This is a genomic window from Nocardioides alkalitolerans, assembly GCA_038184435.1.
GTDB classification, from domain to species: Bacteria; Actinomycetota; Actinomycetes; order Propionibacteriales; family Nocardioidaceae; genus Nocardioides; species Nocardioides alkalitolerans_A.
Window position 1 is genome coordinate 3,466,163 of the sequence record CP116227.1, and the last position, 226,879, is coordinate 3,693,041.

Annotated in this window: 212 protein-coding genes, 3 tRNA genes and 1 pseudogene (2 of these 216 cut by a window edge); 112 read left to right on the forward strand and 104 right to left on the reverse strand. The window is 73.8% G+C overall.

Annotation, left to right across the window (positions count from 1 at the left end):
- From sigM to PIR53_16530, 4 genes are all read right to left on the reverse strand, one after another.
- On the reverse strand, positions 1-303 hold the start of the coding sequence (sigM, locus tag PIR53_16515) for an RNA polymerase sigma factor SigM (GenBank protein ID WZH51610.1). It extends 426 nt beyond the left edge of the window; the window shows 303 of its 729 coding nt (coding positions 1-303); the start codon lies at positions 301-303; the stop codon falls past the left edge of the window.
- Positions 300-2,393 carry a protein kinase family protein gene (locus PIR53_16520; protein WZH51611.1) on the reverse strand — a complete coding sequence of 698 codons (2,094 nt, stop codon included), beginning with the start codon at positions 2,391-2,393 and terminating at the stop codon, positions 300-302. Before PIR53_16520 ends, sigM begins: the two co-directional genes overlap by 4 nt.
- A 93-nt stretch (positions 2,394-2,486) precedes the next feature.
- The gene (murJ, locus tag PIR53_16525; GenBank protein ID WZH51612.1) at positions 2,487-4,424 is read right to left on the reverse strand and encodes a murein biosynthesis integral membrane protein MurJ; all 1,938 of its coding nucleotides are present in this window, start codon (positions 4,422-4,424) and stop codon (positions 2,487-2,489) included.
- Complete coding sequence (locus PIR53_16530; GenBank protein ID WZH51613.1) at positions 4,421-6,793, reverse strand: DUF6049 family protein; 2,373 nt, start codon at positions 6,791-6,793, stop codon at positions 4,421-4,423. Before PIR53_16530 ends, murJ begins: the two co-directional genes overlap by 4 nt.
- Positions 6,794-6,961: 168 nt before the next feature.
- On the opposite strand from PIR53_16530, the gene PIR53_16535 reads away from it, so the two are divergent.
- The 3 genes from PIR53_16535 to PIR53_16545 all read left to right on the forward strand — a co-directional run bounded on the left by PIR53_16535 (position 6,962) and on the right by PIR53_16545 (position 9,636).
- Positions 6,962-8,398, forward strand: coding sequence for a CCA tRNA nucleotidyltransferase (locus tag PIR53_16535; protein ID WZH54471.1), 1,437 nt, complete (start codon positions 6,962-6,964; stop codon positions 8,396-8,398).
- Positions 8,399-8,474: 76 nt separating this feature from the next.
- Positions 8,475-8,939 (forward strand): SRPBCC family protein, encoded by a 465-nt coding sequence (locus PIR53_16540; GenBank protein ID WZH51614.1) that lies wholly within the window; start codon positions 8,475-8,477, stop codon positions 8,937-8,939.
- A 31-nt stretch (positions 8,940-8,970) separates the two neighbouring features.
- Positions 8,971-9,636 (forward strand): AIM24 family protein, encoded by a 666-nt coding sequence (locus PIR53_16545; GenBank protein WZH51615.1) that lies wholly within the window; start codon positions 8,971-8,973, stop codon positions 9,634-9,636.
- A gap of 109 nt (positions 9,637-9,745) precedes the next feature.
- Here the strand turns inward: PIR53_16545 and PIR53_16550 are convergent, their stop codons facing one another.
- Together PIR53_16550 and PIR53_16555 are read right to left on the reverse strand one after the other, a co-directional pair.
- Positions 9,746-10,831, reverse strand: coding sequence for an inositol-3-phosphate synthase (locus tag PIR53_16550; protein WZH51616.1), 1,086 nt, complete (start codon positions 10,829-10,831; stop codon positions 9,746-9,748).
- 79 nt (positions 10,832-10,910) lie between these two features.
- The gene (locus tag PIR53_16555; protein ID WZH51617.1) at positions 10,911-11,522 is read right to left on the reverse strand and encodes a PadR family transcriptional regulator; all 612 of its coding nucleotides are present in this window, start codon (positions 11,520-11,522) and stop codon (positions 10,911-10,913) included.
- Between the two features lie 154 nt (positions 11,523-11,676).
- Between PIR53_16555 and PIR53_16560 the strand changes: the two genes are divergently transcribed.
- Entirely contained in the window at positions 11,677-13,965 is a 2,289-nt protein-coding gene (locus tag PIR53_16560; protein WZH51618.1) for a transglycosylase domain-containing protein, read from the forward strand.
- Between the two features lie 3 nt (positions 13,966-13,968).
- Positions 13,969-15,426 (forward strand): hypothetical protein, encoded by a 1,458-nt coding sequence (locus PIR53_16565; protein ID WZH51619.1) that lies wholly within the window; start codon positions 13,969-13,971, stop codon positions 15,424-15,426.
- Here PIR53_16565 and PIR53_16570 read toward each other — a convergent pair.
- The 3 genes from PIR53_16570 to PIR53_16580 all read right to left on the reverse strand — a co-directional run bounded on the left by PIR53_16570 (position 15,387) and on the right by PIR53_16580 (position 18,501).
- Positions 15,387-16,454 (reverse strand): alanine racemase, encoded by a 1,068-nt coding sequence (locus PIR53_16570; GenBank protein WZH51620.1) that lies wholly within the window; start codon positions 16,452-16,454, stop codon positions 15,387-15,389. The genes PIR53_16565 and PIR53_16570 overlap by 40 nt on opposite strands.
- A gap of 13 nt (positions 16,455-16,467) precedes the next feature.
- Entirely contained in the window at positions 16,468-17,637 is a 1,170-nt protein-coding gene (locus PIR53_16575) for a peptidoglycan bridge formation glycyltransferase FemA/FemB family protein (GenBank protein ID WZH51621.1), read from the reverse strand.
- Between the two features lie 66 nt (positions 17,638-17,703).
- Positions 17,704-18,501, reverse strand: a complete 798-nt coding sequence (locus PIR53_16580) for a deoxyribonuclease IV (GenBank protein ID WZH51622.1) — start codon at positions 18,499-18,501, stop codon at positions 17,704-17,706.
- Between the two features lie 239 nt (positions 18,502-18,740).
- On the opposite strand from PIR53_16580, the gene rpsF reads away from it, so the two are divergent.
- From rpsF to rplI, 4 genes are all read left to right on the forward strand, one after another.
- Positions 18,741-19,034, forward strand: a complete 294-nt coding sequence (gene rpsF / locus PIR53_16585; protein WZH51623.1) for a 30S ribosomal protein S6 — start codon at positions 18,741-18,743, stop codon at positions 19,032-19,034.
- A 130-nt stretch (positions 19,035-19,164) separates the two neighbouring features.
- The gene (locus tag PIR53_16590) at positions 19,165-19,773 is read left to right on the forward strand and encodes a single-stranded DNA-binding protein (GenBank protein WZH51624.1); all 609 of its coding nucleotides are present in this window, start codon (positions 19,165-19,167) and stop codon (positions 19,771-19,773) included.
- A gap of 123 nt (positions 19,774-19,896) precedes the next feature.
- Positions 19,897-20,133, forward strand: coding sequence for a 30S ribosomal protein S18 (gene rpsR / locus PIR53_16595; GenBank protein ID WZH51625.1), 237 nt, complete (start codon positions 19,897-19,899; stop codon positions 20,131-20,133).
- Between the two features lie 19 nt (positions 20,134-20,152).
- Complete coding sequence (gene rplI, locus PIR53_16600) at positions 20,153-20,599, forward strand: 50S ribosomal protein L9 (GenBank protein ID WZH51626.1); 447 nt, start codon at positions 20,153-20,155, stop codon at positions 20,597-20,599.
- A 165-nt stretch (positions 20,600-20,764) separates the two neighbouring features.
- On the opposite strand, the gene PIR53_16605 is transcribed toward rplI, so the two are convergent.
- Entirely contained in the window at positions 20,765-22,108 is a 1,344-nt protein-coding gene (locus PIR53_16605; GenBank protein ID WZH51627.1) for an MATE family efflux transporter, read from the reverse strand.
- A gap of 490 nt (positions 22,109-22,598) precedes the next feature.
- On the opposite strand from PIR53_16605, the gene dnaB reads away from it, so the two are divergent.
- The 3 genes from dnaB to PIR53_16620 are packed head-to-tail and all read left to right on the forward strand — an operon-like array spanning position 22,599 to position 27,233.
- On the forward strand, positions 22,599-25,148 hold the full coding sequence (gene dnaB / locus PIR53_16610) for a replicative DNA helicase (protein WZH51628.1): 2,550 nt from the start codon (positions 22,599-22,601) through the stop codon (positions 25,146-25,148).
- Positions 25,145-25,993, forward strand: coding sequence for a tryptophan 2,3-dioxygenase family protein (locus tag PIR53_16615; protein ID WZH51629.1), 849 nt, complete (start codon positions 25,145-25,147; stop codon positions 25,991-25,993). The genes dnaB and PIR53_16615 overlap by 4 nt, the downstream gene beginning before the upstream one ends.
- A complete protein-coding gene (locus PIR53_16620; GenBank protein ID WZH51630.1) occupies positions 25,986-27,233 on the forward strand; it encodes an aminotransferase class V-fold PLP-dependent enzyme in 1,248 nt (415 codons plus the stop codon). Before PIR53_16615 ends, PIR53_16620 begins: the two co-directional genes overlap by 8 nt.
- 12 nt (positions 27,234-27,245) lie before the next feature.
- On the opposite strand, the gene PIR53_16625 is transcribed toward PIR53_16620, so the two are convergent.
- The gene (locus PIR53_16625; protein ID WZH51631.1) at positions 27,246-27,698 is read right to left on the reverse strand and encodes an Lrp/AsnC family transcriptional regulator; all 453 of its coding nucleotides are present in this window, start codon (positions 27,696-27,698) and stop codon (positions 27,246-27,248) included.
- A gap of 124 nt (positions 27,699-27,822) precedes the next feature.
- On the opposite strand from PIR53_16625, the gene PIR53_16630 reads away from it, so the two are divergent.
- A complete protein-coding gene (locus PIR53_16630) occupies positions 27,823-28,482 on the forward strand; it encodes a LysE family transporter (protein ID WZH51632.1) in 660 nt (219 codons plus the stop codon).
- Here the strand turns inward: PIR53_16630 and PIR53_16635 are convergent, their stop codons facing one another.
- On the reverse strand, positions 28,483-29,655 hold the full coding sequence (locus tag PIR53_16635; protein ID WZH51633.1) for a hypothetical protein: 1,173 nt from the start codon (positions 29,653-29,655) through the stop codon (positions 28,483-28,485).
- 41 nt (positions 29,656-29,696) lie between these two features.
- Between PIR53_16635 and PIR53_16640 the strand changes: the two genes are divergently transcribed.
- The 3 genes from PIR53_16640 to PIR53_16650 all read left to right on the forward strand — a co-directional run bounded on the left by PIR53_16640 (position 29,697) and on the right by PIR53_16650 (position 31,481).
- A complete protein-coding gene (locus tag PIR53_16640) occupies positions 29,697-30,269 on the forward strand; it encodes a hypothetical protein (GenBank protein ID WZH51634.1) in 573 nt (190 codons plus the stop codon).
- A gap of 62 nt (positions 30,270-30,331) precedes the next feature.
- Positions 30,332-30,844 carry a hypothetical protein gene (locus PIR53_16645; protein ID WZH51635.1) on the forward strand — a complete coding sequence of 171 codons (513 nt, stop codon included), beginning with the start codon at positions 30,332-30,334 and terminating at the stop codon, positions 30,842-30,844.
- A 46-nt stretch (positions 30,845-30,890) separates the two neighbouring features.
- A complete protein-coding gene (locus PIR53_16650) occupies positions 30,891-31,481 on the forward strand; it encodes a flavin reductase family protein (protein WZH51636.1) in 591 nt (196 codons plus the stop codon).
- Positions 31,482-31,484: 3 nt separating this feature from the next.
- Here PIR53_16650 and PIR53_16655 read toward each other — a convergent pair whose 3' ends face one another.
- On the reverse strand, positions 31,485-33,851 hold the full coding sequence (locus PIR53_16655; GenBank protein ID WZH51637.1) for an excinuclease ABC subunit UvrA: 2,367 nt from the start codon (positions 33,849-33,851) through the stop codon (positions 31,485-31,487).
- A gap of 261 nt (positions 33,852-34,112) precedes the next feature.
- Between PIR53_16655 and PIR53_16660 the strand changes: the two genes are divergently transcribed.
- Complete coding sequence (locus tag PIR53_16660; protein ID WZH51638.1) at positions 34,113-34,640, forward strand: hypothetical protein; 528 nt, start codon at positions 34,113-34,115, stop codon at positions 34,638-34,640.
- A 452-nt stretch (positions 34,641-35,092) separates the two neighbouring features.
- Here the strand turns inward: PIR53_16660 and PIR53_16665 are convergent, their stop codons facing one another.
- From PIR53_16665 to PIR53_16690, 6 genes are all read right to left on the reverse strand, one after another.
- Positions 35,093-38,623 carry an SbcC/MukB-like Walker B domain-containing protein gene (locus PIR53_16665; GenBank protein ID WZH51639.1) on the reverse strand — a complete coding sequence of 1,177 codons (3,531 nt, stop codon included), beginning with the start codon at positions 38,621-38,623 and terminating at the stop codon, positions 35,093-35,095.
- Entirely contained in the window at positions 38,620-39,330 is a 711-nt protein-coding gene (locus PIR53_16670; protein ID WZH51640.1) for a DUF4194 domain-containing protein, read from the reverse strand. The genes PIR53_16665 and PIR53_16670 overlap by 4 nt, the downstream gene beginning before the upstream one ends.
- Positions 39,327-40,838, reverse strand: coding sequence for a DUF3375 domain-containing protein (locus PIR53_16675; protein WZH51641.1), 1,512 nt, complete (start codon positions 40,836-40,838; stop codon positions 39,327-39,329). The genes PIR53_16670 and PIR53_16675 overlap by 4 nt, the downstream gene beginning before the upstream one ends.
- Before the next feature lie 59 nt (positions 40,839-40,897).
- Entirely contained in the window at positions 40,898-41,248 is a 351-nt protein-coding gene (locus PIR53_16680) for a pyridoxamine 5'-phosphate oxidase family protein (protein WZH51642.1), read from the reverse strand.
- Between the two features lie 146 nt (positions 41,249-41,394).
- On the reverse strand, positions 41,395-43,017 hold the full coding sequence (locus tag PIR53_16685; protein ID WZH51643.1) for a M20/M25/M40 family metallo-hydrolase: 1,623 nt from the start codon (positions 43,015-43,017) through the stop codon (positions 41,395-41,397).
- Between the two features lie 177 nt (positions 43,018-43,194).
- Positions 43,195-43,566 (reverse strand): TraR/DksA C4-type zinc finger protein, encoded by a 372-nt coding sequence (locus tag PIR53_16690; GenBank protein WZH51644.1) that lies wholly within the window; start codon positions 43,564-43,566, stop codon positions 43,195-43,197.
- Positions 43,567-43,613: 47 nt separating this feature from the next.
- Between PIR53_16690 and PIR53_16695 the strand changes: the two genes are divergently transcribed.
- Complete coding sequence (locus PIR53_16695; GenBank protein ID WZH51645.1) at positions 43,614-44,357, forward strand: class I SAM-dependent methyltransferase; 744 nt, start codon at positions 43,614-43,616, stop codon at positions 44,355-44,357.
- A gap of 16 nt (positions 44,358-44,373) precedes the next feature.
- On the opposite strand, the gene PIR53_16700 is transcribed toward PIR53_16695, so the two are convergent.
- Positions 44,374-45,537 (reverse strand): hypothetical protein, encoded by a 1,164-nt coding sequence (locus PIR53_16700; GenBank protein WZH51646.1) that lies wholly within the window; start codon positions 45,535-45,537, stop codon positions 44,374-44,376.
- Between the two features lie 17 nt (positions 45,538-45,554).
- On the opposite strand from PIR53_16700, the gene PIR53_16705 reads away from it, so the two are divergent.
- Positions 45,555-46,115, forward strand: a complete 561-nt coding sequence (locus tag PIR53_16705) for a YbaK/EbsC family protein (protein ID WZH51647.1) — start codon at positions 45,555-45,557, stop codon at positions 46,113-46,115.
- Positions 46,116-46,125: 10 nt separating this feature from the next.
- Here PIR53_16705 and PIR53_16710 read toward each other — a convergent pair whose 3' ends face one another.
- Positions 46,126-46,689: a dihydrofolate reductase family protein gene (locus PIR53_16710; GenBank protein WZH51648.1), complete on the reverse strand. Its 564-nt coding sequence runs from the start codon at positions 46,687-46,689 to the stop codon at positions 46,126-46,128.
- Positions 46,690-46,808: 119 nt separating this feature from the next.
- Between PIR53_16710 and PIR53_16715 the strand changes: the two genes are divergently transcribed.
- Positions 46,809-47,102, forward strand: coding sequence for a DUF1905 domain-containing protein (locus PIR53_16715; GenBank protein ID WZH51649.1), 294 nt, complete (start codon positions 46,809-46,811; stop codon positions 47,100-47,102).
- 28 nt (positions 47,103-47,130) lie between these two features.
- Here the strand turns inward: PIR53_16715 and PIR53_16720 are convergent, their stop codons facing one another.
- On the reverse strand, positions 47,131-47,475 hold the full coding sequence (locus PIR53_16720) for a TfoX/Sxy family protein (GenBank protein WZH51650.1): 345 nt from the start codon (positions 47,473-47,475) through the stop codon (positions 47,131-47,133).
- 13 nt (positions 47,476-47,488) lie between these two features.
- Positions 47,489-47,776: a hypothetical protein gene (locus PIR53_16725; protein ID WZH51651.1), complete on the reverse strand. Its 288-nt coding sequence runs from the start codon at positions 47,774-47,776 to the stop codon at positions 47,489-47,491.
- A 251-nt stretch (positions 47,777-48,027) separates the two neighbouring features.
- On the opposite strand from PIR53_16725, the gene PIR53_16730 reads away from it, so the two are divergent.
- Entirely contained in the window at positions 48,028-49,068 is a 1,041-nt protein-coding gene (locus PIR53_16730) for an LLM class flavin-dependent oxidoreductase (protein ID WZH51652.1), read from the forward strand.
- A 107-nt stretch (positions 49,069-49,175) separates the two neighbouring features.
- On the opposite strand, the gene PIR53_16735 is transcribed toward PIR53_16730, so the two are convergent.
- Together PIR53_16735 and trxA are read right to left on the reverse strand one after the other, a co-directional pair.
- The gene (locus PIR53_16735; GenBank protein WZH51653.1) at positions 49,176-50,147 is read right to left on the reverse strand and encodes a hypothetical protein; all 972 of its coding nucleotides are present in this window, start codon (positions 50,145-50,147) and stop codon (positions 49,176-49,178) included.
- Positions 50,148-50,333: 186 nt separating this feature from the next.
- A complete protein-coding gene (gene trxA, locus PIR53_16740) occupies positions 50,334-50,735 on the reverse strand; it encodes a thioredoxin (GenBank protein ID WZH51654.1) in 402 nt (133 codons plus the stop codon).
- A 133-nt stretch (positions 50,736-50,868) separates the two neighbouring features.
- Here trxA and PIR53_16745 point away from each other — a divergent pair, with 133 nt between their 5' ends.
- Together PIR53_16745 and PIR53_16750 are read left to right on the forward strand one after the other, a co-directional pair.
- A complete protein-coding gene (locus tag PIR53_16745) occupies positions 50,869-51,357 on the forward strand; it encodes a ribonuclease HI (protein ID WZH51655.1) in 489 nt (162 codons plus the stop codon).
- Positions 51,358-51,412: 55 nt separating this feature from the next.
- Positions 51,413-52,630, forward strand: a complete 1,218-nt coding sequence (locus tag PIR53_16750) for a pyridoxal phosphate-dependent aminotransferase (protein ID WZH51656.1) — start codon at positions 51,413-51,415, stop codon at positions 52,628-52,630.
- A gap of 76 nt (positions 52,631-52,706) precedes the next feature.
- Here the strand turns inward: PIR53_16750 and PIR53_16755 are convergent, their stop codons facing one another.
- On the reverse strand, positions 52,707-54,785 hold the full coding sequence (locus tag PIR53_16755; protein WZH51657.1) for an NADPH-dependent 2,4-dienoyl-CoA reductase: 2,079 nt from the start codon (positions 54,783-54,785) through the stop codon (positions 52,707-52,709).
- Positions 54,782-55,378, reverse strand: a complete 597-nt coding sequence (locus tag PIR53_16760) for a PadR family transcriptional regulator (GenBank protein WZH51658.1) — start codon at positions 55,376-55,378, stop codon at positions 54,782-54,784. The genes PIR53_16755 and PIR53_16760 overlap by 4 nt, the downstream gene beginning before the upstream one ends.
- Positions 55,379-55,556: 178 nt before the next feature.
- Between PIR53_16760 and PIR53_16765 the strand changes: the two genes are divergently transcribed.
- The 3 genes from PIR53_16765 to PIR53_16775 all read left to right on the forward strand — a co-directional run bounded on the left by PIR53_16765 (position 55,557) and on the right by PIR53_16775 (position 58,425).
- Complete coding sequence (locus PIR53_16765; GenBank protein WZH51659.1) at positions 55,557-55,871, forward strand: multidrug efflux SMR transporter; 315 nt, start codon at positions 55,557-55,559, stop codon at positions 55,869-55,871.
- 69 nt (positions 55,872-55,940) lie between these two features.
- A complete protein-coding gene (locus PIR53_16770) occupies positions 55,941-57,104 on the forward strand; it encodes a CaiB/BaiF CoA-transferase family protein (protein WZH51660.1) in 1,164 nt (387 codons plus the stop codon).
- A gap of 58 nt (positions 57,105-57,162) precedes the next feature.
- Positions 57,163-58,425, forward strand: a complete 1,263-nt coding sequence (locus tag PIR53_16775) for an ArsB/NhaD family transporter (GenBank protein WZH54472.1) — start codon at positions 57,163-57,165, stop codon at positions 58,423-58,425.
- 102 nt (positions 58,426-58,527) lie between these two features.
- Here PIR53_16775 and PIR53_16780 read toward each other — a convergent pair whose 3' ends face one another.
- Together PIR53_16780 and PIR53_16785 are read right to left on the reverse strand one after the other, a co-directional pair.
- The gene (locus PIR53_16780; protein WZH51661.1) at positions 58,528-59,817 is read right to left on the reverse strand and encodes an AAA family ATPase; all 1,290 of its coding nucleotides are present in this window, start codon (positions 59,815-59,817) and stop codon (positions 58,528-58,530) included.
- Positions 59,818-59,920: 103 nt separating this feature from the next.
- On the reverse strand, positions 59,921-60,502 hold the full coding sequence (locus PIR53_16785) for a TetR/AcrR family transcriptional regulator (GenBank protein ID WZH51662.1): 582 nt from the start codon (positions 60,500-60,502) through the stop codon (positions 59,921-59,923).
- A gap of 72 nt (positions 60,503-60,574) precedes the next feature.
- Between PIR53_16785 and PIR53_16790 the strand changes: the two genes are divergently transcribed.
- The 3 genes from PIR53_16790 to manA all read left to right on the forward strand — a co-directional run bounded on the left by PIR53_16790 (position 60,575) and on the right by manA (position 64,173).
- Positions 60,575-61,753, forward strand: coding sequence for an MFS transporter (locus PIR53_16790; GenBank protein WZH51663.1), 1,179 nt, complete (start codon positions 60,575-60,577; stop codon positions 61,751-61,753).
- A gap of 9 nt (positions 61,754-61,762) precedes the next feature.
- Positions 61,763-62,914 carry an acyl-CoA dehydrogenase family protein gene (locus PIR53_16795; GenBank protein ID WZH51664.1) on the forward strand — a complete coding sequence of 384 codons (1,152 nt, stop codon included), beginning with the start codon at positions 61,763-61,765 and terminating at the stop codon, positions 62,912-62,914.
- 68 nt (positions 62,915-62,982) lie between these two features.
- Positions 62,983-64,173: a mannose-6-phosphate isomerase, class I gene (gene manA / locus PIR53_16800; protein WZH51665.1), complete on the forward strand. Its 1,191-nt coding sequence runs from the start codon at positions 62,983-62,985 to the stop codon at positions 64,171-64,173.
- 39 nt (positions 64,174-64,212) lie between these two features.
- Here manA and PIR53_16805 read toward each other — a convergent pair whose 3' ends face one another.
- Together PIR53_16805 and PIR53_16810 are read right to left on the reverse strand one after the other, a co-directional pair.
- Positions 64,213-64,635 (reverse strand): S-adenosylmethionine decarboxylase, encoded by a 423-nt coding sequence (locus tag PIR53_16805; protein ID WZH51666.1) that lies wholly within the window; start codon positions 64,633-64,635, stop codon positions 64,213-64,215.
- Positions 64,636-64,666: 31 nt separating this feature from the next.
- A complete protein-coding gene (locus PIR53_16810) occupies positions 64,667-65,923 on the reverse strand; it encodes an AI-2E family transporter (GenBank protein ID WZH51667.1) in 1,257 nt (418 codons plus the stop codon).
- Positions 65,924-66,120: 197 nt separating this feature from the next.
- Between PIR53_16810 and PIR53_16815 the strand changes: the two genes are divergently transcribed.
- From PIR53_16815 to PIR53_16830, 4 genes are all read left to right on the forward strand, one after another.
- Complete coding sequence (locus tag PIR53_16815) at positions 66,121-67,332, forward strand: acetyl-CoA C-acetyltransferase (protein WZH51668.1); 1,212 nt, start codon at positions 66,121-66,123, stop codon at positions 67,330-67,332.
- A gap of 29 nt (positions 67,333-67,361) precedes the next feature.
- The gene (locus PIR53_16820) at positions 67,362-69,560 is read left to right on the forward strand and encodes a 3-hydroxyacyl-CoA dehydrogenase NAD-binding domain-containing protein (GenBank protein WZH51669.1); all 2,199 of its coding nucleotides are present in this window, start codon (positions 67,362-67,364) and stop codon (positions 69,558-69,560) included.
- A 142-nt stretch (positions 69,561-69,702) separates the two neighbouring features.
- Positions 69,703-69,876 (forward strand): CsbD family protein, encoded by a 174-nt coding sequence (locus PIR53_16825; protein WZH51670.1) that lies wholly within the window; start codon positions 69,703-69,705, stop codon positions 69,874-69,876.
- Positions 69,877-70,009: 133 nt separating this feature from the next.
- Positions 70,010-70,483 carry a glutathione peroxidase gene (locus PIR53_16830; GenBank protein ID WZH54473.1) on the forward strand — a complete coding sequence of 158 codons (474 nt, stop codon included), beginning with the start codon at positions 70,010-70,012 and terminating at the stop codon, positions 70,481-70,483.
- Positions 70,484-70,487: 4 nt separating this feature from the next.
- Here the strand turns inward: PIR53_16830 and PIR53_16835 are convergent, their stop codons facing one another.
- A complete protein-coding gene (locus PIR53_16835) occupies positions 70,488-71,483 on the reverse strand; it encodes a glycoside hydrolase family 6 protein (GenBank protein WZH51671.1) in 996 nt (331 codons plus the stop codon).
- 126 nt (positions 71,484-71,609) lie between these two features.
- Between PIR53_16835 and PIR53_16840 the strand changes: the two genes are divergently transcribed.
- Both PIR53_16840 and PIR53_16845 read left to right on the forward strand, forming a co-directional pair.
- Positions 71,610-72,338 (forward strand): PadR family transcriptional regulator, encoded by a 729-nt coding sequence (locus PIR53_16840; GenBank protein WZH51672.1) that lies wholly within the window; start codon positions 71,610-71,612, stop codon positions 72,336-72,338.
- A complete protein-coding gene (locus tag PIR53_16845) occupies positions 72,335-72,757 on the forward strand; it encodes a DUF1707 domain-containing protein (protein WZH51673.1) in 423 nt (140 codons plus the stop codon). Before PIR53_16840 ends, PIR53_16845 begins: the two co-directional genes overlap by 4 nt.
- Before the next feature lie 88 nt (positions 72,758-72,845).
- On the opposite strand, the gene PIR53_16850 is transcribed toward PIR53_16845, so the two are convergent.
- A complete protein-coding gene (locus PIR53_16850; protein ID WZH51674.1) occupies positions 72,846-73,451 on the reverse strand; it encodes a YceI family protein in 606 nt (201 codons plus the stop codon).
- Positions 73,452-73,630: 179 nt separating this feature from the next.
- On the reverse strand, positions 73,631-73,768 hold the full coding sequence (locus tag PIR53_16855) for a hypothetical protein (GenBank protein ID WZH51675.1): 138 nt from the start codon (positions 73,766-73,768) through the stop codon (positions 73,631-73,633).
- A 343-nt stretch (positions 73,769-74,111) separates the two neighbouring features.
- Between PIR53_16855 and PIR53_16860 the strand changes: the two genes are divergently transcribed.
- On the forward strand, positions 74,112-75,218 hold the full coding sequence (locus PIR53_16860) for an SGNH/GDSL hydrolase family protein (GenBank protein WZH51676.1): 1,107 nt from the start codon (positions 74,112-74,114) through the stop codon (positions 75,216-75,218).
- 126 nt (positions 75,219-75,344) lie between these two features.
- Positions 75,345-76,547 (forward strand): TerC family protein, encoded by a 1,203-nt coding sequence (locus PIR53_16865; protein WZH51677.1) that lies wholly within the window; start codon positions 75,345-75,347, stop codon positions 76,545-76,547.
- A 144-nt stretch (positions 76,548-76,691) separates the two neighbouring features.
- Here the strand turns inward: PIR53_16865 and PIR53_16870 are convergent, their stop codons facing one another.
- Genes PIR53_16870 through PIR53_16885 form a run of 4 tightly spaced genes read right to left on the reverse strand, consistent with a single transcriptional unit; the run spans position 76,692 to position 80,192 of the window.
- On the reverse strand, positions 76,692-77,318 hold the full coding sequence (locus PIR53_16870) for a response regulator transcription factor (GenBank protein WZH54474.1): 627 nt from the start codon (positions 77,316-77,318) through the stop codon (positions 76,692-76,694).
- Complete coding sequence (locus tag PIR53_16875) at positions 77,312-78,427, reverse strand: sensor histidine kinase (GenBank protein ID WZH51678.1); 1,116 nt, start codon at positions 78,425-78,427, stop codon at positions 77,312-77,314. The genes PIR53_16870 and PIR53_16875 overlap by 7 nt, the downstream gene beginning before the upstream one ends.
- Positions 78,424-79,185, reverse strand: coding sequence for an ABC transporter permease (locus PIR53_16880; GenBank protein WZH51679.1), 762 nt, complete (start codon positions 79,183-79,185; stop codon positions 78,424-78,426). Before PIR53_16880 ends, PIR53_16875 begins: the two co-directional genes overlap by 4 nt.
- Positions 79,182-80,192 (reverse strand): ABC transporter ATP-binding protein, encoded by a 1,011-nt coding sequence (locus PIR53_16885; GenBank protein ID WZH51680.1) that lies wholly within the window; start codon positions 80,190-80,192, stop codon positions 79,182-79,184. Before PIR53_16885 ends, PIR53_16880 begins: the two co-directional genes overlap by 4 nt.
- 106 nt (positions 80,193-80,298) lie before the next feature.
- On the opposite strand from PIR53_16885, the gene PIR53_16890 reads away from it, so the two are divergent.
- On the forward strand, positions 80,299-81,756 hold the full coding sequence (locus tag PIR53_16890; protein ID WZH51681.1) for an NAD-dependent succinate-semialdehyde dehydrogenase: 1,458 nt from the start codon (positions 80,299-80,301) through the stop codon (positions 81,754-81,756).
- Between the two features lie 106 nt (positions 81,757-81,862).
- Here the strand turns inward: PIR53_16890 and PIR53_16895 are convergent, their stop codons facing one another.
- The 3 genes from PIR53_16895 to PIR53_16905 all read right to left on the reverse strand — a co-directional run bounded on the left by PIR53_16895 (position 81,863) and on the right by PIR53_16905 (position 83,890).
- Positions 81,863-82,888: an MCE family protein gene (locus PIR53_16895; GenBank protein ID WZH51682.1), complete on the reverse strand. Its 1,026-nt coding sequence runs from the start codon at positions 82,886-82,888 to the stop codon at positions 81,863-81,865.
- Positions 82,885-83,142 (reverse strand): FAD-dependent monooxygenase, encoded by a 258-nt coding sequence (locus tag PIR53_16900; GenBank protein ID WZH51683.1) that lies wholly within the window; start codon positions 83,140-83,142, stop codon positions 82,885-82,887. The genes PIR53_16895 and PIR53_16900 overlap by 4 nt, the downstream gene beginning before the upstream one ends.
- A 109-nt stretch (positions 83,143-83,251) precedes the next feature.
- Positions 83,252-83,890, reverse strand: a complete 639-nt coding sequence (locus PIR53_16905; protein WZH51684.1) for a TetR/AcrR family transcriptional regulator — start codon at positions 83,888-83,890, stop codon at positions 83,252-83,254.
- A 97-nt stretch (positions 83,891-83,987) separates the two neighbouring features.
- On the opposite strand from PIR53_16905, the gene PIR53_16910 reads away from it, so the two are divergent.
- The 7 genes from PIR53_16910 to PIR53_16940 are packed head-to-tail and all read left to right on the forward strand — an operon-like array spanning position 83,988 to position 92,066.
- Positions 83,988-85,118, forward strand: coding sequence for a VOC family protein (locus PIR53_16910; GenBank protein WZH51685.1), 1,131 nt, complete (start codon positions 83,988-83,990; stop codon positions 85,116-85,118).
- Positions 85,115-86,056 (forward strand): fumarylacetoacetate hydrolase family protein, encoded by a 942-nt coding sequence (locus PIR53_16915; protein ID WZH51686.1) that lies wholly within the window; start codon positions 85,115-85,117, stop codon positions 86,054-86,056. Before PIR53_16910 ends, PIR53_16915 begins: the two co-directional genes overlap by 4 nt.
- Positions 86,053-87,969, forward strand: a complete 1,917-nt coding sequence (locus PIR53_16920; protein WZH51687.1) for an acyl-CoA synthetase — start codon at positions 86,053-86,055, stop codon at positions 87,967-87,969. The genes PIR53_16915 and PIR53_16920 overlap by 4 nt, the downstream gene beginning before the upstream one ends.
- Positions 87,966-89,492: a bifunctional 3-(3-hydroxy-phenyl)propionate/3-hydroxycinnamic acid hydroxylase gene (locus tag PIR53_16925; GenBank protein ID WZH51688.1), complete on the forward strand. Its 1,527-nt coding sequence runs from the start codon at positions 87,966-87,968 to the stop codon at positions 89,490-89,492. Before PIR53_16920 ends, PIR53_16925 begins: the two co-directional genes overlap by 4 nt.
- Positions 89,489-90,679 (forward strand): cytochrome P450, encoded by a 1,191-nt coding sequence (locus tag PIR53_16930; protein WZH51689.1) that lies wholly within the window; start codon positions 89,489-89,491, stop codon positions 90,677-90,679. Before PIR53_16925 ends, PIR53_16930 begins: the two co-directional genes overlap by 4 nt.
- A complete protein-coding gene (locus PIR53_16935) occupies positions 90,676-90,867 on the forward strand; it encodes a ferredoxin (GenBank protein WZH51690.1) in 192 nt (63 codons plus the stop codon). The genes PIR53_16930 and PIR53_16935 overlap by 4 nt, the downstream gene beginning before the upstream one ends.
- Entirely contained in the window at positions 90,837-92,066 is a 1,230-nt protein-coding gene (locus PIR53_16940) for an FAD-dependent oxidoreductase (protein WZH51691.1), read from the forward strand. The genes PIR53_16935 and PIR53_16940 overlap by 31 nt, the downstream gene beginning before the upstream one ends.
- 48 nt (positions 92,067-92,114) lie before the next feature.
- Here PIR53_16940 and PIR53_16945 read toward each other — a convergent pair whose 3' ends face one another.
- Positions 92,115-93,047 (reverse strand): NAD(P)/FAD-dependent oxidoreductase, encoded by a 933-nt coding sequence (locus PIR53_16945; protein WZH51692.1) that lies wholly within the window; start codon positions 93,045-93,047, stop codon positions 92,115-92,117.
- 63 nt (positions 93,048-93,110) lie between these two features.
- Here PIR53_16945 and PIR53_16950 point away from each other — a divergent pair, with 63 nt between their 5' ends.
- The gene (locus PIR53_16950) at positions 93,111-93,578 is read left to right on the forward strand and encodes a MerR family transcriptional regulator (GenBank protein ID WZH51693.1); all 468 of its coding nucleotides are present in this window, start codon (positions 93,111-93,113) and stop codon (positions 93,576-93,578) included.
- 68 nt (positions 93,579-93,646) lie between these two features.
- On the opposite strand, the gene PIR53_16955 is transcribed toward PIR53_16950, so the two are convergent.
- Together PIR53_16955 and PIR53_16960 are read right to left on the reverse strand one after the other, a co-directional pair.
- Positions 93,647-95,182 carry an SPFH domain-containing protein gene (locus tag PIR53_16955; GenBank protein WZH51694.1) on the reverse strand — a complete coding sequence of 512 codons (1,536 nt, stop codon included), beginning with the start codon at positions 95,180-95,182 and terminating at the stop codon, positions 93,647-93,649.
- Positions 95,183-95,225: 43 nt separating this feature from the next.
- Complete coding sequence (locus PIR53_16960; protein WZH51695.1) at positions 95,226-95,723, reverse strand: hypothetical protein; 498 nt, start codon at positions 95,721-95,723, stop codon at positions 95,226-95,228.
- Between the two features lie 151 nt (positions 95,724-95,874).
- Here PIR53_16960 and zwf point away from each other — a divergent pair, with 151 nt between their 5' ends.
- The 7 genes from zwf (at position 95,875) to PIR53_16995 (ending at position 110,263) form a co-directional block, all read left to right on the forward strand.
- Positions 95,875-97,335 (forward strand): glucose-6-phosphate dehydrogenase, encoded by a 1,461-nt coding sequence (gene zwf, locus PIR53_16965; GenBank protein ID WZH51696.1) that lies wholly within the window; start codon positions 95,875-95,877, stop codon positions 97,333-97,335.
- 79 nt (positions 97,336-97,414) lie between these two features.
- On the forward strand, positions 97,415-100,672 hold the full coding sequence (locus PIR53_16970) for a DUF4132 domain-containing protein (GenBank protein WZH51697.1): 3,258 nt from the start codon (positions 97,415-97,417) through the stop codon (positions 100,670-100,672).
- Complete coding sequence (locus tag PIR53_16975; protein WZH51698.1) at positions 100,669-101,790, forward strand: AAA family ATPase; 1,122 nt, start codon at positions 100,669-100,671, stop codon at positions 101,788-101,790. The genes PIR53_16970 and PIR53_16975 overlap by 4 nt, the downstream gene beginning before the upstream one ends.
- Positions 101,783-104,224, forward strand: coding sequence for a DUF5682 family protein (locus tag PIR53_16980; protein WZH51699.1), 2,442 nt, complete (start codon positions 101,783-101,785; stop codon positions 104,222-104,224). The genes PIR53_16975 and PIR53_16980 overlap by 8 nt, the downstream gene beginning before the upstream one ends.
- A complete protein-coding gene (locus tag PIR53_16985) occupies positions 104,221-105,426 on the forward strand; it encodes a VWA domain-containing protein (GenBank protein ID WZH51700.1) in 1,206 nt (401 codons plus the stop codon). The genes PIR53_16980 and PIR53_16985 overlap by 4 nt, the downstream gene beginning before the upstream one ends.
- Positions 105,423-107,330, forward strand: a complete 1,908-nt coding sequence (locus tag PIR53_16990; protein WZH51701.1) for a hypothetical protein — start codon at positions 105,423-105,425, stop codon at positions 107,328-107,330. Before PIR53_16985 ends, PIR53_16990 begins: the two co-directional genes overlap by 4 nt.
- 92 nt (positions 107,331-107,422) lie before the next feature.
- Positions 107,423-110,263, forward strand: coding sequence for a DUF4132 domain-containing protein (locus tag PIR53_16995; protein ID WZH51702.1), 2,841 nt, complete (start codon positions 107,423-107,425; stop codon positions 110,261-110,263).
- Between the two features lie 83 nt (positions 110,264-110,346).
- Here the strand turns inward: PIR53_16995 and PIR53_17000 are convergent, their stop codons facing one another.
- From PIR53_17000 to PIR53_17010, 3 genes are read right to left on the reverse strand one after another with little or no spacing between them, the layout of a single operon-like run.
- Positions 110,347-111,408 (reverse strand): class I SAM-dependent methyltransferase, encoded by a 1,062-nt coding sequence (locus PIR53_17000; GenBank protein WZH51703.1) that lies wholly within the window; start codon positions 111,406-111,408, stop codon positions 110,347-110,349.
- Positions 111,409-111,455: 47 nt separating this feature from the next.
- The gene (folP, locus tag PIR53_17005) at positions 111,456-112,319 is read right to left on the reverse strand and encodes a dihydropteroate synthase (protein ID WZH51704.1); all 864 of its coding nucleotides are present in this window, start codon (positions 112,317-112,319) and stop codon (positions 111,456-111,458) included.
- Entirely contained in the window at positions 112,316-113,281 is a 966-nt protein-coding gene (locus PIR53_17010; protein WZH51705.1) for a glucosyl-3-phosphoglycerate synthase, read from the reverse strand. The genes folP and PIR53_17010 overlap by 4 nt, the downstream gene beginning before the upstream one ends.
- A gap of 92 nt (positions 113,282-113,373) precedes the next feature.
- Between PIR53_17010 and PIR53_17015 the strand changes: the two genes are divergently transcribed.
- Positions 113,374-113,976 carry a rhomboid family intramembrane serine protease gene (locus PIR53_17015; protein WZH51706.1) on the forward strand — a complete coding sequence of 201 codons (603 nt, stop codon included), beginning with the start codon at positions 113,374-113,376 and terminating at the stop codon, positions 113,974-113,976.
- Entirely contained in the window at positions 113,973-114,461 is a 489-nt protein-coding gene (locus PIR53_17020; protein ID WZH51707.1) for an SRPBCC family protein, read from the forward strand. The genes PIR53_17015 and PIR53_17020 overlap by 4 nt, the downstream gene beginning before the upstream one ends.
- 88 nt (positions 114,462-114,549) lie before the next feature.
- On the opposite strand, the gene PIR53_17025 is transcribed toward PIR53_17020, so the two are convergent.
- Complete coding sequence (locus PIR53_17025; protein WZH51708.1) at positions 114,550-115,407, reverse strand: aldo/keto reductase; 858 nt, start codon at positions 115,405-115,407, stop codon at positions 114,550-114,552.
- A 50-nt stretch (positions 115,408-115,457) separates the two neighbouring features.
- A complete protein-coding gene (gene ald / locus PIR53_17030; protein ID WZH51709.1) occupies positions 115,458-116,606 on the reverse strand; it encodes an alanine dehydrogenase in 1,149 nt (382 codons plus the stop codon).
- A gap of 148 nt (positions 116,607-116,754) precedes the next feature.
- On the opposite strand from ald, the gene PIR53_17035 reads away from it, so the two are divergent.
- Positions 116,755-118,215 carry a trypsin-like peptidase domain-containing protein gene (locus PIR53_17035; protein ID WZH51710.1) on the forward strand — a complete coding sequence of 487 codons (1,461 nt, stop codon included), beginning with the start codon at positions 116,755-116,757 and terminating at the stop codon, positions 118,213-118,215.
- Positions 118,216-119,037: 822 nt separating this feature from the next.
- On the opposite strand, the gene PIR53_17040 is transcribed toward PIR53_17035, so the two are convergent.
- Together PIR53_17040 and PIR53_17045 are read right to left on the reverse strand one after the other, a co-directional pair.
- On the reverse strand, positions 119,038-121,314 hold the full coding sequence (locus PIR53_17040) for an MMPL family transporter (protein WZH51711.1): 2,277 nt from the start codon (positions 121,312-121,314) through the stop codon (positions 119,038-119,040).
- A gap of 73 nt (positions 121,315-121,387) precedes the next feature.
- Complete coding sequence (locus PIR53_17045) at positions 121,388-121,987, reverse strand: TetR/AcrR family transcriptional regulator (protein WZH51712.1); 600 nt, start codon at positions 121,985-121,987, stop codon at positions 121,388-121,390.
- 113 nt (positions 121,988-122,100) lie between these two features.
- Here PIR53_17045 and PIR53_17050 point away from each other — a divergent pair, with 113 nt between their 5' ends.
- Entirely contained in the window at positions 122,101-122,733 is a 633-nt protein-coding gene (locus tag PIR53_17050; GenBank protein WZH51713.1) for a nitroreductase family protein, read from the forward strand.
- Here the strand turns inward: PIR53_17050 and PIR53_17055 are convergent, their stop codons facing one another.
- The 4 genes from PIR53_17055 to PIR53_17070 are packed head-to-tail and all read right to left on the reverse strand — an operon-like array spanning position 122,734 to position 124,506.
- Entirely contained in the window at positions 122,734-122,916 is a 183-nt protein-coding gene (locus tag PIR53_17055) for a hypothetical protein (GenBank protein ID WZH51714.1), read from the reverse strand.
- Complete coding sequence (locus PIR53_17060; GenBank protein WZH51715.1) at positions 122,916-123,176, reverse strand: hypothetical protein; 261 nt, start codon at positions 123,174-123,176, stop codon at positions 122,916-122,918. The genes PIR53_17055 and PIR53_17060 overlap by 1 nt, the downstream gene beginning before the upstream one ends.
- Positions 123,173-123,625, reverse strand: coding sequence for a hypothetical protein (locus tag PIR53_17065; GenBank protein ID WZH51716.1), 453 nt, complete (start codon positions 123,623-123,625; stop codon positions 123,173-123,175). The genes PIR53_17060 and PIR53_17065 overlap by 4 nt, the downstream gene beginning before the upstream one ends.
- On the reverse strand, positions 123,622-124,506 hold the full coding sequence (locus PIR53_17070) for a DUF692 family protein (protein WZH51717.1): 885 nt from the start codon (positions 124,504-124,506) through the stop codon (positions 123,622-123,624). Before PIR53_17070 ends, PIR53_17065 begins: the two co-directional genes overlap by 4 nt.
- Positions 124,507-124,591: 85 nt before the next feature.
- Here PIR53_17070 and PIR53_17075 point away from each other — a divergent pair, with 85 nt between their 5' ends.
- Positions 124,592-125,248: a pentapeptide repeat-containing protein gene (locus tag PIR53_17075; protein ID WZH51718.1), complete on the forward strand. Its 657-nt coding sequence runs from the start codon at positions 124,592-124,594 to the stop codon at positions 125,246-125,248.
- A 13-nt stretch (positions 125,249-125,261) separates the two neighbouring features.
- Here PIR53_17075 and PIR53_17080 read toward each other — a convergent pair whose 3' ends face one another.
- Positions 125,262-125,774, reverse strand: coding sequence for an SRPBCC family protein (locus PIR53_17080; GenBank protein WZH51719.1), 513 nt, complete (start codon positions 125,772-125,774; stop codon positions 125,262-125,264).
- Positions 125,775-125,777: 3 nt separating this feature from the next.
- Complete coding sequence (locus tag PIR53_17085; GenBank protein WZH51720.1) at positions 125,778-126,092, reverse strand: GNAT family N-acetyltransferase; 315 nt, start codon at positions 126,090-126,092, stop codon at positions 125,778-125,780.
- Between the two features lie 120 nt (positions 126,093-126,212).
- Between PIR53_17085 and PIR53_17090 the strand changes: the two genes are divergently transcribed.
- From PIR53_17090 to PIR53_17100, 3 genes are all read left to right on the forward strand, one after another.
- A complete protein-coding gene (locus tag PIR53_17090) occupies positions 126,213-127,619 on the forward strand; it encodes an NAD-dependent malic enzyme (protein ID WZH51721.1) in 1,407 nt (468 codons plus the stop codon).
- 157 nt (positions 127,620-127,776) lie between these two features.
- Complete coding sequence (locus PIR53_17095; GenBank protein WZH51722.1) at positions 127,777-129,228, forward strand: amino acid permease; 1,452 nt, start codon at positions 127,777-127,779, stop codon at positions 129,226-129,228.
- A gap of 1 nt (position 129,229) precedes the next feature.
- Positions 129,230-130,126, forward strand: coding sequence for a universal stress protein (locus tag PIR53_17100; protein WZH51723.1), 897 nt, complete (start codon positions 129,230-129,232; stop codon positions 130,124-130,126).
- Between the two features lie 109 nt (positions 130,127-130,235).
- Here PIR53_17100 and PIR53_17105 read toward each other — a convergent pair whose 3' ends face one another.
- Positions 130,236-132,257 (reverse strand): MMPL family transporter, encoded by a 2,022-nt coding sequence (locus PIR53_17105; protein WZH51724.1) that lies wholly within the window; start codon positions 132,255-132,257, stop codon positions 130,236-130,238.
- A 122-nt stretch (positions 132,258-132,379) separates the two neighbouring features.
- On the opposite strand from PIR53_17105, the gene PIR53_17110 reads away from it, so the two are divergent.
- Positions 132,380-132,796, forward strand: a complete 417-nt coding sequence (locus tag PIR53_17110; GenBank protein ID WZH51725.1) for a MarR family transcriptional regulator — start codon at positions 132,380-132,382, stop codon at positions 132,794-132,796.
- Positions 132,797-132,884: 88 nt separating this feature from the next.
- Here PIR53_17110 and PIR53_17115 read toward each other — a convergent pair whose 3' ends face one another.
- A complete protein-coding gene (locus PIR53_17115) occupies positions 132,885-133,658 on the reverse strand; it encodes an ROK family protein (protein ID WZH51726.1) in 774 nt (257 codons plus the stop codon).
- A 139-nt stretch (positions 133,659-133,797) separates the two neighbouring features.
- Between PIR53_17115 and PIR53_17120 the strand changes: the two genes are divergently transcribed.
- A complete protein-coding gene (locus tag PIR53_17120) occupies positions 133,798-134,811 on the forward strand; it encodes an ATP-binding cassette domain-containing protein (GenBank protein WZH51727.1) in 1,014 nt (337 codons plus the stop codon).
- Entirely contained in the window at positions 134,808-135,632 is an 825-nt protein-coding gene (locus tag PIR53_17125; GenBank protein WZH51728.1) for an ABC transporter permease, read from the forward strand. Before PIR53_17120 ends, PIR53_17125 begins: the two co-directional genes overlap by 4 nt.
- A gap of 135 nt (positions 135,633-135,767) precedes the next feature.
- On the opposite strand, the gene PIR53_17130 is transcribed toward PIR53_17125, so the two are convergent.
- Together PIR53_17130 and PIR53_17135 are read right to left on the reverse strand one after the other, a co-directional pair.
- Complete coding sequence (locus PIR53_17130) at positions 135,768-136,685, reverse strand: asparaginase (GenBank protein WZH51729.1); 918 nt, start codon at positions 136,683-136,685, stop codon at positions 135,768-135,770.
- Entirely contained in the window at positions 136,682-138,142 is a 1,461-nt protein-coding gene (locus tag PIR53_17135; GenBank protein WZH51730.1) for an amino acid permease, read from the reverse strand. The genes PIR53_17130 and PIR53_17135 overlap by 4 nt, the downstream gene beginning before the upstream one ends.
- Positions 138,143-138,369: 227 nt before the next feature.
- Here PIR53_17135 and PIR53_17140 point away from each other — a divergent pair.
- Positions 138,370-139,816: pseudogene (locus PIR53_17140) on the forward strand (aspartate ammonia-lyase).
- Here PIR53_17140 and PIR53_17145 read toward each other — a convergent pair.
- Positions 139,788-140,495 (reverse strand): FadR/GntR family transcriptional regulator, encoded by a 708-nt coding sequence (locus PIR53_17145; protein WZH51731.1) that lies wholly within the window; start codon positions 140,493-140,495, stop codon positions 139,788-139,790. The pseudogene PIR53_17140 and the gene PIR53_17145 overlap by 29 nt on opposite strands.
- 33 nt (positions 140,496-140,528) lie before the next feature.
- Positions 140,529-141,044 (reverse strand): DUF4188 domain-containing protein, encoded by a 516-nt coding sequence (locus tag PIR53_17150; protein ID WZH51732.1) that lies wholly within the window; start codon positions 141,042-141,044, stop codon positions 140,529-140,531.
- A gap of 152 nt (positions 141,045-141,196) precedes the next feature.
- On the opposite strand from PIR53_17150, the gene PIR53_17155 reads away from it, so the two are divergent.
- From PIR53_17155 to PIR53_17165, 3 genes are read left to right on the forward strand one after another with little or no spacing between them, the layout of a single operon-like run.
- Positions 141,197-142,702 (forward strand): fatty acid desaturase, encoded by a 1,506-nt coding sequence (locus PIR53_17155; protein WZH51733.1) that lies wholly within the window; start codon positions 141,197-141,199, stop codon positions 142,700-142,702.
- On the forward strand, positions 142,699-142,890 hold the full coding sequence (locus tag PIR53_17160) for a ferredoxin (GenBank protein WZH51734.1): 192 nt from the start codon (positions 142,699-142,701) through the stop codon (positions 142,888-142,890). The genes PIR53_17155 and PIR53_17160 overlap by 4 nt, the downstream gene beginning before the upstream one ends.
- A 10-nt stretch (positions 142,891-142,900) precedes the next feature.
- Positions 142,901-144,178, forward strand: coding sequence for an FAD-dependent oxidoreductase (locus tag PIR53_17165; protein ID WZH51735.1), 1,278 nt, complete (start codon positions 142,901-142,903; stop codon positions 144,176-144,178).
- Here PIR53_17165 and PIR53_17170 read toward each other — a convergent pair.
- Positions 144,087-145,433: an SGNH hydrolase domain-containing protein gene (locus PIR53_17170; GenBank protein ID WZH51736.1), complete on the reverse strand. Its 1,347-nt coding sequence runs from the start codon at positions 145,431-145,433 to the stop codon at positions 144,087-144,089. The genes PIR53_17165 and PIR53_17170 overlap by 92 nt on opposite strands.
- 49 nt (positions 145,434-145,482) lie before the next feature.
- Between PIR53_17170 and PIR53_17175 the strand changes: the two genes are divergently transcribed.
- The 6 genes from PIR53_17175 to PIR53_17200 all read left to right on the forward strand — a co-directional run bounded on the left by PIR53_17175 (position 145,483) and on the right by PIR53_17200 (position 152,016).
- Complete coding sequence (locus tag PIR53_17175; GenBank protein ID WZH51737.1) at positions 145,483-146,289, forward strand: hypothetical protein; 807 nt, start codon at positions 145,483-145,485, stop codon at positions 146,287-146,289.
- Between the two features lie 9 nt (positions 146,290-146,298).
- Positions 146,299-146,904, forward strand: a complete 606-nt coding sequence (locus tag PIR53_17180) for a TetR family transcriptional regulator (GenBank protein ID WZH51738.1) — start codon at positions 146,299-146,301, stop codon at positions 146,902-146,904.
- Entirely contained in the window at positions 146,901-147,512 is a 612-nt protein-coding gene (locus PIR53_17185; GenBank protein WZH51739.1) for a hypothetical protein, read from the forward strand. The genes PIR53_17180 and PIR53_17185 overlap by 4 nt, the downstream gene beginning before the upstream one ends.
- Before the next feature lie 196 nt (positions 147,513-147,708).
- Complete coding sequence (locus tag PIR53_17190) at positions 147,709-148,929, forward strand: M15 family metallopeptidase (protein WZH51740.1); 1,221 nt, start codon at positions 147,709-147,711, stop codon at positions 148,927-148,929.
- 45 nt (positions 148,930-148,974) lie between these two features.
- On the forward strand, positions 148,975-149,946 hold the full coding sequence (locus PIR53_17195; GenBank protein WZH51741.1) for an NADPH:quinone oxidoreductase family protein: 972 nt from the start codon (positions 148,975-148,977) through the stop codon (positions 149,944-149,946).
- 87 nt (positions 149,947-150,033) lie between these two features.
- On the forward strand, positions 150,034-152,016 hold the full coding sequence (locus tag PIR53_17200; GenBank protein ID WZH54475.1) for a peptidase M13: 1,983 nt from the start codon (positions 150,034-150,036) through the stop codon (positions 152,014-152,016).
- A gap of 3 nt (positions 152,017-152,019) precedes the next feature.
- On the opposite strand, the gene PIR53_17205 is transcribed toward PIR53_17200, so the two are convergent.
- Complete coding sequence (locus tag PIR53_17205) at positions 152,020-152,901, reverse strand: alpha/beta hydrolase fold domain-containing protein (protein WZH51742.1); 882 nt, start codon at positions 152,899-152,901, stop codon at positions 152,020-152,022.
- Between the two features lie 64 nt (positions 152,902-152,965).
- Complete coding sequence (locus PIR53_17210; GenBank protein WZH51743.1) at positions 152,966-153,517, reverse strand: hypothetical protein; 552 nt, start codon at positions 153,515-153,517, stop codon at positions 152,966-152,968.
- Positions 153,518-153,677: 160 nt separating this feature from the next.
- Between PIR53_17210 and PIR53_17215 the strand changes: the two genes are divergently transcribed.
- Both PIR53_17215 and PIR53_17220 read left to right on the forward strand, forming a co-directional pair.
- Positions 153,678-154,229, forward strand: a complete 552-nt coding sequence (locus PIR53_17215) for a DNA starvation/stationary phase protection protein (GenBank protein WZH51744.1) — start codon at positions 153,678-153,680, stop codon at positions 154,227-154,229.
- Between the two features lie 6 nt (positions 154,230-154,235).
- Positions 154,236-154,667 (forward strand): SRPBCC family protein, encoded by a 432-nt coding sequence (locus PIR53_17220; protein WZH51745.1) that lies wholly within the window; start codon positions 154,236-154,238, stop codon positions 154,665-154,667.
- Between the two features lie 125 nt (positions 154,668-154,792).
- Here the strand turns inward: PIR53_17220 and PIR53_17225 are convergent, their stop codons facing one another.
- The 5 genes from PIR53_17225 to PIR53_17245 form a co-directional block, all read right to left on the reverse strand.
- Entirely contained in the window at positions 154,793-156,841 is a 2,049-nt protein-coding gene (locus PIR53_17225; GenBank protein WZH51746.1) for a cytochrome c oxidase assembly protein, read from the reverse strand.
- Positions 156,838-157,434 (reverse strand): copper resistance protein CopC, encoded by a 597-nt coding sequence (locus PIR53_17230; GenBank protein ID WZH51747.1) that lies wholly within the window; start codon positions 157,432-157,434, stop codon positions 156,838-156,840. Before PIR53_17230 ends, PIR53_17225 begins: the two co-directional genes overlap by 4 nt.
- A complete protein-coding gene (locus tag PIR53_17235; GenBank protein ID WZH51748.1) occupies positions 157,431-158,669 on the reverse strand; it encodes a Dyp-type peroxidase in 1,239 nt (412 codons plus the stop codon). Before PIR53_17235 ends, PIR53_17230 begins: the two co-directional genes overlap by 4 nt.
- Positions 158,666-159,313 carry a copper chaperone PCu(A)C gene (locus PIR53_17240; GenBank protein WZH51749.1) on the reverse strand — a complete coding sequence of 216 codons (648 nt, stop codon included), beginning with the start codon at positions 159,311-159,313 and terminating at the stop codon, positions 158,666-158,668. Before PIR53_17240 ends, PIR53_17235 begins: the two co-directional genes overlap by 4 nt.
- A gap of 74 nt (positions 159,314-159,387) precedes the next feature.
- Positions 159,388-159,912, reverse strand: a complete 525-nt coding sequence (locus tag PIR53_17245; GenBank protein WZH51750.1) for a hypothetical protein — start codon at positions 159,910-159,912, stop codon at positions 159,388-159,390.
- Between the two features lie 282 nt (positions 159,913-160,194).
- Here PIR53_17245 and PIR53_17250 point away from each other — a divergent pair, with 282 nt between their 5' ends.
- The 3 genes from PIR53_17250 (at position 160,195) to PIR53_17260 (ending at position 163,423) form a co-directional block, all read left to right on the forward strand.
- Complete coding sequence (locus tag PIR53_17250; protein WZH51751.1) at positions 160,195-161,031, forward strand: hypothetical protein; 837 nt, start codon at positions 160,195-160,197, stop codon at positions 161,029-161,031.
- 17 nt (positions 161,032-161,048) lie between these two features.
- On the forward strand, positions 161,049-161,210 hold the full coding sequence (locus PIR53_17255; GenBank protein ID WZH51752.1) for a hypothetical protein: 162 nt from the start codon (positions 161,049-161,051) through the stop codon (positions 161,208-161,210).
- 80 nt (positions 161,211-161,290) lie between these two features.
- Positions 161,291-163,423 (forward strand): RecQ family ATP-dependent DNA helicase, encoded by a 2,133-nt coding sequence (locus tag PIR53_17260; protein ID WZH51753.1) that lies wholly within the window; start codon positions 161,291-161,293, stop codon positions 163,421-163,423.
- Positions 163,424-163,441: 18 nt separating this feature from the next.
- On the opposite strand, the gene PIR53_17265 is transcribed toward PIR53_17260, so the two are convergent.
- From PIR53_17265 to PIR53_17275, 3 genes are all read right to left on the reverse strand, one after another.
- Positions 163,442-164,845 (reverse strand): acyltransferase, encoded by a 1,404-nt coding sequence (locus PIR53_17265; GenBank protein WZH51754.1) that lies wholly within the window; start codon positions 164,843-164,845, stop codon positions 163,442-163,444.
- On the reverse strand, positions 164,842-166,824 hold the full coding sequence (locus PIR53_17270; GenBank protein WZH51755.1) for a glycosyltransferase family 2 protein: 1,983 nt from the start codon (positions 166,822-166,824) through the stop codon (positions 164,842-164,844). Before PIR53_17270 ends, PIR53_17265 begins: the two co-directional genes overlap by 4 nt.
- Positions 166,825-167,059: 235 nt before the next feature.
- The gene (locus PIR53_17275; GenBank protein ID WZH51756.1) at positions 167,060-167,566 is read right to left on the reverse strand and encodes a glutathione peroxidase; all 507 of its coding nucleotides are present in this window, start codon (positions 167,564-167,566) and stop codon (positions 167,060-167,062) included.
- A 73-nt stretch (positions 167,567-167,639) separates the two neighbouring features.
- Between PIR53_17275 and PIR53_17280 the strand changes: the two genes are divergently transcribed.
- The 5 genes from PIR53_17280 to PIR53_17300 all read left to right on the forward strand — a co-directional run bounded on the left by PIR53_17280 (position 167,640) and on the right by PIR53_17300 (position 173,647).
- Positions 167,640-168,206 carry a chromate resistance protein ChrB gene (locus PIR53_17280; GenBank protein ID WZH51757.1) on the forward strand — a complete coding sequence of 189 codons (567 nt, stop codon included), beginning with the start codon at positions 167,640-167,642 and terminating at the stop codon, positions 168,204-168,206.
- The gene (locus PIR53_17285) at positions 168,199-169,398 is read left to right on the forward strand and encodes an MFS transporter (GenBank protein WZH51758.1); all 1,200 of its coding nucleotides are present in this window, start codon (positions 168,199-168,201) and stop codon (positions 169,396-169,398) included. The genes PIR53_17280 and PIR53_17285 overlap by 8 nt, the downstream gene beginning before the upstream one ends.
- A 70-nt stretch (positions 169,399-169,468) precedes the next feature.
- Positions 169,469-169,957 carry a hypothetical protein gene (locus PIR53_17290; protein ID WZH51759.1) on the forward strand — a complete coding sequence of 163 codons (489 nt, stop codon included), beginning with the start codon at positions 169,469-169,471 and terminating at the stop codon, positions 169,955-169,957.
- An 89-nt stretch (positions 169,958-170,046) separates the two neighbouring features.
- On the forward strand, positions 170,047-172,914 hold the full coding sequence (locus PIR53_17295) for a DEAD/DEAH box helicase (GenBank protein WZH51760.1): 2,868 nt from the start codon (positions 170,047-170,049) through the stop codon (positions 172,912-172,914).
- Between the two features lies 1 nt (position 172,915).
- Positions 172,916-173,647, forward strand: a complete 732-nt coding sequence (locus PIR53_17300; protein ID WZH51761.1) for an SWIM zinc finger family protein — start codon at positions 172,916-172,918, stop codon at positions 173,645-173,647.
- A gap of 19 nt (positions 173,648-173,666) precedes the next feature.
- Here the strand turns inward: PIR53_17300 and PIR53_17305 are convergent, their stop codons facing one another.
- Together PIR53_17305 and PIR53_17310 are read right to left on the reverse strand one after the other, a co-directional pair.
- Positions 173,667-174,317, reverse strand: a complete 651-nt coding sequence (locus tag PIR53_17305; protein ID WZH51762.1) for a LysE family translocator — start codon at positions 174,315-174,317, stop codon at positions 173,667-173,669.
- A gap of 57 nt (positions 174,318-174,374) precedes the next feature.
- On the reverse strand, positions 174,375-174,932 hold the full coding sequence (locus tag PIR53_17310; GenBank protein ID WZH51763.1) for a TetR/AcrR family transcriptional regulator: 558 nt from the start codon (positions 174,930-174,932) through the stop codon (positions 174,375-174,377).
- 142 nt (positions 174,933-175,074) lie between these two features.
- On the opposite strand from PIR53_17310, the gene PIR53_17315 reads away from it, so the two are divergent.
- Positions 175,075-176,565, forward strand: coding sequence for a zinc ribbon domain-containing protein (locus PIR53_17315; protein ID WZH51764.1), 1,491 nt, complete (start codon positions 175,075-175,077; stop codon positions 176,563-176,565).
- 99 nt (positions 176,566-176,664) lie between these two features.
- On the opposite strand, the gene PIR53_17320 is transcribed toward PIR53_17315, so the two are convergent.
- A complete protein-coding gene (locus tag PIR53_17320) occupies positions 176,665-177,354 on the reverse strand; it encodes an EcsC family protein (protein ID WZH51765.1) in 690 nt (229 codons plus the stop codon).
- A 99-nt stretch (positions 177,355-177,453) separates the two neighbouring features.
- Here PIR53_17320 and aat point away from each other — a divergent pair, with 99 nt between their 5' ends.
- The 6 genes from aat to PIR53_17350 all read left to right on the forward strand — a co-directional run bounded on the left by aat (position 177,454) and on the right by PIR53_17350 (position 180,878).
- Positions 177,454-178,083, forward strand: coding sequence for a leucyl/phenylalanyl-tRNA--protein transferase (aat, locus tag PIR53_17325; GenBank protein WZH54476.1), 630 nt, complete (start codon positions 177,454-177,456; stop codon positions 178,081-178,083).
- Between the two features lie 111 nt (positions 178,084-178,194).
- Positions 178,195-178,596, forward strand: a complete 402-nt coding sequence (locus tag PIR53_17330) for a hypothetical protein (protein WZH51766.1) — start codon at positions 178,195-178,197, stop codon at positions 178,594-178,596.
- A gap of 76 nt (positions 178,597-178,672) precedes the next feature.
- Positions 178,673-179,044, forward strand: coding sequence for a hypothetical protein (locus tag PIR53_17335; protein WZH51767.1), 372 nt, complete (start codon positions 178,673-178,675; stop codon positions 179,042-179,044).
- 96 nt (positions 179,045-179,140) lie between these two features.
- Complete coding sequence (locus tag PIR53_17340) at positions 179,141-179,836, forward strand: DUF2510 domain-containing protein (protein ID WZH51768.1); 696 nt, start codon at positions 179,141-179,143, stop codon at positions 179,834-179,836.
- 2 nt (positions 179,837-179,838) lie between these two features.
- Complete coding sequence (locus PIR53_17345; GenBank protein ID WZH51769.1) at positions 179,839-180,381, forward strand: hypothetical protein; 543 nt, start codon at positions 179,839-179,841, stop codon at positions 180,379-180,381.
- A gap of 20 nt (positions 180,382-180,401) precedes the next feature.
- On the forward strand, positions 180,402-180,878 hold the full coding sequence (locus PIR53_17350) for a hypothetical protein (protein ID WZH51770.1): 477 nt from the start codon (positions 180,402-180,404) through the stop codon (positions 180,876-180,878).
- 3 nt (positions 180,879-180,881) lie between these two features.
- Here PIR53_17350 and PIR53_17355 read toward each other — a convergent pair whose 3' ends face one another.
- The 4 genes from PIR53_17355 to PIR53_17370 form a co-directional block, all read right to left on the reverse strand.
- The gene (locus tag PIR53_17355) at positions 180,882-181,217 is read right to left on the reverse strand and encodes a rhodanese-like domain-containing protein (GenBank protein ID WZH51771.1); all 336 of its coding nucleotides are present in this window, start codon (positions 181,215-181,217) and stop codon (positions 180,882-180,884) included.
- 547 nt (positions 181,218-181,764) lie between these two features.
- The gene (locus tag PIR53_17360; GenBank protein WZH51772.1) at positions 181,765-182,631 is read right to left on the reverse strand and encodes an Fpg/Nei family DNA glycosylase; all 867 of its coding nucleotides are present in this window, start codon (positions 182,629-182,631) and stop codon (positions 181,765-181,767) included.
- Between the two features lie 95 nt (positions 182,632-182,726).
- Positions 182,727-184,163: a DUF222 domain-containing protein gene (locus PIR53_17365; GenBank protein WZH51773.1), complete on the reverse strand. Its 1,437-nt coding sequence runs from the start codon at positions 184,161-184,163 to the stop codon at positions 182,727-182,729.
- 106 nt (positions 184,164-184,269) lie between these two features.
- A complete protein-coding gene (locus PIR53_17370) occupies positions 184,270-184,728 on the reverse strand; it encodes a hypothetical protein (GenBank protein ID WZH51774.1) in 459 nt (152 codons plus the stop codon).
- 192 nt (positions 184,729-184,920) lie between these two features.
- Here PIR53_17370 and PIR53_17375 point away from each other — a divergent pair, with 192 nt between their 5' ends.
- Together PIR53_17375 and PIR53_17380 are read left to right on the forward strand one after the other, a co-directional pair.
- Positions 184,921-185,721: a glycerophosphodiester phosphodiesterase family protein gene (locus PIR53_17375; protein WZH51775.1), complete on the forward strand. Its 801-nt coding sequence runs from the start codon at positions 184,921-184,923 to the stop codon at positions 185,719-185,721.
- Between the two features lie 23 nt (positions 185,722-185,744).
- Complete coding sequence (locus PIR53_17380) at positions 185,745-186,689, forward strand: DUF5926 family protein (protein ID WZH51776.1); 945 nt, start codon at positions 185,745-185,747, stop codon at positions 186,687-186,689.
- Positions 186,690-186,946: 257 nt separating this feature from the next.
- Here PIR53_17380 and PIR53_17385 read toward each other — a convergent pair whose 3' ends face one another.
- The 7 genes from PIR53_17385 to PIR53_17415 all read right to left on the reverse strand — a co-directional run bounded on the left by PIR53_17385 (position 186,947) and on the right by PIR53_17415 (position 192,654).
- The gene (locus PIR53_17385; GenBank protein ID WZH51777.1) at positions 186,947-187,522 is read right to left on the reverse strand and encodes a TerD family protein; all 576 of its coding nucleotides are present in this window, start codon (positions 187,520-187,522) and stop codon (positions 186,947-186,949) included.
- Positions 187,523-187,663: 141 nt separating this feature from the next.
- A complete protein-coding gene (locus PIR53_17390; protein WZH51778.1) occupies positions 187,664-188,419 on the reverse strand; it encodes an AIM24 family protein in 756 nt (251 codons plus the stop codon).
- Positions 188,419-189,060 carry an AIM24 family protein gene (locus tag PIR53_17395; protein WZH51779.1) on the reverse strand — a complete coding sequence of 214 codons (642 nt, stop codon included), beginning with the start codon at positions 189,058-189,060 and terminating at the stop codon, positions 188,419-188,421. The genes PIR53_17390 and PIR53_17395 overlap by 1 nt, the downstream gene beginning before the upstream one ends.
- Before the next feature lie 10 nt (positions 189,061-189,070).
- Positions 189,071-189,688, reverse strand: coding sequence for an AIM24 family protein (locus tag PIR53_17400; protein ID WZH51780.1), 618 nt, complete (start codon positions 189,686-189,688; stop codon positions 189,071-189,073).
- Positions 189,689-189,741: 53 nt separating this feature from the next.
- A complete protein-coding gene (locus PIR53_17405) occupies positions 189,742-190,896 on the reverse strand; it encodes an adenylate/guanylate cyclase domain-containing protein (protein ID WZH51781.1) in 1,155 nt (384 codons plus the stop codon).
- Positions 190,883-191,254, reverse strand: coding sequence for a cyclic nucleotide-binding domain-containing protein (locus PIR53_17410; protein ID WZH51782.1), 372 nt, complete (start codon positions 191,252-191,254; stop codon positions 190,883-190,885). The genes PIR53_17405 and PIR53_17410 overlap by 14 nt, the downstream gene beginning before the upstream one ends.
- Before the next feature lie 164 nt (positions 191,255-191,418).
- A complete protein-coding gene (locus PIR53_17415) occupies positions 191,419-192,654 on the reverse strand; it encodes an arginine deiminase (GenBank protein ID WZH51783.1) in 1,236 nt (411 codons plus the stop codon).
- Positions 192,655-192,794: 140 nt separating this feature from the next.
- Between PIR53_17415 and PIR53_17420 the strand changes: the two genes are divergently transcribed.
- The 5 genes from PIR53_17420 (at position 192,795) to PIR53_17440 (ending at position 197,588) form a co-directional block, all read left to right on the forward strand.
- Positions 192,795-193,256, forward strand: coding sequence for a hypothetical protein (locus PIR53_17420; GenBank protein ID WZH51784.1), 462 nt, complete (start codon positions 192,795-192,797; stop codon positions 193,254-193,256).
- On the forward strand, positions 193,253-195,610 hold the full coding sequence (locus tag PIR53_17425) for a hypothetical protein (GenBank protein WZH51785.1): 2,358 nt from the start codon (positions 193,253-193,255) through the stop codon (positions 195,608-195,610). Before PIR53_17420 ends, PIR53_17425 begins: the two co-directional genes overlap by 4 nt.
- Before the next feature lie 42 nt (positions 195,611-195,652).
- Positions 195,653-196,042 carry a DUF4446 family protein gene (locus PIR53_17430; protein WZH51786.1) on the forward strand — a complete coding sequence of 130 codons (390 nt, stop codon included), beginning with the start codon at positions 195,653-195,655 and terminating at the stop codon, positions 196,040-196,042.
- 49 nt (positions 196,043-196,091) lie between these two features.
- On the forward strand, positions 196,092-196,775 hold the full coding sequence (locus PIR53_17435) for a GAF and ANTAR domain-containing protein (protein WZH51787.1): 684 nt from the start codon (positions 196,092-196,094) through the stop codon (positions 196,773-196,775).
- A gap of 105 nt (positions 196,776-196,880) precedes the next feature.
- Complete coding sequence (locus tag PIR53_17440) at positions 196,881-197,588, forward strand: GAF and ANTAR domain-containing protein (protein WZH51788.1); 708 nt, start codon at positions 196,881-196,883, stop codon at positions 197,586-197,588.
- Between the two features lie 25 nt (positions 197,589-197,613).
- On the opposite strand, the gene PIR53_17445 is transcribed toward PIR53_17440, so the two are convergent.
- Entirely contained in the window at positions 197,614-199,185 is a 1,572-nt protein-coding gene (locus tag PIR53_17445; GenBank protein ID WZH51789.1) for a YegS/Rv2252/BmrU family lipid kinase, read from the reverse strand.
- 151 nt (positions 199,186-199,336) lie between these two features.
- Here PIR53_17445 and PIR53_17450 point away from each other — a divergent pair, with 151 nt between their 5' ends.
- From PIR53_17450 to PIR53_17470, 5 genes are read left to right on the forward strand one after another with little or no spacing between them, the layout of a single operon-like run.
- Positions 199,337-200,452, forward strand: a complete 1,116-nt coding sequence (locus PIR53_17450) for a mannose-1-phosphate guanylyltransferase (protein ID WZH51790.1) — start codon at positions 199,337-199,339, stop codon at positions 200,450-200,452.
- A 23-nt stretch (positions 200,453-200,475) separates the two neighbouring features.
- Positions 200,476-201,753, forward strand: coding sequence for a serine--tRNA ligase (serS, locus tag PIR53_17455; GenBank protein ID WZH51791.1), 1,278 nt, complete (start codon positions 200,476-200,478; stop codon positions 201,751-201,753).
- A 47-nt stretch (positions 201,754-201,800) separates the two neighbouring features.
- A complete protein-coding gene (locus PIR53_17460; GenBank protein WZH54477.1) occupies positions 201,801-202,604 on the forward strand; it encodes an HAD family hydrolase in 804 nt (267 codons plus the stop codon).
- Between the two features lie 10 nt (positions 202,605-202,614).
- Positions 202,615-203,484: an HAD family hydrolase gene (locus PIR53_17465; GenBank protein WZH51792.1), complete on the forward strand. Its 870-nt coding sequence runs from the start codon at positions 202,615-202,617 to the stop codon at positions 203,482-203,484.
- Positions 203,481-204,155, forward strand: a complete 675-nt coding sequence (locus PIR53_17470; protein ID WZH51793.1) for a hypothetical protein — start codon at positions 203,481-203,483, stop codon at positions 204,153-204,155. The genes PIR53_17465 and PIR53_17470 overlap by 4 nt, the downstream gene beginning before the upstream one ends.
- A gap of 42 nt (positions 204,156-204,197) precedes the next feature.
- Here the strand turns inward: PIR53_17470 and PIR53_17475 are convergent, their stop codons facing one another.
- On the reverse strand, positions 204,198-204,827 hold the full coding sequence (locus PIR53_17475; protein WZH51794.1) for a bacterial proteasome activator family protein: 630 nt from the start codon (positions 204,825-204,827) through the stop codon (positions 204,198-204,200).
- A gap of 10 nt (positions 204,828-204,837) precedes the next feature.
- Positions 204,838-205,818, reverse strand: coding sequence for an NAD(P)H-quinone oxidoreductase (locus PIR53_17480; GenBank protein WZH51795.1), 981 nt, complete (start codon positions 205,816-205,818; stop codon positions 204,838-204,840).
- 33 nt (positions 205,819-205,851) lie between these two features.
- On the opposite strand from PIR53_17480, the gene PIR53_17485 reads away from it, so the two are divergent.
- Genes PIR53_17485 through PIR53_17495 form a run of 3 tightly spaced genes read left to right on the forward strand, consistent with a single transcriptional unit; the run spans position 205,852 to position 207,892 of the window.
- A complete protein-coding gene (locus tag PIR53_17485; GenBank protein WZH51796.1) occupies positions 205,852-206,625 on the forward strand; it encodes a carbon-nitrogen hydrolase family protein in 774 nt (257 codons plus the stop codon).
- A gap of 11 nt (positions 206,626-206,636) precedes the next feature.
- Entirely contained in the window at positions 206,637-207,620 is a 984-nt protein-coding gene (locus PIR53_17490; GenBank protein WZH51797.1) for a hypothetical protein, read from the forward strand.
- A 38-nt stretch (positions 207,621-207,658) separates the two neighbouring features.
- Complete coding sequence (locus PIR53_17495; GenBank protein WZH51798.1) at positions 207,659-207,892, forward strand: biotin/lipoyl-binding carrier protein; 234 nt, start codon at positions 207,659-207,661, stop codon at positions 207,890-207,892.
- 22 nt (positions 207,893-207,914) lie between these two features.
- Here PIR53_17495 and PIR53_17500 read toward each other — a convergent pair.
- Positions 207,915-207,999: transfer RNA gene (locus PIR53_17500), tRNA-Ser, on the reverse strand.
- A 54-nt stretch (positions 208,000-208,053) separates the two neighbouring features.
- Positions 208,054-208,419, reverse strand: a complete 366-nt coding sequence (locus PIR53_17505; GenBank protein ID WZH51799.1) for a hypothetical protein — start codon at positions 208,417-208,419, stop codon at positions 208,054-208,056.
- A 95-nt stretch (positions 208,420-208,514) separates the two neighbouring features.
- On the opposite strand from PIR53_17505, the gene PIR53_17510 reads away from it, so the two are divergent.
- The 3 genes from PIR53_17510 (at position 208,515) to PIR53_17520 (ending at position 209,479) form a co-directional block, all read left to right on the forward strand.
- A complete protein-coding gene (locus tag PIR53_17510; GenBank protein WZH51800.1) occupies positions 208,515-208,964 on the forward strand; it encodes a hypothetical protein in 450 nt (149 codons plus the stop codon).
- Positions 208,965-209,020: 56 nt separating this feature from the next.
- Positions 209,021-209,111: transfer RNA gene (locus PIR53_17515), tRNA-Ser, on the forward strand.
- Between the two features lie 185 nt (positions 209,112-209,296).
- Positions 209,297-209,479, forward strand: a complete 183-nt coding sequence (locus PIR53_17520) for a hypothetical protein (GenBank protein WZH51801.1) — start codon at positions 209,297-209,299, stop codon at positions 209,477-209,479.
- A 126-nt stretch (positions 209,480-209,605) separates the two neighbouring features.
- Here the strand turns inward: PIR53_17520 and PIR53_17525 are convergent, their stop codons facing one another.
- The 10 genes from PIR53_17525 to PIR53_17570 all read right to left on the reverse strand — a co-directional run bounded on the left by PIR53_17525 (position 209,606) and on the right by PIR53_17570 (position 223,637).
- A complete protein-coding gene (locus tag PIR53_17525; GenBank protein ID WZH51802.1) occupies positions 209,606-210,607 on the reverse strand; it encodes a LuxR family transcriptional regulator in 1,002 nt (333 codons plus the stop codon).
- Between the two features lie 117 nt (positions 210,608-210,724).
- Positions 210,725-212,572: a phosphoenolpyruvate carboxykinase (GTP) gene (locus tag PIR53_17530; protein ID WZH51803.1), complete on the reverse strand. Its 1,848-nt coding sequence runs from the start codon at positions 212,570-212,572 to the stop codon at positions 210,725-210,727.
- Between the two features lie 288 nt (positions 212,573-212,860).
- The gene (locus tag PIR53_17535; GenBank protein WZH51804.1) at positions 212,861-213,661 is read right to left on the reverse strand and encodes a hypothetical protein; all 801 of its coding nucleotides are present in this window, start codon (positions 213,659-213,661) and stop codon (positions 212,861-212,863) included.
- A 14-nt stretch (positions 213,662-213,675) separates the two neighbouring features.
- Positions 213,676-214,374: a CbiX/SirB N-terminal domain-containing protein gene (locus PIR53_17540; protein WZH51805.1), complete on the reverse strand. Its 699-nt coding sequence runs from the start codon at positions 214,372-214,374 to the stop codon at positions 213,676-213,678.
- Between the two features lie 10 nt (positions 214,375-214,384).
- On the reverse strand, positions 214,385-215,509 hold the full coding sequence (locus PIR53_17545; protein ID WZH51806.1) for a uroporphyrinogen-III synthase: 1,125 nt from the start codon (positions 215,507-215,509) through the stop codon (positions 214,385-214,387).
- Positions 215,506-215,874, reverse strand: coding sequence for a nitrite reductase small subunit NirD (nirD, locus tag PIR53_17550; GenBank protein WZH51807.1), 369 nt, complete (start codon positions 215,872-215,874; stop codon positions 215,506-215,508). The genes PIR53_17545 and nirD overlap by 4 nt, the downstream gene beginning before the upstream one ends.
- Positions 215,871-218,474, reverse strand: coding sequence for a nitrite reductase large subunit NirB (gene nirB / locus PIR53_17555; GenBank protein WZH51808.1), 2,604 nt, complete (start codon positions 218,472-218,474; stop codon positions 215,871-215,873). Before nirB ends, nirD begins: the two co-directional genes overlap by 4 nt.
- Positions 218,471-219,985: an FAD-dependent oxidoreductase gene (locus tag PIR53_17560; protein ID WZH51809.1), complete on the reverse strand. Its 1,515-nt coding sequence runs from the start codon at positions 219,983-219,985 to the stop codon at positions 218,471-218,473. Before PIR53_17560 ends, nirB begins: the two co-directional genes overlap by 4 nt.
- Positions 219,982-222,084, reverse strand: a complete 2,103-nt coding sequence (locus PIR53_17565) for a molybdopterin oxidoreductase family protein (protein WZH51810.1) — start codon at positions 222,082-222,084, stop codon at positions 219,982-219,984. The genes PIR53_17560 and PIR53_17565 overlap by 4 nt, the downstream gene beginning before the upstream one ends.
- Positions 222,085-222,131: 47 nt before the next feature.
- Positions 222,132-223,637 carry a NarK/NasA family nitrate transporter gene (locus PIR53_17570; GenBank protein WZH51811.1) on the reverse strand — a complete coding sequence of 502 codons (1,506 nt, stop codon included), beginning with the start codon at positions 223,635-223,637 and terminating at the stop codon, positions 222,132-222,134.
- Positions 223,638-223,802: 165 nt separating this feature from the next.
- Here PIR53_17570 and PIR53_17575 point away from each other — a divergent pair.
- A tRNA-Arg gene (locus PIR53_17575) sits at positions 223,803-223,875 on the forward strand.
- A gap of 43 nt (positions 223,876-223,918) precedes the next feature.
- Here the strand turns inward: PIR53_17575 and xylB are convergent.
- Positions 223,919-225,319 (reverse strand): xylulokinase, encoded by a 1,401-nt coding sequence (gene xylB / locus PIR53_17580; GenBank protein WZH51812.1) that lies wholly within the window; start codon positions 225,317-225,319, stop codon positions 223,919-223,921.
- Positions 225,320-225,438: 119 nt separating this feature from the next.
- Here xylB and PIR53_17585 point away from each other — a divergent pair, with 119 nt between their 5' ends.
- A complete protein-coding gene (locus PIR53_17585) occupies positions 225,439-226,710 on the forward strand; it encodes an ROK family transcriptional regulator (GenBank protein WZH51813.1) in 1,272 nt (423 codons plus the stop codon).
- Positions 226,707-226,879, forward strand: the start of a protein-coding gene (locus PIR53_17590; protein ID WZH51814.1) for a sugar ABC transporter ATP-binding protein. Its footprint extends 1,366 nt past the window's final position; only the first 173 of its 1,539 coding nucleotides appear in the window; its start codon is at positions 226,707-226,709; the stop codon falls past the right edge of the window. The genes PIR53_17585 and PIR53_17590 overlap by 4 nt, the downstream gene beginning before the upstream one ends.

Consider the following 226,879-nt stretch of genomic DNA (forward strand, 5'->3'; position numbering starts at 1 on the left):
CACCTTCGCCGCGCGGATCCGGTCGAGGCACGCGTTGACGACCACCCGGTGCAGCCACGTGGTCACAGCGCTGTCGCCGCGGAACGAGCCAGCCCGGCGGTACGCCGCCACCATCCCGTCCTGCAGGCCGTCGGCCGCGTCGTCCGGGTTGCCGCTCGTGCGCAGCGCCACGGCCCACAACCGGTCCCGGTGGCGGGCGAAGAGCACGCCGAACGCGTCGGGGTCACCGGCGACGTGGGCGGCCAGCAGGGCGCGGTCGTCCGTGTCGTACCCCGTCGGCTCCCCCGAGACCGGCGTGCTCACCCGAGGACCCGCACCTCGGCGATCTCGCCCCGGAAGCCGCCGGAGACGCTGGGCAGGGAGGTGAGCCAGACGGTGACGTACTGCCCGGTCGTGCCCTCGGCGAGGTCGACGGTGCCCTCCTCGCCCGTGATCTCGGCACTGCCGGCGGCCTCCAGGCCGTCGACGGAGGTGACGGGCTCGGCCGTCACGTAGATCGACACCGACGTCGGCGAGCCGCCGAGGTCGAGCTGCACTTGGCGGAGGTTCTGCGCCGTGCCCAGGTCGAGCTGCAGACCGACGCCGCTCTTGAGGCCGCTGGGGCCGAGCTGCTGGCGGTAGGTCAGCGTGTTCCAGGACGTGGCGGGGTCGCCGTCGAGCGCGTTCGGGACCGCGTCGTCGTTCTCCTCGCCGTTCCCGTCCGGCGGCGGGTCGAACGGCACGGCCGTGATGCCGGTGATCGGCGTCGGCGCCGACGAGGGCAGGGGTGACGAGGGCGAGTCCGAGGACGCCGTGCCCCCCGAGCCGCCGTCGTCGTCGGACGAGCCGAGGATCTGGTAGGCCAGCGCGACCACGATGAGCAGCGCGACGAGGGCGCCCAGGAATCCTGCGAGCTGGAGCCAGGTGCGCCCCGGCTTCTCGGTGCGCCGGGCGCCGGGCTCCCGCACGGGGTGCGGGATGACGGCACCGGTCGTGTGCCCGGTGGCCCAGGGCCAGTAGTCGTCCCCACCGGCGCCGCCTCCCGGGGCTGCCGTCGGCGACGTGGTCGCGGCGGACTCGACGGCCGCGCGCCGGCGACGGGCCTCGATCTCCTCGGGCGTCTCCGGAGCGAACAGCGGACGCTCGGGCGGCGGCTCGAAGTCGGGCGGGGGCGGCGGCGGCTCGGCGCGCTTCGCCAGCCAGGAGACCTCGTCGGCCTCCTCGTCGAAGATGGGCACGCCGGCCTGGGTCGGTACGTCGCCGGTCGAGGCGGCCCGCGCTCGGGCGGGGGCCGGGGTCGGCTCGGCGCCCTCGGGGGCCTCGGGGGCCTCGGGGGCCTCGGCGCTCCCCGTGCCCTCAGCGGCGGCCGATGCAGCCGTACCCGCCGCCGTACCCGCAGCCGCAGCAGCCGGGAGCACGGGACGCACGGCGGTGCCGCCATCGAGCGGGTCGTCCTTCGGTGGCGTCGTGGTCGTGCCCTCGACGGCCATCGCGGCGACCGGCGCCACGGGGGTGGCCTGGGTGGCCTGGGTGGCCGGTCGCGCGTCGTGCGGGAGCACCGGCGGCAGGGGGTCGAGCAGCTCCGGCGGCAGGGCCGGCAGCCCGCTCGTCGCGGTCGACCCGCGCTCCGCCTCGGCCGCGGCCATGCTGGCCGGGTCGCCCACGTACTCCCGCAGGTAGTCCGCGATCCCGCGCGCCGTCGTGAGGTCGTATGGCGCGCGCGGGGGCGCGTCGGCGTTGAGGACGTCGTCGCACAGCTCGTCGAGCACGCGGGGGATGCCCGCCCGCACCTGGCGGGGCCGCAGCACGGAGCCGTTCTCCAGGGGCGCGGCCGGCATCTCCGAGGGCGAGCGGCCGGGCCAGCGACCGGTGAGGCCCGCGTAGAGCAGGCTGACCAGCTCGTGGACGTCCCCCCGCTTGTCGGTGGTCGGCAGGCCCTTGAGGGCGGCGTCGACCTGGGCGCCGACGATCCGCACCGTGCCGGAGAGGTCGACGATGATGTTCTCGGGCACGAGACGGCCGTGGCACACCCCCGCCGCGTGGGCCGCGGCCATGGCGCCGGCGACCTCGCCGACGAGCCAGGCGGCGCGGCGGGGCGCCAGGGGGGCGTGCTGGAGCATGAGCTGGAGGCTGGTGCCGGTGCCCCACTCCGTCACCACGTAGGTGACGCCGTTCTTGACCTCGGCGTCGAGCACGCGGAGGAAGCGGCGGTCGGTGAGGCGCGCGCAGCCCCGGGCGGCGTCGAGGAGCACCTCGGCCCGCGGCGTGCCGGACGGCATCACGTGGACGGAGACGTGGCGGCCGAGCACGCGGTCGTGGGCCCGCCAGAAGCGGCCGTCACCGGTCTCGCTGAGCAGGTCGATCAGCAGGTAACGGTTGGCCAGCACGTCACCCGGCCGGATCGTCGTCGGCATGCCACCCCCTCCGGTGCTGGGCCTGTGCTCGGCCCGGGTCGGGCCACGCGTCCGCTCGTGGGCACATGGTAGGCCGCCGCCGTCAATCGTGGGTCAGCGGCGTCGAGCCGGTCGCACGCGCCGCACGACGGCGTCGACCACCTCGTTGACCTCGCCGATGCGCAGGAGCCGGGCGAGGAGCACGACGGTCCCGCCGAGCACCGCCGCCAGCAGGCCGAGCGTCACGATCGCCTCGAGCTTCGCGGAGCCCAGGGCGAGGTGGTCCTCCAGCAGCAGGCGCAGCCCCCACGCGAGCCCCGACGCGACACCGACGGCCACGAGCAGGCGCACGCCGAACCCGAGGGTGCGTGCGGTGCCGAGGCCTCCGACGGTGCGGGAGAGCACGGAGTACGAGACGAGCGCACCCGCGCCGTACGCGACGCCGTAGGCGACGACGAGCGCAGGTGCGGTGTTCTCGGCACTCGCCTGGCCGACCAGGAGGAGCGCGACGCTGACGTTGACCACCGCGATGACGCACTGGACCCAGAAGACCCGTCGCGTCTGCTCGAGGGCGTAGAACCCGCGCAGCATCATGTAGTGCACGGTGAACAGCACGATCGCGGGGGCGAACAGCACCAGGGACGGGACGAAGACCGAGAAGTTCTCCCGCGCTGCGCCGTAGCCCCAGATGACGTTGGCGAGGCTGGGAGCGGCGACGGCGACGATGGCCGCGGCCGGTACGACGAACGCGAGGGTCGTGCGCAGCGTCGCCGCCAGCGTGGTGGCCAGGCCGCCCAGGTCGCGGTCCGCGGCGGCGGCCGAGAGGCGGGGCAGGATCGCCGTCGTCAGGGAGACCGTCACCACGGAGTGCGGCACCATCATGATGAGCAGCGCGTTCGAGTAGACGAAGTAACCCGTGCCGGGGTCCCCGGTCGTGTTGCCGCTCGAGGCGAGGCGCACGACGACGGTGTAGGCCGCCTGGTTGACGATGACGAAGCCGATCGTCCAGATCGCCAGCTTGAAGGTGTGGCCCAGACCGGTGCCGACGAAGTCGAAGCGGGGCCGGATGCTGACCCCCGCCTTGCGCAGGTAGGGCACCAGGATGGCGAACTGGGCCACGATCCCCAGCGTCGAGCCGGTGCCGAGCAACAGCTCCTGGTTCGTCGAGAAGGCCGAGTCGAGCGCGTCGGGGGCGACGGGGCCGAAGACGAACAGGTAGACGACGAGCACCGCCACCGAGATGACGTTGTTGGCGATGGGCGCCCACATCATCGGGCCGAAACGACCGCGGGAGTTCAGGATCTGACCGACGAGCACGAACATGCCGTAGAAGAAGACCTGCGGCAGGCAGTAGCGGGCGAACGCGACGGCCGAGTCCCGTTGCGCCGCCAGCTCGGGCTGGTCGAAGGAGCCGTCCAGGTAGACCGACATGACCCACGGCGCCGCCACCACCAGCAGGACCGTCACCGCGCCGAGGAAGAGGGCGGCGAGGGTGACGATGCGGTTGACGTACGCCGCACCCCCGTCCGGGTCGTTCTTGAGCGCCCGCACGAGCTGGGGCACCAGCACGGCGTTGAACACGCCGCCTGCCAGCAGGATGTAGACCATGTTCGGGATCGTGTTGGCGATCGCGAAGATGTCGGCGTGCAGCTCGGTGCCGAGCGCGGCGGCCAGGAGGATGCCCCGCACGTAGCCGCTGAGCCGCGACACGATGGTGCCGGCGGCCATGATCGCGCTCGACCCGAGCACGGCCGAGCTCGTGCCGGTGGTGCTCTCCTGCTCCTCGTCCGACGAGGTCCCCGTCCGCCCGCCGCCGACGGCCGCGGCGACGGCATCGGCGTGCTTCGGGTGCCGTGCGGTGCCGTCGGGGGTCAGCACCGGGAACGTGGTGGTCCCGTCGGGCGCGGTGTCGAACGTCGTGCCCTGACCGCCCGTCGGGATCGTGTCGTAGAGCGGGTTCAGCACCGGCTGCGGCAGCGGGTCGGGCGTCGCGTCCGCGGGCCCGGGGGCGCGGTGCCGGGCGCCGGAGCCCAGGGGGTCGTCGTGGCTCACGCGCGTTCCTCGCTGCCGGTGGGCGCGTCCGCGGTCTCCTCGACGTTTCCGTCGTCGTCGTCCGGCCGGGAGACCGCAGCGACCGAGGCGGGCGTGGAGATGCGCCGGCGGGGGCGGCCGCGGTACCACCACAGCGTCGCGCCGACGAGCAGCACCGTCGCCCCGATGATGATCGCCCAGATGATGTCGCTGACGGCCGCCGAGCGCACGGGTACGGCGACGGTGCCGCCCAGCGCCGTACCGGTCGAGTCCACCACCCGCACGTCGACGTCGTAGACGCCGAGGCGGTGCATCGTCACCGTCATCCGCACGCTGGCGCTGCCGCTCGCGGGGACCTCCACGGGACCGGTGGGCGTGACCGTCACCCGTCGGCTCTCGTCGCCGCGGAGCTCGACCACGACGGGCTGGTCGAGGCCGTTGACGACCCGGACGTTGAAGTCGCCGTCGTCGCCGGAGAGCGTGACCGTGGGCGGGGCCTCGACCGTGACGCTGGCGAGGAGGCCCTGCACCTGCTCGACCTGGTCCCGCACCCCCGAGCGCACGCGCGCGAGGTCGCCGCGGTGCTCGTAGGACAGCACGGTCGCGGCCGCCCGCTCGGTCTGGCTCCGCACCGCGTCGGTCTCCGGGAGGATCGAGTCGAGGCGCGAACCGCGGGTCACCAGCGACCGCGACAGCACGAACAGGTCGTCGGGGAGGGCCTGCGCGGCGTCGACCTCGCCGGCCAGGTCGGCGAGGTCGGTGGCGACCGGTTCGGCGTCGACCGCGGAGGCGAGGTCCGTCAGCGGCACGGAGCGCAGCCACCCGGTCGTGAGCCCCCGCGTCGGGCTGCCGCCGTCGCCGGGGTTCCACAGGGCCGGCAGGAGCACGGCGCGCTCCTGCGTCGCGCCCGCCTCGTCGGCGAGAGCGCCCACCACCATCGTGGCCGCGAGCCGTTGGCGGAGCATCACGCCGGAGGTGCGGTCGCCCGGGGCGGGCCCGCCCTCGGCGACGGCGTCGTCGACGACGACCACCCGGCGTCCGTCCGCGTCGGCGTGGGGCGCGGCGGCCGTCAGGTCCTCGGGAGCGTCCGCGCCGAGCAGGTCGTCGCCCACGAGCACGACGGCGTCGTCCTCGACCTCGTCGGTGATGCCCTCCGGCAGGCCCTCGCCCCGGGGCGCGACCGCCGGGGTGCCCTCGAGGCCGTAGCGCTCGAGGGCGTCGTCGGCCAGCAGCCGCGCGCGGCCGTAGGCCACCGGGTCGTGGAGCGAGGCAGCGCCGAGGTCGACGTCGCCGTAGGGCAGCACGAGCAGGTCGCCCGCGGACGCGGCGGCCAGCACGTCGTCGAGCCAGGAGGCGGCGGCCGCGGCGAGCGGACCGTCGGCGACCTGCAGGTCACCCGTGTCGCCCCCGACGGACCCGGCACCGGCCGGGTCGTCGCTCGGCTCCTCCGTCGCGTCGGTGCTCGTCGAGCCCGGGTCGGCAGGCTCCTCCTCGGGGTCCGACGTCGGGGCGAGGGACCGCGGCGGGTTGCCCTCCGCGAGGCGCCGCACGACGTCGAGGAGCGCGGGGTCCAGCAGGATCGACGTCGGACCCGCCCCGGCGTCCGGGTCGACCAGGTCCACGATCCGGCGCAACCGCCCGCCGTCGCCGAGCTGGACCGCCCAGGCCTCGGGGTCGGCGATGCTGCCGTCCTCGGCGTACCGGATCGGGGCGCGGAGCGGGACGACGACGCTGGCGCGGGCGGCGGAGCCCGCCGTCCGGCCACGGTCGAGGAGCGGCAGGAAGGTGCGGGCGCGCCCGACGGCGTTGCCGCTGCGCGTGCCGTCGCCGTCGGCGCCGAGGGCGTGCACGCCCAGCCAGTAGACCCCGGGTTCGCCGCTGATCTGCAGCTGCTCGATCGGGAGGTCGAGCCGGTAGGAGCGGGTCTCGCCCGGCGCGAGGCGGGTGATCGACTCGTCGAAGAGACGGTCCACGAGCAGGCGCTCGCCGATGAAGGAGAGCGGGTCGGAGGCCACCGCGGACTCCAGCTCGGCCTCGGTGGTCAGCGGAGCGCTCGAGGTGACCGGGAAGATCTGCAGGTCCGTCCACGTCTCGTCGGAGGCGTTGGTGACGTCGCCCGTCACCGTCACCACGGTGCCGGGGGCGAGGACGCCCACGTCGGGGGTGACCCCGTCGATCGTCACGGTGAGCGGGGTGCCGGTCTCCTCGTCGTCCAGCGCGAGGCCCGGCACGAGGCCCGGGGCCGCGCTCGCGGGAGCCGCCGCGGCGGCGCTCGCGGGACCCGCGCCCAGCGCCAGCAGCGGGGCCACCAGCACGGCGAGCACGAGCAGCAGCGCGGCGAGCCGCGGGGGCGTCGTCGCGCGGAGCGGCGACGCGTCCCGATCGAGCATGGACCGATGCTAGGGCAGCGGCGCTCCCGGCCGGGATTCCGTCGCGCCCGCGCGGCGGGGCCGGACCGCGCCCATGGCATAGGGTGATCGGTCGTGTCGCCCGATGGTCTCGAGTCCTCCCCGGCCGTCCCCGCGACGACGCCGGACGCCCCCGCACCGGCCCTCTCCATGGTCGAGGTGCAGCAGCGCGTCAGCACCGAGCTGGCCCGGATCGGTGTGGTCGTCGACGAGCTCGGCGAGCGCTTCGAGGCTGCCGGCCACTCGCTCCACCTCGTCGGCGGACCCGTGCGGGACGCCATGCTCGGGCGGCTCCAGAACGACCTCGACTTCACGACGTCGGCCCACCCCGACGCCGTCGAACGCCTGCTCAAGGGTTGGGCGGAGGCGGTCTGGGACATCGGGCGCGCGTTCGGCACGATCGGGTGCCGCAAGGGCGACTGGACGATCGAGATCACCACCTTCCGCTCCGAGGCCTACAGCGCGGACTCCCGCAAGCCGGAGGTCGCCTACGGCACCGACCTCGCCGGCGACCTCGGCCGCCGCGACTTCACCGTCAACGCGATGGCCGTCTCCGTGCCCGGCCGCGTCTTCGAGGACCCCTTCGGCGGCATCGGCGACCTCGCCCACCGCGTGCTGCGCACGCCCGGCCGTCCGGAGGACTCGTTCTCCGACGACCCGCTGCGGATGATGCGGGCCGCCCGCTTCGCGGCACAGCTCGGCTTCGACGTGGCCCCCGAGGTGGTGGCCGCCATGACGGCGATGGCCGAGCGCATCGACGTCATCTCCGCCGAGCGGGTGCGCGACGAGCTCGTGAAGCTCGTGTGCGCGCCGTACCCCCGCCGTGGCCTGGCGCTCCTCGTCGAGACCGGCCTCGCCGCCCGCGTGCTCCCCGAGCTGCCCGCCCTGCAGCTCGAGCGCGACGAGCACCACCGCCACAAGGACGTCTACGAGCACTCGCTGACCGTGCTCGAGCAGGCGATGGACCTCGAGGAGCGCCTCGCGGGCCCCGACGGCCCCGGCACGCCCGACTTCATCGTGCGGTTCGCCGCGCTCGTGCACGACATCGGCAAGCCGCGCACGCGGCGGTTCCTCGAGGACGGCTCCGTCACCTTCCACCACCACGACGTGGTCGGCGCCAAGCTCGTGCGCAAGCGCATGAAGGCCCTCCGGTTCTCCGGTGAGCAGATCGACGCGGTCAGCAAGCTGGTGGAGCTCCACCTGCGCTTCCACGGGTACGGCGACGGGGGCTGGACCGACAGCGCCGTCCGCCGCTATGTGCGGGACGCGGGCGACGAGCTCCAGCGCCTCCACATCCTCACGCGCGCCGACTGCACGACGCGGAACCGGCGGAAGGCCGAGCGCCTGCGGCGCACGTACGACGACCTCGAGCGCCGGATCGCCGAGCTGGCCGAGCAGGAGGAGCTCGACTCGATGCGGCCCGACCTCGACGGCAACCAGATCATGGAGATCCTCGGGATCGGCCCCGGTCGCGAGGTGGGCGAGGCGTACAAGTTCCTCCTCGAGCAGCGCATGGACCACGGCCCGCAGGACCCGGCGACCGCCGAGGCCGCGCTGCGGTCGTGGTGGGCCGAGCGCCAGGGCTGACCCCCGACCCTTGCCTTGTTGACGCGCGTTCATTAGCGTCGGGGGGTCCCTCCCCCCGACCGCGACGGAGCCCGCCGTGACCACTGCCCCCACCTCGACCGAGCTCGAGGCCACCATCGACATCGACGCGTCCCCCGCCCAGGTGTGGGCGCTGGTCTCCGACCTGCCCCGCCAGGCCGAGTTCAGCGACCAGGTCGTGCGCACGTTCGTGCCCGGCGGGGTGCGGCTCGGCGCGACGATGGTCAACCTCAACCGGCAGGGCTGGAAGTTCTGGCCCACCACCGCGAAGGTCGTGCGCTTCGACCCGCAGCGCGAGATCGCGTTCCGCGTGCGGGAGAACCGCACCATCTGGTCCTACCGCCTCGTCCCCTCCGACGGGGGCACGACGCTGGTGCACCGCCGCGAGACCCCCGACGGCATCTCCAACCTGTCGCTCAACCTCACGAAGCACGTGCTCGGGGGAGTGCCGGGCTTCACCCGCGAGCTGCAGCAGGGCATGCAGCAGACCATCGCGCGGATCAAGCGGGTCGCGGAGGCCTGATCGTCGTGCTGCTGGGGTAGGAATCTCCTTCATGAGAAGCGAACTCTTCGCCAAGGAGAACCTGCCCCAGCAGAGCGGTGACCGCTACCTGCTCCAGAACCCCCAGACGCTGCGCGTCGGCCTCGGCCCCGACGTGCTCGCGGCGAAGGGCTCGATGATCGCCTACCGCGGCAACGTCACCTTCGACCACGAGGGCGCCGGCAGCATCGGCAAGCTCGCCAAGAAGGTCTTCACCAGCGAGAACCTCGCTCTCATGCGGGTGCGCGGCCAGGGTGAGGTCTACTTCGCGGAGTCGGCGGGCTACGTCAACCTGCTGCACCTCGAGAACGAGGGCATCTCGATCAACTCCCGCAACCTGCTGGCGTTCGACGCCGACCTGCAGTGGGACATCAACCGCACCAAGGGCGCGGGCATGATGGGTGCCGGCCTGTTCAACACCACGATCGGTGGCACCGGCACGGTCGCGATCGTCGCCGTCGGCCTCGTCACCGTGCTCGACGCCTCGCAGGGCCCGGTCTACGTCGACTCCGACGCCGCCGTCTGCTGGTCGGCCAACCTCTCCCCGGGCGTCCACAACTCGATGAACGCGAAGTCGCTGCTGCGCGGCGGCACGGGCGAGGCGCTGCAGTACGTCTTCCACGGCCCGGGCTTCGTCGTCATCCAGGCCTACGAGTGGGCGCCGGTGCCGACGTCCTGACCTGCTCCGTCTCCCGCTCGGCTCCGGCCGGGCTCCGGTACGACGAACGCCCCGTGACCTCGGTGAGGTCACGGGGCGTTCGTGCTGGTCGTTCAGGCGTGCGGGAGGGTCACTCCTCGCCGCGGATGAACGCCTCCACGCGACGACGACCCTCGTCGTCCGGCAGCTGCACCGGCGGGGACTTCATCAGGTAGGACGACGCGGAGATGATCGGGCCACCGATGCCGCGGTCCTTGGCGATCTTCGCGGCGCGGATGGCGTCGATGATGATGCCGGCCGAGTTCGGGGAGTCCCACACCTCGAGCTTGTACTCCAGGTTGATGGGCGCGTCGCCGAACGCGCGGCCCTCGAGGCGCACGTAGGCCCACTTGCGGTCGTCGAGCCACGCCACGTAGTCCGAGGGACCGATGTGGACGTTCTTGTCGTGGACCTTGCCCGCCAGGGTGCCGGTGAGGTTCGACGTGACGGCCTGCGTCTTCGAGACCTTCTTGGACTCCAGGCGCTCGCGCTCGAGCATGTTCTTGAAGTCCATGTTGCCGCCGACGTTGAGCTGGTAGGTGCGGTCCAGCGTGACGCCGCGGTCCTCGAACAGCTTCGCCATCACGCGGTGCGTGATGGTGGCGCCGACCTGGCTCTTGATGTCGTCGCCGACGATCGGGACTCCCGCGGCGCGGAACTTCTCGGCCCACTCCGGGTCGGAGGCGATGAAGACGGGGAGCGCGTTGACGAACGCGACACCGGCGTCGATGGCCGCCTGCGCGTAGAACTTGTCCGCCTCCTCGGAGCCCACCGGGAGGTACGACACCATGACGTCGGCCTTCGTGTCCTTGAGCACCTGGACGACGTCGACCGGCTCGGCGTCGGAGACGTCGATGGTCTCGCCGTAGTACTTGCCGATGCCGTCGAGCGTCGGGCCGCGCTGCACCGTGATGCCGGTCGGCGGCACGTCGCAGATCTTGATGGTGTTGTTCTCGCTGGCCTGCGTCGCCTCGGCCAGGTCGAAGCCGACCTTCTTGGCGTCGACGTCGAAGGCGGCGACGAACTCGACGTCGGAGACGTGGTAGTCACCGAAGACGACGTGCATGAGCCCCGGGACGGTGCCTGCGGGATCGGCGTCCTTGTAGTACTCGACGCCCTGGATCAGGGAGGTGGCGCAGTTGCCGACTCCCACGATCGCTACTCGAACCGAACCCATGGGGCTCTCCTCACTTGCTCTTCCTGGTTGGACAGGTCTGGATGTGTCGCTGCTGGCGGTGCGTGCTGCGGTGCCCGGCTCAGGTGCCCGCTGCCGGGGCGGCGGCGGGCGGCGTGTCGGGGGGATGACCGTCGCCGGGCGCCCGGTCGGCGGGCCGACCACGCTCGGCGTCGATCAGGTCCGAGAGCCACCGGACCTCACGCTCGACGGACTCGACGCCGTGGCGCTGCAGCTCCGCGGCGTACTGGTCCACCTCCTGCTGGGTGCGCCGGAGGTCGGACTGCACACGGTCGAGCCGCTCCTGCAGTCGCGTGCGCCGCCCCTCGAGGACCCGCAGGCGGATCTCCATGTCGGTGCGGCTGAAGAAGGCGAAGCGGATGTCGAAGGTGTCGTCCTCCCAGGCGGCAGGACCCACCTCCGACATGAGGCGCTTGAACTCCAGCTTGCCGTCCTCGGTCACCTCGTAGACGATGCGCGGTCGCCGCGTCACGGGGGTGGTGGAGACCGTGGTCTCCGTGATGAGCCCGGTGCGCAGCATCCGCTTCAGCGCCGGGTAGAGCGAGCCGTAGGACAGCAGCCGCCCCCACCCGAGCATCAGGTTCAGCCGCTTGCGCAGCTCGTAGCCGTGCATGGGTGCCTCGTGCAGCAGTCCGAGGACTGCTAGCTCGATGGTCTCTCCACGACGTGCCATGCGATCTATCGTAGCGATATATCCGCAACCGTGAACCACGGGTGAGCGCGCGTCGTCCGTCACGTGTCCGGGACGGTCCCTCAGCGAAGGTGCGTACTCTGTCCGGGTTTGGCCGCCCCCGCGGTACCCGCACAGCAGGAGGAACCCCCGCCCCATGTCTGGAAAGCGACGCGCCGACGGACCCCCGCCGAAGGGGCGCAAGGCCGCGAAGGGCTCGAAGGGCTCGAAGGGCCCGAAGCGGGCGCTCTGGAAGCGCCTGCTCCTGTGGTTCACCGTGCTCTTCCTGTCCCTGTCGCTCGTGGCGGTCGGGAGCTTCATCGTGCTCTACCAGAGCATCGACATCCCCGATCCCAACTCGGACTTCCAGACGCAGACCACGAAGATCTACTACAGCGGGGGCGACGCGGAGATCGGGTCGTTCGCCACCCAGAACCGCGAGTCGATCACCTTCGACGAGATGCCGGAGACTGCCCGCGACGCCGTCGTCGCCGCCGAGGACCGCAGCTTCTGGACCAACCGGGGCATCGACCCCAAGGGCATCCTGCGCGCGGCCTTCTCCAACGCCTCGGGCGGCTCCACGCAGGGTGCGTCGACGATCACCCAGCAGTACGTGAAGATCCTCTACCTGACGCAGGAGCGCACGCTGACGCGCAAGGCGAAGGAGGCGATCCTCTCGCTGAAGATCCAGCGTCAGCTCAGCAAGGAGCAGGTGCTGGAGGGCTACCTCAACACCATCTACTTCGGTCGCGGCGCCTACGGCCTCCAGGCCGCCGCTCAGGCGTACTTCGGCGTGCCCGCCAAGGACCTCACGCTGTCGCAGTCGGCCGTGCTCGCGTCGGTCATCAACAACCCGACCCGCTTCGACCCCGCCAACGGTCCCGACGCCGAGCAGCGGCTCCTCGGGCGCTACCAGTACGTGCTCGACGGCATGGTCGAGGCGGGCGACGTCTCCGCCTCCGACGCCGACGCGGTGCGCAACGCCCTGCCGGAGTTCCCCGTCATCGAGCAGAACGACACGTACGGCGGGCAGAACGGCCACATGCTGACCCTGGTGCGCGAGGAGCTGTCCGACCTCGGGTTCAGCGCCTCCGAGATCGACGGCGGCGGCCTGCGCGTGGAGACCACCTTCAGCGAGCAGGCGATGCAGGCGGCGGCCGACGGCGTCGCGGAGGAGTTCCCCGAGGGCTTCGCGAACTACTACGAGGACCCCGAGCAGAACCAGGCGGAGGCGCTGCACGTCGGCGTGGCCATGGTCGAGCCCAACACGGGGGCGCTCAAGGGCTTCTACGGCGGCCAGGACTACCTCGACTCCCAGCTCAACTGGGCGGCGCAGCTCGTGCAGCCGGGATCGACCTTCAAGGCGTTCGCCGTCGCGGCGGCGCTGACCGACGGCTACTCGCTGCGCGACCGGTTCAACGGCAACTCGCCGTACCGGACCGACGACGGCAGCGAGATCGAGAACCAGGGCAACCGCTCCTACGGGCAGGTCAGCCTGGAGACCGCCACCGAGGACTCGATCAACACGGCGTTCATCGAGCTCACCGAGGACATGGAGGACGGCCCGCAGCAGATCCTGACCACGGCCAACCGCCTCGGCATCCCGGGCAACGACGGCGGCGACTTCGGCATCCCGACCGAGTCCCGCGGCCTCGACACCAACCTCGGCGTCTCGCTCGGCTCGGGCGACGTCAGCCCCATCAACATGGCGGCGGCCTACGGTGCGATCGCCAACGACGGCGTCTACAACCCCGTCCACGTCGTGCAGCGGGTGACCGACCGCTTCGGCGCCGTCAAGTACGAGCACGAGAAGGCGCCCGAGCGGGCCATCTCCTCCGACGTCGCCGCCGACACGTCGTACGCGCTGCAGCAGGTCGTGGAGCAGGGCTCCGGCACGCGGGCGGGCGAGATCGGCCGCCCCGCGGCCGGCAAGACCGGCACCGCGACCAACGACGACGGCGAGGTCTCCTCGTCGTGGTTCGTCGGCTACACCCCGCAGCTCGCCACCGCGGTCACCTACGTGCGCGGCACCGGTCGGATGCAGCTGCAGGGCTGGCTGCCGGAGTACTTCGGCGGTCGGTTCCCCGCCCAGACCTGGGCCGAGGTGATGGAGCGCGCGCTCGAGGGCACCGAGGAGATGGACTTCCCGGACCCGGTGTTCCTCGACGGCGACAGCGGTCGCCCGCAGGCGCCGGAGGGCGGCGGCAGCGGCGGTGGCTCGGACGACGAGCCGTCGCAGGCGCCGTCGACGACCGCGCCGCCGACCACGACGGCCCCCCCGACGAGCGAGCCGACGGCACCGCCGACCACCGAGGAGCCGCCGCCGGTCGAGACCGAGGAGCCGGAGCCGACCCAGCCGCCGGAGCCGACCCAGCCGACCGGTCCGCCGACGGGCGAGCCCACCGGGATCCTGCCGGGCGGCGGCAGCCAGGGCCGCCAGGACTAGCCGGTGCGCCCCTCACCGCCGTCGCCGACGCTGGAGGACCCGGCGGTCGCGCGGCTGAGCGAGGTGCTCGGCGGTCCGGGCGGGCTCCACGCCCGAGGCCGCTGGTGGACGCCGCTGCTCGTCGGCTGCCTCCTCGCCGGGCTGCTCGTCGTGCTGGGCGCGGGCCTGCGGGCCGGCTGCTCGACCGACGGCTGGACGGCCGACTCCCCGGACTTCGCGCCCGGCTGCTTCTCCGCGCTCCCGCACGCGTACGTCGCACAGGGCGGCGCCGAGGGGGTGTGGCCGTACGGCGAGCGCGTCGGCGACCCGTCGGCGACGCCCCCGGCGGGCGAGGCCCCCGCGCGCTACCGCGTCGAGGGCACGCAGGCGCTGGCGGGCGCGACGTACCTGCACGCGGCGCTGGCCTCCCTCGTCGCCCCCGCGGCCGACGTGCGCGAGGAACGGGCGGGGCTGCCGGTCGCGGACCTCTACCGCGACCACGACGTGCGGGCCGAGGCCGCCGCCACGATCCTCTGGGCCGCGGTGCTCGTCGGTCTCGCGGCGATGCTGGTGGCGCTCGTCGTCGCCCGGGTCCGGCCGCTGCGGGCCTGGGACGGCGTGCTCGTCGCCGCGTCGCCGCTGCTCGCCGTCGCGGCGCTCGTCGACGTGGGGCTCGTCGGTGTGGCTCTCGCGGTCGGGGCGCTCCTGGCGGTACGGCGCGGGAAGGCCCTTGCCGCCGGACTCATGCTCGGTGCCGCCGTGACCCTCACCTGGGCCGCGTGGCTCGTGCTCGCCGGCCTCCTCGTCGCCCTGGCGGCCCGGGCCCTCGCCCGGGACGTCGCCGCGCGCACGCCGGGCGCCGACCCCCTCGTCCTCGTCCTGGCCACGGCGCTCACCTGGGTCGCCGTGTCGCTGCCGGCCCTCGTCACGGGTGCGGGCGTCTGGCAGGCCGGCTGGCGTGCCGCCCTCGACGAGGCCGCCGGCACCGGGTCCGTCCGGTGGGTCGGCACGGCCGCCGGCGGGGGCGGGCTCCCGGCGTACCCGCTCGTCGCCCTCGTCGTGCTCGCCCTGTGGATCGCCGCGGTCGCGGTGCTCGCGTTCCGGGCCCCGCGGCCGCCGCGGCCCGAGCAGGTGATGCTCCTCGTGGTGGCGGTCGGCGCCGTCCTCTTCGCCGCCGGGCCGGCCGACGTGCTCGTGGTGCTGCCGTTCGCCGTGCTGGCGCGGCCGCGGCTGGAGCCGCTGCTGGCCTGGCAGGCCGTCGAGCTGGCCCACGCCGCCGTGCTCTGGTGGACGACCACCGGGGCGCTGGCGTCGGGCAGCTCGACCAACGACGCGCCCCTCGCCGCGCTCACCGTGCTGCGGGTGGTGGCGCTCCTCGCGCTCGCCGGCTGGGTCGTGCGCGACGTCGCGATGCCCTCACGCGACCCCGTCGGCGGCGAGCGTCAGCTCACCTCGGTGCGGTCGAACGACGTCGCGGTGTAGCGCACCCGCACGTCGACCACGTCGCCGACCGCCGGCACGCGGGAGCCGGCCGGGAGGAAGAGCATCGACGCCTGCATGTGGGGCGGCTCCGCGAAGAGCCGCTGCTTGCCGTCGATGGAGAACGGCGAGCGCACGAAGCCCACGGCGTCGAGGCCGCCCCGCGCCAGCGTCGCGGCGCGGGCCTTGAGGGACAGGTCGCCGGCGGGCGCCTCGAGGCCGATGCCGTGGGCCGTGCCCCCGGAGACGACGAGGATCGTGCCGGCCTTGGGCGCCGAGCGCCCGCGGTAGCCGAACACGTCGCCCCGCTCCACCGGGTGCGTGTCGAGCACGGTGGCGGTCACGCGCGTCGCTCCGCGGGCTCCCAGCCACAGGCCCGTGCCGGCGCGCGGGCGGAAGGTGTAGTCGGGGTACGCCGCGGCGAGCGTTGCGAGCTCCGCGTCGGACAGGTGGCTCACCCAGATGGTCGTGGTGCGCAGGCCCGCCGCGACCACGTCCGTCATCAGCCGCCGCACCTCGCCCACGTGCGAGCCCTGCGCGAGCGGGAGGTGGAGCGCCACGCCCTGCAGCTGGGACGCGAGCCCGCCGCGGGCCTCCAGGAGCGCCCCGGCCTCGCGGAGCTCGCGGGCCGACAGCCCGTGGCGCAGCATCGACGTGGTGCGCTCCAGCACGAACCGGGCGGAGGGGTCGTGGGCGAGCAGCGCCTCCACGTCCTCGAGGCGGCTGACGGTGTGGATGACGCGGCGGGTCAGGGGGCTGCCCGGTGCGAGCTCGAGCGCGGCGCCGAACGGCCGCCACGGGGTGAGCACGAGCAGCGACCCGTCGAAGCGGTTGGCGACCTCACCGAGCTCCTCGTGGATGCCGACCGCGATGGTGTCGACGCCCAGCCAGGTGGACTTGCGGGCCAGCCGGCCCAGGCCGAAGCCGTAGCCGTTGCCCTTCAGCACGGGCACGAGGCCCGGGTGGGCGGCCGCGAAGGACTGCAGGTGGTCACGCCAGACGGGACCGTCGACGTGCAGGACCAGGCTCATCGTCGTACCTCTCTCAGCGCCGGCTCATGTAGAGGTCGAACGCCTTGTAGAGCAACCGGTTGACCGGGAGGTCCCACTCGCCGACGTGCTCCACCGCCTCGCCGCCCGTGCCGACCTTGAACTGGATGAGACCCACGTGGGAGTCGTCGGCGTCCAGCGTCTCGGTGATGCCGCGCAGGTCGTAGACGTCGCAGCCCGCCGCCAGCGCGGCCCGCACCATCGCCCACTGCACGGCGTTGGAGCCGCGCACGTCGCGCTTGGCGGTGGAGGAGGCGCCGTAGGAGTACCAGTAGTGGGCGCCGACGCGGATCGCGATGGTGGCCGCGACCAGGTCGCCCTCGTGGTGGGCGAGGAAGAACGTGAACCGGTCGGGCTCCTCCGCGTTGAGCGCGTCGCGCATCGTGCGGAAGTAGGCCAGCGGTCGGGGGGTGAAGTGGTCCCGCTCCGCGGTGTGCACGTAGAGCGCGTGGAAGGCCTCGAGCGCCGCGTCGTCGACCGACGTGGTCACCTCGACGCCCGCCTTGTCGGCCTTCTTGATGTTGCGGCGCCACAGCTGGTTCATGCCCTTGAGCACCTCGGCCTCCGTGCGCGGCTCGCCCTCGGGCGTGCGCAGCGGGACCTGGAAGTTGAAGGCGGGCTGACCCGCGGCGAAGCCGCCCTCGGCCTCGAGCTTGCGCCAGCCGAGCTCCTGGAGCTGCGAGACCACGGTGGCGCCGGCGGCCGACCGTTCCGTGGGGGGCAGCTGGCCGAGGCGCCTGACCTCGGGGTCGGCCACGCCCTCCTTCACCGTCGCGGCGTCCCACCGGGCGACGACGACGGGCGGGCCGATGCGGATGCCGAAGGCGCCCTGGCCCTTCAGGTGGGTCGTCAGCGGACGGAGCCACCGCTCGAGGTCGCCGTCGGCGTAGTCGACGACCGGACCCTCGGGCAGGTAGGCCAGGTAGCGCTTCAGCTTGGGCACCTGGCGGTAGAGCACCAGGGCTGCGCCCACGAGCTCGGAACCCGCGAACCAGCCGACCGACTCGCGGCGCCACTCGGCCTTCACCGCACCCCACGCGGGGGTCTGCAGGAAGCTGGCCGAGCGGCGGCTGCGGACGAACGCGAGGTGCTCCTCGGGGGTGATCGTGCGCACGGCGAGCGGGCCGCGGGCGGTCACCGGGGCGGAGGGGGTCGTCGTCGTCACGGGAGCGAGGCTACCGGTGGGCGGGACGGCGCCGGGACGCTGTCGGGGCTGCCGGTGGGGCGGCCGTCAGAGCCGCTCCCGCAGCCAGGCGAAGTCGGCGACGTGCTCCTCGGCGCCGCCCGGCGTCTCGCAGATGACCGGGGCTCCGGCGTCGCGGACCACGGCGGCGAGGAGGTCGGGATCGATGCGGCCGGCCCCGAAGTTGGCGTGGCGGTCGGCGCCCGAGTCGAAGTCGTCGCGGCTGTCGTTGGCGTGGACGAGGTCGATGCGCCCCGTGATGGCCCGGACGTCCTCCACCACCGACTCCAGCGCGTTGCCGCCGGCGTGGGCGTGGCAGGTGTCGAGGCAGAACCCGACCTGGTCGGCACCCTCGGCGGTGCCGATCGCGTCCCACACGCCCTTGATGCGGTCGAGGTAGCGCGTCATCGCGTTGTCGCCGCCCGCCGTGTTCTCGATGAGCAGGGGGACCTTGATGTCGGTCGCCTCGACGGCCTTGCGCCAGTTGTCGAAGCCCTTCGCCGGGTCGTCGGCCTTGTTGACGTGACCGCCGTGGACGATCAGGCCGAGCGCGCCGATCTCCGCCGCCGCGTCCATGTGCTGCTGCAGCAGCTTGCGGCTCGGGATGCGGATGCGGTTGTTCGTCGTCGCGACGTTGACGATGTAGGGCGCGTGCACGTAGATCCCCACCCCGGCGGCGGCCGCGGCCTCCCGGAGCGCGGCCGCACCCCCGGCGTACGCCACCTCGGGACCCTTGTAGCCCTGCGGGTCGCCGAGGAACATCTGGATGACGGGGGCCCGCCGGGCCTGCGCCTCGGCGATCGGATCGGTCTGGTCGACGTGCGCACCGATGACGAGCTCGCTCATGGCGGCCATCGTAGGCAGCGTGACGGACAGTCCTGGTCGGTCGATCCCCCGCGCGGGCGGGCCTGTGGAGGATTTCTCCGGGGTCGTACGGCGCTGCTAGTCTCACGCGTCTGCTCTGCGCCCACCGACGGGTGGCAGGGCAGCACATCACTCGCCGCCCTCCCGGGAGGCGGGTGTCGCAGAGCCCTCCTGCCACGGAGAGACCGTGGTCGCCTAGTCCAGAGGAGGTGGAGACCGCTGTGCGTACCTATGAACTGATGGTCATCCTCGACCCGAGCATCGAGGAGCGCACCGTCGGTGCGTCCCTCGACAAGTACCTGAACGTCGTCCGCAACGACGGCGGCACGGTCGAGAACGTCGACGTGTGGGGCAAGCGCCGCCTCGCGTACGAGATCAAGAAGAACGCCGAGGCCATCTACGCCGTCGTGACCCTGCAGGCCGAGCCTGCCACGGTCAAGGAGCTCGACCGCCAGCTCACGCTGAACGAGTCGATCCTCCGCACGAAGGTCATCCGGCCCGACATCCGCGCCTGACTCGATCCGAGTCGTCCTGATCGAGCTGTGGAGACGGGGTCGCCACGCAGCGTCGCTTCGGCGACGATGACCGGCACACCCGTCGCTCGGCCCGGCCAGGGCACCGACGTCCCGAACGAGGAGACCTGACATGGCAGGCGAGACCGTCATCACCATCGTCGGCAACTTGACCGACGACCCCGAGCTCCGCTTCACCCCCTCGGGGGCCGCGGTCGCCAACTTCACCGTCGCTTCGACGCCGCGCAACTTCAACCGGCAGACGAACGAGTGGGAGGACGGCGAAGCCATGTTCCTCCGCTGCTCGATCTGGCGGCAGGCGGCCGAGAACGTGGCGGAGTCCCTGCAGCGCGGCATGCGTGTCGTGGTGCAGGGCCGGCTGAAGGCCCGCAGCTACGAGACCCGCGAGGGCGAGAAGCGCACGGTCTTCGAGGTCGAGGTCGAGGAGATCGGTCCGTCGCTCAAGTTCGCGACCGCGAAGGTCACCCGCGCCGGAGGCGGCGGGGGCGGGCAGCGCGGTGGCGGCGGTGGCGGCGGCTACGGCGGGGGCCAGGGCGGTGGTGGCGGCTTCGGCGGCGACGACCGTGGTCCCTCCCGCTCCTCCGGTCCCGCGGCCGACGACCCGTGGGCCTCGCCCGCGCCGTCGGGTGGCGGCGGGTCGCGCGGTGGCCAGTCCGGTGGCGGCGCTGACCCCTGGGGTGCCCCGGGCGTCGGCGGCGGCAGCGACGAGCCCCCGTTCTGACCCTCCCGCTCTGATCTCCCGGGCGTCGCGCGTCGACACCCATGACGGCCCTCGGGCCGTCTGATCCATCCATCGACCCATTCCGGCAACTGAGCCGGGCTTTCTCGTGAGGAGAGCACCACAATGGCGAAGCCAGTCATCCGCAAGCCCAAGAAGAAGCAGAACCCGCTCAAGGCGGCCGACGTCAAGGTCATCGACTACAAGGACGTCAACCTGCTCCGCAAGTTCATCTCGGACCGCGGCAAGATCCGCGCGCGCCGCGTCACCGGTGTGACCGTCCAGGAGCAGCGCAAGATCGCCATGGCGATCAAGAACGCCCGCGAGGTCGCTCTGCTGCCCTACTCGTCCGCCGGTCGCTGAGAAGGGGAGTCAGAGAACAATGAAGCTCATCCTGACCCAGGAAGTCGACGGCCTCGGTGCCGCCGGCGACGTCGTCGACGTGAAGCCGGGCTACGGCCGCAACTACCTCGTGCCCCGCGGTGTCGCCATCGCGTGGACGCGCGGTGCGGAGAAGACCGTCGAGTCGATCAAGGCCGCGCGGTCCGCGCGCGCCGTGCGCGACCAGGCGCACGCCGAGGAGATCAAGTCCAAGCTCCAGGGCGCCACGGTCGACGTCAAGGTCCGTGCCGGCCAGGGCGGCCGCCTCTTCGGCGCCGTCACGGTCGCCGAGATCGCCGAGGCGATCACGGGCGCCACGGGCGAGCCCGTCGACAAGCGCACGATCGTGGTCACCAACCCGATCAAGTCGCTCGGCGCGCACAACGTGTCGGTCAAGCTGCACGACGAGGTGTCGGCCGCCGTGTCGATCAACGTGCAGGCTGCCTGACCCCAGCTCCACCACGACGGGCCGCCCTCCTCGGAGGGCGGCCCGTTCTGTGTGCACAGGGGGTGGTCGGTTCCCCGGTCAGCCGGGGAACTATCCACTTTGACCATCAAATTTGATGGTCAAAGCGGTCGGTTCCCCGGTCAGCCGGGGAACCGACCGGCCCGGTCACACCGCCCCCGTCACCATCCAGGCGTCGGTGCGGGCGCGGCGCAGCAGCACGACGGCGCGGGCGCCCATGAAGACGAACGTCAGCGCGACCCACACCCCGACCAGGTGCGGCGCGAGCAGGGCCAGGCCGAGCACCACCGGCGCGTAGACGACCAGCACCGCCAGGCCGCCCCAGGCGAGGTAGACGCCGTCGCCGGCCCCGATCAGCACGCCGTCGAGCACGAAGACGACACCGGCCAGAGGCTGGCCCAGTGCGATCACGAGCAGCGCCGCGGTCAGCAGGGGATGGACGGACTCGTCCGGCGTGAACAGCCGGGGCAACCAGGGGCTCGAGGCGGCGAGGAGCACGCCGGTGACGACACCGCTGCCGATGCCCCACTGCACCATCCGCCGGGTGGTGTCGCGGGTGCCCTCCCGGTCCCCGGCGCCGAGCGACCGGCCCGTGAGCGCCTGGGCGGCGATCGCGATGGCGTCGAGCACGAACGCGAGGAAGCCCCACAGCGTCGCGGCCAGCTGGTGCGCGGCGAGGGTCACCGCCTCGTCGGCACCGGTTCCCCGGACGGCGGTCAGGGTCGCGGCGTACGTCGTGACGATCAGCGCGGCCCGCAGGGTGAGGGTGCGCACGACGAGGGGCACGCCGGCGCGCCCGGCGGCGCGGATGCCCGTGAGCCGGGGCCGCAGGGACCCCCCGTGGCGGCGGGCGCCGCGGGCGACCACGACGACGAGGGCGAGCGCGCTGAGGGTCTGCGCGATCACCGAGCCGAGGGCAGAGCCGGCGATGCCGAGCGCCGGTACCGGCCCGGCGCCGAAGACGAGCACCAGGTTGAGCACGACGTTGAGCACGTTGCCGGCGATCGCGACGACGAGCGGGGTGGTCACGTCCTGCAGACCGCGGAGCACCCCGGTGGCGGCCAGCATGACGAGCAGGGGGACGGCGCCGAGGAGGGAGACGCGGAGATACGTCGCGCCCAGGTCCGTCACGGCGTCGCCGGCCCCGAACACGGCGACGAGCGGACGGGCCAGGGGAATGCCGACCGCCATGACGAGCAGGCCGAGCACGACGGCGAGCCAGATGCCGTCGATGCCCTGGTCGAGCGCGCGCCGGAGGTCGCCCGCACCGAGGAGCCGCGCGACCGCCGCGGTCGTGCCGTAGGCGAGGAAGACGCAGAGGCCCACGAAGGTCTGGAGCACGACGGCGGCGATGCCGAGCCCGGCCAGCTCGGCCGTCCCGAGGTGCCCGACGATGGCCGCGTCGGCGAGGAGGTAGAGCGGCTCGGCGACCAGCGCGAGGAACGCGGGCACGGCGAGGCGGAGGATCTCGCGATCACGTCGTCCGAGCACCGACCGATCCTAGGACGGGCCGTCCCGACGGTCCCCCCGGCGGCCGGAGGTCCCGACTCGCCCGACTTCGGTGGACAAAGCCGCGCCCTGTGTGTAAAGGGGGTTCGCCTGTGCATAGCGGTGGCACTCCGTGCCGCGCGAAACGGTCCTGGGCGTGTCGTGCGAACCTCGGGAATCCACAGGCCAGGGGTTTTCGTCCACAGGGTGAAGAACGTGTTTCCGCAGTTCAGCGCGCTTCCGCCGGGGATTGTCGCGTCGTTCCCACAGGCTTGTCCCCAGCGCAGGGCGGTCGTACGGCGTGTCCTCCACCGTTATCCACCGGTTTTCCACAGACCCTGTGGACAAGGTGCTGTCGGCGGGGCCTCGCGGCACGTACGTTCAGCCGTCGCGGGAGGACCCAGGCGGGCTCCGCGATAACTGTCGGTGGTCCCCGGCACCCTCGTCCCGAGGGCCAGGACCGGCCCGTCGACGGCTCGAGATCGGAGGCAGCGTGAGCGTCGCGCACACGGACCAGTCGTTCGCCGAACCTCCTCCGGAGGAGTGGGGCGACGGGCCGGCGTCGTACGCGCCGGGCGAGGCCCCCCAGCGCTCCGGCGGCGACCGCACGCCCCCCCAGGACAACGCGGCCGAGCAGTCGGTCCTGGGGTCCATGCTGCTGAGCAAGGACGCGATCGCCGACGTCGTGGAGACCATCCGCGGCACCGACTTCTACCGTCCGGCCCACGAGGCGGTCTTCGACGCGATCATCGACCTCTACGGTCGCGGCGAGCCCGCCGACCCGGTGACGGTCGCCGCGGAGCTCCAGCGCAAGGGCGAGCTGCAGCGGGTGGGTGGCGCGCCCTACCTCCACACGCTGTCGGCCAACGTGCCCATCGCCGCCAACGCGGGGTACTACGCGGAGATCGTGCGCGAGAAGTCCGTGCTGCGGCGCCTCGTCGAGGCGGGCACGCGGATCGTGCACATGGGGTACGCCGGGGAGGGCGAGGTCGACGACATCGTCGACGTCGCCCAGGCGGAGGTCTTCAAGCTCGCCGAGAAGCGGTCGGGCGAGGACTACGCACCGCTGGCGGACATCATGGAGGGCGTCCTCGACGAGATCGAGGCGATCGGCAACCGCGACGGTGGCGTCTACGGCGTGCCGACCGGGTTCGCCGACTTCGACGAGCTGACCAACGGCCTGCACTCCGGGCAGATGATCATCATCGCGGCGCGGCCTGCCATGGGGAAGGCGCTCGCGCTGAACACCCCGCTGCCCACTCCGACGGGTTGGACCACGATGGGCGACGTCGCCGTCGGTGACGAGCTCGTCGACGCGCACGGTCGCGCGACGCGGGTCGTCGCCGCCACCGAGGTGATGGTGGACCGGCCCTGCTACGAGGTCGTCTTCTCCGACGGCACGACGATCGTCGCCGACGCGGAGCACCAGTGGCTCACCGAGACCCGTGCGGCGCGGAAGTCGGCCTGGGCTGCGGCGAACAACTACAACCGGACCCGCAACCACACCATCCGGCAGGCCGTCGTGACCACCGAGGAGATCGCCGCAACGGTGCGGGTCGGCGCCGAGCGGCGGGCGAACCACGCGATCCTCAACGCCGCGCCGCTGGCCGGCCGCGAGGTGACGCTCCCGGTCGCGCCCTACACGCTGGGTGCCTGGCTCGGTGACGGCCACACGGCCGGGAACCGCCTGACGTCCGAGACGCCGGAGATCCCGATGCACGTCGAGGCGGAGGGGTACGCGGTCGAGCCGCGGGGCGGGATGCTCTACTCGATCCGCCTCGCGCCCGAGGAGTCGCCGGACGGGCGCTGCCTCTCGTGCGGCGCACCGCTGCCGGGCACGCGGCCGCGGTGCTCCACCTGCTGGGCGGACCACGGCACCTTCACCGCTCTGCTGCGAAAGGCGGGCGTGCTCGGACGCAAGCACATCCCGGCGGCCTACCTGCGAGCCCCCGAGGCCGACCGACGAGCACTGCTCGCCGGCCTCCTCGACACGGACGGCACAGTCGTGAAGGGCGTCGGCTCCTGCCAGTTCGCGGTGACGGACGAGCGCCTGGCGGACGACGTGCACGAGCTGGTCGTCTCGCTCGGCTACCGGTGCGGGCGCACGACGCGGGTGGTGAAGGGCCGCGACGCGGCGCGCTCGGTGTGCCACATCCTCAACTTCTCGACGACCGACGACGTCTTCCGCCTCGAGCGCAAGCACCTGCTCCACAAGGAGGAGCGTCCGACGAGCACGGCCCGGATCGGGCGTCGTTACATCACCGAGGTCCGTTCAGTGCCGTCCGTCCCGGTGCGGTGCGTGCAGGTGGACAACGACGAGCACCTCTACCTGGCCGGTCGGTCGATGGTGCCGACGCACAACTCGACGCTCGCCCTCGACTTCTGCCGCGCGGCCTCGATCCACAACAACATGACGAGCGTCTTCTTCAGCCTGGAGATGAACCGCGCCGAGATCACGATGCGTCTGCTCTCGGCCGAGGCGCGGGTGCCGCTCAACCACATCCGCAACGGCCAGATGACCGACGACGACTGGACGAAGCTCGCGACGAAGATGGGCGAGGTCTCCAGCGCGCCGATGTTCATCGACGACAGCCCCAACATGACGATGATGGAGATCCGCGCCAAGGCCCGGCGGCTCAAGCAGAAGCACGACCTGCGCCTCGTCGTCATCGACTACCTGCAGCTGATGAGCTCCGGCAAGAAGGTCGAGAGCCGCCAGCTCGAGGTCTCCGAGTTCTCCCGCCAGATCAAGCTGCTGGCCAAGGAGCTCGAGGTGCCGGTCATCGCACTGTCGCAGCTCAACCGTGGCTCCGAGCAGCGCGCCGACAAGCGACCGATGGTCAGCGACCTCCGCGAGTCGGGCTCCATCGAGCAGGATGCCGACATGGTGATCCTGCTGCACCGCGACGACGTCTACGAGAAGGAGTCGACCCGCCCCGGCGAGGCCGACCTGATCGTGGCGAAGCACCGCAACGGCGCGACGCGCGACATCGTGGTGGCCTTCCAGGGCCACTACTCGCGATTCGTGGACATGGCCCAGTGACGGCCGGCGAGCGTCCCCTCGAGCCGGGGGTCCGCACGGACCTCCGCTCGACGATGGACTACGGGTCCTATCTCGACCTCGACCGCCTGCTCTCGGCCCAGCACCCGGTCAGCGAGCCGGTGCACCCCGACGAGCTGCTCTTCATCGTCCAGCACCAGACGACCGAGCTGTGGTTCAAGCTCGTGCTGCACGAGCTCCGCTCCGTGCGGGGCTACCTGGACGCCGACGACGTCAGCCGCGCCCGCAAGGCGCTGGCGCGGGTGAAGCACATCTTCAAGACGCTCGCCGAGCAGTGGTCGGTGCTGGCGACGCTCACCCCGAGCGAGTACGCGGAGTTCCGCGGCTCCCTCGGCGCGTCCTCCGGCTTCCAGTCCCACCAGTACCGGGCCGTCGAGTTCATCCTGGGCAACAAGAACGCCCGCATGCTCGAGGTCTTCGAGGCCAAGCCCGCGGCGCGCGCCGAGCTCCAGGACCTGCTCGACACCCCGACCGTGTACGACGCGTTCCTGCGCCTCCTCGCCCGCCGGGGCCACGAGGTGCCGGCCGCCGTGCTCGAGCGCGACGTGCGCCAGGCGTGGGTCGAGGTCCCCGCGCTGGTGACGACGTTCCAGCGGATCTACGGCGACACGGCGTCGTCCTGGGAGGAGTACGCGACCTGCGAGGACCTCGTCGACCTCGAGGACGCGTTCCAGTTCTGGCGCTTCCGTCACCTGCGCACGGTGCAGCGCACGATCGGCTTCACGACCGGAACCGGCGGCAGCTCCGGCGTCGGTTTCCTGCGGCGCGCCCTCGACCTGACCTTCTTCCCCGAGCTCTACAGCGTGAGGACCGGCATCAGTGGCTGACATCCTCGACCTCCTCCCGGCCCACCTGGTCGCGCGGGCGACGACCCTCGACGCCGCGGACCCCCTGGCGGAGCACCGCAGCGCGTTCGTGCTGCCCGAGGGCGTCGTCGCCTACCTCGACGGCAACTCGCTGGGTCGTCCGCTGGCCGCCACGGCGGAGCGGCTCCGCGGGTTCGTCGACACGGAGTGGGGCGAGCGGCTGATCCGGTCGTGGGACGAGCGTTGGATGACGCGGCCGACCGAGCTCGGCGACCTCATCGGCCGGGCGGCCCTGGGCGCCGCAGCGGGGCAGACCGTCGTCGCCGACTCCACCACGGTGCTGCTCTACAAGCTGGCGCGGGCGGGCGTCGCCGCCCGTCCCGGGCGCACCGAGATCGTGGCGGACTCCGAGAACTTCCCGACGGACCGCTACGTGCTGGAGGGCGTCGCCGCCGAGCTCGGTCTGCGCGTGCGCTGGATCCGTCCCGATCCCGCCACCGGGGTGACCCTCGCGGAGGTCGAGGCGGTCATCGGGGAGCAGACGGCCCTGGTGGTGCTGAGCCACGTCGCCTACAAGTCGGCCTACATCGCTGACCTGCCGGGCATCACCGCCGCCGCCCACCGGGTCGGTGCGCTGGTGCTCTGGGACCTGTCGCACGCGGTGGGCGCGGTTGAGGTCGACCTCGACGCCGCGGGCGTGGACCTCGCCGCGGGGTGCACCTACAAGTACCTCAACGGCGGGCCGGGAGCGCCGGCGTTCGCCTACGTCAACGCCGCGATCCAGGACGAGGTGACCCAGCCGATCGCCGGGTGGATGGGTCACGCCGAGCCGTTCGCGATGGGCGAGGGCTACGAGCCTGCGCCCGGCATCCGGCGCTTCATCAGCGGCACGCCCCCGATCCTCGGCATGCTCCCGGTGGAGGACATGGCGCGGCTCGTCGAGCGGGTCGGGATCGGCGCCGTGCGGGCGAAGTCGCGGGACCTGACCGCGTTCGCCATCGAGGTCGCCGACGAGACCCTCGCTCCGCTGGGGGTCAGCGTCGCGTCGCCCCGCGACCCCGACCGGCGGGGTGGCCACGTCACGCTCGAGCACCCCGCGATGGCCGCCGTCGTCGAGGAGCTCTGGCGGCGCGGCGTCGTCCCCGACTTCCGTCGGCCCATGGGCCTGCGGGCCGGCATGTCGCCGCTGAGCACGAGCTTCACGGAGGTCGCCGTCGCCCTCGCCCACGTGGCGGGACTGCTGCAGGAGGCACCCCGCTGATCCCGTGCTCCCTCAGGTGGGGAGCGGCCGGTCGCCCACGACGTCCTTCATGATCAGCGTCGAGCTCAGCCGCTGCACCCCGGGGAGCGTCGCGAGCCGCGCGTCGTAGAGCCGCTGGAACGCCGCGAGGTCGGGCGTGACGACGCGCAGCAGGTAGTCCGGGTCGCCGAAGAGCCGCTGCGCCTGCACGACCTCGCGGACGTCGACGACGGCGGCCTCGAAGCGCGCGACCGTGACGGCGTCGGACTCGCGCATCGTCACGAACACGAGCGACGCGAAGCCCAGCCCGAGGGCCGCGGCGTCGAGGTGGGCGCGGTAGCCGGCGATCACCCCGGACCGCTCCAGGGCCCGCAGCCGACGGTGGCAGGGCGACACGCTGAGCCGCACACGCTCGGCCAGCTCGGTGATCGTCAGCCGCCCGTCCTGCTGCAGCTCGGCAAGGATCTTCCGGTCGACGTCGTCCACGGAGCAGATCCTTCCACGGGTGGACGCGAAGGACGAAGAAGTTGGAAGCACCTTCGGGCGGTTCCGCCCTAGTCTCGTCGCGCGCCGGACCCCCGGCGCGACGAGAGCAGCGAGGAGCAGAACGATGACCGGTGGGGCCGTGCTGGCGTTCTGGGGCACGTCGTTCCTGCTCGTGCTCACCCCCGGCGCCGACTGGGCCTACATGGTCAACGCCGGTCTCCGGCGCCGCTCGGTCGCGGCGGCCGTGGGCGGCCTCCTCGTCGGGTACGTCGCGCTGACCGTCCTCGTCGCCGCCGGCGTCGCCGCGCTGCTGGCGCGGTCGCCCGAGGTGCTGACCGGCCTGACGCTGGTCGGTGCGGCGTACCTCGTCTGGCTCGGCGCGAGCGCGTGGCGCTCCGCCGCGACCCCCGTGCCCGTGCCCGTGGGTGGCGCCATGGACGATCCGGGCGTCGCTCTCGCCGTACCGGGGCCGGGGGGCGGGTGGCTGCGCCAGGCGGCGACGGGCGCCGGGACGAGCGGGCTCAACCCGAAGGCGCTTCTGCTGTTCCTGGCGCTGCTGCCGCAGTTCACCGACGCGAGCACGGGCTGGCCCGTGGCGGTGCAGATCGTGCTGCTCGGCCTCGTCCACGTGGCGAGCTGCGCGCTGGTCTACACGAGCGTCGGCCTCGGCGCCCGCACGCTCCTCGCCGACCGCCCCGGCCTCGCCCGCTGGGTCACGCGCGCGTCGGCGGTCGCCATGCTCGGCATCGGGCTCGGCCTCGGCGCCCGCCAGCTGCTCGGCTGATCACCGCTGCCGCTGCGCGGCGAGCCACGTGTGGTCGCGGATCGCGGCGGTCACCTCGCCCCGCAGGCGCCGCGCATCCGGCCCCCGGTAGAGGTCGCGCCCGCGGAACGCCGAGGCCTCCCGGTGCGGCCCGTCGTCGTGGAGGCGCGCCGCGAGCGCGGTGAGGTAGTCGTGGCCCTGCTCCCGGTACGCCGCCACCTCGCCCTCGTCGAGCAGCACCAGCGCCGAGTCGTCCGCCATGTTGCTGACGACGTAGCGCGCGTCGAGGAGGAGGTCGCCGCCGGCCGCGACGAGGAACCAGCGCCCCGGCTCGTGGTCGACGTAGCGCAGCGCGTCGCGGGCCGCGGCCACCCGGGCCGCGTCACCCCACTCCTCGACGGGCGGGATCGCGCCCATGGGGTGACGCATGGCCTCGTTGCGGGAGGTGCGCACGACAGCGGGGTCGGAGCCGCGCCGGAGGACCAGGCAGAGCACGGTGCCGCAGGCCGGGCAGGTCAGCTGCGCCTCGACCCGCTCCATGAGCCCCGACGCCGCGAGGGGGAGCACGTCGGCGAGCGGCACCCAGTGGGCGTCCTCCGTGACCCGCCCGGCGGCGACGGCCGCCGCCAGCGCGGTGACCGTGGCCTCGAGGTCGAGGGCGTCGTCCGGTCCGCGCACGAGGAGGTCTCCGCACGCGGGGCAGAAGTCCGCGTCGGGCTGGCGGTCACGCCCGGGCTGCTCGAGGCTCACCGTGACGGCGCGCAGGTTGCCGGGCTCCTTCCAGCCTCGACGGTCGCGGTAGTCGCAGCGGGCGTAGGCCTCGTCGAGGACGAAGTAGGGCGTGCCGATCCCCCCGAAACCGCGGCGTGTGCCGATGGCCGCGTGCAGGGCGTCGAGGGTGTCGTCGGTCGCGCCCAGCCACGCGGTGACGTCGAGCCCGCGGGACACGCCCGGGACGGGCACGACGTGGAAGGTCACCGCGGCGACCACGCCGTCCTGGAGGAGGAGCTCGCCGCCGGAGGCGAACCGGAGCCGCCGTGACCGCCGCGGCGGCTCCCCCACGAGCCGCTCCTCGACCGCGACGGGGTCGCCCCCGAACGCGGTCCGGAGGCGCTCCACCGCGGGATCGGACGCGTCCCGGGCCAGCGCGTCGACCGCGAGCGGGAGGCGGGTGCCGGTGCGCCACGTCTGCATGCGGTGATTGTCCCCGAACGCGCGGGGGAAGGGCTGCCCGCATGGGTCTCAGCTACGCCTTCCTGGTCTGGTCGCGCACCGGCACGGTCGACCTCTCCCGACCCGCTGCCCCGGAGCAGGCCGACGCGGTCGTGCGGCGCCTCTTCCCGCGCACGCCGTACGCACGGGTGGCGACGCACCCCCTCCTCGACGCGCGGATCCCGCCGCGGGAGGAGCCGTCGGTCGGGGTGTTCGTCGACGGGGTGCTCATGGCGACGCGGGACGCGCACCTCTACGACCCGGGGATCCTCCACCGCCGTTACCTCAAGCTCGAGGACTGGCCCGATCTGCGGCTCCTCACGTCGGACTCGACGCGCGACATGGTCGCGTACGGGCACTGGCTGCGGGGGGAGCAGGTGCGGTGCCTGTCGGTCAACGCGTTGCACGTCTACCGCGACCGCGGGGCGCCGGAGGGCTTCGAGGGCAGTGCCCCGGCCTCCGTCGACCGGTGGCTCGATCTCTCCAACGCCGCCCTCGCCACCGTGCTCGGCCTCGACGGGGACGTCTCGGTCCACCCCAGCAGGGTCGAGTGGCAGGACGTCGTCGTGCACCGTTACGCGCGGCCACCGCGCTGAGGGGTGGTAGGACGATGGACCGGCAGCTCGGGCGTTACAGCAGACGGAAACCCCTGGGGGAGATGGAGCCCGACGAACGCGTGCGGTTGCTGCGCGTGTTGTACGTCCTCGTTGCGGTGGCGGCCCTGGCGCACGGCGGGCTGACGCTCGTGTGGCGGTGGCAGTTCCTGCGCTGGATCACGTCCGCCGCCGACGGTGTGCAACAGCAGTGGTCTCCCGTGGCCTCGGGCCTCGCGAGCGGGGCGCTGGGCCTCGCGGCCACCGCGGTGGTGGTCGCCGCGTGGACTGTCCGGGCCCGGTACGTCGTCGCGACCGCGGCGCTCCTCGTCCCGGTGGGCGCCGTCTCGTCCTCGGGGCCGTGGGCGCCGGAGGTGCCCGGCGTGTGGGGATACACCCCCGGAGCGAGCGGCCTCGACCTCTCGCCCGACCCCTTCGTCCTGGCCGCCGCCATCGACTGCATCACGCTCGTCGGCGCGCTGGTCCTGTTCGTGCTGGTCCCCCGCGCCCGCCGCCGGTCCCCGACCTCGCCGGACGACGTCATGCGCCCCGGTGGCGCCGGCGACCGCACCGCATGACGTCCGGAGCCCGGGTGGGGGTGGGGGCGCCCGGCATCATCGGGGCATGGCCTCCGACCACGTGGTGCTCCGTCCCGACGACGAGGGCGTCGACGCCTACCGGCTGCTGACCGCACTCGTCGTGCCGCGACCCATCGCCTGGGTCTCGACGATCTCTGCGGACGGGGTGGGCAACCTCGCGCCGTACTCGTTCTTCACCGTCGCCAGCGCCGACCCCCCGGTCGTGCAGGTGACGTCCGTCGGCGAGAAGGACACCCTGCGCAACGCCCGCGCGACCGGCGAGCTCACCATCAGCCTCGCCAGCGAGCCGCTGATCGACGCCGTCAACGCCACGAGCGCCGGCGTCGACCCGGAGGTCGACGAGGCCGACCGCGTGGGGCTCGCGATGGCGCCGAGCCAGGTGGTGGCGCCGCCGCGCGTCGCGGACTCGCCGGCGTCGCTCGAGTGCCGGCTCCGCACCACCATCCCCGTCGGGGGCGCCACGCTGCTGCTCGCCGACGTCGTCGCCGTCACCGTCGACCCCGCGGTGCTCGACGGGACGCACCCCCGCTTCGACCTCCTGGCCCCGCTGGCCCGCCTCGGCGGCACCGAGTGGGGGCTGCCCGGCGAAGTCGTCACCCGCGACCGGCCGAGCTGAGGCTCACGCCCCGACGTACGCCGCGAGGTGCTGCCCGGTGAGCGTCGAGCGGTCGGCGACGAGGTCGGCGGGCGTGCCCTCGAAGACGACGCGACCGCCGTCGTGGCCGGCGCCGGGGCCGAGGTCGATGATCCAGTCCGCGTGGGCCATGACGGCCTGGTGGTGCTCGATCACGACGACGGACTTGCCCGCGTCCACGAGCCGGTCGAGCAGCGCGAGGAGCTGCTCGACGTCGGCGAGGTGGAGGCCGGTGGTGGGCTCGTCGAGCACGTAGGTGCCGCCCTTCTCGCCCATCCGCGTCGCCAGCTTGATGCGCTGCCGCTCGCCGCCCGAGAGGGTGCTGAGCGGCTGGCCGAGGGTGAGGTAGCCCAGCCCCACGTCGGCCAGGTGGGTGAGGATCTTGTGGGCTGCGGGCAGCTTCGCGCCGCCGTCGGCGAAGAACGCGACCGCTTCGCTGACGGGCAGGTCGAGCACGTCGGCGATGCTGCGCCCGCCGAAGGTGTACTCGAGCACGTCCGCGGAGAACCGCCGCCCCTCGCAGACCTCGCACGTCGAGGTCACCGTCGCCATCGGTCCGAGGTCGGTGACGATGGTGCCGGCGCCGTTGCAGTGCGGGCACGCGCCCTCGGAGTTGGCGCTGAACAGCGCCGGCTTCACGCCGTTGGCCTTCGCGAAGGCTTTGCGGATGGGCTCGAGCAGACCCGTGTACGTCGCGGGGTTGCTCCGCCGCGACCCCTTGATCGCCCCCTGGTCGACCACGACGACGCCCTCGCGCTTCGCCATTGCCCCGTGGATGAGCGAGCTCTTGCCGGAGCCCGCGACGCCGGTGACGACCGTGAGCACGCCGAGCGGCACGTCGACGTCGACGTCCTTCAGGTTGTGGGTGGAGGCGCCGCGGATCTCGAGGTGGTCGGTGGGCGTGCGCACCTCCGGCTTGAGGGCGACGCGGTCGTCGAGGTGGCGGCCGGTGAGGGTGTCGCTGGTGCGCAGTCCCTCGACGGTGCCCTCGAACACGATCTCGCCGCCCGCGGACCCCGCGCGGGGGCCGAGGTCGACGACGTGGTCGGCGATCGCGATGGCCTCGGGCTTGTGCTCGACCACGAGCACGGTGTTGCCCTTGTCGCGCAGCCGCAGGAGCAGCTCGTTCATGCGCTGGATGTCGTGGGGGTGGAGTCCGATCGTGGGCTCGTCGAAGACGTAGGTCACGTCGGTCAGCGACGACCCGAGGTGGCGGATCATCTTCGTGCGCTGCGCCTCGCCGCCCGAGAGCGTGCCGGAGGGGCGGTCGAGCGAGAGGTAGCCGAGCCCGATGCCCACGAACGAGTCGAGCAGGTGGCGCAGGTTGCGCAGCAGGGGCGCGACCGACGGCTCGTCGAGGTCGGCGACCCAGGCGGCGAGGTCGCTGATCTGCATCGCGCAGGCCTCGGCGATGGAGATGCCGCCGACCTTCGACGACCGTGCCGCCTCGGTGAGGCGCGTGCCGTCGCACTCGGGGCAGGTGGTGAACGTGACGGCCCGGTCGACGAAGGCCCGCACGTGCGGCTGCATCGCCTCACGGTCCTTCGACAGGAACGACTTCTGGATCTGCGGGATGAGGCCCAGGTAGGTCAGGTTGACCCCGTCGACCTTGATCTTCGTCGCCTCCTTGTGGAGGAGGTCGTCGAGCTCACGCTTCGTGTAGTCGCCGATCGGCTTGTCGGGGTCGAACCAGCCGCAGCCGCGGTAGATCCGCCCGTACCACCCCTCCATGCTGTAGCCGGGAATGGTCAGGGCGCCCTCGTTGAGGGACTTGGACGCGTCGTACAGCGCCGTCAGGTCGATGTCGTTGACCGCACCCCGGCCCTCGCACCGCGGGCACATGCCGCCGAGCACGGAGAAGCTGCGGCGTTCCTTGACCTCGCGGCCGCCCTTCGTCGTGGTCACCGCGCCGGCGCCGCTGATCGAGGCGACGTTGAAGGAGAAGGCCTGCGGCGGACCGACGTGGGGGTCGCCGAGCCGGCTGAAGAGGATGCGGAGCATCGCGTTGGCGTCGGTCGCCGTGCCGACCGTCGAGCGCGGGTCGGAGCCCATGCGCTCCTGGTCGACGATGATCGCCGTCGTCAGGCCCTCGAGCACGTCGACGTCGGGACGGGCCTGGGACGGCATGAAGCCCTGCACGAACGAGCTGTAGGTCTCGTTGATCATCCGCTGCGACTCCGCAGCGATCGTCGCGAACACCAGCGAGCTCTTGCCGGAGCCGGAGACGCCGGTGAAGACGGTCAGCCGCCGCTTGGGCAGCTCGACGCTCACGTCCTTCAGGTTGTTCTCGCGCGCTCCGACGACGCGGATCAGGTCGTGGGTGTCGGCGGCGTGGGGGCTCGGCGTGGTCACGGCTCGGATGCTGCCACAGGCGGCCGGCCCCCTCCGGTGTAACGTGGTGTCCGGGCTACTCCACACGCGGTCGACCGACGAACAAGTAGCAGTAACACCGCGTTACACGAGGAGTACGGCGGACGTGGCGCCCTCTGCTGAACGAGACTCGTCCGTGTGAAGCAGCGCGAGCCCTCGGGACTGTGGGTCTACGGGACCCCGTGCCCGCCGCAGGCGCCCTCGCCACCGCCACCGCAACCGTCGCGCGTCGTCGTGGGAGTGGTGACCGCCGTCGTGGTGCTCTTCGTGGGCTGGATCGTCCTCCTCGGGGTCGCCTTCTACGAGTACATCGACCACGACGTGATCGACATCGTCGACGACGACACCGTCCTCGTCGTGGTCGACCCGGCCTGCGCCGACATCAGGCGCCTCGGCGACCAGATCGAGCGGCCGGCGGAGGACCTGGAACGGCGGCGGTTGCAGCTCGACGCCGTGCTGGCCGCGGCGCGCCCGATCCCGCCCGCGGTGCTCGACCTGGACGACGACGTGCTCGACGGCGACCAGCCCGCGCGGGAGTGGGCCCGGGACTGGGGACGCGTCATCGACGCGCTCACGGACTACCGGCAGGCCCTCGCGAAGGACCCGGCCACGGCGGCCTTCCGCATGCCGGCCACCGAGGACGGCTACACCGTGACGTTCCGGATGGACACCGCCGTCGAGGACTGCGTGCTCCCCGCGGCGATCGAGTCCCTCGCGGAGGACCCGCCCCGCTCGGTGGCCGAGGCCGAGCGCGCCACCGGGCTGGACTGAGACGCGGGCGGCGCGATCTCGTCCACCGTCACGTCGACGGCGCCGCCCACGAGCGGCGCGACGGCGCGGCGTACCGCCTTCGTCGTCGCACCCACCGACGCCTCCCACGCCGTGGCCACGTGCACCTCGCACCCGCTCAGGTGCAACCGCACGCCGGTGACGAGGCGGTCCGGGAAGTAGGTGACGGCCAGGCCGTCGCGTCCCGCGCGCAGGCCGACGACGCCCGGCACGTCGAGCACGGCCTCGGCGACCTGTTCCGCCAGCGAGGCCGGTCGCCGGGACGGCGCCGATCGGCGACTCCGGCGCGCGGGGCGCGCGTCGTCCGCCCGTGCGGTCCGTGGTGCGCGGCGCAGCTGATCCGGCTTCGTCATGAGTCCCTCCCGAACACGTTCCAACCTGGGTTGGTCGTGGGAGGACGCAGGATCGTCACGCGGATTACGTGAGGGAATCCCTTAGACGGAGGTGGCGTCCACCACACGTCGCACGCGGGCGGCGTTGGTCACGGGGTTCTTCACGACCTCGAGGAACTCGTCCATGTGGCGCTCCAGGCCCGTGAACTTGTCGAAGGGGGCACCCACGACGAGCTGGAACCCGAGGCCCCGCCAGGCGGCGACGGCCCGGCCGGCGAACTCGGCGTCCGCCTTGACGAACCCCTCGTCGAGGAACACGGGCGCGAACCGCGGCCGCGAGCGGAGCTCGTCACCCAGCCGGAAGCGCAGTGCCGCGCCGATGACGAACGCGATGAGCTCCTGCGACTCGCCGCCGGACTTCTCGCCGAGGGTGCGGTACCAGGCCTGGTGCGCCCCCGTCCGCGGGTCGTAGCGCTCCGCCGAGACCTCCACGTGGCGCCGTACGTCGAGGAGCGCGTCCCGCAGGCGTGCCTCGGCCGCGCCGGCGCGCGGGTCGTCGGCCGTGCGCAGCTGGGCCATGAACCGCTGGAGGCGCACGAACCGGGCCTCCAGCGCCTCGCCGGTGAGGCGTTCGCTCGTGCCCTGCGACAGCTCGCGCAGGTCGCCGAGGAAGAGCGTCACCTCGGTCGGGGTGAGCCGGCGGATCCGGATGCGCAGCCGGTCGGAGCCCGCCCCGAACGGCAGGCGCCGCAGGATGTCGTTGATCGGCGCGAGCCGGTCCTCGATGTCCTCGATCGCGGCGGCCATGGCGCCGGCGAGCGGCACGAGGTCCTGGCCCGACCAGTCGGCCAGGCGGCGCCGCCACTCCTCGCGGCGGTCGGCGAGGCCGGTGCGGCGGATCTCGGCGAGGATGTCGGCGTAGTCGCGGTAGCTGGTGAGCGCCGTGCCGCGGTTGGGGTCCGGCCAGCGCTCGGCGTAGAGCGTGAAGATCCGCACCAGCTCGCGCGACGCGGCCGCGATCTGCTCCGACGCGGTCCGCGCCGCCTCGCCGAGGCGGTCCCGCAGGCGCGAGCAGTTCTCGGCGAAGCGCTCGAGCGATCCCTCGACGCCGGGCCCGACGGCGGCGGCGAACTCGGCGTCGAGCCGCGCGGCCTGGTCGTCGGTGAGCTGCGTGGCCTGCTCGACGCGGTCGAGCTCGTCGTGGCAGGCGTCCTCAGCGTCGACCAGCCGCGCGTGCTCCTGCTCGAGCTCGGCGCGCTCGTCGGCGGCCAGGGTGCGCTCGACCTCGGCGGCGCGCATCGCCGCCTCGATCTCGTCGACCTGCCCGGCCAGCGTGCGCAGGTGGGCGTCGGAGCCGAGCACGCGCTCGCGCTGCGCGCTCAGCTCGTCGCAGCGCTCCTGGCTGCTCGCCACGTCGAGGTCGGCGAAGGGGATGTCGGCGATGGCCTGGTACGCCGCGACCCGGGCCTCGGCGGCGCGCTTGCGGCCCGCCACCTCGGTGCGCTCGCGGTCGAGCGCGTCGAGCTGGTCCTCGATCCGGCCGAGGGCCGCGTCGACGGCCGCGAGGGCCTCGGTGTTGGAGAAGCCGATGATGTCGGCGCCGCCGCTACGTCCGTGGGAGCCGCGGCGGCCCGAGCGGGTCTGGCCCGCCAGGGTGACCCGGAAGCCCTTGCCGTCGAGGTCCGCGGCGGACTCGACGCAGAGGGCGTCGCGGGAGGGATCGGCGAGGTACCAGCGCACCCAGCCCGCGAACGGTCCGTCCTGGTGGTCGAGCTTCCCCGAGATGCGGTCGGAGGAGCCCGGGGCCGGCGGGTCGACGTCGAGGTCGGCGCCGACGAACGTGATCCGGCGCGGCAGGTCGAGGTGGTCGATCGCGGCGGAGAAGTCGCGCAGCCTCTCGGCCGGCACGAGCAGCTGGCGGGCCGCGCCGCCCAGCACCGTCTCGATCGCGGTGCGCCACCGCTCCTCGTCGGGCCGCACCTCGACGAGCTCGGCCAGGAACGGCAGCTCGGCCGTCGTCAGCCCCGCGGCCTCCGCGAGCAGCCGGCGGATCTCGTCGAGCTCGCGCGGCACGCGACCACGGCGTCCCGCCAGCGACGCCCGGTCCTTGCGCAGCTCCGCGCGGCGCTCGAGCAGCGGGCCCTGGCGCCGGGCCACGTCGACGACGCCGTCCTCGAGGCGGGCGAGCTCCGCGTCGTACCCCGCCAGGAAGACGCGGCCCTCCGCCTGGGCCGCGGCGTAGGACTCCGCCGACGTGAGGTCGACGCCCAGCACGGCGGCCCGCGGGGCGAGCCGGTCGCGGCGCTCCGCGAGCTCCTCGGCGCGCGCCTGCTCCTTCTTCAGCTCCGCACCCAGCAGCTCGAGCGTCTCGCCGCCCGCGCCGCGGTGGGCCTCGCGGGCCGTCGACAGCTCGACCTGCAGGTCGGCCACCCGGCGCGCGATGCTCGCGCGTCGGTCGCGGTTGGTCTCGCGGGCCGCCTGGTTGGCGCGGACCGCCTCGGCCAGCAGGCCGGCGTGGCGGCGCAGCTCCCACAGCCGCAGGGGCGACGGCCCGGGGGAGGTGGCGCCGTAGGCGTCGAGCTCGCCGATCCGGTCCTGCGCCGCGACGAGCACGCGGTGGTGGTCCTCGATCGGGGCCAGCAGGTCGGACTTCTGCTGCTCCGTCACCATCGTCTCGTAGGACGCCTCGAGGTCGTCGAAGTGCTCGACCGCGCGGTCGGCCGCGGCGTACGTCGCGGGACGCTCGAGCACCATCTCCTTGTAGAGCTCGTCGACCGAGCGCACGGGCTGCGAGGCCTGGATGCGCGCGAGGAGCCGGAGCGCCTTGTCGCCGTCGCCGTTCGCGCCGATGCCGAGGCGGGCGTGGAGGCGGGCGGCGAACACGGCGTAGGTCTCGTGGCACTGCAGCCGGGGGAACAGCGCCCGCAGCTCGCGCGGCGCGAAGCGGGAGCCGACGGCCTGCTGCAGCTCGGAGAGGTCGAGCTCGCCCTCCACCGTCGCGAGGCGCGTCAGCACGTCGCTCGTGCGGGTGGCGCGGCGCGGCACGTAGAAGATGCGCAGCACCGTGAACCGCCGCTGCCGGTCGTCGACGAACGTCGCGGCGACGGCGCCCCACGTGTCCTCGTCGGAGCCACGGAGCGTGACCTGGCGCGATCCACCGCCGGCGCGGTCCTCGGCTTGGTCGACGACACCGCGCAGGTACGACAGCGGGCTGCGCTGCCCCGCCGAGCGGGCCCGCCCGGGTGCGACGTCGTTGGACGCGCCGTTGAGGCGCGTGTCGGACGGCATCATCAGCGTCGTCCACGCGTCGAGCAGCGAGGACTTGCCGACGCCCGACGCACCGGTCAGCAGCGTGGTCTCGCTGTGCAGCGGCACGACGTGGTGGCCGTTGAAGCCACCCCAGTTGACGAGCTGCAGCGAGGTGATCCGCCACTGCGTGCTGCCCTCGGTGGCGCCGTGCATGCCGAAGAGCGCCTCGTCAGCGGCCTCCAGGAGGCCCTCGTCGGGGACGTCGGGGGCGGTGTACGCCGCGAGGTCGGCTGCGTCGAGCGCCGGGTCGGCCTCGAGCTCGGGGTCGGCCTCGAGCTCGGGCTCGAGGGAGGCCCCGGTGGTCTCCGTCGTCTCCTCGGTCACGCCTCGTCCTCGGGGGTCTCGTCGGTCGCGGTGCTCTCGTCGGTCGCGGTGCTCTCGTCGGTGGGCTGCTCGGCGGCCTGCTCCTCCAGCCACGACAGCAGGTCGACGAGCCGCTCCAGCGGGAGCAGGGTCTCGACGGCCGGGCTGATCTCGAACCGGTCGGCCGTCGCCGGCCCCAGGAGCAGGCCGGCCTTGTAGACCGACGCCACCGCGTTGCGGGCCCGGGCCTCGTCGCCGGCGTCGTCGGTGGCGTCGGCCGGGCGCATCGAGAGCAGGTGCTCGACGATCTCGGCGACGTCCACCCAGGAGCGCTCCTCGCCCCGCGCGGAGTCCGTGAAGTGACGGTTGCGGAGGAAGACGAGCGTGATGGTCTCCTCGCGGTTCCACGCGGTGTCGTGCAGCAGCGTCGGGAAGCGTCCGCCCGCCTCGGGCACGGCCTGGCGCTTGAACGCCACCTCGCGCTCGGTGTCGACGACGAGCTCGAGGAAGAGGTCGTTGAGGCGCGACACGATCGCGCGGGGGTTCTCCATGAGCGCCGCCCACTCGCGGGGGTGGGTGCGGGCCGTGATGAACCGGAGCTTCACCAGCGCGAGCAGGGCGCGGCGCTGCTCGAGCAGCAGACCACCCTCGTCGCCCTCGAAGAGCGACAGCGAGCTCGTCGCCTCGAGCTCGGGGTTGAGGTCGACCCCGGTGTCGGTGTCGGTCATCGGGCGTCCTCCGGGAGATCGGGGTCGTCGTCGGGGTGGGTGGTGCGGGTCAGCACCGTGGGCAGCCGCAGGGTGCGGGTCGAGCCGTCGGGGCGCACGGTGACGACGTCGGTGGACCCGTCGCCGTCCACCAGCCCGCGGCGCTCGGCGAGGTGGAGGAGGCCGATGACCTCGACCGGCCGCCGCAGGTGCACCGGCAGGGAGTCGAAGAGCTCGGCGAGGGTCGCGGGGCCGGGCAGCAGCATCGGGTCGAGCACCGTGTCGAGGGCGTCGCCGAGGTCGGTGAGCGACGGGCCGCCGGCGGCGCGCAGCTCGTCCCAGGACACGTCGCCGCCGTCGGTGTCGTCGACGGGCTCCAGCGGCGGCGGCACCCGCTCCTCGCTGGGGTCGAAGAAGCGCTCCCGGAGGTGGTCGACGCCCGCCCGCTCGGCGAGGAGCGGGACGCCGGCGGTCGCGCGGGGACCGGTCGCGGCGTACCAGGTGCCGAGCCGCCCCTCGAGGTGCCGCAGCACGCGCTCGAGCTCGCGGTCGCGGTTGACGTCGCGGGCCTCGATGTTGCTGCGGAGCGTCGCGGTCGCGCGGTTGCGCTGCACGAGCACGCGGTCGAGGCCGGCGCGGATGAGCTTCACGGTGTCGCGGAGCTCGCGGCGGTCGGCCTCGGACAGGATCGCGTCGGTGCTGGGGTGCTCCAGCAGGGCCGCGATGTCGGCGCGCAGCTGGCCGAGCAGGTCCTCGTCGCGCAGCAGCGGGAACGCGCCCTCGAAGGCCCGTCCCTCCGGGGTCGCCGTGGTGAGCTGGTCGATGCGTGCGAGGTAGTCGTCGACGAGCTCTCCCGCGGGCCGCTCGTCGGCCCGGAACGCGTCGTGGATGTCGTTGCGGATGCGGGCGAACGCCTCCTCCACGCGCGCGAAGTCGCTGGGCAGCGCGCTGACGAGGGAGCGGAGCTCGCCGAAGCCCTCCGCCATGTAGTCCTCGCTGGCGGGCGGCATCTCCCCGCCGTCGATCAGCCGGTCGCGCTCGACGCGCAGCCGGTTGATCTCGTCGTTGAGCAGGGTGACACGGGTGGTGCGGTCGGGGTTCGCCTCGGAGTTGAAGCGTCGGAACGCCGACACGATCGTCGCCACCCGGTGCTCCGACAGGGTCGCGCGCTCGCGGGCCAGGGAGCGGGCCTGCTCGAGCGACTCCTGGGCGGACGAGGTCAGCACGTAGACCTCGCCGTCGCCGTCCGCCGCGTTGGCCCGGATCAGCCACTTGCGGCGCATCCAGGTGAGGCACAGCTCGCGCCCGGTGCCGCTGGGCAGGCCCTCGACGCCCGCCATCCGGAGCTCGTCGAGGTAGGTCTCGACCTGGTGGTGCAGGCGGCTCGTCGGCACGGGCTGGTTGTCGCGGCCGAAGGCCAGCCGGAAGATCGTGAGCACGAGCGGCGCGTGCTGCTGGTGCAGGAGGCGGAGCGTCGGCTGCTCGAACGCCTCGCGCATGCGCGCGAGCTCGTCGGCGACGTCGCTCATCGCAGTCCTCCCAGCCGTGTCGTGACCGGGTGAGGATGCCATGGCGGACGGCTACCGGCTCAGTCGAGCCCCCAGGAGGAGACGTGGGTCGGCGTCAGGCGGATGGCGGCGGCGTCCGCGTCGTACCGTGCCGGGCCACGCAGCGTCACCCCCCACGGGCGCCAGCCGGGACCGTCCCCCACCCCGTCGATGACGGCGGCGGCCCACGGGTGGGCGGCGACGTTGCGCACCCGCACCGTGCCGGCGAGGGACCGGCCCGTCAGCAGCAGGTCGCCGGTGGTGGGGTCGTGCTTCCAGACGGTGGGTACGACGTGGGGCAGGCCGTCGGCGTCCACGGTGGCCATCCGGGCGAGGCCGGTGGGGCGGGACAGGACGCGGAGCTCGGCGTCGGTCGGTGCGCGGCGGGGCATGGCGACGATGGGACAACCTCGACCGCGGTTGAGGTCAAGCCGGGGCTGCACGAGGCGGGTTCCGGACAGGCGTGCCGCGGGCCGACGCCCCCCGACGTCGACCCGCGGCACGGATCAGGGCCCTGCGCGCCGCGCGGCGCGGAGGGTCAGCCGGCGCTCACCACCCGCCACGGGGAGCTCCGGCGGGTGCTCGGCTCCTTGTCCCGTGAGGGGCGCGTGGCCTCCCACAGGCGGCCGTCGTGCACGACGCGGTCACCCCGGTGGTAGCGCTGCTCGCTGCTCCAGTCGGGCGCCCCGGGCACGCCGTTGACGGTCTCGGTGCTCTCCGCCAGGGCCTGGGTGGCGTGGCCGATGGCCGGCGCCATGATGTCGAGGGCCTCCTGCGACACGTTGGTGATGTCGTCGTCCGGGGTGTGGTAGTTCGGGTCGAGCAGCTCGCCCGCGGTCCCGCCGAACGTCGCCGCCTCCTCCTCGGTCTTCACGCCGTCGGCGCCGGTGAACAGGCCGGAGGCCGGGATGCCGTTGGTGATGAAGGCCTGGTAGTCGCTGCGGCCCGAGAACTCCGAGTCCACCCAGGGCTGGTCGACCGAGTCGAAGTAGTCGGTGAACACGGTCTCGGTCGCGATGGAGCCCTCGGGCACCTCGACCGGCGCCTCGTAGGTCGACTCGTCCGCGTCGTACACCCCGATCGTGTAGTTCGGCGAGCCCACCATGTCGAAGTTGAGGTAGGTCGCGATCGACTCCAGTCCGGCGGGGTCGTTCGTCGCCAGGTCGTCCACGTAGTGCGCAGAGCCGAGCAGCCCGATCTCCTCGGCGCCCCACCAGGCGAAGCGGACCTTGTTGTTGAGCGGCCCGGCCTCGGCCAGCTGCACGGCCGTCTCGAGGATCGCCGCCGAGCCGGAGCCGTTGTCGTTGATGCCCGGACCCTCCGGCACGCCGTCGAGGTGCGCGCCGACCATGACCACGTTGGAGTCGCGGCCGGTCGGCGTCTCGGCGAGCACGTTGAAGGTCTCGATGGTCTCGACCGACGCCTGCAGGTCGAACGTCGCGGTGAGCGGACCGGCGGCCAGCGCCTCCCGCAGCGCCGCGCCCTCGGCCTGGGTGATGCCGACCGCGGGGGCCGACCCCTCGAGGGTCTCGCCGAGCGTGCCGTTGAGGGCACCGTCGGTGTTGTTCGCGACGACCACGCCGGCCGCCCCGGCCGCCCCTGCCGCCGTCGCCTTCTGGCCGAAGGAGCAGGTGCCGCGGTCCACGAGCACGACGTCGCCCGTGACGTCCCCGCCCGCGTACGCCGCCGCGTCGCAGCCCAGCGGATCGGTGGCCGGGGTGGTCAGCGGGGCGGTGACGCCGCCGGCGGGCGTCGAGGAGGAGTACGACATGGCGACCGGCTCGAGCGCCACGCCCGGGACCTCGAGGACGACGGTCTCGACCTCGTAGGACTCCACGTCGAAGTACTGGCGCTCCGGGGCGTAGCCGGCCGCCGTCAGGACCTCCTCGACGTAGGCCGCGCCCGCCTCGTAGCCCGACGTGCCCACGGCGCGGTTGCCGCCGTTGGCGTCCGCGATCGCCTGCAGCTGCTCGAGGTGGTCGTGGACCGCGGCACCTGTGACCGTCTCGGACAGGTCGGGCGCGTCGTGCCCGTGGCCCGGACCATGGCCGTGCCCGGGTGCCCGCCCGGGGCCCCGGTCGTCGTCCCCGGGTCCGGCGGCAGCAGGACCGGTGGCGGCCGCCACGGCGAGACCGGTGACGACGGCGGTCACGGTCCCCATCACCGGACGCCTGGTGCGTCCGGACAGCATCGAGCTCGTCCTCACGTGTACCTCCCGATCGAGCACCCCGAGTGCCCTCGTTCGTCCGCGCGGCGCACCCCGATGCGCGCCGAGCCGGTGTGAGGACCCGCACGCTACGTGCTCCGACGCCCGGTGTGAACCGTGCGCACCCTCACGTCAGCGGCGCCGGGCCGGGCTCGCGCACGGCACGCAGGTGGTGGCCGAGGGCCGCACCGCGAGCCGCGCGGGGTCGATCGGACGGCCGCAGACGGCACACACGCCGTACGCGCCCCGGGCCACCCGGTCCAGCGCGGCGTCGATCTCCCGCAGCCGCTCGGTGCCCTCCCGGAGCAGCGTCTCGACCTGCGCGCGCTCGAACGCGATGGTGGCGCCCTCGGGGTCGTGCTCGTCGTCCGCGTTGCTGTCGCGGCTGGCGGCGACGAACGCGGCGTGCTCCTCCCGGAGGCGGGTGAGGCGCGCGAGGGTGGCGGCACGCTCCGTCCGGAGCGCGTCCGCGTCCGCGGGAGGCTCGAGCGCGGGGTCGGTCACCCGTTCGAGCCTGCCACGCGCGGGCTCGACGGCCTAGGGTCGAGAGGGTGACCCCGGATCCCACCCGCGCCCGCGTCTTCGGCTCGTTCGCCGAGGACTACGACCGCTACCGGCCCGACTACCCGGCGGAGGCCCTCGACTGGGTGCTCGCCGACGACCCGCGCCGCGTGGCCGACGTGGGCGCCGGCACGGGGAAGCTCACCGCCGCCCTCGTGGACCGGCGCCTCGACGTGGTCGCGATCGACCCGGACGAGGCCATGCTGGCCCAGCTCGCCGAGCGGGTGCCGGACGCCGAGCGGCGCGTGGGGCGGGCCGAGGAGCTGCCGCTCGACGACGCCTCCGTCGACCTGGTGCTGTTCGGGCAGGCGTGGCACTGGGTCGAGCTCGAGCCGGCGGTGGCGGAGGTACGTCGCGTGCTCTGCCCCGGCGGCAGCCTCGCGCTGCTCTGGAACACGGTCGAGGACGACCAGGGCGGCTGGGTGGCCGAGATCGAGTCGCTCGACCCGGCCCCGCCGCGCACGGCGGACTGGAGCCCCGACGACGTCGGGCTGCCCGAGGGGGAGTCCGAGCTCGCCGCGATCCGCTGGACCTGGTGGGTCTCCGTGGACCAGGTCGTCAACAACCTCGCGACCCACTCGGGGATCGCGACCCTGCCCGACGACGAGCGGGAGGCGCTGCTCGACCGGGCCCGCGGCATCGTCGAGCGCGCGGTCGAGGAGCAGGACCGCGGCGACGGGATGATCGCGTGGCCCCACACCTGCATCTGCGTGCGGTGGACGCCCCGGGACTGACCCGCCGGGGTCCGGCTCAGGCGGCGCGCGCGACCACGGCGCCGCCGAACGCGCGGCGTACCAGCGGCAGCGCCGCCAGCAGCAGCACCGCCGGCAGCGCGAACGCGATCCCCAGGCCCCGGCCCTCGCCGACCACGCCGAGCGAGGCGGCGCCCAGCACGACGCCGGCGTAGTTGAAGAGGTTGACCCGCGCGACGACCTCGTCGCTGCGTCCGGGCGCGAGCTCGCCCGCCGCGCCGAAGGCGAGCGGCACCAGGGTCCCCGTCGCGACGCCGGCCAGGGCGAACCCCGCCACGGCGCCCGGCACCCCGGGGACGACGGCGACGAGGCCGCAGCCGACGGCGCCGACCACGATCCCCGCGAGCGCGACGGGCGCCCGGCCCGACCGACGCACGAGCACGTCGGTCACCAGCCGCGTGGTGAGGACGGTGCCCTGGTAGGCGGCGTACCCCAGCGGAGCCAGCGCCGCGTCCGCGACGAGCCCGTCGAGGTAGACCGTGCTCCACGTCGACACCGCGGCGTCGACGGCGAACGCGACGAGCACGAGGGCACCGACGATCCGGATGCCCCGCCCGGGCAACGGTCCCCGACCCTCGTCTCCGGGCCCGCCCCCCGGCTCGCGGGCGGCGCGAGCGTGGTCGAACAGCCGCACGCCGACGAGGGCGACGCCGGCGAGCAGGACCGCCGCCACCACCATGCCGGTCGTGCCGGACAGCTCCGTCGTCGCGATCCCGGCCGTCGTGAGGGCGCCGAGCGCCGCTGCGGCCGTGTACGCCGCGTAGCAGCGCCCCAGCAGCGGTCGGCCCCGACGCCGCTCGGCGAGCACGCCCTGCATGTTGCTGGCGGCGTCGACGGCGCCCAGGCCCGCGCCGTACACGGCCGTCGCTGCCACGAAGAGGCCCAGGGAGCCGGCCGTCGCCGCCACGGTGAGCGCGGTGGCCTGCACGAGGAGGCCCCCGGCGAGCGCCTGGCGGCTGCCCCACCGCACGGCGACGAGGTCGGCGAGCACCGACCCGACCGCGGCGGCGACGCACACGCCGAGCAGGAGGCCCGAGACGAACGCGTCGCCGAACGCGAACCGGTCCTTGATCGCGGGCAGCGCGGTGACGACCGCGGCGTACCCGAACCCCTGGGCCGCGAACGCCGCCGCCACCACCGGGGCCGAGCCGGGGCGCGTCATGCACGCATGATGGACCCATGACGCCCCCCAGCATCGGAGAACTGCGGAGCCGACCGGCGCTCGAGCACCTCGACCTCGTGGCGGCCCCCGTCGCGGCGGCGCTGCAGGCGTGGGCGGCGGCCGACCCCGTCACCGCCGGGGCCGTCGGCGTCGCCGAGATCGACCCCGCGCTGGCCGACACGGCGACGCTCGTGGAGGCCTACCCAGCCCTGCTGCCGGAGATGTCCTTCAACTGCGTGCTCGTCGCCGGGCGCCGTGACGGCGAGGAGCGGGTGGCCGCCTGCGTCGTGCGCGCCGACACCCGCGCCGACGTGAACGGCCTGGTCAAGCGGTCCCTCGACGTGCGCAAGTGCTCGTTCCTGCCGATGGAGCGGGCGACCGCGGAGTCCGGCATGGAGCACGGCGGCATCACCCCCGTGGGCCTGCCCGGCGCCTGGCGGGTGCTCGTCGACGAGCGGGCCCGCACGGCCCCCGTCGCCGTCATCGGATCGGGGCTGCGCCGCTCCAAGCTGCTGCTGCCGGGCTCCTCGCTCGTCGCGGTCCCCGGCGCCGAGGTCGTCGCCGACCTCGGTCGCTGAGGCCGGCGCCTCAGCTGCCCGGCTGGGCCACGTCGAACACGGCGAGCTGGATGCCGTTGGAGTACGTCGCGTGCTCGACCAGCGTGAGCGCGACCTTGTCCGCGTCGTCGGCGAAGAGCCGCTTGCCGCTGCCGAGCACGAGCGGGAACGTCAGCAGGTGGAGCCGGTCGACGAGGCCGGCCGCGAGCAGGCCCTGCGCGAGGGTGGCGCTGCCGTGCACGTGGATCTCGCCGCCCTCGGTCTCCTTCAGGGCGGCGACGTCGTCGAGGCTCCGCAGCACCTGGGTGCCCGACCACTCCGGGTCCTGCAGGGTGGAGGACACGACGTACTTCGGCATCGCGTTGTAGGCCGCGAACTCCTCCATGGAGGGCCACACCGGCGCGAACTCGTCGTAGCTGCGCCGACCCAGCAGCAGCGCCGTCGCCGTCTCCATCTCGCGACCCTTGATCTCGTAGGCCTCCTCGACGAACGGCACGTCCTTGAAGGTCCAGCCCGCGTGCGGGTGGTCGCCGCCCCCGGGGGAGTCGACGACCCCGTCGAGGCTGACGAACTCGGTGACGACGATGGGGCGCATGGCTTCCTCCTGGGCTCGCCCGCCGGCGGCGGGGCGGTGGGTACGGCGAGTCTGACCCCCCACCGACCCGGAAGTCATCGGGGCTGCCCGGGACGTCACCCGCGTCGTACGGTGGCCGGGTGCTCGAGCTGACGTTCTCCGGCGAGGTCGTCCACTGGCGTGGGCCGGCGCCGTTCCACTTCGTGGCCGTGCCGCCCGACGAGACCGACGAGATCCACGCGGTGGCGGGGGCGGTGACCTACGGCTGGGGGATGATCCCGGCGACCGTCACCGTGGGTCGCACGAGCATGACGACGGCGATCTTCCCGCGGGACGGCGGCTACATGGTGCCGCTCAAGGTAGCGCTGCGGCGGGCCGAGGAGGTCGAGCTCGGCGACGTCGTCACGGTGACGGTGGCGATCGCGTCTCCCTGACCCCCGGCGTCGCTGTCGCGGCGCTTGCTCAGGCGTCGCCCGCCACGTAGGCGAACGACTCCGCCAGCACCCGACCCCAGAGGGCGTCGCCGCCGTCGGCGGCGGGCGGGACGCCGACCCACTCCCGGGCCTCCCCGCGTCCCATCCGCATGCGGTGGGCTCCCGCGGTGGCGACCAGCTCGTCGGCCCGCTCGGTCGGCACCTTCACGACGAGGTTCCCCTCGGTGTCGACGAAGCCGAAGATCTTGTCGCGCACGGTGAGGCTGTCGCCGCCGAACATGCGGCGCTGCCCGACACCGGGGCGGCCCAGGTGGTCGACCGCGAGGTCGGCGAGCACCGCCTCCCCGGCCGTACGACGCGGGTCGCGGGCCACGGCGTCCCGGACCTCAGCGGGTGACGGGGCTGGCGTCGTCGACGGACGGACCGGAGCCGCCCTCCACCTCGACCAGCGCGGAGGCGCAGGCGGCGTGGAGCACGACGAGGAGCTCGGTGTAGGTCTGCTCGCCCCGCGGACCGGCCTTGAGGTAGGCGGCGCGGGCACGGTTGAGCTGGAGCCGCAGCACGGCCGACTGGCCGGGGTCCTTGGCCTCGAGCCGGCGCAGGGCGCGGTCGAGCGCGACGTACTCCCGCACGGCGTCGGTCCCGTCCTGCGTGCGCTCCTCGGCGGTGTGCATCTGCTCCCCTCGCTCTCTGCTCCAGAAGAAAGAAAAACCGGAGCGCACGCCGCGCTCCGACGCGACGATGGTGCCACAGTTCGGCGCCGAATTCAGGGTCGTCGCGGCACGCTGTGGACGGACCTCCGGCACCACGGTGAACGGCAGGTGACGCGGGGATGAGGGCGGGGTCGTCGGCGGGCGCGGTTGCGGTCGCGAGCCGCGCGTCGGCGTACGCTGGTTGAGCGCTCAACGACCCCACGGAGGACCCCATGAACGTCCAGCTCGGCCTCGACACGTTCGGCGACGTCAGCTCCGACGCCACCGGTGCCCCGGTGCCCCACGGCCAGGTGATCCGCGACCTCGTCGAGCAGGCCGTGCTGGCCGACGGGATCGGCATCGACGCCATCGGCATCGGCGAGCACCACCGCGACGACTACGCGGTCTCGGCGCCCGACATCGTGCTGGCGGCGATCGCGTCCCGCACGGAGCGCATCCTCCTCGGCACGGCCGTCACGGTGCTGAGCAGCGACGACCCCGTGCGGGTGTACGAGCGCTTCGCCACCCTCGACGCGCTCGCCCCCGGGCGGGCGGAGGTCACGATGGGCCGGGGCTCGTTCACCGAGTCGTTCCCGCTGTTCGGGCTCGACCTGGGCGACTACGAGCGGCTGTTCGAGGAGAAGCTCGACCTGTGGGCGGCGCTGCAGGGCGAGGGCGAGGTCTCGTGGGAGGGCTCCGTGCGCGGGCCGCTGCAGGGGGCGCGGGTCTTCCCGACGACCGCCGCCGGCCGCATCCCGACGTGGGTCGGTGTCGGCGGGTCACCGGAGTCGGTGGTGCGGGCCGCCCACTACCGCTTCCCCATGATGCTGGCGATCATCGGCGGCGAGCCGGGCCGCTTCGCGCCGTACGTCGAGCTCTACCACCGCGCCCTCCGCGAGCTGCACCCCGAGCAGGCCGACGAGCGGCTGCCCGTCGGCGTGCACTCGCCCGGGTTCGTCGCCGACACCGACGAGGAGGCGCGCGAGCTGTTGTTCCCGCACTTCAAGGCCAACCGCGACCGCATCGGGCGCGAGCGGGGCTGGGGCCCGGCGACGCGGGCACAGTTCGACGCCGAGGCCGACGCGGGCTCGCTCTACGTCGGGTCGCCCGAGACCGTCGCGCAGAAGATCGTCGCGACCGTGCGCACGCTGGGGATCGACCGGTTCGACCTGAAGTACTCCAACGGCCCGCAGCCGCACGACCAGCTCCTGCGGTGCATCGAGCTCTACGGCACGAAGGTCGCCCCGCGCGTGCGGGAGCTGCTGGCGGACTGAGGGGCCTTCCCCCGCCGGCCTGGGGGCCTGGCGCGGAAAGGGTCACGGACGACAGCCAATCCGGCGTCCTGGGTGGCGTTCGTGCCCCCTTCCGGTACGGCGCGCACTCATGCCGCTCGCGGTGGCATGCGACGCGGGGCCCAGCGCTGGCGCAGCCACGCCGTGCCGGCCGGGGTCTGCGTGCTCTCCCGCAGCAGGGCCCGCCACGGCCGCAGGCGTGACGGGTCGTGGTCCCGTCCCGCTGCACGATCGAGATCGCGGGCCAGCGTGCCGACCTGGCCGAGGAGGTCGTGGCGGGTCACCGCGATGCGACCCCAGGCGACGGCGCCCAGGCGGCGGTCGCGGCGGAGGTCGTCGCGCTGTGCGTCCGCCTCCCGGTGCGTGGCGCCGTCGTACTCGACCAGGGTCCGGGTCCCCCGGATCCACAGGTCGCCGCGGGCGACGAGCTGCTCGTCGGCGTCCCGGACCTCGCGCTGGGCCTCGACGTCGAGGCCCAGCACCAGGCACAGCGCGCCGAGGACGACCTCCATGGCCGATTCCGCGCCGTCGAGCACCAGGTCCGACGCGGCGCGGAGGCGCGGCCCGCCCCGGACACCGGCCCCGTGCGCGGCCTCCGTCACGGCCGCTCGGGGGACCCCGGCGTGGAGTGCGCCCGCGACGACGACGGCCAGGTCGAGCGTGCCGAGCAGACGCCCGCAGTCGAGCAGCGTCCGCGGCGCCGACGCGAGGCGGAGGCCCGACAGCGTCTCGCTCGGTGCCGCGTCGGCCGTCCTCGCGAGCCGCACCTCGGGGCGCCGCACCCGGCCGCTGCCCCGCGGCACGCTCGCGAACACGGGCACGTCGTCGGGCAGCAGCGGCAGCCACCACCCGCGTGCCCGGGCGGCCGTCAACCCGGTCAGCACCGCCGACGGTGGCAGCACCTGCTGCACCGCGAGCAGGTCGAGGTCAGGCGCTTCGGACGGTGCATCGACCTGCCGGTGGGCCCCGTGCACCACCCGGGTCCACCCGGCGCGCCGCACGCGGCCGAGCTCGACCAGGTCGGCGTGCTCGGGATCCTCGGATGCGTCAGCGGTGGCCACCCGCCCACGATGACCCCGCCCGGACGGCGCTCAGGGCGTCATCGCCGCGCCTGGGGAGGGATGCGGCCCACCGTGGGCCTGGGGACGACCAGCGGGCCGTCCGGAAAGGGGCACGAACGCCGTCCCGATCGCCGGATCAGCCGTCGTTCGTGACCCTTCCGCAGGGGTCCGCAGGCGCGCCCAGGCTCAGGCCGGGGGCTCCTGCCCGTTGGGCGACGCCCCGCCCTCGGCCTGCTCCTTCGCGTGCTCGGCGAGCGCCGCGTCGAGGTCGAGGTCGCGCAGGCCGGTGATCAGCTGCTCGAGGGCCGCGGGCGGCAGGGCGCCGGCCTCGCGGTAGACGAGCGTGCCCTTCTTGAACGCCATCAGCGTCGGGATCGACGTGATCTGCGCGGCGCCGGCCAGCTGCTGCTCCGTCTCGGTGTCGACCTTGGCGAACACGACGTCGCCGTGCGACTCCGACGCCCTCTCGAAGACGGGCGCGAAGGCCTTGCACGGGCCGCACCACTCCGCCCAGAAGTCGACGATCACCAGCTCGTTGTCGGTGATCGTGCTCTCGAAGTCGGTGGATCCGATGTTGACCGTGCTCATGGCCGCTCCTTCGTCGTCGGGCCTGTCCCTCGCTCCAACGAGGCCGGGCGGGCGGGTGTTCCCCGTTCCGGCTAGCGTCTCCCCCTCGCCCAGCCCGATCCCCAGCCCGACCCCAGCCAGCCCGAGGAGCCCGATGCCGCCCCGCCCGCGCCGTACCGCCACCCGCACCCGACCCCGGCCCGCCGACATGGTCGCGCCGCCCGGCGCGATCGAGGTGTTCACCGACGGGGCGTGCTCCGGCAACCCCGGACCCGGCGGGTGGGCGTGGGCGATCGACGAGGAGCGGTACGCCGCGGGCGGGGAGGCCGCGTCGACCAACCAGCGCATGGAGGTGCGGGCCGCCTACGAGGCGGTCCGGGCCAACCCGGGCCCGCTGGTGGTGGTGAGCGACTCGACGTACGTCGTCAACTGCTTCCGCGACCGCTGGTGGGCGGGGTGGCTGCAGCGCGGGTGGACCAACAGCGCGCGGCAGCCGGTCGCGAACCGCGACCTCTGGGAGCCGTTCGTGGAGGAGGTCAACGCCCGCGGCGACGTGGCCTTCCGGTGGGTGAAGGGGCACTCGGGCAACCGCATGAACGACCTCGTCGACCGCCTGGCGGTGCAGGCGGCCAAGCAGGTCTGACCGCTCGCCGAAACCCGGGTGCGTCGTGCCGGAGCCGACTGCGACACTGACGCCCATGCGGCCCATCGTGCAGAGCAAGAAGCTCCAGAACGTCCGGTACGACGTGCGAGGTCCGATCCTCGTCGAGGCGCAGCGGCTCGAGGCGGAGGGCCACCGCATCCTCAAGCTCAACATCGGCAACCCGGCGCCGTTCGGCTTCGAGGCGCCGCAGTCGATCGTCGCCGACATGGTGACGCACCTGCCGGACGCGCAGGGCTACTCCGACTCGCGCGGGATCTACTCGGCGCGCACGGCGGTGGCGCAGTACTACCAGTCCCGCGGCCTCACGGAGACGTCCGTCGACGACGTCTTCATCGGCAACGGCGTCTCCGAGATGATCTCGCTGGTGCTGCAGGCGTTCCTCGACGACGGCAACGAGGTGCTCGTGCCGGCGCCGGACTACCCGCTGTGGACGGGCGCGGTGACGCTCTGCGGTGGCACCCCGGTGCACTACCGCTGCGACGAGGAGAACGGGTGGAACCCCGACCTCGCCGACATCGAGGCCAAGATCACCCCGAACACCCAGGCCCTGGTGATCATCAACCCGAACAACCCGACGGGCGCGGTCTACAGCGAGGAGACCGTCAAGGGCCTCGTCGACATCGCCCGGCGCCACGACCTCGTGCTGATGAGCGACGAGATCTACGAGAAGATCCTCTTCGACGACGCGGTGCACCACCACACGGCGACGTACGCCGGCGACGACGTCCTCTGCCTCACCTTCTCCGGGCTCTCGAAGGCCTACCGGGTCTGCGGCTACCGCGCCGGCTGGGTGATGATCTCCGGCCCGAAGCACCTGGCGGAGGACTTCCTCGAGGGCCTGACGCTGCTCTCCAACATGCGGATGTGCGCGAACGTGCCGGCGCAGCACGCGATCCAGACGGCGCTGGGCGGCTACCAGTCGATCAGCGAGTACATCGGGCCGGGCGGCCGGTTCTACGAGCAGTCGAAGACCGCGTGGCGCCTGCTCAACGAGATCGAGGGCGTCAGCTGCGTGGAGCCGATGGGGGCGCTCTACTGCTTCCCGAAGCTCGACACGGAGATGTTCGGGATCACCGACGACCAGGAGTTCGTCATCGACCTGCTCCGGGCGAAGAAGCTGCTCGTCACCCACGGCACGGGATTCAACTGGTTCGAGCCCGACCACTTCCGCCTGGTGACGCTGCCCGACGTCGACATGCTGACCGAGGCCATCGAGCGCATCGCCGACTTCCTCGCCACGCTGCGCCGCTGAGGCCCCTCCCTCCTCGGGGACGTCATGCGCGTCGGCGGCCGGGGCCACCGCGGCGCATGACGTCCCGAAGAAGCCCTCAGCCGGCGATCCCCGCCACGACGCGGGTGGCCTGCTCGATGGCGCGCTTCGCGTCGAGCTCCGCCGCGACGTCCGCGCCGCCGACGAGGTGCACCGCGCCGCCGGACGGGTACGCCGCGGAGCCGTCCAACGCGTCGTACACGTCCCGCACGGACTCCTGCCCGGCGCACACGACGACGTGGTCCACGGCGTACAACCGCTGCTCCCCGTCGACCGTCACCCACAGGCCGTCGTCGTCGATGCGGTCGTAGGTGACGCCCGAGACCTGCACGACACCCGACTGCTTGAGCACGGCCCGGTGGGCCCAGCCGGAGGTCTTGCCGAGGCCGACGCCGATCGGTGTGGTCTTGCGCTGCAGCAGGTAGACCTCGCGCACCACGGCGCGCGGCTTGGCCTCGGTCAGCCCGCCGCGGTCGAGAGCGGGGTCGCCGACGCCCCAGTGCGACTTCCACGTCGCGACGTCGTCGATGGTCTCGGCCGGGTCGTGGGTGAGGAAGTGGGCGACGTCGACACCGATGCCGCCGGCGCCGATGACGGCGACCCGCTGGCCGCAGGTGACGCGGCGGGCGAGCACGTCGGCGTACGAGACGGCCTTCGGGTGGTCCATCCCCGGGATCGACGGGACGCGCGGCTCGACGCCGGACGCCACGACGACCTCGTCGAAGCCCGCCAGGTCGTCGGGGGTGGCGGTGGTGCTGAGGCGCACGTCGACGCCCAGCACCTCGAGGCGGCGCGTGTAGTAGCGCAGCGTCTCCGCGAACTCCTCCTTGCCGGGGATCTGCATCGCGAGCTGGAACTGTCCGCCGAGGTGGGGGTTGCGCTCGAAGAGCGTGACGGCGAAGCCGCGCTCCGCGGCCGACACGGCAGCCGCGAGCCCCGCGGGCCCGGCGCCCACGACCGCGACGGTGCGGCGGGTCCGCGTCGGGCTCAGCACCAGGGTCGTCTCGCGGCACGCCCGCGGGTTCACCAGGCACGACGACTTCTTGTTGCTGAAGATGTGGTCGAGGCACGCCTGGTTGCAGGCGATGCACGTGTTGATCTCGTCGGCCCGCCCGGCGGCCGCCTTGGCGACGAGCTCGGCGTCGGCGAGGAACGGCCGCGCGAGCGAGACGAGGTCGGCCTCCCCGGCGGCGAGGATGTCCTCGGCCACCTCCGGCGCGTTGATGCGGTTGGACGCGCACACCGGCGTGGCGATGCCGGCCTCCCGCAGCGCCGCTCGCAGGCGCGCGGTCGAGTCGCGCCACGCGGCCCGCGGCACCTGCGTGATGATCGTCGGCACCCGCGCCTCGTGCCAGCCGATGCCCGTGTTGAAGACGTCCACGCCGGCCTCGACGAGCGCCTGCGCGAGCTCGGCCGTCTCGTCCCAGGTCTGCCCGTCCTCGACGAGGTCGAGCAGCGAGATGCGGTAGTCGAGCAGGAAGTCGTCGCCGACGAGCTCGCGCGTGCGGCGCACGACCTCGATCGCGAACCGCATCCGCTTCGTCGCCGAGCCGCCCCAGCGGTCCGTGCGGTCGTTGGTGCGGGCGGCGAGGAACTGGTTGATGAGGTAGCCCTCGGACCCCATGATCTCGACCCCGTCGTAGCCCGCCCGCTGCGCCAACCGCGCCGCCCGCGCGAAGTCGCTCGCCGTGCGGTCGACGCCCTTCGTGCTGAGCGCCGTGGGACGGAACGGCGTGATCGGGCTCTTCCGACGCGACGCGCCGACGTTGAGCGGGTGGTAGCCGTAGCGCCCCGCGTGCACGAGCTGCAGCACGATCTTCGCGTCGTGCTCGTGCACCGCATCGGTGACCTGCACGTGGCGCGCGGCCTGCAGCCGGCTCGTCATCTCGGAGCCCAGCGGCTTGAGCCAGCCGCGCTTGTTGGGCGCGTAGCCGCCCGTCACGATCAGCCCGACCCCACCGGCGGCGCGCTCGGCGAAGTAGGCCGCCAGCTTCCCGATGTTCCAGAACCCGTCCTCGAGCCCGGTGTGCATCGAGCCCATGACGCTGCGGTTGCGCAGGGTGACGCTGCCCCGCCCGTGCGCCGTGGGGACGGTGAGCGGGCTGAGGAAGGTGGGGTACGCCGTGGGCACGGTCATCGGGACTCCTCGCGGTCGGTGTCGGGGTCGGTGTCGGGGTGGGTGTCGGGGTGGGTGCTCGGCGCGCCGTGCGCCGTCAGGTACTCGTCGAGCCAGGTGATCCAGAACCGCTCCATGAGCAGCCCGCCGCGCAGCACGAGCCAACGGTCGAGGGCCGGCCCGGTGAGTGCCCCCGGGTCGGGGAACTGCTCGGCGGCCATGGCCTCGAAGGTGCGCAGCCGCGCCCGGTGCTCCTCCCGCCGGACGGCGAGGTGGGCGAGCACGGCCGAGCGGTCGCCGTACGCCGCGCCGCGCATCTTCACCGCCACCTCGGTGCGCAGCGGCTCGGGGGTGGAGGGCGTCGCCAGCCACTCGGCGAGCACCTTCGCGCCGAGCGGGGAGACGGCGTAGACCTTCTTGTCGGGCCGACCCGTCTGCGCGACCGTCTCGACGTCGACCCAGCCGTCCTCCGCCATGCGGCCCAGCGTCCGGTAGATCTGCTGGTGGCTGGCCTGCCAGAAGTTGCCGAGGGTGCGCTCGAAGCGCTGGGTGAGCTCGAGGCCGGAGCCGCCGCGCTCGCGCAGCGCCACGAGGAGCACGTGTTCGAGGGCCATGGGGAGGAGCGTGCCATGCAACGGGTTGCAGTGCAACTAGTTGCACAGCGGTGCTCCCGGCCGTGGTGCGAGCCCGCCACTTTCCGTAGGCCTGGCACCACGACCAGGTGCCCGCCCCAGGGGGCCCGGGGACCGGGGCCGTCACCTCCCCGCAACACGCGTCCGCCACGATGCGCCCATGGCCTGGATCGTGCTCGTCCTGTCGGGATGCCTCGAAGCGGTCTGGGCGACCGCCCTGTCGCGCTCGGAGGGGCTGACCCGCCTGGTGCCCTCCGTCGTCTTCGGCGTCTCCGTGGTCGCGAGCATGGTCGGCCTCGCGTGGGCGATGCGCACGCTGCCGGTCGGCACGTCCTACGCGGTGTGGGTGGGGATCGGCGCGGCGCTCACCGCGTCGTACGCCATGGTCACCGGCGCCGAGGCCTTCTCGGCGGTGCGGGCGCTCCTGCTGCTCGGCATCGTGGCCTGCGTCATCGGTCTCAAGCTCGCCCACTGAACCCGCGCACGGGCGACCACACCGAGGATGCCCTCGCGACTGTGACAGTGAATCTGTCATGATCCGTCCATGGCGCTCACGCTGGGACAGGGAACGGGGCCGCTCGCCGGCCTGAAGGTCGTCGAGCTCGCGGGGATCGGGCCGGGCCCGCACGCGTGCATGATCCTCGCGGACCTCGGCGCGGACGTGATCCGCATCGACCGTCCGGGCGGGGGCGCGCTGTCGGTCGTGGCCGACCCGCGCCACGACCTGCTCACCCGCGGCCGGCCCAGCGTCGCGGCCAACCTGAAGGACCCCGTCGCCCGCGACACCGTGCTCGACCTGGTCGCGGAGGCGGACGTGCTCGTCGAGGGCCTGCGGCCCGGGGTGACCGAGCGGCTCGGGCTCGGCCCCGACGACTGCCTCGCGCGCAACCCGCGGCTGGTCTACGGCCGCATGACCGGCTGGGGCCAGACGGGCCCGCTCGCCCACGCGGCGGGTCACGACATGGACTACATCGCCATCACGGGCGCCCTCCACGGGCTCGGCCAGGACAAGGCCCGGCCGCACTTCCCGAGCAACCTCGTCGGCGACTTCGGCGGTGGCTCGACCTACCTCGTCATCGGCATCCTCGCCGCGCTCGTCGAGCGCGGCATCAGCGGGAAGGGCCAGGTCGTCGACGCCGCGATCGTCGACGGCACCGCCCACCTCAACGCCATGGCGTCCGCGATGCTCGCCGGCGGCGGCTTCACGGAGGAGCGTGCCGCGAACCTGCTCGACGGCGGGATCCCGTACTACGACATCTACGAGACCGCCGACGGCGAGCACCTCGCGGTCGGGGCGCTCGAGCCGCAGTTCTTCGACGAGCTCGTGACCCGCCTCGGCATCAAGGAGCAGGCGCCCACGCAGGCCGACCTCGGCCGGTACGACGAGCTCCGCACGCTCGTCGCCGACACCATCCGCTCGCGGACCCGCGCGGAGTGGACCGAGGTCTTCGACGGCACCGACGCGTGCGTCGCGCCGATCCTGCGCATGAGCGAGGCGCCGGAGCACCCGCACGTCAAGGCACGCGAGATCTTCGTCGAGCGCGACGGCGTCGTGCAGCCGGCGCCGGCGCCGCGGTTCTCGCGCACCGCGCCGACGCTGACGCTGAGCCCCCACCGCGCGGGCGCCTACACGCGCGAGGCGCTCGAGGCGTGGGGCGTGGCAGATGTCGACGGTCTGATCGCGTCGGGGGCGTTCGTCCAGGCCTGAGCGCCGCTGGCGGGGTTGGCGTCGGCGGCGCCCCCGGCCCTGGCACCCTTGCCCGGTGATGCTCCTCGCCGCCGCCGTGGTCGCCGCCGTGGCCTGCCTGGTGGCGGCGCTCGCGCTCGACGGCGTCCGCCAGCTCGCGGTCGGCGTGCTGGGAGCCGGGCTGGTCCTCGGCGTCGGGGCGGTCAGCCCCGGGCACGCCGAGCGGGCGGTGCTCGACCTGTTGCCCGTCGTGGGCTACCTCGTCGCGATCCTCGTGCTCGCCACGCTCGTGGAGCGGGGTGGCGTATTCGCCTGGCTGGGCGGGATCGTCGCGGCCGGCTCCCGGCGCGCCTCCGATCCCGGGCGGCGGCTCGTGCTCCTCGCCGTGCTCACCGCGGCGGTGGTCACGGCGCTGCTCACGCTCGACGCGACGGTCGTGCTGCTGGCGCCCGTGCTCGTGCTGGCCGCCCGCGGGCTGGGCCGGGACCCCTGGCCGCTCGACCTGGCCTCCGTGCGCCTCGCCAACACCGCGTCGATCCTGCTGCCGGTCTCCAACCTCACCAACCTGGTGGCCTTCGACGCGTCGGGGCTGACCTTCCTCCACTTCACGCTGCTCATGGCGCCGGCGTGGCTCGTGGTCGTCGCGGCCGAGCACGTCGTCGTACGCCGCGCGCAGCGCCCCGCCGCCGCGACGCCCGCGGTGGTGGAGGCCCCGGTGGCGGTCCCGCGCCCCGACCGGCTCACCCTCGTCGTGCTCGGCGTGACGTTGGCGGCCATCGTGGTCGGGGGTCAGCTCCACCTGGAGCCCGTGTGGCCGGCGCTGGTGGCGGCGGCGGTGCTGGGCGTGCGCGCGGCGCTCACCCGCCGTCCCGAGCTGCGGCTCGCGCCGACACGGCTGCTCGCGGCGGGGCAGGTGCCCTTCGCCGTCTTCGTGCTCTGCTGGGCGATCGCCGTGACGGCGCTGGCCGACCGGGGCGGTGCCGACCTCCTCGACCGGCTGCTGCCGGACGGCACCGGGGTCGTCAGCCTCGTGGTGGTCGCGCTCGTGGCCATGCTCGCCGCCAACCTGCTGAACAACCTCCCGGCCACCCTGCTGCTGGTGCCGCTGGCCGCGCCCGTCGGGCCCGAGGCCGTGCTCGCGGTGCTCATCGGGGTCGGGGTGGGGGCGAGCGCGACGTACGCCGGCTCGCTGGCCAACCTCCTCTGGCTCCGCAACCCCGCGCTGGAGCACCCGGCGGACGTGGGCCGGCGCTTCCACGCGGTCGGCCTGCTCGTCACGCCGGTGCTCGTGGTGGTCGCGACCGCCGTGATGGCCGGTACGGCGACGCTCGTCGGGACCTGAGCCCGCCCCGATCCGCGTCGTGGCCTCAGCGCCCCGCTTTCCGCCGCGCTGAGGCCACGACCGCCCTCGCCACGTCGCGCGCCGCGGACCAGAGGGTCCGCCTCAGCCGCCTGCCACCGGTGGTGGGAGGGTTCCTGCGCCGCGCCGGCGCATCTCGTCCAGGGAGACGAGGCGCTCACCTGACCGCCCCTGTAGGTCGGGGTACTCGTGCAGTGCGTAGCGGGCGAGCGCCGGCATCGTGATCTCGAGAACCCCCCGGCGGGGGGCATAGATGTCTCCGGTCTCGATGAGGTTCTGTCGAACGCGTGACCAGGAGCGCTGATCTCGACCCAGGATGACCGCGAGCTCTTGGGCCGTGGCTCGGCCACCGTTCGCGGCGATCGCCGTGACGAGCTCGGCCTCCCGCTCGGAGAGCGCGTCCCAGCGCGGCTCGAGGGAGCGCATGGTCAGGGTCTCGGCGGCCGGAGGGATCGCGGCTGCGGCGGAGGCGACGTCGACGACGGGGCCGGGGGCGTGGCGCCACACGGCCTGTGCGAAGTACTGCAGGTGCGCCGGATAGCGGTTGGACGCCTCGAGCACGGCGTCGACGGCCGCAGGCTCCCAGCCGCCCCCAGCAACACGGGCAGGTTCGAGGATTGCCAGGCGGGCGTCGGGCTCCTCGAGCTGCAGCGGGATCCGGGTCTCCACGAAGAGGCGATCGGGATGAGTGACACCTGCCTCGATCAGCCGGGCCATGGTGTGGGGCAGTCCGGTACCGGCGAAGACGACGGCCGCGTCGGGGTGGTCGACGTTGAGGCGCTGGAGCACTGCGGCGATGAGGGCGACCTCGCGAGCGTCGCCGACCTGGATCTCGTCGATGGTCAGCATGACCCCACCCCTGGACGCGGCCGTCTGCAGACCGCCTGTCTCGCCCCGCACGGCCTCGGAGAGGGCCGCCAGGGCGCCCGCGAGGGACTCGGGATCGCGCGCCACTCCGGCCGACCCGCCCGCCGGCGGGTGGAGGCTCACGCCGGCCGAGAAGCCCCCGGCTCCCAGCTGCAGGCCAGCGAATCGCTCGAGCGCCTGCTTCGCGCGCTTCCACGGTCCCTTGTCCGCCGCGATGGCGGCGTCGGCCTGCCGGATGAGCGACGCGACCATCGTCGGCTCGTCGCGCACTGCTTGGAGATTGACGACCTCGTAGCCGAGGCTGCGAGCCTGGTCTGCCAGCACGGTGAGCGTGCAGGTCTTGCCGACCCCACGTGGGCCGGTGAGGAGCAGGTCCTCGGCAGCTGCACGACCCCCGCCTCCCGCGACCGCGTGCAGCTGCAGGGTCCAGTCCCGCACGAGCCGGTCACGACCGACGAGCAACGGCGGGACCTTGCCCGCGCCGGGTCGGTAGACGTTGCTGTCCATGCGCTCATCCTCCTGCAGAAAGACGTAGAAAACAGCATCTTTCTGCGTCTTTCTACCGGGGCGCGCGGTCCGTGGCGAGACCTCCCCGCGCTAAGGCGTGGCCTCAGGGCCTCGTCTTCTGACGCGCTGAGGCCACGACCGCCCTCGCCACGTCGCGCGCCGCGCTCGTCGTCACGTGTCCGTCGCGCAGCCGCATCGCGAGGTCACCCGAGACCACCAGCAGCAGGGACTCGGCGAGCCCGTCGGCGCCGGTCTCGCCGACGACGGGCACGGCCAGCGCCCGCAGCCGGGTGCGCAGCTCGTCGGTGTCGCGCGCCAGCGCGGCGGCCAGCGGGGCCGGGGGATCGGCGTGCTCCGCCGCGCTCCCGAGGAAGGCGCACCACCGGGCACCGTCGGGCCGCGCGCGGAAGGTCTCGAGGGCGTCGAAGACGGCCAGCAGCCGCGCCTCGTCGTCGGCGGCGGCGGCCACAGCGGCGTCCCAGGTGGCGAGCCATGCATCGAGGCGGCGCTCCAGCGCGGCGACGAGCAGGCCGTCCTTGCTGCCGAACGCGCGGTAGAGCGTCGCGGGGGAGACCCCCGCCAAGGCGAGCACCTCGTCGACCGGGGTGGCGGTCACGCCGCGGCGGAAGAGCAGCTGGTCGGCGGCGTCGAGCAGCTTCCTCTCGGTGCTCGCTCGGCTGGCCATGGACCCCACCCTAGACTTGGCAAAGTGAAACGCCCGTTATCGTTTGAGCACGGTCCTGACCGCGCGTCCGGGATGCTCGTCGTCGCCGGTCTCGCCTTCATCGCGAGCACCTACGGCCTGGTGCGTCTCGCCTACGGCCTCTTCCTCCCCGACGTGCAGGCCGACCTCGGCCTCGGGGACCGCGCCGCGGGCTACGTCTCCTCCGGCGCCTCCCTCGCCTACTGCGCCGGGGCGATCGTGGGGCTGGTCGCCGACCGCCGCCCGCGGACGGTCCTGGTGGCGGCCGCGCTCACGGGCGTCGTCGGGGCGACGGGCATGGCGCTCGCCCCCGGCACCGGCGCGTTCGCCGCCGCCGCGGTGCTCGCGTCGTCCTCGGCCGGGCTCGCCTCCCCGGCGCTCGTGGCGATCGTGGACCGCCGGGTGGCCGTCGACCGGCGTGCCCGGGCCCAGGCGGTCGTCAACTCCGGGACCGGCCCCGGCCTGGTCGCGGCGGGCCTGCTCGCCGTCGTGCTCCTGCCCGACTGGCGCGCGGGGTTCGCCGCCGGCGCCGCCGCGACCCTGCTCTGCGGCGTCCTCGTCCTGCTCCTCGCGCGGGGCGGCTCCTCCGGGCCGGCGACTCCCGAGACCCCCGACGCGCACGGGTACGGCGCGGGTCGCGCCGCGACGTACCAGCTCCTGGTCCCTGCCCTCGGCGCGCTGGGGCTGGGCGCGGCCTCGGCCGCGGCGTGGACCTACGGTCGGGCGCACCTCGCCGCTCAGGGCCTCGGCGAGACCACGACGACGGTGGCGTGGATCGGCATCGGGGTCGGCGGCACCGCGACGGTCCTGACCGCCCGTCGCCTCGCCAGCCGCTCCCCGCGGGTCGGCTGGGCCGTGACGGTGGCGACCGTCGCGGGCGCCCTGGTGCTGCTCGGCACCGCGGGCCGAACCCCGGTCCTGGCCGTGCTGGCCTGCGCACTCTTCGGCTGGGGCTTCGTCGCGGCGACGTCCGCCCTCATCGCGTGGGCGGCGGAGCTGCGCCCGCAGGCGCCGGCCGCGGTGACGGCCGGCTTCTTCGTGCTCCTCGTGCTCGGCCAGGCGCTGGGCTCCGCCCTGGCGGGGGAGGTCACCGCGCGCAGCGGGTCGGGCGCGGCGTTCCTGCTGGCGGGTGTCGTGGCGCTGGCGGCCTGCGCGGCGTCCGTTCCCCGGCGGCCGGAGGGAGAGGGGAGTGCGACCCGATCGGCCGGTGTCCGTCCGACGACGCCCTGGTAGACCTGTGACGTGGACCTCACCCTGTCACCCGACCAGGAGGCCTTCCGGGCCGCCGCCCGCGAGTTCTGCGACCGCGAGGTCGTGCCGCACCGCACGGCGTGGGACCACGCCGAGTCCGTCGACCTCGCCCTCGTGCCCAAGCTCGGCGAGCAGGGGTTCTTCGGGGTGAAGATCCCGGAGGAGTACGGCGGCCTCGGCCTCGACCTCCTCACCTACTGCCTCGCGATGGAGGAGCTCGGCCGGGCCGACTCGGCCGTCCGCGGGATCGTCTCGGTCTCGGCGGGCCTCTTCGCGGGACCGATCCTGGCCCACGGCACGGAGGAGCAGAAGCAGCGCTGGCTCCCCGGCATCGTCGCCGGCGAGCTGCTCGGCTGCTTCGGCCTCACCGAGCCCGGCCACGGCTCCGACGCCGCGAACCTCCGCACGAAGGCGGTCCGCGACGGCGACGACTGGGTGATCGACGGCGAGAAGATCTTCATCACCAACGGCACGTGGGCCGACGCCTGCCTCGTCTTCGCGCGCACCGGCGGGCCGGGGCCGAAGGGCGTGTCGGCCTTCATCGTCCCGACGGACACGCCCGGCTTCGAGCGCCGGGAGGTCACGGGGAAGCTCGGCCTCCGCGGTCAGGCCACCGCGGCCCTGTCGTTCAGCGGCGTGCGGGTGCCCGCCGACGCGCTCCTCGGGGAGGAGGGCCAGGGCTTCCGGATCGCGATGGCGACGCTCGACACCGGGCGGGTGGGCATCGCGGCGAGCTGCACGGGGATCATCGCGGGCTGCCTGGCGGCGACGCTGGAGTACACGACCCAGCGCGACCAGTTCGGCAAGCCGGTCGCGGCCCACCAGCTGGTGCAGGACCTCATCGCCGACATGTCGGTCGACGCCGACGCCGCCCGGCTGCTGGTCTGGCGGGCCGCCGACCTCGCGATGCGGGGCGAGCCGTTCTCGCTCGCCGCGTCGAAGGCGAAGCTGTTCGCCTCGGAGGCGGCGGTGCGCGCCGCCAACAACGCGGTGCAGGCGTTCGGGGGCTACGGCTACGTCGACGACTACCCCGTCGCGAAGTACCTCCGCGACGCCCGCGTCATGACGCTCTACGAGGGCACCAGCCAGATCCAGAAGCTGCTCATCGGCCGCGCCGAGACCGGGGTCTCCGCCTTCGTGTGACCCACGCGGCCCCCCCGCGACCCACCGGTACGCCGCGCGGACGCGCTCCGCTGCTTAGGCTGGCCCGCATGTACCGACTCCGCAACGGCGTGCAGAACTACTCGTGGGGGTCGCCCGAGGCCATCCCGCGCTTCCTGGGCGAGCGCCCCGACGGCACGCCGGTCGCCGAGGTGTGGATCGGCACCCACGCCCTGCAGCCGTCGACCGCCGTCGACGCCGAGGGCAACGCGAAGCCGCTCTCCGACCTGACCGGCGACCTCCCGTTCATGCTCAAGGTGCTCGCCGCCGACCAGCCGCTGTCGCTGCAGGTGCACCCGAGCAAGTCCCAGGCCGAGGACGGGTACGCCGAGGAGGAGCGCGCGGGCATCCCGCTCGACGCCCCGAACCGGGTCTACAAGGACGACAACCACAAGCCGGAGATGGTCTACGCGCTGACCACCTTCGACAGCCTCATCGGCTTCCGCCCGACCGTGGAGATCCTCCGCGTGCTGGCGCCGCTGGAGACGCCGCTGACCCAGAAGCTCGCCGAGGACCTCCGCGCCGACCCCGGCTTCGCGGGCATCGTGCGCCGCGTGGAGTGGCTGCTGAGCTCCGAGGTGAGCCCCGCCCAGATCGGCGAGGTGGTCGGCGCCTGCCGCGCCCTCGGCAAGATGGGCATGGACATCAAGCGCGCCTACTCGACCGCGGTCGAGATCGCCGAGTACTACCCCGACGACGTCGGCGTCGTCATCTCCCTCATGCTCAACCGGATGACCCTGCAGCCGGGCGAGGCGGCCTACCTGGGCGCCGGGATCATCCACGCCCACCTCAAGGGCCTCTGCCTCGAAGTCATGGCGTCGTCCGACAACGTGCTGCGCGCCGGACTGACGCGGAAGCACGTCGACCCGACCGGCCTCGTGACCTGCCTCGGCACGACCGGCATGGCCCGCATCGCGCGGGTGAACCCGGAGTTCGCGCTCGCCGAGACCGAGGTCTTCAGCCCGGCCGACGTCGAGTTCGCGCTGGCCGTCACCCAGGTCTCGCACGCCGACCCCGAGGGCGTCGCCGTCGTCAACGCCAAGCAGTCGCTGCTCATCTGCACCGGTGGCGAGGTGGAGGTGCGCAACGGCGCCGGCGAGCGGGTGCGGCTGGGTCGCGGCGAGTCGGTGTTCCTCGGCCCCGACGACCGCGACTGCGTCATCGTGGGCCTGGGCGAGGTGGCGCAGGCCTTCGAGCCGGCCCGCCGGGCCGTCCACTCGCGCCTCGTCGACGTCGTCTGACGGGCCCGGCGGGCCTGACGGGCCTGACGGGGGGGTCGATCAGTCGGGTCGTCCCGGGGTGACGGGCCGCATCGTCCGCGTCACCCGGGTACGCCGCGCGTGGAGCCCCCGCGCCACGGCGGCCACGATGGCCTCGCCCTCGAGCACGCCGCACGTCAGCAGGTCGACGTTGGCCAGGTCGTGCTCGGGCCACGTGTGCACCGCGAGGTGCGACTGGGAGAGCACCAGCGACAGGGTCACCGCGCCGTTGGGGAAGACGTGCGCCGCCTCGCCGAGCACGACGGCCCCGCCGGCGGCGGCGGCCTCGCGCAGCACGGACGCCAGCGCCACCGCGTCGGTCAGCACGGTCGGGTGGTCGGTCCAGACGTCGAGCGCGTAGGAGCACATCTCGTCACCGGAGGGTGCCGTGACCGGTCGGGTCACGGCGCCGGCGACGGGCACGATCGGGGCATCCAGGCTCACGGCGGGGGACCCTTCCCCGCCGTACCCGGTCTCACGCGTCCGGATCGTGCTTCTCGCGCAGCTCGGCCGGGGTGAGGCCGTCCTCCGTGTGGGGCACGTCCTCGGGCAGCGACGGGTGGGCGCCGGCCGGGCCGTCGGGGCCGCGGGCGCCGTGGGCGTCCTGGTACGGCGCGTCCGCCGCCACCGCCTCGTCGATGCTCTCGTTGAGGTAGCGCAGCACCTCGGCCACCGTCGCGGCGACGGGCACGGCGAGGAACGCGCCGGTGATGCCGAAGATGGTGGAGCCGGCCGTGACGGACATGAGCACGATGCCCGCGTGCAGCTTCATGCTCTTGCCCTGCAGCCACGGGGAGAGCACGTTCCCCTCGAGCTGCTGCACGGCGACGATGATGATGAGCACGATCAGCGCGTCCCCGGGCCCGTTCGTCACCAGGGTGACGAGGCAGGCGAGCGCGCCGGCGGTGACGGCACCGACGATCGGGATGAAGCCGGCGAAGAAGGTCAGGATCGCGAGGGGGATGGCGAGCGGCACGCCGATGATCACCAGGCCGAGCCCGATGAAGACCGCGTCGATGAACGACACGAGCGCCTGGGTGCGGATGAAGCCGCCCAGGGTGTTCCACGCCCGGCTGATGACCTCGACGAAGTGGCCGCCCACGCGGCGGCCGCCGATCGCGGAGACCCAGGGGAGGAAGCGGTGGCCGTCCTTGATGAAGAAGAAGGTCAGGATCAGCATCAGCACGAGGTTGATGAGCACGTTGGTGATGGCCGAGATGCCGGTGATGACGCCGGCGCTGATGTTGGACGACTGGTCGGTCAGCCAGTCCTGCACCGTCTCGAAGGCCTGCGTGATCTGGCCGTCGCTGATCTGCAGCGGACCGTCCTGCAGCCAGTCGCGCACCTCGCCGACGCCGCGCACGGCGCTGTCGGCGATGTCGTTGGACTGGCCCGCCACCTGGGGCGCCAGGACGTAGCCGAGGAGGAACAGGCTGCCGAGGAAGCCCAGCATGACCCCGACGGCGGCGAGCGTCGACGGCACCCCGTGGCGCCGCAGCCAGGTCGTCGGCGGGGCGAGCAGCGTCGCGAGCACGAGCGCGAGGGCGACGGGGAACCAGACGACCCAGGTGTGTCCGACGATCCACCCGAGGATGTAGAGCGACACCGCGCCGACGATGAGCCGGATGCCCCACACGTTGAGCTTGCCGAGGCCGCGGTCGATCACGTCCGCGCGATCGGGCTGGGGTCGGGTTCGGTGGTCCGGGTTCTCGCTGGCGGAGGACGTCGTCACCGGGCCCACCCTAGGGCGTGGGGTCCGACGGGCGCGGGGCTGCGCCGTACGGCCGTGTTGTTACTCACGGGTCACCAACCAGCACCCGGTCCTTCCACGTTGACAGTAATGGTGTCACAATCAGCGACGGACACCGATCGGCACGGGTCTGCCCGGAGGCCGATCCACTGCAACCATCGAGGCAGGCAAGGACCGACATGGCAGAAGCATTCGTGTACGACCACGTTCGTACGCCGCGTGGCAAGGGCAAGAAGAACGGCTCCCTCCACGAGGTGAAGCCCATCGACCTCGTCGTCGGCCTGATCGACGAGACCCGCAAGCGGAACCCCGACCTCGACCCCGCCGTCGTCGACGACGTGGTGCTCGGTGTCGTCAGCCCGGTCGGCGACCAGGGCGCTGACATCGCGAAGACCGCGGCGCTCAAGGCGGGCCTGCCCGACACCGTCGCGGGCGTGCAGCTCAACCGCTTCTGCGCCTCCGGGCTCGAGGCCGTCAACCAGGCCGCGTCGCGCATCCGCGGCGGCTTCGAGGACCTCATCCTCGCCGGCGGCGTCGAGTCGATGAGCCGCGTGCCCATGGCCTCCGACGGCGGCGCCTGGGCGATGGACCCGGCCACCGCCCTGCAGACCAGCTTCGTGCCGCAGGGCATCGGCGCCGACCTGATCGCCACGGTCGAGGGCTGGAGCCGCGAGGACGTCGACGCGTACGCCGCGGAGTCCAACGCCCGCGCCGCGAAGGCGCGGGAGGCCGGCTACTTCAAGAACTCGGTCATCCCCGTCGTCGACGCCAACGGCCTCGTCGTGCTCGACCACGACGAGTTCATCCGCCCCGGCACCACGGTCGAGAGCCTGTCGACCCTCAAGCCCTCCTTCGCCGACATCGGCAAGGGTGCGGGCTTCGACGACGTGGCGCTCGAGAAGTACCACTGGCTCGAGAGCATCAACCACGTCCACCACGCCGGCAACAGCTCGGGCATCGTCGACGGCGCCGCGCTCGTCGCCATCGGCTCGGAGGAGGCGGGCAAGCGCGCCGGCCTCACGCCGCGCGCCCGCATCGTCTCGGCCGCCGTCTCCGGCGCCGACCCGGTCATCATGCTGACCGGTCCCGCCCCGGCGGCGCGCAAGGCGCTGGCCAAGGCGAACCTGACGGTCGACGACATCGACCTGTTCGAGATCAACGAGGCGTTCGCCGCCGTCGCGATGCGCTTCATGCGCGACATGGGCATCAGCCACGAGATCACCAACGTCAACGGCGGCGCCATCGCCATGGGCCACCCGCTCGGCGCCACCGGCGCCATGATCCTCGGCACGCTCATCGACGAGCTCGAGCGCCGCGAGCTGAAGCGCGGCCTCGCCACGCTCTGCGTCGGCGGCGGCATGGGCATCGCCACCATCGTCGAGCTCGTCTGAGCGCCGGAACGACCAGGAGAGAACAGCAGATGACCGAGCAGAGCGCCGTCCGTTACGAGAAGGACGCCGACGGGATCGTCACCCTCACCCTCGACGACCCGAACCAGAGCGCCAACACGATGAACGACCTCTACCGCACGTCGATGACGGCCGCGGTGGAGCAGCTCTACGCCGAGCCCGAGGGCTCGGTGAAGGGCGTGATCCTCGCCAGCGGCAAGAAGACCTTCTTCGCCGGTGGCGACCTCAAGGGCATGGTCCAGGCCCGCCCGGAGGACGCGGCCGAGATCTTCACGATGGTCGAGGACGTCAAGGCCCCGCTCCGCAAGCTGGAGCTCTACCCGGCGCCCGTCGTCGCGGCGATCAACGGTGCCGCCCTCGGTGGCGGCCTCGAGATCGCGCTCGCGGCCAACCACCGCGTCGCGTGGAACAGCCCCAAGGTGCAGATCGGCCTGCCCGAGGTCTCCCTCGGCCTGCTGCCCGGCGGCGGCGGCGTCACCCGCACGGTGCGGATGTTCGGCCTGCAGACCGCGCTCATGGACGTGCTGCTCCAGGGCCCGCGCCTCAAGCCGGCCCAGGCGAAGGAGAAGGGTCTCGTCGACGAGCTCGTCGATGACCTCGAGCAGCTGCTCCCCGCGGCCCGCGCGTGGATCGCCTCCGTCGCCGACGACGCGTCGGCCGCGCAGCAGCCCTGGGACCGCCCGGGCTACAAGATGCCCGGCGGCACACCGTCCACCCCGAAGCTGGCGCAGTTCCTGCCGGCCTTCCCGGCACTGCTGCGCCAGCAGGTCAAGGGCGCGCCCTACCGGGCGCCGCGCGCGATCCTCTCGGCTGCGGTCGAGGGCGCGCAGGTCGACTTCGACACCGCCTCGCGGATCGAGTCGCGCTACCTGACCGGCCTCATCGTCGGCCAGCAGAGCAAGAACATGATCCAGGCGTTCTTCTTCGACCTGCAGGCCATCAACGCGGGCTCCCTGCGTCCCGACGGCCACGACAAGTTCACGGGCCGGAAGGTGGGCGTCCTCGGCGCCGGCATGATGGGCGCGGGCATCGCCTACGTCTTCGCCAAGTCCGGTGCGCAGGTCGTGCTCAAGGACGTCTCCGTCGAGGCCGCCGAGCGCGGCAAGGCCTACTCCGAGAAGCTGCTCGACAAGGCGGTCTCCCGCGGTCGCGAGACCGAGGAGGGCAAGGCGGCGTTCCTCGAGCGCATCCACGCCACCGCGGACCCGGCCGACTTCGCCGGCGTCGACGTCGTCGTCGAGGCCGTCTTCGAGGACCCGGCCCTTAAGGCCAAGGTGTTCGCGGAGATCGCGGAGCACGTCAACCCCGACGCGCTGCTCTGCTCCAACACCTCGACGCTGCCCATCACCGAGCTCGCCGAGGGCGTCGACCGCCCGGCGGACTTCATCGGCCTGCACTTCTTCTCGCCGGTCGACAAGATGCCGCTCGTCGAGATCATCCGCGGCAAGGAGACGACCGACGCCGCGCTGGCGAAGGCCTACGACCTGGTCCAGCAGATCAAGAAGACGCCGATCGTGGTCAACGACAGCCGCGGCTTCTACACCTCGCGGGTCATCGGCTTTATGGTCAACGAGGGCCTGCAGCTGCTCGCCGAGGGCGTGCACCCGCAGACCCTCGAGCGGGCGGTCACCCAGGCGGGCTACCCCGTCGGCACGCTGCAGCTCAGCGACGAGCTCAACATGGAGCTCATGAAGAAGATCGCCAAGGCGACCGCGGACGCCGCCGAGCGCGACGGCATCGACTACGAGCCCCACCCGGGTCTCGCGGTGGTCGACAAGATGATCGAGCTGGGTCGCCCGTCGCGCCTCAAGGGCGCGGGCTTCTACGAGTACGACGAGTCCGGCAAGCGCCAGGGCCTGTGGGCCGGCCTGGCGGAGGCCTTCCCCGTGGCCGAGCAGCAGATCCCGTTCGAGGACGTGCAGGACCGCATCCTCGTGCTGGAGGCGCTCGAGACGGCGAAGACCTTCGAGGAGGGCGTCATCACGTCCGCCGCGGCGGCCAACATCGGCTCCATCATGGGCATCGGGTTCCCGCCGCACACCGGCGGCGCCGCGCAGTTCATGACCGGCTTTGAGGGTCGTGACGGCGCGCTCGGCCTCAGCGCCTTCGTCGCGCGGGCCGACGAGCTGGCCGACCAGTACGGCGAGCGGTTCCGCCCGACGGAGTACCTCCGCAAGCTGGCCGCGAACGGCGAGTCCTTCCCGGCCTGACCTGCCCCACCGCTCCACCTGGCGTGGCCCCAGCGCGACGAGACCGTCGCGCTGGGGCCACGACCGTTCCTGGGGTTTCCACCACCACGTGCCTACCGTGGAGGGCGACCGTTCCACCCGACGACGCACGGAGGTTGCACCCATGGGTATCGCCGACAAGGCCAAGAACACCGCGCAGGACCTCGCTGGCAAGGCCAAGGAGGCCCTCGGTGACGCGAAGGGCGACGACGAGCTGAAGGCGGAGGGCAAGGCGGACCAGACCAAGGCGTCCGCCAAGCAGGCCGGCGAGAACGTCAAGGACGTCTTCCGCTCCTGATCCTCACCGCCTCCGGGGCGGGACACTGGTGGGCCGCAGCCATCCACGCGATGATCGGCACCGAACCACCGGTGTCCCGCCCCGACGCACGTCCGACGAGATCCGAGGAAGAAACGTGAGCACGCAGAGCACCCTGACCGACTTCACCGCGACCCGTCTCGACGGCCACGAGGAGCCGCTGTCGACGTACGCCGGCAAGGTGGTCCTCGTCGTCAACACCGCGAGCCAGTGCGGGTTCACGCCGCAGTTCGAGGGTCTCGAGGAGCTCTACCAGAAGTACGGCGACCAGGGACTCGTCGTCCTCGGCTTCCCGTGCAACCAGTTCAACGGCCAGGAGCCCGGCGACGCCGACGAGATCGGGTCCTTCTGCCAGCGCAACTACGGCGTCTCGTTCCCCATGTTCGCGAAGATCGACGTCAACGGGCCCGACGCGCACCCGGTCTACCAGTGGCTGCGTCAGGAGAAGTCCGGCCTGCTCGGCGGCAAGATCAAGTGGAACTTCACGAAGTTCCTCGTCGGCCGCGACGGGCGGGTCATCGACCGCTACGCGCCGACGACGAAGCCCGCGAAGATCGCCGGCGACATCGAGAAGGCGCTCGCGGCCTGACGCCTCAGGGCTTCGCCATGAGGCGCTTGGCCCCGGTCGGCCACCACTGGCCGGCCGGCGGCCCGCCGTTGCAGGTGCCGTCGGACTCGCCGGGGCGCTTGATCCACGCCACGAAGTCGATGCTCTTCGCGTTGACCACCCGCGTCGTCATCCCGAGCCGGGCTGCGGTCGGGTTGCACCACTGGCCGTCCACCGGCGGGCCGGCACCGTTGCGCGAGGTGTCGATGAGCACCGTCTTGCCCCGGGCGCCGCGCTTCGCCAGCTCGGCGACCACCTGCTGGCCGTAGGCCCCCACCGTGTTGGTGCGCTGGTAGTTGCTCACGTTGACCGACACCCCGCGGGCGTAGGCGATCCCGGCCTGCGCCACCCGGTCGGCCATGACGGAGGCCGGCTGCCACGCCGAGTGCCCCGCATCGAGGTAGACCCACACGCCGGCCGCCTGGAGCTGCTGCGCGGCGTACCGGATCAGCGGCAGCCACTGCTCCTGCCCGCTGCACGAGCCGAGCAGGGCGAGGGCGTCGGGCTCGAGCACGGCGACGGCCCGGGACCCCTTCAGGCCCGCGGCGACCTCCCGGATCCAGGAGCGGTACGTCGTCGGGTCGAACCCACCCGCCGAGTGGCCCCCGCAGTCCCGACCGGGCAGGGCGTAGATGGCCACGAGCGGGGTCTTCGCGCTCCGCACGCCCTGGTCGCCCCACGACTTCGCCGCCGCCCGGGCCTGGGAGACCGGCAGTGCCGAGGTGAACCACCGCGCCTGCGCGACGCCTGCGATCGGCTTGAACGCCGGGTCCTTCGCCGCCGCCTTCATCGCCAGGCTGGAGGGGTCGACGAGGAGGCCGCGCGTGAGCCGGGGATCGAGCGCGGCCGGTGCTGCGGCCGCGGGGGCCGCCGCGGCCGGGGTGGCGCCGGCGACGGGCGTGCCCCCGGGGGCGAGGAGCCCGAGGAGCAGGGCGACGACCGCGATGCCCGCGACCGTCCAGGGCGCACGGCGCGGGGTCATGGGCGGAGCGTACGGCGTGAGCAGCGCGCACGAACCGTGCTTGGCCGTTCCTTGGGTGTTCCTTGGCTGAACCCCTCCGTCGGCGTACGCTCGCGATATATCGCCGACTGTCGATGAGGAGCTGTCATGTGGAACGACGCTGACGACGACCCGGAGCGCGACGAGCAGCGCGGGGAGCGCCGCCGCGGTGGGTCCGACCGGTTCGGGGGCGGCGAGTGGGCCGCCTGGGGTGAGGCGCTGTCCTCGTTCGGGCCGCCGCAGCCGGGTCGCCGCGGACCGCGTCCGGGCCGTGGACCGGGCCGTGGCGCCGGTCGCCCCGGCGGCCGCCACGGCCAGCCGGTGCCCCCGTGGATGGCGGCGCTGCTCGGCTTCGACGCCCCGGCCGAGCGGGCCCGCCCGAGCGGGCCGCGCGTCAAGCGCGGCGACGTGCGTGCGGCGATCCTCGACGTGCTCTCCGAGGAGCCGCGCAACGGCTACCAGGTCATCAACGAGATCGCGGAGCGCTCCCACGGGGAGTGGAAACCGTCGCCGGGCTCGGTCTACCCGACCATCCAGCAGCTGGAGGACGAGGGGCTCGTCGTCGCCGACGAGCCAGTGGGCCGGCGCACGCTCACGCTGACGGAGGAGGGGCGGGAGTACGTCGCGGCCCACGCCGACGAGCTCGCCGCCGTGTGGCGGCCGTTCGCCCCGCCGGAGCCCGACCCGCAGGGAGCGCTGCCCGAGATCGGCCAGGTCATGAGCGCGCTGTGGCAGATCGTCGCGACCGGCACGGACGCGCAGCGCAAGCAGGCGCTGGAGGTGCTGGCCGACGCCCGGCGTCGTCTCTACGGGATCCTGGCCGAGGGCGACAAGTGACCGACCTGCGCCTCTCCGACGCCGAACGCGCCGAGGCGGCGCAGGTGCTCGCCGACCACCACGTCGCCGGGCGGCTGGACGTCGAAGAGCACGAGGACCGGGTCGCGCGGGTGTGGACGGCGCGGTACGCCGCGGACCTCCGCCCCCTGTTCGACGACCTCCCCGCTCCGCACCCGGCCGCGATCGGGGGCTCGCCCGTGCGGCGGGCCGACGACGCGAGGGACTGGAACGCGCCCCGCCACGACGTGGTCCGTCGCCGTCCTCCGGGGCGGGCGGCGCGCCGTACCTGGTCCGCCGGCCTCGGGGTCGTGCTCCTCGCGGTGTTCGGCCTGACCGCCCTCGGCGAGGTGGGCGCCCTGCTGGTGCTGCTGCCGATCGCCGTGGTGTTCGGGTTCCTGTTCGCCCGCCGGATGTCGTGACGACGACGCCCCCGCGCTCCCGCGGTGGCGGGAGGCGGGGGCGTCGGTGGGGCCCGTCAGGTGGGACGGGACCGTGCGGGGGACGCGCTCAGGCGGTCTGGACCGCGGAGATGTCGAACTCGAGCTTGACCTTCTCCGAGATGAGGACGCCGCCGGTCTCGAGGGCCGCGTTGTAGGTCAGGCCCCAGTCCTTGCGGTTGATGGTGACGCCGCCCTCGAAGCCGATGCGCACGTTGCCGAACGGGTCGCGGGCCGAGCCGGTCTGCTCGAGCTCGACCGTGACGGGCTTGGTGACGTCCTTGATCGTGAGGTCGCCCGTGATCAGCCAGGTGTCGGCGTCCTCGCGCTCGACCTTCGTCGAGACGAAGGTGATGTTCGGGAACACGTCGGCCTGGAAGAAGTCGCCGGTCTGCAGGTGGCCGTCGCGGTCGGCGTTGCCCGTGTCGATGCTGGCGGCCTTGAGGGTGATGTCGACCTTCGAGTTGGCCGGCGTCGCCGTGTCGACGTGCGCCGTGCCCTCGAACTCCTTGAAGGAGCCGCGGACCGTCGTCACCATCGCGTGGCGCACGGAGAAGCCGAAGCGCGTGTGCGTGATGTCGAGGGCGTAGTCGCCCGCGATGTCGTCGAGCAGCGTGGTGGGGGCGTCGAAGTCGGACGCGGTGTCGGTCGTGGCCTTGCGGTTGAAGATGCCCATGGGATGCCTCCGGGGTGGTCGCTGGTGTTCTAGTTGAACATTCAACAGAAACCGTACTCCGGTCCGGTTGAAGCGTCAAGCCCCCGACGGGGGGCGGTGGTGGCTGCTCGGTGAAATGCAGACGGAGCCGCCGCCCCGGGTGGGGCGACGGCTCCGACGTGGAGTGGGTGCGGTGTGCGTCAGGCGGCGGCCGGTCGGGCGACGGCCGGCGAGGCCGAGGTCCAGCGAGCCTCCATGCGCGTGCGGCCCTTGATGTCCGTGACCTTGACCCAGGTCATGGCGGGCGTGGAGCGGCGGTCCTGTGCGGCGTTGTGCATGGTGACACCTCCTGTTCATGTTCCGTTCACCCAAAGATAGACCATCCAGCGGGACTTCGGTAGTCGAGCTCGCCGGAAACAGCCCCCGATGCGGGCCTGGCGCTCCACCTGCCGGGCGAAATGGGCCCCCGGGAGGACGATCGCGCTCCACTTCGGGGGCGCGCTCCAGGTGAACGGGGGGCGTCCGGAGGTGAACGAAAGGTGAACGACGCCGGGACGCAACCGGAAGGGTCCGGCCGGGGGAGCGGCCCGCGAGGGTGGCGGACTGTCGGTGGCCGCGCCTACGGTGCTGGTGGTGCCGCTCGGGCGCCACCCGTCTCGCCATCATTCTCGGGAGGAACACATGGCGATCCACCCCTTCCTGTCCACCGGCCGATCATGGGTGCGGCCCGCGGGCCGCGTGCTCGCCGCGGGAGCCGGTCTGGCGCTCGCCGCCACGGCCCTCTCCAGCGGCGCCGCCGTCGCCGACCCGGTCTCGGGCTCGACCGGCACCGGCCCCGACGCCGCGTCGGCCACGCCGGGCGTCTCCGGCTCCACCTCGGTGGGGGCGGCGATGCCGGCCGGGTCGTCGTACGTCGCGCTCGGCGACTCCTACTCGTCGGGCACCGGCACCCGCAGCTACCTCGACGACGGCACGGAGTGCCTGCGCTCGGCGAGCGCCTACCCGTCGCTCCTCGCCGCCGCGAACGGCTACGCCCTCGACTTCCGGGCCTGCTCGGGCTCGGTCGTCGCGGACGTCCGGGCCAACCAGCTCGGTGCCCTCGGGCCGGACACCGACCTGGTGACGCTCACGGTCGGCGGCAACGACGCCGACTTCACGGGCGTGATCACGGAGTGCGCGCTCCCGGCCTGGGCGAGCGACTGCGACGCCGCCATCGACCAGGCCCAGGCGTTCGTGGCCTCGACCCTGCCGGCGCGCCTCTCCGGTCTCTACGCGGAGATCCGCGCGGCGGCCCCGTCCGCGCAGGTCGTGGTGGCGGGCTACCCGCGGCTGTTCATGGGGGAGGACTGCGACGCCCTCACCTTCTTCTCGCCCGAGGAGCAGGCCCGCCTCAACACGACGGCCGACCAGCTCAACAGCCGCACGGCGGCCGCGGCCTCCGCAGCGGGCTTCACCTTCGTGGACCCGACGAGCGCCTTCACCGGTCACGCCGTGTGCGACGACCCGGAGTGGCTCAACGGGCTCTCCAACCCGGTCGTCGAGAGCTACCACCCCAACGTCGCGGGCCACGCCCAGGGCTACGCGCCGCTGGTGGGCGCCGCGATCGGCACCACCGTGACGGTGACCGACGCCGTGCGCGCCGAGGCCGCCGCGCAGGCCGGCGCGCAGGCCGCGCGGCAGGCCGAGCGCGCGCCGTACGACGGTGGGGTGAGCCCCGCCGAGGTCGACGTGGCGCAGCTCGACCGGGCCCACGACGCCGTCGAGCGCGGGGTCGCGCCCGCGGAGTGACCCACGCCGGGAACCACCGGGGGCGCCGGCTCGTTGAGGGTCGTGACGAGGGGTACGCCGCGGGCACCACCTGCGGCGTACCCCGTCCTCTCCCCTCTGGCTGAATGAACTGATCGGAGCCTGTCCATGGATGTCTCCCCACTGATCTGGGGTCTCACCATCGCCGTCATCGCGGGCCTGCTGGCCTTCGACTTCTTCTTCCACGTGCGGAAGGCACACATCCCCACGCTGAAGGAAGCGGCGATCTGGTCGGCGATCTACGTCGGGCTCGCGGTCGCGTTCGGGTTCTTCGTCCTGTGGGAGTGGGGTGGGCGGTACGGCGGTGAGTACTTCGCCGGCTACATCACGGAGAAGGCGCTCAGCGTCGACAACCTCTTCGTGTTCCTCATCATCATGGCGAGCTTCAAGGTGCCGCGCGAGGACCAGCAGAAGGTGCTGCTCTTCGGCATCGTGTTCGCCCTGTTCGCCCGCAGCGCGTTCATCTTCGTAGGCGCCGCGGCCATCAACAACTTCTCCTGGGTCTTCTACCTGTTCGGCGCGATCCTCATCTACACGGCGTTGTCGCTGCTGAAGGAAGAGGACGAGGAGGAGGGCGAGATCGACAACTTCGTCATCCGCCTGGCGAAGAAATGGTTCCACACCTCCGACGAGTACGACGGCGACAAGATGTTCACCGTCGTCGACGGCAAGCGCATGCTGACGCCGATGCTGCTCGTGATGATCGCGATCGGCGGCACCGACCTGCTGTTCGCGCTCGACTCGATCCCGGCCATCTTCGGCCTCACGCAGGAGTCCTACATCGTCTTCACGGCGACGGCCTTCTCGCTCATGGGTCTGCGCCAGCTGTTCTTCCTCATCGACGGCCTGCTCGACCGCCTCGTGTTCCTGTCCTACGGCCTGGCGGTCATCCTCGGCTTCATCGGCGTGAAGCTCTTCATCCACGCCCTGCACAAGAACGAGATCCCGTTCATCAACGGCGGCGAGCACGTCACCGTGATCCCCGAGGTCTCGATCGCGGTCTCGCTGAGCGTCATCTGCGGCGTCCTGGCCATCACGGTCATCGCCTCGCTGCTCTCGCCCAAGGGCAAGGCGGAGTCGACGATCAAGGCGGCCAAGGCCAACGCCGAGCACTACCTCGACGGCTCCTACACGCACGACCCGGCCGAGCACGACCGGCTCTACGCCGTCGTGGCCGCGAAGGAGCAGCAGATCGCGGACCTGCCGGAGAAGTTCCAGCCCGACGCCAAGGAGCGGGCCGAGCTCGACGCCCTCTTCGCCCGGGTGCACGAGGCCCACGGCGACGTCTCCCCGGGCGGCAAGACCCTCTGAGGTCCGTCACCCAGCACCGGCGGGGCCGGAGCGACCACCAGGTCGCTCCGGCCCTGTTCCGTTGGTGGCCCCTCCCTGCGGGACGTCATGCGCCGCGGTCGCCGGGGCCGCCGCTCCGCATGACGTCCCGGGTGGGGTGAGGGCTCAGATCCAACCGCGGTCGCGGGCGACGCGAGCGGCCTCGACACGGGTGCTCGTGCCGGTCTTGCCGATCGCGGACGACAGGTAGTTGCGCACCGTGCCCGCCGAGAGGTGCACGCGCTCGGCGATCGTGGCGACCGGGACGCCGTCGAGGGCCACGCGCAGCACCTCCGCCTCGCGATCGGTCAGCGGGTTGGCGCCGCCCGCCAGCGACTCCCCCGCCAGGAGGGGGTCGACGACGCGCAGGCCGGCGTGCACGCGCCGTACCGCCTCGGCGAGCTCGCCCGCCGGGGTGTCCTTCACGACGAAGCCGGCGGCCCCCGACTCGAGGGCGCGCCGCAGGTACCCCGGGCGCCCGAAGGTGGTGACCATGAGGGAGCGGGCGGAGGGTACGGCGCGGGCGAGCGCCGCCGCGGCCGCGATGCCGTCCGGGATCGCCGTGCTGCCCGGCATCTCGATGTCGAGCAGGCAGACCTGGGCCGCGCTGCGCTCGGCGGCGTCGACCACCTCGTCGGCCCGCCCGACCTGGGCGACGACCTCGAGGTCGGGCTCGAGGTCGAGGAGCGCCGCGAGCGCGCCACGGACCAGCGCCTGGTCGTCGGCCAGGAGGATGCGGATGGTGCTCACCAGGTGACCTCCAGTCGTGTGCCGCCCTCGGGTCCGCCGGTGACCGTGAGGGTCCCGCCGGCGGCGCGGACGCGCTCGCCGATGCCGCGCAGGCCGTTGCCGGGGCGGTGCGGCCCACCCCGTCCGTCGTCGGTCACGACGAGCCGCGCGTCGCCGAGCTCGACCGTGCAGCGGGACGCGTCGCTGTGCCGCACCACGTTGGTGACGGCCTCGCGCAACACCCACGCGACCACGATCCGGCGGCGCGGGTCCACGATGTCGGGGTCGGTGGGCACGTCGGCGTCGATGCCCGCCGCGTCCAGTGCCTCCCGCGCGGAGGCCAGCTCGTCGCCGAGGCGGGCGACCCGCAGGCCGGACACGGTGGCCCGCACCTCGCCCAGCGCCTCCCGGCTCAGCGACCGGATCGAGGCGATCTCCGCCTTCGCGCGCTCGGGGTCGAGGTCGACGAGCCGCTCGGCCAGCTCCGCCTTGGCGACCACGACGGTGAGGCTGTGGCCCAGCACGTCGTGGACGTCGCGGGCCACCCGCTCCCGCTCGGCGACGAGCGCGATCTCCTCGCCCACCTCGCGTAGCACGTCCCGGCGGTCCTCCAGCACCCGGGCGACCACCATCGTGACGATGGTCGCGACGAGCACCGGCAGGAAGAAGGCGCCGCCGGAGAACGCCTCGACGAGACCGGCGAGCACGGCCGTCGCGACGACCAGCACGCCGACCACCACGGAGGCGAGGCGGAGCGGGGCGAGGAACAGGGCGTACGCCGACGTGTAGATGAAGAACCCCATGGACGAGATGCCCTGGAGGGCGACCGATGCGGCGCTCAGCGCGACGAGCACGAAGAGTCCCGCGACGGGCCACCAGGACGGCAGGCGGGCCTGCATCCAGCCCAGGTCGGCGATGACGAAACCGTGGACGTAGACGGCGACGAACAGCGCGAGCACCGTCCACCCGACGACCTGCTGGGCCAGGGGTCGCGGCGTCTGGAGCAGGTCCAGCGCCGGGAAGAGCATGAAGACCAGCCAGATGCAGGCCATCGCCCAGCCCCAGCGGACGCCGGGGTCCGCCGGGGCGGCGCTCCGCGTCGTACCCGCGGGGTGGTCGGTCGCGGAGCTCACTGGCGCGCACGCCCCCGACGCACCAGGAGCACCGCGACGACACCGAGCACGAGGCACCAGACACCCAGGTTGAGCAGGGGGACCCACAGGGGGTCGGTGCCGAGGTCGGAACCGTCGTTCGAGATGAGGCGGCCCTCCGTGACGGGGTAGCGGGCGAGCGTGGCGTACCCGTAGAGCGGCGTGAACTTCGCGATCGTCAGCAGCGTCCCGCTGAGCGGCACGAACACGTTGCCCAGGAACGCCAGGATCACGACCATACCGCTCGCCGCGCTCACCGCGGCCTCGCTGCGGAAGGCCAGCCCGGCACACAGGCCGAACAGGGCGAAGACCACCGACCCGACCGCGATCGCGACCAGGCTCAGCGCCCAGGCGGTCGCCGTGCCCGACGCACCGGTGAGCGCACCGACGACCGAGATGAGGGCCACGGGCAGCAGGGCGACCAGCACGGCGAGCGCGGCCTTCACGACGACGAAGCCGAGGTCGGGCAGGGGCGTGAGGCCCAGCTGGCGACCCCAGCCCTGCAGGCGCTCCACGGCGGCGGTGCCACCGATGCCGACGGTGGCGGTCACCGCGCCGTACGCCGCCATCGACAACATGATGTAGAGCGCCACGTTGCCGTTGCCGACCGACGCCTGCGAGCCGTCCTGGGTCGCGCCGAAGACGACGTAGAGGAACGCGGGCAGGGCGACGATGAAGAAGAGGCTCACGCGGTCGCGGAGGACGCGGCGGAGCTCGAGGCCGAGGTAGGTGGTGTTCATCGGGACTCCTCCTGCGCGACGGGGGTGCTGGCGGGGGTGCTGGTGGGGGTGCTGGTGAGCGCGACGAAGGCGTCGTCGAGCGAGCCGGTCACGACCTCGAGGTCGTGGGCGCCCACGTCGACGAGCAGGGAGCGGGCGACGGCGTCGGAGTCGGTGGCGACCACCGCGACGCGACCGGACTCGTCGACCGTGACGCTGGCCGCGCCGGGGTGGCGCCGCAGCGCGACGAGGGTCGCGTGCCGCTCGTCGAACGACAGCGTCGCCGGCAGGGTGGCGCGCACCGTGCGGCCCGACGCCCGCGAACGGATCTCGGCGGTCGTGCCGTCGGCGATCACCCGGCCCTCGGCCACGACGACGATGCGGTCGGCGAACTGGTCCGCCTCCTCGAGGTAGTGCGTCGCGAAGACCACCGTCCGGCCCCGCGCGGCCTCGGCGTGCATCGCCGCCCAGAAGTCGCGGCGGGCGGTGACGTCCATGCCGGCCGTCGGCTCGTCGAGCACGAGCAGGTCCGGCTCGGGCAGCAGGGCCAGCGCGAACCGCAGCCGCTGCTGCTCGCCGCCGGAGCACTTCGAGACCAGCCGGGACGCCAGGTCGGTGAGGCCCGCGCGCTCCAGCACGTCGTCGACGGGTGCAGGGTCCCGGTACGTCGAGGCGATCAGCCGCACCGTCTCCGCGACCGTGAGGTCGTGGAGCAGGCCGCCGGTCTGCAGCACCGCGGAGACCCGCGCGGTCGCGATGGCCCGGCGGGGCGCCAGGCCGAAGACCTCGACGCTGCCGCTCGTCGGGTCGGTGAGACCGAGGAGCATGTCGAGGGTCGTCGTCTTGCCCGCGCCGTTGGGGCCGAGGACGGCGACCACCTCGCCGGGCTGGATCGTCAGGTCGATGCCGCGGACGGCCGTCACCTCGCCGGCGCGGGTGCGGAACGTCTTGGTGAGCTGTCGGAGCGCGACCGCGGGGCCGGTGCTCGGCCGGGCCGCGGAGGGCCCGCCGGGGTGCGTCGTCGTCATGGCTCGAGCCTGCCGCGGGGGGATCCTCCCGCGCCGTACCCGCCTGTCACGAGCCTCCCGTGACACCTGTCATGCGGGTGCTGGTGCGCGGTGGCACGCTGGCTCCATGAGCGCACTCCCGGACGGCATCCTGACCCCGCAGCTGTACGTCGGCGGCACCTGGCGCGACGCCGACGAGGGCGAGACCTTCGACGTGCTGGACCCCGCCGACGAGTCCGTCCTCGCGACGGTGGCCGACGGCACCGCCGACGACGCGGTCGCCGCCCTCGACGCCGCGGTCGCGGCCCAGCGCGACTGGGCCCGGACGGCGCCGCGGGAGCGCGGCGAGATCCTGCGCGCGGCGTACGAGCGGATCACCGAGCGCACCGACGACTTCGCGCGGCTGATCAGCCTCGAGATGGGCAAGCCGCTGAAGGAGGCGGCGGGCGAGGTGGCGTACGGCGCGGAGTTCCTGCGCTGGTTCGCCGAGGAGGCCGTGCGGATCCACGGCCGGTGGATGGACGCACCGGCCGGCGGCTCCCGGCTGCTGACCGTGAAGAAGCCGGTCGGTCCGTGCCTGCTCATCACGCCGTGGAACTTCCCCATCGCGATGGCGACCCGGAAGATCGGTCCCGCCATCGCCGCCGGCTGCACGATGGTCGTCAAGCCGGCGGCGCTGACGCCGCTCACGACGCTGGCCGTGGCGCAGGTGTTCGAGGAGGTCGGCCTGCCCGCCGGCGTGCTCAACGTCGTGACGTCGACGCGGTCCGGCGAGGTCTCCTCGATCCTCATGGCCGACGAGCGGCTGCGGAAGGTGTCGTTCACCGGCTCCACGCCCGTCGGCAAGAAGCTCGTCGAGCAGTCGAGCGAGCAGCTGCAGCGGCTCTCCATGGAGCTCGGCGGCAACGCGCCCTTCATCGTCTTCGAGGACGCCGACGTCGACGCCGCCGTCGAGGGTGCCGTGCTCGCCAAGATGCGCAACATGGGCGAGGCGTGCACCGCGGCCAACCGGTTCCTCGTCCACGAGTCGGTCGCGGACGCGTTCTCCACGGCACTGGCGGAGCGGCTGGGCGCGATGCGGGTGGGCCGCGGGCAGGACGACGGCGTCGAAGTGGGTCCGCTCGTGCAGGCCAAGGCGGTCGAGGAGATCGACCAGCTCGTCACCGACGCCGTCCACGACGGGGCCCGCGTGCTCACCGGCGGCACCGTGCCCGACGGGCCCGGCTACTTCTACCCGCCGACCGTGCTGACCGACGTGCCCCACGAGGCCGCGATCGCGACCACCGAGATCTTCGGCCCCGTCGCGCCCATCTCGACCTTCACCACCGAGGACGAGGCCGTCGAGCGGGCGAACGCGACGGAGTACGGCCTGGCGTCCTACGTGTTCACCCGCGACGTCGAGCGGACGATCCGGATGGCCGAGCGGCTCGACTACGGCATGGTCGGGATCAACACCGGGCTGCTGTCGAACCCCGCTGCGCCCTTCGGCGGCGTGAAGCAGTCGGGCTTCGGGCGCGAGGGCGGGTTCGAGGGCATCGAGGAGTACCTCGAGACGACGTACGTGGGGATCGCGGTGGGGGGCTGAGGGGGGCGACACTTTCCCCGGCTAGCCGGGGAACACGCCACTTTGACCATCAAATTTGATGGTCAAAGCGGTCGGTTCCCCGGTCAGCCGGGGAACCGACCATCGCTCACGGCCCCGCCGGGGCGGTGCCGAGCAGGTCGGCGGGGGTCGGGAGCGGGTCGCGGAGTGCATCGGTGACGTGCACGCGCATGTAGGTCCCCAGGTAGTCGGTCGGGACCCGGCTGTCGATGGTCGCGCCGAACGTCGCGAGGTCCGACAGCGCCGGCAGCAGCTCGCCCTCCGCGGCCAGCAGCTCGTCGAGGACGGGCCCGAGCTCGTCGACGATCAGCTCGAGGTCGTCGCGGGTCGCGTCCACCAGGCCGCCCGCGGTGAGGGCGAGTGCGTCGGCGCTGTCCAGGAGGTCCGCGAGGTCGTCGGTGCTGGAGGTCAGCACCGCCGCGGCCGGTCGCAGGTCGCGGAGGGCCGCGTCGATCGTCTCCTCGCGGGCGTCGAGCGTCGTCGAGGCAGCGGCCAGGGCGTCCAGGGTGCGGTCGATCTCCTGGGTGGAGGCGAGGATCTCGGCGAGGAACACGTCGGTCTGCTCCAGCACCTCCTGGGCGGCACCGGTGCGGCCGTCGAGCGCGGTGTTCAGCTCGCCGACGATGGTCTGGATCTGGCCCAGGTTGCCGCCGTTGACCAGGAGGGACGCCGACGCGAGCGTGTCCTCGACGGTCGCTGCGACGCTGGTGGCGTCCGCGGGCACGACGTCGCCGTCGGCCAGGTCCGCCCCGGTCGCGGGACCGGACGTGAGTTCCACGTACACCTCGCCCAGGGCGGTGGTGTACCGCAGCCGGAAGGCCGATCCGACAGGCACGCGGACGTTCTCGTCGATGGCCATGACGACCTGGGCGCGGTAGTCCACGGCGTCGATCTCCACGACCTTGCCGACCCGCACGCCGTCGAGCTTGACGGGGGCACCCGCGGGGAGGTTGAGCGCGTCGTCGAACGACGCGGTGACGGTGAGCTGGTCGTCGCCGACCGCGCCGGGTCGCAGCTGGTCGGCACGCTGCTGCGCGCTGCTGCACCCCGAGACCAGCAGCCCGAGGACCAGGCCCGCGATTCCGGCGACGGCCCGGCAGGTGGGCGGGGTCACCGTGTCGTCGTGCCGGCAGGGAGGACACGGACGCAGGCGTCCCGGAGGTCGTCGCGGTCGGTGCCGTGGACGAAGCGGTCCGGCCTGACGAGGACGTCCCGGGCGCCGCTGCGGTCGCGCTCGACGACGAGGGCACGCACGCCGAGCTGGCCGAGCAGGTTCGCCGCTGCGGCGCCGGTCGGTCCGAACCCGACGACGACCACGTCGACGTTGACGTGGTCTTCCTCGGAAGGGGAGGGGGAGGGGGAGGGCACCACGGGACCACCTCTCTCGGGGACGGTCGTCCCACGGGTGGCCCGGAGGCTATCTGAAGTTTCCTTCAGTTACGAGAGCCGCGTCACGTGAGGGCGGTATCTCGGGTCGTCACGGGAGCTCGAGACCGTCGGGCAGGGGCAGCCCGGAGAGTCGCTCCGCCTCGGTCCGGCCCATGCCCAGGGCGACGAGCACGTCGGCGGCGACAGCATCGGTCATCTGGGCGGCGTCCCGGTCGGGATCGTCGTGCAGCAGCCATCCGAGCTCGATCATCGCGCCGGTGACCAGCACCATCGTGCGGTCGAGGTCGCGCCGGTCCAGTCGTCCCGCGTCCTGCGCGGCCTGCAGGTCGCGCCGCGCGCGGGGGCCGATGCCGTCCGCCGAGCGGGACAGCTCGTGGCCCCGGGTCAGCAGCACCTTGCTGAGCTGCGGCTCGAGCCGGTGCATCCGCCCCGTGAGGCGCCAGCTGCGGGCGAACTGCTCGGCGGGGTCGGCGAGGTCGCCGAGGGCGTCGAGCAGGTCGCCCCACCGGGCCAGGCCGTCCTCGAGCGCGGCGTCGAACAGCTCGTCGCGGGTCGCGAAGTGGTTGTAGAACGTGCCGATGCCGACGTCGGCGCGCTCGGTGACCTCCTGGATGGGGGCGGCCTGGCGCCCCTCCGCGAGCAGCTCCTGCGCGGCCGCGACCAGGGCAGCACGGGTGCGGGCCCGGCGGCGGTCGGACCGGGTGGGGCCGTTCGCCTCGCTCGTCATGCGCGGCAGCCTACTGACGCCGCGGGTCAGGGGGCCTTGACGGAGGGGGTCGACGTCGCGTTAACTGAAGAAATATTCAGTTAGGAGTGGTGCTGCCGTGGCCGTGGACGAAAGTCACCGTGACCTGCACAGCGAGCAGGGCGCCCTGCCCGGCGAGCACCCGGGCCGGTCCGCCGACCCGGTCATCAAGGTCGACGGCCTCGCGTGGCTCGAGCTCGAGAAGCCCGACCTGGCGCGCACCGAGGTCTTCGCGCACGCCTTCGGCTTCGCGACGACCTATCGCTCGGCCACGGAGCTCCACCTCCGCGGCGCGTTCGCGGGGCCGCCGTGCCTCGTCGTCCGGGTTGGCCGCAGGTCCCGCTTCGTGGGGCCGGCTTTCCGGGCGGCGGACCCGGCGGACCTGCTGCGGCTCGCCGACGCGACCGGCACCCGCGTACGGCGCCTGCCCGAGTCCCTCGGCGGCGTCGCCGTCGACGCGTGGGAGCCGGCCGGCGCCCGCGTGCGGGTCGTCAGCGACGTGCTGGAGCACCCGGCCCTGCCGACGCAGCCCGTCCACACCCTCAACCTGGGCGACGACCGCCCGCGCACCAACGCGACGCAGCGGCCGCCCCGCGCCCCCGCCGTGGTGCAGCGCCTGGGCCACGTCGTGCTGCAGAGCGACCGGTTCAGCGCCTCGCTCGACTGGTACCTCGACCACCTGGGCCTCATCGTGTCCGACTTCCTCCATTTCCCGGGCCAGCGGGAGCGCGGGCCCACGATGGCGTTCATCCGCTGCGACCGGGGGGCCACGCCGGCCGACCACCACACCCTCGCGATGACGCTGGGGCCGCGCAGCCGCTACGTGCACTCGGCCTACGAGGTGGCCGACCTCGACGCACTCGCCGCCGGCGGGGAGCACCTGCTCGACCTCGGCTACCAGCGCTCCTGGGGGATCGGCCGCCACATCCAGGGCAGCCAGCTCTTCGACTACTGGCGCGACCCCGACGGTCTCCTCGTCGAGCACTACAGCGACGGGGACCTCTTCGACGCCAGCCTGGAACCCGGCTGGGCCCCGATGACCGCCAGCGGTCTCGCCCAGTGGGGTCCGCCCGCGACCGCGGACTTCCTCGGGATCGCGCCCGGCCGGGAGTCCCTCCAGGAGGCCCTCGCCCTGGCGACAGCCCTGCGTGACGACAACGAGTTCGACCTGACCCGACTCCTCGGACTGATGAAGGTGGCCCGCTCATGACCCTGCCCGTGCTCCGCACCGCCGACGGCTGGTGGCTCCGCCGCGACGACGGCGCCGTGCGCATCGACACCGCCGCGGCCACGACGGCCGAGCTCCTCGCCGACCGTGCCGCGGTCGTGGCGGCCCGCGAGGCCACGACCGACCCGGTGCCGGTGGGCGACCTCGCGCTGCTCCCGCCGGTCACCGCGCCCTGTCGTGTCGTGGCGCAGATGGCGAACTACGCGAGCCACGCGAAGGACGCCGGCATGGATCCGGCCGCCGTGCCGATGGCCTTCTTCCGCAAGGCGTCGGGCTCGATCAGCGGCCCCCACGACGACATCCACCGCCCCGCCCACGTCGCCCTGCTCGACTACGAGGTCGAGCTCGGTCTCGTGGTCGGTCGTGAGGTGCCGGTCGGCACGCAGCTCGAGAACTCCGACCTGGCGGAGATCGTCGCCGCGCTGGTCGTGACGAACGACGTGTCCGCTCGCGACCAGCAGCTGCCCAAGACGCAGTTCTACGAGTCGAAGTCCTACCCGACCTTCACCCCGGTCGGGCCGGCGCTCGTCCTCCTGGAGGAGGGCGAGCTCGCCCGCCTGCCCGAGCTGCGGCTCCGGCTCTGGGTCAACGGCGAGGTCCGGCAGGACGAGTCGGTCGCCGACATGATCTACCGCCCGCTGGAGTCGTTCCGGGCCCTGACGCGCTTCCAGGCGCTGGCCCCGGGAGACCTGCTCCTCACCGGTACGCCGGTGGGCACGGCCCTCAGCGCCCCGCCCAAGCCGATCGAGATGATCGGGGCGCTCCTCCCGCCGGCGACGAAGTGGCGGATCTTCTTCAAGAAGCAGGCCCGCAACCCCCGCTACCTCCAGGACGGTGACCTCGTCGAGGCGTCCATCGCGACCGACGACGGCACGATCGACCTCGGCGCGCAGCGCACGACCGTGCGGTGGGACCGATGAGCGCGCCGGTGACGGGCCTCCGGGCCGACGAGCGGTGGTGGCCGGCCCACGGCACGCCGGCAGACGTGCCGGCGATCGAGGCGGTACCGCTGGCGGACCGCGGGCTGCCGCCCACGACGTACGAGCTGCTGCGCCACGCGGCGGCGCTGCGTGCGGGGACCGACCGCGACGCCCTGCTCGTGCTGCCCGACGCCGCCCGGTGGGAGGAGCCCGTGGGCATCTCCTACACCGGGCTGCTCGACGACGTGCACCGGGTCGCCAACGCGCTCCACCGGCGGGGGGTACGGCGCACGGACCCCGTCACCCTGCTCTCCCCGAACTGCGCCGAGCTCGTGCCCGCGCTCTTGGGCGCGCAGCTCGCCGGGATCGCGGCGCCCGTCAACAGCGGCCTCGTCGCCGACCACGTCGCACGCCTGGTCGAGCGCTCGGGGTCGCGGGTCGCGGTGGTGGCGTCCCCCGAGCTCGGCCCCGGGCCCTGGTCGACGGTCGAGCGGCTCGTCGCTGACGGGTTGCTCGACCACGTGCTCGTCGTGCGCCCCACCCGTCCCGAGGGACCGGCGCCGGCGCTGGTCCTGGCCGGTGCGACGGTCTCCTTCCTCGAGGCGGCGATCACCGACGAGCCCGCGGACCGCTTCGTGGGAACGCCCCCGACGGCGGACGACCTCGCCAGCCTGTTCCACACCGGCGGCACGACCGGGCTGCCGAAGCTCGCGGCGCACACCCACGCCAACGAGGTCACCGACGCCTGGATGGTGGCGCTCGACGACGACCTGGCTGACCCGGACGCCCGGGTGTTCGCCGCGCTTCCGCTCTTCCACGTCAACGCGCTGGTCGTGACGCTGCTCGCGCCGATGTTCCGGGGCCAGGGCGCGGTCTGGGCGGGACCGCTCGGCTACCGCGACCTCGATCTCTACGGCTGCATCTGGCGCCTGGTCGAGCGCTACGACGTGGGCACGATGAGCGCCGTCCCGACGGTGTACGCCGTGCTCAGCCAGGTGCCGGTCGACGCCGACCTGTCACGCCTCCGCTTCGCCGTGGTCGGCGCCGCCGTGCTGCCGCCCGCGGTGCGCCGGGCGTTCGAGGAGCACACGGGGGTCCCGCTGCTCGAGGGGTACGGCCTCACCGAAGGCACGTGCGCCAGCCTGCGGAGCTACACGGCCCTGCCGCGGCCCGGCTCGGTCGGGCACCGGCTGCCTTACCAGCGGGTCCGCACCGTCCGCACGTGCGACGACGGCAGCCGCGTCGACACCGCGCCCGGCGAGCAGGGCACCCTGCTCGTGGCGGGTCCGACCGTGTTCCCCGGGTACGTCGTGGGTCGGGACGCCCACGGCCCCGTGCTCGACCACCTCGGCACCGTCGTCGACGGCTGGCTCGACACCGGCGACCTCGCGCGGATCGACGCGGAGGGGTTCGTGCACCTCACCGGTCGGGCGAAGGACGTCATCATCCGCGGCGGGCACAACATCGACCCGGTCGTCGTCGAGGACGCGCTCCTCGCGCACCCCGGCGTCGCGGGTGCCGGAGCCGTGGGAGCGCCGGACGAGCACGCGGGCGAGGTGCCCGTCGCCTTCGTCGTGCTCGCCCCGGGTGCCGAGGCCACCGAGACCGAGCTGGTGACCTGGGCGGCGGACCACGTGGCGGAGCGGGCAGCCGCGCCGCGCCGCGTCACCGTCGTGCCCGACCTCCCGCTGACCGACGTCGGCAAGCCGTCCAAGCTGCCGCTCCGGGCCTGGGCCACGGCGGCCGTGCTCCGGGACCTGCTCCCCGCGGCCGACGTGGTCGCCGTCGATGCAGTCGTCGAGGACGGCACCGTCGTCGCCGTGGTCACGGCTGCGGACGCGGCCGCGTTGGTGCGCGTCGACACGGTGCTCGAGCGGCTGCCGGTCGTGTCCCGCGTCGAGGTGGCGCCGTGACCCCACCCGTCGTGGTGGTCGGCGCCGGGCCCACGGGGGCCGCGGCGGCGATCGCCCTCGGCCAACGAGGCGTGGAGTGCCTCGTGCTCGACCGCTGGGACGACGTCTACCCGCAGCCTCGCGCGGTGCACCTCGACGACGAGGTGGCGCGGCTGCTCGCCCAGCTCGGCGTAGCCGAGCAGTTCGGGGCGATCTCGCGGCCCGGGGAGGGGCTGCGCCTCGTCACCCCGGCGCTGCACGTCCTCGCGGAGCTGCCGCGGGGCGGTGTCTCGCCGGTGCACGGCTACCCCCGGGCGAGCATGTTCGACCAGCCCGACCTCGAGCGGGTCCTGCGGGAGCGCCTCGGGGTGCTCCCGTCCGTGCAGCTGTGCCCAGGGCAGGAGGTGACGGGTGTCGAGCAGGTCCGCCCCGGTCGGGTCCGGGTGCGGCACCGCGACCGCGCGACCGGCGTCGAGCACAGCATCGACGCCGCCGTGGTGCTCGGGTGCGACGGCGCCAACAGCCTCGTGCGGGATGCGATCGGCGCACGGATGCATGACCTCGGCTTCTCCCAGCGCTGGCTCGTGATCGACGTCGACACCCCGGTGGACCTCGGGCACTGGGGCGGGGTGCACCAGGTGTGCGACGGACGCCGCGCCGCGACGTACATGCAGATCGGTGCGACCCGGCACCGCTGGGAGGTGCAGCTGCGCGAGGGGGAGACCGCGGACCGGTTCGCGACCCTCGAGGCGCTCGCACCGCTGCTCGCTCCCTGGCTCGACGACGTGCCGCTCGGGCGCCTGACCCTGCTGCGATCGGTGGAGTACACGTTCCGCGCCGCCGTCGCCGACCGGTGGCGCTCCGGGCGCGTGCTGCTGCTGGGGGACGCGGCCCACCTGACCCCGCCCTTCATCGGCCAGGGGCTGGGGGCCGGCCTGCGGGACGCGGCGAACCTCGCCTGGAAGCTCGCCGGCGTCCTCGACGGGACCCTCGCCGAGGACGCGCTGGACAGCTACGAGGAGGAGCGGGCACCGCACGCCCGCGCGATGGTTCGGCTGGCGCAGGCCGTCGGTGTCGTGATGACCGGCGGGGGACGGGCGGGGGACGTCCTCCGCCGGGCGGGCGTCCCGCTCCTGCTCCGTGCGCCCGGCGGCCTGCGCCGTCGGGCGAGCGACAGCACGACCCCCGCGTTGCGGGGCACGACGCTCGTCGCCGGCGACCGCGCCGACCGGCTGGCCGGTTCCCTGTGTCCCGACCTGCTGGGGGACGGGACGCGGTACGACGCGGTCGTCGGGCCCGTCTGGGCCCTCGTCACCACCGAGCCGGCCGCCCCCAGCGCCGTCGGCGACCTGACGTCGCGCGGTGTCACCGTCCTCGACGCCACGTCCCGCCCGGCGCTGGCCGCCTGGCTGCGCGGCGGCGGCGCGGTCGCGGCCCTGGTGCGCCCCGACGGCGTGGTGCTCGCCTCCGGTCGGCACGTCCCGTCGGTCGTCGCTCGGGCGACGCCGCTCCTCGCCCCCCTCCCAGCCGAGGTGACCGCATGACCGTCCCCGTCTACCGCCCCGACGTCTACGCGCGGGCGGCCGTGCTGGATCCCTACCCGCACTACGAGCGCATGCGCGCGCTCGGGCCCGTCGTGCGGCTCGGCCGCCGCCGGGCGTTCGCGGTGACCCGGTACGCCGAGTGCAAGCGCGTGCTCCTCGACGACGCGACGTTCGTCTCGGGTCGGGGCGTCGCCCTCAACCCCGCCGCCAACTGCCTGGGCCGGGGCACCACGCTCCAGAGCGACGGCGAGCTGCACGCGCAGCGACGCGGCATGCTGGCCTCGCGGCTCACGCCGAAGGCGCTCCGCTCGCTGCGGGGCGAGGTGGAGGAACGCGCGGACGCCGTGGTCGCCGCGGCCGTGGCCCGCGGGCACGTCGACGGGGTCGCCGACATCGCCCAGGCGCTGCCCACGTCCTTCGTCCCGGACCTCATCGGATGGCCCGCCGACGGTCGCGAGCACCTGCTGCGCTGGGCGGGTGCGACCTTCGACAGCCTCGGGCCCGTCAACGGCCAGACGCTCCGGTCCACCCCCGCGACCGTGGGGATGCTGCGCTTCGCACGCTCCGTCGTACGCCGCCGCGAGGTGCTGCCCGGCTCCATGGGCGCCGACCTGATGGAGCGCGTCGACCGCGGCGAGCTCCGGGAGGACGCCTGCCCGGCGCTCATGGTCGACTACCTGGCCCCGTCGCTCGACACGACGATCAGCGCGATCGCGAGCACGCTGCTGCTCCTCGCGCGCCACCCGCAGCAGTGGCACCGCCTCAAGGACGACCCCGATCTCCTGCCGAACGCGGTCAACGAGGTGGTGCGGATCGAGTCGCCCCTCCGAGCGTTCGCCCGCAGCCTCGACCGCGACGCCGAGGTCGGCGGTGTGGAGCTGACGGCCGGGAGCCGGGTCGCGGTCTTCTACGCCTCCGCGAACCGCGACGAGCGCTTCTGGGACGACCCCACCACGTTCGACGTGACGCGCGACGCGACGCCGCAGCTGGGCTTCGGCCAGGGCGCCCACGGCTGCGCCGGCCAGGGCCTCGCCCGGCTCGAGACCCAGTCGATCCTGCGGTCGCTCCTGGCGCGCGTGGAGCGGATCGAGCTCGTGGGCACGCCGGTCTGGGGCGTCAACAACATCATCCACAAGCTCGACGAGCTGCCGTTGCGGCTCGTCCCGAAGGAAGGAGCACGACCGTGAGGATCGCCGTCGACCTCGACCGCTGCGAGGGCCACGGGCTCTGCGTCGACCAGGCCCCCGAGGTCTTCGACCTCGACGACGAGGGCGACCTCGTGCTCCTCGTGGAGGGCGAGGTACCCGCGGCCCAGGAGGCGGCGGCCGGACGTGCCGTCGACGCGTGCCCGGTCGCGGCGCTGCGCCGGGCATGAACGGGGTGCCCGACCCCGGGACCTCGGTGGACGCAGTCGTCGTGGTCGGTGGCTCGACCGCGGGCGCGACCGCGATGCGCGAGCTGCGCGGGCACGGCTTCGACGGGCGCCTCGTGCTCGTCGACCCGGAGGACGGCACGAACCGCCCGCCGCTGTCCAAGTCCGTGCTGGCGGGGGAAGCCGCCGACGCGTCGGTGCTGATGGACCACGCGGCGCTCGACCTCGAGCACCACCGGACCGCGGCCGTCGGGCTCGACCCGGCGGAACGTGTGCTGCGGACGGCCGACGGCGGTGCGCGCCGGTACGACGCCCTCGTCGTCGCCTCCGGCGCGCGGGCGCGCCGTCTCGCCGAGCCGGGGCAGCGGGGCGAGGTGGTGCTGCGGACGCTGGACGACGCGCGCCATCTGCGGAACCGGCTGACTGCGGCGAGGACGGTGGTCGTGGTGGGTGCGGGCTTCCTGGGGCTCGAGGTCGCGTCCGCGGCGGCCCGGGCCGGTGCTGCGGTGACGGTGGTCGACGCGGCGCCGCCCCTGCAGCGACTGGTGGGGGAGCACCTCGCGGACGTGCTGGTGCGGCAGGCGGCCGGCGCCGGGATCCGCTTCCGGCAGGCCACGGTGCGGCTGTCCGGCGACCCGGTCGACGGCGTGCTGCTCGACGGCGCGCACCTGCCGGCGGACCTCGTCGTCACCTGCGCGGGGGACGAGCCCGCCGTCGACTGGCTCGCCGGCACCGGTGCCGACCTGCGGGGCGGGTTGGTCATCGACCAACGGGCCCGCACCTCCCTGCCGGGGGTGTGGGCCGCGGGCGACGCGGCCGTCGTGCGGGGTGGCGACGGCGTGGTGCGCCAGCCGTTCTGGGCCAACGCGGTCGCCCAGGGGCGGGTGGCCGCGGCGGACGTGCTGGGTCGGCCGGTGGACGGTCCGGTCCTCGACCCCTACTCCTGGACCGAGGTCGCCGGCCTCTCCCTCAAGGTGGTGGGCCCCCTGCCCGTGCACGGCCCGCCCCGCGTGGTGGACGGCGCGGTCGACGGCCCCGGCCTCCTGGCGTGGGGCGACCACACCGTCGCCGCCCTCGGCGTGCGCAGCTCCGCGCCCCGCCTGCGACAGCTGCTGCGTCTGCTGGGCGACGACACCCCGGGGGAGGGGCCGACACTTTCCCCGGCTAGCCGGGGAACACGCCACTTAGACCATCAAATTTGATGGTCAAAGCGGTCGGTTCCCCGGCTGACCGGGGAACCGACCACCCCCTCAGTCGGCGCCGAGGGCGGCCATGTCGTCGGCGAGCAGGTCGGCGGCGGTGGCGGCGCCGGCCATCTGGCCCGCGGCCATCGCGCTGACCACGGACGGCATCGGCATCGGGAACGACGGACGGTGGGCCAGGTCGCCGCCGGCGAACACGCCGGGCAGGCTCGTGCGGCCCATGTCGTCGATCTCGACGCAGCCGGACGGCAGCAGGGTGAGCCCGAGCTGCTCCGCGAAGGGCGCCGCCTGGTGGAAGGTCGGCGTCACCAGCACGCCGACGGCCTCGATCGCCTCGCCGTCCGAGAGCAGGACGCGCGTGCCCGCGCCGTACCGCTCGAAGCGCTCGACCTTTGCCTCCACGACCGTCGCGCCGAGTGCCTCGAGCTGGGTGCGGACCTCGGGCTCGACGGGCTGACCGTCGGCGAGCACCGAGATGCGGCCCGCGATGCGGCGCATCAGGGCGGTGCCGTGCACCTGGGGAGCGCCGGCGCCCAGGACCACGAGGTGGCCGTCGCGGAACTCGTGGCCGTGGCAGAACGGGCACTGCGCGGCGACGGTGCCCCAGAGCTCGTCGAGACCCTCCTTCGCGGGGAGCTCGTCACGCAGGCCGGTGGCCAGCACGACGCGGCGGGCCCGCACGGTGGTCCCGTCGCCCAGGGTGGCGACGAACCCGGTCGCCTTGTCCCCGGTGATGGAGACGACGACGGTCTCACGGAGCTCGACGTCGTAGTCGGCCAGCTGCTCCCGGGCCTGCGCCCGGAACTCGACGGGCGGGCGACCGTCGTGGGTGAGGACGTTGTGCATGTGCTCGACGGTCGCGTTGCGGTAGCGACCGGAGTCGACGAGCGTCACCGAGCGGTGGATGCGGCCCAGGGTGAGGGCTGCCTGGAGGCCGGCGGGGCCGCCGCCGACGACGAGGGCGTCACGGATCTCGGACATGGGGTGCTCCTTCACAGGTGGTGGGTGCTTGCGCTGGTCACCAGCCTGTGACTTCATGTCGGGATGAAGTCAAGCGAGTGGAGCATCGGGGCCGCCGCCGCCCGGTTCGGGCTCGAGACCCACGTGCTGCGGCACTGGGAGGACGAGGGTCTGCTGGAGCCGGGGCGCGACGGTGCGGGACGGCGGCGCTACGTCGAGCGCGACATCGTGCGGATCGCGGCGATCGTGCGCAACAAGGCGGCGGGGATGACGTTGGGGCAGATCCGGATCCTGCTCGACAGCGAGGCGGAGGGACGGCGCGAGGTGCTGCAGGCCCACCTCGACGACATCGCCGAGCGGATGCGGTCGATGGAGCTGTGGCGCGAGATGACGGAGCACGCCCTGGGCTGCCGGGCGCACGACGTCACCAACTGCCCGCGCTACAAGGGCTTCCTCGCCGACCTGCTCGACGAGTCGCGGCCGCGTCCTTCGTTGCCGCCCGAGGCGAGCTGGGAGGGGGCGGTACGCCGCGCGCGGGCCACCGCCGACTGAGGACCCCGCGGGACGTCATGCGCGGTGGCTGCGGGGGCAACCGCTGCGCATGACGTCCCGGGCGGGGATCAGGTGGTGGGCTGCTCCGCGGCGTCACCGGCGCCCGAGGAGCCGGCCCCGAGGCCGATCTTGTCGGTCGCGGAACCGACGGAGCGCTTGATGAGGGCGTCGAGGTCGAGACCGGTCGACGTCTTCAGCATGTCGAGCGTCTGCACCAGGTTGTCGGTGACCTGCTTCGGGATCGCGCCCGCGCCGTCGGTGGAGACGACGGTGAGCTTGTCGATCGCGGCGATGGGGGCCGCGACCTCCTTCGCGATCTGGGGCAGCACCTCGATGAGCATCTGCAGCACGGCGGCCTCGTTGTAGTGCGCGAACGCCTCGGCGCGCTTGTCCATCGCCTCGGCCTCGGCCTGGCCGACGGCGAGCACGGCGGCGGCCTTGGCCTCACCCTCGGCGCGGACGGCGTCGGCCTCGGCGACACGACGGGCGCGCTCGGCGGCACCGCGGCGCTCACCCTCGATGGCCTCGGCCTCCGCCAGCGCCGAACGACGGGCCTTCTCGGCCTCACCGTTGAGGCGGGCCTCCTGGGCCTTGGCCTCGGCGGCGGCGATCGTCGAGGCCTTGCGGGCCTCGGCGGCGGCGATCTCGGCGGAGCGCTTCGCCTCGGCGTCCTGCTCCACGCGGTAGCGCTCGGCGTCGGCCGGCTTGCGCACCTTGGTCTCCAGCTCGCGCTCGGTCAGCGCGGCCTGGCGCACGGCGACCTTCTCCTGCTCGAGCAGGATCGCCTGGTCCTGGTCGGCCTGCGCGAGCGGCCCGGCCGCGGCGGCGCGAGCCTGCGCGGCGTCGGTCTCGACGCGGATCTCGGCCTGCTTCAGCGCGAGCGCGCGCTGCGAGATCGCGATCTCCTCCTCGGCGGCGATGCGCGCCTGCTCGGCGGCCTGGCGCGCGTTGGCCTCCGCGATCGAGGCCTCCTGCTGGATGCGCGCCGCCTCGGGACGACCGAGGTCGGCCAGGTAGGACCCGTCGTCGGTGACGTCCTGGATCTGGAACGTGTCGAGGATGAGGCCCTGGCCGGTCAGCGAGTTCTCCGACTCGTCGGCCACGCGCTGCGCGAACGCCGCACGGTCGCGGATGATCTGCTCGACCGTCAGGCCACCGACGATGGAGCGCAGCGCACCGGCGAGCACCTCCTGCGTGAAGGGCTCGATGTCGCCCTGCTGCGAGAGGAAGCGCTGCGCGGCGAGGCGGATCTGGTCGGCGTTGCCGCCCACCTTGACGATGGCGACGCCCTCGACGTTGAGCTTGATGCCCTGGCCCGAGACCGCGCCGCGGATCTGCACCGAGATGCGGCGCGACGACAGGTCGAGGTTGCCCAGCTTCTGGACGAACGGGATGACGAACGTGCCGCCACCCATGACGACCTTCTGGCCCGAGAGGTCGGTGGTGAGCTCGCCCGTCTCCGGGTTGACCACCGCCTTGCCCTTGCGGCCCGTGACGATGAACGCCTCGTTGGGGCCGGCGACCTTGTAGCGGCTGGTGATGAGCAGCACCAGCAGCACGAAGAGGACGACGAATCCGATGATCGATGTCAGTACCGGGTCCATGTACATGGGCCTTTCGGTCGTGGATGTGCAGGTCGTGCGGGGGTCAGGGGAGGACGTCGTACGTCGCGGCGACCGTCACGGCGGTCGGTGAGAGCACGCCGGTGACGTGCACCTCGGTGCCGGCGGGGAGCGCCCGCTCGGCCTGGGCGTTGAACCGGAAGGTGTGGCCGCCGCGGCGGACCGTGATCGCGCCGTACCCGCCCTCGGGGATCGCGGACACGACCTGGGCGTCCCAGCCGACGACGTCACGCGTCGTCGGGGTCTCGTCGGTGGCGCCCGACCGCACGAGGCGGGTCAGCCAGGCACTGAACCAACCGACGAGCAGACCGGCGCCGACGCCGACGCCGGTGGCCACGAGCTGGGGGGCACCGGCGCCCTGCGCGATCGCGCCGCCGAAGCCGAGGGCGGAGATGAAACCGCCGAGCGCTGCCGTGGAGAACCAGTCACCGGCGAGGCCGTCGAGGTCGAAGATGCCGTCGAGGAGGAGCGAGAGCAGGAGCACGCCGACACCACAGATCCCGATGATCACGAAAGGGGTCACGGGCAGCACGTCTCCTCGGGCCAAGGGGGCGGTGCACCTGGTCCTACCCCCGCCTCCACCCTCGCACACCTGCGGCGTCGCCGTCGGGCCGCATCCCCAGGGTGGGGAAGAGCACCCGGGACTGTCGGATCGGCGTGGCAGGCTGGACGTCATGTCGAGCGCACACCCCCAGGGCACGCCCGGACCCCCGACCACGATCGTGCTGTTCGGCGCGACCGGCGACCTCGCGCGGCGCAAGCTGCTGCCCGGGATGCTGCACCTGCTGCGCTCGGGACTGCTGCCCCGCGTGCAGATCGTCGGCACGTCGCTGGAGGACCACACGCGCGACTCGTTCGTCGAGTTCGCCCATCGCGCCATCAAGGAGTTCTCCCCCGACACCACCGACGCCGAGTGGAAGGACTTCGCGCAGCGCCTGTTCTGGGCCCCGGGCGGCACGGCGGAGTCGCTCCGCGCGGCCGTCGAGGAGGCCGAGGCCCAGTGCGAGGGACCGCAGCGGCGGCTGCACTACCTGTCGGTGCCCCCGCGGGCCGCCCTCGCGGTGATCCACACCCTGCGGGACGCGGACCTGGTCGAGGACTCGCGCGTCATCATGGAGAAGCCGTTCGGCACCGACCTCGAGAGCGCGAAGCAGCTCAACGCGGCCGTGCACGCCGTCTTCGACGAGTCGCAGGTCTTCCGCATCGACCACTTCCTCGGCAAGGAGGCGGCGCTCAACATCCTCGCGTTCCGCTTCGCCAACGGTCTGTTCGAGCCCGTGTGGAACCGCAACATGATCGACCACGTGCAGATCGACGTGCCGGAGAAGCTCGGCCTCGAGCAGCGGGCGTCGTTCTACGAGTCGACGGGTGCCTACCGCGACATGGTCGTCACCCACCTCTTCCAGGTGCTGGCCTTCACGGCCATGGAGGCCCCGACCGCGCTCGACCCCCAGTCGATCACCGAGGAGAAGTTCAAGGTCTTCCGGTCGATGCTGCCGATCCACCCCGACGACGTGGTGCGGGGGCAGTACCTGGGCTACCGGGACGAGCCGGGCGTCGACCCCGAGTCGGAGACGGAGACGTTCATCGCGCTGCGCTGCTTCGTCGACAACTGGCGCTGGGCGGGGGTGCCGTTCTACCTGCGCACCGGCAAGAAGCTCGCCGAAGGTCAGCGGATCATCTCCATCGCCTTCAAGGAGCCGCCGAAGTCGATGTTCCCCGAGGGCTCCGGGATCGGGCAGCACGGTCCCGACCACCTCACCTTCGACCTGGCGGACCAGGCGCGGGTGTCGCTGTCGTTCTACGGCAAGCGGCCCGGGCCCGGCTTCCGGCTCGACAAGGTGTCGATGCAGTTCTCGGTGGAGGACACGACGTGGGCCGGCTCGGTGCTGGAGGCCTACGAGCGCCTGATCCTCGAGGCCACGAAGGGCAACCACACGCTGTTCACCACGGCCGAGGGCGTCGAGCGCCTCTGGGAGATCTCGACCCCGCTGCTGGAGGACCCGCCGCCGGTGCGGCCCTACGAGCCGGGCACGTGGGGCCCCAACCAGATCCACCAGCTCATCGCGCCGCGCGCGTGGCGGCTCCCGTTCGAACGGAAGTGGCGGGAGCGCACGACGCGCGACGACGCGTGAACGCTCGGTGACGGCGCGCGCGGCAGGGGTTGAACCGGCCCGGCCGGGGGTAGCCAGCGCACCGGAGGTGGGGGTCATCATGGAGATGCGCAGGTTCGAGCTGGTCGACGGCTCGGCGGACAAGTTCTGGTCGATCGGGGTCGAGGGCGCCCGTGTGGTCGTGCACTACGGCCGCAACGGCACCAACGGCCAGGTCAAGGAGAAGACGCACGCCGACGCGGCGGCCGCGGCCGCCGACGCCGAGAAGCTGGTCGCCGCGAAGGTGAAGAAGGGGTACGTCGAGGCGGGTGCCGGCGCCGCACCCGCGGCCGGGAGCGCACCCGCCGCGGCGCCCGAACCGGTTTCCGCACCGGCCCCGGCACCGGCCCCGGACCCGGCACCCGCACCCACGCCTGAGCCCGCTGCCGCGCCCGCAGGTCCGCCGGAGGCGGACCGCGACATACCGGAGCCGGAGGCGTTCGAGCCCGGCGACCTCGGCTTCCGTTGGCACCCGCTGGAGCTTGCCGCGCTCCCCGAGGGACCAGCGGCGCCCGCCGCCGACCCGGACGGCTCCCCCGAGGAGGTCGTCGCCGCCTGCGAGGCCGCGGCCGAGACGAACCTGGTCGCGGACACCTCCGACTACCGCCGCCACGAGTGGGCCGCGAGCCCGCCGTTCGCGGGCGTGCCCGGCGAGCTGACGGCGCGGTGGTGGCGGACCTACATGCGGGAGCACGTGCCCGAGGTCAACGAGGACGGCCGGTGGCGCCCCGTGACCTCCGCCGAGTGGCAGCAGGCGCGGGTGGAGGGGCGGAAGCTGAAGGAGTACGGCGGCCACCTCGACCAGCGGCAGCGCCGGGCGCGGGCCTCCGAGGTCGTGCTGGACGCGGCGGCCGCGCTGCCGCCCGGACTGACCGACCTCACCGGTGGGGTCCAGTTCTGCAACCTCGACGACGTCTCCGAGATCGCGGTCGACCTCGTCACGGACGGCCGTGCCGTGGTGCTCGAGCGGATCACGTCGCGGATCGCCCTCGAGTGGGCGCCCGCGTTCCGCGCGCTCGTCCCCGACCTGACCGCGGCCGAGGTCGACGCAGCCCTCGACCGCACGCGGGCGCGCTGGGCGGAGGAGGGCACGCCGCGGTTCATCGACCCGGACCTGCAGCCCGCGCTGCTGCGCAGCGTGCTGCTCGCGAGCCCCGAGGAGCACGCCGACGTCGTCGGGGGGATGACTGTCGGCTCCGACGGTTACCTCTCGCTCGCACACCTCAGCCGCCTCGTCGCCGCCGCCGTGCGGCTGCCCGACACCGACGCCCGCCGGGCGCTCTGGGACCGGGTGCTGGACGCGTCCGAGACCGACGGCCTCCAGGTCTCGGACACCGCCTCGCTGCCCTCTGCCCTTGCGATCGGCCTGTTCGGCGTGCCGATGTTCGAGCGCGCGGTGGCGGTCGTCTGCGCGAAGGGCCGCGGCGGCGAGGCCGTCGCGCTGGCCCGGCGCCTCGCGTCCCGCGTCGACGGGCCCGGCGCGGTGCCCGGGATGCTGCGCCTCCTCGCGCGGTCGAAGGCCGGCACCGTCGCCCGCGACTGGCTCGTGCGGCACCGGGGATTGCTCGCGGCGTACGAGGGTCCGCTCGACCCCACCGAGCGCGAGGCGCTCGGCGGGCTCGTGCGGGAGATCCTCGTCGTCGACCCCGACTTCGCCCCGCGCCACCCGGCGATGGTCGCGGTCGCCGAGGAGGTGCAGCGCCTCGCCGCGCTGCCGGTGCTCGGGGCCGACGGCGCGCTGCCGGCGTGGTGGACCGAGGCGCTGGCGGCCGAGGAGGCCACCGAGGTGCCGCCCAGCAAGATCAAGGTGCCGAAGAAGCTCCCGGCGTGGACGGGCGCGCTCCCGCCGGTGCGGGTGACCGACGGGGAGGTCGAGGCGCGCCTCGACGCCGCGGCCACCGCCGTCGTGCTCGGCTCCGCCATGCGCAGCGCCTGCGACCCGACGCTCGCGCCGCGCCCGCTCGTCGCGGCGGTCCGGGAGCGCATGAGCGCCTCGGCCCGGGACGCGGTGGGCAGCGGCATCCTGCGGGGCTTCCTCGGCAACGGCGCCGCCTCGGGGGAGCGGGCGCTCTTCCTCGCGTCGGGGTTCCTGGGGGCGGAGGGGTACGTCGCGGAGCTGACCCCGTTCGTCCGCGCCTGGCCAGGCGAGAGCCAGCACCAGCGCGCCGTGCTCGGTCTGGACGCGCTCGCGGCGACCGGCACCAACGCGGCGATGCAGGCCATCTCCGGCATCGCGGGGAAGTCGAAGTTCAAGGGCGTGCAGAAGGCCGCGAACGAGTCGCTGCAGCGCCTCGCCGACCTGCAGGGCCTCACGGTGGACGAGTTCGAGGACCGGGTGGTGCCCGACGCCGGGCTCGACGAGCGTGGCGTGCGGGTGCTCGACTACGGGCCGCGGCAGTTCCGGGTCGGCCTCGGTGCGGACGGCAAGCCGGTGGTGCACGCGCTCGACGCCGACGGGCGGCCGACGGGGAAGCCGCGGACGTCGCTGCCCGCCCCCAACAGCAAGGACGACGCCGAGAAGGCCGCGGAGACGAAGAAGGAGTTCACGGTGCTGCGCAAGCAGCTCACCGACGTCGCCTCCATCCAGACCACGCGCCTCGAGCGCGCGATGGTGACCGGCCGGGTGTGGTCGGCGGGCGACCACGCGGCGTACGTCGCCCGGCACCCGGTGCTCAACGCTCTCGTGCGGCCGCTGGTGTGGCGCCTCACGGAGGCCGACGGCACGGAGCGGCTGGTGCGGGTGACGGACGACCGGGAGTACGTGACGGTCGACGAGGACCCCGTGGAGCCCGGCGCGGGCGCCACGATCGCGCTCGCCCACCCGCTGACGATCGACGAGGCGGACAAGGACGCGTGGCGGGCGCACCTGCTCGACTACGAGCTGACCTCGCCCGTCGAGCAGCTCGACCGTGCGGTGTTCGGCCTGCCGGAGGGGCAGGACGGGCCCTCGCTGGCCGGTCTGCCGACCGGGCGGATCGGTCCCGGCGCGTTGTCGACGACGCTGGAGCGCGCGGGCTGGCGCCGCGGCGAGCCGCAGGACGCCGGCGTGATCCACGCGTTCTCGCTGGCGCTGCCGACCCACGGGGTCGGTGTCGTGCTCGAGATCTCCGACGGGCTGTGGGCCGGGATGCTCCACGAGTCGGGCCCGCAGAAGCTGGACGCCGTGAGCCTCGTGCCGCTGTCGTACGTCGAGGGTGGGGTCGGGTACGTCTGGTGGCAGCACGACGACCCGCGGCTCGACTGGACGACCGCCGACCCGGTGGTGGTCTCGGAGGTGCGCCGCACCCTCGCCGCCGTCGAGGCGAGGATGGAGGCGTGACCGCGGCGGACACCCCGACGCCCCGCGTCCAGCGCCCGTCGGCCGAGACGCGCTGGGCGGACGAGCTCGACCGACTCGCCGACCGCGACCGCCGCACGGGCGCCCGCGTGCCCGAGGGGTGGCGGCTCTCGCCGCGCAGCGTCGTCGACTTCGTGCTCGGCGACGCCGGCCAGCGCGACGGGCTCGGTCTGGAGACCAAGTTCGTCGGCGACCGGGCGCTCGTGGAGCGGTGCGTGGTCGCGCTGGCCACCGACCGTGGCCTCATGCTCGTCGGCGAGCCGGGCACGGCGAAGTCGTTCCTCTCGGAGCTGCTCGCCGCCGCCGTCTCCGGTGACTCCACGCTCACCGTGCAGGGCACGGCGTCGACCACCGAGGACGCGATCACCTACTCGTGGAACTACGCGCTGCTCCTCGCTCGCGGCCCCAGCCTCGACGCGCTCGTGCCGGCGCCCGTGCACCGCGGCATGAGCACCGGCGCCGTGGTGCGCTTCGAGGAGATCACCCGCTGCCCGATCGAGACGCAGGACGCGCTGCTCTCCGTGCTCTCCGACCGCGTGCTCGTCGTGCCCGAGCTCGAGGACGAGCACCGGGTGCTCCACGCCCGCCGCGGTTTCTCGGTGATCGCGACGGCCAACGTGCGGGACCGGGGCGTCAACGACATGAGCGCCGCGCTCAAGCGGCGCTTCAGCTTCGAGACCATCCACCCCATCGCCGACCTGCGCCGCGAGGCGGAGCTCGTGCAGCGCCAGAGCGACGCGATCCTCGCGGACGCCGGCATCACGGCCGCACTGCCCGGCGACCTCACCGAGGTGCTGGTGACGATGTTCGCGGAGCTCCGGCGGGGCCGTACTGCGGACGGGCGCCCGGTCGAGCAGCTGTCGACCGCGATGTCGACGGCGGAGGCCGTGTCCGTCGCGGTCGCGACGGGGCTCTCCTCGGCGTGGTTCACCGACGCGCCGCCGCGCGGCGAGGACGTCGTCGGCGCGCTCCTCGGCACGGCGCTCAAGGACTCCGACGAGGACCGGTCCCGCCTGCGGGGCTACCTGACGCGGGTGGCGAAGGAGCGCGGCGGGCGGTGGCAGGAGCTGCACGCCGCCCGCGGACTGCTCGATGGCTGAGGTCGATGAGCAGGGCATCTGCTGGGTGCCCGTGCGCCACCACTCGCCGGCCGCCACCCGGGCGGTCCGCGACCTCGTCGCCCGCTTGCGCCCGGCGGCCGTGCTCGTGGAGGGCCCGGCCGACTACACGCGCATCGACCAGCTGCTGCTCGCGCACGAGCCGCCGGTCTCGCTCATGACGTGGTTCCGCCGCGAGACGCCGGAGCGCACGCAAGTCGCGTATGCGCTCTATCCCTTCGCGGTGTTCAGCCCCGAGTGGCACGCGGTGCGCGACGGTGCGGCCGTCGGCGCGGACGTGCGGTTCATCGATCTGCCGTGGCACGCGCACGTGGTCGTCGAGGAGGGCGGGTACGACGCGGGCCCGGCCGCCACCGAGGGCGCGGCCCTGCACCGCACCGACGAGGTCAGCGCGTCGTTCTTCGACGGGCTCGCGGCGTACACGGGGCGGCGGGAGATGTCGGCGGTCTGGGACGAGCTGGCGGAGATCGACCCGGAACTGGGGACCGCGACCTACCTGCGGAGGGCGGCGCTGCTGGGCGCCGGGATCCGCGCGGACGGCGACGCCCGCCGTGATGCCCGCGCGCTCGCGGACCGGGCGCTCGACGAGGCCCGCGAGGCGCACATGGCGGCCGAGATCCGCCGGGCACGGGCCGACCACCCCGACGGGGTGCTGCTCGTCGTCACCGGCGCCGCCCACACGGCGGCCCTGCAGGAACGTCTCGCGGCCCCGCCCCGGGCCGACGAGCTCGCCGGTCCGCCGCCGACCCCCGCCGACCTGGAGACGGGGCACGCGCTGGTGCCGACGTCGTACCCGGCGCTCGACGAGCAGCGCGGCTACCTGGCGGGGCAGCCGAGCCCGGGCTACTACGACCGCGTGCACCGGGCGACCGGCGCGGACGCCGCGGCGCTGACGGACGTCGTGCTCACCGAGGCGGTCGCCGCGCTGCGCGACGCCGGCGTGGGGGTGTCGGCGGCCGACCTCATCGCGGCGCGGGCGGCGATGCTGGGACTGGCGACGCTCCGCGGCCACGCCCGGCCCTGGCGCGATGACCTCGTCGACGCGCTCACCTCGACCCTGGTGAAGGACACGGTGGCACCCGACGCCGTGACCAGCGCCGACGGCGGCCACCCGCTCCTCAACCGGGTGCGTGAGCTGATGCGCGGCGACGCGGTCGGGCGGTTGGCGCCGGGCACCGACGTGCCGCCGCTCGCGGTCGAGGTGGAGGCGCGCTGCGCGGCGCTGGGGATGCCGTTGGGACCGCGGACGACGACGCACACGCTCGACCTGGAGGACGACGCGGACCGCGAGCGGGCGCAGCTGCTGCAGCGGCTCCGGGTGCTCGACGTCCCGGCGGCGCGGCTCGTGCGCGACGTGCGGGGGCCCGACCCGCAGGGCCCGATCGGGACGCAGGTGGGCGCGCGGGTGGACCCGACCCAGGAGTGGCGGGTGCGGGGCGGGACGACGGTGACGGCCCGGGCGGTCCTGGCGAGCCGGTGGGGCGCGAGCATCGAGCAGGCCGTGCTCGCGGTGCTCGGGCGGCGGGCCGCGGAGGGCGACGTCACGGCCCTCACCAGCGCGCTCCTCGACGCGGTGCTGTGCGGCCTCCCCGACCTCACGGGCCGGCTCAGCGAGCAGGTCGAGGTGGGCACGCTCGCCGTCGACCGGCTGCCGGAGCTCGTCGAGCCGCTCGCGGTGCTGCTGCGGCTGCACCGGTTCGACCGCTGGTACGGCACGACCGACCGCGCCGACCTCGGGGCGCTGCTGCGTCTCGTCGGCCTCCGGTGCGTCGAGCTGGTCGAGCGGCTCGGACCGCAGGGCCCGGGTGCGTCCTCCGAGCAGCTCGCGATCGCCCTGCGTCGACTCGTCGACGCCGTCGTCGCGTCGCCCGCGCTGCGGGACCTCGAGCCGCGGCTCGCAGCGGCGGTGGCCGAGCAGCTCGCGCGGGGCAGCACCCGTTCGGGCCACGCCCCGGAGGCGGTGGGCGCTCTCACCGGCGCCCGGTGGCTGCTCGCGTCGGTCGCGCCGCGGGACCTGGCCGCGGTTGGGCCCGAGGGTGCGCCGGACCCGGCGGGCACGGGGGAGTGGTACGCCGGGCTCCTCGCCGTCGCCGGCCACCTCGCCCTCGCCGCACCGGAGATCTTCGACCCGCTCGACGCAGCGCTGCGGACGTGGTCGCCCGACGACTTCCGCCGTGCGCTCCCCGACCTGCGTCGCGCCGCGACGAGCCTCCTGCCGCGCGAGCGCCGGGCGCTGCTGGCGCACCTGGGCGCCGGACCCGTTGCGGGCTCGTCCCCCGCGGGGGTGGAGCTCGTCGTACCGGAGCGGGAGCTGGCGGCCCTCCTGGCCCGGGAGGACGCGCTGTGGGCGCTGGTGGAGGAGCACACGGGGCCTCTGCGGTCGGGCGCTGCGGGCACGGCGGGTACGGCGCGGTGACCGCGTCACCCGGGGCCTCGAGCCCGGACGAGGAGGAGCTGGTCGCCCGGCGGTGGCGGCTGATGCTGGGCCCGTCGGCCGACGACGCGCTGGGCCGCCCGGTGGGCGTGGACGCGCGCCTCGACGACGCGCTCGGCTTCCTGGAGGAGGGCACGTCGGCGACGGCGGGATCGACCGGCTCCGGCTTCCTGACGAGCACGGACTGGATCAACGAGGTGCAGGAGCTGTTCCCGCGCTCGGTCGCCGACCGGTTGGTCGAGCGGGCGGTGGAGACGCGGGGTGTCGACGACCTCGTGCACGACGCCGAGGCCCTGGCCGCCGTCACCCCGAGCCAGGCGTTGCTGACGGCGATCCTCCGCAACCGCAGCCTCATGGCGCCGCACGTGCTCGCCGCCGCCCGCAAGGTCGTGGCCCAGGTCGTGGCCGAGCTCGTGGAGCGGCTGGCGACGCCGGTGCGCACCCCGTTCACCGGGGTCCGCGACCCGCGGCGCCCGAGCCGCCAGCGCGTGGCGGCCAACTTCGACGCCCGGGCCACGATCCGCGCCAACCTGCGCAACGTCGACCCGGTGAGCGGGCAGCTCGTCATCAAGCGACCGCTGTTCGCCAGCCGCGTGCGTCGCCAGGTCGACCGGTGGCAGGTGATCGTCGCGGTCGACCAGTCGGGGTCGATGGCCAGCTCCGTCATCCACTCGGCCGTGACGGCGGCGATCTTCCACGGCGTCGGGTCGATCCGCACCCACCTCGTCGTCTTCGACACCGAGGTCGTCGACCTGTCCGACCAGCTCGCCGACCCGGTCGAGGTGCTGCTCGGCGTGCAGCTCGGCGGGGGCACCGACATCGGGAAGGCGGTGCGCTACTGCGCCTCGCTGGTGACCGAGCCCCGCCGCGCGATCGTGGTCGTCATCAGCGACTTCTTCGAGGGCGGCGACGTGGCGGTGCTGCACGGCGCGGTGCGCGACCTCGCCGAGAGCGGGGTGACCGTGCTGGCGCTCGCCGCGCTCGAGGAGGACGGCACCGTCACCGTCCACGAGGAGGAGGCCCGCCGGCTCGCCCGGCTCGGGGCGCACGTCGGCGCGATGACGCCCGACGTGCTCGCGCAGTGGGTCGCGGAGGTCGTCGACGGGCGCCGCGAGGCCGGACCGCCGGCGGCACCCCCCGGTCCGTCACCGGGGCCCGGCCCGTCGCGGGGGCCGCGCCGGTGATCCCCGACCTCAGCGGGCTCACGCCCGACGTGCTGCGCGACCTGACCAACGTCGGCACGGTGCGGCGCGCCGAGCGGGAGGTCGACCAGGGCACCGTCGAGGTGACCTTCGTCGAGACCGACGCCGGTCTCGAGGCGACGGCGGCGGACGCCTCCTGCCTGCTCGGCGCCGGGTCCTTCGACTCGTGGCGCTGCGACTGCGCGGCGGGCGGGGGCTGTCGCCACGTCGTACGGGCGGTGCTGGCCTGGCGCTCCACTGCGGCCGGTCGTGGTGGGAGCCCTGCGGAAAGTCGGGGCCCGGCACCACGACCCGCGGAAGGCGGGGCGGCGGGTGGGAGCGCGGTCGACGCCCGCACGGCAGCAGCGGCGGCGCGGGCGCGCGCGACCCACGGGCTGGTCGCCACGGTGCAGCGCGGCGAGCGCACGACGGTCGTGCTCCACGTGCCGGGGGAGGCGACGGTGCGGTTCGGTGCGGACGCCGACCCCCGCTTCGCGCGCTGCGACTGCGGCCAGGCCGGCTGCGCCCACCTCGACCACGCGGTCGTGGCGTTGGCGCACGCGGCCGCGGACGGGGCGGGGGACGGGCTCGTCGCCGTGGAGCCCGAGCGGGGTGGCGCCGCCGCGGATCCCGACCTCCTCGCCGACGCCTGGCGCGCCTGGTGGACGCAGCTCGTCACCCTCGGTCTCGGCGCGGCGGAGGAGCTCGTCGCCGCCGGGGTGGGTCTCGCGACGCGGATGGAGGACGCCGGTCTCGTCCATCCGGCTGCGGTCGTGCGCGACCTCGTCGCCCAGCTCGCCCACCAGGCCGCGCGCGACGCCGAGGTGTCGCCGGCCCGGCTGGTGGGGCTGGCCGGGGAGCTGGAGTCGCGCCTGCGCTCCCTCGCCCGGCCCGGCGGGGTCCCGGCGGCACTGGTCGCCGGCGTACCCGAAGCCGAGCAGCCCGTCGGCCCCCAGCGGCTCGTCGGCCTCGGCGCCGAGCACCTCCACGTCGGGGGCTGGAGTCGGCTGCGGGTCTACGTGGGCGACGTGCGCTCCGGTGCCGTGCGCACGCTGACGGTGGAGGCGACCGACACGGAGGACACGCCCGTGACCGCGCGGCGGCTCGGGTCGCGGACGCGGGCGGGCAGCACCTACGCCGAGTGGGCCGCCGCCGCCGCGGTGCTCCCGCGCAGCCGACGACGGGGCGCCGAGCTCGTGCTCCCGCGGGGCACGCCGCCGGTACGCCGCAGCGCGGCCTGGGCGGTGCCCGACGACTCGCCGCTGCTCGCCGCCCGCCTCGACGCCATCGCGGTGGGGGTCGACGTGCCCGGCCCGCTCGCCCCGCGCGGTTCCGCGGCGGGGGTCGGCGCGGTGCGCGTCGCCTCCGTCGAGGACGTCCGTCACGACACGCTGGAGGCCCGGCTGACGGCGACGGTCGTCGACGAGGTGGGCGCGACGGCGCGGCTCGAGCTGCCCGTGTCGGCTCGCGCGCTGCCGGGCGTCGAGGCGACGGCGGAGCGGTTGGCGTCGGGGACGACGACCGCCGTGGCGGGCCGGTGGGTACGCCGCGCCGACGGCCTCGTCGCGCTGCCGACGCTGCTCGACGGGTCGGGCGGGCCGCTCGTCGTGCCGCTCGGCGTACCGGGGTCGGCGGCGGCCGGCGAGATCCCGGCGGGGGAGGCCCGACGCACGACCGACCCGTGGCAGCGGCTGACGAGCGACGTCACCGAGACCCTGGGGCGCCTGCTGGTGCTGGGTGCGCGCCGGGGCGCGGCCGCACTGCGCCGCGACCTGACCGGGCACGCGGCGCGGGCCGAGGGGCTGGGCCTGCTGCGCTGGGCCGGGGCCCTGCGGGTGGCCGCGGGCGAGGACCTCGACACAGCCGCGCTGCTCGACCTGGCCGTGCTGCTCGAGATGGGGCGGTGAGGTGCTCTGCGAGGCGGGATTGACGCCGACCGACCGGGGTAGGTAGCGCCCGGCCGGGTGCGGGTCCCGGCCGGGCGACGAGAGGGAGCGGGATGCAGGACGACGACCTGGGCGTGGTGCTCGACCGGATCGACGAGGCGGCGCTGCCCGAGGGCCGTCCCCTGGACACGACGACGCCGCCCGAGCCCGCCGACGAGCCCGCGGAGCTCGTGCGCCGGTGGAGCCGCTGGGCGGACGGGGGCACGAGGCCGTACGACGGGGTGCCCGACGTGCTCAGCGCCCGGTGGCTCGTCCTGGCGCACTGCCACAAGGCGGGGTGGACCAGGGAGGGCGGCGAGCTCTCCCCGTTCGAGGTGGCGGCGGCTGCACGGGCCGCAGCGGCGGCCGGCGCCGACGAGCAGGACGCCGTCGAGCCGCACGGCTTCCTGTCCCCGCGCGAGCGGATGGCCAATGCGCGCCGTGCCGTGCTGGAGCCGTCGCTCGAGCTCCCGCCCCTGGAGAACCTGCGGCCCTCGCCGGTGACGCCGGAGGGCGTCGTCTCGGCGCCGTACCTGATGGGCATCGACACCGGCCGTCTCCAGCTGCTGCGCTGGGTGCTGGAGGGGCCGGACGCGGCGCTCGCCTGGTATGCCTCCACGCCCCGCGACATCGACCGCTGGGCGGCCACGCCCGTCATGCGTGCGTTGCTGCGCAGCGGCGGTATGCAGCCGCCCGTGATCGCCCCGCCGACCACGCCGGCGCGCCGGCTCCAGGCGAGCGCGCTCGCCGCCACGCCCGCGGAGCACGCCGCGCTGCTGGCGGAGACCTCGCTGGACGACGTCGCCCTCCTCTTCAACCGCCAGCCGGTGATCACCCTCCCGATCCTGGTGTCGCTCGCCCTGCCGCTCGACGCGGACGGACGCCAGGCCCTGATCGACCGCCTGGACGCCCACGACGAGGACGGCGTGCGCAGGGCCATCTCCTGGAACGGCGACGCCCAGGCGACCGGCCTCGCGCTCGCGATGTTCGGGACGTCGATGTTCGAGCGGATGGTCACCGAGGCGCTGGCACTGCCCCGGCTCGGGAAGGCCGCCAGCCTCGGCGCGCGGGTCAGCGGTCCCGCCGCCGTCGGCGGCATGCTCCGCATCGCCGCGGCGGGCACGGAGTCCTCCCCGGAGGCGCGCGCCTGGCTGACGGCTCACCCGGCCGCGGTCGCGGCGTACGACGGCCACCCGGAAGCCGAGGGCGCCCGTCACCACGTGGTGCTCGCGGACGTCGCCCGGGAGCACGCGATGGCGGACGCGACGTACGACCCCGTCCACCCGGTCGCCGCGGGCGTCGCCGCGCGGGTGCACGAGGTCACCGCGTTGCCGGGGCTCCACGCCGACGCGCTGCCGGCGTGGTGGACGGCGGCCGTCGCGGCCGAGGCCGCAGCCCCCGTGACGGTGAAGGTCGCGAAGAAGCTGCCCGAGTCGACCCCCGCCCTCCGGCTGCGGGTCGTCGACGGCGATGCCGGGGGCGGCGCCGTCCGGGTCGACGGGCCCCTGGCGGAGGAGGTGCTCGTGTCGGCGCTCGCCTCCGATCCGACGGACGGGCCGCGGCCCCTGGCGGCGGCCGTCGTCGACCGGATGCGGGCCGTCGAGCGGGACGAGGCGGGCGGCATCGTGCTGCGGTCGTGGCGGGACGCGGGCGCCCCGGTGCGGGACGCCCGCCTGCTCGTGGCGGCGGGGTTCCTCGGCGCCGACGGCGTGGTGGCCGAGGTCGCGACCCAGGTGAACCGGTGGGTGCAGGAGAGGGACACGAAGCGCGCCGTCCTCGGCCTCGAGGTGCTCGCCGCGGCGGGCTCGGCGGCGTCGCTGCAGGCGCTCGCCGGGGTGGCGGCGACCTCGCGCGCGAAGAAGCTGAAGGAGGAGGCCGAGGGCTGGCTCGCGCGCCTCGCGGCCCGGCAGGGCCTCACCTCCGAGGAGCTCGCCGACCGGGTCGTGCCCGACCTCGGGCTGGATGCGCGCGGGGTGCGGGTCCTCGACTACGGCGAGCGGCGCTTCCGGGTGGCGCTCGGCGCGGACGGCAAGCCCGTCGTCCACGCGCTCGGCGCCGACGGGCGCCCGACGGGGAAGGCGGCCGCGACGCTGCCGCCGGCCCGGGCCGCTGACGATCCCGAGCGGGTCGAGGACGCCAAGGACGCCTTCAAGCAGCTGCGCACGCAGTTCGCCGACGTGGTCAGCATCCAGACGGCGCGCCTCGAGCAGGCGCTCGTGACCGGTCGCGTCTGGACCGCCGACGACCACGCCGCGTTCGTGCTGCGCCACCCGGTCATGGGCACCCTCGTGCGGGCGTTGGTCTGGCGCGTCGAGGGACCGGACGGCGTCGCGCTGGTGCGGGTGGACGAGGGGGAGTACCTCACGGTCGACGGCGATCCGTTCGAGCCGGCCCCGGGCGCCACCTTCGCGCTCGCCCACCCCCTCGACGTGGACGAGCCGACCCGCGCGGCCTGGCAGCAGCACCTCCTCGACCACGACCTGCAGCCGCCCGTCGAGCAGCTCACGCGCGAGGTGCGGAGGCTGCCGGACGGCCAGAGCGGGGTCGACCTCGCCGACCTGCCGGCCGGCGCGCTCCCCCCGACGACCCTGCTCGGCGTGGTGCAGAAGCAGGGCTGGCGCCAGGCGGCCGTGACGACACGAGCGCTGAGGGAGCTCTTCGTGCTGGCCTTCCCGCCGCTCGGGGTGACCGCGCTCCTCCAGGTGACGGGACTGGCGCCCGGGCGCGTGCAGGACTCCGACGTGCAGGAGGTACGGCGCGTGGTCGTCGCGCCGATCGGTGCGGTGGGACCGGAGACCGAGGAGATCGACGAGCAGCTCGCTGCGTCGCTGCTCGATTGGCGGAAGGTGCCGCCGCGGGTGGTGTCGGAGGTGCGCCGCTCGCTGGACGCGTTGGCGACGCGGATGGAGGCCTGACCCCCCCGGGGGTCGTGGTGCGAGGCCACCACTTTCCGCAGGCCTCACACCACGACCGGGGACGACGGGTGGCGGAGGAGGGGTCAGGGCATCCGCAGGACGCCGAGCCCCTTGTAGAGGTCCACGCGCTCGATGGTCGCGCCGGGCTCCGACTCGGCCCAGCGCTCGCCGGTGGTGCGTTCGTCGGAGCGGTCGTAGTCGTCCATGAGCACCAGGGCGCCCGGGGCCAGGCGGTCGCGCATGACCGGGAACGCCGGGTAGCGCGCCTCGGGGCCACCCGATCCCGGCGGGCCGTCGACGATCATGAGGTCGATCGGGGGCAGGTCGCCGATGGCCGCCGCGTCGTACCACTGCGGCTCGTGGCCCGCCACGGGCGAGTCGACGAGCGGCGCGATGCGCACCTCGGCGACGTCGGCGACGCCGGCCTCCTCGAGGGTGCGCTGCGTCTGGCCGCCGTAGTAGGCGTCGTGGTCGACGGAGATGATGCGGGTCGGCAGGCCGTACTGCTTCGCGACGAGACCCATGAGCAGCGTTGACGAGCCGGAGCCGAACTCCAGCACCGTCGCCGGGCGGCGGGTGCGGAGCAGGTCGACCAGGTAGAGCAGCAGGTCCGGCGACGCGGCGAAGCCGCTGAGACCGGGCAGGGGCCGCTCGATGCGCACCGCGTCGAAGAGCTGCAGGAGCGCCTGGGTCTGGCGGGTCGTGCCGACGTTCTCCGCCGTCAGCATCTTCTGCACCTCGTCGAGGGCCGCGGCGCGCACGCGGTGGAGCTCGGCCCGCTCGGCCTTCGCGGAGTCGGCGACGGCGCCGCGCACGAGGTCGGTCGTGCGGATCGCGTTCTTCTCGACGGACTCGCGGAGACCGTCGGTGCGCGCCTTGAGGAGCGTCACCACCGTCTCGGTGCCCGCCCCGACGTGGCGGTCGTTGACCGCCAGCCGGCCGGCCACACCGTGCAGGGCGCCGAGCAGCACGGCCTGCACCGTCAGCACCGCCCCGATGCCGAGGCCGACCAGCCAGGCACCCTCGAGGTCCACCACCGCCGCCGCGAGGAGCGGCAGCCCGACGAGCCCGAGCAGGGCGGTCAGGGCGACGAGGGGACGTCCCCGTCGGGGCAGGAGCGTGCTCAGTGGCGTGCGTGACGTCATGGGCAGGAATGTATCCAGACCCGCCGACGGTGTGGGGCAGCGGCGCGTCAGGCCAGGCCGCGGATCGCCCGGGCAGGCGGGCGCCGGCCCGCGATGGTCCACGCCATGTCGACCACCTGACGCGTCTCCGGCACCTGGTGGACGCGGTAGATCCGGGCACCCGCCTGCGCGCAGATCGCCGTGGCGGCCAGCGTGCCGAGCAGGCGGTCACCCACCCCGCGGTCGAGCGTCTCGCCCACGAAGTCCTTGTTGGAGAGGCTGACGAGCACGGGCCAGCCCGTCGCGACCATCTCGCCCAGCCGGCGGGTCACCTCGAGCGACTGGAACGTGTTCTTCCCGAAGTCGTGGGCGGGGTCGATCACGATCGACTCCCGCGCCACGCCGGCGGCCAGCGCGCGCTCGGCGTACGCCTTGGTGTCGGCGATCGCGGAGGCGACCACGTCGTCGTACGTCAGCCGGTGCGGCCGCGTGCGCGGCGTGACGCCGCCGGTGTGGGTGCAGATGATCGCGGCGTCGTGCTCGGCGGCGGCGTCGACGAGCTCGGGGTCGGCGCCGCCCCAGGCGTCGTTGAGGACGTCGGCGCCCTCGGCGCAGACGGCACGGCCGACGGAGGCGCGCCAGGTGTCGACGGAGATGACGAGGTCGGGGTACGCCGCGCGCACCCGCGCCACGAACGACACCACGCGGCGCCGCTCCTCCGCCTCGTCGATCTCGACGCCCGGCGCGGCCTTGATGCCGCCGATGTCGACGATCTCCGCGCCCTCGTCGACGACCTGCGCCACGCGGTCGAAGGCCTTGTCCTCCGCCCAGGTGGCGCCCTTGTCGTAGAACGAGTCGGGCGTGCGGTTGACGATCGCCATCATCAGCGTGGCGTCGTCGGGGAACGAGTGCCGACCCAGGCGCAACGTCATGCGATCTCCTCCGGTGCCACGACCGTGCGTTGGGGTGGGCGCTCGCCCACGGTCACGGCCCGCAGGTGCGGTACGGCACCGGCCTCGGTGCGCACGAACTGCCGGAGGCCGACCGTGTCGACGCCGGCGACGTCGCCCGTGCGACGCGCCACCGCGGCCAGGAGCTGCGTCGCCATGGCTCCCAGGTCGGCGAGCGCCTGGTGGCGGTGGGAGCGGCGCCCCAGGTCGACCTGGGCGATCGCGTCCGCGCCCCGCGCGCGGAGGGTGTCGACGAGCGCGGCCAGCTCCACGGCGTACCCGGTCGGGACGCTGAGCGAGGCGAACAGCTCGCGACGCACCGCCCACTCGCCGGCCAGCGGCTGCACGAGCCCGGCGAGCTCCGGGAACGCGAGCGCGATCAGCGGGCGGGCGACGAGCTCGGTGACCCGACCCCCGTCGTACGGACCCCCGCCCTCGACGTCGAGCGGCCGCTCGTAGAACCCCTTGACGAGGCCCACCGTCGGGTCGGTGAGGAGCGGGCCGAGGAGGCCGGGCACGAAGTGGGTGTCCCACTCGCGGAGGTCGGCGTCCATGAAGACGAGCACGTCGCCGCGCGTCACGAACAGCGACTTCCATATCGCCTCGCCCTTGCCCGGCGCCCAGCCGAGGTCGGGGCGGATCTCGGCGGCGGCGTGCACCACGGCCCCCGCGTCGGCCGCGGCCCGGGCCGTGCCGTCGGTCGAGTCGGAGTCGATGACGACGATCTCGTCGAGCAGGCGCGCGGTCTCCACCAGCCGCTCCCGCACCCGGGTCACCACGTCGCCGACGGTGGCGGCCTCGTTGCGGGCCGGTACGACGAGGCTGACGGTGGCGCCGGACGCCTCACGCGCGGCGAGGAGGGCGTCGAGCGACCAGTCCTGCCAGTGGTGGGTGCGACGGGCCGACCACGCGGACGTGGCGTCGTCGGGGCGCGGCGCGTTCACCTCGACAGGTTAGAGGTGGGGCGGGAACGGGCTCGGCGGAGGTCGTGCCGGAGCAGGTCCCACGCTGGGGCCGCGTCGCTAGCCTGATCGGCATGAGCACACCGGTGCGGACGGCCCCCGAGCGCGGGCCGGTGCGCGACGCCGCGACTCTGGTCGGCGGGTTCGTCGCAGTCCTGTGGATCCTCGAGGTGGTCGACCTGCTCGTCGGCAACCGCCTCGACCAGTTCGGCGTGCAGCCGCGCACCGACGAGGGCCTCGTCGGCATCGCGACGGCGCCGCTGCTGCACCTCGGCTTCGAGCACCTCGTCTCGAACACGGTCCCGCTGCTGGTGCTCGGGTTCGTCATCGCCCTGTCCGGGATCGGTCAGGCCCTCGCGGTCACCGGGGCGATCTGGGTCATCGGCGGCTTGGGCACCTGGCTGTTCGCCCCGTCCGGCACCAACCACATCGGCGCGTCGGTGCTGGTGTTCGGGTTCATCGTCTACCTGGTGCTCCGCGGCTTCTTCACGCGGCGGCTCGGCCAGATCGCCGTCGGCGTCGTGGTGCTCGTGCTCTACGGCGGTGCCCTGTGGGGCGTGCTCCCGGGCCAGCCGGGCATCTCGTGGCAGGGCCACCTCTTCGGCGCCATCGGCGGAGGGCTCGCGGCGGCGATGCTGACGCCGCGCCGTACGGACACGACAGGAGCGATCGCATGACCGCCTTCTCGGTGACCCACGACGCGACGGCGGTGCTGCCCGTCGAGCGGCAGGCCGTGTGGGACGTGCTGACCGACCCGGCGACCCTCGCCGAGCTGACCCCGATGCTCACCTCCATCGAGGAACGGGGGGAGCACTGGGTGTGGCGGATGGCGAAGGTGCCGGGCCTGAGCCTCGCCGTCGCCCCGGAGTTCACGGAGCGGATGACGTTCAAGGAGCTGGAGCGGATCGAGTTCCGTCACGACCCGCCCGCGGGGCGGGACGAGGACGCGGGGGCGGAGGGCTGGTACGAGCTGCGCGACGCCACCGACGAGGAGCGCGGCACCGCCGAGGTGGCCGCCCACCTCGCCATCAGCCTGACCATCACCGTCGACCTGCCGCTCCCGCGGCTGTCGGCGCCGGCGGTCAAGACCGCCATGAAACGGGTCGTGGCCTCGATGGGCAACGGGTTCGCGGAGAACCTCGACCGGCACCTGGGGATCTGACCCCTGGCTCTCCCCGCCGACACGCGGTCGTGGTGTGAGGCCACCGAGAAGTGACGGCCTCACACCACGCCCGCGACGGGCTGTCGGGTCAGGCGCCCGGGATCCAGTCGAACGTGTCGGGGTTGGGGCCGGTGCGCCCCTCCTCGCCCTTGTCGAGCGCGGTGATCCGGTTGACCTCGTCGGCGGACAGGGTGAAGTCGAAGATGTCCGCGTTCTCCTTCACCCGCTCCGGCGTGACCGACTTCGGGAAGATGATGTCGCCGCGCTCGATGTGCCAGCGGAGCGTCACCTGGGCGGCGGTCTTGCCGTACTTCTCGGCCAGCTCCACGAGCACCGGGTCGTCGAGCACCGCGCCCTGCGCGATCGGCGACCAGGCCTCGACCGCCACGTTCAGACGGCCGGACGCGAGGCGGGCCTCCTCGTTCGTCAGGTAGGGGTGCACCTCGATCTGGTTGATCGCGGGCACGATGCCCGTCTCGTCGACGATGCGCTTCAGGTGCTCCGGGTGGAAGTTGGAGACACCGACGGACGTGGCCTTGCCCTCGGCGGCCAGCTCGGTGAGCGTGCGCCACGTCGAGACGTAGTCGCCGCCGTAGCGCGTCGGGAGCGGCCAGTGGATGAGGAAGAGGTCGACGTGGTCGACGTCGAGCTCACGGAGCGACTGCTCGAGGGCGGCGCGGGCGACGGAGGGCTCGTGCGAGTCGTTGTTGAGCTTCGTCGTGATGTAGACGTCCTCACGGGCCAGGCCGGAGTTGCGCAGCGCGCGGCCGACACCGGCCTCGTTCTGGTACATCTGCGCCGTGTCGATGTGGCGGTAGCCCGCCTCGAACGCGGTCAGCACCGCGCGCTCCGTCTCGTCCGGCGGCACCTGGTAGACGCCGAAGCCGAGCTGGGGGATGGTCGTGCCGTTGTTGAGGCTGACGGTCGGGATCTGTGCGGAAGCCATGGCAGTGACAGTGCCACCGCGTTCAAGATCATTCCGCCCCGTGAGCCGACTCACCCGTCGAGGACGGCGCTGAGGCGCACGGCGTCGATCGAGTGCGCGCGTCCCACCGGCTCGCTCGTGAGCGCTCCCGCGTGCGTCGCGAGACCCTGCGCGAGCGCCGGGTCGGCCACGCAGGCGTCACGCCACCCGCGGGCGGCGACCTCCGCGACGTACGGGAGCGTCACGTTGGTCAGCGCGTAGGTCGAGGTGTGCGGCACGGCGCCCGGCATGTTGGCGACGCAGTAGAACGTCGCGTCGTGCACGCGGTAGGTCGGGTCGGCGTGGGTCGTGGCGCGGGAGTCCTCGAAGCAGCCGCCCTGGTCGATCGAGATGTCGACGAGCACGGCGCCGCTGCGCATGCGGGAGACCGTCTCGTTCGTGACGAGCGTCGGGGCCTTCGCGCCGGGCACGAGCACGGCGCCGATGACGAGGTCCGCCTCGAGCACGGCCTCCTCGAGCGTCAGGGCGTTGGACGCGACCGTCTGCACCCGGTGCCCGAACAGCTGGTCGGCCCGCCGCAGCGCCGCGGGGCTGCGGTCGAAGAGCAGCACGCGCGCGCCCATCCCCAGCGCCACCGTGGTCGCGTTGAGCCCCGCGACGCCCGCGCCCACGACGACGACGTTCGCCGCGTAGGTGCCGGGCACGCCGCCCATGATCACACCGCGACCGCCCAGCACACCGGCCCCGGCGCGCATCAGGTGGTAGGCGCCCGCCTGCGGCGCCAGCCGTCCCGCGACCTCCGACATCGGGGCCAGCAGCGGCAGCCCGCCGTCCGGCCTCTGCACCGTCTCGTAGGCGAGCGCCGTCACCTCGCGCGCCAGCAGCTCCTCGGTGAGCGCCTTGTCCGCCGCGAGGTGCAGGTAGGTGAACAGCACGAGGCCCGGCCGCAGCCGGTGGTACTCCTCCGCCACCGGCTCCTTCACCTTGAGCACCAGCTCCGCCTCCGCCCAGGTGGCGTCGGCCGCCTCGTCCGCCGAGGCCCCGCTGACGATGCGGGCGCCCGCCGCGGCGTACTGCTCGTCCGTCAGCGCGGAGCCCAGCCCGGCGCCGCTCTGCACGAGCACCTCGTGGCCGTGCGCGACCAGCTCGGTGACGCCGGCGGGGGTGAGGGCGACGCGGTACTCGTGGTTCTTGACCTCGGTGGGGACACCGATACGCATGGGGGCTCCTCGGACTCGTGGACGCGCGGTGGCGCGGCAGGACGCGGCCTCGGGGTGTGACGCCGCTCACTCATTGTGACGGCTGCTCACACCGGATTCACAGAGTCCCCTCAACGGACGTTGGGCCGACGGGTGTCAACTTGATGCCATGAACGATCCCCGTCCCTCCGCTCCGCCGCCCCACGAGCCGGAGCGTCCCGCGACCCAGCCGCTCCCCTCGTACGGCGCACCCGGCGCGTTCCCGCCGCCGGGGGAGCAGTACGGACAGGACCCTGCCGGGGCGCACGCCTCCGGCGCTCACCCCGCCGGTGCTCATGACGCCTGGGGCCAGCCCGCGGCGTACCCCCAGCAGCCCCAGCAGCAGCTCCCCCCGCAGGCCGGGTGGGGCCAGGTCCCGCCGGGCGCCCAAGGGCCGTACGGCGCGTACGGCGCGTGGCCGCCCGCTCCGCCGCCGCGCCGCCGGCGGGGAGCCGGCGTGCTCGCCGCGGTCGCCGGCGGCGTCATCGGCGCGGCGCTGACCTGCGCCGTCGCGATCCCGGTCGTCCTCAACAACGCCGACGACGACACCCGGCCGAGCAGCTCGACCTCGGGCGGCGCCGACATCGACGACCTCGTCAACCGCGGGGGCGGCGACACCGACGAGGCGTCCGACCCCGGCGAGGTGTCCGACGCGGGCGTGCTGCTCGTCAACACGGCGCTCCAGGGCGGCGAGGGTGCCGGTACGGCGATGGTCCTCACCTCCGACGGGCTCGCGGTCACCAACTACCACGTGGTCGACAACTCCACGACCGTCGAGGTCGAGGTGGCCGCGACGGGGGAGCAGCACGAGGCGACGGTGCTCGGGTACGACGCGGCCGCCGACGTCGCCGTCCTCCAGATCGACGGCGTGAGCGACCTCGACACCGTGACGCTCGACGACGACGGCGGGGTCGACGTCGGCGACGCCGTCGCCGCGCTCGGCAACGCCGGCGGCCAGGGCTTCCTGTCCGAGGTGCGCGGCGAGGTCACGTCGCTCGACGAGAGCATCACGACGACCGACCAGTACAACGGCAACGAGACCGAGATCAGCGGCCTGATCGAGACCGACGCCGACGTCGTGCCCGGCTACTCCGGCGGGCCCATGTTCGACGCCGAGGGCGAGGTGATCGGCATCAGCACCGCCGCCGCCTCCACCAACGGCCAGGACGGCCCCACGTCCTCCGCCGTGCCCGGTTCGCAGGCCCAGGGCGCGGGGCAGGTCCAGGAGGGCGGCGGCATCAGCTACGCCCGTCCGATCGACGAGGCGCTCGACGTCGTGCAGGCCGTCATCGACGGCGACGAGGGCGACGGCATCGTGGTCGGCACCCCCGCCTACCTGGGCGTCAGCATCGACCCGTCCGGCGGCGAGCCGCTCGTCGCCGCCGCCGAGGCCGACACCCCCGCCGGCCAGGCCGGCCTCGAGGAGGGCGACGTCATCACCGCCATCGGCGACACCCAGGTGTCCACCTTCGACGAGCTCGCGGCCGCCGTCGCGTCCCACGAGCCCGGCGACACCGTCACCATCACCTGGGAGCGCGACGGCCAGGAGATGAGCGGCGAGGCGACCCTCACGGAGTCGCCGCTGAACTGAGCCTCCCCAGGCTCCCGCTGACCCAGGGCGCCGCACGGCCGAGGACCCGAGACCTCGCTGTGCGGCGCTCTGCTGTTGAGCCTCGCTGGGCCCTTGGGCATCGCTCCGTTCGGCCGTGCCCGCGGCGCTCGGGGCTCCTGCCCTTCGGTCGATCCCGACCACGTCTCCTCCGCTGCGCTCCTCCGACGCGGCCGCTCCTCCCTCAGGGCACGAGCGCGCCGCGGGCGGCGGGTTCGGACCAGCGGCGTACCGGTTCGAGTTCTGCGAAACGGACGCGACCTGAGGGGTGGTCTGGATGCATGCGTTCCGCAGAACAGGCCGCGGTGCTTTCTGGCCTCGCTCCGCTCGGCGTGCCCGCGGCGCTCGGGGCTCCTGCCCTTCGGTCGATCCCGACCACGCCTTCCCCGCTGCGCTCCTCCGACGCGGCCGCTCCTCCCTCAGGGCACGAGCGCGCCGCGGGCGTCCGGATGGGGCCGCGGGTTGGCCAAGACTGTGCGGTTGGGGCGGGCTGGATCGCGCAGGGGCTGTCCCAGCCGCACATTTCCCGCGGTGACCTGGTCCGGGCTGCGCTCCTCCGACGCGGCCGCTCCTCCCTCAAGGCACGAGCGCGCCGCGGGCGGCGGGATGGGGGCGCGGGTGGGCCAGGACTGTGCGGTTGGTGCGGGCTGGATCGCGCAGGGGCTGTCCCAGCCGCACACTTCGCGCCGTCGGCGGGAGCGCCACCCGAGACACCCGAGACACCCGAGACCCCCGAGACCCCCGAGACGCCGCGTGGCCCCAGCGCGACGGAAACCGTCGCGCTGGGGCCACGACCCCCGGAGGTCAGTGCCGCGCGTGGGCGCGCTCGAGGCTCTCGCCCTCGACGTCGACGCGGGGCAGGACGCGGTCGAGCCAGCGGGGGAGCCACCAGGCCTTCTCGCCCATGAGGTACATCAGCGCCGGGATCAGCGTCATCCGCACCACGAAGGCGTCGATGAAGACCGCCGTCGCCAGGGCGAAGCCCATCGCCTTGATGAACGACATGTCCATCAGCATGAAGGCCGCGAAGACCGACATCATGATGACGGCGGCGGCCGCCACGACCCGGGCCGAGTTGCGGAAGCCGTCGATGACGGCCGCGACCGAGTCGGCGCCGTGCACGTGGGCCTCGCGGATGCGGGTCACGAGGAACACCTGGTAGTCCATCGCCAGGCCGAACACCACGCCCACCAGGAAGATCGGCATGAAGCTCACGAGGGGCTGGCCCTCGACGAGCCCGAGCGCGCCGTCCTGGAACACGAGCACCGTGATGCCGAGCGTGGCGAGCACCGTCAGCAGGAAGCCGAGGGTGGCGGTGAGCGGCACCAGGATCGAGCGGAACACCAGCACGAGCAGCAGGAACGCCAGGCCGATGACGACCACGAGGTAGATCGGCAGCGCGTCGTTGAGCCGGTCGGAGACGTCCACGGCGACGGCGGTCATGCCGGTGACGCCCAGCTCGGCGCCGGTCGACGACTCGATGTCGCCCTGGGTGTCGCGCAGGTCGGCGAGCAGATCCGTGGTGGCGGCGTCCTCGGCGCTCGACTCGGGCGTGATGAGCACCAGCGCACCGGTCGCGGCCGCGGGGTCGCCCTCCGGGTCGGCGTTGGTCTGCGTGATCTGCGCGTGGGCGACGTCGTCCTGCTCCGACGCCCAGGCGACGACCTCGCCGAAGGCGGCCTGGCGCTCGGCGTCGTCGGCGATGTCCCGGCCGTCGACGACCGCGAGCAGCGGTGCCTGCCGACCGTCACCGAACGCCTCGGCGATGAGGTCGGACGCCTTGCGCTGCGTCGTGTCGCTCGGGCTCGTCGAGTCGCTGGGGAGGGCCAGCTGCAGGTTCTGCACGGGTACGGCGAGGGCGCCGAGCGCGATGACCACGAGCACCACCGCGGCGAGCGGCGAGCGTCCGACGAGCTTGGCCCAGCGCACGCCGTTGTTGACGATGCGGCCGTCCTCGTCGCGCTTCGGGTCGTAGCGCCGCACGGTGCCGCCGAAGGCCTTCGACTTGAGCATGCCGAGCACGGCGGGCAGGAGCGTGAGGGCCACGAGCACGGCGAGGAAGACGCCGCTGGCGGCGGCGAGACCCATCGCCGTGAGGAACGGGATGCGCACGACGGCCAGCGCCGCGAGCGCGATGAGCACGGTCAGGCCGGCGAAGACGACGGCCGAGCCCGCCGTGCCGACGGCGATGCCCATCGCCTCCTCGCGGTCGTCCGTGTGCTGCAGCTCGCTGCGGTAGCGGGCGAGGATGAACAACGCGTAGTCGATGCCGACCGCCAGGCCGATCATCACCGCCAGGATCGGGGTCATGTCGGAGACGTCGGTGAACGCCGTCATGCCGGTGACGCCGAGCGACGTCAGGGCGACGCCCACGATGGCGGTGACGATGGGCAGGCCCGCCGCGACGAGGGAGCCGAAGGTCAGCACGAGCACGACGAGGGCGACCGCGATGCCGATGAGCTCGGAGGCGCCGCTGATCTCCATGACCTGCAGGCCCGGGCCGTTGGCCTCCACCTCGAGCCCGTCGCCGCGGGCGTCGTCGAGGAGCTCCAGGATCGCGTCCTGGCTCTCGGGCTCTATGTCCGTGGGCTCGTCGACGTCGAAGTCGAAGGTGATGAGCCCGACCCGGCCGTCCGCGTCGACGGGCGCGAGGTTGGCGATGTCCTCGGGGCTCGCGCCACCGGCCGCCAACGCCTCCTCCTGGGCCGCGGCCGCGGCCACCGGGTCGAGGATCGGCGCCTGCTCGCTCGAGAGCACCTGCGGGCTGTCGGAGATTTCGGTGACGAGCTGGGTGATGCGCTCGGCGTACGCCGGGTCGCTCAGCTGCTCGCCCTCCGGGACCGCGACGACGACGGTGACCGAGGTGTCGTTGAGGGCGTCCTCGGCGCCGGGGAACAGCTCCTTCTGGAGCTCGCTCGCCCGCTCCGAGGGGATGCCGGGGATCGAGAACGTGCTGCTCGTCGGCTGCTGGATCGCGAGCGCGGTCGCGCCGACGGCGACGAGCGCGACGACCCAGACGCCGATGAAGGCCGGCCACCGCCGGAAGGCGGTCTTTCCGAGCCGGTAGAGAAGGGTGGCCATCGCTGGTGCTCCTGTCGGGGTGCGGGCGTGGGGTGCGGGTGGGTGCGGGGGGTCGGTACGTCGCGCCGGCGGCTCAGGCGAGCAGCCGTCGGACGGTGCCGAAGTGGCGGGAGAAGAGGTCGGAGAGCGGGGTGTCGTCGCCGGCGATGCTGGCGTCGATGGCGGTGTCGAACACGACGAGCAGCACCCGGATCAGGAGCAGGGCGCCCTCCTGGTCGATCTGCTCGCCGCCGCGGGCGCGCACGGCCTCCTGGAGGTCGACGGCCAGCTCGGCGAACCGGTCGTGGACCGCCTCGACCAGCCGGGGGATCTGGAAGAGCCGGCGGTGCAGCACCATCTCCTCGCGCGTGGGCTGCTCGATCGCCAGCACCTCACGGGCGAGGTGCTCGAGGTCCGCCCCGAGGTTGCCCGTCGGTCCGCCGGACGCGAAGGCCGTCATGGCCTCGGCGGGCACCTCGATCGGCGGACCCAGGCAGGCGTCCACCTTCGACGGGTAGTAGTTGAAGAGCGTGCGGCGCGCGACCCCCGCCGCCTCGGCGAGCTCGTCCATCGTGAACCCGTCCAGACCGTGCTCCGTCGCCAGGCGCTGGGCGGACAGCATGATGCGGCGCGCGGTCTCCTCGCGCTTGCTGGTGCGGTGGTCGACCGCTCCGCTTTCTGCACTCGTGCTCACGAAGTGCAAGTTTGCACTGCGCATCCAAAAGTGCAAAACACTGTGCCTGTGACGTGCACCGCAGTCGGGGGTGGGCGGTTGTCCCGCGCCGTCCCGGGCTCACAATTGGGTCCATGTCCGTCACGCAGGAGACCCTCGCCCGTGCACCGCGACCCGGCGCCGAGGTGCTCGCCGAGCCCATGCGCTCCCGCTGGAGCCCCGCGGTGTTCGCCACCGACGTCCCCGTCACCGACGAGGAGATCGCGTCGCTGCTGACCGCCGCCGCCTGGGCCCCGTCGACCGGCAACACCCAGCCGTGGTCGTTCGTCGTCACCCGGGTCGGCACCGCGGCGTACGACGCCGTCGTCGGCACCCTCAGCAACGGCAACTCCGGGTGGGTGCCGACCGCACCGGTCCTCATCGTCGCCGCTGCGCTCACCGGCGAGTGGGAGGGCCGGAAGGGGATGGGCGACTACGCGCTCTACGACCTCGGCCAGTCGGTCGCGCACCTGACCCTCCAGGCGCAGGCCATCGGGCTGCACAGCCACCAGTTCGCGGGCTTCGACCACGACGCGGCGGCGACGGCGCTCGGCGTGCCGGAGGCCTACCGCGTCATGGCCGGCATCGCCGTCGGTCGCCTGGGCGGGGACGAGCACCTCGCACGCGCCGCCGAGGGCGACGTCGCGCGGCACACGAAGGACCGGACGCGCCTGGGTGCCTCCGAGGTGGGGTACGACGGCGCGTGGGGCACGCCCTTCCCCGTCTGATCAGGAGTCGCGATCGCCCCCGCCCGAGCGGGGCGTGTCGGTGCCCGCCCCCGGCTCGCCCGCGGCCGGGCCGGGGCGACGCCGTCCCGACCGCCGCGCGACGACGGCGAAGACGACGAGCACGAGCAGCACGAGGCCGAGCACGACGAGGCCCAGCACGACCATGGATCCGAGCTGGGCCATCAGCTGCTCGATCCGCAGCCGCCGCCACCGCAGGACGACCCGGAGCTGCACGAGCTCGAGCTGCACGAGCTCGAGCCGCAGGACGAGTCGTTGCCGGAGTCGCTGCTGCCGCAGCCGCCGACGTAGCCCCCGCCCGCGCCGTACGCCCCGCCGCGTCCGGCGGACCGCCGTCGCTGGCCTGATGACGCGCTCGTGCTGACGGCGAGGGCGATCGCTCCGGCCACCACCGCCAGCACGACGCACACGATGACGATCGTCATGGTGCAGCTCCTTCCGAGAGGCCGGCGCGGTGCCGGCGCGTGAGGTGCCAGGTGCGGGAGCCCAGTCCGAGGACCAGGGCCCGCCGCCCGGCGATCGTCACGACGGCCGCGGGGCGGCGACCGTCGTGGACGGCGTGGAGGCGCAGCCAGTCGGCGGCGTCCGGGTGGGTGCGCGGGAGCCACGCGGTGAAGGCCGCGAGGTCGTCGTGGGCGCACCCGGCCGCGGGGTGCTCGGCGGCCCAGCCGTGGAAGTGGTCGCGCCAGCCGGGCAGCAGGTCGAGCTCGGGGGCGACCCGGTGCACGGCGTCGCTGCGCTTGCGGTGGAGCACGCGGGTCGTCAGCGCCGTGCCCGCCGCGCTCGCCGGGGCGAACCCGGGCGGGGCGTCACCGCGCAGCAGCGCGGCCAGCACCTCCTCCTGGCGGCCGGCCAGCCGCGCGCGGGCGCTCACCGCGCCGCTCCCGCGGGGAGGCGCCGGTCGACGGCGGCGCGCAACGCGTCGTACTCGCTCCGCACCGCCTCCGGCGTCACGTCCTCGTCCCGCTCCAGGAGGATCCCGGGGACGGGGAGCCCGCGGTGCCGGTACGCCGCGGCCAGCGTGCTCACGAGGTCGAGCACCGGCGGGATCATCGCGTGGGCGTGGGTGTCGAGGTAGAGCCCGTCGGGCCGCTCCTGGCCGCCGGCGACGTGCACGTAGGCGACCGCCTCCAGCGGGAAGCGCAGGAGGTCGGCGACCGGGTCGCTGCCCCGGGCGACAGCGCTGGCGTGGAGGTTGGCGACGTCGAGGACGAGCCGGCAGCCGGTGCGCTCCACGAGCGCGGTGAGGAAGTCGGGCTCGTCGAGCGTGTCCTCGGGCCAGGTGAAGAGGGCCGCGATGTTCTCCACCGCCAGCGGCACCGGCAGGGCGGCCTGGGCGGCCCGGACGTTCTCCACCAGCACGTCCAGGCTGTCGGCGGTGCGCGGCGGGGGCAGCAGGTGGCCCGCCTCGAGCACGTCGCCGTGCAGCGGATCGGGCGTCGCGGCGGCCCGCACGAACGCCACGTGCTCGCTGACCAGCGGTGCGCCGAAGGCCGCCGCGAGCGCCGCGAGGTGGGCCAGGCGACGCGGGTCGGGCAGCTCCGCCCCGCCGAGACCGAGGGTGACGCCGTGGGGGACCACCGTGACGCCCGCGTCCCGCAGCGCCACGAGCTCGTCGGGGAGCCGCGCGGGGTCGACGTTCTCCGCGACCACCTCGGTGAAGGAGAGGTCGCCGGCGGCGGCGTACGCGGCGAGCAGGTCGGCGACCGGCCGTCGCCACGCGACGGCCGTGCCGGTGGGTGCCCGCTCGGTCATGCGCCGGAGTGTGCGCCGCGCGGAGGGGGTCCAAACCGCTGCCGCACGGACCGGGACCGTCGGAGGTGGCCGCTACGGTCCCGGCATGGTCCGTCGTCGCACCGCCGCCCCGCGCCTCACCGCGCCCGCCCTCGCCTCGCTCGTCGACGGCGACCCGGCGGCGCTGCGTCCCGGCGGCGAGGTCGACGGCCTGCGGTTCACCGGGCTCCGCCTCTCCGCGCTCGAGCTCGCCGGCGCGCGGGTCATCGAGTCGCAGCTGGAGGACGTGCACGCCGACGAGACCGACCTGTCGGGCGCACGGCTCTCCGACGTGGCCCTCGACGGCGTGAGCCTGCCGGTGGTGCGCGCGGTCGGCGGGCAGTGGCGCGACGTGCGGGTCGCCGGCCGGCTCGGGTCGCTGGAGGCCTACGAGTCGTCGTGGCGCTCGGTGCACCTCGTCGGCTGCAAGCTGAGCTTCGTCAACCTGCGCGGGGCCGAGCTCCTCGACGTGCTCCTCACGGGGTGCGTGGTGGAGGAGCTCGACCTCGGTGGTGCCACGCTCAGCCGCGTGCGGCTGGAGGACACGACGGTCGGCCGTCTCGACGTGCAGCAGGCGCAGCTGCAGGACGTCGACCTGAGGGGCGCCCGGCTCGACGACGTCGTCGGCGTGCGCGACCTCCGCGGCGCCACCGTGTCGCCCGCGCAGCTGAGCCAGCTCGCCCCGGCCATCGCTGCCGAGCTGGGTCTGCGGGTGGAGGACTGACCCGGCGGCCGGTTCAGGCCCCGTCGGTGCGTCGGTCGCGCTCCGCCGCCGCGAGCACGTCGGCGTCGGTGCACGCGAGGGCGAACGCGGCGATGCGCGCCCGGATCTCCCGTCCCAGCAGCCACTGCCCGATCGGCTCCGCGACGGGGCGCAGCCAGGCGGGCCGCACGGTGTAGCTGTACTTCCACGAGGCCAGCGTCCCCGCGATCGGCGTGCCGTCGAGCACCCGCTCCTCGGGCGCGAACCGCCACCCGCCGCCGAACGTCGCGAAGAACCAGGGGCCGCTCACCATGGTCATCCCGACGGACGCCGGGGGCCGGTACGACGCGTACTCGCTCACCATGCGCAGCCCGATCCGCGCCCGGGTGACGGTGCGGACGCCCTTGGCGGGGCGGTCGGCGTCGACGAGGTGCTGGTGGCGGACGAACGGGTCCCAGGCCAGCCGCACCTCGCCCGTCGTCTGGGAGACGGCGAACGCCGTGGCCGGGCTGACCGGCACCCACTGGGTGGCGCTGACCTGGGGCACGGGTCAGAGCCCGAACTCGGCGCGGCGCCCCTCGGGCACCAGGTCGGCGTACTCGGGGTGCTTCGCGACGTACCCGCGGAAGAAGGGGCAGAACGGCAGCAGGGAGCGGCCGTCGGCCCGCAGCCCGTCGAGCACCGCGACGGCGAGCTGCTTCGCGAGGCCCTGGCCGGCGAAGGCGTCGTCGATCTCGGTGTGCATGACGGCGACGACGGTGCCGTGCTCGCGCAGGCGGTAGTCGGCGAACCCGGCGAGGGCGCCGTCGACGCGCACCTCGAAGCGGGCCGCGTCGGTGTTGTCGGTGACGGAGACGTCGGTCATGAGGGGGACGCTACCCCTGTCCGGGCGCTGACCTGCGCCGACAGAGCGGTCGCTCGCTTTTGGACACTGTGGTCGCACGTGACTTGCCCGTAACCCGAGGGCGGCCCGAAGGTGTGTTCCATGGCCCCCGTCACGTCCACTCCCGCGACCACGTCGTCGTACTCGATCACCATGCGTCTGCACACGACGCCCGACAACAGCCACATCGGCACGGTCGCCACCGCGATCTCCGGTGCGGGTGGTGTCGTCACCGCCATCGACGTCGCGGAGTCCCGCCACGACCGCCTCGTGCTCGACGTGACGTGCTCCGCGTCGAACGCCGACCACTCGCAGGCGCTCGTCGACGCGGTCAGCGCCCTCGAGGGCGTGACGGTCCACAAGGTCTCCGACCGCACCTTCCTGCTGCACCTCGGCGGCAAGATCGAGGTCTCCTCCAAGGTCTCGCTGAAGACGCGCGACGACCTGTCGATGGCCTACACGCCGGGCGTCGGCCGGGTCTCCCGGGCGCTCGCGGAGAACCCCGAGGACGTCCCGCGCCTCACCATCAAGGGCAACTCGGTCGCCGTCGTCACCGACGGCTCCGCCGTGCTCGGCCTGGGCAACATCGGCCCCGGTGCCGCGCTGCCGGTCATGGAGGGCAAGGCGGCGCTCTTCAAGCGCTTCGCCGACATCGACGCGTGGCCCATCTGCCTCGCGACCCAGGACACCGACGAGATCGTCAAGGCCGTCGAGATGATCGCCCCCGGCTTCGGCGGCATCAACCTCGAGGACATCTCCGCCCCGCGCTGCTTCGAGATCGAGGCCCGCCTGCGCGAGAAGCTCGACATCCCGGTCTTCCACGACGACCAGCACGGCACGGCGATCGTCGTGCTCGCCGCGCTCACCAACGCGCTGCGCGTCGTCGACAAGCAGCTCGAGACCGTGCGGGTCGTGGTCTCCGGCGCCGGTGCGGCCGGTACGGCGATCGTGAACCTGCTCCTCGCGGCCGGCGTCACCGACGTCGTCGTGGTCGACAAGATCGGCTGCCTCGTCAGCACCGACGAGACGCTGCCCCCGGCGCACCGCGAGCTGGCGAGCCGCACCAACCCGCGTCAGGTGACGGGCACCCTGCAGGACGCGCTCGTCGACGCGGACGTCTTCATCGGCGTCTCCGCCCCGGGGATCCTCCAGGGCGAGTGGATCCCGACGATGGGCCGCGACCCGATCGTGTTCGCCCTGGCGAACCCCGACCCGGAGATCGACCCCAACGTGGCGAGCCAGTACGCCAAGGTCGTCGCCTCGGGCCGCTCGGACTACCCGAACCAGATCAACAACGTGCTCGCCTTCCCGGGCGTGTTCCGCGGTCTGCTCGACGCCCGCGCCTCCGAGGTCACCCAGGAGGCGCTGCTGCGCGCCGCCGAGGCGATCGCCCTCGTCGTCACCGACGAGGAGCTCAACCCGAGCTTCATCATCCCGAGCGTCTTCGACCCCGCCGTCCCGAAGGCCGTCGCCGCGGCCATCGCGGGCGAGGAGCACGTGAAGATCTGATCCCCCGGGTCGTGGCCGCAGCGCACCGTCGTCCGGTGCGCTGCGGCCACGACCGCGTTCGGGGGCAGGCCCCCGTAACAGCGCAGGAGTAGCGTCGCCGCACCACGCGACCCCGCGCGTGGTCGATGCAGTCGATGCAATCGATGCAGGAGGCCCGATGGCACCGGTCCCGTTCCGCACCCAGCTGCTGCGCCGCAAGCCGCTCGCCACGCGCGGCGGGCACGACGGCCCCGAGCTGGGCCGCAGCATCGGCACGTTCTCGCTCATGATGTTCGGCGTCGGCGCCACGGTCGGCACGGGCATCTTCTTCGTGCTCCAGGAGGCCGTGCCCGACGCGGGCCCCGCGGTCGTCGTCTCGTTCCTCGTCGCCGGCCTCGCGGCGGGACTGTCGGCGATCTGCTACGCCGAGCTGGCGAGCGCGATCCCGGTCAGCGGCTCGACCTACTCCTACGCCTACCACGCCCTCGGCGAGCTCGTCGCGATGGTGATCGCGGCCTGCGTGCTGCTGGAGTACGGCGTGAGCTCGGCCGCCGTCGCCGTCGGCTGGAGCGGCTACTTCAACGAGCTGACGGGCTCGGTGCTCGGCGTGCGCCTGCCGCAGGAGCTCTCCGTGTCGCCGGTGCCCTACGAGGACGGGCCCACCGGGTGGATCAACCTCCCGGCCGTCGTGCTCGTGCTGCTCTGCATGCTCCTGCTGGTGCGCGGGGCCAGCGAGTCGGCGCGGGTCAACACCATCATGGTGATCATCAAGCTGGCCGTGCTCGGGCTGTTCGTGGTCGTGGGCTTCACGGCGTTCGAGGTCGACCGGTTCGACGCCTTCTGGGCCGCCGGTGCGGCGGGCGTCTCCGCCGCGGCCGCCACCATCTTCTTCTCCTTCATCGGCCTCGACGCCGTGTCGACGGCGGGGGAGGAGGTGCGCGATCCGCAGCGGGCCCTGCCCCGCGCGATCATGGGCGCGCTCGCCGTGGTCATCACGGTCTACGTGCTCGTCGCCATCGCGGGCGTCGGCGCGCAGCCGGCGTCGGAGTTCGAGAGCCCCGAGCAGCAGGAGGCCGGGCTCTCGGTCATCCTCCAGAACATCACCGGATCCAGCATCCCGGGCACGGTGCTCGCCGCGGGCGCGGTCATCTCGATCTTCTCGGTGACCCTCGTGACCCTCTACGGCCAGACCCGGATCCTCTTCGCGATGGGCCGCGACGGCATGCTCCCGTCCCGCTTCGCGCGGGTGAACCCGCGGACCCTCACCCCGACGTACAACACCGTCGTCGTCGCGATCGTCGTCGCCCTGGTCGCGGGGTTCGTGCCGAGCGACTACCTGTGGGACACGGTCTCCATCGGCACGCTCGGCGCGTTCATCGTGGTCGCGCTGGGGGTGCTCGTGCTGCGGCGCACGCAGCCCGACCTGGAGCGGCCGTTCCGGGTGCCGGGCTACCCGGTGACGCCGGTGCTGACCGTCGTCGTCTGCGTCTACATCCTGTCGGGCCTGCCTGCCGTCACCTGGGCGATCTTCGGCACGTGGCTGGCGGTCGTGCTCGCCTTCTACCTGCTGTGGGGCCGGCGGCACGCGCGCCTCAACGACCCCGCGGCCGCTCGGGGCGAGGGGGTCTGAGATGACCATCGTCGCCGGCATCGCGCCGGGGAAGCCGGACGTCGACGGGCTGTCGTACGCCGCGCTCCTCGCCCGCTCGCTCCGCACGCGCCTGCGGGTCGTGTGCGTCGTGCCGGGCCCGTGGCCGACGCCGCTGTCGGGGGGCGTGGACCGCGAGTACGCCGCGTACCTCGCCGCCGCCGCGAGCGAGGAGGTGGCCGCGGTGCGGTCGCTGCTGGCGGAGCTGGCGCCGGACCTGGAGGCGGCCGGCGTGACCGCCGAGGTCGTGCCCGCGGTCGGACGGTCGGTGCCGGGGACGCTGCTCGAGCAGGTCGCGGCGGCCGACGCCACGCTGGTCGTGCTCGGCGCGGGCGCCAACGGCGCCTGGGGCCACGTCGTCGTCGGGTCGGCCGCGGACCGGCTCCTGCACTCCTCGCCCGTGCCGGTCGCCGTCGCGACACGGGGCTTCCGGGCCGCGCCCGGCACCCGGGTCGGGCGGGTGACGGTCGGGTTCCGGGGCGACCAGGCGTCGGCCGCCGCCCTCGCCCGGGCCGCGGAGCTGTGCACCGAGCTGGGCGCGACGCTGCGGGTGGCGACGTTCGGGGTGCTCGGCCGCACGATGTACCCGCCCGAGGTGCGCGGCGAGGACGACGTGCTCGAGGCATACCTCGAGCAGGCGACCACCGCCCAGGTCGACGCCCTCGCCGCGCTGCCGGCGGATGCCGTGCCGGCCGAGGTCGAGCGGGTCGTCAGCCGTGGCCGTGACTGGGCCGAGGCGGTCGGCGGCCTGCCGTGGACGCCCGAGGACCTGCTGGTCGTCGGCTCGTCGTCGGCGGGGCTGCTGTCGCGGGTGTTCCTCGGCTCCAGCGCCGCCAAGATCCTGCGGCACTCGCCCGTGCCGGTCGTGGTGGTGCCGTGAGCGTCGTGGCGCCCCCGCGTGTAACGCGGTGTCCGGGCTACTGCAGTGGTGGTCGACCACCGCACAAGTAGCACGAACACCGCGTTACACGTCCGGGGGCGGATCCGGTTCAGGCGTGCTTCCGCGGCCACCAGAACCGCTCGCCGAGCAGGCGCACGATCGCCGGTACGACGACGGTGCGGACCAGCAGCGTGTCGAGCAGCACGCCGATGCAGATGACGACGCCCAGCTGGGCCAGCACGACGAGCGGCAGCACGCCGAGCACGGCGAACACGGCCGCCAGCAGGATGCCCGCGCTGGTGATGACGCCGCCGGTCGCGCCCAGCGCCCGCAGCACGCCCTCGCGGGTGCCGTGCGCGCGTGCCTCCTCGCGGGTGCGGGTGACGAGGAAGATGTTGTAGTCGATGCCGAGCGCCACGAGGAACAGGAACGCGAACAGCGGCACGTTGCCGGCCAGGTTCTCGAAGCCGAGCAGCCCGGTGAAGATCCACCACGAGGCGCCGAGGGCGGCGGCGAAGGTGGCGACCACGGTGCCGACGAGGATCACCGGCGCCAGGACCGAGCGCAGCAGCAGCCCCAGCACGCCGAGCACCAGCAGCAGGATCAGCGGCAGGATGACGAGGCGGTCGCGGGCGTTGCCGTCGGCCTCGTCGAGCGAGTCGGCCGACGCGCCGCCGACGTGGGTGTCGGGGAAGTCCGCCAGTGCGGAGCGCAGGTCCTCCACGGTCGCCTCGGCGGCGTCGCTCCCCGGCGTGCTCGCCAGGGTCACGTCGAGCTGCGTGACGCCCGCGCCCTCGTTGGTCACGCGCACCGCGTCGACCCCGTCGACGCCCTCGACGGCGGCGCTCACCTCGTCGGCGTCGGCCCGGGTGACGACCTGGGTGGGCTCCGCCGTACCCGCCGGGAACGACTCCGCGATCCGCTCGCTGGCGGTGATCGCCTCGGGGGTGTCGAGGAACTGCTCCGAGGTGCCGAGACCGGTGGAGATCTGGGTCGTGCCCGCGGCCAGGGCGACGAGGAGCACGGCCGAGCCGGCGACGTACGCCGCGGGGCGGCGCGCCACCACGTCACCGATGCGCCGCCAGGTGGAGCGGCTCTCCGCGAGCACGACGTCCCCGTGCTTCGGGGCGGTCGGCCAGAAGATCCAGCGGCCGAAGCAGACGAGGGCGGCGGGGAGCACGAGCAGCACGAAGAGGGCCGCGACGGTGATGCCGACGGCGCAGGCGATGCCGAGACCGCGGGTGGTCGGGGTCAGGGACAGCACGAGGGTGAGCACGCCGACGACCACGGTGGACGCACTGGTGAGCACGGCCTCGGCGGTGTGGCGGAGCGCCACCTCCATCGCGGCGAACCGGTCCTCGCGGGAGCGGAGCTCGTCGCGGTAGCGGCTGATGAGCAGCAACGCGTAGTTGCTGCCCGCGCCGAAGACGAGCACCGACAGGATGCCGACCGTCGACTCGTCCCAGGCGACGTCCAGCAGCGCGAGCACCCTGGTGGCGAGCACCGCGGCGAGGCGGTCGGCGGCGCCGACGACCAGCAGGGGCACGACCCAGAGGATCGGGCTGCGGTAGGTGACGACGAGCAGCACCGCGACGACCAGCGCGGTGATCGCCAGCAGGCGCAGGTCGGCGCCCTCGAAGACGGCCGCCAGGTCGGCCTGGATGCCCGCCGGCCCGGTGACCTGGGCGGTCAGTCCGTCGGGCACGTCGGCGTCGAGCCGGTCCCGCAGGTCGGTGACGGCGTCGGAGACCTCCGTGGCCGTGGACGCCTCGAGCGGCACGACGGCGATCGCCGCGGTGCCGTCCTCCGCGGGCTGGAGCGTCGGCGCACCCCCGGTGAGCTCGGCGACGAGGCCCTCGAGCTCGGGGATGCGGTCGCCCAGCTGCCCATCGTCGTCGGCGGTGAACAGCACGACCGCGACGGTGCCGTCCTGCTCGGGCAGGTCCTCGGCGAGCTCGAGCGCGGCGGTGCTGTCGGCCCCGGCGGGCACGTTGTCGAGCGGCGTGCGGTCGCGCTCGCCCTCGCCGAGACCGATGAGCGCGCCGGCCAGCAGGAGCGGCAGGAGGGCGACGAGCCACGAGGTGCGTCGCGCGACGACGACACCTCGCACGCGGCTCAGGAGGTGGGACACGGCAGACTCCTCGGGGGACGGGACCATATGCTTCACGAAGTTAACCACTAAGGCGGTGAACAACAATGGCCGGGGAGCTCAGGCCGGGGTGGCACACATCCGAGACGCTCGAGGCGCTGCGGGTGCTGCTCGACCGCGGCACCGCCGTCCACCGCGTCGTCGCGCGGGGCGCAGGCCTGGGCGACCACGAGATGGCCGTGCTCCAGCACCTCGTCCCCGGGCCCGTGGGGCCCGCCGAGATCGCCCGCCGACTCGAGGTCACCTCGGCCGCGGCGACGGGGATCGTGGACCGGCTCGTGGCGCGGGGGTACGCCGAGCGTCGGCCCCACGCGGCCGACCGGCGCCGCACGGAGGTGCACCTGACCGAGACGGGGCGCGCCGAGGTGCGCGGGCACCTCATGCCGATGTTCCGCGCCGTCGTGGCGCTCGACGACCAGTTCGACGAGGCCGAGCGGGCCGTCGTCGCCCGCTACCTGCGGGGTGCCATCGCGGCGCTGGACGAGGTGGCGGGGCGGGGTGCCGACCAGCGGGGCGCCTGACCCGCGGCGTACCCGACCCCGGGACGTCATACGAAGCGGCGGCCCCGGCGAGCGCAACGAATGACGTCCGGAAGGGGGCGAGGGTGGCTCAGGCCCGGCTCGCCGCCAGCGCCGCGCCGACGATGCCCGCGGCGTTGCGCAGCTGCGCGGGCACGATCGGCGTCTGGATGTCGATCATCGACAGGAACTTGTCGGCCTTCTTGCTGACCCCGCCGCCGACGACGAGCAGGTCGGGCGAGAACAGCCCCTCGAGCGCGCGGTAGAACACCGTCAGCCGCCGGGCCCACTCCTCCCAGGAGAGCTCCTCCCGCTCGCGCGCGCTGTTGGCCGCCCACGACTCGGCGTGCACGGCGATCGGGTCGTGCTTGCGGCGTACCTCGTCGTCGAGCTCCAGCCACAGGTGGCCGAGCTCGGCGTTGGGCACGAGGGTGCCGTCGTGGACGAGGGCCCCGCCGATGCCCGTGCCCAGGGTGGTGACGACGACGAGGCCGGCGGTGCCACGGGCCGCGCCGTACGTCGCTTCCGCGAGGCCCGCCGCGTCGGCGTCGTTGAGCACGTGGACCGGCCGGCCCAGCGCGCCGGAGACGAGGGCCGCTGCGTCGGTGCCGATCCAGCTGGCGTCGATGTTGGCCGCCGAGCCGATCACGCCGTGCCGCACGATGCCGGGCACGGTGAGCCCCACCGGCGAGTCGCCGGGGAAGGCCTCCGAGAGCTGCTCGAGCACGACGGCGACGTTGTCGGGCGTCGACGCCTCCGGGGTGGGGATCCGCACGCGCTCCGCGGCGAAGGTGCCGGTCGTGAGGTCCACGGGCGCGGCCTTGATCCCGCTGCCGCCGAAGTCGATGCCGAGGGGGAGCTGCATCCGCTCAGGCTAGTGGCGCGGCGCCGATGAGTCTGCGTCGCGGGCCGGGTCGGAGCGGGCACGGGCGGGAAAGGGGTCGACCCGACCCCCGTCGTACCGCTTCACTCTCCACAGCACCACCGACGAACAGGGAGACCGGATGATCGAGGCACGGGGGCTCGTGCAGACCTTCCTCACGGGTCAGGGCCGCAAGAAGACCGAGGTGCACGCCGTCGCCGGCGTGGACCTCGACGTCGCCGAGGGCGAGGTCGTCGGGTTCCTCGGCCCGAACGGCGCCGGCAAGACGACGACGCTCCGCATGCTGACGACGTTGCTGAAGCCGACGGCCGGTACGGCGCGGGTGGCGGGCTACGACGTCGCGACGCAGGCCGTGCAGGTACGTCGCGCGATCGGCTACGTCTCCCAGGTGGGCTCGACGTTCTCGGGCGCGTACGCCGGGGACGAGGTCGTCGACCACGCGATGCTCTACGGGATGACCCGCCGAGCGGCGCACGCGAAGGGGCAGGAGCTGTTCGCGCAGCTCGACCTCGAGGGGCTGTGGCGGCGCATGCCGAAGAACATGTCGGGCGGGCAGAAGCGACGCCTCGACATCGTGATGGGGCTCGTCCACGAGCCGGGGCTGGTGTTCCTCGACGAGCCGACGACCGGCCTCGACCCGCAGGCCCGCGCCAACCTGTGGGAGCACATCCGCGGGCTGCGGGACCGGCGGGGCGCGACGGTGTTCCTGACGACGCACTACCTCGACGAGGCCGACGCGCTCGCCGACCGCATCGTCATCATCGACAAGGGCCGCATCGTCGCCTCCGACACGGCCGACAACCTGAAGGCGCAGGTCGCCGGCGACCTCGTCGACCTCGAGGTGGCCACGCTCGACCAGGTGACCGTCGCCGCCGAGCGGCTCGGTGCCATCGGCGAGCAGCTCGAGGTGGCCGACCGGCACGTCCGGGCGCGGGTGCCGCGGGCGGGACGCGCCGTTCCCGGCCTGCTGCGGGAGCTCGACGCCTCCGGCGTCACCCTCGACTCGATCGAGGTGCTCCGCCCGACGCTCGACGACGTGTTCCTCACCCTCACCGGACGCTCCCTGCGCGACGCGGAGGGCGACGCGCCGCCCGAGGATCCCGAGACCGCCCAGCTGGAAGGAGCCGGCCGATGACCGCCGCGCCGTCCGTGTCCGTGCCCACCGGTCGCACCGAGGTCGACGGCCTCGAGCCCAACGGCCTCGTGCGCGACGCGCTCATCGTCTACCGGCGCCAGATCCGGATGAACCTCCGCAACCCCGCGTGGGTGCTCATCGGGGTCATGCAGCCGGTCCTCTACCTCGTGCTCTTCGGGCCGCTGCTCAAGCCGCTCGTCGGGTCGTTCGACCTGCCGACGGACAACCCGTACACGTTCCTCGTCCCCGGCCTCCTCGTGCAGCTCGGCATGTTCGGGGCGTTCTTCGCCGGCTTCGGCCTCATCGCCGAGTGGCGCGAGGGCGTGGTCGAGGCGGAGCGCGTCACGCCGGCCAGCCGCACCGCGCTGCTCGTCGGGCGCCTGGCCCGGGACCTGTCCCTGCTGCTGACGCAGGCGATGATCCTGGTGGGGCTCGGCTACTGGATGGGCATGCGGGGCGACGTGCTCGGCGTCGTCGCGGGCATCGTCATCACCCTCGCGATCGGCGGCGCCTGCGCGGCGGCGTCCAACGCGCTCGCGCTGACGACGAAGAGCGAGGACGTCATGGCGCCGATCATCAACATGGTGATGATGCCGGTGCTGCTGCTCAGCGGGATCATGCTGCCGATGACCCTCGGGCCCGCCTGGCTGGAGTCGGTCAGCGACTTCATGCCGTTCCGGTGGGTCACCGACGCGGTGCGCTCGACGTTCCTCGGCGACTTCGGGTCGAGCGGCGTGATGTGGGGCGTGACCTGGGCCGTCGCCCTGCTCGCCCTCGGCGTCTGGTGGGGGACGGCGGTGTTCCGCAAGGAGAACTCGTGAGGGGCCGGTCGGTTCCCCGGCTAGCCGGGGAACACGCCACTTAGACCATCAACGTTGATGGTCAAAGCGGTCGGTTCCCCGGCTAGCCGGGGAACCGACCACTTTGCACGTCAACCAACCGGTGAGGGTCGGGGCTCAGGCGGCGAAGGCGGCGCGCAGGGCGGCGTCGTCCGCGCCGGCGGCCACGAGCGACGCGAGCAGCACCCGCGCCTGGCCGGGACGCAGCAGGCGGGCCAGCACCGCCCCGGCGGCCGCGAGGTCGTGACCACCGCCGCCCCCGCCGTACCCCGCCGACAGCTCGCCCTCGGGGACGCGCGTGGAGACCACGACCGGTACGCCGCGGGCGACGGCTCGCCGTACCCCGTCGACCACGGCGGGCGTGGCGTTGCCGGCGCCGAGCCCGACGAGCACGAGGCCGTGCGCGCCGGCCGCGAGGCTGGCGTCGAGGTGGGTGGCGTCCCCGCCGGGGTGGACGGCCACCAGGTCGACCCGGACGCCGTCGACGCGCGCGGGCAGGTGCGGGAGCCGGCCGAGGCCCGGGGTGTCGACGAACCCGTCGATCGCGTCGGTGCTGCGCTTGGCGAGACCGGCCGCGCGGAGCACGCGCCCGCCCATCGCCACGAGGACCCCCCGGTCCGGGCTACCGGCGCCCGAGGCCACCGCGAGCGCCGCGCGGAGGTTGGCCGGGCCGTCGGCGTCGGGGGCGTCGGCCGTGCGCTGGGCGCCGGTGACGACGATCGGGCGGAGGTCGCGGTGCTGCAGGTCGAGCAGGAGCGCGGTCTCCTCCATGGCGTCGGTGCCGTGCACCACGACGACGCCCTGGCAGGTCGGGTCGGCTAGCTGCTCGCCCACCGCGTCGCTGATCCGCTGCATGTCCGCGAGCGTCAGGACAGCGGAGTCCTTGGCGAGGAGGTCGACGACCCGCACGGCCGGACCGCCGGGCGCCACCGCGCCCGCGAGCAGGTCGGAGGCGGCCAGCACGGGGGTGCTGGCGCCGTCCGTGCCGCGGACGCTGGCGATCGTGCCGCCGGTCGTGACCAGGGCGACCGTCACTCGGGACTCCTCTCGGGGGCGAGGCCGCGCTCGGCGGCGAGGGCCGCGATCCGTCCGCGGCAGCGGAACCATCCCACCACGAGTGCGGGCCCGATGAGGCCGATGGAGGCGACGGTCCACGTGCCGATGGGGTCGTCGAACGCCATGAGCACCACCACGGCGAGGAGGAAGACGAGGGTCAGCAGGCCCGTGTACGGCGCGCCGAACATGCGGAACGACGGGCGCTCGAGCAGGCCCTGGCGGGCGCGCTGCCACAGCTTCAGCTGGCACAGGATGATCACGGCCCAGGCGCTGATGATGCCGAGCGCCGAGAGGTTGAGGGCGATCTCGAACGCCTGCGACGGCACGATCGCGTTGAGCACGACGCCGAAGGCGGTGACGACGGCGGTGACCGCGATGCCGCCGTAGGGCACCCCGTTGCCGTTCATCTTCGCCAGCGCCGCGGGGGCAGAGCCCGAGACGGCCATCGAGTGGAGGATGCGGCCCGTGGAGTAGAGGCCGGCGTTGAGCGAGGAGAGCACGGCGGTCAGCACGACCAGGTTCATGATGATGTCCGCGCCCTCGACGCCGATCGAGCCGAAGAAGGTGACGAACGGGCTCTCCCCGGCGCTGTACGACGAGGCCGGCAGCAGCAGCGCGAGCAGCAGCACGGAGCCCACGTAGAACACGGCGAGCCGGATGATGACGGTGCGGATCGCGCGGGGCATGACCTCGCGGGCGTTCTGCGTCTCGCCGGCGGCGGTGCCGACGAGCTCGATCGAGGCGTAGGCGAACACGACGCCCTGCATGACCACGAAGGCGGGGAGCACGCCGTTGGGGAACAGCCCGCCGTGGTCGGTGATGAGCGAGAGGCCGGGCTGGTGGCCGTCGACCGGGGTGCCGAGCACGACGAAGCAGATGCCGACGACGAGGAAGGTCACGAGCGCGACCACCTTGACGAGCGCGAACCAGAACTCGAGCTCGCCGAACACGGTGACGCTCAGGAGGTTCATGCCGAGCACCAGCACGAGCGCGATCATGGCGAAGACCCACTGGTCGACGGGGGCGAGCCAGTCGACGTACTGCTTGAAGAAGTTCATGTAGAGCCCGACCGCGGTGACGTCCGCGACGGAGGTCATCGCCCAGTTCAGCCAGTAGAGCCAGCCGGCGGCGAACGCCATCTTCTCGCCGTAGAACTCGCGGGCGTAGGAGACGAAGGAGCCCGACGAGGGCCGGTGCACGATGAGCTCGCCCAGCGCGCGGAGCACGAGGAAGGCGAAGAAGCCGCAGAGCGCGTAGACGAGCACGAGCGCCGGGCCGGCGTCGGCGAGGCGTCCGCCGGCGCCCATGAAGAGGCCGGTGCCGATGGCGCCGCCGATGGCGATCATCTGGATCTGGCGCGGGCGGAGGCCCTGGCGGAAGCCCGCCTCCTCCTCCGGGTGCACGACGGGGGTCGTGCCGGTCTGGTCGGTCGTCATCTCAACCTCGCGGTCATCTGGGGGCCGATCTGCCAGGCTGTCAACCTGTATGACAGATCACATCGGCGGGAACGGTCGCACGGCGCGGCGGCGTGCGTCAAGACCCCGGTTCCGATGTACGGAGCGGTTGACCGCTGGTCGCCCCCGTGACACCCTGATCTGTAAGACAGCCTGACAGAAGGAAGCATCCCGTGGCCGAGCCCGCCGCCGACCTGACCGACACCGCCATCGACCTCCCCGTCGTTCCCGCCACGCGCACCGAGCGCGACCTGCTCGGCGAGCTCGAGGTCCCGGCGGACGCCTACTGGGGCGTGCACACGGCGCGGGCGGTGGCGAACTTCCAGGTCACGGGTACGCCGATCGGTCACCACGCGGCGCTCGTCTCGGCCCTCGCGGTGGTCAAGCAGGCGTCGGCGGCCGCCAACCACGAGCTGGGCCTGCTCGACGACGAGCGGTACGAGGCGATCGTCTCGACCTGCCGGGAGATCCGCGGGGGAGCCCTCCACGGTGAGTTCGTCGTCGACATGATCCAGGGCGGCGCCGGCACCTCGACGAACATGAACGCCAACGAGGTCATCGCCAACCGCGCGCTCGAGCTGCTCGGGCACCCCAAGGGCGCCTACTCGCGGCTCCACCCGAACGACCACGTCAACCTCAGCCAGTCGACCAACGACGCCTACCCCACGGCCGTCAACGTCGCCCTGGTGACGGCGCTCGACGAGCTGCTGGCGGCGATGGTGCGGCTCGAGGCGTCGTTCGCCCGGAAGGCGGCCGAGTTCGCGACCGTCGTCAAGGTGGGCCGCACGCAGCTGCAGGACGCCGTGCCGATGACGCTTGGCCAGGAGTTCTCGGCCTTCGAGGTGATGATCGGCGAGGACCGCGCCCGGCTCGCCGAGGCGGCCACGCTGCTGCTCGAGATCAACCTCGGCGCCACGGCGATCGGCACCGGGCTCAACGCGCCGCAGGGGTACGCCGCGCTCGCCTGCGCGCACCTCGGCCGGCTGACGGGCCGTCCCTTCGTCACGGCCGCCAACCTCGTCGAGGCGACCCAGGACCCGGGCGCCTTCGTGCACCTCTCCGGGGTGCTCAAGCGCGTCGCGGTGAAGCTGTCGAAGACCTGCAACGACCTGCGGCTGCTGTCGTCCGGTCCCCGGGCCGGCTTCGGCGAGATCACGCTGCCCCCGATGCAGGCCGGGTCGAGCATCATGCCCGGGAAGGTCAACCCGGTCATCCCGGAGATGGTGAGCCAGGTGGCCTACGCGGTCATCGGCCACGACGTCACCGTCACGATGGCCGCGGAGGCGGGCCAGCTCCAGCTCAACGCCTTCGAGCCCGTCATCGTGCACGCGCTGCTGCAGAGCATCACCCAGCTCGCGGCGGCCTGCCGCACGCTGGCCGACCGCTGTGTCGACGGCATCGGGGCCAACGTCGACGTGATGGCCGCGCGGTGTGCGCGACTCGATCGGGCTGGCGACGGCGCTGAACCCGATCATCGGCTACTACGCGGCGACCGAGGTCGCCCAGCAGGCCCTGATGACCGGACGCACCGTGCCCGACATCGTGCTGGAGCGCGGCCTCCTCGACGCCGACGCGCTCGCCGAGGCGCTGCGCCCCGAGCGGCTCGCGGCCATCCCGCAGCACCCGGTCAGCCCGGAGGCGTCGACCCGTCCATGAGGGTGCTGAGCACCTGCGCGACCTCGCGCAGGTGCTCGGCCATCCGCTCCCGCGCGCCCGCACCGTCGCCGTCCTCGATCGCCTCGAGGATGCGGCGGTGCTCTGCGTTGGAGGCCTCGCGCCGGTGGGCGACGAGGTTGACGACCTCGGACTGCTGGCTCAGCGCCTCGCGCGCATCGGCCACGACCTTGCGGAAGAGCAGGTTGCCCGACGCCTCGGCGATGGCCGAGTGGAAGCGCGAGTCGAGCTCGGTCCACGCGTGGGGGTCCTCCTCGACGTCCATCTCCGCGGCGATGGACACGAGCGCGGCCAGCTGCTCCGGCGTACGCCGCTCCGCCGCCCACCCCGCCGACGGGACCTCGATGAACGGGCGCGCCTCCATCAGGTCGCGCGCCGAGTAGGAGCCGTAGGTGAGCTCGGGCGCCGGGGCGGTGGCCACGACGTACGTGCCGCTGCCGGTGCGCGTGCGGGTGAGGCCCAGGGCCTGCGTCGAACGGAGCGCCTCGCGCACGACGGGGCGGCTGACGCCGTAGCGCGTCGCGAGCCCGGCTTCCGCGGGCAGGCGGGTGCCGACCGGCAGCGAGCCCGACTCGATCGCGGCGCGCAGGTCGTCGAAGACAGCCTCGGCGGCGTTCTTGCGGTTGATCGCGACAGGGCGGTCGAGCCATCCCTCGGTCATCGCACCTCCCCCTCGCCGCGCAGGTGCAGCAGCCTATCCCGCGTCGTCGGAGCCCACGACCAGGCGCTCGGCCCGGGACCGCCGACCCCGCCCGGCCCCGCCCCGTCGCGGGACGATCGCCGTGGCGGCGCCGAGCCCGAAGGGCGGCATGTCGACGTACCGGCTCTCGATGCCGTCGGCGGGCACGACGTACGTCTCGTGGAAGACGCCGACGTCCCCCGACGACGCGGTGGCGCGGTCGAAGGCCGCCCACGCCGCGGCGTGCCGACGGTCGCGGCGCCGGGCGTAGCGACCGAGGTCCTCGGCGCTGCGCCAGTGCTGCACCAGCATGACGACGCGGCCCGACCAGAAGCCGCGGGAGCTCAGCAGGCCGTCTTCGGGGTGCGCCTCCAGCTCGGCCAGGATCTGCGGCATCGCGCGGGTGATCGGCAGCCAGGAACGCACGCGGTGGAGCCGGTTGATGCGCATGCCGATGAGGAAGAGGACGGTCCCGTCGCCCGGGTCGGCGACGTGCCGACCGAGCTGGGGTCCCGTTGGTGCGTCGGTCATCTCGTCTCCGTTCCGGTGCGGGCGTGCCCCGAGCGTGACAGAGGTGGCGACGCTTTACATTTCGCCATCTCTTGTCAAACGCTTTACATCTCCCTATGGTTTGTCAAACGCCCGACGTGAGCGGGGCCACACGACAGCAAGGGAGCCGGCGGATGGCAGACGTGGAGAGGGTGGCGGGCACGGTGCCCGCCGGCTCGACGGAGCAGTGGAAGGACCGCAAGCGCTACCTGTGGCTGATCGGTCTGGTCGTGCCGTCCCTGGCGTTCGTCGCCATCGGCATGTGGGCGCTGACCGGCTGGGGCGTCTGGCTCTGGCTCGGCCCCGTCGTCATCCTCGGCATCGTCCCGGCGATCGACCTGATGACCGGGCTCGACCGCTCCAACCCGCCGGACGACGTCATCGAGCAGCTGGAGCAGGACCGCTACTACCGCTGGATCACCTACCTGTTCCTCCCCATCCAGTACGCCGGGTTCATCGCCGCGATGTGGATGGTCGCGGGCGGTGAGGTGTTCGGCCAGACCCTCGCGACGTGGGAGAAGGTCGGCATCGCGATCTCGATCGGCTGCATCGGCGGCATCGGCATCAACACGGCGCACGAGCTGGGCCACAAGAAGGAGGCCAACGAGCGCTGGCTCTCCAAGGTCGCGCTCGCGCAGAGCTTCTACGGCCACTTCTACATCGAGCACAACCGCGGCCACCACGTGCGCGTCGCGACCCCGGAGGACCCGGCGAGCTCGCGGATGGGGGAGACCTTCTACCGCTTCTGGCCGCGCACGGTCATCGGCTCGCTGCGCAGTGCCTGGGAGCTCGAGGCGAAGCGCTACCGCCGCAAGGGCACCCACCCGTTCCACCTCGGCAACGACGTGCTCAACGCGTGGGTCATGTCGGCCGTGCTCTGGGCCGCGCTCGTGGCGTGGCTGGGGATCGGGATCCTGCCGTACCTCGTCGTCCAGGCCGTCGTGGGCTTCTCGCTGCTGGAGGTCGTCAACTACCTCGAGCACTACGGGATGCTCCGCCAGAAGGTCGGCCGCGCCGGCAAGGAGCGCTACGAGCGGGTGCTGCCCCAGCACTCGTGGAACTCCAACAACATCGCCACCAACGTGCTGCTCTACCACCTGCAGCGCCACAGCGACCACCACGCCAACCCGACGCGGCGCTACCAGACGCTGCGGGACTTCGAGGAGTCCCCGGTGCTCCCGACCGGGTACGCCGGCATGATCGTGCTCGCCGCCGTGCCGCCCCTGTGGCGTCGGGTGATGGACGAGCGGGTGCTGCGCCACGTCGACGGCGACCTCGACCGCATCAACGTCCAGCCCGGCAAGCGCGACTGGGTCGAGAGGAAGTACGGCGCGCGGGCCGCCGCCATCCGCGCCGAGGTGCAGGACCGGATCGCCGCCGAGGCCGCGCTCGAGGACGCGACGCGCGTGGAGATCGAGGGCCTCGACGAGGTGCTGGCCGCGCAGTGCCCCGGGTGCGCGTACGTCTACACGGTCGCGGCGGGCGAGGAGCGCGAGGGCTTCGCGGCCGGCACGGCCTGGGCGGACGTGCCCGACGACTGGACCTGTCCCGACTGCGGGGTGCGCGACAAGGTCGACTTCGTGCCGGTCGACCCGGACGCGCTCGACGCGGGGAGCACGACGACGAGGAGCGTGGCATGAGGATCGTGGCGGACCTGGGCACGTGCGAGGGCCTCGGCATGTGCGAGGCCATGGCGCCCGACTTCTTCGAGGTCGGGGAGGACGGGGTGGTCGAGGTGCTCGACGCCGAGCCCGGCGAGGAGCACCGCACCGACCTGACCGCCGCCGTCGACGCGTGCCCCGTGCTGGCGCTCGCGCTGCAGGGGTGAGGATGGCCGCATGAGCGTGGAGCGGCTGGTCGTGGTCGGGGCGTCGCTGGCGGGCCTGCGGGCCGTGGAGGCGGCCCGCCGCGCCGGGTACGACGGGGAGCTCGTGCTCGTCGGCGACGAGGTCCACGCGCCGTACGACCGCCCGCCCTTGTCGAAGGCGTTCCTCGACCCCGACGGCGAGCGCGGGGCGGGCCGGGTGATGGAGCTGCGCACCGCGGAGGCGCTGCGCGACGAGCTGCGGGTCGACCTCCGGCTGGGGACGCGGGCCACCGGTCTCGACACGGCGGCCCGGGAGGTGCTGCTCGGCGACGAGCGGGTGCCCTACGACGCGCTCGTGATCGCAACCGGGTCGGTGCCGCGGTGGTTGCCGGGCACCGACCCGGGCGGTCCCGACGGTCCGCTCGAGGGCGTCACGCAGCTCCGTACCGTCGACGACGCCCGGCGGGTGCGGGACGCGCTCGAGGCGGGGCAGCGGATCGTCGTCGTCGGGGCCGGGTTCATCGGCTCGGAGGTGGCGTCGGCCGCCCGCAAGCGGGGCCTCCCGGTGACCGTCGTCGAGGCGCTCGACGTGCCACTGACGCGGTCCGTCGGAGCCGAGGTGGGCGTCGCCTGCGTCGGGCTCCACCGCGCTGCGGGCACCGATCTCCGCCTCGGCGTGGGCGTGGCCGGGCTCGACGAGGAGACGCCGGACGGGCGGCGGCGGGTGCGCGCCGTACGGCTCACCGACGGCACCACGCTGCCCGCCGACCTCGTCGTGCTGGGCATCGGCGTGCGCCCCGCGACGGACTGGCTCGAGGGCAGCGGCGTCGCGCTCCACGACGGCGACCGCGGCGTGCTCGTCGACGCGACGATGGCGACGAACGTGCCGGGGGTGTGGGCCGCGGGCGACGTCGCGCACGTCGAGAACCCGCTCTTCGACGGCGAGCAGCACCGCCTCGAGCACTGGACGAACGCCGCCGACCACGGCGCCGCGGCGGCGCGCCACGCGCTCGACCCGGCGGCGGCGGAGCCGGTCGTGACGGTGCCGTACTTCTGGTCGGACTGGTACGGCCACCGGCTCCAGTTCGTCGGCACCCCGCGGGCCGAGGAGGCGCGCGTCGTCGTCGACGACCTCGCGACGGGCGGGGGACTCGTGGTGCTCTACCGGCGCGAGGACCGCGTCGTCGGGGCCTTCGTCGTGGACCTGCCGCGCGTCGTCATGAAGCTCCGGCGGCGTGTGCTCGACCGCGGTCCGTGGGAGGAGGCGGTGGCGTTCGCGACGGATGCGGGGACGCCCGCGTCCCGCTAGTGGCGTAGACCTCCAGCTCGGCCAGGCGCTCGGCCACGGCGGGCTCGATCACGCGCTGGTAGGCCTGCGTCATGTGCACGAGGTCGTTCTTCACCGGCGTCGTGCCGACGAACGCGGGGCAGCGCTCCTCGGCGCAGAACCAGTCGCGGCTGTCGACGTAGGTCGCGTCGAGGTCGGCGGCGAGCGCCACCTCCGCCGCGGCCATCGCCTCCCACGACGCAGTCACCCGGCCCTCGCAGTCGGCGGGGGAGGAGACGCGGCTCCAGCAGTCGGCGACGTTCACGTCGGACGGCGGCGGCGCGAGGAGCACCACGTGGCCGACCGCGTCGAGCAGCGGCTCCACCTCGGTCGCCGTGCTCGTGCGCCACTCCTCGGGCGTCATCGGCACGCGCTTGCCGATGACGGGCCGGGGGACGTACATGTTCGCGACGACCAGCACGTCGGGGCGGAGCTCCCGGATCGCGTCGGCCGCCAGCTCCTTGCGGTGCTCGCAGCCCGCCACGACGTCGGCGTCGGGGTGGGCGCGCACCTTGTCGGTGAACGCGCAGCCGAAGGCGCCGAGCGCCGTGAGTCTCCAGCCGTCCGGCAGGGTGTCGCGCAGGGTCACGACGTAGGACAGGGAGATGGAGTCGCCGACGACGACCACCCGCCGGTCTGCGTCGTCCGCGCCCCAGGTGCAGCCGGGGACGTCGACGTACTCGATCTGCCCGCAGCGGTCGACGTCCGCGGGCACGTCCTCCTGCGCGATCGCCTCGTCCACGCCGGGGGACAGGTCGTCGGGCCAGTCCCCGGTCGCCAGCGCGACGCGGATGGAGGTCTGGAGGTCGGCGACGGCGGGGGAGTACGTCGCGGCCGTCAGCGCCCGGATCTCCGCGACCTCGGCGGCGTCCGGCGTCGAGCCGCTGCTGCCCGGCTGCAGCGCCACCACGGTGGTCGTGGCGGCGACGAGCACCGTCGTGACGGCACCGGCGAGGCCGTAGCGGCTCCGCAACCGCGGGCGCGTCCAGCGCGCATGGCGCAGGGGGTCCTCGACGAGGTGGTACGACGCGGCGGCGAGCACGAAGCACAGCAGCGCCAGGCCGGCGAGCGCTGCCGGGGCGTCCCCGACGAGCGGCACGCCGAGCACGATCACCGGGAGGTGCCAGAGGTACAGCGCGTAGGACAGGTCGCCGACGCACCGGCTCAGCGGGTTCGTCAGCGGCCACAGCCACTGCTGCTGGCGGTCCGGGTCGGTGTGGGTGCCGGCCGCCAGCACCAGCAGGGCGCCGACGACGGGCAGGAGCGCGCCGGGCGCGGGGAACGCGGTGCTCGGCGCGACCCCCGCCGATCGACACGACGATGCAGACGAGACCGACCCAGGACAGCAGCGGCCGCAGCCGGTCGGGCAGGCGGGTGCAGGCACCGGCGGCGACGGCCAGCAGCGCGCCCGCGGCGAGCTCCCAGGCCCGGGCGGCGGTGGAGAAGTACGCCGCGGCCGGCGCCGTCGTCGTCACGTGGAGGGCCCAGGCGAGGGAGCCGGCGGCCAGGACCACCACGGTGGCGCCCAGGGCCCGACGGGCGCGGTCCGGCGTCGTACGGCGCGCCGCGAGCCCCAGCACCACGGCGAGGAGCGCCGGCCAGGCGACGTAGAACTGCTCCTCGACCGCGAGCGACCAGAAGTGCTGGAGCGGGGAGGGCGGGCCGTCGGCGCTGAAGTAGTCGACCGCCTCGGCGGCGACGTGCCAGTTGCCGGCGAACACCAGCGCCCAGGCGGCGTCGACGGACGTGTCGCGGGCCCGCGCGGCGCCGAGGACGAGGCCGCTGGCCCCGACGGTCACCGCGAGCACGAGCACCGCGGCCGGGAGGAGGCGGCGGGCTCGGCGGGCGTAGAAGGACCGGAACGAGATCGCGCCGGTGCGCTCGTGCTCGCGGAGCAGCAGGCCGGTGATGAGGAAGCCGGAGACGACGAAGAAGACGTCGACGCCGACGAACCCGCCCGCGGGCCGACCCGCCAGGTGGTGGGCGACGACGGCGAGCACCGCGAGGGCCCGGAGGCCCTGGATGTCGTGCCGCGCTGCCGTCACGGGGTAGTGCTACCAGGCCGGGCGCTCCGGCGTCCGGACTATCACTAGGATCGACCCATGGCCGCGGAGCAGATCGGGGAGCCCGCCGCGCCGGGGGAGCCGCTCACCCTGCGCGACCGGATCCTCGACGCCGCGACCCTGCTGACCGGCCGCGACGGCTGGGGCAAGGTCACGATGGCGCGCCTCGCGGCCGAGGTGGGCGTCAGTCGCCAGACCGTCTACAACGAGGTGGGCGGCAAGCCGGACCTGGCCGAGGCGATGGTGCTCAACGAGCTCGCGCGCTTCCTCGCGGAGGTCGACCGGGCCTTCGACGCGCACCCCGCCGACATCCTCGACGCGCTGCGCACGGCGTGCCGCGGCATCCTCGAGCTGGCGCAGGACAACGAGCTGCTCCACGCGGTCGTGTCCGCCACCCACGGTGCCGAGACGGAGCTCCTGCCGCTGCTCACCACCCACGCGCAGTCACTGCTGGCGACGGCGAGCGCCGTCCTCCTCGACCGGGTGACGGCCTACGAGATCGACCTGCCGCCGGCCCAGCTCGCGGCGAGCGTCGACGTCATCGTGCGCACGGTGCTCAGCCACGTCATGCAGCCCGGCGGTCCGCCGGAGGAGACCGCCGAGACGCTCGTCTGGATCGCCGGCCGCGTGCTGGGGCGGGCATGACCGTGCTCGTCACCGGGTTCGAGCCCTTCGCCGGTGACCCCGACAACCCGTCGGGCGACGTGCTGCCGCTCCTGGTCGAGGCCTGGCCCGGCCCGGAGCCCCTGGTGACCGCCGTGCTGCCCGTGGAGTTCGGCACGGCCGGCGACCGGGTCGCTGCGCTCGTCGCCGAGCACGAGCCGTCGCTCGTCGTCGCCCTCGGCCTCGCCGGAGGTCGCCGCGGCGTGACGCCCGAGCGGGTCGCGGTGAACCTCGACGACGCGCGCATCCCCGACAACGCCGGCGCCCGACCGCGCGACCTCCCGGTCGTGGCGGGTGCGCCCGCGGCGTACTTCTCCACCCTGCCGGTGAAGGCCGCCACCGCGGCGCTGCGCGGGGCGGGCGTGCCCGCCAACCTGTCGCACACGGCCGGGAGCTTCGTCTGCAACCACGTCTTCTTCCGGCTGCAGCACCTGCTCGCGGGCAGCGGGGTGCCCTCGGGGTTCGTGCACGTGGCGACGACCGACGTGGTGACGCTGCCGGACCTGGCCCGCGGGCTGGCCGCGATGCTCCGCGCCGTCCTCGACCACGACGGCCCCGACCTCCCCACCGTGGGCGGGATCGTCGACTGAGCCTGCGTCGAGTTGGGGTGTTCGGCTTGGCAGCTGCGTCGAGTTGGGATCTTCGGCTCGTACGTACGCCGCCGCCGAACAACCCGACTCGACGCGTACGCCGCGCCGAACACCCCAGCTCGACGCGAGAGCCCACCGAGACCACGTGTGACGTGCGCTACCGGGCGGTACGCTTCGCGGTCGGAGGGGAGGGCCGATGCAGAGGACGCGACGCGCCGCGGCGGCAGCCGCGATGGCGGTCGCCGTCGTGCTCGCCGGATGCACGGCCGAGCCCGTCGAGGACGAGGTCGAGGGTGCCGCGGCGGACACCACGACGGAGCCCGCCGCCCCCGCGCAGGGAGGCGTCGCGGCCGACGACCCGCGGATCGAGCAGATGGCCGAGCACGCGATGGACGCGCCCGGCGAGCTGACCGAGCCGCTCCTGGGTGCCGACATGCTGGTGTCCTCCACCGACGAGCTCGACGACGAGACGATCGCGGCCATCCGGGACCTCCCGGGCGTCGAGGCCGCGGAGCCCATCGGGCTCGCCCAGATCCCCGTCCAGGACCAGGTGCTGACGGTCGCGGCGGTCGACCCCGCGACGTACCGGCGCTTCACCCCCGCCGAGAGCGCCCAGCTGCTCGACGTCTGGACCCGCGTCGCGGCCGGCGAGATCGCCGTGCCCAGCGACGTCGGGGAGACGCTGCGCGACGACGAGGGCTACCTCCGCCTCGGCAACGAGGACGGGGCGCCCGACCTGCACGTCGGTGCGCTGGCCCCGCAGGTCACCCGGGTGCAGGGCGTCGTCAACAAGAGCTGGGGCGAGTCGCTCGGCATCCCAGGCGACAACGCGCTCCTCATCGCGACGGGCTCAGCGTCCCCGCAGGAGGTGCGCCCGGCGCTCCAGGAGCTCGCCGGCGACGGCGCTTCGGTGCAGGTGCTCGGCCCCGACCTTGACATCTCGGTGCAGCAGACGGCCGTGCTCACCGGCGGCTCGGTGGCCGCGGCGGTCGGCACGTTCAACTACCAGGTGCTCTCGGGCGGCCGCATCGCGCCCGACCCGGCGTGGGTCTCCGAGAACATCCGCACCCAGCAGGTGCCGATCCTCGGCACCGTCACCTGCCACAAGGTGATGCTCCCGCAGCTGGAGGCAGCGCTGCGCGAGATCGTGGAGCGGGGGCTCGCGGACAAGATCAACCCGGGCGAGTACGGCGGGTGCTACTACCCCCGCTTCATCGCCAACACGACGCAGCCCTCGCTGCACTCGTTCGGCATCGCGCTCGACCTCAACGTGCCCGGCAACGGCCGCGGCACGGTCGGCGAGATCGACCGGTCGGTGGTGCAGATCTTCAAGAAGTGGGGCTTCGCGTGGGGCGGTGACTGGGGCTGGACCGACCCCATGCACTTCGAGATGTCCCAGCTCGTCGAGGCGCGCTGACCGCCCCTCTCCCCACCCCGAGCGTTCGCTCGGTAGCGTGCCCCCATGCGCGCTGCCACCGTGACCTCGCTGACCGGACCCGACGACGTACGGGTGGGTGAGCTCCCCGACCCGCAGCCCGGCCCGGGCGACGTGCTCATCGAGGTGCACGCCGCGGGCATCTCGTTCCCCGACCTGCTCCTGAGCCGGGGGCAGTACCAGCTGCGGCCCGAGCTGCCCTTCGCCCTCGGCACCGACGTCGCCGGCACCGTGGTGAGCGCCCCCGAGGGCTCCGGCCTCAAGCCGGGCCAGCGCGTCGTCGCGGCCGCCGGCTCGGGCTCCGCGGCCGAGCTGTTCGTCGCCCCCGCGGCGATGGTGCTGCCCCTGCCCGACGAGGTGGGGTACGACGCGGGCGCCGCCCTCGTCATGAACTACCTGACCGCGCACTTCGCCCTCCTGCGTCGCGGCGGCATGCAGGCCGGCGACACGGTGCTGGTGCACGGTGCGTCGGGCGGCGTCGGCACGGCGAGCATCCAGGTCGCGAAGGCCTGGGGCGCGCGGCCGATCGCCGTCGTCTCGACCGAGGCGAAGGCGGAGGTCGCGCGCGCGGCCGGCGCCGAGGACGTCGTCCTGCTCGACGGCTTCAAGGACGCGGTGAAGGAGCTGACGGACGGCCGCGGGGTCGACCTGGTCGTCGACGTGGTGGGCGGCGACGTCTTCCTCGACTCCGTGCGCTCGCTGGCCCCCGAGGGGCGCCTGCTCGTCATCGGCTTCGCGGCCGGTCAGGGCATCCCGGAGGTCAAGGTCAACCGTCTGCTGCTCACCAACACCGACGTGCGCGGCGTCGGCTGGGGCGAGCACATCCGCCGCAACCCCGGCTACCTCGCCGAGCAGTGGGCCGAGCTGCTGCCCCACCTGCGCAGCGGCGTCATCGACCCGCCGATCGGCGCGACGTACCCGCTCGAGGAGACCGCCCAGGCCCTCCGCGACCTCGACGAGCGCCGCGCGACGGGCAAGCTCGTGGTGCACGTCCGCTGAGGCGACCTCCCCCACGACCCGCGCCACACCTGCCCGGGTCGTGGGGGCGCTCGCGCCCAGCACCGTCCTAGGGTGATCCCCGTGACGATGCTCGATGCTGCCCGCGAGGGCATGGACCTGTCCGTGCGCCCGACCGATGACCTGTTCGGTCACGTCAACGGCCAGTGGCTGGCGACGGCCGCGATCCCCGACGACCGCTCGAGCTGGGGACCGTTCGTGGCCCTCGCCGACGCGGCGGAGGAGCAGGTGCGCGCGATCGTGGAGGCCCACGCCGCCTCCGACCCCTCGACCCTGGAGGGCGACGAGGCGCGGATCAGCGCGCTCTACCGCTCGTTCATGGACACCGAGGCGATCGCCGCCAAGGGCCTCGCCCCGGTCGAGCCCTACCTCCACGCCGTCGCGGGCCTGCGGGACCTCCGCGAGCTGGCGGCGCTGGTCGGCGAGCTCGAGCGCGTCGGCGGCACGGGCTTCTTCGGGTCCTACGTCAACACCGACGCCGGCAACTCCGAGCGCTACCTCTTCCACGTCTACCAGGGCGGCCTCGGTCTGCCCGACGAGTCGTACTACCGCGAGGAGCGCTTCGCGGAGACCGTGGAGAAGTACGTCGCGTACCTGACCCGGCTGTTCACGATCATCGGCCACGAGGACCCGGCGGAGGCGGCCGAGACGGTCCTCGCCCTCGACCGGCGCCTCGCGCACGGCCACTGGGAGCGGGCGGCGACCCGCGACATCCAGAAGACCTACAACCTGCTGACCCTCGCCGACCTCGTCGAGCTCTGCCCGGACTTCGACTGGGAGGTCTACGCGCGCAACCTCTCGGGCGCCTCCGCAGGCGCCGAGGACCTGCTCGCCGAGGTCGTCGTCAAGCAGCCGTCCTACCTGGAGCACCTCGCGGGCGTGCTCCGCGCCGTACCGATCGAGAGCTGGCGGCTGTGGCTGACGGCGCGGGTGCTGCGGGCGTTCGCGGCGTACCTCACCGACGACCTCGCCGAGACCAACTTCGACTTCTACGGCCGCACCCTGTCGGGCACGCCGGAGCTGCGGGCGCGCTGGAAGCGCGGCATCTCGTTCGTCGAGGGCGCGGTGGGGGAGGCGGTCGGCCGGGAGTACGTCGCGCGCCACTTCCCGCCCGTCGCGAAGGAGATGATGGACGACCTGGTGGCGAACCTGGTCGAGGCCTACCGCCGCTCCATCCGCACGCTCGACTGGATGACGGACGAGACCAAGGAGCGGGCGCTCGAGAAGCTCGGCCAGTTCGTGCCGAAGATCGGCTACCCGAAGGCGTGGCGCGACTACTCGGCGCTCGTCGTCGTGGCCGACGACCTCGTCGACAACGTGGCCGCCGTCGCCGCCTTCGAGACCGACCGCCAGCTCGCCAAGATCGGGGCGCCGGTCGACCGCGACGAGTGGCTGATGCTGCCCCAGACGGTCAACGCCTACTACAACCCGGGCACCAACGAGATCTGCTTCCCGGCCGCGATCCTGCAGCCGCCGTTCTTCTCGCCCGACGCCGACCCCGCGGAGAACTACGGCGGGATCGGTGCGGTCATCGGCCACGAGATCGGCCACGGCTTCGACGACCAGGGCTCGCAGTACGACGGCCTCGGCAACCTCCGCGACTGGTGGACCCAGGCCGACCGCGAGGCCTTCGACGCGAAGAGCCAGGCGCTCGTGGCGCAGTACGACGCGTTCAGCCCCCGCAACCTGCCCGACGAGCACGTCAACGGCTCGCTGACCGTCGGCGAGAACATCGGCGACCTCGGCGGCCTGACGATCGGGCACAAGGCGTACCTGATCTCGCTGGGCCTCGACCCCGAGGGCGGTCCGACGACGGAGGTCGGCGCCGACGGGCTCACCGGGTCGCAGCGGCTCTTCCTGTCGTGGAGCCACGTGTGGCGCACGAAGCGGCGGATCGAGCAGGAGCGGCAGTACCTGACGATCGACCCGCACTCGCCGCCGGAGTTCCGCGCCAACATCGTGCGGAACCTCAGCGAGTTCCACGCCGCGTTCGGCACGCAGCCGGGCGACGGCCTGTGGCTCGACGAGGAGCAGCGCGTCCGGATCTGGTGAGGCTCAGGCCGCGTCGGGCCGGCCGCTCGTCGCCTCGCGGATGATCTCCGCGGTGCGCGCCATCGTCGCTTCCGCCCGCACCGGGTCCTCCGTCAGGAAGTAGTGGTCGACGCCGGGCGTGACGTCGTGCCACACCAGGAGCCCGAGGTCGGCCAGGCGCGCGGCGTACCGGTCGCCCTCGGCGCGCAGCGTGTCCCGCTCGGCGGTGAGCACGACGGCGGGCGGCACGCCGGTGAGGTCGACGGCGCGCAGCGGCGAGGCGTACGGCTCGGTCCGGCGCTCGGCGTCGGGGAAGTAGGCGCGGCGCACGAACGCCCGCAGCTCCGGCGAGATCATGCCGCCGCGGGGCGGGTCGGCCGCGATGTCGAGGGCCGGCACGCCGAGCACCTGCAGCACGGGCGAGAACGAGCCGGTGTCGCGCGCCTGGAGGCAGACCGACGCGGCCAGCCCGCCGCCGGAGCTGAACCCGCCGACCGCCACGCGGGCCGGGTCCACGCCGAGCTGCGCGGCGCCCGCGCCCGCCACCCAGGCGGCCACGTCGTGGCACTGCTCCTGGGCGACCGGGTACGTCGCGCGCGGGGCCACGTCGAAGTCGACGGCCACCACGACGACGCCGGCGGTGGCCGCGACGTACCGGCACCACCAGTCGTCCATGCGCACGTGACGCATGAGGAACGCGCCGCCGTGGAGGTGGACGAGGGCCCCGCCGGTGGCGCCGGGCGGGGTGTGGACGAGCACCGGGACGCGGCCGTGCCGTGTCGGGACCCGCAGCCGCCGGGGTCGCGGCAGGTCGGAGCCGGCGAAGCGGAGGCGGGTGCCGTAGCGCACCGTCAGCGGCGCGAGCAGCTGCCCGGCGCGGAGGCGGAGGTGGTCGGAGGGGCGCACGTCCGGAGGTTCGGCGCGGACCGGGCCACGGATGGCCCGACCCGCGCCGGGGGAGCGGAGTCGGTCAGTACGACGCCGTGGCGCAGGTCAGCTGCAGCACGGCCTCGTCGGCGGCGCCGCTGCTGTTCTCGGGGTACGCCGAGGCGAAGGTCCCGTCCGAGCCGATGAGGATCTGGATGGCCTCGTTGCTGACGTTCCAGTACGCCGACGCGTTGAGCACCAGCTTGCCGTCGGGGCAGTCGAGCGACAGCACGTCGTCCTCGCCGGTCTCGAGGCTGGAGCTCGCCGAGAGCACCTCGTACCCGTTGATCCGCAGCAGCGGCTTGAGCGCGCTGGCGCTGAGGTCGGAGACGTAGATGCTGCCGTTCTTCACGTCGACGCCGGAGAGCGTCGCGTCGGCGACGTCGGCACCGGTGAGGCTGCCGTTCTTGACGTCCTTCGTCGTCACGGTCTCGTCGGCGATCTGCGCGCCGGTGATCATGGTGGCGGCGACGGCACCGCTGGACGCGGCGACGACGAGGGCGGCGGCGCCGACGGCGAGGCCGGGGAGGCTCGCACGGCTGGGCACGAGGCGGGTGAGGCGTCCGAGACGCGGCGTACGGGGCTGGTCGGTCATGCGGCGGAAGGTACGCCGCGCGACCGGTGGGGCACAGGCCTCGCGAATGCGGTCCAGACCGCAGACCTGAACAGTGGTCACCTCAGGTTTGTTGAGATTTTGGCGGTGCGTGGCACGGTGGGGTCAACGGGACATCCCGACCGACCCAGGAGGAACCCCCATGTCCGTGAAGTACACCGTGCCCGGCCTGACGACCGACCAGGTCACCGAGATCATCACGGCGCTGCAGCAGCGCCTGTCGGCCTACAACGACCTGCACCTGACGCTCAAGCACGTGCACTGGAACGTCGTCGGCCCGCACTTCATCGCCGTCCACGAGATGATCGACCCGCAGGTCGAGCTCGTCCGCGGGTACGCCGACGAGGTCGCCGAGCGCATCGCCACGCTGGGCGGTTCGCCGCAGGGCACGCCCGGCGCCGTCATCAACGACCGCACGTGGGACGACTACTCGGTCGGCCGCGACACGGCCATCGCCCACCTCGGTGCTCTCGACCTCGTCTACAACGGCGTGATCGAGGACAACCGCAAGGCCATCGAGCTGACCGGCGACCTCGACCCGATCACCGAGGACATGCTCATCGGCGAGACCGCCGAGCTCGAGAAGTTCCAGTGGTTCGTGCGGGCGCACCTCGAGGACATCGGCGGCCGCCTGTCCACGTCCGGCGCCGGCTCGGAGTCCGCGGCCACCGACGCGGCGCGCGTCGAGGGCTGATCGCCGATGCAGATCACCCGCACGTTCGTCGTCGAGGCCGAGCTCCCGGCGATCCGGGACTATCTCGCCGACTTCTCCCACGCGACCGAGTGGGACCCCGGCACGGAGCGCTGCGAGCGACGCGACGCGGGCGAGGTGCGGGTGGGGTCGACCTGGGACAACACGTCGAAGCTGGCGGGGATCTCCACCGAGCTCGTGTACGAGCTGGTGGAGCTCACGCCGACGTCGGTGGTGCTCCGCGGTGAGAACGACACCGCCACCGCGGAGGACCACCTGACGTTCGCCGAGGCCGGCCCCGGGCGGACGCAGGTGACCTACCAGGCGACGATCACGTTCAACGGCATCGCGAAGCTGGCCGACCCGGCAGCCAAGCTGCTGTTCACGAAGGTCGCCGGCGAGGTCGTCGAGAACATCACCAACGTCGCCCGGACCCTCTGAGGGGGCTGATAGCGGTCGGTTCCCCGGCTAGCCGGGGAACCGACCGCTTTGACCATCAAATTTGATGGTCAAAGTGGATAGTTCCCCGGCTAGCCGGGGAAATGACCACCCCGCTGCCACCGCCCTCAGCGGCGTTCGACGTCCTCGCGTCCGATGGCCGCGAGGCGCTCGTTGTAGGCCTTCAGCGCCGCGTCGTCGCTGGCCTCCTCACGCCGGTCGTGCCGGCTCGACTCGGCCCGGTCGTGCCGGAACCACTGCGCCAGCAGGATCAGCACGACCATGAGGATCGGGATCTCCCCGACCGCCCACGACAGCGACCCGCCGAGGTTCTGGTCGGCGACGAGGTCGCGCGCGAAGGGCCGGTCCAGCGCTCGGTAGAAGCCCTCGCCCACCGGCGTCGTGCTCGACATGAGCGCGATCGAGAAGAACGCGTGGAACGGCGCGACCACCACGAGCATGCCGAGGCGCGCGAGGTAGGGCAGCCGGTGGGGCACCGGCGCGATCCCGACGAGCGACTCGTAGAACAGGTAGCCCGTGATGAGGAAGTGCAGCTCCATCCAGGCGTGCCCGAGGTGGTTCTGCATCAGCCACTCGAACGCGCCGGTGAAGTAGACGCCGTAGAGGCTGCCGATGAACAGCGCCGCCGTCACCAGGGGGTGCGACAGGATCGCCGCGGGCCGCGACTGGAGCGCCGCCGCGAGGATCTGCCGCGGCCCCTGACCGCCGCGGACGTCGCTGCCGGGCAGGGCGTTGAGCGCGAGCGTGATGGGCGCTCCGGCGACGAGCAGGATCGGCGCGACCATCGAGAGCAGCATGTGGCTGACCATGTGGGCGCTGAACATGACGTGGCTGTAGACCCCGAGCCCGCCGAGCGTCGCGTACCCGACGATGGCGAGACCCGCGACGTACGAGACCGTGCGGAGCACCGGCCACCGGTCCCCGCGGCGGCGGAGGGCGACGACCCCGGCGACGTACGCCGCGAGCCCGCCCACCACGACGAGCAGCCCGACGCCCGACGGGTTGAACCCGACGAGCAGGCGCTCGAGGGTCGGCGCGGGCGGCATCGGTGCCCCGAGGAGGGCCTCGGCCCCCGAGGTGTAGGTCTCCTCCACTGGCGGGGGCGTGCGGGAGAGCGCGACGCCGAGCCCGACCGCGACGGCCATCCAGCCGATCTCGGTGGCGGTGAGGAGGAGGAAGGTACGGCGCGCGGCGGCCCCGTCCGCCAGCCCGGCCAGCGCGCGGCGACGGACCTGCCAGGCGACGACGCCGATGACGACGAGCACGCCGATCTTGGCGAGCGCGCCACGGCCGTAGGCACTGTCGAGGAACCCGCTCGGGCCGCCGACGCGGACGGCGGCGTTGAGGATGCCGGAGACCCCGGTCGCGGCGAAGGCCCAGGCGGCGACGCCGGCGAACCGCCGGGCGGCCCGGGCGCGCGCCACGGGCGCGTCGGCGAGGTGCCACCACAGGGCGACGACGCCACCGATCCACACGACGGCCGCGAGGACGTGCACGATCATGCTGACGATGGCGAGGTCGTGGGAGCCGGAGCTCGCGGAGTGGCCGGTGAGCAGCGGCGGCACGAGCGCGACGAGCGCGACGAGGAGCAGGCCCGTGCTCTCGCGGGCGGTGGCCACCCACCGCGTCATGACGGCGAGCACGGCGACGAGCACCAGCTGGGTGGTCGCCGCCTGGCCCTGGCTGACGTCGACGAAGTAGGTCTGCACCGCCCGCCACTCCAGCTCGCCCACGGGCTGGGCGAAGAGGTCGGAGACCGTGAAGACGCCCTGCGCGAGCGCGGCGACGAACCAGACGACGGCCGCCCAGGTGGCGGTGCGCACCGCCCGGTGGCTGGCGCGGCCGAGCTCGTCGGCGAGACGGCGGACGACGAGCACGGGCACGACGAGGCAGGCCACCACGACGATCGCTGCCGCGTGGGTCACGAGCTCGAGGACCGGGATGGCCCAGCCCGTGAGCGCACCCGGGTCGGGGATGCCCGCGGGCGGCGCCTGGGGGGCGCCGCCGGCGAGCTCCAGCAGCAGCCACATGGCGGCCAGGCCCGCGACAGCGAGGCCGAGGAGCCCCACCCCGAGGCGTCGCCGCTGCTCGCCGAGCTGCCGCCGCTCCTCCTCGGTGAGGGGGGCGGGGCGCTCGTCCGTGCTCGTCGTCGTCATTCCGTGGGCCTCCGCATCGCGAGGTAGAGGAGCCCCCCGGACATCACCACGAGACCGCCGAACAGGAGCACGTGGTCGGCGTGACGGGACCACCAGCCCTCCTCGGGCGCGGCTGCGGCCGCCTCGTCGGTGTCGTCCGCGGCGGGATCGGTGGTGCCCGCTCCGGCGACCTCGGGGTCGTCGACGGCGGCCGAGCTGTCGGGCGTCGACCCGTCGCCCTCGGTGACCGTGAACGTCACCTCCCCCGTGATGGGGTGCCCGTCGGAGGAGACCACGCGGAAGGTGAGGCTGTAGTCGCCCGCCGGTCCTGCGGTGACCGCCTGCGTGACGGTGTCCCCGTCGATCGCGGGGTCGCCCGCGGCGAGGTCACCCCCGGGACCGGTCACCACGACGTACGCCGGGGCGCGCACCTCCTGGCTGAACGTCAGCGAGACCTCGTCGGGCAGCGTCGCGACGCTCGCGCCGTCCTCGGGGGAGGACGCGACGAGCGACGCGTGCGCCTGCGCAGGCGCCGCGAGGGCGAGCGCCAGCACGAGCGGGCCCAGCACGGCGGCGGCGAGCGCGCCGAGCAGGGCGGGGGTACGGCGGGTCATGCATCTCCTCCAGAGGTCGTCGGTGACGACAGTCCCAGCATCTCGCGGCCGACGAAATCGCCCTCCACGCAGGCCGGGGGCACGGCGTAGACCGCCGAGCCGATCGTCGTCACCCACTCGTTGAGCAGGTCGAGCTCGTCCATCCGCTGCTGGACGGGCACGAACTGCCGGTCCACGTCGGCCGCGAAGGCGAGGAACAGGAGCCCCGCACCACCGTCGGGCGTCGTGTAGTTGTAACCACGGCGCAGGAACCGCTCGTCCGTGTTCGCGCTGCGCATCCGGGCGACGTGGCTGGCCGGGTCGATGACGGGGAACCCGACGGCGTCGACGGCCTCGAAGTCGGGCTCGTCGTGCTCGGCGGAGCCCGTCAGCGGAGCTCCGTCGGCGAGCTTCCGGCCGACCGAGAACTCGCGCGCGACGCGGTCGGTGCGGTCCCAGTCGACGAGGTCCATCTCGATCCGACGCACCACCATGAACGTGCCGCCGTCGAACCCCGACGCCCGGCCCGTGCTCCACAGCAGGTCGGCGTGGTCGTCGGCCGGCAGGTTCACCGTGCCGTCGACCTGGCCCATCAGGTTGCGCATCGTGGTGCCGGCCGCCTCGGTGCCGCGGGCGCGGCGGAAGCCGTCCTGCACCCACCGGGTGGTGGCGAACGGCGCGGCGTCCTTGAGCAGCATGCGCCGCACGTGGCTCAGGGTCATCGGGTCGTCGGTGCAGATCTGCACCACCACGTCGGTCTGGCCCCACGCCGGGTCGAGCTGGTCGAGGGGGAAGGCCGGCAGCTCCTGCAGCCCCGGGTCGTAGGCCGGACGCAGCATCCGCAGCACCCGCGGACCGAAGCCGAAGGTCACCGTCAGCCGGGCGGGGCTGGCCGCGAGCTCCGGCTCGGTGTCGGCGAGCGCGCCCCGGCCCGACGTGAACCGCGCGGCGTCGTCGCTGAGCAGCCGCATCATGCGACCGAGCTCGTCGACGCCGCCGCCCTCGAGCAGGTCGAGGCCGACGAGGCTGAGGTGCGCCTGTGCGGCGGTGTCGATCCCGGCCTGGTGCACGCCGTGGAAGTCGATCGTGTCGCCGCCGGTGACCCGCTCGCCGGCGGGCTCGGTCGAGGCGGGCTCGGTGCCGCTCCTGCCGTTCCCGTCGGGCTCGCGCAGCCCGCGCGTGCCCCACCCGACCCCGGCGCCGCCGAGGGCGGCGGCGCCGGAGGCGAGCAGGTTGCGCCGGTTGAGTCCGGTCACTGGTCCTCGGAGTGGTCGCCGTGGTCGCCGTGGTCGCCGTGGTCGCCGTGGTCCATGTCCTCGTCACCCATGTCCATGCCGCCCGCGTACTCCTCGTCCGCACCGGTGAACGGCTTCACGACGGCGGTGACGTCCCGGGTGGAGCCGTCGGCGAGCTCGAGGGTGACGGTGACGTCCTGGCCGGCCTCGAGCGGGCCGGTGAGGTCCATGAGCATGACGTGGTCGCCGCCGGCCTCCAGCTCGTGCGAGCCCCCGGCGGGCACGGTGAAGCCGCCCTCCTTGGGCTGCATGACCATGGCGCCGCCGTCGCCTGCGACGACCTCGTGCAGCTCGACGGTGCCGGCGACGTCGGTGGAGGCGCCGACGACGGTGATGTCGGCGTCCGTGTCGTTGACGATCGTGCCGAACATCGCCGTCATGTCGTCGTCGGTCGCCTTGATCCAGGGGTCGGTGACGCTCAGGGCGGCGGCCTCGGCGTCCGTCCCGTCGGTCGCGTCGGACGTGTCGGACGAGCCGGCGGACGAGGAGCCCGTGGCGTCGTCGGAGGAGTCCGACCCGCAGGCGGACAGCAGCAGCGCGACAGCGGCGGCCCCGCCGACGAGGGCGGTGCGGGCACGCAGGGTGGTGGTCTGGTTCAGCTTCACGGAGGGTTCTCCTGGTGGTGGGCGCGCGGCGCGCGCAGGTGACGGCCGAGGCGTCACCTGTCTGCCAGGGACGCTCAGGCCGGGAGGGCGAGGGCGCGGAGCGCCGGGGGACCCCGGGTACGCCGCGGCGCCGCCACCAGGCGCAGCACCGGGCCGTCGGGCGCGGCCGGGGAGGGCAGGCGACCGAGGGAGGGCGGGGCGGTGGGGTGCGACGTACGGGGGAGGAGGCGGGTGAGCGCGGCGTCGACGACCCGCCACCACGCGCGCTCGGCGCCGAGGGCGACCGTGACGGTCGCCGCCGCGGCGAGGGTGTGGCTGAGGGCCATGGCGCCCAGTGCGTGGCTCTCGCCGGGCGCGTGGAGCATGAAGCCGCCGTGGAACACGGCCTGGGCGACGAGCGCGACCCCGGCGAGTCCCGTGAGGTCGAGCCGGTGGCGGGTGAGCGGGGCGCTGACGAGCGTGCCGAGCGCCACCACCGTCGCCAGGAGCCAGACCGGGGGGAGGGAGGCGCCGGCGCCCACGTGGGCGATCGCCGCGCCTGCGCCCGCAACGGCACCCGCGCAGAGCGCGCGGGGGGCGCGCAGCGGTGCGGCGGGCATCGGGGCCTCCGGACGGGCAGGCGGTCGGGCGTCTGCCAGCAGTATGCCTCCGACCCGCCGCGAGTGCGGATTCGCCGGGGGCCCTCCCCGGGGTCGCAACTGTGCGGTTGGTACAGCCCGGCTGCGGGCCGGCGTGTCCCAGCCGCACTTTTCCGGGCCCCCGGCACCTTGCCCTCGCCCCGCGGGGGCCCCCGGGTCGTGGTGCGAGCCGTGCGGAAAGTGGCGGCCTGGCACCACGACCGGGGGTTTCGCCAGGCCCCCGGATGTGCAGCATGCCGAGGCATGACGATGCAGCCGCCCGCGACGTACGGCACGCCTCCCTCGCCCCCGCCCGGGCCGGTGCCCTCCGGTCGCCGTCGCGGCGCGGCCCTGCCGTGGGTCCTCGTCGCGGTGCTGACGGTCGTCGCCCTCCTGCTCGGGGCGCTGCTCGTGCTGCAGACGGTCGGCGGTGACGACGAGGAGGGTCGCGGGTTCGCCAGTCCCGAGGAGGCGATCGAGTTCTCCACCGAGAGCCTGGCGGACGGCGACGCGGAGGCGGCGCTCAGCGCCTGGAGCGCGGGCGAGCAGGCGCGGGGGTCGGACTTCGTGGGGAGCCTGGAGTACCTGGAGGCCTACGCGCCCTACAACCCGAACATCCTTCCGGGGGACGACGACTTCTTCGCTGGTCTCGGCGTCGTGGCCCGCGAGGGCGGGGCGGCGGACCAGATCCGTCGGTTGACCTACAGCCTGCTCGTGCCCGACCTCAGCCAGGACCAGGTGACGCCGCTGTCCGACGACGCCCCCTCGGCCCAGGAGCTCCGCGACGACCTCGACTCCGGGCGCCTCGCGGGGTTGACCGCGCAGCGCATCGAGCGGCTGGAGGGCCCCGAGCGGCTCGCCGAGAACTACGAGCGGGCGGCGGAGCTGGTCGGCGCGGACGAGCGGCGGGAGTACCTCGTGCTCTACGCGTGGGAGGGCGAGACCTACCTGGGGGCGGTCGGCGTGCTGCGGTACGACGACGAGTGGAGCATCGACGCGTTCTCGGCGCCCATCGCGAACGTGTCCGTGGGGGTCGTGACGCCGGCTTCGGAGGACGAGTTCGACGACGCGCTGGCGTCGGTGGCGGAGCTGGGGGACTGAGGCCGATGCACCCCGCCATGGGTCCGCACTACGAGGTGCCGCGCGAGCCCGACCGGACGCCACTCGGTCCCGACGAGCCGCCGCCGCGGCTCGGGCGGGGCAAGCGGGGGACGTGGTTCGTCCTCGCGGTCATCGCGTTCGTGGTCGCACTGGTCGCCCTGGTGGCGGTCGTCGTCTGAGGGCACCAGCCCGGCCGGTCCTCCACAGCCCCGACGCCCGCGCGTCGCGTCTTGTCGTCCCCCGCTGCTAGGAAGGACGCATGGGAGACGACCGCACCGATCGCACCGCCGTGCGCGCCGAGGCCGAGCAGCACCTGCGCGCGATCGTGGGCCGCGACGACGCGCGGCTCCACGACGACCAGTGGGCCGCGATCGAGGCGCTGGCGCTCGACAAGCGCCGCGCGCTGGTCGTGCAGCGCACGGGCTGGGGCAAGTCGGCGGTCTACTTCGTGGCGACCGCCCTGCTGCGCGCCCGGGGGGCGGGGCCGACGGTGATCGTCTCGCCGCTGCTTGCGCTCATGCGCAACCAGATCGAGGCGGCGTCGCGGGCGGGCATCCGCGCGGTCACCATCAACTCGACCAACCTCGAGCAGTGGGACGAGGCACACGCGGCGGTGGCCGCGGGCGAGGTCGACGTGCTGCTGGTCTCGCCGGAGCGCCTCAACAACCCGTCGTTCCGCGACGAGGTGCTGCCGCGGCTGTCGGCGACCACCGGCCTGCTCGTGGTGGACGAGGCCCACTGCATCTCCGACTGGGGCCACGACTTCCGGCCCGACTACCGCCGGATCCGCACGCTGCTCGCGGAGCTGCCGCGCGGCGTACCGGTGCTGGCGACGACGGCGACCGCCAACCAACGCGTGACGACCGACGTCGCCGAGCAGCTGGAGGTGGCGGGCGAGGAGGTGCTGGTGCGGCGCGGGTCGCTCGACCGGGAGTCCCTCCACCTCGGTGTCGTGCGGCTGCGCACGAGCGAGCAGCGGCTCGCGTGGCTGGCGGAGCACCTGCGCGAGCTCGACGGCTCGGGGATCGTCTACTGCCTGACCGTCGCCCAGACGCAGGAGGTGGCGCAGCACCTGCGCGACCACGGGTACGCGGTGGCGGCCTACTCCGGCCAGACCGAGCCCACCGAGCGCGCTTCACTCGAGGCGGCGCTCGTCGCCGGGGAGATCAAGGCGCTCGTCGCCACCAGCGCGCTCGGCATGGGCTTCGACGCCACGCTCGGGTTCGTGGTCAACCTGGGGGCGCCGAGCTCGCCGGTGAGCTACTACCAGCAGGTCGGCCGCGCCGGGCGCGGCGCCGACCGTGCCGACGTGGTGCTGCTGCCGGGGCGCGAGGACCGGGACATCTGGGCCTACTTCGGCTCGCTCGCCTTCCCACCCGAGCGCCTGGTGCGCCAGACGCTCGAGGTGCTCGACGTCGCGGGTCGTCCCCTGTCGACCGCCACGCTCGAGACGGAGGTCGAGCTCGGCCGCAACCGGCTCGAGACGATGCTCAAGGTGCTCGACGTCGACGGCGCGGTGCGCCGCGTCAAGGGCGGGTGGGAGTCCACGGGTCGACCGTGGGAGTACGACGCGGAGCGCTACGCCCGCGTCGCGGAGGCCCGGCAGCGGGAGCAGGAGGCGATGCTGGCCTACCTCGAGACCGACGTGTGCCGCATGCGCTTCCTCCGCGAGCAGCTCGACGACCCGGTCGCCGACGGACCCGAGGGCGACTGCGGCCGTTGCGACAACTGCGGCGGCCTCCGCGTCTCGACCAGCGTCGACGAGAGCGCGGTCGCCGAGGCGCGGGCCCGCCTCGACCGCCCCGGGGTCGTCGTCGAGCCGCGCAAGATGTGGCCGACCGGCCTCGACCGGCTCGGGATCGCGCTCAAGGGCAAGCTGAAGCGGCCGGCCGCGGAGGGCCGCGCCGTCGCGCGCCTCACCGACCTCGGCCACGGCCAGGCCCTGCGCGACCTCTTCCGCGAGGGCCCCGACGGTCCGGTCGACGGCCCGGTGCCGACGCCGCTCGTGCGCGCGGTCGTCGAGGTGCTGCAGGAGTGGCGCCCCTCGGTCGACGCGATCGTCGTCGTCGACTCGACCAGCCGGCCGACGCTCGTGCACGACCTGGCCTCCGGGCTGTCGCGCTACCTGCAGGTGCCGATCGTCGGCACCTGGGCGGTCGTCGACCCGTCCGTCCCGCCGGGGGCGGGTGCGGCGAACTCGGCGCGGCGGGTGGCGGCCGTGGGACAGCGCTTCGCCCTCGACCTGTCGCAGCACGACGGGCCGCCGCCGCGCGAGGTGCTCCTGGTCGACGACCGGATCGGCAGCGGCTGGTGCCTCACGCTCGCGGCGCACGCCCTGTCCGAGGCCGGGGTCGAGACCGTGCGACCGCTGGTGCTGGCCGCCGGCAGCTGAGCCCGGCAGCGGCCCGCCTCAGCCGCCCGACCGCGCCAGCGTCGAGCGTCCGAGGACCGAGCGCGCCAGCGCCGGCAGTCGCCAGGGCCCGGTCGGAGCGGCGGGGGCCTCGGCGGGCCCGCCGGCCGCTCCTCGCCGCGGGGGACGCGGTGCCTCGTCGGGCAGGTGCGGGTAGTAGTTGCGCGGCCGACCGTTGCGGTCCACGGTCGCGAGCAGCTTCTCGCCGATGAGCTCGACGGTGTTCGCGCTCACCCACGCCAGGGCGATCGTCGGCACGGCGACGCAGATCGACGTGATCCAGAAGATGTGGCCGGGGGCCTTCTCAGGGAGCAGGCCCATGCTGCCGACCCACCGCATGACGGGCTCGTGGATGAGGTAGATGCCGTAGCCGAGGCCACCGAGCCAGGCGAGCGGTCCCCACGACAGCACCCGGGGCCACGGCCCGGAGTGGAGCACGATCGAGGCCATGAAGACGGCGACGGCGATGGCGTAGCCCGGGTGCCACCACTCCTGCTGCAGCGTGTCGATGGGCCGCACGAGCGCGAGGGCCAGCGCCGATCCGGCGCCGACGATCGCGCAGGCGGCGCGGGTGGGGCGGCTCAGCTTCACACCCGCGACCGTGAAGACGGCGAGCAGCATGCCGATGCCGAAGTCGGTGGACTTGCCGATCGGCGAGAAGATGATCGACCAGTCCGTCGTCGCGGGCCGCGCGATCTGGGTCACCCACGCGATGTAGACGAGCCCGGTGATGGTGAGCACGAGCGGTACGCCGAGGGCGAGCGCGATCCGCTCGTCCTTCGACTTCGCCTTGACGACCGCCCGGTGCATCAACGGCGTCACGAGGGCGATGAGCACGTAGAAGTGGAACTCGACGGCGAGCGTCCAGGCGGGGCCGTTGGTCCAGAAGATGTACTGGTCGGAGTAGACGTGCGTGAACGTCAGGTGCAGGAGCAGGTCCTCCCAGTGGCCCGGGAGGTTCGGGTTGCTCCAGGCCCACACGATGATCGTCAGCACCCAGTAGAGCGGCAGCACGCGCGCGAGGCGCTTCGCCAGGGTGAGCGCGCCGCCACGGCCGGGCTTGCCGGTGAGCGCGGCGGCCGCGAGCGGGAGCCACATGACGAACCCGGACAGCACGAAGAACATGTCGACGAACAGGTCGACGCCGTACATGAGCTGGTGGCCGACGCCGTCGTAGGGCCAGGTGCCGAACGGCCCCGTGCGGTTCCACATGTAGGCGTGCACGATCACGACGAGCAGCGCGGCGACGCCGCGCAGCCAGCCGAGCGGGTAGATCGCGCGGCCGCCGCCGCTGGTGCCGCGGGTCTTGCCGATGCCGGCCGACGCCGAGGCCTTCTCGAAGGTGCCGGTGACCCCGGTCAGCGCCGCGCGGGACGGCGCCTCGTGGTTCTGCTGCTCGCTCATGCCACGGCCTTCCGCGAGGTGTCGCGCGGGTGGACCGTCGCGGCCGTGCCGTCGGTCGCGGCGGTGCGGGCCGTGACGACCCACTCGCGCTCGCCCCGCAGCTGCTTGAGGTGGGCCACGCGGTTCACCAGGTTCTTGGCGCCGGTGTAGAACACGACGTTCGCGAGGGCGTACGCCGCGAACCACCGGGTGTGCTTCCGCACCTCCGGTACGGCGACGCGCCAGGCCACGAGGGTCTGCACGGCGCCCGAGCTGATGATGTAGAGGCTGAGGAAGAAGAAGATCGGCGAGCTGAGGTCGATGCCCTGGTCCCGCCAGGCGAGGAACAGCATCAGCGGCCAGACCAGCTGCACGACCCACGGGTAGAGCTCGCGCCACGCGAGGAGGAACAGCACACCCAGCTTGCGGCGCGCGTCGAGACCCGAGGTGAGGAGCAGCGGCCACAGGTGCCGCAGCGACACCTGGAACCAGCCCTGCGCCCAGCGCAGCCGCTGCCGCCACCAGGCGGTGGGGCTCGGCGGGGCGAGCTCGCGGCTGACGAGGCCGGGGTCGTTGACGATGCGGCCGCCGGCGAGCAGCAGGCGCATCGAGGCCTCGATGTCCTCCGTCAGGTAGGAGCCCCGCAGCCGCAGCTGCTGGAGGGTGTCGCGGCGCCAGTAGCCGTTGGAGCCACCGAAGATGCCGAAGCCGTGCAGCAGGGTGCGGCCGGGGTGCGCCACGGCGTACAGCTGCTCGAACTCCACCGCCACGATCCGCGCCAGCGGCGTGTCGGCGTCGCGGATGACGCAGTGGCCCTGCACGACGTCGGCGCCGTCGGCGATCCAGTGCCAGGCGCGCTCGAACGCGCCCGGCATCGGGTGGTGGTCGGCGTCGAAGATGCCGATGAACTCGCCGGTGGTGACGCGCAGGGCGGCGTTGACGTTCTGCGCCTTCGAGGTGCTGTCCGGCACCTTCAGGATGACGAGCCCGGGGTGCTCGTCGGCGAGCTTCGCGAGCTCGGCCTCGACGGGCAGGTCGGTGGGGCTGTTGTAGGCCAGCACGACCTGGAGGCCGCCCGAGTACTGCTGAGCGAGGAACGCGTCGAGCGTCTCCAGGATGGTGTCGGCCTCGTTGGGCAGGTAGGCCGCGATGATCGCCGACGCCGGCGGCGCCTCGCCGTCCGCGCCCTCGGGCAGCGGCGGCGGGGGCGTGGGGTCGAGGGAGGCGAAGCACTCCGCCCAGATCGCCGTGGCGGTGATGGCCAGCGCGCCGACCACGGCCCAGTAGACGGCGCCGGAGATGTCGAGCCCCAGGGCGTACGTCGCGAAGAGCAGCACCAGCGGCAGCACGAAGGCGCCGACGGTGGCGATGAGGATCTGCGCCGTGAAGGTGCGGCGCGAGATCACCGCCTCCCGCTCGTCCGCGTGCCGCCCGACGGGCTGGAAGTCGCGCTGCGCGACCGAGTGCCGGGCCCCGTCGGTGGCCATCCGGACGGCGCGGGCCTCGTCGATGCGGTGCGTGATCGGGGCCCAGCCGACGCCGAGCTCGACGTTGTGCACCGACCCGCCGAGACGCCCCAGGGCCTCGAGCGTGAAGTAGGCCATCTCCTGCAGGCGCACCGGACGCGCGCCGTGACCCGTGTGGTGGAGCCGGAAGACGAGGAGACCGTCGTGGGTCGCCTCGACGCGCTCGCCGGGCTGGAGGTGGGGGACGAGGTGGTGCGTGACGTCCACCAGCACGGCCTGGCTCGCGTGCATCCGCGCCGAGGCGCTGCCCGGCGCGATCCACACGGGGTCGATGACCGCGACGAGGTCCTGGCCGGTACGACGCCAGGGGATGCCCGGCAGGTGGTCGAGCCAGAGGGGAGCGGCCGAGGGTCGTGTCTCGTGCGGCTCGGCCTCGACGTGGCCGGTCAGCACCTGCAGGTGCTGGCGCAACCGGGCCTCGGCCTGGCGCTGGTGCAGCTCGATCGGTGTCGGTGCCTCCGGCGGTGTGGACACGTGCGACTCCCCTTGACCCTCGCGACGAGCGCCGCCCGGGACGTGCCCGGGCGGCGTGGACGTGGCGGTGCGCTCTGCTCCCCAGACGGATCCGCAGCGCTGCGGATCCGGCACCCTGGTTGCTCAACGCGCGGGCCTTGCAGAAGTCTTGAGTTAAATCTGAGGAGGGTGAGTGGTCTAGACCGCACCGCTCCTCAGTGGCGTGCCGGGATCAGTCGATCAGCTGACCAGCCGATCAGCCGACCAGGCCCTGTACCGCGGCCACGAGCGCCGGGTCGTCGGGCGTCGTCGTCGGCGCGAACCGGGCCACGACGCGGCCGTCGGCGTCGACGAGGAACTTCTCGAAGTTCCACTGCACGTCACCGGGCTCGGGGTTCTTCTTGAAGCCGCCCTCGTCGGCGTACGGCTGGCCCACGAGCGCGTCGTACACCGCGTGCCGGCCCTCGCCGTTGACCTCGATCTTCTCGGTCATCGGGAAGGAGACGCCGTAGGTCGCGGAGCAGAACTCGGCGATCTCCTCGCTGGTGCCGGGCTCCTGGCCGCCGAACTGGTTGCAGGGCAGGCCCACGACGGCGAGCCGGTCGGCGTAGGTCTCGGCGAGCTGCTCGAGGGCCTCGTACTGCGGCGTCAGCCCGCACTTGCTCGCCACGTTGACCAGCAGGGCAGGGCGCCCGCCCGTGATCTCGCCGAGGGTCGCGGGGGTGCCGTCGAGGCGGGCGATGGGGGTGTCGAGAAGGGTCATGCAGGCAGGGTACGGCGCTGCTCCGACCCCGCCCGTCACGCGTGTCCGTGTAACGGTTGCTACATTCCGCCGCGTGACGAGTGCTACGGAGCTGCGGTGGTTGCTGGTCGTGCCGAAGGTCCCGGCCCAGCCGTCCCGGCACCGGGTGGCCGTCTGGCGCGAGCTGCGGCGCGCCGGCGCCGTCCCCGCCGCCGCGGGCGTGTGGACGCTGCCCGACCTGCCGGCGTTCACCGACCACCTGCCGACGGTCCGGGAGCTCGTCGAGCGCGGCGGCGGGGCCATGACGGTGCTGGTGGCCGCGCCGTACGGCTCCGACGACCTCGGCCTCCTGCGCGACGCCTTCGAGGCGGTGCGGCGGGACGAGTGGGCCGAGCTGGTGCGCGACTGCGGGAAGCTGAGCGCCGAGATCGCGAAGGAGATCGCGCAGCAGAAGCTGACGTTCGGCGAGCTCGAGGAGGAGGAGCAGAGCCTCGAGCGGCTGCGGCGCTGGCACCGCGACCTCCTGCGGCGCGACGCCCTGGGCCTGCCCGAGGCCACCGACGCCACCGCGCGGTTGGCGGCGGTGGCGGAGGAGCTGGCCGGCTACGCCGAGCTCGTCTTCGCGGCCAACCTGCCGAGCGACGACCTCACCGATGACTGAGCGTGCTCGGTCGACGTGGTCGGCCTGGCGCACCGTCACCGTCTTCGGGCTCGTCAGCCTGTGCGCCGACATGGTCTACGAGGGCATGCGCGCGGTCGCGGGTCCCTACCTGGCGGCGCTCGGTGCCTCGGCGCTGGTCGTGGGGCTCGTCACGGGTGCCGGGGAGGCGATGGCCCTGGTGCTGCGGCTGGTCTCCGGCCCGCTCGCCGACCGCTGGGGGCGGCACTGGATGCTGACGGTGGTGGGGTACGGCATGACCGCGGTCTGCGTGCCGCTGCTGGCGGTCGCGCCGGCGCTGGGCGCGGCGGGGCTCGGGGTCGCGGCCGTGCTGATCCTGCTGGAGCGGGCCGGCAAGGCGGTGCGGAGCCCGTCGAAGTCGGCGCTGCTCGCCGACGTCGCACGGCAGGTCGGGCGGGGCAAGGGGTTCGCGGTGCACAAGGCCCTGGACCAGGTGGGGGCCTTCGCGGGGCCGCTCGCCGTCGCGGGCCTGCTCGCGGTGGGCGCGAGCATGGCGACCTCCCTGGCCCTGCTGGCCGTGCCGGGGGCCGTCGCCCTCCTGCTGCTGGCGGTGCTCCGGTCGCGGTTGGCGCCCCGCGAGCACGTGCTGCGCACGCCGGTGGACCTCCCCCGCGCGGCCCTGCCCCGACCGTTCTTCCTCTTCGCCGCCGCCGTCGCCGCCACGACGGCGGGTCTGACGACGTTCGGGGTGCTCTCCTTCCACCTCGTCGACGCGGGGCTGGTGACGGTGACCGCGGTGCCGCTCGTCTACGCGGGCGCGATGCTCGTCGCGGCGGTGGGCGCGCTGGCGACGGGCTGGGCCTACGACCGGTGGAAGGGACGGGTGCTCCACGTCCTGGCGCCGATCGTCGCGCTCGTCCCCGTCCTCGCGTTGGCCGGCCGGCTCGACCTCGTCCTCGTCGGGCTGGCCCTGTGGGCCCTCGCCGCCGGCGTGCAGGACTCGACGGTGAAGGCGCTCGTCGCGGACCTGGTGCCGCGGGAGCGCCTGGCGACGGCGTACGGCGTCTTCGCCGCCTTCCAAGGGGGCGCCGCACTGGCGGGCGGGGTGGTGGCGGGCGGCCTCTACGAGCAGCACCGCTGGGTGCTCGTCGGCGTCGTCGCCGTCGCGCAGGTGGTCGCGGCCGTGCTGCTCGTGGTGGTGCTCCACCGGCCGCGGTGGTCCGGGCCGAGGTGATCCGAGGTCGAGACACCGGGCCGGGTCGTCGGTACGGTCGGGCCACGACCAGGCGAACGGGGGACGGGGCGTGGAGGACGACGAGGGGTCCGCACCGGCGTACCGGGTGCGGGGACGGTGGGCGGAGCGACGGGAGCCGATCGCGACGGCCGAGCCGTGGCGGGGCTCGCCCGTGGCCCGCGAGGAGCGGCTGGATCGCCGCCGCCGGCGCGCCGAGTGGATGCCGGTGGCCGGGCCGTGGATCGTCGGCCTCGTCAGCGGGGTGGTGGGCTTCGTGCTCACACCCGTGGCCGCCTTCGCCGTGCTGGCGGTGCACCTCGTGGTGCACCGCGATCGGTTCGTCGGTTCCTATGACTACGCCGAGACCCTGCCGTTCGCGCTCCTCGGGGCCGTTCTCTGGACGGGGATGCTGGTGCTCCTCGGCGCAGCGCTGTGGCGGGTCCTCCGCCGTCACTGGCGGCGGTCGTGGGCGGGCGTGGTCATCGCCGGCTACCTCCTGCCGCCGCTGCTCGTGCTCGGCATCGGGGTGTTCGACCCCGACAGCGTCGTGCTGTTCTGACCGTCGCCGACCCGACGCCGTCAGGACCGTCGGCGGCGCGCGCTAGGTTCGTCGGGCTCTCGATCACGCCGTCCCACCCTGAGGTCCTGTTGAGCTTCGTCCCCCTCGTCGGTCCCGCGACGTTCCGTGCCGGCGCCGTGCCGCGCGAGAGCGCCGTGGTGTTCACGGGTGGCGGGCGCGAGGTGGAGCTGCCGGTCCGGGCGGCCCTCCCGGTGCTGACGCGCGCGCAGTCCGACGCGTCGGCGCACCCGAGCGTGGGCCTGCTGGCGGGGGCGGCGCTGCTCGCCGTGCGCATGGTGGCCGCCGGGCGGTTCGAGCCCGACGAGCGGGCCGACTGCTGGCGCGCGGTGCTGGAGCCCGACGACCACGACCGCCTGACCCAGCTGGCGCGGGCGCGGGCCCACGACGACGTCGACGCCGCCGCGGCCTTCGCCATCGGTCGGGCGGCCCTCGACGCCGTCGTCGACACGATGCCGCGCACGCCGCCGAGCGCGGGGGCGAGCCTCGCGCGGGGCAGCCGGGGGAGCCGTCCGGGCGTGGGCAGCCCCCGACCGGCGCCGACGGACGCCGTGCCGACGCCGGCCCGCGCGGCCTTCACCGACCGTCTGCGCGAGCGGATCCAGGCGGCGCAGCGGGCGCGGGCCGAGGAGAGCCTCCCGCAGCTGGTCACCCTGTCCCTGCGGGTCGAGGCCGACGAGGAGGAGCTGGTCGCGGGGGCGGTGCGCCTCGTGCTGCAGGTGCACGACGAGCGCAACCCGCTCCACCTGTGCGACGCGGCGCGGCTGTGGACCGACGACCCCGAGGCCCACGGCGGGCACGGGTTCGGGTCGCGCGCGCGGACCCACGCGATGATCGCGCTGCGCGAGGCCGCGGGTGCGTGGCCCGTGCTCGACCGGCTCCTGGCCCTCGCGGTGCCCGACGAGATCACGCTCGACTCCGACGAGATCGTGAGCCTGCTGGAGGACGGCGTCGGTGCCCTGCGCGAACGCGGCGTCGATGTGCTCTGGCCGCGCAGCCTGGGCCACGACCTCACGACCCGCGCGGTGCTCGACCACACGGGCGGTCGGCGCGACGCCGCCCGGGGCAAGCGGGAGGAGCTGCTCCACGACGGTCTCTTCGGGCCCGAGGCGATGTTCGCGTTCTCGTGGCAGGTGGCGCTCCACGGCGAGCCGCTGACGCACGAGGAGATGGACGACCTGGCGCGCGCGGCCGCGCCGATCGTCAAGCTGCGCGGCTCCTGGACGGTGGTCGATCCCGAGGTGGCCCGGCGGGCCCGGAAGCGGCTGGTGCGCGCCGTACGGCCGACACAGGCGCTCGCCGCCGCGCTCACGGGGGTGGTGGACCTCGACGACGCGCCGGCGGAGGTGATCGTCGGGGCGTCGCTGCTCAAGGTGCGCGAGCGCATCACCGGCGCCGCGAGCCGGGAGCCGGTGCCGCCACCGGCGGGGCTGGAGGCGACGCTGCGCGACTACCAGCGGCACGGCCTCACCTGGCTGGCCGAGCTCACCGGTCTCGGGCTGGGCGCCTGCCTCGCCGACGACATGGGTCTCGGCAAGACCCTGACGCTCATCGCGCTCCACCTCCACCGGGCCGAGCGCGCGGCGGACGACCCCGAGCAGCCGCTGCGCCCGACCCTCGTGGTCTGCCCGGCCTCGCTCCTCGGCAACTGGGAGGCGGAGATCCGACGGTTCGCGCCCCGCGTCCCGGTGCGGCGGTTCCACGGCACGGCCCGCTCGCTGGGCGCGTCGCCGGAGGAGACCCTCGACGTGGGCCCCGGCACCGGGACGGACCCCGACGGCGATCCCGGCTTCGTGCTCACGACCTACGGCACGATGCGCAGCGACCTCACCGGTGAGACGCGCGCGCTGGCCGGGGTGCGCTGGGGACTGGTGGTGGCCGACGAGGCGCAGCACGTGAAGAACCCCGCCTCCGGCACCGCGCGGGCCCTGCGCCGGCTCGAGACCGACGCGCGTGTCGCGCTCACCGGCACGCCGGTGGAGAACAACCTCACCGAGCTCTGGGCGATCCTCGACTGGGCGACGCCGGGCCTGCTCGGCAGCCGCAACGCGTTCCGCAAGGTGTGGGCCGCGCCCATCGAGTCGGGCGTCGACCCGGAGAAGGCGCGGCAGTTCGCCGACCTCATCGGGCCGTTCCTGCTGCGCCGCCGCAAGTCCGACCCCGGCATCGCGCCCGAGCTGCCGCCGAAGACGGAGACCGACCACCTGCTCGACCTGACGCGGGAGCAGGTGGTGCTCTACGAGACCTACGTGCGTGACTGCATGGAGCGCATCCAGCGCTCCGACGAGGACGCCCGCCGCGGCCTGGTGCTGGCGATGCTCACCGGGCTCAAGCAGATCTGCAACCACCCCGCCCACTTCCTCAAGCAGAGCCAGGGGCGGATCGCGGGCCGCTCCGAGAAGCTCGACCTGCTCGACGAGCTCGTGCGCACCGTCGTCGCGGAGGGCTCGTCGGTGCTGGTCTTCACGCAGTACGTCGCGATGGCGCGCCTCGTCGAGCGCCACCTCGCGGCGGCCGGGGTCGGGCTGCAGCTCCTCCACGGGCAGACGCCCGTCGCGGAGCGGGAGCGCATGGTGGCCGCGTTCCAGGCCGGTCCGGAGGCGGGCGGGCCGCCCGTGTTCCTGCTGTCGCTCAAGGCCGGCGGCACGGGGCTCAACCTCACACGGGCCGACCACGTGGTGCACGTCGACCGCTGGTGGAACCCCGCGGTCGAGGAGCAGGCCACCGACCGGGCCTACCGGATCGGCCAGACCCGCCCCGTCCAGGTGCACCGCTTCGTCACGCGCGGCACGATCGAGGAGCGCATCGCCGAGCTGCTGCGCCGCAAGCGCGGCCTGGCCGACGCGGTGCTCGGCCGCGGCGAGGCCGCCCTCACCGAGCTCGACGATGCCGAGCTGCGCGACCTCGTCACCCTGCGTCGCGACCCCGGGGCGGTCTGACGTGGGGCCGGGGCCGGATGCAGGGCCGGAGGTCCGGGTCACCCACCCGCGCCTGGCGCCCCGCCGGTCGAGCGGACCCCGAGCGTGGTGGGCCAAGGCCTGGTCCCGGGCCGTCGAGGAGGCGGCCTTCTCCGAGCGCGACCACCGCGACGGGTCCCGGCTGGCCCGCGCGGGCATGGTGGGCGCCATCGGGGTCGGGCCGGGGTCGGCACTGGCGGCCGTCCGCGACGACGACGACGCCTGGACCGTGACCGTCGAGGTGCCCCGGTGCGACGCGGACGCCCTCGACGGGCTCGTCGAGGTGGTCGCCGCCGAGTCGGGCCGGATCGCCGCGCTCCTGGCCGGCGACCTGCCCCACCAGCTCGTCGAGGAGGCCGAGGAGGTGGGGGCCGAGCTGCTGCCGTACGGCGGGGAGCTCGCCACCACGTGCACCTGTCCGCACACGCTCGATCCCTGCGCCCACGCGCTCGCCGTGCTCGTGCAGCTCGGCTGGCTGCTGGCGGAGGACCCGTTCGTGCTGCTCGCGCTCCGTGGTCTCCCGCGGGAGGACCTGATGGCCCGGCTGCACGCGCGGGGTCCCGCGGGGACCGGAGGGACCGGGGACCCCGACCGGGCGGACCAGCCCGAGCAGCCCGACCAGCCTGACGAGCTCGACGTGGCGGTCGACGCCGCGCTCCGGGCCGCCCGGCTGCTGGCGGCCCTCGAGCGGGGCGAGGTGCCGGACCGCTGGTGACGCGCGCCCAGCCCGGGCCCTAGCGGTCGGCCACCAGCATCGACGCGCCGAGTCCGACCATCATCACGCCCCCGGTCGCGCCGAGGCGGTCGAGGCGGGCGGGTCGGCGGGCGAACCAGGCACGGGCCTGCGAGGCGACCAGGGCCCAGACGGAGTCCGACACGACCGCCATCGCGGCGAACGCGAGCCCGAGCGCGGCCACCTGGAGCCCCGTCGTACCGGCCGACGGGTCGGTGAACTGCGGCAGGAAGGCGACGAAGAAGACCAGCGTCTTGGGGTTGGTGACCCCGACGAGCGCACCCACGCGCAGCGCGGCGAGCGGGGACGCGGCGGGTGCCGCCTCCGCGGCGGCACTGGCCGCCTCGAGGGACCGCCGGGCGTCGGCGCGGTGGCGGACGGCCTGGATGCCGAGGTAGACGACGTAGACGGCGCCCACGACCTTCACCACGGTGTACGCCGTCGCGCTCGCCGCGACCACCGCGCCGAGGCCGACGGCGACGAGCAGCACCTGCACGAAGATGCCCGTGCCGTTGCCCAGGACCGACAGCAGCGCGTCGCGGCGTCCGACGGTCAGGGCACGGCCGATCGTGAAGAGGAGGCTGGGTCCGGGCAGCTGGATGAACAGCAGCGAGGCGAGGAGGAAGGCTCCCCACTGGTGGAGTTCGGGCACGGAGCGATGGTCGGGGTGACCGGGCCGCTCCGCAAGCGGTTTCGTGGAACCGGTCGCTCAGGCGACCCCGAACCCCCGCAGCGCCATGCCGTGCAGCAGCTCCCGCATCGCGGCATCGGGCAGCAGCGCGCTGTGCGGCGTCGAGTTCAGCAGGCCGAAGGTGGCGTGCGCGGTGGCGCGGGCGGCCTCGAGGCCGAGGTCCGGGTCGAGCTCGCGGAGCCGGTCGGCCCACACGTCGACGTACGCGCGCTGGAGCCGACGCACCTGCTCCCGCGCCTCGTCGGGCAGCGAGCTCCAGTCACGGTCCTGCACGACGATGAGGTCGCGGTGGTCGAGCGCGAAGGAGAGGTGCCAGTCGACGAGCGCGTCGAGCGCCGCGCGCGGGGAGTCGGCTGCCGCGACCCGCTCGAGGCCCACGCGGAGCAGCTCCTCGCTGATCCCGACGAGCAGCTCCGCCAGCAGCGCGTCCTTCGACGCGAAGTGCTTGTAGAGCGCCGGACCGGAGATCCCGCAGGCGGCGCCGATGTCGGTGACGGCGACGCCGTGGAAGCCGCGGCGGGCGAAGAGCGCGGCCGCGGTGGCGAGGATCTGCTCGCGGCGGGTCGGCGTGGTCACGGGGCCCAGGTTAACGGTCGTTCACCACTGGACGGTATGGACCAGCGGGTTAGAGCGAGCAGCGTCGGGGTAGACGACGCCGCCAGGCCCGACCCGCCCGCGCGGACGTGGCCCCGACACGACCCTGACCGAGGAGCTGCTCATGTCCACCTGCACCGCCTGCGGCGGCGAGATCACACCGGGCTCCGCCTTCTGCGACCGCTGCGGCACCCCTGTCGACGCGGGCTCGAACGCGCCGTATGGCGGGAGCACGTCCGACGACGCCCCCACCTCCGTGGCCGGCCCGTACCCGCCGCAGGGCGGGGGCTACGGCGACCAGTCCTACGGGAACCAGTCCTACGGGAACCAGTCCTACGGCAACCAGCCCTACGGGCAGGGCCAGGGCTACGACCAGGGCCAGGGGTACGGGCAGGGCTACGACCAGGGTCAGGGCTACGGCCAGGGTCAGGGCTACGGCCAGGGTCAGGGCTACGGCCAGGGCCAGGGGTACGGGCAGGGCTACAGCCAGGGCTACCCGCAGGCGCCGGGAGGGTACGGCGGTGGGTTCGGCCCCGGTGGGCCCGGCGGGCCCGGCGGCCAGGGCGGCAAGAAGGGCAAGGGCATCTGGATCGTCGTCGGCGCCGTGGTGCTCGTGCTCGCGGTCGTCGCGGCCATCGTGATCCTCCTCGTCGTCAACCGGGACGACGACAACGACCGCGACAACGACCGCGATCGCGACAACGACACGTCGACGGGCATCGAGCTCGGCGCGACGAACGAGTTCGACGTGACCGACGGCCAGGTCGAGGTGGAGCTGGAGGACGTGCAGGCGAACCAGCTCGTGCTGCTGGCGGCCGAGGGCAACGGCGACCTGGCGGAGCCGGACGTCGACGCCAACGACTTCGCGATGCTCGAGACGTGGGACGGCGACGACCCGTTCGCGGTCTGGGGGGCGGCCGAGGACGGCACGCAGACGATCACGCTGGACTACTCCGGTGACGCCGACACGGTCGAGCTGTTCGTGCAGGTCCTCGACGCCGAGGACCTGAGCCCGGGCGACGAGGTGCCGGTGGAGGACGGTGCCCCGATCGGGGCGGCGTTCTTCGACCTGGAGGGTGCCGACTACGAGGTGCCGGACGGGCTGTTCACGACGGACGTCGACGAGTACTTCTGCGGCGACGGCGAGGGCTGCTACCTCTACAACGAGACCCTCGCGGTGGCGACCGAGCCGGGCCTCACGCTCCCCGAGCCCGACGAGCCGGCCGACGAGCCCACCGACGAGCCGACCGAGCCGGCCGGCGACCTCGCCGAGGGCCAGTTCCCGAACGGGATGACGTTCAACTCGCCGACCACGTTGGCGGACCCGACCGCGGCGGGCGAGCCGGCGCTCGCCAGCCTCGACTTCCAGGTGACGACCGGGGGCTCGATGACGGTCGACGCGACCAACCTCTACCCCGACCTCGACATCCGCATCGCGGTGTACGACGCGGAGGGCAACACCGTGTGCTCCGCGAACGACACCGAGGTGTTCGGTGACGAGACGTGCTCCTACGAGGCGGTGCCGGGCACCTACACGGTCCTCATCGCCGCGGACGTGACGGACGTGCTCCCGAGCTCCGTGCCCGACGACTACATCTCGGTCTACCTCAACTGACCCCCGCGGTCGTGGTGCGGGGCCTGCGACTTCCGCAGGTCTCGCACCACGACCCGGGGCAGGTCGTCAGCAGGTCGTCAGCAGATCGTCAGCAGGGCGTCAGGAGGCGGTCTTCTTCGGGCGCGGCAGGAGCTCGCTCGCGGCGTACCGGCCCAGCTGCCACGTCGCCCAGCCGTCGGCGCTCATGCCGACGACGCCGCCCAGCACGGGCACGCGCCGGCTCACGGTGACCGCGAAGCGCTTGCCCATGACGCGCGTGATGAGGTCGACGGCGACCTCGTTCGACAGCCGCACGTCGAGCTCCGGGTCGTGCTGCGGCGCGGTCGCGATGGCCATCGGCGGCGCGGGGATCGTCTTCTTCTTGAGCATCCGCTTGACCTCGCCCGGGCCCATCATGCAGGCGAGCACGGCGTTCTGGACCCGGGGGTCGTCGAGGTCGTAGCCCCGCAGGTGCGCCGTGATAGCGATGAGCCGGGCCTGGATCATCGTCAGCCCCGAGATGTTGGCGGGGATGGTCACGGCGACCGTCACGATGCCGCCGATGTTGGTCAACAGGCCCTGCGCCCCGGCGTACTGCGCGTGCCGCAGCTGCGCCGCCTTGATCGCAGCGTCGACGTCACCGTCGTGGTCGGCCAGGTAGGCGGCGGCCGCCTCGGCGGCCGGCTTGAGTGGTCCGGCCCCGTGGATGGCGTGGTGCAACGCCTTCCGCACGAACCCGGAGGTCAGCTTGGGTGCCACGGTGGGCACGTTGGTCGCGGCCGCACGGCCCAGTGTCTGCTTCAGCCCCATGCGCAGATCGTAGGGAGCACCCGGTCATGCGGCCCGGCGTACGTTGGGGCCGTGCCCGTCGAACCGCCTCCCACGTACTGGGACTTCGACGACCCGCGCCTGCGCACGCACGACGACGACGTGGTGGGAGCGGGTGCCGACCTCGAGCCGGGGACCCTCCTCGCGGCGTACCGCAGCGGCCAGTTCCCGATGCCCGACGACGACCACCTGCTGTGGTTCTCGCCGCTGCGGCGCGGCGTCCTGCCGCTCGACGGCGTGCGGGTCAGCCGCTCGCTGCGCCGGGCCCGCCGCGACTTCGAGATCCGTGTCGACACGGCGTTCGCGGAGGTCGTCGCCGGGTGCGCGGACCCGTCGCGCAGCGGCGCGTGGATCGACGACCGCGTCGCGGAGGCCTACGGGTGCCTGCACGACCTCGGCTGGGCGCACTCGGTGGAGGCGTGGCAGGGGGACGAGCTCGTCGGCGGCCTGTACGGCGTGGCGATCGGCGGGCTCTTCGCGGGCGAGTCGATGTTCCACCGGGTCCGCGACGCCTCGAAGGTGGCGCTGGTCGGGCTCGTCGAGCTGCTCGCGGCCGATGCGGCCGAGCTTCCCGCGCCCCGGCTGCTCGACGTGCAGTGGCAGACGCCGCACCTGGCGAGCCTCGGGGTCGTCGAGGTCGACCGGGTGGAGTACCTGGCGCGGCTGGAGCGCGCGCTCGAGCTGCCGCTGCCGGCGCCCTTCGACCACTGAGAAATTCCTGAGCCGGTCGGGTTTGGTCGTCGGCGGCCCGGGGATGGTGCGGCTCGCGCCACCGCCGCCGACGTGCGGAGGCGGCTGGCAACCCGAGACCTAGGAGCCTTCATGAAGCGTGTTCTTTCCGTCGCTGCGCTGGTGCTCGCCGGCGCCTCCCTCACCGCCTGCGGCGGTGGCGTGGACGCCCCGACCGACGCCAGCAAGGACGACTTCTGCGGCGTCGCCGGCGGCACGTCGGTGCTGGAGTACTTCGACGAGGAGAACCAGGAGTTCAACGCCAAGGAGTACGGCGACGCGCTCGCCGAGGTCGGCACGCCCGACGACATCAGCGACGACGAGCGCGAGGGCTTCGAGATCGCGGTGCGCGAGCTGCGCGACGCGGGCGACGGCCTCAGCGAGTCGGACCTCGACGACCTCGACGACGACGAGATCAGCGACGACGAGAACGACAAGGTCGACGCCTTCGGCGACTACACGAGCGAGACGTGTGGCGAAGAGGGCATGTTCTGACGGTCCGCCGTCCCGCCGGCCCCCGGCGGAGCAGCGCGTGTGACCCCGTGACATCCCCGAGATCGAGGAGAGTTCCATGAAGCGAGTTCTGTCCGCCGCCGCCCTCGTGCTGGCCGGCGCCACCCTGACCGCCTGCGGCGGCGCCCCGACCGACGCCAGCGAGGACGACTTCTGCGACGCCATGACGAGCGCCGGTGAGACGATCGTCGCCGAGTCGCAGAAGGACGGCGACGAGGAGGTCGACTTCGGTGACGCCGTCGACGAGCTCGAGAGCACGGGCACGCCGGAGAACATCTCCGACGACGCCCGGGAGGGCTTCGAGTCGATCCTCGACAAGATGAAGGAGCTCGACGGCAAGACCGTCGACGAGGTCGGCGAGGACGAGGACGACCTCGACGGCGGCGAGGAGTTCAGCGACTACTACGCGGAGACCTGCAGCCCCGCCTGACGGTTCAGCAGAGCGCGCACCACGAGGCGCCGGTGGCTCACGCCGCCGGCGCCTCGTGATGTTTCGGCGAGGTGCGCGTCGTACACAATGTGGCCGGTGAGCACTCCTCCTGGTTGGTACGACGACGGTTCCGGCACCCGGCGCTGGTGGGACGGCACGCGGTGGGCCGAGCAGCCGCCGCCTCCCGCCTTCCCGGCGGGAGGGCAGCCCGGACTGCCGGGCGGGCAGCCGGGGTTCTCCGGCGGTCAGCCGGGTCAGCCTGCGCCGGGCAAGAAGCCGACCGGTCTGATCGTCGGTCTCGTGGTCGCCCTCGTCGCGGTGGTCGCGCTGGTGGTCGTCGTCCTCGTGCTCACGCTGGGCGGTGACGACGACCGGGACGACGACGGTGACCGCGACCGCGACCGCGACGACCGCTCGAGCGAGACGGAGGACCCGGGCGGGCCGGACAGCCCGGGCCAGTCGGTGACCCGCCCGACGTTCGACCTGCCGACCGACGCGAGCGAGAGCGACTTCTGCGCCGCCATGCAGGTCGCCGGCGAGGAGGTCGTCGACCAGTCGACCCAGGACGGCGACGCGACCGTCGACTTCGGCGTGGCGATCGAGGTGCTGCGGGCCACGGGTACGCCGTCGGACATCCCCGACGACGCACGCACGGGCTTCGAGGCGATCATCGAGGCGATGGAGGCCGCCGACGGCCTCACGGTCGACGAGTTCGAGGAGCAGGACGAGGCCGAGCTCGACGGCGAGGACGCGTTCGGCGAGTACTACACGGACACCTGCGCGAACTTCTGACCATGCGACTGCGGACGACCCACGACCAGCGCGGCGCCGTCGCGACCAGCACCCTGCTCGCGGTGGTGCTGGTCGCAGTGATCGCGGCCGGGCTCGTCGCGATCGGGCTGGTGCTGGCGCTGAAGGGGGGTGACTCCTCGGCCGACCCCGGGGGCGATCCCGCGACCTCGGCGACCACGGAGGCGAGCGCCTCCGCGTCGACCGTCACCGAGCCCCCCGCCGGGGAGCCGCCGGCGGACGCCGACGAGGACGCCTTCTGCGAGGTGGTCGTGCGCGCCTACGAGGACGTCAACGACCAGGTCAACGGTGGTGTGGAGATCTTCGACACGAGCGGGGTCGCCGACGACCTCGACCAGGTGGGAACGCCGGCGGACGCCCCCGCCGACGCGCGCGCCGGGTTCCTGCTCTACCTCGACGTGCTGCGCGCGGTCGACGGTGAGGCGACGGCCGACTTCGAGAGCTACAACCCCTACTACGACCTCAGCCCGTCGGACCGCGCCGACTACGACGCCTACGCCGGCTACGAGGCCGAGACCTGCCTCTGACGCCGGGTAGCGTGAGCCGCGTGCGCCGTACTCGCCCTGCCCTGACCGCCGCGGCGGTCACCGTGCTCCTGCTGGCCGCGGGCTGCAGCGACGGGGGCGAGGACGCCGCCGACGAGTCGTCGGGCGCGCCCTCGAGCGCCCCGACCGCCCTCGAGTCGACGCTGGGGCCCGAGCAGGTGCTCGAGGACTTCTGCACCGCCGCCGGCCTCGTCGCATTCATGGAGACCGGCGAGGACCTGCGGCTCTGGGCGCAGAGCATGAGCGAGGTCGAGCGGCCCACCGACCTGCCGGAGGACGCGGCGGAGGGGCTCGCGCTGCTGCAGGAGTACGCCGCGCAGGTGCCCCCCGACGCCGTCGCGGCCGAGCTGGAGCAGCCCGACTACACGCCCGAGCAGGTCGCGCAGCTGGGGGCGTGGTCGAGCTACCTCGAGGGCTGCCCGCAGGTCACGAACCCGCCGCAGACCATCGAGCCGTCGGCCGACCCCACCGAGGGCTGAACGTCAGGCGACGTGCGGCGGCTGGCCCGAGCTGCTCTCCATCGGGCGTCCGGCGCCGGCCCAGTCGAGCATCCCGCCGTCGAGGTTGACGACGTCGCGACCCTGCTGCGCCAGCCACGCCACCGCCTGACCCGAGCGACCGCCCGCCTTGCACACGACGAGCGTCTGCTCCGTCGGCACCTCGTCGAGGCGGGCCGGCAGCTCGCTGAGCGGGATGTGGACCGCGCCGGCGATGTGCCCGGCCTCCCACTCGTGGGGCTCGCGCACGTCGAGCACGGCGAGGCCCTCGGGCAGGGGGTTCGGGACGCCGTCGATCGAGACGGTGGGGATGGAGACCATGGGGGAGACGCTACCGCCGCTCCGGTTCCCACCGGAGGACCTCTTCGACCAGCGCCTCGGGCTCCAGCGAGCTGTCGAGACGCAGCACGGGTTGCCGGCGCTCGGCCAGCCAGGCCTCGTGCCGCGCGCGGCTGCGCCCGTCGAAGGCCGGGTCGTCGTACCCGCGGGCCCACGCCAGGAACGCGGCCGACGCCTCCGCGTCGTACGTCTCGCCGACGCGGCGGCGCTCCTCGCGCCGCTCGAGGCGGCGCAGGCGTTCGGCGGGATCGAGGGTGAGGAAGACGATGGCGTCGCACGCGTCGACGACCTCCTCCCCCCCAGCCGACCATCGACCCGGACAGCACCCAGGCCTCGCGGGGGACGAACATCGTGGCCATCAGGCGGAGCCGGTCGGGGACGGGTCGCTTCGTGACGTACGGCGGGGACGTCGGCACCCAGAAGTATTCGTCGGCGTCGGCGTGGGGCACCGACCAGTGGTCGGCCAGGGCGCGCCCCAGCGTCGTCGTGCCCGCGCCGCTGGCGCCCAGCACGTGGACCCGGCAGCGCCTCACTTCAGGAGCTTCGACATCCGCCGGTCGGCGAGCGGCTTGCCGCCGGTCTGGCAGGTGGCGCAGTACTGCAGGCTCGAGTCGGCGAACGACACCTCGCGCACGACGTCGCCACACACGGGGCACGTCTCGCCGGTCTTGCCGTGGACGGCCAGGTTGGTCTTCTTCTCGCCCTTCAGCTCGCTGGCGGCGAGCCCCCGCGAACGGCGTACGGCGTCGCCCACCACCCCGTCGAGCGCCGCGTGGAGGGTGTCCACCTGCTCGTCGGTGAGGCTGTTCGCGGGCTTGAACGGCGACAGCTTGGCGGCGTGGAGCAGCTCGTCGGAGTAGGCGTTGCCGATGCCGGCGATGATCGACTGGTCCCGCAGGACGCCCTTGATCTGGGCGCGCCCCGCCGCCTGCAGGATCTCCGCGAGCACGTCGCGCGTGAAGTCGGGCGTCAGCGGGTCCGGCCCGAGCCGCGCGATGCCGGGGACGTCGGCGGGGTCGTGGACGACGTACATCGCCAGGCTCTTCCGCGTGCCCGCCTCCGTGACGTCGAGACCGGAGCCGTCGTCGAGCACGATCCGCACGGCGAGGGTCGACTTGCTGCTCGGCTTCGGCGGGATCGTCGGCACCTCGTCGCGCCAGCGCACCCAGCCCGCGCGGGCCAGGTGCAGCACCAGGTGCAGGCCGCCCGCGTCGATGTCGAGGAACTTGCCGTGGCGGGTGACGCCGTCGACGAACGCGCCCTCGAGCGCCGTCAGGGGCGGGTCGAACGTCTTGAGGGCGCTGAACGCGGCGACGTGGACCTTCGCGATCGCGCGACCGTCGAGCCGGCCGCCCAGGTCGAGCGCCAGCGCCTCCACCTCGGGGAGCTCGGGCATGGGGCGAGCCTAGCGCCGGGCGTTCGTGCGCGGGGCATGCTTCGCCGCCCGGCCACGGGTGTGTGGGCGGGCGGCGGGATGGTTGATGCCTGCTGTCAGCCGGGTTCTGGGTCGTCGGGCCAGGGGCGGGTGCCGTCGCGGTCGACGAGGTAGCGGAGGCCCATCGGGCTGGTCCAGATGAGGGCGTGGGGTGGTTCGTTCTGGGTGGGGTCGGTGGGGCGGTAGGTCCATCTGTTGCCGGTCGTCAGTTCGCGGTGGGTCTTCATGCGGTGGTGGCGTCGGCAGAGCGGGAAGAGGTTGCGGGTGGAGGTCTGCCCGGGTGGGCCTTGCGCTTGGTAGGGGTCGCAGTGGTCGAGGTCGGCGGTGCGGGAACTGCGGGTGCAGTAGGGGAAGACGCAGCGGGGCCAGCGGGCACGGACGTGCTCGGCGATCCGGTCGGGCGGGCTGTAGCCGTTGACGGCGTCATCCGTGTTGAGGTCGATGATCGGCTTGACGGTCACGGTCGTGTCCGGGCTCTCGCACCAGGCCTGGATCTGCTCGACGGCCACTGGCCCGCGAGGCGCGCCCGGGTTGTCGAGCCGGGCGAGGTCGATGCCGGTCATGTCGGTGCAGGTATCGATGCCGGGACCGATACCGTTGAGGGTGCCGGTGATCGCGGCCTGGTCGAGGTGCACGAAGAGCACCACCTCGCGCCGGGCCCGCTGGACCGGCTGTGGCTGGTCTCCGTTCGGCGCTTCACCGGCGTCGTACTCCAGCGTGGTCACGCCGTCGCAGCGCCGCGCGATCTCGCCGAGGGCCATGGAGCGGCGGACGTCGAGGTCTGAGTCGCAGCCCAGGTCGCCCAGCTGCCGGGCCACGTGGGCGACGGTGCGTTCGAGGTCGAGCGCGTCGGCCAGGTCGAGGGAGCCGTGGACGTTCACGGTCCCGCGCAGGGTCCCGGTCAACGGATCCGTATAGCCCACGTCGCCGAGATCGATCGCCAGGTACCGCTCACCATCAGCCGCGTGACGTTCGGCTTCGGTGGACTCGGGTTCGAACCGCGCCGCGGCCTCGGCCACCAGCCGGTCGACCTCGGGACCGGTGGCCTTGCCCGCGACGTACGCGACGTGCCGGTCCACGAACCCGGCGGCCTCGAACGTCAACGTCCGGGTCGCCTGCGCGATCCGCCGCCCCCGCCACACGTCGACCTCACCCGCAGCGACCCGCGCGTGTACCCGCGGTAGACGCCAGCGCAGCTCGACCGCATCCCCGACGAGCCGGCGCGCCGCGTCGAAGGAGCAGCCCCGGGCGGCGGCGACCTCCCCGATGCAGAACTCCGCCACCACCGGCGCACCCGGCCCACCCAGCTCGAGGAACTGATCTCCGGCCAACGCCTCGGCGTACTCGGCCTCGTGCCACTCACCCAGCACCGTGATCGGATCCCCCACCACCGCATCCGAGGTGTGCGCCGAAGCCCAATCGCCCACCGCGACGAACGCCGCCGCCTCCGCCACACGAGCAGCCTGCGTCCGCTCGCGGACCGCGTCGATCAACGCGTCGCTGTGGTGTGGGTCCCCCGATCCATGCCGCCCACTCTAGTCGAACAGACGTGCGATCACCACCTATGAATGGCGATCTGTGGATGATGTCGACGTCCGTCTATCTGACGGGGCGGGGCGGGTACACCGTGTTGAGCGAACCGACCTCGCATGCGGGTTTGCCGTCAGGTGTCGTCCACACCAGGCGGCCGTCGTCGGTAGTCGCCAGTCGCAGGAGGACGCCATCGACCTCGGGGAAGGGCCCCCAGATCTCCTCGCAAGCCAGGGTCTGGAGGTCATCGAGCGCGTGGAGCTCCGGCGAGTCGGAGGGCAGCTGGCTCCAGCCGTCCGTTCGCACGATGCGCAGCGCGTCGACGTCGAGTTCGCTTCCGTCCGGCGTGAGCAGCAGGGCCGGATCGCCGGTGCGGAAGATCCACCGACGGCCGTGCAGGACTCCCCAGTCGCGGACCCCGGCGAGGGCCACGTCCGCGGCGATCGCGGCGAACGTCGTCGGCGAAGATCGCCCCATCGCTCTCTCCCTCTCGGTGATGCCCTGCGTGCGGACGTCAGGACGCCACATGGCAGCTGCGAGCGTAGAGCCGTCGGCGGCGCGGATCGCACCGTGAATCTCGCGCGCATTCGACCAAACTCGGCGCGCCCACCGCGCCGTACACCCCAACTCGACGCACGCGCCGCGCCGTACAACCCAACTCGACGCCCCCGCCGCGCCGTACAACCCAACTCGACACCCCTACCGGGCAGGATGTCCCGCATGAGGCCGCAGGTCGTCGCGCACCGGGGAGACAGCGAGGAGAACGCCGAGCACACGCTCGGGGCGTTCCTCGCCGCCATCGAGGCGGGGGCCGACGGGCTCGAGTGCGACGTGCGGCTGACCGCCGACGGTCACCTCGTCTGCGTCCACGACCGGGACCTCCGGCGGGTCGCGGCGCAGCGCCGGGGCCTCATCTCGACGATGGACCTCGCCGACCTCCACCAGGTCGACATCGCCTCCTGGAAGCGGCCGTGGGCGGAGCTCGACGACGAGGCGCCGGTCGTCGACGAGTCGATGCACGGCGTGCTGACGCTGCGCCGCCTCATGGAGGTCGCCGCCGAGGCGCCCCGACGGATCGAGCTGCTCATCGAGACGAAGCACCCGACCCGCTACGGCGGCCTCGTCGAGCGTCGTCTCGTGCAGCTGCTGAGCGAGTTCGGCTGGGACGGCGCCGACGCCCCCGTGCGCGTCATGAGCTTCGCCCACACGGCGTTGCAGCGGGTGCAGCGGCTGGCTCCGGAGGTGCGGGTCGTGCAGCTCTTCGAGCGTGCGGAGATGTGGCCCGCGCTCCGCCGCCTGATCGGTCGCGACTGGCTGGTGGGCCCCGGCATCGGCGAGCTGACCGACCACCCCGGCCTGGCGTGGCGGCTCGCGGAGTCGCCGCACGACATCAACGTGTGGACCGTCAACACGCCCGAGCAGCTCGAGCTGTGCCGCAGCCTCGGCGTGACGGCCGTGATCACCGACCGCCCCCGCGTCATGCGCGGGCTCGTCGACGCCCTCCCCGCGGACGGCACCTGAGCCCGCCCTCTACGCTGGCGCGCATGGCGAAGCGCTCCCGCACCAAGGCACGTGACCAGCAGCAGACCCCCGGCGAGGTCGGGCCCCGACAGCCCTGCCCGTGCGGCTCGGGCCGGCGCTACAAGGCGTGCCACGGCTCGCCCGACGGCCCGCCGCCGGTGTTCGTGAAGCGGCCCTTCGAGGGCCTCGCCGCCGAGGGCGACCTCATCGCGCTGCGCGAGCTCGTCCCCGCGGCGACCGCCCCGCTGACGCTGAAGGAGGGCGACCGCGAGGTCGTGCTGGCCACGCTGCTGCCCGGCGCCGCCCCGGCGTACGTCGACGCCGACGGCCGCGTCGTGCTCGCGCTCCAGGTGCTCCACAGCTTCGGCGACCCCAGCCGGGACCTGGGCGCCGTGCTCGTGCAGGCGCTCGAGTACGCCGAGCAGGGTGAGACCGGCACCGTGGGCCTCACGAGCGACCCGGGTGAGGGACCGCGCCTGCAGGACCTCGTGGTCGACGAGCCGCTCGACGTCACGGTGCACGACTCGTTCGGCTACTGGGCCGACCTCATCGGCGACGAGACCGGCGCGGTCGCGTCGGCGGCCGAGCAGGCCGACGCCCAGATGACGCCCAGCCGCAAGCTGACGGGTGTCCCCGCGGCGTACTGGGCCGACGTGCACACCAAGGAGCACCTGCGCTGGGTCATGCCGGAGCCCGAGGACGAGCTGCTCGACGCCCTCGCCCGGCTGCACGCGGCGGGGGAGGACCAGGTCGCCGAGGGCTCGAAGCTCGTCGGCATGTTCCGCGCCCATGGCCTGCTGACGCCCGTGTGGGACCTGCCCGCCGGCACGGGCGCCGAGGTGCTCGAGGAGGGCGCGGCGGCGTTCCGGGAGCGGCTCGACGCGGCGCTGGCCACCACCGAGCCCCTGACGACGGAGCAGCGCTCCGTGCGGTCGGCGCTCGCCGGCCGGCAGGTGACCATCCGCTGATCCTGCCGGGGGCGCTCCCGCCGACGCTCCCGCCGACCCTTCCGCTGAGTCAGATTCCAGCGAACGCGCAGGTCAGGCGGCACGCGACACGACGAGAACAGTGGTCGCGGGGAGTTGCCACCAGCCGGTCGGATCAGTAGATTCCTCTCGTCCGGTCGTTGCTGTATCCCCCGTCAGCAGCGGCCGGACCCTCAACGTGAACGACGGCCGGCACCCTCCAGGGTGCCGGCCGTCGCTGTCTCCGCGACCCGGTCGGGTCAGACGTTGACGCCGAAGTCCGAGGCGATCCCGCGCAGGCCCGAGGCGTAGCCCTGGCCGACGGCCTTGAACTTCCAGTCGCTGCCGTTGCGGTAGACCTCGCCGAAGACCATGGCGGTCTCGACCGAGGCGTCCTCCGACAGGTCGTAGCGGGCGATCTCCGAGCCGTTGGCCTGGTTGACGACGCGGATGAAGGCGTTGCGCACGGCGCCGAAGTTCTGGCTGCGGGTCTCGGCGTCGTAGATCGAGACCGCGACGACGATGCGCTCGATCTCGGCGGGCACGGAGGCGAGGTTGGCCTTGATGACCTCGTCGTCGCCGTCGCCCTCACCGGTGGTGTTGTCGCCGGCGTGCTCGATGGAGCCGTCCGGGGACTTGAGGTTGTTGAAGAAGATGAAGTGCTGGTCGGAGACGACCTTGCCGTTCGAGCCGAGCAGGATCGCGGACGCGTCGAGGTCGAAGTCGCCGCCGGAGAACGTGTTGACGTCCCAGCCGAGGCCGATGTCGATCGCGGTGAGGCCCGGGGCCTCCTTCGACAGCGAGACGTTGCCGCCCTTGCTGAGCGAGACTCCCATGAAAGCTTCCCTTCGGTCGTGACCACGGCGATCGCCGCGGTCGTTGGTGGTGCGTCGTGGTTCGTCCAGTTCTAACGAACCGCTGGTCGCCGGAGTGCCCGTCGTGGCCGGTGTTCACACCCCGTACGCCGCGGGACCGCCCTACTGCTGCTGCGAGCGTTGCACGAGACGCTGTCCCAGCGCCCCCGCGGACTGCGCGTCGAGGAGGTTCGTCTGGCTCTCCACGAGCTTCAGCAGCGCCCCGTCCACCCGCAGCTGCTCCGAGCTCTGCATGAGGATCGTGCCGGCGCCCGTGAAGTCGTACTGCCGCTCCTCGCCCGACTCGCGGCCGAACATGCCCTGGATGCCGGCCATGAACGACTGCGCCATCCAGTGGTGGTCGTAGTGCTGGCTCGGCGACGGGCAGTCGGCCCACCCGAGGAGCGCGTCGGGGTCGGCGCGGAACGGCGGCTCGACGAAGATGACCGGCCCGTTGGAGGACGCGAGGAACTTGCCGGTGCCGATGAGCGTGACGAAGCCCGGCACGATCGACTGCTTGAGCTCCAGGGACGTCTGGAACCCCAGCAGGTTCGTCTGCTTGATCGTGAGGTTGCCCTCGTCGAGGTCGTAGGAGTTCACGTCGTAGCCCCGGTCGGCCACGATCACCTTGCCCTGGCCCGCGGCGACGACCCACTCGCTCGCGTAGAGCGGCGAGGAGAAGCGGGCGGCGACCCAGGAGGCGCGCGAGGCGTACTGGCTGACGCCGGAGAAGTCGACGTTGCCGTAGTAGGCGATCATCGCGCCCTTCGACACGAACCACTCGCCGGCCAGCGCGATGGAGAACGCGTAGGCGTTGACGTTGTCGTCGGCCGGGAGGCTGGTGGCGTCCCAGGTGGGGGTCTCGATGCCGTCGATCATCAGAACTTCTCCTCCGAGGCCTGGACGTAGACGGTGCCGTGGCCCGAGACGTGGAGCTGGAACGCCTCGCCCGAGCCGCGGCCGATGAGGTCGCGCATGCCGACGGACGCCTTGAGGTCCACCTGCAGGGCGCCGGTGTGCGCGACGTACGCCTGCGGGTCGACGCCCACGGTCTCGCCGTTGAGCTGGATGGGGAACGTGCCGCCGTGCGACAGCACGGCGACGGCGCCGTTGCCGGAGACCCGGGTGGTGAACAGCCCCTGGCCGGTCATCGCGCCGCGCACGGCGGAGCGGACCCCGCCCTGCCCGACCATCTCGACGCCCGTCTGCAGGTTCGCGTCGTGGGCGAGCAGCCGGTCGGCCTCGACCACGAGCGAGTCGCCCGTCAGGTCGATCACCGTCACGTAGAGCCCCCGGAAGCCGTAGAGCACGGAGCCCTGGCCCTCGGCGACCATCATCTTGTTGCTCTCGCCCGCCATCATCGTGCCGACCATGCCGCCGATGCCCTGCGCGGCGCCGGAGACGGGCCGGAAGGCGACCTGCCCGGAGTAGCCGAGCATCGCGCCGCGGCGGGCGAGCACCGGGTTGGCCTGCGAGACCTGCACGCGGACCACCTTGGAGTTGACGACCTCGTACGTCACGTCTGCCCCCTCACCGCTCGGCCGGCTGGATGTACACCCGGCCGTGCCCCTCGAACCGCAGCGAGAACGGCTCGCCACCTCCGTCGCCGACCAGCGAGCGCCAGCTCACGCCCGAGACGAGCGACATCTGCAGGTTGCCGAGCCCCGCGACGTACGCGTCCGGGTCGACCACCAGCGGCTGGCCGGGCATGACCTCGAGGCCGATCAGCGGGCCGTCCGAGACGATGCCGAGCTGGCCCGAGCCCATCACCTTCGTGGTGGCGAGGCCCTGGCCCGTCGTCATGCCGCGCAGCCCGGCGAACTGCACGTCGAGCCTCAGCTCGCCCGCGACCGCCAGGATGTGCTCCGACTCCACCGTCACGGTGTCGTTCTGCACGTTGATCACGGTGACGTCCTGCGCCTGGTAGGCCAGGTGCACCCGGCCGTTGCCGGTGCACTCCATGAGCGAGATCGACTCGCCGGCGACGCGCTGGCGGATCGCGGCGCGGAAGCCGCCCCCGCCGCCCATGCCGGCGCTCTTGAACTCGACCTGGCCCTGGTAGGCCACCATCGAGCCGGACATCGCCCTCACGGTGGTGCCGGCGACGTCCGCCAGCAACACCTTTTTGTTCGCGGTCAGACGAGCCACGCAGCGCCTCCCTGGTCACCCCGCGGGAGCTCCCCCGTCGGGCCGTTCGGAGCCTAGCCGTGGGGCTCCGCCCGGCGCAGTACCCTCCCGCGCACCCCCGGGAAACCTTTGATGTTGGCGCGCCGGATCTTCCGGAACCGGTAGGGCAGGTGCTCGGGGCTCTCCTCGCCGGTCAGCAGCGACAGGGCCTCGCGGGCGCGCTGGTAGGCGTCGTCGGCGAGCTCCTCCGCGCGGCGCCGCACCTCGTCGTACGGCGCGCTCCCGCCCCCGCCGTCGGTCTGGTCGTCCGGCTCCTCGTCGGGCTCGTCGTCCTCCTCCGGCGTCGCGATGCCCACGAGCACGTGCTGCAGGCCCTCGTCGACCACGACGGTCCCGGGACGGGCGAGCGAGGTGAGCCGGGCGGCGACGTTGACGGTGCTGCCGAAGACGTCGCCGAGGCGCGCGACGACCTGCCCGTGGGCGAGGCCCGCCCGCACCTGCGGGAAGGGGTCCTCCGGGTCCGCGCCGCGCTCGGTGAGGGTGAGGGCCACCTCGACGGCCGCGACCGGGTCGTCGGTGACGTAGAGGATCTCGTCACCGATCGTCTTGATGACGCGGGCGGCGTGGTCGGTCACGACGGTCGTGGCGGTGTCCTCGAAGCCCTCGACCCAGGCGACGAGCTCCGCCTCCGACAGGTTCCTGCTCTGCGTCGTGTAGCCCACGATGTCGACGAAGCCGACGGCGAGCGCGGTCGTCGCCTCCCCGCCGGGGACGAGGGTCGGCGTGAGCATCCGGTTGGCCGCGCTGACGAGGTGGCGGCGCCAGATGTAGCTCTGCAGCACCTCGAGGCGCGGCAGCACCTCGGCCGTCAGCTCCGTGATGCGCAGGTCGGGCTCGTCGGAGTCGAGCGCCCGTCGGGCGAGCAGGTCGGTCTGCCACTCGGCCAGGCGCGCGAAGCTGCGCCCCCACGTGCGCACCAGGGCGGCCTGCGACTCGGCGTCGAGGATGCCGAGCATGACGAGGTCGCGGGCCAGCGAGAGCGCCTCGACGTCGGCCTCGGTGAACGCCACGTCGTCCTCGGCGTGGTGGGGGAAGCCGAGGCGGTGCCACAGCTCCTCGGCCAGGGTGAGGGGCACGCCGACGCGGTCGGCCACCTGGCGCCGCGTCAGGTGGGGCTCGCCGCCCAGCAGCGCCGCCTCGACCTGGCGGCTCGCGTCAGCCGTTGCCACCGAGCCGCTCGGCGGCGGCGGCGCGGATCGCCTCGCCGAAGGCCGGCACCGACGAGCTGAGCTCCTCGATGGTCTGCGGGGTCAGGTGCACGACCTTGAGCCGCGTCGTCGCGACCACCGTGGCGGAGCGCAGGGTGTGGTTGATGATCGCCATCTCGCCCATGATGTCGCCGGGCCCGAGGGTCGCGATCTCCTCGCCGCCGCGCCGCACCGACACCTCGCCCTCGAGGATGATGTAGGCCTTGTCCGCGCCCGTCCGCTCGTTGATCGGCGACCAGCCGGCGGGCAGCGGCAGCTCCGTGCCCGCCTTCTTCACCGTGGCGATCTCGGCGGGGGTCAGTGCGTCGAAGATGGGCATGCGCTACCTCTCGGGACTCACCGGCAGCGGCTCTCGGTGCCGGTTCGTGATGATCAGGATCGATATGGCGCGATCCTGGCGGAACGGGCCGTGAGGTGTCCAGGGTCGTCCACACCCGCCCAACGTGCCGGGAGCGGCGGGGTCACGCGGGCGTCAGTCCGGTGTCAGGCGAGGGGGTCGCGGAGCACCGGGCAGCTCATGCAGCGGGGGCCGCCGCGGCCGGAGCCCAGCTCGGAGCCGGCGATCCGCACGACCTCGATGCCGGCCTCCTCGAGCCGCGCGTTGGTCTCGTCGTTGCGCTCGTAGGCGACCGCCACCCGCGGCGCCAGGGCCAGGGTGTTGTTGCCGTCGTCCCACTGCTCGCGCTCGGCGGTCACCGGGTCGAGGCCGGTGTCGATCCGGTGGAGCCGGTCGATGCCCATCGCGGCGGCCGCGGCCTCGAGGAACGGCGCAGCCGGCGCGACGCGGAGCACCAGCTCCGACTCGCTGCGGTCGCCGACCGGCTCCGCCAGCGTGACCGCGTGGGCACGGAGGGTGTCGGCGACGTTGGGGTACATCACCACCTTGTCGACGTCGACCATCGTGCAGACGGTGTCGAGGTGCATCGTGGCGCGCTCCTGCGCGATCGGCACCGCCAGCACCGTGTGGGCGAGCCCGCCGTGGAAGGCCTGCCGCGCGAGGCGCTCGACCCCGGCGGGCGTGGACCGCTCGCCCACCCCGACGGCGATGACGCCGGGGGCGAGGAGCAGGACGTCCCCACCCTCGACGTACTCGTTCTGCCAGCCGTGGATCCGCTCGGCGCCCGCGAACCGCGGGTGGAGCGCGTAGATCAGCTCGGTCAGCTGCGTCTCCCGGCTGCGCGCCGGCATCGCGAGGCTCGTGACGGCGACGCGGTCGCGCACCCAGACGCTGGAGTCGCGAGTGAAGAGCAGGTTGGGGAGCGGGTCGACGAGGAAGTCGTCGGGGGCGAGCAGGGAGGTCACCAGGCCGTGCCCGCCGCGCACCTCGTCGTTGCGGATGCCGGCGGTGAGCGCCTCGGTGAGCTCGGCGGGGGAGGCGTCGGCCAGGGCGGCGGCCAGGTAGTCGCGCAGCGTGTCGCCCAGGTGGCGGCTGCGGAGCACGCCCGCGATCGCGTCCGCGCGCGCGTCGGCCGATGCGAACGTCTCCGTCAGGAGGTCGGTCAGGTAGAGCACCTCGACGTCCCGGTCGCGCAGCGCCTGGGCGAAGGCGTCGTGCTCCTCCTGCGCGCGCCCCACCCACGGGATCCCGTCGAAGAGGAGCCGGTCGTTGTTGCGGGGGGTGAGCCGGCGCAGCTCGGCGCCCGGCCGGTGCAGCACCACCGTGCGCAGGCGCCCCACCTCGCTGTCGGCACCCCACCCGGCCGTCGTCGTCGCCGTCATGCGGACACCGTAGTGCTCCGGCCCCGGAACCCGACGGGTCTGGACCGGTACACGCGGACCCAGCCGTTCCGCCGCGCCGTACGGCCCCTGGGCCCTACGCTGCGACGGCGCCCGCGGGCGAGCACGCCGGGGGAGGGCACATGGGGGGACGACGGTCGGCGACGACCGCGGTCACGCCTGCCCTCTGGGCGGTGGCGGGCACCGCGCTCCTCGTGCAGTCGCTGCTCACCTGGACCTCGCGCGGTGCGCTCTCCACGACCGCCCCCGTCGACGTGCTCGGCCTCGTCCGCGCCGGATCCCTGCCGTCGGTCTCGACGACGGAGGTGATCGCGCTGGTCACGCTCCCCGTGCTGGGCGCGGCGCTGCTGGCCGGCGCTGCCCTGCGAGGCCGAGCGGTACGCCGCGTCCGCGCGCTCCTCGGGCTCGTGGCCGTCGTCGTGACCGGTCTGCTGCTCGTGCGCGTCGCGGACCTCGACCCCACCGACCTGAGCGGCGCCCGGCCCGGAGCCGGGGCCCTGCTCGCCGCACTGGGGGCGCTCGCCGCCCTCGCCGCCATCGGCACCGACGTCCGGTCGCCGACTCCCGAGGAGAACCCCCGATGAGCCACGCCTCCGTCCTGCCGCCGCTGCCACCCCGGCCCGAGCGGACCACCGCCGCGGCCGGCGCCGACGGGCGCCGTACGTGGCTCGTGCTCGCCCTCGTCGCCCTCGCCGTGGTGCTGCTCGGCGTGGCCGCGGTGCGGGTGCTCGCCGGCTTCGCCTCCGGCGCCTCGACGCCGGAGCAGGCCGTCGAGGACTTCCTCGAGGGCGCGGCCGCCGAGGACGGTGTCGCCTCGCTCGCGGCGCTCAGCCCGGGGGAGGCGCGCGGCGCCGACGCGCTCCAGGAGGCCGTCGAGCAGCGGCTCGCCAGCCTCGAGCTCGACACTGCCGCGCTCGCCGGCGAGGGTCTCGTCGCCAGCATCGAGGGGCTGGACCTGTCGTCCGAGCAGCTCGCCGACGGCGTCGCCCGGGTGACCGTCGAGGGCGGCACGTTCGTCGTCGAGCGCGAGGACGGTGAGCCGATCGACCTCGGTGAGACCCTCGGGCCGTTGGGTGCACTCGTCGGGCTGGGGGCGTTCGCGTCGATCGACGTCGAGTCGGACGCCTCGGGGTCGGGCTCCGTGATCGTGTCCGAGGGCCCGTCGCGGTCGTTCGACGGCATCGACGACGGCGCCGGCTGGTACGCCTACTCGCCCGAGGACGAGGCGGAGGCACAGGAGGAGCCCGCGGTCCTGGACCGCCTCGAGGTGCCGCTCGCGGCGCTGTGGAGCTATGCGGCGGTGCCCTTCACCTGGTCGGGGGACGACGACCTGGGCGAGGGTCCCGACGTCGCCACCACCTTCCTCGTCGTGCGTCACGACGACCGGTGGCACGTCAGCATCGTCGGCACGGTCGCCGACGTGGTCGCCCGTGCCACCGACGCGCCCGCCCCCGACTTCGGGGCGCTCGCGGACGCGCTGGACGCCGCGGAGAGCGGCGACCGCGCCGTGGGGGCGACCCCGGACGACGCGATCCGCCTGCTCGTGGAGAGCTTCGGCGACGGGCAGGTCACCGACGTGCTCGACGCGCTCCCCGTCGACCTGGTCGGTGGGCTCTACCCGTTCGCGTCGGCCCTGCAGGACCTCGCGGACGAGGACGGCCTGGCGCTCGACCTCGACGTGACCGACCTCGCGACCACCCGGATCAGCGACGCGAACGGCCTCGTGCGGGTGCGGGTCGACCGGCTCGCCGCCGCGGGCACGGCCGTCGAGGGCTCCCACTCCGACGACGTCGACCTCGTGCTGGACGGCTCCTGCCTGACGGTCGAGGGCGACGAGGAGTGCCTCCCGGCCGACTTCGTGGACGCGACGACGATCGACGGTCTCGTGCTGACCCTCGTCGAGGTGGAGGGCGGCTACCAGGTCGACCCGCTGGCGACGCTCTACGACAACCTCGCCACCGTGGCGGCCGAGCTGCCCGAGGCCTGGCTGACGCAGCTCATGGGCCCCGCGACGTACGGCGAGCGCACCCCCGTCGGCACGGGCACCACGACGGTCACCGTCGACGAGGCCGGCGCGGCCCTGCTCGAGGTGCCCGCGGCCGCGGGCGACGTGCTCTCGGTCGCGGTCGAGCCGGGCGTCGAGCTCGACGGGCTCGACGTCTACCAGTCGGCGGCGCCGGACTACCCGGACTACGAGACCGCCGTGCACCACGGCCTCTGGGACGAGGCCGGCGAGGGGGAGCCCGCCGTCGTCGCCACGACCGTGACCGAGTCCGGCGACCAGCTCGTGCACCTGCAGCTGTCCGACAAGCGGAGCGCCGAGGTCGCGGTGACCGTCGGCGTCGGCGCGGTGCCGACCGTCGGGGTCGGCGACCCGGTCGAGCTGCAGTACGGCACCTACGGCGTGGCGTCCTTCGACGGCGCCGCCGCCGGTGAGGACGGCGAGGTCGTCGCGGACGGACCGGGCACGACGGGCTACTGCTGGGCCGAGGACGAGCCCTGCACGAGCCTCGTCGTCGCCGCCGGGCCCGGCGTCACGCTGGGGGTGGAGTCCTACGAGGACGACTACGAGGACGACTACGGCGACTACGAGCGCGAGGCCGACGCCTACGACCTGCCCCGCGCCGGGGCGACCCTCGAGGGTGCGACGGACGGCCGGCTCGCGACCTCGCTCGTCGACGGCGAGCGGGAGGTCACGCTCGACGTCGCGACCGAGGGCTGGGTGCTGCTCGACGTCGTCAACCACATCGAGGACGGCGACCTCGTCGTGACGGTCCTCGACGCCGACGGCGAGGAGGTCGACTACGCCGACGCCGGGCTCGAGCACGACGACGAGTGGCTCGACCTCGAGCTCGACCCGGGCACGTACACGATCGTCGTCGAGCTCTACGACGACCTGGGCGACGCGAGCGGCGACGTCGAGCTGCTGCTCAACTGACGCTCCCACGGCCGCGGCCCGCCACCGACTAGGGTCGCGGCCGTGTGGATCGTCGTCGTGCTCGCCCTCGCTCTCGCCGCTGCCAGCCTCGGGGTGGCGGTGGCCGCGCTGCGACGTACGGCGCGACCCACCCCCGACGCCGACGTGCCGGCCGACGTGCTCGGCCTCCGGCAGGAGGTGGCGACCCTGCGCGCGGAGGCCGCGGGGTCGCTGCGCCACCTCGCGGTGGTGCGGTACGACGCGCACGGCGACATGGGCGGGCACCTGTCGTGGAGCCTCGCGCTGCTCGACGACACCGGCTCGGGCGCGGTCGTGACGTCGATCCACGGGCGCAGCGAGGCCCGCACCTACGCCAAGACCGTCAGCGGCTGGAGCAGCGAGCAGCAGCTGTCGCCCGAGGAGGCGGAGGCGATCGGCGCCGCGCGGCCCTGACGCCGCGTCCCACTTGCGGCCGGCTGGCCGCCCTGCCAATCTCTCGCTCGTGAACGATCTCAGCCACCGGATGGCGGAGCTGGCGCGCGACCTCGACGGGACGCGCGGCACCGCGGACACCGCCGAGCACGCCGTGCGGGCAGCGGTGGAGACGATCCCGTCCTGCTCGGGCGCGGGCCTGACGCTCCTCCACCGCGACGGCACGTTGGAGACGATCGCTGCCACCGACGACGCGGTGCTCAAGGGCGACCGGCTCCAGTACGAGCTGGGCGAGGGGCCCTGCGTGCAGGCCATCCGGGACCAGGCTCTCGTGCACTCCGCCGACCTGGGCTCCGACGACCGCTGGCCCCGGTGGGTGGAGCAGGTGGTGCCCGACCTCGGGGCTCGCTCGATGCTCGCCGTACGGCTGTGGACGCGGCGCGACGACCTCGGCGCGCTCAACCTCTACTCGACCGAGGTCGGGGGATTCGACCACGACGAGCGGGAGACCGCCCTCACCCTCGCCGCCCACACCGCCGTCGCGATGGCGGCGTCCGCCGACGTGGACGACATGCACGCCGCGATGGAGCGCCGCACCCGGATCGGGGCGGCCATCGGGATCGTGATGGAGCGGCACGGCCTCACCCAGCCGGTGGCCTTCGAGGTGCTGCGCCGCCTCTCGCAGGAGCAGAACCGCAAGCTCCACGACCTCGCGGCCGAGGTCGTGGGGGGCGGTCGTCTCACCGACGGCTGAGCGCGTCATTTGCTCGCAGGCCCCCTGACCTGGCAACTTATGCCCTGCGGTTGAGCAGGCAGCCGAGGGTGAATTCTGCCCGGGCTGCGGATGAAGGTGCTCGACGTGCGCGTGTCGGACCTCGGTCGACGAATGGCGGAGCTCGCCCGCGAGCTGCACGACCTGCGGGGGGTGGAGGCCACCCGGGAGCAGGTCGTCGCCGCGGCCCGTGACCTCCTCCCGTCCTGCACCGACGCCAGCCTGGCCGCCGTCGGGCCCGGCGGCTCCCTGCGCGGCGTCGCCGCCACCGACCCTCGCGTGCGCCGCGCCGACGACCGCCAGCAGGTGCTCGACGAGGGTCCGGCGCTCGACGCCCTGCGCGGCGAGGCGCTCGTGCACTCCTACGACCTGGCCGCCGACGGCCGCTGGCCGGACTGGTCGCGCGAGACGTCCCGTGACCTCGGGATCCGCTCCCTGCTCAGCCTGCGCCTGTGGACGCAGCGGGACGAGGTGGGGGTGCTGACGCTCTGGTCCGACGCCGTCGGCGGGTTCGGGCACGAGGAGCGCGAGAGCGCCCAGGTCATCGCGACCCACGGCGCCGTCGCCCTCGCCGCCGCCCACGACGTCGAGCGCATGCTCGACGCCATGACCCGTCGCACCCGCATCGGTGCGGCGATGGGCATCGTCATGGAGCGGTTCGAGCTCGAGGAGACCGTCGCCTTCGAGGTGCTCCGCCGGCTGTCGCAGGAGCAGAACCGCAAGCTCGTCGACATCGCCGACGAGCTCGTCCGCGAGCGCGAGGTCGACGGGCTCGGACCGCCGCGGCGGGACTGAGCCCCAGCGCGGACCCAGCGCGGCCTCAGCGCGGCACGCGCACGAGCAGCCGCCCGTGGATGCACTCCATGCGCAGCTCGCGGCCCGAGCCGATCGAGTCGCCGTCGAGCTGGCGCGGGGTGTCGGTGTGGGCGCGCACGACGATGGAGCGGCCCCGGAAGCGGTTGATGGTCTCGTCGGTGCGCTGGCGCTTGAACAGCACGCGGACGGCGAGCGGGATCCACGACACGAAGCGGCGCGGGTGCAGCAGCACGACGTCGAGCATCCCGTCGTCGATGGTGGCGTCCGGCAGGAGCGGCATGCCGGCCTGGAGGTAGCCGACGTTGCCGACGACGACGGTGCGCGCGCGGTGGGTCGTCGTCTCGGCGCCGTCGACGGTGATGTCGACCTTGACCGCCGGGAACATCAGGGACTTCATGCCCGAGAGCACGTAGGCCAGCCAGCCGACCTTCTTCTTGATGTCCTCGTTGACGCCCTCCATGATCGCGGCGTCGAAGCCCATGCCGGCCATCACCATGAAGTGGGTGTCCTCGATGCCGTCGCCGCCGACGTGGACGAGGTCGATGGCCCGGTCCTGCCCGTTGAGGCCGACGTCGATCGCGGAGCGCAGGTAGAGCGGGATGTCGAGGTTGCGGGCCAGCAGGTTGCCGGTGCCCGCGGGGATGATCCCGACGGGCACGCCGGTGCCGGCCAGCTCCGCGCAGACCTCCCGCACGGTGCCGTCGCCGCCGCAGACGAGCACGAGGTCGGCGCCGGCGGTGGCGGCGGCGTGGGCCATGCCGGTGCCGGGGTCCTCGATGGTCGTGAGGTACCAGTCCGGATCCGACCAGCCCGCCTCCGTCGCGAGGCGGGTCACGATCGTGCGGAAGACCTCGACGTCCTCGACCTTGATGGGGTTGAGCACGACGGCGAGACGCCGCTCGGACGAGTACACCTCCGGCAGCGGCTCGGCCCCGACCGCGATGCTGCGCGGCAGGGGCGAGTAGAGGGCGAGCCCGGCGAGCACCATGGCGGCGCCGAGCAGTGCCCCGCCGATCGTGTCCGAGGGGTAGTGCCGACCGAGCAGCACCCGGTCGAGGGCGACCACGACGACGAGCAGCACGCCGAGGGCGACCACCACGCGCCGCACCGTCTTGCGGCGCACCACCATGACCGACAGCACGAGGCAGACGCCCGCCAGGGCGGTCACCGACGACACGTGGCCCGAGGGGAAGGACTTGCTCGTCAGGGTGCCGACGACGTCCTGCCAGTCGGGCCGCGGGCGGCCCACGAGGAGCTTGATGCCCGTGGTGGCCAGCGCCGTGGCCACCATGACGACGACGACGTAGACCGCGGCCCGGCGCTGCGTCCGCACCAGCGCGAGCGCCAGCACGACGGTCATGATCGTCACGCCGACGGTGCCGAAGAGCACCTCCACCCCGGCCAGGAGGTGACGCAGCCAGTCGACCTCGGTGCGCCACGACTGCACGCCCTCCCCGCGGTTGTCGAGCTCCGCCAGGGGTCCCCACCCGCCCACGACGGCGGCTGCCAGCCCGGCGAGCAGCACCAGGCAGACGGCCGCCCAGCCGAGCAGCAGCGTGCGGGAACGGTCGAGCATGCGGTCTCCTTCCGCGGCGGGTGCAGCGGCGTACGACGGGGGTGGGGCCGGGCGCGCAGGGCCCGGCAGGGCACCCGAGAGAGTATGCACGTCACACCGCGGGCACCGGCCTTCCCCGGCGGCGCCCCGGGCGCCGTGAGATTCTCCCCCCATGACGGGCAACGAGCGGTTCTGGGCGGTCATCCCCGCGGGCGGCGCCGGCACGCGGCTGTGGCCGGTGTCGCGGGCGGGCCGTCCCAAGTTCCTCCACGACCTCACCCGCTCGGGCCGCTCGCTCCTCCAGCAGACCTGGGACCGCGTGCAGCCCCTGGCGGGAGACCGCGTGCTCGTCGTCACCGGCACGGCCCACCGGGACGCCGTCGTTTCCCAGCTGCCCGACCTGCCGGCCGACCAGCTCCTCGCCGAGCCCACGCCGCGCGACTCGATGGCCGCCATCGGCCTGGCTGCCGCGGTGCTCGAGGCCCGCGACCCCGAGGCCGTGCTCGGCTCGTTCGCCGCCGACCAGGTGATCCACGACGTCGACGGGTTCACGACGTGCGTCGCGGAGGCCGTGGCGCTGGCCGCCGCCCGCGAGGTCGTGGTCACCATCGGCATCGAGCCCACCCATCCGTCGACGGCGTTCGGCTACATCCGCTCGGGCGACCTCGTCGACCCCGCCGGCGGGGGCACCGCCCGCGTCGTCCAGGAGTTCGTCGAGAAGCCCGACGCGGAGCGGGCCGCGGCGTACCTGGCCACGGGGCAGTACCGCTGGAACGGCGGCATGTTCGTCGTGCGCGCCCGCGTGCTGCTCGACCTGCTCGCGGCGAACCACCCCGACCTGGCCGCCGGCCTGCGCACGATCGCGGCCGACCCGGCGCGCCTCGACGAGCTGTGGCCGGACTTGGAGAAGATCGCCATCGACCACGCCGTCGCCGAGCCCGCGGCGGAGCAGGGCGTCGTCGCGACCGTCCCCGGCACCTTCGACTGGGACGACGTCGGCGACTTCGACGCCCTCGCCGGGCTGCTCGGCGCGGACCCGGGTGACGGCGCCGCGGACACGGACACCCCGGGCCTCGCCGTGCTGGGCGACCCCGCGCGGGTGCGCACGATCGACGCCTCGGGCATCGTCGTGGCCGACGGCCAGCGGGACATCGCGGTCATCGGCCTCGACGACGTGGTCGTGGTCGACACCGGCGACGCGCTCCTCGTCACGACCCGGTCCCGGGCGCAGGACGTGAAGAAGATCGTCGAGGGCCTCAAGGCGGACCGCCGCACCGAGCTGCTCTGAGCCCGGGCGATAGCCTCGGCCTCATGATCGACCCCCGCCTGCTCCGTGACGACCCCGACCGCATCCGTGCCGCCCAGGCCAAGCGGGGGCTCTCCGACGAGGTCGTCGACGTCGCGCTCGCGGCCGACCGCACCCGCCGCGACGCCATCGCGGTCTTCGAGGCGAAGCGGGCCGAGCAGAAGCAGGTCGGCAAGCTGATCCCGAAGGCCGCGCCGGAGGAGAAGCAGGAGCTGCTGGCGCGCACCAAGGCGCTGGCCGCCGAGGTGAAGGCGGCCGAGGAGCAGCAGAAGGCCGCGGAGGTCGCCTGGAACGACGCGCTCCTCGCGATCCCCAACCCCGCCGCCGACGCGACGCCGGCGGGCGGCGAGGACGACTTCGTCGTGCTCGAGGAGGTCGGTGCGCCGCGGGACTTCGCCGCCGAGGGCTTCGATCCGCGCGACCACGTCGAGCTCGGGCGGCTGCTCGGCGCGATCGACATCGAGCGGGGCGCGAAGGTCTCGGGCAGCCGGTTCTACTTCCTCACCGGCGTCGGCGCCCAGCTGGAGCGCGCCCTCGTCAACATGGCGATGGACCAGGCGCACGAGTCGGGCTTCACCGAGGTCATCCCGCCCGCGCTCGTGAAGCCGGAGGCCATGGCGGGCACGGGCTTCCTCGGCCAGGCGGCCGACGACGTCTACCGCATCGAGGGCCAGGACATGTACCTCGTCGGCACCTCCGAGGTGCCGATGGCGGCCTACCACGCCGACGAGATCCTCGACGCCGGGTCGCTGCCGCTCCGGTACGCCGCGTTCAGCCCCTGCTACCGCAAAGAGGCCGGCTCGCACGGCCGCGACACCCGGGGCATCATCCGGGTGCACTGGTTCGACAAGGTCGAGATGTTCGTCTACACGACGCTCGAGGACGCCGAGGCCGAGCACCAGCGGCTGCTCGGCTGGGAGAAGGCGTTCCTCGACAAGCTCGAGCTGGCCTACCGGGTCATCGACGTGGCCGCGGGCGACCTCGGCCTCAGCGCCCAGCGCAAGTTCGACTGCGAGGCGTGGATCCCGACGCAGGGCAAGTACCGGGAGCTGACCTCGACGTCGAACTGCACCGACTTCCAGACGCGGCGCCTCGAGACGCGCGGGCGGTTCGCGGACGGCACGAAGCCGATCGCGACCCTCAACGGCACGCTGTGCGCCATGACGCGCACCATCGTGGCGATCCTCGAGACCCACCAGCTCCCCGACGGGAGCGTCCGGGTCCCGGTCGCGCTCCGGCCCTACCTGGGCGGGCGCGAGGTCCTGGAGGTCGTCGGTGGCTGAGGTCGTGGGGGGGGCCCGGCTGGCGCCCCCGCCTCGTCGCGCTCGACATCGACGGCACGCTGCTGCGCTGGGTGGACGGCTCCGGCACGCCCCACGAGGAGGTCAGCCCGGCCGTCGTCGCGGCCATCGGTCGCGCGATGGACGCCGGCGCCCACGTCGTGCTGTCCAGCGGCCGGTCTGTGCACGCCATGACGCCGGTGGCCGACCTGCTCGCCCTCCGGGGCCAGTCGACGCCGAGCGGCGACGACCGCCTGTGGATCGTGGCGTCGAACGGCGCGGTGCTCAGCCGGTACGCCCCGCTCGAGGTGGTGCACGAGGAGACCTTCGACGCGCGCGACGCGGTGCGCGCCGTGCTCGAGCAGCAGCCCGGTGCGCTCATCGCGGTCGAGGACCGAGGCGGGCGGGGCTACCACGTGAGCCGTCCGTTCCCCGAGGGCGAGCTCGACGGCGAGCTCGTCGTCACCGACCTCGCCGAGATGGTCGCGAAGCCGGTCAGCCGCGTCATCGTGCGCGACCCGCAGGCGACCGCGGAGGAGTTCGTGGAGATGGCCGGGCGGCTCGGCCTGCAGGGCACCGACTACGTCGTCGGCTGGACGGCGTGGCTCGACCTCACGCCGGTCGGGGTCTCCAAGGCCTCGGGCCTCGCCCACGTGTGCGCCGACCTCGGGCTCGACGCCGGCGACGTGCTCGCGATCGGCGACGGCCGCAACGACGTCGAGATGCTGGCGTGGGCCGGCCGGGGCGTGGCGATGGGCCAGGCGGTCCAGGTGGTGCGCGACGCGGCCGACGCGGTGACCGGCACCGTCGACGACGACGGCGCGGCGGTCGAGATCGACCGCTGGTTCGGCTGAGGGCGCGTCCGTGACCCGCCGCCCCCGCCTCGTCGCGACCGACCTCGACGGGACGCTGCTCGGCGCCGACGGCCGGGTCAGCGACCGCACCCGCGCGGTGCTGGTGGCGCTCGAGGAGGAGCACGACGTGCCCGTCGTCTTCGTCACGGGCCGCCCGGTGCGCTGGATGGACGACCTCTGGGCGGACGTCGGCGGCCACGGCCTCGCCGTCTGCTCCAACGGCGGCATCGTCTTCGACGTCGCCGCCCGGGAGGTGCGGGACGCCTTCGCGATCGCTCCTGCCACCCTGCTCGACGTGGCCGAGCGTGTCCGAGCCGCGGCGCCGGGCACGATGTTCGCCCTCGAGACGCTGACGGGCTTCGCGCACGAGCCGGCGTGGCGTCCGCGCCCCGGCGGCGGCCGCCCGCACCGCGGCCCCGAGCCCGTCGTGGCCCCCCTCGCGGACCTCGTCGCCGACGACGCCCCCGCCTGCGTCAAGCTCCTCGCCCGGCACGACGAGGCTTACCCGGAGGACTACTGGCGCGCCCTCGACGCCGCCGTCGGCGACCTCGCCACCGTGACCTGGTCCTCGACCACGGCACTGGTCGAGATCAGCGCCCGCGGCGTCACCAAGGCGACCACCCTGGCCACCCTCTGCGCCGAGCTGGGCGTCGACGCCGCGGACGTCGTCGCCTTCGGGGACATGCCCAACGACGTACCGATGCTGACCTGGGTCGGACGCTCCTGGGCGATGGCCGACGCGCACCCCGACGTCGTCGCCGCGGCCGACGCCGTGGCCGGTCGCCACGACGAGGACGGGGTCGCGGCGACCTTGGCCGCGCTGTTCGGTCTGGCAGGATGGGCCGGCGCCGACGACCAGAGCCCAGGAGGACCCCGATGAACGATCGACCCGCCCGACGCCGCCGCGTCGCCCGGGCCGTCGTCGCCGTCACGGGCGGCCTGCTGCTCGCGCCCGCGGCCGTGGGCGCGACCGCGGTCCCGACGTACGCCGCGGCGCCCGCCAGCGTCTGCGACGGCACGCTCGAGGACCAGGTCGCAGCGGCCGACTCCGTCGTGGTCGGCACGGTCACCGACGTCGTCGCGGCGACGACCGAGGGCGGTCCCACGACGCCCGGGACGTCCGGCGTGGCCGACTCCGTGCCGATCGACGTGCGGCTCGACGTCGAGCGCGTGCTCGCCGGCGACCTCGCGCCGCGCGAGGTGCAGGTGGCGGTGGGCGCGGACGCCACCGGCAAGGGGATGCCCCCGGAGGCCGGGGTCCGGTACGTCGTTCTGCTCGGCGCGGCCGCCGACGCCGAGACCGGCGTGCTCGCCGCCGAGACCTGCAGCTTCCTCTCGACCGGTCAGCTCACCGCGGTGGAGGAGGTCGTCGCCCAGGAGCAGCCCGACGCGGCCGACCCCGCCGAGGTCACCTGGTCGGACGTCTCCGACGGCGACACCGGCCCCAGCGCCGCGGGGCTCGCCCTCCCCGGGCTGCTCCTGGCCGCCATCGGGGTCTTCGGGCTCGCGGGCACCGCGCTGCTGGCCCGCATCACCGGCCGCCGTCGCTGACCGCTGACTGCGGCGGGGCCGGAGCCGGGGCCGCTCAGCCGGTCAGAGGTACATCCCGCCCGACCGGGGCGCCTCGCCCTCGTCGCCGCGCGTGACACCGGGACCTCCGGGGACACCGGGCGCTCCCTGGCCGCCGGGCAGGGCGCGCCGCATCTGCTCGAGCTGGGCCCGGGCCGCCATCTGCTGGGCGTAGATCGCCGTCTGGATCCCGTGGAACAGGCCCTCGAGCCAGCCCACGAGCTGCGCCTGCGCGATGCGGAGCTCGGCGTCGCTGGGCGTGCCCTCCGCGAACGGCAGCGAGAGACGCTGCAGCTCCTCCACGAGCTCGGGGGCGAGGCCCGCCTCGAGCTCCTTGATGGAGGACTGGTGGATCTCCTTGAGGCGGTTGCGGCTCGCCTCGTCGAGCGGCGCGGCCTTCACCTCCTCGAGCAGCTGCCGGATCATGCTGCCGATCCGCATGACCTTCGCGGGCTGCTCGACGAGGTCGCGCGGGTGGGTCTCGCCGTCGGAGCCGTCGCCGGAGCCGTCCTCGTCGCCCGACGTCGCCACGCGGCCCGCGAGGGCGCTGGCCGGCACGGTGCCGACGGGCTGGCCGTCGGGGCCGATGATGACGACCTGGTCCCCGCGGTCCGACTGGTCCTGCTGCTGCCCGTCCTGTGCCTCGTCGCTCATGGGCCCGAGCCTACTGAGGGGTCAGGAGCACCTTGCCCGAGTGGGACGACTCCTCGAGCAGGCCGTGCGCCTCCGCGGCCCGGTCGAGCGGCAGCGTGGCGTGCACGATCGGGCGCACCGCCCCGGAGCCCACGAGCGGCCACACGTGCTCGGCGACCGCGGCGCAGATGGCCGCCTTCTCCTCCACCGGGCGGGCGCGCAGCGAGGTCGCGTGCACCGACGCGCGCTTGGCGAGCAGCCGGCCGAGGTCGAGCTCGCCCTTCGCGCCGCCCTGCATGCCGATGACGACGAGCCGGCCCTCGGTGGCGAGGGCGTCGATGTTGCGGGTCAGGTACTTCGCGCCCATGTTGTCGAGCACGACGTCGGCCCCGCCGGCCTCCTGCAGCACCGCGACGAAGTCCTCCTCGCGGTAGTCGATCGCCCGCTCCGCGCCGAGCTCCTCGCAGAACGCCCGCTTCTCGGCCGAGCCGGCCGTCGTGAACACGCGGGCCCCCATCGCGCTGGCGAGCTGGATCGCGAACGTGCCGATGCCGCCGGCTCCGCCGTGCACGAGGAAGGTGTCGCCGGCGGTGAGGCCGCCGACGGTCACCACGTTCGACCAGACGGTGCAGGCGACCTCCGGCAGTGCGGCGGCGGTCACGAGGTCGACGCCGGGCGGCAGCGGCATGAGCTGGCCGGCGGGCACGACGACGTGGGTGGCGTAGCCGCCGCCGGCGAGCAGCGCGCACACCTCGTCGCCGACCGACCAGCGCCCCTCGTCGGCGACGCCGTCACCGAGCGCCACGACGGTGCCGCTGCACTCGAGGCCGAGCACGTCGCTCGCCCCGGGCGGCGGCGGGTAGAAGCCCCGCCGCTGCAGCAGGTCGGCCCGGTTGACGGCGGTGGCGGCGACCTCCACCAGCACCTCGCCCGGACCCGGCTCCGGGGCGGGCCGCTCGGTCAGGACGAGGGCCTCGGGCCCTCCCGGCTCGGGGGCGATGACAGCACGCATGGGGCCGAGCGTAGGCCGCCTACCCTGGGTGGCATGCGTGTCGCGCTCGTGCAGGAGGCCTCCGACCTCGACCCGGCGGTGAACCGCGACCGGCTCGCCGCCCGGGTGGCCGAGGTCGGTCCGGCCGTCGACCTCGTCGTGCTCCCGGAGGTGTTCGCCCGCGACTTCGGCAAGGCCGGCTCCGACGTCGCGCAGCACGCCGAGACCCTCGAGGGGCCCTTCGTCACGGCCGCCGTCGCCGCAGCCGGCACCGCGGGCACCACGGTCGTGGCCGGGATGTTCGAGCGCTCGGACGACCCGGGCCGCCCCTTCAACACGCTGGTGGTGGTGGACGGCGGGGGCGTGCGTGCGTCGTACCGCAAGATCCACCTCTACGACTCCTTCGGCTACCGCGAGTCCGACCGGCTGCTCGCCGGCCCGACCGCGCCGGTGACCGTCGAGGTCGCGGGGTTCCGGCTGGGCCTGCTGACCTGCTACGACCTGCGCTTCCCCGAGCTCGCCCGCGCGCTCGTCGTCGACCACGGCGCCGAGGTGCTCGTCTGCCCCGCGGCGTGGGTGGCCGGCGAGGGCAAGGTGCGGCACTGGAGCACGCTCGCGGCGGCCCGCGCGATCGAGAACACCGCGTACGTCGCGGCGACCGGCCAGCCTGCTCCGCGCTACAGCGGTCACTCGGTGCTGCTCGACCCGCTCGGCGCCGTGCTGGCCGAGGCAGGCGCCGACGCCGAGGTGCTGGTGGGGGAGGTCGAGCGGTCCGTGCTGGACGAGGCCCGCCGCACGAATCCGTCGCTGGCCAACCGGCGGCTGTAGCCTTGCCCGCCGTGCCGACCCCCACCCTCTCCCGTGAACGCCGCCTCGGTGCCTGGTGGGCGCTGGTGGTCGGTGGCCTCGCGCTCCTGGTGCTCGGGGGCACGGGCGTGCTGCCCGACGTCACGGAGGGGATCGGCGCCGTCGCGGTGACGAGCGCCTACACGTGGGCGCTGGCCGCGCGCACCGGTGGCCGACCGATCGTCTTCGCGGTCCTCGCCGCCGTGGCGGGTGCCGCCGTGCTGCTCCTCGACACGCAGGAGCTGCGCACGGGCGCGGCGGTGATGACGTGCACCGTCGGGGCCGTCCTCGGCGTGATGGCGACCGTGCCCGCCCGCCAGTTCCTCATCGCGGTGCGCGAGGTCGTCATCGCGGTGGTCCTGTCCGGGGGTGCCGCGGTCGCCGCCGTCGGCTACGCCCCGACGGTCTCGCTGGCCCGCTTCGAGTACACCGTCCTCGCCCTCTCCTTCGTCGTCGTCCTCGGGCTCGTCTACCGCCTGGGCGCCGGCCTCCACGGCCTCGGCCGCCGCGGCGTGATCGCCGTCGTGGTGGGCTCGCTCGTGCTCGCGGTGATCCTGGCGTACGCCGAGGCGCTGCGCCGCTACGGCGCCACGTCCGTCGTCGGGTCGGTGCTCGACTCCGCCAGCTGGATGCTCGAGACCGTCGGGGGCGTGCCCCGCCCGATCCAGGCGGCGCTCGGCGTGCCCGCCCTGGCCTGGGGCACCTACATGCGGGCCCGCCGCCGCCAGGGCTGGTGGCTCTGCATCTTCGGCGTGGCCGCGACGGCGCCCGTCGCGAACGGCGTCATGAACCCCTCCGCGACCCTGCTCCAGGCCCTCCTCGGGGTCGTCTACTCGCTCGTGATCGGCTTCGTCCTCGCCTACGTCGTGATCCGCGCCGACCTGGCCCTCACCGGCTCCCGCGGCTCGCGGGCCCGGCGCAACGAGGAGCGCAGCGCCGTGCGTCCCGAGCCGTCCCGGACGCGCCCGCTGCTCTGACACCGTCGTACCCCGCGGTAACGGCTAGCGTCGTGCCCATGGCTCGCAAGCAGGTCGTAGAGGTCGTCGCCGAGATGGTGGCGTCGGTGGTCGAGGTCGGCTGCGCGGTCGGTGACGACGTCACCCCGCAGAGCACCGTGCTGCTGCTGGAGTCGATGAAGATGGAGATCCCCGTCCACCCCGAGCGGGCCGGGCGCGTGCGCGAGATCAAGGTCGCGCCGGGCGACGTCATCCAGGAGGGTGACGTGCTCGTGGTGCTCGACCCCGCCTGACCCGGCTCAACGGGCGACGCAGCAGAGGGAGCGGGATTCGAACCCGCGGTGGGTCTCCCCACGACCGCTTTCAAGGCGGTTCCGATCGGCCACTCCGGCATCCCTCCCGAGCGCGGCCGGAGCCGCGCGTCGGGACCTGAGTGTAGGGGTGCCCGGGCCGCTCAGGCGGGCGGCGAGGCCGCGAGGGCGTCGCGGACGCGCACCGTGTGGTTGTCGACGTCGATGAGCAGCCGCATGAGGTCGCGACGCACCATGTCGGGCTCCGGGCTCTGCAGCACGAGCGTGTCGTAGACCCGCACCCGCTCGAGCAGCGTGTTGCGCGCGTCGAGGAGGCCGGACCCCTCCGGCGCACGCCAGGCCGGTCCGTAGGTGTCGGTCTCGTTGAGCAGCAGGCTGCGCACGCCGGCGAGCCGCTGGCGCACGGTCCAGCGCCAGTTGCCCAACGCCGGTCCCTGGCGGCTGTGCGGGGGCGGCAACGCGTCGAGGGCGACGTGCAGCGCGTGGAGGGCGGGGTGGGGGCTGCGCACGTTCATCTCCTCGGGCGACGTTCGGGGACGGTCGGGACGGGTCCCGAGCACGAGTGTGACACGTGTCACCACATGCCGTGAGGGACAATGGTCCGGTGCAGCAGGACATCCGCCTCGCCCCCGCCGTCGCCGCGCGGCTCCTCGGCTCCGCCGTCGTCGTCCTCGGCGTCGTCGCCGTCGTGCTCTTCGCCGCCGCCTGGCTCCTCGACCTCTCCCCGGGCGTGCCGGTGCTCGTCGTCGCGGTGCTGCTGTTCGCGCTCGGGGCGGCGGGTCTCCACCTGCTGACCCGCGCCTACGTCGTACGGCTCACCGAGGACGGCTACCGGGTGCGCTTCGTGCGCGGCGCCGGCGCGACCCGCGCGCGGTGGGTGGACGTCGAGGACGCCGTGACGACGTACGTCGCGGACGAGCCCTGCGTGGTGCTGCGGCTCAAGGACGGGGGGTCGACGACCATCCCCGTCACGTTCCTCGCCGGCGACCGGGAGCGCTTCGTCGAGCTGGTCCACGAGCGCCTCATGCGGGGCCGGGGGCTGCGCAAGCTCTGAGCGCCACCTGATTGGGCGCGGCCCGGCTGCTCTGTGTAGCCTGTGACGGCTGTCGAGGAGGCGTCGCCTAGTCCGGTCTATGGCGCCCGCCTGCTAAGCGGGTTTGGGGCTACAACCCCATCGAGGGTTCAAATCCCTCCGCCTCCGCAGTGCCTGAGCCCCACGGGTCCGCCCGTGGGGCTCAGTCGTTCCCCGAGGTCTGCAACTTCCTGCAGGAACTCGCATTGCACAGACATGACCCGGGCTTCACCTGACGGGAACCCCTCCCATGGCGCAGTATGGGACGAGCGGGCCGGAGGGGCCTGCCTTTTCCGTGCAACGAGGGAGCCACCATGAAGTTCGTCCGCCGCGCCGGACTCGCGGTTGCCGCTGCCGCGATCAGCATCGGTCTGGTGGGTGCCGCCGCCGGCTCCGCCCACGCCGACACCAGCTGGGGCCAGAAGAAGCGCATCGCCGTCGTCCAGACCGCCCCGGTCCAGGACGAGCCGGGCGACACGAGCTGGGGTCAGGGCTGACCTCGCTCCCCACGAACTCCTGAGGCGAGGACCAACCCAACCCCCACAGTGCGGTCCCTGCCCCCCGGCTCGCCTCAGGTGTGAGGGCGGTGGCGCCATGCGCCACCGCCCTTGTTCTTTCCCGGATCAGGACGACTCAGGACGCTCGTGCCCCGAGACGCCGCGCTGCCCCATCGTGTAGCCGAGCTGGAAGCGCGTCTGCGCCTCGAACTCGTCCTTGAGGTCCGCGACGTAGCCCGCGTAGGTGCGCGGGCTGACGCCGAGCCGCTTCGCGCTGACCGGGTCGGCGTGGCCCTCGATGAGCATCCGGATGGTCATGGCGCGCTGCTCCGCTGCGATGTCGCGCAGCATCGAGCTCTCGTTGTTGGAGAAGGCCCGGCCGCGCTCCCAGTGCCGCTCGAAGACGTCGACGAGGTAGGCCACGAGGGACGGCTCCCGGATGGCGATCGCCACCGAGTGCCCCTCCCGGCCCGGGATGATGGCGACCATCCGGTCGACCACGATCATGCGGTTGAAAAACTCGTCGAGCGTGCGCACCTCGGCGCCGCGCTCGGTGACGGTCGCGACGTACTTGTGCGTGATCGAGCTGCGCCTCGCCGCGTGCTGGTAGAGCGTGCGCATCCGCACGCCGCGCTCCAGGGCCCGCACGTCGCGCTCCGCGGCCTTCGCCAGCGAGCCGGAGTTGCGGCCGACCTGCGGCTGCGCGGTGAGCAGCTCGGACTCCGCGTCGGCCACGACGGCGGCGATGTAGGGGTCGATCGCGTCGCCGCGGATCTCGGTGATCGGGCCCGCGGCCGGCTGCGGCGCCCGGCGCCACGCCTGCGAGAGCGCGCCGAAGGTGCGGGCCCACGCCGAGGACTCCGCCAGCAGCTCCGCGCCGCGCTGCCCGAGGGGGGTGACCACCTGCGAGGTGGCCGCGGTGGGGTCGACCGCCACCCACCGCTTGGTGCGCGGGTCGAGGCCGAGGAGGCCGAGCTCCACGAGGAGCGTGTACGGCGCGTGCAACGCCCCGCCGCGCGCGATCCGCGGGTCGTCGTCGGCCAGGCCGCCCCCGGCGAGCACCTCCTCGTAGAGCGGGATCCCCGACTCCTCGAAGAGCGCACGCTGCTCCGGGCCCACCTCGACCATCCACGACCTCCGACCTGCGTCCCCGCTGCTTACGGCCCCCGGCCCCGATGATCCCATGGAACGCACGACGCCCCCGGCCGTCGGCCGGGGGCGTCGTGTCGGGGGACGAGCGGTCGGTCAGAGACCGAGGCGCGCCTTGAGACCGTCGAGCTCGGTCCAGAGCACGGACGGCAGGTCGTCGCCGAACTTCTCGAACCACTCGGTGATCTGCGGGATCTCGGCCTTCCACTCCTCGGGGTCGACCGCGAGGGCGGCGGCGAGGGTCTCGGGCGTCACGTCGAGGCCGTCGATGTCGAACGAGCCCTCGGCGGGCACGTGACCGATCGGGGTCTCGACCGCGGCGGCCTGGCCGTCGATGCGCTCGACGATCCACTTGAGCACGCGGCTGTTCTCACCGAACCCGGGCCACAGGAAGCCGCCCTCGTCGTCGCGGCGGAACCAGTTGACGTAGAAGATCTTCGGCAGCTTGGCGGCGTCGTTGTCCTTGCCGATGTTGATCCAGTGGCCGAAGTAGTCGCCCGCGTTGTAGCCGATGAACGGCAGCATCGCCATGGGGTCGCGCCGCACGACGCCGACCGCGCCGATCGCCGCGGCCGTCGTCTCGCTCGACAGGGTCGCGCCGAGGAACGTGCCGTGGGTCCAGTCGCGGGCCTCGAAGACGAGCGGGATCGTCGTCTTGCGGCGGCCGCCGAACAGGATGGCGTCGATCGGCACGCCGCGCGGGTCGTCGTACTCCGCCGCGAGGATGTCGCACTGCTTGATCGGGGTGCAGTAGCGCGAGTTCGGGTGGCTGGAGAGCTCGTCGCTCTCGGGCGTCCAGGGGTTGCCCTTCCAGTCGGTGGCCCGGGCCGGCGGGTTCTCGAGGCCCTCCCACCAGACGTCGCCGTCCTCGGTGAGCGCGACGTTCGTGAAGAGCGAGTTGCCCTTGTTGATCGTCGCCATCGCGTGGGGGTTGGTGTGCTCGTTGGTGCCGGGGGCGACGCCGAAGAAGCCGTACTCCGGGTTGACGGCCCACAGGCGACCGTCGGGGCCGATGCGCATCCAGGCGATGTCGTCGCCGAGCGTCTCGACCTTCCAGCCCGGGATGGTGGGCTTGAGCATGGCGAGGTTGGTCTTGCCGCAGGCGCTGGGGAACGCGGCCGCGACGTACTTCACGACGCCCTGCGGGCTCGTCAGCTTGAGGATGAGCATGTGCTCGGCCAGCCAGCCCTCATCGCGGGCGATGACGCTCGCGATGCGCAGCGCGTAGCACTTCTTGCCGAGCAGGGCGTTGCCGCCGTAGCCGGAGCCGAAGGACCAGATCGCGCGCTCCTCGGGGAACTGCACGATGTACTTGGTCTCGTTGCACGGCCAGGCGACGTCCGCCTCGCCCTCGGCGAGCGGGTGGCCGACGGAGTGCAGCGCGGGCACCCACTTGACGTCCTCGCCGGCCGCGTCGAGCTCCTCGATGCGACGGAGCACGTTGGTGCCGAGGCGCGCCATGACGCGCATGGAGACCGTGACGTAGGCCGAGTCGGTGATCTCGACGCCGAACATCGGCTGCTCGGCCTCGAGGTGGCCCATGACGAAGGGGATGACGTACATCGTGCGCCCGCGCATGCAGCCCGCGTAAAGCCCCCGCATGAGCTCCTTCATCTTCTCCGGCGCCATCCAGTTGTTGGTGGGGCCGGCGTCCCGCTCGTCGACGGAGCAGATGTAGGTGCGGTCCTCGACGCGCGCCACGTCGATCGGGTCGGACGCGCCGTAGAAGGAGTTGGGCTTGAGCTCCGGGTTGAGGCGGGTGAAGGTGCCCGTCTCGACGAGCGCGTCGGTCAGCTCCGTCCACTCCTCGTCGGAGCCGGTCACCCAGTGGATGCGCGCGGGCTGCGTGAGCTCGGCGACCTCCTCGACCCAGGCGAGGATCCCGGCGTGGGTGGTGGGCGGCGTGGAGTCCGTGGACTCGGGGGCGGGGGCGGTGGCGGTCATGGTTACCTCTCGCGCTTCCGGCAGGCGCCCGCCATCACGGGCCCGGCCGGCCGTCGAGCGTGTCGACGGTGTGGTCGGAGTGCTGATCGCGCGGCGTCGTCGACGGCGATGCCGGGCTCGTGCGAGCCCGGGTTGAGGTGAGGCTAGACGGGCCCCGACGGCCGCACCATTGGATCGGTCTAAGCGTGCGTCGAACCCACGACGGAGCGTCGTAGACGTGACCTGCACCACTTCTGACCTGGCGGTTCACCCGATCGGGCCAGCGCGAGCGCTCGTTCGGTACGGCGCTCAGAACCCCCCGTCGAACCCGCCGCCCCCGTCGAAACCGCCCCCGTCGAAGCCCCCGCCGCCGTCGTGCCCGCCGCCGTCGAGGCCGCTGCCGTCGAAGCCGCCGCCCCCGAGGTCCTGCCCTGCCGTCCCGAGCGCGGGTCCGGCCAGCATGGCTCCGAGGAACACCGCGGGGAACAGGCCCTGCGCGGCGGCGTGCCCGTAGTAGCCGCTCACGTAGGGCCGGTAGGCCGCACCGCCGTCGTACCAGGGCACCATCTCGCCGTCGCGGCGCACCATGCGCGTGTCGGGGTCGGCGCCCGCGGCGAGCCGCTCGGCGTCGGCGCGGCAGACGGGCACGTCGCGCTCGATCCCGCCGGGCGGTGCCCAGGCCACCTCGGTGGTGGACGGTCCGTGGGCGGGGTTGAAGAAGCAGGGCGACAGCCGCTCCGGCAGCGGGTCGCCGGCCTGACGGGCGAGCACGCACGCCATGGCGTGGCGGCCGTCCTCCAGCGACCGGGTGACGCCCTTGACGTCGCTCGGCTCGCGCACGTCGCGCAGCAGGTCCTTCGCCGCCTCGTAGGCGTCGAGAGCGCGCTGGTAGTCCTGCCGCATCGGCACGTCGAGGTCGGTCACGAGCGTGTCGATGTGGAGCTCCTGGAGCTCCTCGCCGAAGCGCGTCACGTCCTCCTCGGCGACCGCCGTCACCCGCCGCAGCGCATCGGCGGCGGCGAGCTGCTCCGCCCGTCGGCGCCGCACGGCGACCACCCCCGCCGTCGCGGCGAGAGCGATGAGGACCAGCAGCACGACCCACCCCGTCATGAGCCGAGCCTAGGTCAGGCCACCCGAGCCGCCCGGCGGGCGAGCGCGAGGCCGACCTGGGCACGGTGGGCGACGAGCTCGACCACGCAGGGGTGCGCGCCCAGCACGTCGGCCACCACGCTGGCGCCCGCGGCGCGGGCCTCGTCGGCGCAGCGGCGGGCGAAGAAGCCGGGAGCGAGGAGGTACGGCACGACCGCGTCCCCCGGCCGCACGACCGCGGCCGGGCGGTCGCCGAGCCCCGAGAGCGTCGCGACCCGCACGGGGCCGCCCCACAGCAGGCCGAGCATCCGCGCGGTGGTCGCGAGGTCGGCCAGGGAGCCGGGGCGCCGCGACCCGGCGGCCACCATCGTCACCGGCTGGCCCGGGCGCGCCCCGGCCTCGCGCAGGCGGGCGCACATCGCGTCGGCCAGCAGCGGCGACGGACCGAGCGCGGCCGTCAGGGCCGTGGGCACGGGCGCGGCCGCGACCGCCTCGGGCACGTCGGAGTCGACGTGCAGCCCGGCGGACAGCAGCAGCGGCATGACGACCACCGGGCGGTCGGCCGCGGCCAGCACGTCGGTGAGGAGCGGGTCGGCGAGCTCGACGTACGACGCCGTCGCCGGCACGCCCACCAGCTCGCCGGCCGCCTGCGTCAGGGCCCGCGCGACGGGGCTGCCGGAGCCGTCGCGGGTGCCGTGGGCGACGGTCACCAGCAGGGGGTGCGGCACGGGCACGGTCATCTCCTCAGGACTCCACCGCGAGGCGGTAGCCCCGCTTGACGACGGTCTGCACGACCTTGGTGCCGACGGCGGCCCGCAGCCGCGCGACGGCCATGTCGACGGCGTGGTCGGAGCTCGCGTGACCCGACCCGGCGCCCCGGGGCAGCGCGGCGAGCAGGGTACGGCGCGGGACGACCGCCCCCGGGGTCTCGGCCAGCGCCTGCAGCACGGCCAGCGGCGCGGGCGTGAGCGGCGCCTCGACGCCGTCGACGAGCACCGTGTCGCCCACGAGGCGCAGCGCGTGGCCGCCGGCCTCGATGGCGATGCCCTCGGAGCGCAGCGGCAGCTCGGTCTCGAGCAGCTTCACCATCGCGGCGAGGCGCGCTCGGTCGGGCTCGACCGTCGGCACGCCCCACAGCTCGAAGGCGGCCGTGGTGACCGGTCCGACGCTGGCGGCGAGCACGTCGGCCTGGAACGCGGCGACGACCTCGTCGCGGCGCCCGACGGAGGCCGCGGCCTCCATGAGGGCGGCGACGGCCGGCGCGGAGGTGAAGGTGACGGCGTCGACGCTGCGGTCGGCGATGTGGTCGATGAGGCCGAACATGGGGGTCGGGTCCTCCGCGGGCTCGACGCGGTAGACGGCCACGGAGGTGACGACCGCGCCGAGCCGCCGCAGCGCGTGGGCGACCATCGACAGCGACTGGCCGTGCTCCTGCACGACGATGTGGGCGTCGGTCAGGTCCCGTCCGCGCAGGTGGGCGAGCACGTCGTCGAAGCGCTCCGACTCGGGCGACCACAGCTCGCGCAGCCCCCGGCGGCGCAGCGCCCCGACCGACTTCGGTCCGCGGGCGAGGATCTCCGCGCGTCCCAGGTGGGCGACGAGGTCGTCCAGCAGCCCCCACGACTCGGCGGCGTCGAACCACGCCTTCATGCCGATGCCGGTCGTCGCCAGGAAGAGGTCGACCGGCCGCGCCAGCACCTCCTCGGTGACCGCCCGCAGCGTGGCGTCGTCGACCCGGCGCGGGTCGAGCGCGAGGGCGGGCGCCCACACGGTCGTGGCGCCCCGGCGCTCCAGCAGCGCGACCTGCTCCTCGACCTTGCGGGCCGCGGTCACGCCGATGGTGAAGCCCGAGAGCGGGCCGTCCGTCATGGGGCCTCCTGTTCCGTGAGCTGGTCCGTGAGCTGGTCCGTGAGGGGAGGACCGACGTGGACGACGCCGTCGGTCACGCGCACGGCGTACGCCTGGACCCGCACCGTCGGGTCGTCGAGGCACACGCCGTCCCGCAGGCCGAACGGCTGCTTGAGCATGGGCGAGGCGACGAAGGGTACGTCGCCGCGCGTGCCCACGATGCCACGGGCCAGCACCGAGGCGTTCGCGAACGGGCACCGGTTGTCGAGGGCGAACCACGCGTCGTCGTACGTGCGGAACAGCGCGAGCGCACGGCCCTCGACGAGCGCGGCGACACCTCGCTCGCGGGGGAGGTCGTCGACGGTGCAGACGGGGGTCCAGCTCATCGCGGGGCTCCTACCGGGATGGACGCGCCGAGGTCCACGGGGGCATCCGGCTCCGCCGGACGCACCTGGCCGCGCTCCGTGGTGAAGGTGATGGCCGGGTCGGGCACGTCGGGGGCGTTGACGAAGGAGACGAAGCGGGCGAGCTTCGCGGGGTCGTCCAGCGTGGCCTTCCACTCGTCGAAGTAGGAGTCGACGTGGCGGGCCATCGCGGCCTCGAGCTCGCTGCCGAGCCCGAGGGCGTCGTCCACGACGACCTCGCGCACGCGCTCGAGACCGCCGTCGAGCGACTCCACCCAGGGCGCCGTGCGCTGGAGGCGGTCGGCGGTGCGGATGTAGTACATGAGGAACCGGTCGAGGTAGCGCACGAGCGTCGCGGTGTCGACGTCGCCGACGAGCAGCTCGGCGTGGCGGGGCGTGGCGCCGCCGTTGCCCGCGACGTACAGGTTCCAGCCCTTCTCGGTGGCGATGACGCCGAAGTCCTTGCTGCGGGCCTCGGCGCACTCGCGGGCGCAGCCGGAGACGCCGCCCTTCAGCTTGTGGGGGCTGCGGAGGCCCCGGTAGCGGAGCTCGAGGTCGATGGCGAGCTGCACCGAGTCCTGCACGCCGTAGCGGCACCACGTCGACCCGACGCACGACTTCACGGTGCGCAGCGACTTGCCGTAGGCGTGGCCCGACTCGAAGCCGGCATCGACGAGGCGCGTCCAGATGGCCGGCAGCTCCTCCATCCGGGCACCGAACAGGTCGATCCGCTGGCCGCCGGTGATCTTCGTGTACAGCCCGAAGTCGCGCGCCACCTCGCCGATGACGATGAGCTTGTCGGGGGTGATCTCGCCGCCGGGGATGCGCGGGACGACGGAGTAGGTGCCGTTCTTCTGGATGTTGGCGAGGTAGGCGTCGTTGGTGTCCTGCAGCGCGCCGGTCTCGCCCTCGAGCACGTGGCCGTTCAGCTGGCTGGCGAGGATCGAGGCGATCGTCGGGCGGCAGATGTCGCAGCCGCGGCCCGTCCCGTGGCCCTCGACGACCTCGGTGAAGGAGCGGTAGCCGTGCACGGCCACCACGTCGAAGAGCTCTTGGCGGGTGAGGGCGAAGTGCTCGCACAGGCTCGTGTCGACGGTCTTGCCGACGGCGGTGAAGTAGTCCTCGATGATCCCCTTGACCGTCGGCACGCAGGAGCCGCACGTGGTGCCCGCGCCGGTGCAGGCCTTCGTCGCGCCGAGGTCCTCGCACCGGTGCTCCCCGTCGACGTCGACGGCGTCGAGGAGGTCGCGCTTCGTCACGTTGTTGCACGAGCAGACGACGGCCTCGTCGGGCAGGCCCAGCTGCAGCGCGCCGCGCGACTCGGGGAGGATCAGCTCCTCGGGGTTGTCGGGCAGCAGCATGCCGCTGGCCACCATGGGGCGCAGGAGCCCGTACGCCGAGGCGTCGCCCACGAGGATCCCGCCGAGGAGCACCCAGGAGTCGGGGGCGTCGGGGGCGGGGCCGACCACGAGCTTCTTGTAGAGCCCCGCGACGGCGTCGGAGAACACGAGCTCGAGGGCGTCGGGCGTGGTGGCGAACGCGTCGCCGAACGAGGCGACGTCGACGCCGAGGAGCTTGAGCTTGGTGGACATGTCGGCGCCGGTGAAGGCGCCGGCGCTGCCGCCGAGCAGGGTGTCGACGACGATCTCGGCCATGGCGTATCCGGGGGCGACGAGGCCGTACATCACGCCCGCCGGGGCCGCGCACTCGCCGATCGCCCACACGTGGGGGTCGGTGACGGAGCGCAGCTGCTCGTCGACGAGCACGCCGCCGCGCGGGGCGACCTCGAGCTCGGCGTCGCGGGCCAGGGCGTCGCGGGGCCGGATGCCGGCGGAGAAGACGACGATGTCGGCGGCGATCGGGTCGGCGTCGCGCAGGCCGAGGCCCGCGACGCGGCCCGTGCCGTCGTCGAGCACCTCGGTGGAGGCGACGCCGCAGTGCACCGTGAGGCCCAGCTTCTCGATGTGGCGCACCAGGGTCGCGCCGCCCGTCTCGTCGAGCTGCACGGGCATGAGCCGCGGCGCCATCTCGACGACGTGCGCCTCGACCCCCAGCTGGTGGAGGGCGTTGGCGGCCTCCAGGCCGAGCAGCCCGCCGCCGATGACGACGCCCCGCTTGCGGGCACCGTCGGGCCCGGGGGCGGCCGCGGCGCGGATCGCCTCGAGGTCCTCGATCGTGCGGTAGACGAAGCAGCCGTCGAGGTCCTTGCCCGGCACGGGCGGCACGAACGGCGCGGCGCCCGTGGCGAGCACGAGCTCGTCGTAGCCGACCTGCTCGCCCTCCGCCGTCGTCACCGTGCGGGCCTCCCGGTCGATCCCGACCACCGCGGTGGTGAGGCGGAGCGTGACGCGGGGGTCGTCGTACGCGCCGGTCGGCAGCAGGGAGAGCGCGTCGGCGCCGACCTCGAAGAACGAGGTGAGGGCGACGCGGTCGTAGGCCGCGCGGGGCTCCTCGCCGATCACCACGACGTCGTGGGTCGCGGTGAGGCCGCGCTCGACGGCGGCGGCGACGAACCGGTGGCCGACCATGCCGTGGCCGACCACGACGATGCGGGGACGGCGGCCGTCGGTGGTGGGGCTCATGGCGTTCCTCCGGTGGGGACGGGGGTGGGTGCGGGCGTGCGGGTGGCGAGCAGGGCGCGGACGGCGTCGGCGCAGCCGCCGCAGCCGGTGGTGGCGCGGGTGGTCTCCCGCACCTCGTCGAGGGAGCCGCAGGCGCGCAGCGCGCCGGCGCTGACACCGGCGCAGGCGCAGACCTCGGCGGTGTCGGGCAGGTCGGCGGGGCCGGTCGCGGTCGTGCGCCGCTCCGGCAGGAGCAGGTCGCCGGGCTCGTGAGGGCCGAGCACGGTGCCGCGCTCGACGTACTGCGTCAGCAGCCCCACCCGCGCCAGGTCGCCGACGAGGGCGGCGGCGACGATGCGACCGTCGCGCACGACGAGCTTGCGGTGGGAGCGGGTGACGGGGTTGGTCACGGCGACGACCTCGCCGCCGGCGGCGGCCGCGGCCTCCGGGTCGCCGAGCACCGCGACGTCGAGGCCCGTGGCGCGGAGGCGGGCGACCTCGCGGATGCCGGGGTACGGCGCGGGCGCCGGGTCGTCCGTGCCGGCGAGCAGCTGCACGGCCAGGCACGTGGCCTGGTCCCACGCGGGGCCGACGAAGCCCGAGACGCGCCCGGCGTGCTGGGCGCAGTCGCCGATGGCGTGGACGGCCGGGTCGGTGGTGGCGAGGCGGTCGTCGACGACGATCCCGCGGCGCACCTCGAGGCCGGCCCCGCGGGCGAGCGCGGTGGCAGGACGACCGCCGGCGGTCAGCACCACGAGGTCGGTGGCGAGGACGTGGCCGTTGTCGAGCCGGACGCCCACGGCGTGCTCGGGCATCGGGCTGGGGACGAGCCGGGTGGCGCGGGCGCCGGTGTAGACGGTCGTGCCGAGCCGGGCCAGGTCGCGGGCCAGGATGCTCGCCCCGGCGCGGTCGAGCTGGCGGGACAGCACGTGGTCGGCGCCCTCGACGACCTCGGTGACGACGGCACGGCGGCCGGCGCGGGCGCCGAGCGCACGGGCGACCTGCAGGCCGAGGAGCCCGCCGCCGACGACGACGGCGCGGCGCACGGGGCGGGTCGGGTCGTCGAGCGCGGCGAGCAGTCCGCGGAGGTCGCCCGCCGAGCGGAAGGCGTGGACGGCGGGGTGGAGCGAGCCGTCGGGGCGCACCAGCCCGCGCACCGGGGGCAGCGTCGGGATGCTGCCGGTCGCGAGCACCAGCCGGTCGTAGGGCACCCGGCTGCGGTCGACGAGCACCACCTCGCGGGCGTCGCGGTCGATCTCCGCGACGCGGGCGCCGGTGCGCAGCGTGACGCCGGCCGCGGCGTACCAGTCCTCGTCGCGGAGCGTGATCGCCCGCTCGTCGTGGACGCCCTCGAGCACGGCGGAGAGCAGGATGCGGTTGTAGGCCGGGCCGGTCTCGTCGCCCAGCACCGTCAGCCGGTTCCCGCGCTCCACCCAGCCGCCGGCGACGAGGGTCTCGACGAGGCGGACCGCGGCCATGCCGTGGCCGACGACCACCAGGTGCTGGGAGTGCTCGGGGACGTGCGCGTTCATGCGCTCACCGCCGCCGCGCACACCTTGAACTCCGGCATGCGGCTCGCCGGGTCGAGGGCGTCGTTGGTGAGCCGGTTGGCGCCGACCCAGTGGAACGGCACGAAGACGGTGTCGGGGCGGATCGTCTCGACCACGCGCGCGGGGGCGCGCATCGACCCGCGGCGGGTGCGCACGGTCAGCACCTCGCCGTCGGCCGTGCCGAGGCGGCGCGCCAGGAGGGGGTGGAGCTCGACGTACGGGCCCGTGTCGGGGAGGTCCTTGACGCGGCGCGTCTGGGCGCCGGACTGGTACTGCCCCAGCACCCGCCCCGTCGTCAGGTGCAGCGGGAAGTCGTCGCAGGGCTGCTCGGCGGCGCCGCGGAACGTGGTGACGAGGAAGCGCGCGCGGCCGTCGGCGTGCCCGAAGCGGTCGGTGAAGAGCCGGGGGGTGCCGGGGTGCGGCGTGCCGTCGGCGTACGGCGCGGGGCAGGGCCAGAAGACGCCGTGCTCGGCGCGGATGCGGTCGTAGGTGATGCCCGCGTAGTCGGCCGGCCCGCCCGCGGAGGCCCGGCCGAGCTCGGCGAAGACCTCCTCGGGGTCGGTGGAGAACGTGCTCGGGGCGTCGAGCCGCTCGGCCAGCGCGGCGATCACCTCGAGGTCGGTGCGCACCCCCGCAGGCGGCGTGATCGCGCGCTGCCGGAGGACGACCCGGCCCTCGAGGTTGGTCATGGTGCCCGTCTCCTCGGCCCACTGGGTCACGGGCAGCACGACGTCGGCGAGGGCCGCGGTCTCCGACAGCACGAGGTCGGCCACGACGAGGAGGTCGAGGCTGCGGAGCCGCTCGGTGACGTGGAGGGCGTTGGGGGCCGAGACGACGATGTTGGAGCCCATCACCAGCATCGCCCGGGGACCGGCGGGCGCTTCGTCGGTGGCGGGCCGACCGAGCGCGTCGAGCAGCTCGTAGGCCGAGCGGCCCTTGCCCGGCAGGGTCGCGGGGTCGACGCCCCACACCGCGGCGACGTGGGCGCGGGCCGCGGGGTCCTCGATGGACCGGTAGCCGGGCAGCTGGTCGGCCTTCTGCCCGTGCTCGCGGCCGCCCTGGCCGTTGCCCTGGCCGGTGAGGCAGCCGTAGCCCGCCCCCTCGCGACCCGGCATGCCGAGCGCGAGGGCCACGTTGATCCAGGCCAGCACGGTGTCGGAGCCCTGGTTGTGCTGCTCCACGCCGCGGGCGGTCAGCACGAGGACCCGTCCGCCCCGACGCGCGGTCCCGATGAGCAGGTCGGCCAGGGCGCGCACCTCGGCGGCGGCGATGCCCGTGACGCGCTCGACCTGCTCGGGCCACCAGGTCGCGACCGACCGGCGGACCTCGTCGAAGCCGGTGGTGCGGGCCGCGACGTACGCCTCGTCCACGGCACCCGCCGCCACCACGAGATGGAGGACGCCGAGCGCCAGCGCGAGGTCGGTGCCGGGCACCGGGGCGAGGTGGAGGTCGGACCGCTCCGCGGTCGGCGTACGCCGCGGGTCGACCACGACGACCTGCCCGCCCCGGGCGCGCAACCGGTCGAGGTGGCGTGCTGCCGGGGGCGCGGTCTCCGCCAGGTTGGAGCCGGCGAGCACGACCACGTCGGCCTTCTCGACGTCGGCCAGGGGGAAGGGCAGCCCGCGGTCGAGCCCGAGCGCCCGGAGGCCCGCAGAGGCGGCCGAGCTCATGCACCACCGGCCGTTGTAGTCGATCTGGCTCGTGCCCAGCGCCACCCGGGCGAACTTGCCCAGGGCATAGGCCTTCTCGTTGGTGAGTCCCCCCGCACCGAACACGGCGACGCCGTCGGCGCCGTGCTCGGTGCGGACCCGGGAGAGCTCGGAGGCGACGAGGTCGAGGGCCTCGTCCCAGGTGGCGGCCCGCAGCTCGCCGCGCGAGCCGTCGGCCGTGCGGTCCCGCACGAGCGGGGTGGTCAGCCGCTCGCGGTGGCCGCGCAGACCGGTGCTCGTCCAGCCCTTGCGGCACAGGGCACCCTCGTTGACCGGGAACGTCGCCCACGGCTCGACCGTGAGGGCGCGGCCCTCGCGGACGAGCGTCATGCCGCACTGCAGGGAGCAGTAGGGGCAGTGGGTGGTGGTCAACGGGTTCTCCGGTCTCTCGGGGCGGGGCGGGGCGGTGGGTGGTGGGCTCAGACGTGTGCGGCGAGGCGGCCGCGGCGGAGGTAGACGCCGTAGGTCACGGCCGTGCAGAGCACGTAGTAGGCCGCGAAGACCAGGAACGCGCCCTTGGTGGCGGACAGCGGGTCGGCGACCCACGGTGCGCTGAAGGCGAGCGGGATGAGGAAGCCGCCGATCGCGCCGATCGCGCCGATGACGCCGAGGGCCGCGGAGGCCTGCTTGCCGGCCGCCGTCAGGGCCCCGGTGCGCTCGGGGGAGCCCGCGGGCGTGGTCGACTCGGCCCGACGACGCCAGATCGCGGGGATCATCTTGTAGGTCGAGCCGTTGCCGATGCCGGTGCAGGCGAACACGAGGAGGAAGAACCCGAGGAAGAGCGGGAACAGGCTCTCGTTCTCCGTCGCGATCGCCGGGTCGGCGGTCGGGTTCGGCGTGAGCTGGAAGACGGTCCAGAGCACGGCGAGGGTGCCGACGGTGAGCCCGAGGAACGCGAGCAGCGTGATCCGCGCACCGCCGTACCGGTCGGCGAGCCAGCCGCCCACGGGCCGCGCCACGGAGCCGACGCCGGCGCCGAGGAACGCGTAGTAGGCGAAGAAGATGCCCGTGCCGAGGGGGGCGGGCTCCGGCACCCAGAAGTTCAGCTTGATGAGCAGCGGCATCGCGGCGGAGTAGCCGATGAACGAGCCGAAGGTGCCGATGTAGAGCACCGCCATGATCCAGGTGTGCGGCTCCTTGACGACCCGCAGCTGCTCGCGGGGCTTCGCGACCGCCGTGCCGAGGTTGTCCATCCACAGCCAGGCCGCGACGGTGGCCGCGACGGCGAGGCCCGCGTAGAGCAGCGCCGCGCGCTCCAGGTGGATGCCGCCCTCGGACGCCTTCACCAGGCCGAAGATGCCCGCGCCGCCGACGACGACCGGCAGCAGCAGCTGGATCAGCGCGACGCCGAGGTTGCCGCCCGCGGCGTTGAGGCCGAGCGCGGCGCCCTTCTTCGCGGTCGGGTAGAAGTAGTTGATGTTGGCCATCGAGCTGGCGAAGTTGCCGCCGCCGAAGCCGGCGGTGGCGGCGATGACGCAGAAGACCCAGTACGGCGTGCCCTCGTTGGTGACCGCCGCGGCGAAGCCGAGCGTCGGCACCAGCAGCAGCGCCGCCGAGACGATCGTCCAGTTGCGGCCGCCGAACAGCCCGACCGCGAAGGTGTAGGGGATCCGCAGCAGCGAGCCCACCAGGTTGGGGATGGCCACCAGCAGGAACAGCTGCTGAGGGGAGAACGCGAAGCCCATCGCCACCAGGTAGGCCGAGCTCACGCTCCAGATCAGCCACACCGAGAAGCCCAGGTGCTCCGCGAAGATGGACCAGAGGAGGTTGCGGCGGGCGACGGGCTGGCCCGTCTCGGCCCAGAACTGCTCGTCCTCGGGGCGCCAGTCGTCGATCCAACGGCGCGTGCGGCGAGGACGCTGCGTCGTCGCAGCGTCGTGCCTCGTCTCGGTGCCCGACCCGGGCTGGGGAGCGGTGATGGTCACGGGGAGGAGCCTGGGTCGCGCGTGTTACGCCGGCCGGGGTCCGTGTTTCACGCTCGCGTCACTTTTCGCTCACGGCCTCACAAGGCCAGCGGCGGGACAAGTCGATTTCGTCTGGCGCGGAGCGTCGGCTATGGTTTCCGGGTTGCTCGTTCAGGCGGGCAACGAGCGCCCGTAGCTCAACGGATAGAGCATCTGACTACGGATCAGAAGGTTTGGGGTTCGAATCCCTACGGGCGCGCAGGTCGAGGAGCCCGGACATCGCGTCCGGGCTTCTTCCGTTTTCACGACCACCCCGCCGTCCGCTCCCGCAGCTCGCCGTACCGCTCGCGCACCTGCGGCGTCGCTGCCGCCTCGAGCACCCGGTTCCCGGCGGGCGCCGGCCACGCCGGGGGCGTCGCCGTGCCGGCCAGGGCCCAGGCGGCCTGCCGGGCGGCGCCGAGCGCGACGTACTCCTGCTGGGGCGGCAGCTCGACGGGCCGTCCGAGCACCGCGGGCAGGATCTCCTGGACGGCCGCGCTGCGGGCGGCGCCGCCGACGACGAGCACACGGCGCACCTCGGCGCCGAGCAGCGTCGTGAGGTGGTCGAGGGCGTCGGCGAGCGAGCAGGCGAGGGCCTCGTAGGCCGCGCGGGCGAGGTCGGCGCGCGTCGTGGCGGGGGACAGGCCGGTCCACGTGCCCCGGGCGCGCGGGCGGTCGGGGGTGCGCTCGCCGCCGTAGTAGGGGAGCAGCACCACGCCGCCGGCCCCGGGCTCGGCGCTGAGCGCGAGCTCCGCGAGGCCGTCGTGGTCGACGCCGAGCCACCGGGCCTGGTGGTCGAGCACCTGCGCGGCGTTGAGCGTCACCGACATCGGCAGGTAGTGCCCGGTCGCGTCCGCGAAGCCCGTGACCAGACCGGACGGGTCGGCGACGGGGTCCACGACGACCATCGAGGCCACCCCGGACGTGCCGATGGAGAGCAGCGCGTCACCGGGCTCGAGGCCGAGGCCGAGGGCGGCGGCCATGTTGTCGCCGGTGCCGCCGGCCAGCACGGCCCCGCTGCGCGTCGTGCCCGCGCTCGCGCCGTCGGGGACGACGGCGGGGAGGTCGGCGTCGCGTCCGAGGGCCGAGCGCAGGAGGTCGGGGGCCCAGGCTCCGGTTCCCCCGGCGGCGCTGGGCGAGTAGTAGCCCGTGCCCGAGGCGTCGCCGCGGTCGGTGAACGCCGGCGTGCCGGGCGCGGCGAGGTGCCCCGCCACGTAGTCGTGGGGGAGCAGCACGCGCTCGACGCGGGCGGCCGCGTCGGGCTCGTGGTCGCGCAGCCAGCGCAGCTTGGTGACCGTGAACGACGGCACCAGCACGCTGCCGACGAGCTCGGCGCAGCGCTGCGGGCCGCCCCACTCGGCGACGAGGTCCCGCGCCGCGTCGGCGGAGCGGGTGTCGTTCCAGAGCAGCGCGTCCCGCACCGGGCGGCCGGCTGCGTCGAGCGCCACCATCCCGTGCTGCTGCCCGCCGACGCCGACGGCCGCGGCCGACCCGAGCAGGTCGTGCGTGGCCTCGTCGACGGCGTCGCACCAGTGCCGCGGGTCGACCTCCGTCCCCGGCGGGTGCGCCGCGCGGGCCTCGGCGAGCACCGTGCCGTCGTCCCCGTCGACCAGCAGCGCCTTGGTCGCCTGCGTCGACGAGTCGACGCCCAACACCTGGGCCATCCGGCCCCCTTCCTCCTGCGGTCGACTTCCCGCGAGGTGCTTGACGCGCCGTCGGGGTGTCATTAGTTTGTCGCCCCAACGTACTAGTTTCGTGATGCAGGTCACAAGAAGGAGATCCGATGTCGCCTCGCTCGAGCGGCCTCCGAGGGGGTGCCGGCACGGCCGACCAGGCCGTGGTCCGCCGCCACAACCTCGCGCTCGTGCTCGAGCACCTCCGTCTCCACGGCTCGCGCTCGCGGGCCCGGGTCGCGGCGGAGACGGGTCTCAACAAGGCGACCGTGTCGAGCCTGGTGAGCGAGCTGCTCGGTCGCGGCCTCGTCACCGAGGGGGCGGTCGAGCGGGGCGGGGTCGGGCGCCCGGGCCTGGTCATCGACCTCGACGGGTCGACGTACGCCGCGATCGGCGCCGAGGTGAACATCGACTACCTGTCGGTCATCGTCTCCAGCCTCCGCGGCGACGTCGTCGCCGAGCAGCGGGTGCCCTTCGACACCGCCGCGAGCGACCCGCGCGACGCCCTCGAGCGTCTCGCCGGGCTGGTGCGCGACGCCCTGGCGACGGCCGGACCGGCGGCGCCGGTCGGCCTCACCGTCGCCGTCCCCGGCATCGTCGAGTCCGCGACCGGACGGCTCGTGAAGGCCGTCAACCTCGGCTGGCGCGACACCCCGGTCGTCGACCTGCTCGTCGAGCTCCTCGGCGGCCCCGGCTACCCCGTCGTGCTCGACAACGAGGCCAATCTCGCCGCGCTCGCCGAGATCGAGGCCCGCGGCGGCGCGGCCGGGCGGGACCTCCTCCTGCTCACCGGTGGCGTGGGCGTCGGTGGCGGCATCGTCGCCGACGGCCACCTCCTGCGCGGCGCCCGCGGCTTCGCCGGCGAGATCGGTCACCTGCAGGTCGACCGCAACGGTCTCGACTGCGGCTGCGGACGCCGGGGTTGCTGGGAGACCGTCGCCGGCCTGGGCGCGCTGCTGCGGCGCGCGGCCGACGAGGGCGACCCGGTGCGCGACCCCAACGTGGACCTCCTGGGCCGGCTCGGCGAGGTGCGCCGGCGGGCCGAGGACGGCGACCAGCGCACCCTCGCCGCGATCGACGCCACCGCCACCTGGCTGGTCTCCGGGGCCGCGAGCCTCGTCAACGTCTTCAACCCCGACGTCGTGGTCCTCGGGGGCTACTTCGCCGTGCTGTCCCGTTGGTACGTCCCCCGTCTCCAGCAGGGCCTCGCCGAGCAGGTCCACGCCCCCGACGCCGGCGGTTGCCGCGTCGAGGTCTCGACCCTCGGGTTCGCCGCCGCCATGCGCGGGGCCGCCCACCAGGCCGCGCTCGCGGTGCTGGAGGACCCCGTCGCCCTCCCCTTCCTCGACGCCACCGACGAGTCCACCGGAGTGCCCACGTGACCGACGACCACCGCGGCACCGTGCCGCCCGAGACGCTGCTGGAGCTGCGCGGCATCGTGAAGCAGTTCCCGGGGGTGCGCGCCCTCGACGGCGTCGACCTCGAGGTGCGCGCCGGCGAGGTGCACTGCCTGCTCGGCCAGAACGGCGCCGGCAAGTCGACGCTCATCAA

What these genes read in the sequence shown, in the direction of transcription:
- PIR53_16710 (WZH51648.1), bottom strand. Translation starts at nt 46,689, where the DNA reads ATGCGCCCCATCGTCGTCACCGAGTTCGTCAGCCTCGACGGGGTCGTC.
- PIR53_17480 (WZH51795.1), bottom strand. Translation starts at nt 205,818, where the DNA reads ATGCGTGCTGTCATCGCCCCCGAGCCGGGAGGGCCCGAGGCCCTCGTC.
- PIR53_17265 (WZH51754.1), bottom strand. Translation starts at nt 164,845, where the DNA reads ATGAGCGAGCAGCAGAACCACGAGGCGCCGTCCCGCGCGGCGCTGACC.
- PIR53_16560 (WZH51618.1), top strand. Translation starts at nt 11,677, where the DNA reads ATGTCTGGAAAGCGACGCGCCGACGGACCCCCGCCGAAGGGGCGCAAG.
- PIR53_16840 (WZH51672.1), top strand. Translation starts at nt 71,610, where the DNA reads ATGTGGAACGACGCTGACGACGACCCGGAGCGCGACGAGCAGCGCGGG.
- PIR53_17525 (WZH51802.1), bottom strand. Translation starts at nt 210,607, where the DNA reads ATGGTCGAGGTGGGCCCGGAGCAGCGTGCGCTCTTCGAGGAGTCGGGG.
- PIR53_17260 (WZH51753.1), top strand. Translation starts at nt 161,291, where the DNA reads ATGGGAGACGACCGCACCGATCGCACCGCCGTGCGCGCCGAGGCCGAG.
- PIR53_17035 (WZH51710.1), top strand. Translation starts at nt 116,755, where the DNA reads ATGAACGATCCCCGTCCCTCCGCTCCGCCGCCCCACGAGCCGGAGCGT.
- PIR53_17585 (WZH51813.1), top strand. Translation starts at nt 225,439, where the DNA reads ATGTCGCCTCGCTCGAGCGGCCTCCGAGGGGGTGCCGGCACGGCCGAC.
- PIR53_17495 (WZH51798.1), top strand. Translation starts at nt 207,659, where the DNA reads ATGGCTCGCAAGCAGGTCGTAGAGGTCGTCGCCGAGATGGTGGCGTCG.
- zwf (WZH51696.1), top strand. Translation starts at nt 95,875, where the DNA reads ATGTCGAGCGCACACCCCCAGGGCACGCCCGGACCCCCGACCACGATC.
- PIR53_17185 (WZH51739.1), top strand. Translation starts at nt 146,901, where the DNA reads ATGACCGTGCTCGTCACCGGGTTCGAGCCCTTCGCCGGTGACCCCGAC.
- PIR53_17210 (WZH51743.1), bottom strand. Translation starts at nt 153,517, where the DNA reads ATGACCGACCAGCCCCGTACGCCGCGTCTCGGACGCCTCACCCGCCTC.
- PIR53_17195 (WZH51741.1), top strand. Translation starts at nt 148,975, where the DNA reads ATGCGCGCTGCCACCGTGACCTCGCTGACCGGACCCGACGACGTACGG.
- PIR53_17040 (WZH51711.1), bottom strand. Translation starts at nt 121,314, where the DNA reads ATGGCCACCCTTCTCTACCGGCTCGGAAAGACCGCCTTCCGGCGGTGG.
- serS (WZH51791.1), top strand. Translation starts at nt 200,476, where the DNA reads ATGATCGACCCCCGCCTGCTCCGTGACGACCCCGACCGCATCCGTGCC.
- PIR53_17025 (WZH51708.1), bottom strand. Translation starts at nt 115,407, where the DNA reads ATGGCTTCCGCACAGATCCCGACCGTCAGCCTCAACAACGGCACGACC.
- PIR53_16885 (WZH51680.1), bottom strand. Translation starts at nt 80,192, where the DNA reads ATGACGACGACGCACCCCGGCGGGCCCTCCGCGGCCCGGCCGAGCACC.
- PIR53_16705 (WZH51647.1), top strand. Translation starts at nt 45,555, where the DNA reads ATGACGCCCCCCAGCATCGGAGAACTGCGGAGCCGACCGGCGCTCGAG.
- PIR53_17415 (WZH51783.1), bottom strand. Translation starts at nt 192,654, where the DNA reads ATGACGGCGACGACGACGGCCGGGTGGGGTGCCGACAGCGAGGTGGGG.
- PIR53_17330 (WZH51766.1), top strand. Translation starts at nt 178,195, where the DNA reads ATGAAGCGTGTTCTTTCCGTCGCTGCGCTGGTGCTCGCCGGCGCCTCC.
- PIR53_16570 (WZH51620.1), bottom strand. Translation starts at nt 16,454, where the DNA reads ATGAGCCTGGTCCTGCACGTCGACGGTCCCGTCTGGCGTGACCACCTG.
- PIR53_16970 (WZH51697.1), top strand. Translation starts at nt 97,415, where the DNA reads ATGGAGATGCGCAGGTTCGAGCTGGTCGACGGCTCGGCGGACAAGTTC.
- PIR53_16790 (WZH51663.1), top strand. Translation starts at nt 60,575, where the DNA reads ATGCTCGTCGTCGCCGGTCTCGCCTTCATCGCGAGCACCTACGGCCTG.
- PIR53_17445 (WZH51789.1), bottom strand. Translation starts at nt 199,185, where the DNA reads ATGCTCGACCGTTCCCGCACGCTGCTGCTCGGCTGGGCGGCCGTCTGC.
- ald (WZH51709.1), bottom strand. Translation starts at nt 116,606, where the DNA reads ATGCGTATCGGTGTCCCCACCGAGGTCAAGAACCACGAGTACCGCGTC.
- PIR53_16730 (WZH51652.1), top strand. Translation starts at nt 48,028, where the DNA reads ATGAACGTCCAGCTCGGCCTCGACACGTTCGGCGACGTCAGCTCCGAC.
- PIR53_17165 (WZH51735.1), top strand. Translation starts at nt 142,901, where the DNA reads ATGAGCGTGGAGCGGCTGGTCGTGGTCGGGGCGTCGCTGGCGGGCCTG.
- PIR53_17085 (WZH51720.1), bottom strand. Translation starts at nt 126,092, where the DNA reads ATGACCGACGTCTCCGTCACCGACAACACCGACGCGGCCCGCTTCGAG.
- PIR53_17125 (WZH51728.1), top strand. Translation starts at nt 134,808, where the DNA reads ATGACCGCCGCGCCGTCCGTGTCCGTGCCCACCGGTCGCACCGAGGTC.
- PIR53_17420 (WZH51784.1), top strand. Translation starts at nt 192,795, where the DNA reads ATGGGGGGACGACGGTCGGCGACGACCGCGGTCACGCCTGCCCTCTGG.
- PIR53_17150 (WZH51732.1), bottom strand. Translation starts at nt 141,044, where the DNA reads ATGACCGACGCACCAACGGGACCCCAGCTCGGTCGGCACGTCGCCGAC.
- PIR53_17470 (WZH51793.1), top strand. Translation starts at nt 203,481, where the DNA reads ATGAACGATCGACCCGCCCGACGCCGCCGCGTCGCCCGGGCCGTCGTC.
- PIR53_17380 (WZH51776.1), top strand. Translation starts at nt 185,745, where the DNA reads ATGGCGAAGCGCTCCCGCACCAAGGCACGTGACCAGCAGCAGACCCCC.
- PIR53_17360 (WZH51772.1), bottom strand. Translation starts at nt 182,631, where the DNA reads ATGCCCGAGCTCCCCGAGGTGGAGGCGCTGGCGCTCGACCTGGGCGGC.
- PIR53_16765 (WZH51659.1), top strand. Translation starts at nt 55,557, where the DNA reads ATGGCCTGGATCGTGCTCGTCCTGTCGGGATGCCTCGAAGCGGTCTGG.
- PIR53_16860 (WZH51676.1), top strand. Translation starts at nt 74,112, where the DNA reads ATGGCGATCCACCCCTTCCTGTCCACCGGCCGATCATGGGTGCGGCCC.
- PIR53_16745 (WZH51655.1), top strand. Translation starts at nt 50,869, where the DNA reads ATGCCGCCCCGCCCGCGCCGTACCGCCACCCGCACCCGACCCCGGCCC.
- PIR53_16920 (WZH51687.1), top strand. Translation starts at nt 86,053, where the DNA reads ATGAGCGCGCCGGTGACGGGCCTCCGGGCCGACGAGCGGTGGTGGCCG.
- manA (WZH51665.1), top strand. Translation starts at nt 62,983, where the DNA reads ATGTACCGACTCCGCAACGGCGTGCAGAACTACTCGTGGGGGTCGCCC.
- PIR53_17475 (WZH51794.1), bottom strand. Translation starts at nt 204,827, where the DNA reads ATGAGCGACGAGGCACAGGACGGGCAGCAGCAGGACCAGTCGGACCGC.
- PIR53_16520 (WZH51611.1), bottom strand. Translation starts at nt 2,393, where the DNA reads ATGCCGACGACGATCCGGCCGGGTGACGTGCTGGCCAACCGTTACCTG.
- PIR53_17055 (WZH51714.1), bottom strand. Translation starts at nt 122,916, where the DNA reads ATGGCCCAGCTCGGATCCATGGTCGTGCTGGGCCTCGTCGTGCTCGGC.
- PIR53_16880 (WZH51679.1), bottom strand. Translation starts at nt 79,185, where the DNA reads ATGAACACCACCTACCTCGGCCTCGAGCTCCGCCGCGTCCTCCGCGAC.
- xylB (WZH51812.1), bottom strand. Translation starts at nt 225,319, where the DNA reads ATGGCCCAGGTGTTGGGCGTCGACTCGTCGACGCAGGCGACCAAGGCG.
- PIR53_16700 (WZH51646.1), bottom strand. Translation starts at nt 45,537, where the DNA reads ATGACGCGCCCCGGCTCGGCCCCGGTGGTGGCGGCGGCGTTCGCGGCC.
- PIR53_17335 (WZH51767.1), top strand. Translation starts at nt 178,673, where the DNA reads ATGAAGCGAGTTCTGTCCGCCGCCGCCCTCGTGCTGGCCGGCGCCACC.
- PIR53_16580 (WZH51622.1), bottom strand. Translation starts at nt 18,501, where the DNA reads ATGAGCGAGCTCGTCATCGGTGCGCACGTCGACCAGACCGATCCGATC.
- PIR53_17160 (WZH51734.1), top strand. Translation starts at nt 142,699, where the DNA reads ATGAGGATCGTGGCGGACCTGGGCACGTGCGAGGGCCTCGGCATGTGC.
- PIR53_17115 (WZH51726.1), bottom strand. Translation starts at nt 133,658, where the DNA reads ATGCAGCTCCCCCTCGGCATCGACTTCGGCGGCAGCGGGATCAAGGCC.
- PIR53_17410 (WZH51782.1), bottom strand. Translation starts at nt 191,254, where the DNA reads ATGCCCATCTTCGACGCACTGACCCCCGCCGAGATCGCCACGGTGAAG.
- PIR53_16750 (WZH51656.1), top strand. Translation starts at nt 51,413, where the DNA reads ATGCGGCCCATCGTGCAGAGCAAGAAGCTCCAGAACGTCCGGTACGAC.
- PIR53_16760 (WZH51658.1), bottom strand. Translation starts at nt 55,378, where the DNA reads ATGGCCCTCGAACACGTGCTCCTCGTGGCGCTGCGCGAGCGCGGCGGC.
- PIR53_16850 (WZH51674.1), bottom strand. Translation starts at nt 73,451, where the DNA reads ATGGGCATCTTCAACCGCAAGGCCACGACCGACACCGCGTCCGACTTC.
- PIR53_17390 (WZH51778.1), bottom strand. Translation starts at nt 188,419, where the DNA reads ATGATCGACGGCATCGAGACCCCCACCTGGGACGCCACCAGCCTCCCG.
- PIR53_16545 (WZH51615.1), top strand. Translation starts at nt 8,971, where the DNA reads ATGAGAAGCGAACTCTTCGCCAAGGAGAACCTGCCCCAGCAGAGCGGT.
- PIR53_16680 (WZH51642.1), bottom strand. Translation starts at nt 41,248, where the DNA reads ATGCCCCGCCGCGCACCGACCGACGCCGAGCTCCGCGTCCTGTCCCGC.
- PIR53_17255 (WZH51752.1), top strand. Translation starts at nt 161,049, where the DNA reads ATGGGTCCGCACTACGAGGTGCCGCGCGAGCCCGACCGGACGCCACTC.
- PIR53_16865 (WZH51677.1), top strand. Translation starts at nt 75,345, where the DNA reads ATGGATGTCTCCCCACTGATCTGGGGTCTCACCATCGCCGTCATCGCG.
- PIR53_17225 (WZH51746.1), bottom strand. Translation starts at nt 156,841, where the DNA reads ATGACGACGACGAGCACGGACGAGCGCCCCGCCCCCCTCACCGAGGAG.
- PIR53_17200 (WZH54475.1), top strand. Translation starts at nt 150,034, where the DNA reads ATGCTCGATGCTGCCCGCGAGGGCATGGACCTGTCCGTGCGCCCGACC.
- PIR53_17120 (WZH51727.1), top strand. Translation starts at nt 133,798, where the DNA reads ATGATCGAGGCACGGGGGCTCGTGCAGACCTTCCTCACGGGTCAGGGC.
- PIR53_16555 (WZH51617.1), bottom strand. Translation starts at nt 11,522, where the DNA reads ATGGCACGTCGTGGAGAGACCATCGAGCTAGCAGTCCTCGGACTGCTG.
- PIR53_16650 (WZH51636.1), top strand. Translation starts at nt 30,891, where the DNA reads ATGGCCTCCGACCACGTGGTGCTCCGTCCCGACGACGAGGGCGTCGAC.
- PIR53_16930 (WZH51689.1), top strand. Translation starts at nt 89,489, where the DNA reads ATGACCGTCCCCGTCTACCGCCCCGACGTCTACGCGCGGGCGGCCGTG.
- PIR53_16785 (WZH51662.1), bottom strand. Translation starts at nt 60,502, where the DNA reads ATGGCCAGCCGAGCGAGCACCGAGAGGAAGCTGCTCGACGCCGCCGAC.
- nirD (WZH51807.1), bottom strand. Translation starts at nt 215,874, where the DNA reads ATGAGCTGGACCCCCGTCTGCACCGTCGACGACCTCCCCCGCGAGCGA.
- PIR53_17000 (WZH51703.1), bottom strand. Translation starts at nt 111,408, where the DNA reads ATGACGTCACGCACGCCACTGAGCACGCTCCTGCCCCGACGGGGACGT.
- PIR53_16835 (WZH51671.1), bottom strand. Translation starts at nt 71,483, where the DNA reads ATGACCCCGCGCCGTGCGCCCTGGACGGTCGCGGGCATCGCGGTCGTC.
- PIR53_17245 (WZH51750.1), bottom strand. Translation starts at nt 159,912, where the DNA reads ATGCCCGCCGCACCGCTGCGCGCCCCCCGCGCGCTCTGCGCGGGTGCC.
- PIR53_17425 (WZH51785.1), top strand. Translation starts at nt 193,253, where the DNA reads ATGAGCCACGCCTCCGTCCTGCCGCCGCTGCCACCCCGGCCCGAGCGG.
- PIR53_16955 (WZH51694.1), bottom strand. Translation starts at nt 95,182, where the DNA reads ATGGACCCGGTACTGACATCGATCATCGGATTCGTCGTCCTCTTCGTG.
- PIR53_16590 (WZH51624.1), top strand. Translation starts at nt 19,165, where the DNA reads ATGGCAGGCGAGACCGTCATCACCATCGTCGGCAACTTGACCGACGAC.
- PIR53_17090 (WZH51721.1), top strand. Translation starts at nt 126,213, where the DNA reads ATGGCCCCCGTCACGTCCACTCCCGCGACCACGTCGTCGTACTCGATC.
- PIR53_16535 (WZH54471.1), top strand. Translation starts at nt 6,962, where the DNA reads ATGGTCGAGGTGCAGCAGCGCGTCAGCACCGAGCTGGCCCGGATCGGT.
- PIR53_16905 (WZH51684.1), bottom strand. Translation starts at nt 83,890, where the DNA reads ATGACGAGCGAGGCGAACGGCCCCACCCGGTCCGACCGCCGCCGGGCC.
- PIR53_16725 (WZH51651.1), bottom strand. Translation starts at nt 47,776, where the DNA reads ATGCACACCGCCGAGGAGCGCACGCAGGACGGGACCGACGCCGTGCGG.
- PIR53_17230 (WZH51747.1), bottom strand. Translation starts at nt 157,434, where the DNA reads ATGACCCGCCGTACCCCCGCCCTGCTCGGCGCGCTCGCCGCCGCCGTG.
- PIR53_17485 (WZH51796.1), top strand. Translation starts at nt 205,852, where the DNA reads ATGCGTGTCGCGCTCGTGCAGGAGGCCTCCGACCTCGACCCGGCGGTG.
- PIR53_17155 (WZH51733.1), top strand. Translation starts at nt 141,197, where the DNA reads ATGGCAGACGTGGAGAGGGTGGCGGGCACGGTGCCCGCCGGCTCGACG.
- PIR53_16770 (WZH51660.1), top strand. Translation starts at nt 55,941, where the DNA reads ATGGCGCTCACGCTGGGACAGGGAACGGGGCCGCTCGCCGGCCTGAAG.
- PIR53_16640 (WZH51634.1), top strand. Translation starts at nt 29,697, where the DNA reads ATGGGTCTCAGCTACGCCTTCCTGGTCTGGTCGCGCACCGGCACGGTC.
- PIR53_17375 (WZH51775.1), top strand. Translation starts at nt 184,921, where the DNA reads ATGAGGCCGCAGGTCGTCGCGCACCGGGGAGACAGCGAGGAGAACGCC.
- PIR53_17320 (WZH51765.1), bottom strand. Translation starts at nt 177,354, where the DNA reads ATGGGGCTGAAGCAGACACTGGGCCGTGCGGCCGCGACCAACGTGCCC.
- PIR53_16890 (WZH51681.1), top strand. Translation starts at nt 80,299, where the DNA reads ATGAGCGCACTCCCGGACGGCATCCTGACCCCGCAGCTGTACGTCGGC.
- PIR53_17220 (WZH51745.1), top strand. Translation starts at nt 154,236, where the DNA reads ATGCAGATCACCCGCACGTTCGTCGTCGAGGCCGAGCTCCCGGCGATC.
- PIR53_16780 (WZH51661.1), bottom strand. Translation starts at nt 59,817, where the DNA reads ATGGACAGCAACGTCTACCGACCCGGCGCGGGCAAGGTCCCGCCGTTG.
- PIR53_16995 (WZH51702.1), top strand. Translation starts at nt 107,423, where the DNA reads ATGCAGGACGACGACCTGGGCGTGGTGCTCGACCGGATCGACGAGGCG.
- PIR53_17180 (WZH51738.1), top strand. Translation starts at nt 146,299, where the DNA reads ATGGCCGCGGAGCAGATCGGGGAGCCCGCCGCGCCGGGGGAGCCGCTC.
- PIR53_17275 (WZH51756.1), bottom strand. Translation starts at nt 167,566, where the DNA reads ATGACCCTTCTCGACACCCCCATCGCCCGCCTCGACGGCACCCCCGCG.
- PIR53_17535 (WZH51804.1), bottom strand. Translation starts at nt 213,661, where the DNA reads ATGACGGGGTGGGTCGTGCTGCTGGTCCTCATCGCTCTCGCCGCGACG.
- PIR53_16980 (WZH51699.1), top strand. Translation starts at nt 101,783, where the DNA reads ATGGCTGAGGTCGATGAGCAGGGCATCTGCTGGGTGCCCGTGCGCCAC.
- PIR53_17095 (WZH51722.1), top strand. Translation starts at nt 127,777, where the DNA reads ATGGCACCGGTCCCGTTCCGCACCCAGCTGCTGCGCCGCAAGCCGCTC.
- PIR53_16815 (WZH51668.1), top strand. Translation starts at nt 66,121, where the DNA reads ATGGCAGAAGCATTCGTGTACGACCACGTTCGTACGCCGCGTGGCAAG.
- PIR53_17385 (WZH51777.1), bottom strand. Translation starts at nt 187,522, where the DNA reads ATGGGAGTCTCGCTCAGCAAGGGCGGCAACGTCTCGCTGTCGAAGGAG.
- PIR53_17250 (WZH51751.1), top strand. Translation starts at nt 160,195, where the DNA reads ATGACGATGCAGCCGCCCGCGACGTACGGCACGCCTCCCTCGCCCCCG.
- PIR53_16635 (WZH51633.1), bottom strand. Translation starts at nt 29,655, where the DNA reads ATGCAGACGTGGCGCACCGGCACCCGCCTCCCGCTCGCGGTCGACGCG.
- rplI (WZH51626.1), top strand. Translation starts at nt 20,153, where the DNA reads ATGAAGCTCATCCTGACCCAGGAAGTCGACGGCCTCGGTGCCGCCGGC.
- PIR53_16630 (WZH51632.1), top strand. Translation starts at nt 27,823, where the DNA reads ATGACCGGTGGGGCCGTGCTGGCGTTCTGGGGCACGTCGTTCCTGCTC.
- PIR53_16755 (WZH51657.1), bottom strand. Translation starts at nt 54,785, where the DNA reads ATGACCGTGCCCACGGCGTACCCCACCTTCCTCAGCCCGCTCACCGTC.
- PIR53_17135 (WZH51730.1), bottom strand. Translation starts at nt 138,142, where the DNA reads ATGACGACCGACCAGACCGGCACGACCCCCGTCGTGCACCCGGAGGAG.
- nirB (WZH51808.1), bottom strand. Translation starts at nt 218,474, where the DNA reads ATGAGCCCCACCACCGACGGCCGCCGTCCCCGCATCGTCGTGGTCGGC.
- PIR53_17020 (WZH51707.1), top strand. Translation starts at nt 113,973, where the DNA reads ATGACCGCCTTCTCGGTGACCCACGACGCGACGGCGGTGCTGCCCGTC.
- PIR53_17450 (WZH51790.1), top strand. Translation starts at nt 199,337, where the DNA reads ATGACGGGCAACGAGCGGTTCTGGGCGGTCATCCCCGCGGGCGGCGCC.
- PIR53_17285 (WZH51758.1), top strand. Translation starts at nt 168,199, where the DNA reads ATGACTGAGCGTGCTCGGTCGACGTGGTCGGCCTGGCGCACCGTCACC.
- PIR53_17315 (WZH51764.1), top strand. Translation starts at nt 175,075, where the DNA reads ATGTCCACCTGCACCGCCTGCGGCGGCGAGATCACACCGGGCTCCGCC.
- PIR53_16820 (WZH51669.1), top strand. Translation starts at nt 67,362, where the DNA reads ATGACCGAGCAGAGCGCCGTCCGTTACGAGAAGGACGCCGACGGGATC.
- PIR53_16670 (WZH51640.1), bottom strand. Translation starts at nt 39,330, where the DNA reads ATGACCGACACCGACACCGGGGTCGACCTCAACCCCGAGCTCGAGGCG.
- PIR53_17215 (WZH51744.1), top strand. Translation starts at nt 153,678, where the DNA reads ATGTCCGTGAAGTACACCGTGCCCGGCCTGACGACCGACCAGGTCACC.
- PIR53_16915 (WZH51686.1), top strand. Translation starts at nt 85,115, where the DNA reads ATGACCCTGCCCGTGCTCCGCACCGCCGACGGCTGGTGGCTCCGCCGC.
- PIR53_17070 (WZH51717.1), bottom strand. Translation starts at nt 124,506, where the DNA reads ATGACCGAGCGGGCACCCACCGGCACGGCCGTCGCGTGGCGACGGCCG.
- PIR53_17560 (WZH51809.1), bottom strand. Translation starts at nt 219,985, where the DNA reads ATGAACGCGCACGTCCCCGAGCACTCCCAGCACCTGGTGGTCGTCGGC.
- trxA (WZH51654.1), bottom strand. Translation starts at nt 50,735, where the DNA reads ATGAGCACGGTCAACATCGGATCCACCGACTTCGAGAGCACGATCACC.
- PIR53_17075 (WZH51718.1), top strand. Translation starts at nt 124,592, where the DNA reads ATGGTCCGTCGTCGCACCGCCGCCCCGCGCCTCACCGCGCCCGCCCTC.
- PIR53_17545 (WZH51806.1), bottom strand. Translation starts at nt 215,509, where the DNA reads ATGACGGACGGCCCGCTCTCGGGCTTCACCATCGGCGTGACCGCGGCC.
- rpsR (WZH51625.1), top strand. Translation starts at nt 19,897, where the DNA reads ATGGCGAAGCCAGTCATCCGCAAGCCCAAGAAGAAGCAGAACCCGCTC.
- PIR53_17355 (WZH51771.1), bottom strand. Translation starts at nt 181,217, where the DNA reads ATGGTCTCCATCCCCACCGTCTCGATCGACGGCGTCCCGAACCCCCTG.
- folP (WZH51704.1), bottom strand. Translation starts at nt 112,319, where the DNA reads ATGACGTTGCGCCTGGGTCGGCACTCGTTCCCCGACGACGCCACGCTG.
- PIR53_16825 (WZH51670.1), top strand. Translation starts at nt 69,703, where the DNA reads ATGGGTATCGCCGACAAGGCCAAGAACACCGCGCAGGACCTCGCTGGC.
- PIR53_17345 (WZH51769.1), top strand. Translation starts at nt 179,839, where the DNA reads ATGCGACTGCGGACGACCCACGACCAGCGCGGCGCCGTCGCGACCAGC.
- PIR53_16685 (WZH51643.1), bottom strand. Translation starts at nt 43,017, where the DNA reads ATGGGGACCGTGACCGCCGTCGTCACCGGTCTCGCCGTGGCGGCCGCC.
- PIR53_17520 (WZH51801.1), top strand. Translation starts at nt 209,297, where the DNA reads ATGAAGTTCGTCCGCCGCGCCGGACTCGCGGTTGCCGCTGCCGCGATC.
- PIR53_16645 (WZH51635.1), top strand. Translation starts at nt 30,332, where the DNA reads ATGGAGCCCGACGAACGCGTGCGGTTGCTGCGCGTGTTGTACGTCCTC.
- PIR53_16675 (WZH51641.1), bottom strand. Translation starts at nt 40,838, where the DNA reads ATGAGCGACGTCGCCGACGAGCTCGCGCGCATGCGCGAGGCGTTCGAG.
- PIR53_17015 (WZH51706.1), top strand. Translation starts at nt 113,374, where the DNA reads ATGAGCACACCGGTGCGGACGGCCCCCGAGCGCGGGCCGGTGCGCGAC.
- PIR53_16530 (WZH51613.1), bottom strand. Translation starts at nt 6,793, where the DNA reads ATGCTCGATCGGGACGCGTCGCCGCTCCGCGCGACGACGCCCCCGCGG.
- PIR53_17050 (WZH51713.1), top strand. Translation starts at nt 122,101, where the DNA reads ATGTCCGTCACGCAGGAGACCCTCGCCCGTGCACCGCGACCCGGCGCC.
- PIR53_17530 (WZH51803.1), bottom strand. Translation starts at nt 212,572, where the DNA reads ATGACCGCCACCGCCCCCGCCCCCGAGTCCACGGACTCCACGCCGCCC.
- PIR53_16855 (WZH51675.1), bottom strand. Translation starts at nt 73,768, where the DNA reads ATGCACAACGCCGCACAGGACCGCCGCTCCACGCCCGCCATGACCTGG.
- PIR53_17145 (WZH51731.1), bottom strand. Translation starts at nt 140,495, where the DNA reads ATGACCGAGGGATGGCTCGACCGCCCTGTCGCGATCAACCGCAAGAAC.
- PIR53_17190 (WZH51740.1), top strand. Translation starts at nt 147,709, where the DNA reads ATGCAGAGGACGCGACGCGCCGCGGCGGCAGCCGCGATGGCGGTCGCC.
- PIR53_17370 (WZH51774.1), bottom strand. Translation starts at nt 184,728, where the DNA reads ATGTGGCGTCCTGACGTCCGCACGCAGGGCATCACCGAGAGGGAGAGA.
- PIR53_16550 (WZH51616.1), bottom strand. Translation starts at nt 10,831, where the DNA reads ATGGGTTCGGTTCGAGTAGCGATCGTGGGAGTCGGCAACTGCGCCACC.
- PIR53_17100 (WZH51723.1), top strand. Translation starts at nt 129,230, where the DNA reads ATGACCATCGTCGCCGGCATCGCGCCGGGGAAGCCGGACGTCGACGGG.
- PIR53_16775 (WZH54472.1), top strand. Translation starts at nt 57,163, where the DNA reads ATGCTCCTCGCCGCCGCCGTGGTCGCCGCCGTGGCCTGCCTGGTGGCG.
- PIR53_16945 (WZH51692.1), bottom strand. Translation starts at nt 93,047, where the DNA reads ATGTCCGAGATCCGTGACGCCCTCGTCGTCGGCGGCGGCCCCGCCGGC.
- PIR53_16950 (WZH51693.1), top strand. Translation starts at nt 93,111, where the DNA reads ATGAAGTCAAGCGAGTGGAGCATCGGGGCCGCCGCCGCCCGGTTCGGG.
- PIR53_17060 (WZH51715.1), bottom strand. Translation starts at nt 123,176, where the DNA reads ATGACGATCGTCATCGTGTGCGTCGTGCTGGCGGTGGTGGCCGGAGCG.